The organism is Spartinivicinus poritis (assembly GCF_028858535.1).
GTDB lineage: Bacteria > Pseudomonadota > Gammaproteobacteria > Pseudomonadales > Zooshikellaceae > Spartinivicinus > Spartinivicinus poritis.
Map to the genome: position 1 here is coordinate 1 of NZ_JAPMOU010000008.1, position 170,524 is coordinate 170,524.

Below are 170,524 nucleotides of genomic sequence, written 5' to 3' on the forward strand. Positions count from 1 at the left end.
AATGGTAGCGGGGGCTGGATTCGAACCAACGACCTTCGGGTTATGAGCCCGACGAGCTACCAGACTGCTCCACCCCGCACCAACGCTGTGAGGGTGCGAACTATATTGGTTGGTGATGTTAATGTCAATCTTTTTTGAATAAATGATGAATATTTGGACCACTAGCTGTAGGTATTAATTCTTAGTTGTGGTTAAAGTGGATTGTATCGTTCTTAGATAAGTACAAATGTAACTTAAGTGATGAAATGTAACTGACTTTATTAAAGCTAGCTAAGCGGTAAAACTATCTAAGAACTAGAGGTATCTAAGAGCTTTAATTAAGAGAGGGAAGAAAACAGAGTAAGTTTTTATCAACAAAAAAAGCCATCCGTTATAGGATAGCTTTATACTTAAATGGTAGCGGGGGCTGGATTCGAACCAACGACCTTCGGGTTATGAGCCCGACGAGCTACCAGACTGCTCCACCCCGCATCAATTTGGCAGCTATACTATAGGCATTACAGCTAAATGTCAACGAATGCTGTTGTGACAAAAAAATTGCTTGGCAAATAAACAGTTGTGAGGTGTTAGTACTAATACACTAGATTTATAGAGTATGTTGTTATTTTAGACGTTCCATATCACAGTTTGTATATAGCCAAAGCGAAGGGTATAAAATGGAAAGTGGTCAAGGATAGAAGGGCTCATGGATAGAGCAAGAGGTTATGAATAATAAGATTGGATATATCGCCCTTGTCAGTTTGTTCATTGCATTAGGGGCTGGCTACTGGTTTAAACATCGACTGGGCTATGAAAACAACTTGCATGCTGATTTATTAATGCAGGTTGAACGAAAAATGAGTTTGTTAATGGCTCAAGATCTTCAACTATCACCCAAGCAACAGCGTAATATTAATAGCCAAAGTCGGCAGTTGCAGGAACTGCAGGAGGTCATTAGCCAATATCAGCTGCATGTAAATGATTTAGATCAATGGCATGATAAAGCCAAGCACCAGCAATTTTTAACAGCTAGCTATGAGTTTTTAGAGCAATATAAGCGTTTTCATAATTTGAAGCTTGATATTGACCAGGCGTTTTTACAATACTCTCAGTTAAGTACCCAACTCAAAGGCCATAAACAGCTGGCACCCTATATTGTTCAGCTTTCAAGTAGCTTATTATTATACCAGTTACGTTTAATGCCTGCAGCTAAGCAGCAAGCACAACAGGTGACTCAATTTTTAACCCGCTCTGCGGATGAGCCAGCATTTCGTTCATTATCCAATCGCTTGTGGCAAATGGCTTCTTATACGGGTTTTTTGCTTGAAAATTTAGAGTTACAAGAAGCTCAATTAGTTAAGTTGAAAAATAATTCGATGATGAATTTGTTAGATCAAATTCTGAGTTACCATGATGAAAACCTACAATACTATCAGCGTTTAGAAACAATAATAGTCAGTGCATTTATTGTTGCCATATTAACGTTAGTGTTATTGATTATTTTACGGAAAAATCGTGAGCTGGCACAAAAAAGCTTTCAAGCAGAAGCCGCTACTGAGGCAAAAAGCCATTTTTTAGCCAACATGAGTCATGAAATACGAACGCCAATGAATGCTATTCTTGGTTTTACAGAGTTAATTTTGCAGACCAGGCTGAATGAAAAACAGGTCGACTTTATACGGAAAATAAAAATATCTGCAGAGTCATTATTGCTTATTATTAATGATATTTTGGATTTTTCTAAGATTGAAGCAGGTAAGCTAGAAATTGATCAAGTTCCTTTTGACTTAACTAAACAACTAGATATTTTATGTAATATGTTTGCTCGTCGGTGTGAGGAAAAACAAATTGAAATGATCGTTAATGATAAAACAGATTTATCTCATCAGCTGATTGGCGATCCTTTAAGGTTAAACCAAGTACTCATCAATTTAGTTAGTAATGCGATTAAGTTTACTGATCAAGGACAAGTAGTTGTTAAAATAGAAAAATATACTAAACCAATACATGATAAGGAAAACCAAAACGATAAATATAGTAATGAAAATAGCGCTTATTTCCAGTTTTCTGTTAGTGATACTGGAGTAGGTATTCCGCTAGATAAGCAACATAAGCTATTTCAAGCGTTTGCTCAAGCCGATAGTTCCACTACCCGTCAATTTGGCGGAACGGGGTTAGGTCTAAGTATCTGTAAAAGGCTAGTTGAGTTAATGGGGGGATCGATTAGTGTAACTAGTGAGCCTGGTAAGGGGAGCGAGTTTAGTTTTTATTTACCATTAGAGATGGAGGTGACAAAAGTAATCAGTGAATTAGCGCCGAAATTATCAGATAAACATATTGTTCTGGTAGATGACAATCCTTTGGTTACTGGGGTTGTGGAGCATATGTTAAAGTCAACAAAAGCAGATGTCATAACATTTAACTCTGCGGCAGCTGCCTTGACTTATTTGGTTAAACAGCCAATGTGTGATTTACTGATTATTGATTGGTGTATGCCAGAAATGAATGGCATTGAGCTGGTTAAGCATTTACGGTTAATTCCAGTTTTTCAGCGGTTACCCGTTGTGGTTATAACCGCCTTTGGTAATGAAAAAGTGCATCAACAGGCTGCACAAGTAGGCGCAAAGGATTTTTTGGTGAAACCCTTCACTACTTATGGACTTTGGCAATCCATTACTCAAGCGATTGGCTTATCCCCTAAAGCACAATTAAGTCAGCCAAAAGCCAAACAAATGAAAAACTTGCAAGGCATAAGAGTATTATTAGTTGAAGATAATAAAATTAACCAGTTATTGGTAAAAGAGTTTTTAAATGATACTGGTGTAGCATTATCTTTTGCTTTCAATGGTCAACAGGCAGTTACAGCGTTAGAAAAGGAATCATTTGATGTAGTACTTATGGATGTACAAATGCCAGTGATGGATGGCTATGAGGCTACTCAAAAAATACGTCAAGAGCATTGTTCTGGTTCGCTACCTATTATTGCAATGACTGCTAATGCAATGAAAGGTGATAGAGAACGCTGTTTAGCTGCGGGCATGAATGATTATTTGTCTAAACCAATAAAAAAAGATCAATTATTGGAAGTGTTGAAAAAGCAGTTAGCCGTTGTATTTCAAACAAAGCCACAGCCAGCCCTTAGTCATGATAAGCACCATAGTCAAAATAGTGGTAAGAACAGCCCTACAGCTGAAACCTATTTTAGTAGCTCAAGTATCGAAATTGGTGAGTTATATCCACTGATTGATGTAGAAGATGCGATTAGTCGGCTGGCAGGTGATCAAGGCATGTATTGCAATCTACTGAAAATGTTTACTGCTGATTATGCGCAAGTGGCTGAAAAAATTGTTGATAATATCCACGCTAATGCTTTATCTGAAGCCGTAGATGATGCTCACTCATTGAAAGGTGTTGCTGCAAACCTTTCTGCAATACAATTACAACAGGTAACGTCTATTATTGAGCATCAGTTAAGAGATGAGCAGTTACCGAGTGAGGCTACTTTATCAGCTTTGATTGAAACTAGCAGGAAAACCGTACAGGCAATTAATCAATATTGCTGCCAGCAAGAAATTGTTCATTAGCCGACAGTTGGTAATAATGGTAAAAAAGTAGCGCCGTTATGGCTTAAGCACGGCGGCTACTTTCCCCAGTTTTTATTGCTGCCCCTATTAAATGTGCAATTCGTAGCGCTTCAGGTACATGCCCTTGATCTGTCAATTTAGCTAAAGCGTGTGCTGCTGTATCTGGCGTAGTACCCTGTACTTGAAAATAAAAAGGCGCTACGGCATGAATTGCTCCAGCGTTTTGGATTAGCTGCCAGCGTGTCTCATAGTTAGATAGATTCTGTAGTGCTTGTTTAATTGCCACTAAGTCTGGCTGTTTTCTCATTACAGCAATACAGGGACGTTCAAGCTCATTGGCTAAACGAGGTAAGTCGATAATATTAAAGCCACCAAAGGCAATACCATCTAGCAAAACAACATTGATTTGTGGGTAAAATTTACTCGCTTTTATGCAATCAATTAGAACTTCAGTTGAATCAAAACCATCGCGGGTAATGGTTTGCCATAGCATACCTTCAAAACGTGTATTGTTGCAGATGATGCCACTGATATTCACCTGCTCATGTGGGTGTTTACCAAAAGGAGCGTCATCGAACCCAATGGCACGAATTTGTTTGTTTAATGAGATGAGTTGTTCAAGCGTTTTCATTGATTGTGAGTAATTACTGTTGCGCAAGTGGTAGATGACAAGTGTAACAGCTTGCCGACTCTGATGGGAATCAAGTGCCTCCGATAAATAAGTATCAGCACCCGTTAGACTATTACCTACTGGGATTTGTTAGATAGCTGTGTTATGTATATTGGCCATGTTTAAGCCTGATAGTTAAGAAAATGATTTCCGGATGGTCGCTAGCTACCATAACGATTTTATATGTGTCGTTTATATTCTTTATTGCCTACTTAGGCGACAGTAAGTTTAGGCATTGGCCAAAAAACCGTTGGCTGGTGTATAGCCTGTCTTTAGCTGTGTACTGTAGTTCCTGGAGTTTTTATGGTGCAGTAGGGCAAGCCGCAGAGAGTTTATGGTCTTTTTTACCATTATACTTGGGACCAATTCTAGTTTTTTGCTTGGGTTACTCATTACTCGCAAAAATTATTGCTGTTTCCAAAACTGAAAATATTACAACCATTGCCGATTTTATTGCTTTGAGATACGGCAAGTCCAGATCACTGGCTGTAATGGTTACACTTCTCGCAGTGATGAGTATCCTGCCTTATATTGCTATGCAACTAAAGTCGATAGTGATGGGTTATACGATTTTAACGGAAGGAACTGCCCATGCTTCTTCAGAAAATCTAGCGGGAACCCAAACGGCTTTAATTATCACCATTATGCTGGCAATTTTTACCATTTTATTTGGCACACGGCAGCTGGATGTGACTGAACATCATCCAGGAATGATGGTGGCGATTGCTTTCGAGTCTATTTTAAAGTTGGTTGCTTTTTTATTAGTGGGTGGCGTGATTACCTATTCTATTTATGGAGGCGTGAGCGAAGTATGGCAACTGGCTAAAACTCACCAGGTGACATCTGACTTATTTCAACAAACAACTAATCCTGTCACCTTTACTAGTCATGTTTTATTAGCAATGGTTGCTATCATTTGTTTGCCAAAGCAGTTTCATGTAATGGTGGTTGAGCATACTTCTGATCAGGACTTGCGTCGAGCGCGTTGGCTGTTTCCACTATATTTATGTTTATTTCCACTGTTTATTATCCCGTTAGCGTTAACGGGAGCAATGTACTTTGATGGTCAAGTATCGCCGGATACATTTCTCATTAGCTTGCCAATGGCATTAGGTTATGAGCAACTGTCGTTGGTAGGCTTCATAGGTGGCTCCTCTGCTGCCATTAGTATGGTTATTATGGCAACCATTGCGTTAAGTACCATGATAAGTAATGACTTGGTTAATCCTCTGTTGTTGCGAAATCAAGTATTACGTAGCCGAGTGAATAACCAGCATCAGCCACTGGCAATGAATCGTTTATTGCTTAATACCCGGCGTGTGGCAATCGTACTTATTTTGTTGTTGGCTTTTATATTTCAAATTTCACTGGGCAAAGTAGAAACGTTAGCATCCATTGGATTAATTTCTCTCGCTGGGATAGGTCAGTTGGCTCCAGCATTGATTGGCATCATTTATTGGCATAAAGCAAATAAAAAGGGTGTCATTATTGGTTTGTCATTGGGAGCATTGACCTGGTTTTATACCTTAATTTTACCATTGTTTTTGAGGCAGGGGAGCACCGCGGAGACTCATTGGTGGCTTGAATTGGTGCAGCATACTTGGTTGGACCCTGATCAGTTTTTATTTTATTCCTCTTTAGATCCATTAAATCATGGCATTTTAGTGAGTTTAATGGTGAATTTATTTGGCTTTTTATTAGGGTCATGGTTTTCTATATCTGTTGTCAGTGAGCGCATACATTCACCACTCTGTTTGCTAGAACAAAATACAAACAAGTGGCTGCCTCCAAAAATGCAAACCAGTAAAGTCAGCTCTAGTGATTTATTGGCATTAGCTGCACGGTTTGTTGGAGAAGAAAAAGCAAATGCCAGTTTTCAGTTTTTTGAAGCTATTAATCATGAAAAATTGAGCTTAAGCCATCCAGCCTCTGTAGAGCTGGTTGCCCATACTGAACGACTGCTAGCCAGTTACATTGGTTCTGCCACTGCACGCTTAATTCTCGATTTGGCCACTAAGCGACAACATATTTATTTATCTGATGTAGCAATGATTGTAGATGAAGCCTCTGCAGCCATTCACTTTAGTCGGGAAATGTTGCATGTGGCCATAGAGAATATCAGCCAAGGTATTACCGTGCTTGATAAAGACCTGTGTTTAGTAGTCTGGAACAGTCGTTATTTAGAAATTTTTGATTACCCAGAAAGCTTTATTCATGTGGGTAAATCAGTTGCAGAGGTTATTCGTTATAATGCTGCTAGAGGGTTATGCGGCCCTGTGGAAGTAGAAGATTATCTGATCAGCCGACTGAACTACTTTAAGAAGGGGCTCCCTCATCGAATTGAATTGTGCTGGGATAATGGCACTGTAATAGAGGTGCAAATCAATCCATTGTTTGGTGGCGGATTTGTTTCTACTTATACGGATATTACACCTTTCCGACGTGCAGAGCAGGTATTAAAGGAAACCAATGAGTCACTGGAAATAAGAGTACAACAGCGCACAGAGGAATTATCTAAACTTAATCTTGCCCTAATGCAGGCTAAAGCAGAAGCAGAACAAGCTAATCATAGTAAAACACGGTTTTTAGCCGCAGCCAGCCATGACTTAATGCAGCCTTTAAATGCAGCTCGTCTATTTGCTGCTATGTTAACTCAACAGTTAAAAGACACTGAATATGAGCAAACAGCGAATCATTTGGATAGTGCGTTAAAAAGTGCAGAAGGTATTTTATATGACTTGTTGGATATTTCAAAACTGGATGCGGGGGTAACAACAGCTAACAAAAACGTGTTTAGTTTGGCTGAGTTATTTCAGGAGTTAACCATCGAGTTTTCTGCAATGGCGCAAGAAAAGCAGATAGATTTTACGGTTGTTGTTTGTCACAGTTGTATTTACAGTGATAAACGACTATTACGACGGGTGTTGCAGAACTATTTAACCAATGCTTTTCGTTACTCCCGAGGCCGCGTACTGCTTGGTGCGAGACGACAGGGTGCAATGCTCAGCTTACAAGTATGGGATAATGGGGTGGGTATTGCAGATCATCAGCGGGATATTATTTTTGAAGAGTTTAAGCAGCTTAATCACCAACAGCATGAACAGGCAGAAGGCTTAGGGCTAGGCTTAGCGATTGCAAAAAGAATTGCTACAGTGTTAGAGCATAATTTATCTGTAGACTCATGGGTTAATAAAGGCACTGTATTTACAGTTGAAGTGCCAATACAAGCTCAATGTGTTACTACTTTGCCTTCTCAAAGCACTTCTCCTAATAATTGGGCTAATACATTGGCAGGTAAGCAAGTCATTTGTGTTGATAATGACTTATTAATTTTAGAAGGAATGATGGGGCTATTAGAAAAGTGGGGCTTGAAGACAGTTGCAGCACCTAACTGGCCACTGTTACAAGAAGAGCTGGAAAGTGAATCTGACTTTGCACCTGACCTGATTTTAGTTGACTACCATTTGGCAGATTCCACTAACGGTTTGAAAGTCGTGGATAAGTTGTGGGAACACTATCAACAAGCTATTCCTGCTATTTTGATTACGGCTGATAATGATGAAGGCGTGATACAGCGGACAAAAAGTAAAGGGATTGGTTATTTAGCTAAACCGGTTAAACCTGCGGCACTTCGTGCTTTAATGGCTAAACAATTGATGGAAGCAGAAGCAGCACTGACCGTAGACTGAAACCAGCAGACTTAAATGCCCCCGTTAGGAGGCATTTGCAGTATTAAGTTCAGGTAGTTTGATTGCCAGTTGCTTCATTAAAATGACGGCTTGGGTGCGATTACGAACATTTAGCTTTTTAAAAATAGCAGTAGCATGGGCTTTAATAGTCGCTTCAGAAACCCCTAGATCAAAAGCAATTTGTTTGTTCAATAAACCCTCTGTCATCATTATCAGCACTCGATATTGCTGAGGAGTGAGGGAGGCGAGCTTATCTGTTAAGTTATGTAGCTCTGGATTAGTGTTAGTGGGCTGGTTGGTGTATTGCTCAGGAAGCCATATTTCGCCATTAAAAATACAAGTCAGGGCTTTATTAATCAAAGGTAAGGGCGCTGACTTGGGAATAAACCCTGCAGCTCCTTGGTTCATTACTTGTTGGATAACACTGTGATCCTCGGATGCAGAGACAACAGCAATAGGAATGGCAGGGTGGTGGCTGCGCAAATAAATAAGTCCTGACAAACCATCAGCGCCAGGCATCATCAAGTCTAATAAAATTAAATCTAAATTTTGACATTGGCGCACTAATGTTTGCAGGCTTAACATTGAGTCTGCTTCTAGTAATTTTGCCTCTGGAAAACCTTGGCTTAAGGCTTGCTTTAACGCAGACCTGAATAAAGGATGGTCATCTGCAATGGCAATTGTATAAGGAGTTATCATCCTTCTTACCTCTAATATCGTGTCCTATCGCCAGTTAGTCCATGGGTAGTGAGTTTTGCTATGGTAAGCTTAATATACAAAGGTTACTACTTATAGACTTTAGGGCACCCCTAACAACTATCAGGGTGGCCCTTTTAAAGGCATTATGCGTTTTATTTTAGAAAATAGATAGTAGTGGGTATTGGTTTGACTTTGCAACAGCTTATCGGAAACCTATCAGCTGGTAACAAGTGTAGTGCAACGGAAAATTATTCATTTAGATTGTGATTGTTTTTTTGCCGCTATAGAGGTAAGAGATAATCCGCGACTCACAGGAAAGCCAGTTGCTGTCGGTGGGGCTCCAGAGAAACGAGGGGTCATTGCAACCTGTAATTATGAGGCGCGCCAATATGGGGTGCGTTCAGCAATTGCCTCTGCCTATGCGAAAAAACTGTGCCCTGAGCTGATTATTATAAAACCACGAATGTCGTATTATCGTGAGATATCTGGCTCTATTCAGGCAATTTTTCATGAGTATACCGACTTAGTTGAGCCCCTCTCGTTAGATGAGGCATTTTTAGATGTGTCCAATAGCACTTATTGTAAAGGCAGTGCCACACTGATTGCAGAAGAAATTCGCCAGCGAGTGTACGACACGCAACATATTACAATCTCGGCAGGGGTCGCACCCAATAAGTTTTTAGCCAAAATTGCCAGTGATTGGCGTAAGCCGAATGGCTTGTTTGTTATTGCACCAAACCAAGTAGCTGAGTTTGTTTTAAAACTGCCAGTGAATAAAATATATGGGGTAGGTAAAGTGACAGCAACAAAGTTGAGTACAATGGGAATTGCAACTTGTGGAGATTTGCAACAGTTTTCGCTGGATACGTTAATTAATAAGTTTGGTGTATTTGGTGAGCGTTTATATGAACTAGCGCAAGGGATTGATCACCGGCAAGTGCAGTCTGTTAGACGGCGTAAGTCACTCAGCATAGAGCACACTTATCCTGATGATCTAGTCGATTGGTCAGCCATCCAGACACAGATTCCAGCATTACTGGCAGACTTAGAAGTAAGGCTGGTTCCTAAGCTGGAAGAGGGGTATGCCATTGGTAAACGACTAGTAAAGGTTAAGTTTCATGATTTTACTCAAACCACATTAGCAGAAGCTTGTCAGCCTCAATCTATACAAGAAGTGCTCACTGTTGGTGATTATCAAAGACTATTCTCTAGTGCATTTCAAAGAGGTAAAAAGCCAGTAAGGTTGCTGGGTATTGGGGTAGGTTTAATTGACTTGTATGAAAGGAACCCTGTTGAGCAGTTGGAGTTGTTTCCACTAAAAGGGTTTTCTGAGAAACAATGACACCCGCTTAGTGGCTAAGCCGGTGTCTTGCGCAAAAAGATCTGAATAATATTACCAAAATGTGTAGTTACAGGTGTTTAAGCTGCTCTTCGATTTCGGTGATTTTATTGCTAACGACCTTTTCTAGGTGTTTTAAGTCTTGAAGAATTTTCTTCTTGTGATCAATTATTTCTTTGTCATGCTTGGTGACTTGATCTAATTCATCAACAACATGCCTTAAAATAGGCGAAATTTCTGTGACATCTTTATATTTGTGGGTACCGCTATCAACCAATACTGTTTTCTTTTGGCGGGGGTACTTAAATTTTTCACTACGGGCAAATAATGAGCCTTTTTCTTTTTTGTAGTAAATTTTAAGTATATCGTATTCTGCTTCTGAACGAAGGCTATAGCGATCGATATTTTCGATGGCTGTAATGCCCATGCTTTTTAAATGCTCGTACATAACTCTACCTGATCTAATTGCTAAATTACTAAAGTTGCCCTTAATAAGTGTACTGCCTGATAGTCTTTTGTCACTCCGGACTAATACGAAAAATCCTTTGGCGTGAATGCTAGGGGTACTTATAACGTAGGTAAGTTTAGCTAGTAAGTTGTTATTAGAGGAGGGTATTTACGAGGAATATACTTATCAACTAGGGCGCAGTCATAAGTGTTTTATGAAGAAACTACTGCTATCTTTTTGCAGCAAGGGCAGTAGTTTCTATTAGATAAAGATGAAAAGCAAGTAATTACTTAATAACAAGTATGCTAGTGTTGCAATGCTCTACTACTTTAGCAGTTACTGAGCCAAGGAAAAAGTGATTTAGCTTGCTGTTATGAGTGGCAATGACGACCAGATCGATATCGCTTTGGCTGATTTTTTTAAGAATTTTTTTATAAGCTTTACCTTCAGCTACATCGACTTCGTAATTGACCCCTTCTGGTAGTTGCTGTTTTGCATACTCTTTTAGTCGAGCTTTTAAGTCAGCTAATGCTTCTCGCATCACTTCTGTTGGAAAGTGATTTGATACGATTGGCATGTTAAAGCCAGGAATTACAGTGAACAGATGTAAAGTGGCATTATTCGACTGGGCAAGGAAAATGGCGGTATCGATTGCTTTTTGAGCTAGCGCAGTTTCATTTAAGTCGACAGGGAGTAAGATATTTTTATACATAGGACACCTTGAAAAACTACCTTTTTGTCGGTTTGATGCAAGTGGCACCTCACTCACGAGGGTAGTGAGATTGTCAAAGTAGAAAAACTTCTGCAATGACATGTGTCATTTAAAAGCCAGACTTTATTGCTTGAGGGCAACAAAGTCTGGCCATGTTTTATTTACTGCTATGAAAAATGTTTAAGCAGTTGCTGGCTGATTCTGTTTTCGGCGGCGTTGCATTAAGAAAATACCACCGAGCAGTAACAATGCGGGGATAAACATCCACTGCTTATTTGGTCGCTCAGTATTTTCTTGCTCAATGTGCATAATTTGCCAGTCGAAGTCGACACCTTGTCTGCCAATAGCCGAGCTAAAATCAATTGAGTCAACCGTAACCGTTCCTTTTTCGTCGTCAATGAGTAGTTCTAAACCACTGGCTCGAATCATTTCCTCACCACTTTCACCTTTTGGTAAACGTAACAGAACGGTTTTTTCTTTATGTTTGCCATCAATGGTTTCACCGCCGACTCTCAGTCGAAGGTCTTTCCCTTCACCTGCTTGCTCTGCCATTTGGTAGATTTCTTTGGCAGGGATCAAGTTAGTTGGCTCGTAGAGATAGTCCCACCAGAAGCCTGGGCGGAACAAAGTAAAGGCAACCAGCAATAAACCAACGGTTTCATACCAACGGTTTTTCACAAACCAATACCCTTGGGTAGCGGCAGAGAAAACCAGCATAGCCCCTAGTGCGCTCAGTATAACCAGTGTCAGATCCAATGGACCGCCAATGTCTATTAACAACAATTGTGTGTTAAAAATAAACATAAAGGGCAGGATAGCGGTGCGAATATCATAGATAAAACCTTGAATACCGGTTTTAATTGGATCGCTTTGGGCAATAGCTGCTGCTGCATAAGCTGCAAGCCCTACAGGAGGTGTATCATCAGCTAATATCCCAAAATAGAACACAAATAAGTGCACAGCAATCAGTGGCACAATTAAGCCGTTTTCAGCACCTAAGGACACAATGACAGGTGCCATTAAGCTTGATACAACAATATAGTTGGCGGTTGTAGGCAAGCCCATACCTAATATAAGGCTAATAATGGCAGTAAATATCAGTACTAATAAAATGCTACCTTGAGAAAGTAACCCAATCACCTCAGTTAGCTTTTGACCAATACCGGTTAAGGTTACAACACCTACGATAATACCTGCTGCTGCAGTCGCCACACCAATGCCGATCATGTTGCGTGCACCAGTTGCAAAGCCAAGCATTAAGTCGCTAAAGCCAAGCTTGGTATTCTCTCGAAGCTCTTTAGCGTAATTACTAGCATTGGTGGCTGCAGATGATGCTTTTGCTTCGCGCTTGTGAGCAAAAAATACCTTCATTGGCCGGTGGGTAACCACTATAAAAATCATAAAGACGGTTGCCCAAAAAGCAGATAAAGAGGCAGATAAACGCTCAACAGTTAAGCACCAAACCAAAATCACTATAGGTAATAGAAAGTACAGGCCGCTTTTGACAGTAGGGCCAACAGGCGGCATTTCAATGACATCCTGATCTGGGTTGTCTAAATGAGGGGCGGGGTATTTAGTGGAATAAGCCACTAGTGCGACATAAGCAATAAATGTGATAGCCCCAATGACCCAGATAGCTGCATCACCCAGTAATGACTTAGACCAGCCAATGCCATAGTACACAATCAGGCTTAGTACACACAGACCAAGAATGGTACCTATAAACGTCAGCAGTGATTGCACGAGGGTTGGTTTGTAAGGTCTTGGTAACCCTTCCATGCCGGCTTTCAGTGCTTCAAGGTGAACAATGTAAAACAGGGCAATATAAGAAATTAATGCAGGCAAAATAGCATGCTTGATGACTTCTATATAATCAATACCTACATACTCCACCATCAAAAAGGCTGCGGCCCCCATAACTGGTGGTGTAAGCTGACCATTAGTAGAAGCAGCCACTTCAATTGCACCAGCTTTGCTGGCCGGGAAGCCGACTCGTTTCATCAAGGGAATAGTGAAGGTACCGGTAGTTACCACATTGGCAATAGATGAACCGGAGACAATGCCACTTAAACCAGAAGAAACGACAGCTGCTTTGGCAGGACCGCCTTTCAAGTGCCCTAGCAGTGAAAAGGCAACTTGAATAAAGTAACTGCCTGCACCAGCGCGATCAAGCAATGCACCAAAAAGAACAAATAAAAATACGAAATCGGTAGCAACGCCTAAGGCGACCCCAAATACACCTTCTGACGTAATCCAGAAATGGGAGAGCGCTTTTTGTAAGCTGGCACCTTTGTAGGCGATAACATCTGGCATATAAGGGCCGGCAAAGGTGTAAACCAAAAATACACCCGCAACAATCATTAAAGGTGGCCCAAGTGCACGGCGGGTTGCCTCTAGTAACAGCAGCATGCCAATACCAGCTGTTACTAAGTCAGCTGTTGTTGGTGCCCCCGCACGGTTGGCTAAATCATCTTTGAACACGACCAAGTAAAGAGTACATGCGACCCCAACCAGGGCAAAAAACCAATCTTGGATAGGGATGTAGTAACGTGGTGAACGCTTGAATGCGGGATAGGCGGTAAAGGCTAAAAATAGCGCAAAACCTAAGTGGATAGCACGTGACTCGGTGCTGTTAAATAAGCCAAAACTGAAGTCTTGGGTTATATTATTGTATATAAACGTATTAATGCCGCTGGGTAACGGGGAAGCAATCCATAACTGGAATAGCGACCAACAGATAGGGACCAGTAACAGCACATAAGCAGGAATTCCTCTTGGTGCTCTGGCTCCACTATCAGCTTCGGCGATCATTTGCTCTAGATTTTGGTCTAGAGGAAGATCCTGGTCTTTCGAAGTCATATCAATTTTTGCCTTTAGATACGAAAGAGAACAAGCTGGTAGGGCTGCTGAGCCATTGACAGCAGCACAGGGAGATGCCACATAAACTAACAGCTGCTTTATATAAAGATAATAAAATTTTCATATTTAGCCGCTATATTTTAGTCCTGGGTATCTAAAGAAATAACATTAAACGCTTTGGACTAATGCACTTCATGACATACCCAGGTTTGTGGCATCTAAATGATGCTTTCAGGCTAACTCATAAAATAGCCGAATTTATTTAATTAAACCGGCTTCTTTAAAGTACTTTTTAGCACCTTCGTGCAGTGGTGCAGACAGTCCGTCAGTGACCATGCTTTCTTTATTCAGGTGAGAGAAAGCTTGGTGTAGAGAAGTAAAGTCAGTGAAGTTATTAAAAACAGCTTTAACTAAATTGTATACTACTTCTGGCTTGGTTTTAGTTGAGCTAACCAGCGTAGCTGCGACACCAAAGGTAGGAATATCTTTGTCATTGCCAGCATATAAGCCGCCAGGAATCACAGTTTTCGCATAATAGCTGTTGTCAGCTACCAATTTGTCGATTTCTTTACCTTGAACGGGAACAATTGTGGTGTCACAAGTGGTAGTCGCTTCTTTGATGGATCCACTAGGGTGGCCAGCGACAAACACAAATGCATCAATTTTGTTGTCACATAGGGCTTTTGCTTGCTCAGCTGACTTTAATTCAGACACTAAAGAGAAAGCTTTTTTGTTCCAACCGTACTGCTTCATCAACACTTCCATGTTGGCGCGTTGACCAGAACCTGGGTTACCAATATTAACCCGCTTGCCTTTTAAATCAGCAAAGTTCTTAATATTAGCGTCTTTTCGTGCAACTACTGTAAAAGCTTCTACATGTAAAGAGAACACGGCACGTAAATCTTTGTAAGCACCTTGATCTTTAAATTGGCTGCTACCGTTGTAGGCGTGATACTGCCAATCAGATTGTACAACCCCTAAATCCAGCTCACCAGCACGCATAGTATTAAGGTTGTAGATGGAACCACCAGTACTTTCAACAGAGCAACGAATACCATGCTCTTTGCGGCCCTTGTTAACTAAACGACAAATAGCACCACCAGTAGGGTAATACACGCCAGTAACACCACCAGTACCGATGGTAATAAATTGTTGTTCAGCAGCATGGCTTGCTGATATGCCCACTACGCTTAAGCTAACACCCACTAAACCATAGGAAAGTTTTTTCAGTACGGACATGTTTACCTCGTCTCTTTTACTTTTATGTAGGTATACCTTGAAACAGGTATATTGGTTGTTTTTTTGTTAAAACAGTGGCGCATTGACTATACAAATACGGCTTTAACTATAGTCAAGTCCTTGTCAATTGCAGCCTGTTTGACAAAAAAGGAACAATTTAATTACCAAATACCCCGTATAACTATAAGTATTTTTACCTACATAAATGATTTTAATTGCTATCACATGATGAAAAATACTTAAAATCAAGGTAGTTAGGCCTAATTAGTGGCCAAGTAATATTTTTTGCTGATTAATTGAACAGGCTAATAGCGCTGACCTTTTTGAATATAATTCAATCGTTTTCTTTTTAACAGAAACTTGCTTAAGATACCGCTCCACAATGGGTGAGAGGGTGGTTTAATTGTGGACAAAAATCGGGAAGTAAAAATGTGGGGTGAAAAGCATAAACCATGGCGGTGAAGGTTGGAATATATGGGTTTAATGGCCTAAGCCGACTGGCAATTAGAGCAGCCTGGGAGTGGCCTGAAGTCGAATTTGTATTAGTTAATGATGCTTCGGTTACCCCTGAGCAGGTTGCTTGGATGCTCAAACAGGATAGTAGCCGTGGCTGCTGGCAAAAGTCGATAGCAGCTGAAGAAAAAGCGATCAGAATTGATAACACCTCTGTTGCCTGTACTCAATTTGCCAAAATATCTGAAATTCCTTGGCGAAAGCTCGGAGTAGATATTGTCTTGGTGGCTGAGCCTTGGCCTGAAGAAGTTAGCTTGCATGCTTTGAAAATGCTGTTACCCAAAGCAATATTAACTCGTCCAGTTGAACAGGTATTGGCATTAGTCATGGGGGTTAATGACCATTTGTATTCACCTCATGATCACTCACTTATCTCGGCCCTGTCAGCCAGTTGTCATATGGTCGCCCCAGTATTTAATGTACTGCTTAATGGGCTGGGAATAAAATATGCGTCTTTTTACTATCAGCCTGGAAATAATACGGTAAGCCATCACTTGTCACCTCAGCACTTTAAACACCGTCTGAGTTATGAAGAAGCCTCGGTTTACAGTCAGCCTACTTGGCTAGCAGATGAACTGTTATCAGTTTTTCCTGGCTTTAAACATCAACTTGCTGCAAGTGCACATTTTTTACCGAGTGCAAAGCTATCACAAGTGCACGGTACTTTTCTGGTTGAGTGCAAAACGACCGTCGCAGAAGTGAATAGTTTGCTGGATAAAGCGGCGAGAGGACGCTACCGACAACTGTTGTCTGTCAGTCATGAGTCTTTATGGGTAAACGACCTATGGCAACAGCCTTATTCTGTCAGCCTGGAAGCAGCAGCTACACAAGTGGTAGGTAGTGAGATGGTTAGTTTGACCCTATGGGCAGATGAGCAATGGATGTATGCGCACCGGTTAATGGAGTTAGTCCGAAAAGTGGGCGCAGCAACAACAAGCCAGCCAGTTGTTACTTAAGGGTACCTCATAATAATTGCTGATGGCCTCTGTGCAAGATCCCATCAGGCAGCGCCTTCTGGTAAACCCCCACTCAGTGCTGTTGATTTTGATTGCGAATTTACCAGAAGGCCAGGGACAGCAAATAATTATTAGAAGTGCCCTTAAATAGCGTATTTTACAGGTTTGCGATTTGCAGAAATATCCGAGTGAGTTTGGATATTTCTACAGTTTTTAAGTGGAGGTAACTAAAATCAATAAAGTCTGTTTAGACGTTTTGTTGTAAACAACATTTTTTATATTTTTTGCCGCTACCGCAAGGACATGGAGCATTACGATTAATTTTTGTTTGTACTTTAAATGGTGCAGTTGGATCAATGTAGTACCAGCGTTGATCAATTTTTACAAATCGCGAGTTTTCAGATAATACCTGAGTTTTTGGATTGCTGGTCAGTTGATAATAAGCATTAAAAGAAACTTCACCTACCTCATCGGCAGCTTGTCCAGCCCACACTTTATTCACTTCCAGCTTCACCCACTGGCATTGGTCGGCCCAGGATTTTATCGACTCTTTCTTTAAGCTTGCTTGTTGTTGGGGGTGGGTAGTAGCAATTAAATAATCCAATGCATTTACCACATAGGCTGAATAACGAGAGCGCATTAGCTGTTCAGCTGTTGCAGCAGGTTGACTACCTTCAATCAATGGTTGGCAGCAATTGATAAAGTCTTGATTGCTTCCGCAAGGGCATGATGCAGGGTTATTCATTGGGGCACCTCTAATAATTGTTTATAGTCTCTGCGCAAGCTGACGGGGTCTTGAACAAGGCGGCTTGTGAAGTGTAAGGCTGGTTGCCTTTCCAAGCAAGGCAACACAGTGCAAGAGCTCGTCAGGCAGCGCCTTTCAGGGCCTTCTGGTAAACCCGCACTCGGTGTTGTTGCTTTTCAACAGGCCACCAGCATGCCTTCAAATCAACGCCTTGATTGCGAATTTACCAGAAGGCCAGAGACAGTAAACAATTATTAGAGGTGCCCATTGGTTCGCTCATTTTTTAAATAATGTTTGACAATAATAACATGAATTTTAGTGAATTTTTTATTGTGATTTATTAGGTGAGGTGCTAGATTCGAAACGCCCTAGCTCGAATATTTCACCAGATATCAAGGATTTTATGGTCTGGTGAAATATTCGGGCTAGTTTTATTGCATAAAACAGTTATGAAGTAATTTAGCTTTTAAAAGGACTTTGTATCCAATGGAAAAAAAATATTTAGCTCACTTATTTGGAGCATCCATTTGTACCTTTGCGTTACTACCTGTTATTTCTGCATCGGCAAATCCAGCGATATCTTTGGAAGATCCTCCGGAAAACTCAGTTTATATAGAGGATATTGTTTACGGTGGTACTGGTTGCCCTAATGGTACAGTTGGTACTTCGATAGCACCGAACGGGTTAAATTTTGGTGTGTCTTTTGATCAATATATTGCGGGTATTGGTGACGGATATAATCGAGCAGATAAAAGAAAATACTGCGAACTAAGGATTAACTTACGCATCCCTTCTGGTTATTCCTATGCAATTGCCGATATTATTTATCGCGGTTATGCCGAGTTAGATAAAGGAGTAGTTGGTACGCTTAAATCGCGTTATCGCTTTCAGGGAGAATTACTGGAAGCTGGTTTTTCGAAGACTATTCGGGGGCAGGTGGATAAAGACTTTGCCTATGATGACACGCTGGATCTCGAATCTTATGTATGGTCTGACTGTGGAGCCACTGCACCTGTGGTACTCAATACGCAAATTCGTTTAAATGCGACACCTGTAGCAGCACCAGAGGCGGGTGGTACAATCGGTGTTGATAGTGTTGAAGGTAAGCTGACTCAGGAGTATGGCTTGGTTTGGCGTCGTTGTGGAGAAGTAGCGGGTACTTTTGAATAAAGTAAAACAGTCTATCGTGCTGCGTTTAGCTAAAATTAATGGCAGATAGGCTTAAAAGGAATTTGCAAGGAATTAATAATGCTAACAATAAAATCATTAAGAGTAGGCCTTATCTGCAGTGCATTTTTGGTTGCCGGACAGAGTGCACAAGCAACTGATTTTGAATATGTTACCCCCCCTGAAGGTCAAGTAAAAGTTAAAGGTATTATTTATGGTGGGTCTGGTTGCCCACAAAACTCCATTGCCACATCGGTAGCGAAAAGTGGTTTAAATTTTGGTATTTCTTTTGATAATTATGTTGCGGGTATCGGTGATGGGTTTGCGCGCCATGATAAGCGGAAAAATTGTGAGTTAAGGGTTGAGTTAGCTGTGCCCAGCGGTTATTCCTATAGCATAGTTGATGCTAATTACCGTGGCTATGCTGATCTTGATAGTGGCATTAATGGTACTTTTGTCAGCCGCTATCACTTTCAAGGAGAGCTATCCGAGGCAACCTTAAACCGCTCAGTGCGTGGTCCGATTAATCGAGACTTTACTGTATCAGACAGTTTAGATGTGGAATCTTTTGTCTGGTCTGATTGTGGCGCTACGGCACCTGTGGTATTAACCACTCAGTTAAATCTGAAAAAAACGCATACGGCAGGGTCTAATGCAGAAGGGGTTGTGGGGCTGGATAGTGTTGAGGGTAAGTTAACCCATCGTTACGGTTTGAAGTGGAAACGCTGTAACAGTTGAGATATACCAGTCACGATTCACTTCTAGGTGTAAATTTAACAGGTATATACTCACAGCGAAGGATAATTTAGGCGAGGCCACTGAACGGTGAAGCCCCAGGAGTTTAGTAAACTAAATGACTGGGGTGAAGAGTGATGGTAACAAAGCCTAAAAATCATTCGCGAAGAGTATAAGTATTGAAGGGGCTGTTTTTAGCCTTTGCAAAATCACGTATCATCACCTTCTAGTAAAAGAGGGTGATGATGTTAAATAAAGAACTCAAGCAAACCATTCAGCGTGCCTATAGTCAGTTTTTAGAGCAACAGTCGCTAAAGCCCCGCTATGGGCAAAAGTTGATGATTGCTGAGATTGCAAAATCATTAGCCGCAGTTCAAGTCGATGATGAAGGTAACCGCGAATCGGACCCTGCCGTTTGTGCCGTGGAAGCGGGCACAGGTACTGGTAAAACAGTCGCCTATGCGGTTGCGGCCATTCCTATTGCTCAACACAGTGAAAAAACCCTGATTATTTCCACTGCAACGGTTGCTTTGCAAGAGCAAATTGTCCTGAAAGACCTCCCTCAAATTCGCCAACAAAGTGGTTTGTCATTTAACTTTTGCCTGGCTAAAGGTCGGGGGCGATATGTGTGTTTAACAAAGTTGGACTATCAAGTGCAAAGCGCTGAGGACATGCAGAGCACTGTTGAGCTGTTTGCTGAAGAAGGTTACAAGGTTGAGCTGGATAACAACAGCAAGCAACCCATTTTCCAAGACATGCTGAATCGGCTGGCAACAGGTAAATGGGATGGAGACCGTGATAATTGGCATCAGCCAGTGGATGATGATATTTGGCGAGCGGTAACCACCGATCATCACCAGTGTACCAACCGGCGCTGTGAGTTTTTTAATCAATGTGCATTTTTTAAAGCACGAGAAGCCTTGGGTAAAGTTGATGTAGTTGTTACTAACCATGACTTAGTACTTGCTGATTTAGCTTTGGGAGGAGGGGCTGTTTTACCTGCGCCAAAGGATGCTATTTATATTTTCGACGAAGGACATCACTTGCCGGATAAGGCGGTTAACCACTTTTCCCATGGAGCAAGGATTAAAGCCACTGGGCAATGGTTAGATAGCTTGGCTAAACAATTTGCCAAATGGTTGCAGCAACATGCTTTACCAGGAGAAATTGGACGACTGATGGAAAAGGCTGGGCTGTTAGCGCCTGAGCTACAAACGTTACTGGATGAGAGTTACCAGTTGCTGGCACAGCTGCTTACTCAGCAAGCAACCAATAATCAAGCCTCTACTGGGTATCAGAAAAGCAAACCCGCCGCTGGCTCTCAACAGCAAGAGCAGACAATTAATTATCGATTTCCTATGGGGGTGATCCCTGAACTATTAAAAGCGCAGGCAGAACAACTTAAACAGCAATTCAGTCAATTAACTGATGTGTTGGACCAAGTGGCTGAGTTATTAAAAGAAGCCATTGATGGCAAGTTAACTGGGGTAGATAAGCCAGAGGCTGAGCAGTGGTATCCTCTGGTAGGGGTGCACTTAACTCGGTCAATGGCTAACTTGGCCTTGTGGCAGAGCTATGCCGCGACTGACCCAACTACCAGCCCGCCTTGGGCGCGGTGGCTGATAGGTATTGATATTGGTGGACGGCTAGAGGTAGAGATAGCCTCAAGCCCTATTTTGGCCGCAGAAACATTGCGTCAATCGTTGTGGAATCGAGCGCATGCCGCTGTGATAACTTCTGCTACTTTGACGGCGTTAGGGACTTTTGACCGATTTCGGATGCGTGCTGGCATTCCCAAAAACAGTGCCACACTCGTTGTACCCAGCCCTTTTGACTATGCCACTGCTGGCCAGCTAGTGGTGCCTGCAATGAAAAGTGGGCCGAAAGACCAGCAGGGCCATACGGAAGAGATTATCCAACAGTTACCGACGTTAATTAGCAAATATTCAGGTAATCTGGTGTTATTTGCTTCCCGTAAACAAATGTTAGCGGTTTACTATGGGCTAACTGACAAAGATCGGCGTTTGGTAATGATGCAGGGAGATTTGGCCAAGCATGAAATTATTAAACGACACAAGCAGGCAATTGATAAGAAGCAATCAAGCGTAATTTTTGGTCTTGCCAGTTTTGCAGAAGGCATCGACTTGCCAGGTGAGTATTGTCAGCATGTGATTATTGCCAAAATCCCATTTGCTACCCCAGATGACCCGATAGAGTCTGCACTTGCAGAATGGATTGAAAACCAGGGGCGTAACGCATTTATGGAAATTACGATTCCTGATGCAGCTGTTAAACTAGTGCAAGCCTGTGGTCGTCTATTAAGAACTGAAGCAGACCATGGCCAAGTCACTCTATTAGACCGACGCTTGGTAACTCAGCGCTATGGGGCGATGTTGCTAAATAGCCTGCCCCCTTTTATGCGAGTAGTTGAATAAATGCAATTAAAGCTTACTCAGGACAGTACCTGCGTAGTTTGTTCCTATTGATAATGGTTATCCATTTATTGTTCGTACATGCTTTTAAACTGCTCAACTAAAATATTGGCATTGTTTAGTTGAGCAGGGGTCATGAGCTTGGCAACTTCTTGTTGAGTTTGCTTGGCTTCAAGTTGCTTAGTGTGGGACTGATGACTAGATAAGGTGAGCCAGATATAGGCAGATATAATGTTGGCATCGGTACCTTTACCTTTTAAGTAAGCCCGGCCTAGGTAATATTGTGCTTCACCATCTTTACTACGAGAGGCTTCTGCAAACAGTTGGAAGGCTTGTTCTAGGTTTTTTTTAACACCATGACCAGATGTGAGCGCTAGCCCCATCAGGGTTTTTGCCTGAGGGTTATCTGACCTTAAAGCCTGTTTTAACCACTTGATTGCAGTTGGGTAATCTTGCTGGATATCACGACCATAGTAGTATGCTTTGGCAAGATCAAGCTGTGCATTGACGTTTCCCGCATTGGCAGAGGTTTCAAGTGTTGTGATTTTGGGGTTGGCTGCTACTAAGCTAGGAAATAATAAACTAAGTAAAACAATAGCAAAAAATTGAGCTTTCACTTGATGTCCTTGAAAAACTATCTATGCAAAAGAGGAGAGCCTTAAGTGGGCCGCTGTTTAAATGCTATTGCTAGGAAGCGCTATTTGCAAGCATTGACTTGTTTTGGCCAAGGACACAGTTTTGACCTGCTTGGTTTGTAAATACCGATTTGGATAAACGATTTGGATAAAACTGTGCTAGGATTTGCCGCCAGAATTAACCGTAGCGAACTACCTTAGAGTGTGTATGGATAAATACGAAGAGATTAGACCTTACCACGATCATGAAGTGAGAGAAGTTGTTGATCGCCTGCTTTACGATGACGGCTTTCTTGAATCAATGGCAAAGTTTAGGCTGGGTAAACTGGCAACTAAGCTGGGTCCTGTGATTAACCCTTGCCTGCGCTGGTTATTACGTAGGGAGCTGAAGTCGGTAAATGATGTTACCAGTTTGCAAGATGTTGTAGAAAAATATGTAGATCGAGTCATTCATTTAACCACTACTGATGTGACTTTCTCCGGTGCTGAAAAATTAAATAAACAACAGCAAAGCTATTTATTTATCAGCAACCATCGAGATATTGTGCTTGATCCGGCATTTGTGAATTTTGCTTTATACCATAACAATATTAAGACACCCCGTTTGGCAATTGGTGATAACCTGTTAACTCGCCCCTTTGTCAGTGACTTAATGCGGTTAAATAAGAGCTTTATTGTGCGTCGTTCTGTACAGGGTAAGCGAGAAAAGCTGGCTGCTTATCAGCAACTTTCCAGTTATATCAATGATTCGCTAGCTGAAAATGAGTCAATCTGGATTGCGCAACGGGAAGGTCGGGCGAAAGATGGCAATGATTTTTCTGAAGCCGCCATTATCAAAATGCTGCAGCTTAGCCAGCGAGGTAAAGACATCAGTTTTAGTGATTTTATTAATAATCTGAATCTTGTACCTGTGGCTATCTCTTATGAGTATGACCCTTGTGATTGGTTAAAGGCAAGAGAGTTATATCAGACTGAGCGTGATGGCCATTACCAAAAAGCTGATAATGAAGATGTGCAAAGTATTGTCAAAGGTATTCGTGGCTTCAAAGGACATGTCCATATTGCTTTCGGTGAGCCACTCACTGGACAGCTTGATACCCCACAGCAGGTAGTTGATGCAATGGATAGGCAAATCCTAACCCATTATCGGCTCTATCCAGCCAACTACTTTGCTTATGAAAAACTAGAAGAAGCACAGCAGCCTCTTGACTGGGACAAGATACGGGCAGAGTTTCCCAATATTGATTTAGCGGCACGACGTCAGCGTTTTGAAGAGCGTTTGGCTAGTTGTACCGATGCTTGGCGTCCATGGTTGCTGCGGATGTACGCAAACCCCGTCATTAATAAATTAAAGCTGCAGAAAAGTTAAGCTGCTTAAAAATAGACTTTTCGGCCCTAACTCATGGCTTTGTGCTTAGGGCCTATTCTACTTGCGATTATTTTTTTAGTCATACAAGAAGGTTGCTACAAAGTAACAATCCTTTCATAACAGTCACCCAGCTTATTATTAGCTAAAAAAGCAGAGTCCTACGAGTATTGAGCCACCAGCCATGATGCCACAAAACAAGGCCGTCCCTGAAAATAAGCGGTTCCAGGTGTGTTGAATCGTGCTGCAATCAAAATGACTAGAGATCGGTAGGTGTTCTTCATGGCTAGTTACCATAGGAGTGACAGATGCCAAGCGGGTATTGGCACGAATTCGCACACTTAAACTCAATAACCCGCCGAGAATTCCGTATATGGTTGCCAGAATAAATAAACTTTGTTGTGGGTTAAGACTGATGTACTCCCAGGCTGTTTGGGCAATAGGCATGAATACTCCTTTAAATACTGGCATGGCCCGCTTGGGCAAATAAAATTACTGAAATTGGGTAAAAAAAAGCCAGTATTGTAAAGGCTTAACAAAACAACTCAATAGGGAATTGTTTTTATTGATGCTTGCTTGTTCACAATAAGTGCGTGAGGCAGGAAGCAAATTGTCTGTTTTTCCTGCTGAACTTTGGGATGAGATGTGCTTCTAATATACACGCTAATTATGTGATTTTATTCATTCAAGTGAGGCTAACGGGTTATGTATAGTAATGCCGTTATGTGGCGGGAGCTGATTCACCGAGGTGGAGAAGCATTTCAGCAGGAGCAATATTTATTGGCAAAAGAGCGTTTTCAGCAAGCGCTTAATTTAGCTGAAGTTGCCCTAAATAAAGCTCAAGCAATACCTGCTTTTGTTGAACAACTAGCAGAGCAGCCAGCAGAACAAGTGGTGCAACAGTTTTTAATTGCTTGCTGTAATCTGGCCGATACCCACAATATGATGGGAGATAGTGAAGTGGCTGACTATTACTATCAGTGTGCCTGGCAATCCCTACAACGCTTGATCAGTGCAACTAATATAACGCCTTGCCTGAGACAGCAGGCGATCATTCAACTTGAAAAGGCTGCTCAAGAGTTTACTGAGTTGTCAAAATACCCTGTCAACTCAATAATGGATGCACCTTGGCAGCAAGCCAGTGACCATTATGACCAGTCGGAAATAGTTCCTACCTATCACTAAATACCCAGCTGTTACATTAATTATCTGTACTTGGCATTTGGTTGCTTGTTTTTAAAGTAAGCCGATCTAGAAAATGTTGTTACAAGTGCAGATAATTTTTCAATGGCTATAGTTTTTTTCTCAAGCAATAATAAAAAGAAGTTATCAGCATAATTTCTTACTTTGTCATAGAGTATTTTGCGGTAAGCAAAGTCTAACTCTATTAAAAGTGTTCGGTTGCTCACCCGTTTGTTGGTAATGCTGCTGATGCTGATGAGGCTAGTAAGTCTAGTGATAAAGTAGCAAGAAAGGTATTTTGTGATGAGATATGTAATAGCTTGTATTATGTCTGGTTTTTTCTTGGTGCTGACAGGATGTGTATCAAATCTGTCAGGAGAGTCTTACTCAAGAAACGAAGTAAGACAGTTACAGACAGTAAAGATGGGAACAGTGATTGACGTGAAGCTGGTGCAGATTGAAGGCACTAAAAGTGGGGTTGGCGCTATTGCTGGTGCGGCTGCCGGTGGTATTGCTGGTTCAACTGTTGGTGGTGGACGTGGTAGCGATATTGCCGCTATTGCTGGTGCGGTAGCAGGCGGTTTACTCGGTGGCAAAGCGGAAGAAGCATACACCCGCTCACAAGGGGTTCAACTAACAGTTGAACTATATGATGGCTCTTATGTTTCAGTTGTCCAGCAGGTATCTCCTAATGTGCGGTTCCGTCCAGGTGATCGAGTTCGAATCTTAACTCAAAATGGCGTTTCTCGCGTTGTTCAATAAAGCCTAAGCGCTAACCATACTCTCTAGTGGTGCTATTAGCTTATTTTGCACATGTGCCACTAGCTATAATGAAAGTTTTTGCTTCCTAGACAGGTCTATTTGTATATGAAGAATAAGGACCAGCAGTTTCAGGCTTTGGTGGAGGCCTACCACAAGCCTTTGTATCGTTATGCGTATTGGCTGACAAATGATGAATCCGTTGCCGAAGACTTAGTGCAAGAGACTTTTATGAGAGCATGGCGAGCGTTAGATAGCTTACAGAACGTTGATGCGGCAAAGTCGTGGTTAATTACAATATTACGGCGAGAGAATGCCCGTCGTTTTCAGCGTAAATCACTGGAATATTCTGATATAGAAACGGACGAGCTACCTGATAACAGTGGCCACTATGCTTTTTCTACTAATTTGGAAACACTCAGAAATTGTATGGGGCGGCTTTCTGAGAAATATCGTGAACCGATAGTAATGCAGTTGGTGTTAGGTTACTCCCAGGATGAAATTGCAACAGCGCTGGAGATTCCCTCAAATACCGTGGCAACCCGGTTACGCCGTGCTCGGCAGCAGTTGCAAGCAATGTTAGGTGGTAATGATGAGCAAGGATATTCACGAGGTGTAGGAGTATGAACTGCTTAGAATTTCGGCGAGTAGTCTTGGAAGAACCACAGCAACTCTCACCAGCTCTAGCTGAACATAAGCAACAGTGTAAGGAGTGTCTGCGTTACTATACCCAGCTGCAAGAGCAAGAAGCACTGTTAATGGAAGCGCTTGCAGTGCCAGTACCGGATGATTTGGCAGCAAAAATTATGCTTCAGTGCAGCTTTGATCAAACGTCTGATCAGGAAGTCACAGAAACGGAGCCAACAATTGTTCCTCTAAAAAGTAAAAGTAAAACTTTTCGTCAGTTTATTGGAGGCTTTGCGGTAGCCGCTTCAGTGATGATGGGAGTGGTATTCTGGCAGGCTCATTTGAACTCTGAACAGCAACAGCTGACAGAAATGTTTGTTCAACATATGGAGCATGAAGCCCATTCTTTAGTTTTAGAGGAGCCTATCCCTGTTGGTCGTGTGGGCTTTACCTTAAATAATGTAGGGATTAAAGCCATGGCTGAGCTGGCTAACGTCACTTATGCTGCAAATTGTGTCATTGAAGACAAAATGGTGGCGCATTTGGTGGTGAAAACTGATAAAGGACCTGTGACTGTATTATTAATGCCACACAAACAGTTTGGTGATGAGTTTGCTGAGGAAGCTAAACAATGGCAAGTGGCTTTAAACAATATGAAGCAAGGAAGTGTTGCGTTTATTGGGCCTAAATCACTTAATATGGAGCCTATTCAGCAGCAAGTGATGCAGTCAGTTGATGTACTTCAAATATAGAAGTGTTTCAAATATAAAAGGCTGAAAGTCTAACAACTGGCTTCTGTTATCAGAAGCCAGTTGCGGTATACCACTAGTTAAATGTAATAAATTTGTATCAGGCCCTGCTAAAACCGAGTTGATAGTAATTTTTTCGCAGCAGCTTTTATTGCTTCTCCATACTGCTCTTCTAGGTCTGTTCGTTCTGAATCCTGCTGGATCTTTAAACTCAGTTGCATTGCTTCACGAGCATCATGGGTCGCCATGTGTTTAGTGGCGTTATAAATAGTATCAAATACAGCTAAATCGGGTTGTTTCACTAAGTTAACATCAATGTTATCCAGAAGGATTTTGAGACGAATGGCCCCTTCTGTGAGGTCAAGTTGGTCGTTAGCAATAGCTAATGCCAGAATTTTTACACTAGAAGCAAGAAAGTCTTTTTGTTGTTTTTCAAACTGTTTTAATTTAGCCTGATTCGCGAATACCTCACGCCATAAAATAACTGCCCATGCACTAAGCCCTAAGATAATCAATATGCCAAAAATAAGAAAAATATTTGTATACAGCATGCGATAGTAAACTTATGTCGTAGATCGTGAAATGGCGTGGTTTTGGCTAAGAAACACTTTTTATAGGGTGCTGCACTAGGTTAGCATGAATCAACATGAAAGGGCAGTTTAAGGGCACCTCTAATGTGTTTCAGTCAAGCGCTCTTTGCCGTAGATTTATCGTGTCTAGCAGCATCATATTGGTTAAGAAAGTTTAATAACGCTTGGTTGACTTGGGCTGGCTGGTCTAATGGAGATGCATGGCCAGAGTCTTCAACCACCACCAGTTTGGCATTAGTTAATTGCTGACAATAGTCTGCTTTATAGCTGATGGGGGTATAGTCTCGATCACCCGTTAAAATTAAGCAGGGGCACTTGATATTATCGAGAGGGATCTGAACTGACCAGTTAATAAGGGCTTTAAATGCATTCACATAGGCTGCTTTATCATTCGTTGCCCATTTTTCAACTCCTTGCTGTCTAAGTCTATGCTGTTCTGGTTTAGGAAACAGTTTTCGCATAATAAGCTTGCCTGTAATTCGCATACCCAATAGCTGAGTAATGAGTAGCCGCTGGTATATCAAGCAGCGAATTTTCCAAGAGTGGGCAATAAGGTGAGGGCCACTGTTAATGATCGATAATGACAGTATCTGCTGAGGCTGATCGACTGCTAATTGAAAGGCAATCATTCCTCCCATGGAAATGCCAATCAGATGGTATTGATGAAAACCAAACTGCTTTGCTAAACAACTTACGTCATCTGCTAGCATTTTAATGCTATAGGGGCCTGGCGGCTTACTGGATTGGCCGTGGCCTCTCAAGTCAAGTGTAATCACCTGGTAGTCGTTTTGTAGTGCTGGTACCTGATAAGACCAGTCTTGACTACTTGAACCCAGGCCATGGAGAAGTATGACAGGCTCTCCTGAGCCTTGTATTTCATAATACAGCTGTTGTTGGTTAACGGTGATAAAGGGCATGGGATTGCTTCATCCTTGAAGTATTATTTTTTATCGTAGTACTTGATAAAAGCGCTAACTATCCTTTGGTTGTGTTTCTTCTGGTAAACTTTTTTCTGCAGGCTCTTTTGCTTGTGGCTTCTCAATACTACTTAAAATCCCTCTAAGAATACTAAGCTCCTGCCGCTCTGGCCTTGCCCGGTTAAATAGGCGGCGTAATTTCAGCATGGTTTGGCCTGGGTGTTGTTTAATAATAAAACCCGTATCGGCTAGTACTTGCTCTAGGTGTTGGTAAAAATACTCCATTTGCTGACTACTGGGGTGAGTAGGCTCATTTATAGTGGGGTTATCATCAGGGTATTGCTGGGCAGCAAGATAAGCTTGGTAAATTTCATAGCTGATGGTCTGAACGGCGGTTGCCAGGTTGAGTACAGGGTATTCTGGGTTGGCAGGGATATACGCATGGTAATTACACTGCTGTAGCTCTTCGTTGTGTAACCCCATGGTTTCACGGCCGAATACTAATGCAACTTGTTGCTGGGGTACTTCAGCGATTACTTTTTCGCCACACTCTCGGGCACTGAGCATTGGCCAGCTGTGGGTGCGTTGGCGTGCACTGGTGCCAATGACTAATGAGCAGTCTTGAATCGCTTCTGCCAGGGTTTGCGTAATGACTGCATTGGCTAACACGTCTTTGGCACCTGCTGCCATTGCCGTGGCGTCTGTGGCTGGAAACTGCTGGGGATCTACCAGATAGAGTTGTGATAACCCCATATTTTTCATTGCACGGGCGGCGGAGCCAATATTGCCGGGATGAAATGTATTAATTAAAACAATGCGAATGTTTTCTAACATGCTAACTACATATACCTAACGTTTTGGCCTATTATACCAAGTTTCAATGTAGGTTGCTGACCATATATTTTTTTCCAGGATACTCTTCAAAGAAGGGTAAAAGGAGGCAGAAATAGCCTTAGTGTTTGATATGGAGTAACGGGCTATTCCATCTAGCTTTTGCGATAGCCTCCATCATTCGGATAAGGGTGAAGAAGTGAAAATATTCAAGCGGTTGTTCTGGTTAGGCATACTGATGATGTGCATGTTGTTAAGTATTGATCGATACATTAGCTGGCAGGCAAAAGGGCGTTTATTCATGCAGCCAGAACAGTTACCTGGCCAATCGGTAGCTTTGTTATTAGGTACTGCTAAGTATTTTCGAGGACAACCCAATTTATTTTATAACGCTAGAATTGATGCGGCAGTTGAGTTATATCAATCAGGTAAGGTGAAAGGCTTTCTGGTCAGTGGTGATAATTCTCGACAGGATTATAACGAACCGGAAATGATAAAAGCAGACTTAGTCGCCAGAGGTGTTCCCGCTGAACGGATTGGGTTGGATTTTGCTGGATTCCGTACCTTAGACTCAGTGGTACGAGCCAAGCAGGTGTTTGGCCTAAATAAGCTAGTGATTGTATCTCAACCCTTTCATGTTGAAAGGGCTTTATTTATTGCTGATCATTACCAGTTGGATGCAGTGGGGTATGCAGCGGCGGATGTGGCTGTCTGGCGCTGGCACTTGAAAGTGCGCAGCCGAGAAGTATTGGCCAGATTATCCGCCTGGTTAGATGTAAAAATAATCAACCGCTCACCAAAATATCTAGGCGATAAGGAAACCTTGGAGTTTTTGGCCGGGGTGTAATGGGCACCTCTCATGCTAATATGCGTAAAGAGATAACGTCCGCTTAGCATTAAACAATATAATCTTCCAACGGTTTTTTGCCTCTGGTATTTGAATCGCAGGGGTATTTAAATTATTAAAGTTAGCGCTATAGGGCACTTCATTTTCAGCAATAAAATTCAGGCGCTCTTGATTTGCATCATATTGTGAAACCAGAAAATCAATAATTTCATTGGTCAGTGGTACCCGGTAAAAGCGGATCAGGTTTTGCGCTAGGCGTTCAGCAGCTGCTGATAAATTATTTTGTACATCTTCTGCTAGGGCTTTGGCTTCAGTGACGCGCTCTTGTACGCTGGCGTCAGGTTCCAACGCATCAATTAACATGGCATGGGAACTGTAGATTGCACGCTGAATTTTGGGAGAGTGCAGCTTAGTAAATTTATCCAGCATAATTGTCAGTTCTACTGCTAGTTCTTTCACCTTGAGTAAAGGTAATTGTTTGGCTGTGGTATCTTGTTTAGGCGATTGATTTAAAGCAAGCTTGGTTTCTTTCAGTAATAAATTAAGGATTTTAGCTAATGCAGCCTTTTCATCTAAATCCAGTTTGATAGATTGCTCAGTAAATACAATATTGCGCTTTAAGCCACCGACATTAGTCAACATTTGTTGTTTTTTCTGAGTAATATGTTGCCAACGCTGTAATGCTCGACGGAAATGTACTAAGTCTCTTCCTAGTTTTAAATAGGCTTTGCGAGCCTGCTCATATAGCTCTAAGGCTGACTCTAGCTGTTTGGTTCGTTCCTGTAAGTTTAATGTGTACTTAATATGACGATCAGTCAGTTGCCGGTTGCTATTGACCTCTTTCGCAAGTTGCTCAATGCCATTAATCGCTGAAGTGAGCAGTGCCTGAGCGGTTAGCCCTTCGTCTGAATGAATATCCTCGTTGACATTACATAAGCTTAGATAGCTGGTTAATGCTTTGAGGCGGCTGAGTACTTTAGCCCGGCTAATTCGGTAATCATTGCGCTCTTCTTCTAAGCGAGAAATGGCTTTTGCAATATCTTGGGTACCTTGATACTCAATTTTTAGGTAGCTGATTTCCCGATCACAAAGCAGCTCAAGTGCCAAGGTAAATAGCTCTTCAGTATCAGCGAGTGTCATCAGCTCATAGTTATCCTGCTCAATGGCAGATAATATCCTTTCAATAAATAAGGGAGAGCGTTGCCGACCAAGCTCGGGGCTGGGAGCGATACCTTTCAGCCGCTCAAATAGCTGATCAGCGAGTTGTGGGTAGTTGGCCCGTAATTTTTCGTTTGCTTCATTTGCCTGGACTGTTACTTGCTGAATCAAGTCTTCCATGCGTGAAAACAAACCAGCCTGTCGTAGCACTTCAATTCGTTTTGCGTGTAAAGCTAGTTGATGGTCTTCGGTCAACTCATAAACAGCCACTTCAATGCCTTCAGCACCCAAGTTTGCCTGTTGGAGTAAATAGCTTGCTGCCTGATACTTTCTGGCTTCTTCAGTAAGACTGGCTAACGACAGGTCTCTTACCTGCCATACCAGGGGGGGCAGTGACGCAATTGCTTGTTTGATTGCCTTTTGTTGCTGCTTTAGCTTACTGCCTGTGGTCAGGTGATACAGGTATTTGGATAAAATACCTAAAATACCGGCGACTACTGAATAGCCGACAAAATAGATGCCTTTATCAATGGGCATCCACGCACCATAGCCAGCATAGTAACCGGCCAGAGCTGCTAGATAAGTGACAGGGCCAGCCGTCCAGGCAAAACTGACCATAGTGATTCCCCAGGGCTCATCCTGGGTTTTGATATGTAACCGCTCTAACCAGTGACGAGGCCGATTGGTTAGCTGAACGGGTGGACTATTACCGTTGTTCTTTGGTGTTTTACGCTGCCACATGATTGGTTATAAACTACTTTGTACTATTTTTAATTATTGCTTAGGGGCCTGCTGCTGTAAGTATTTATCCTCTGATAGTTTTCCATACTAAATGGGCTAGTCAGATGAGCTTTTACTCGCAGCAAGCCGGTGGCAAATGGGTACTTGCGTATTGTTATACGGGTAGGTTTGCTCGGCCGCTAGTCTATGAAATTATTTATATTTAAAAAGTAGTAGAGTTACCTATTTTCAGTCGTATTCCCGCAGCTAGGTAATGGAAGCCTTCTTTGGTTTGATGGGTGTGGAGCTATAGCGGGTTAAAACAATATACCCGCTGGTTTTTGTCACAGGTTCTTTAATGGTTAAGTTGAATCTGTCCTGTTTCGACAACTGTGGTAGAGCTAAATAAATTGCTACCTTGCATTTTTGCTTTTAACTCATAATTCAGCTGTTTTTTGGGGTGCTGTAAGACATCATTAATAAACCGAATGCTGTTGATCAGGTTAGTTGATGTTTCTACAGTAAAGTCTGTGCTGCTATAGCCAGGAACACTAGGAATTTGATTAGTAACACCTGAAATGACTTCAAAGCCTTCAAGGCTAATACTGTAGAACATTCCGCTTAGCTGTAAGGATGTGCTGTTAGGGTTAATCAGTCGTAAGCCCACAGAAAACTTTTGGGTGAATCCATCTGGCTCTAGTACTTGGATAGAGGTGATGTGGATTTTGGGTTTTTCATAGTTTGGCGCTAATGTAGCGCAGCCTGCTAACCATAGAGTGAAAGTGGAGATAATAATATAGCGAAAAAAAGCAAGGTAGCGAAAACAAGCCGCTCGATTCAACATAAAAAACCTCTGGATTAGCAATAGGATTACTCTCTGGTACCTTTTAAAAAAGAGAATGTTTATCGGTATCCTACTGACTTCGCCGCATTTGCTGGATAAATACCTGAGACTCTCGAATGGCTTGCTGCATTGAACTTAATAGCCGATCTACGTCTTTTTGTACGGTTTTTAATTCACCTCGTAAAGCGGCAATTGCTCGGGCATTTAAATTGTGCTTTAAGTACAAAACCTGGTCATGCAAGGTGGTTAATACGGGGGCGATGGTTTTTTCAGCGCGCCACATAGAGGCAATCAGTTTTTTATACTGTCGTTTAGTTTCTTGCAACTTGCGGGCACTGTCTCTTTTTAACGTGGCGTTGGAGTATAGTGCCAGCTCCTCTTCCCATTCTTCAAACAGTGCTTCTGCCACACCTTCTACTTTCTCTATATGGCCACGTAAGTTATCAGCTGTGGTTTTGCTATCTTCGTATTCGGTGTTGAGCTTGTCATAGGTCTCCTGAAGGTTACCACCATCAAACTGAACCACTGCTTTAAACTGCTCCAAAGCATCCTTAAACTGCTGCTGTGTTTCTTGTTGAGCTTTTTGTGTGTCTTCTACGCGATTAATTAAAATATCTCGCTTGTGGTAGCCAAGCTTTTCCATGGAAGCATAATAGGCGGTTTGGCAACCAGATAGTAAGCCAAGTGTTAATAACAGCAGGAAGAGCGAACGGACGGGAACAAATAATTTCATTCTAGCCTCATAGCAAACAGGAAACACAAGTTTGCATTATGGCTGAAGTTATAGCGCAAAGCCAACGAGATCAATGTTTGACCCTGTTGGCTGTTAGGCTTGATAGGAGGTGTTGCACGGCAGTTATCGAATATTTTGTAAGGACTCTAGGGGAGCACCGACTAGCTTTTCGGTAATTCTTTGTGCTTCTTGTAGGGTGATAGGCACGTTAGGGTTGGCTAATAATCTAATCACATTATCTAAGCTGGCTTTATTGTGGGTTCGCTGACGAATCTCTTGATCAACTTTATATAAAATACCAACTGCTTTGGCTGTGATTGGACCGTAAGAGCGATCTACTTTTAGTTTGGATATTTTTTTTCCTCTACTGACTTGCTCTTTAATGGATTTTTCAAAACGTTCCTGAGTAATGGTGCCTGATCGACGCATTATTTCTAGCGAGTAGTATTCCGCAAGCCCTTCAACTAACCAGTCATGACCAGGCTCTGCACGAGCTGACATTGCAACATGAATCAGCTCGTGAATGGGAGGACTGGTGCCATCTTCGGTGATTAGTGGTCTGTCTGCATGAAGAAACAAAGAGCTGGGGCCAGATAGAGCACCTCGCCACATTGGGTCATTAGCACTGACAATATTAATGCGTTTCGGAAAGTCAGGAAATATATCGAGAAAAACAGGCAGGTTCCAATTCAGTAAGGCTAAAATATCGAGTCGTCGAGCAGACTGTTTTTTCGGGGCGCCCACAGCTACTTTAATGCCTTTAATCGTTTCTCGTTTAACCCCTATATCACCTGCGACTATCCATCCTTTTGGCCGGTCAAACGCACTCTTAGGGTGGTCTACTTTATAAGCGCCGCTGGTATAGCGAATATAGGGAGTGGCAATTGACCAGCCTTTTGGCATTTTAAAGTGAAGCTTTGCCTTAGACTCGGTGCCATCCTGCATGTCGATACGGAGTTGTGGAATAACATCGAACCCTCTGAACAGCGCCCAACTATCAGTAATGATTGAATCATAGCGACCTGACTTACGCTGATGGTTCATTTTAACTGTGTAGGTTAAGGAGCCTGGTTTGCCATTGGGCTGCCAAAGCACGAAGTCTTCCTTTACTTCTACTTGTCCTGAGCCTTTAAAGTCAAGGTAGCGTTGTGAATCAGTTTTAAGCCGGATTGAGCGGATGAATTGGGCATTTTTATTCAGCTTAATAGCTACTTGTGCAGTTTTGGTTGCTGGCTGGAGATTAACCTCATAGTCAACATAGTAATAATGATTATTCTTTGAGGCTGTAGCCACTAAACTCCAGGTGAAAAAGAGTATTCCTAAGATAACTCGATGAACAATTAAGGAGGTCAGTTTCATAATAGGGTTTGTGTTTTTTAGAGAAAAGTTTAAAGAATGCCAAATTGTTGTTGAGAATACTGAACTCGTTGATCGACGGAAAAGCCATGCTTTTTCATGGTTTCGATATGCTTAAGCCTGGGTTCCAAACCAGTATTATTGGCAACTTGTATGGCAAGCCCTGGTCTTGCATTCAACTCCAACAATAATGGCCCAAGCTGTTGGTCTAGAACAATATCTGCACCAAGATAGCCAAGCCTTGTCATATCATAGCAGGAAGAGGCTAAATGAAGAATTTTATCCCAGTGTGGAACCTGCAATGTCTCAAAATGGCTGCCTGTATCAGGGTGTTCATCAACCGGTCGGTTGCTTTGTACTGCGCACAATGCTTTACCATCGGCTAGATTAAGCCCAACCCCAACAGCACCCTGGTGTAAGTTGGCCTTACCATCTGACTCATGGGTTGATAAGCGGAGCATAGCCATTACCGGAAAACCCTTAAAAACAATAACCCGAATGTCAGGTACGCCTTCATAGCTGTACCGATCGAATACCGGGTCAAATTGAACCAGTGCTTCAATCATGGCTACATCAGGTTTACCGCCTAAACTATGTAGCCCGCTTAAGATATTTGATACGTGTCGTTTAATGTCAGATAGGGTGAGTGTTTCGCCGCTGGGCTTAAAGAAACCTTCTGCGTTTCTTTCTGTGATTACTAGAATCCCTTTACCGCCACTTCCTTGTGATGGTTTGATGACAAAGCCATCATATTGATTAACAACATCACCCAGCTGTTTAATTTCGTGTTGGTACTCAATAGTGTGCAGCAGCCGTGGGGTGGATACCTTGGCTGTTTCAGCAACCAGCTTAGTTTTTAATTTATTATCAACCAACGGGTAGAGGCTACGTGGGTTGTATTTGGCAATATACGACACATTTCGCTTATTCATGCCGAGAATGCCTTTTCGCCTTAATTTGCTAGGTTTAGCAAAAAACATCGTGATTAATCCTCGGCTAGTGGTTGAAACCGGCGTAACTCTGTTAGTCGATAGCCAGTATATTGGCCTAACAGGATGATACAGCCTAATAGCGCTAGCAATAGTTCAGGGAAGTTGAAGGTTAAATGTTCAACATACTGATTGGTCATCAGTAGGTAGGCAAGGGTTGCTACCAGCAAGCTACCTCCTCCTTGAGTAAATACTTCTTTGGGGCCTTCTTCCTCCCATAAAATAGACATTCTTTCTATCGTCCAGGCAAGAATGATCATGGGAAAGAAAGTAACTGACATAGCTTCACTGATACCCAGCTTATGACTAAGAATACTCATACCAGCCATAATACTGATTACCACTATAACGACAGCGGATATTCGTGCCACCAGCAGCAAGTTGAGCCGACTTAAATAGGATCGAATAAATAAACCAATACTGACAATCACTAGGAAAATAATCAGGCCAGTAAATAGGGTTGTTTCAATGAACGCAATGGCAATCAAAATCGGCATGAAGGTGCCAGACGTTTTGACCCCAACTAAGATGCGCATTAATACCACAACAATAGCGCCGATGGGGACTAGCAAAATTGACTTGAAAACGTTTTGTTGCTCAATGGGCAGGCTGTAAATCGAAAAGTCGACCAGGGCCGCTTGATTTTCAGCACCATGCAAAATAGCAAAAGACTTAGCTGGTTGGGAGTTTTTAATAATTGAAAAGGATACTTTAGAGTTCTCGCCGCCTTCTACATCAAGCAGTGAACTGCCTCCTCGTTGCCAAAGAATGAAGTTGTCTGGCAACCCTTTTTGACCTGTTTTAGGGTTTAAGAAGACCCAGTGGTCAGTATCAAAAATCTCAATTAAGGTTGTAAGCTTTTGATTGCGGCGGCCATCTTCTAATCGCAGACCTCTGGCGACCCTGGCAGGTACATTGGCTAATGCCAATGCATTTAAAGCCAGCCGCGTTTTGCTCAGCCCCTGATTACCCAGCAAAAGCTGTACATCTTCAATTGGTTCTTTGTCATTGATTAGACGTATTAGCTCTGTAGCAAATGTTGTGTTGTCAGCAGAACGATTATATACATAAGTGACTAACTGGCTGATAGTGGTTTTTAGGCTAGGAGACAGGTCTGGCACTTTGGTTTCAGTTGGAGGGATGTCAGCTTCAACTTGAGATATACCTGACTGTTGGAAAACCTGTACCTTGTAGAACAAAACCTGCTTGCCTTTGGCCTTTCGTTTGGCCCATTGTGCTCGACGCTCTTGCTGGTTGCTGTCCCAGCCAAAACCATAACCTGAGGCGGTAAAGTCTTCATCTAAAATACCCATTTCTGGTGGGTTATGAGGCAAAGCAAAAGAGACAGTGACAGGTTTATCGGTGGCTTTAAATTCTATTTTTGCTTCCACCGTCCAGATAGCTTTGCGCTCACCTGGCAACAATGGGAACTCAAGCTCTGAGTTCTTGTAAATGGTAAGGCCAATGCCAATAAAAATGAAAATGAAAGATAATAAATAAACTTGTGCTCTTGATGACATTATTGCTGCTCATCTACTGCCAAATTAGGCGTTTGCTCAGGGGTAGGCGTTTTTTGGGTAAATTGTTTGCTGACATCAACAATGGCCATATCTTTTAGGAAGTTACGTCCAATTAAAACTGAAATGTCATAGTTGCTGCGGTCTGTCAGGCTGAACGAAATCCGCTGTTCGATGGCGCCTAGGCGAACATTCATCTTTACAATGTAAGCCTTTTGACCATCAGAGTCAGGTTGTTTAGCTTTCACCTTTTTTACAACTTGGCGACTGATTTCAGTGATTTCACCAGATTCTGGATCTTTCACCTTGAATTTAACCCACTTTTTACCATCCCGCTCAAAAGGAGTGATATCAATAGCATGTAAGACAGAAGTCGACAGCCCTGTGTCAATCCGTGCATCATAAGTAATGCCAGGTGGCGTCAAGGTTATTTTTTCTAGCTCACCAACAACCAGTTTTTGGTCAGTTGGCTCTTTTTCTTCTTCATTGGCCTTGGTTTTTTCTGCTGGCTTAGCCTGTGGGCAGTAAACAATAGTCTGCACTTTGGTTTTAGATGGGTTGCCAGTAGGCTTGACTTGTTTAGTCGATTGTTCAGTCGTAGCTGGGGCAGTACAGTTTTCAATGGTAGTAACTACGGGCTGAATGGCCTGTTCAGGCCCCTCCTGGCCAAAGCTGACTGAATTGATGCTCCAAATAACTGATATCAATACCAGACACTGCAAATATTTCATATCACTCCCTAGTTGTAGAGATGAATGGCCTTATTATAGGTGTTACTTAAGGTTGCTAATGCATATATTCTTCACGAATGACTATAGACAACCATTGCTGATCTTAGGGCTTAAGCATACTTACTATTTCAACAGTAGACTAATAAAGTATTACTCAGACCGTGTGACTGTTTAATCAGTTCAGCGAATCAGCTCTCATTATTATCAACTATTGTATGGCTTCCCTTAATATCAGAGCTATCAGTAATTGCCAGGGGGGAATTTTGGCCAATGAGGCTCAGTACCCTAGACAGTTACTTGCACTGGCGCTGGATAGCTTGAAATATATCAGGCAGTCCAGCCAAGGGGAGCTCCTCTTTGATGGGTAGGAGCTGCTCAACCATGTTAGATGATAAATGAAGACGGAAGTATTATGCAGGGTTTTTGTAGCTAGAGAATCCTAAAACCTTGAGTTTGTGATCTTTTAGCGGCTTGGTAAGTACTTCAGGTGTGCACTTGTGAACAATATCTAGTCGATGAAAAGAAAGTTTTTGCACCTCTGGTGTGTGCTTATTGACAGAGAGGCTAGTTTGGTGATTGCACTATTATAGTTATTGTCGGTAATTAGGCTGAATAGTTTTTATACGATATCCAGTTACTGGTATCAGAGTAGAGTGCCTGTAAGTGCATTTTAGTGGCTGACACTATTTATTTTGCTCATGACGTTACGCTCATAGCCTTTGGTTTTTTTCCACAGGGGTAATCAAGTAAGCAGGACTGCTAATGTAGTCGGTATCTTGTAAATTAAAAATTAGCTATGCGTATTTTCCGAAATTTTTTTAAGGTATAATCTTTAATTATAGATGCATAATAAAATGTCATCTGTTAATTGTTCCACCATCTCTACGCTTAGTATATCCTTCTGCTTCTTTTCTTATTTATCATATAAGACAGTTGAGTTCTGGCTTGTAACTGGCAACTTTACCTAATAGGGTAAACCCAAAGAGTAGGAAGGGTGGTTGTTTATTATTCAGTATACTGCTAGGTAATAGTTACCGTTAAATATTTTAGGTCATATTCGCTAATGGTGCATGCGTAAAGTCGTTGCCTTATTTATTTTTCGTATGGACCACTCGTTATTTAGGTGAGTTATTAAGATGGAAAAACAAACTGGTAGTTTTATAGCATTACTACCTATATTGCTATTTTTAGGCATATTTATTGGTAGCGGGGTTTATTACCACCAGCAAGCAGTAGATTTTGCTTTTTATCAGATCAAAGCGCCAGTAGCTATTTTACCGGCAATAATTTTAGCTTTTATCCTAGCGAAAGGAAAAACCAATAGCAAAATTGAAACCTTTGTTAAAGGTGTCGGTGATCAAAATATAATCTTAATGTGCCTTGTGTTTTTGCTTGCAGGCGCATTTGCCAGCGTCACAAAATCTATTGGTGGTGTAGATGCAACTGTCAATATTGGGCTGAGTGTTATCCCTGCTAGCCTGTTACTGCCCGGTATTTTTATAATTTCAGCTTTTATTGCCACTGCGATGGGAACCTCCATGGGGACGATAGCGGCTGTAGCGCCTCTAGCATTACAAGTGGCAGTAACAGCTGGGTTGCCTGAAGCTGTCTGTATTGGTGCCGTTATTGGTGGTGCCATGTTTGGTGATAATTTATCCGTTATTTCTGACACCACCATAGCAGCGACACGAACTCAAGGATGTGATTTAAAAGATAAATTCAGAGAAAACATTAAAATTGCAGCACCAGCAGCCGTACTGACTATTATTTTATTATTTGTGATGGGTGAGCCAGGTCAGGCGATAGAAGCTAAACCAGTGAATGGGTGGCTGGCTTTACCTTATCTTATTGTATTAGCCCTCGCGGTCATGGGGTTGAATGTATTGACTGTATTAATGATTGGTATTGCTGTTTCTGGTGTCATGGGAATGCTGGTTACGCCTGATTATGGCTTAGAAACGCTTAGTAAAAACATTTATGCAGGTTATGAGGGGATGCTGGAAATTATGGTCTTGTCCATGTTGATTGGTGGATTGGCCATGATTATGAAACAGCAAGGTGGCATGCAGTGGGTTATTGATAAGATTACTCGGCTAGGCAAAAACACTGCTAATAAAAGCCAAAAGGCTGGTGAAGCATCTGTTGGTTTATTAGCCGCTATTAGTGGTATATTTACTGCTAATAATACCATTGCGATTATTATTGCAGGGGGGGTAGCGAAAGATGTCAGTCAGCACTATGGTATTAGCAGTAAGCGAAGTGCCAGCTTGTTAGATATCTTTGCTTGTGTAGTGCAAGGTTTATTGCCTTATGGGGCGCAGATTTTATTGGCGGGATCAATTGCAGGACTTTCTCCCTTGGCCTTAATCGGTAATGTTTATTATTGCTGGGTATTGGGTGGCGTTGCTATTTTGGTGATAGGACTAGGCCTGTTTTCCAGTAAAACAGCTGTTACCCAGTCTGAGGCGTTAAAAGAACAGTCTGTTTCATCGTAGTTTTTCTTTTTGATTATTCTTCCATGCTAGCGAAAGATACCCGCCATTTAGCGGGTATCTCATCCGATGTAGACTCCAACCCTTTTTAAACTTACCCTACTATCCACCACGGACTATTATTTGTAGTTATTAGAGCTTCCCTTTATATTGTGTTGCTGCAAGGTGGACCACTTGTGCTGTTGCTTCATTCATACCGCTATTCACTTTTGATTTGTTTTTCTGAGACGCTTGATTTTAAGCTATTTGCTTTCAATGCTTTGTCTAATTTGCGGGCTGTGTCGCCAGGGGCTCCAGTAAATCTTGCCAATAGATTATAGGCAACAGGAATGACGAATAAAGTAAATACGGTGGCAACTGTTACTCCAAAAAATAAGGTAATCCCCAACACCTGACGGGTTTCAGCACCTGCTCCAAAAGAGATAATCAGTGGGATTGAGCCTGCTGTGGTGGTAATACTAGTCATGATAATTGGTCGTAATCGTACTTGTGCTGCTTCGGTAATGGCCTCTTGTATGGTTGCCCCTTGGTCGCGCATTTGGTTGGCAAACTCCACAATAAGAATGCCATTTTTAGCTGCTAGGCCAATTAACATGACTAAACCGACTTGGCTGTATAGATTGAGGGTGTTGTCAGTCAGTATTAGCCCAATTAATCCGCCTGCAATGGCCAATGGCACAGTGAGAGTAATGATAAAAGGATTGATATAGCTTTCAAATTGCGCAGCCAGTACTAAAAACATCACTAAAATACCTAAGCCAAAAGTGAAATAGCTGGCACCACCAGATTTTTTGTAATCCAGTGATTGGCCTTTGTAATCAAAAACGGCATTATCTGGAAGCTGCTTGCGTACCAGGTTTTCCAAATAGGTGAGAGCATCTCCCAGGAGTAAATGGTCTTCTAAATTGGCGTCAATAGTAATTGCACGGGTGCGGTTATAGCGATTTAAGGTTTTTGAACCTGCATATTCTGCCAACTTAACCAGGTTTGAAAGGGGGATCAGTTGGCCAGACCGTTCAGATCTCACGTAGATATTGGTTAAATCATTAGGGCTATTTTGTTGGTCCCGCTTGCCTTCAACCATTACATCATATTCTTCTCCATCTTCTATATAAGTTGTCACACGCCGTGAGGCGAGCATACTCTCCAAGGTGCGGCCAATATTTTGAATGGAGACGCCCAGCTCTGCTGCACGGTCGTAATTAATCATGACATGAATTTGTGGGCTGGTTTCTTTGTAGTCACTATCAATGCCAATAAACCCAGGATTATTTTCATTGATTTCAGCAAACAACCTGTTACGCCACTTAGCGAGTTCTTCATAAGTGCCGCCACCAATAACAAATTGGATGGGTTTTGCTGTACGGCTTCTGATGCCTTGCCGCATGATAGGGTATATTCGTACTCCAGCAAGGTCAGCGGTATTTTTACGGATTTCTGCCATAATTTTCCAGGCTGAGCGGCGCTTGCTCCATTCACTGAGTACCATAATCACTATACCTGAATTAAAACTGCCTCTGGGGGTGCGAACTAATATTCTTTCAGCCTCGCCTTTTTCTGCTAAGGGCATCAAACGTCGTTCAAGTTCATCCATATACTCTTTCATATAAGCATAGGTGGCACCTTCAGGACCATTGACCAAAATAAAAAATGCCCCTCGATCTTCTTTAGGCACATACTCGGTAGGAATTTTATTAGCTAAAAATACGGAAAGCCCAATCATGACAATAAATAATGAAATGACAATATAAGGTTTTCTGAGGCAGGCTAGTATCCAGTGGTGATAGTGTTTTTTAAACCAATTAAAAAAACTATCGACTTTTTTAACCAGAAAAAAAGAGCCGTTTGCAGGCTTTAATACCATTGATGCTAAAACAGGAGATAATGTTAATGCAACTAAACTGGAAAAAACCACAGCAGCGCTCATGGTGACTGCAAACTCTGAAAATAAACGGCCTATGTCTCCTTCTAATACAGTAATAGGAGCGAATACCGCCACTAAAACCAGAGTAGTGGCAATCACCGCAAACCCCACTTGACGAGTGCCTTTAAATGCAGCGACTAAAGCAGGTTCATTGTACTCTTCCATTCGGCGATGAATATTCTCTAATACGACAATAGCATCATCTACCACTAAACCAATAGCCAGCACTAAGGCTAGTAGAGTTAACAAATTTACTGTAAAACCCATTATCATCAGTACAATAAATGTAGCAATTAACGAAATGGGTACAGTAATGGCTGGCACTAACATGGCGCGAACACTGCCTAAAAATAAATAAATGGTAAAAATAACCAGTGACATGGCAATAGAAAGGGTTTTATACACTTCGTTAATGGCTTCCTCTATAAATACTGAAGAGTCATAGCTTTGGTGAATATACATGCCTTTAGGTAGGGTTTTATTGAGGCGGCCTGCTTGTAGTGTTGCTGCACGTGCTACTTCGATAGTATTGGCTGTTGACTGTTTGGTAATGCCAATACCGACCATACTTTCTCCATTGCCACGAAACAGGGTGCGATACTCGGTGGTGCCTTTTTCAACAGTGGCAACATCACCCAAGCGCACTAAATATCCATCATTACCGCGAGATAATACTAATTGCTTAAAGTCATCTGGCTTAAGAAATAGCCGTTTTACTCGTACAGTAAACTCTTGGTTAATCGACTCGATACTACCAGCAGGTAATTCTACATTTTCTGAGCGTAGTGCTTTCTCTACATCATTTACCGTGAGATTGTGGGCTGCCAGTTTGGCGCGATCAATCCAAATCCGCATGGCAAAACTCTGGCCCCCACCAACACGTACCCGTGCAACGCCTTTAAGAATCGAAAAGCGGTCCATAAGATAACGCTCTGCATAATCGGTTAACTCAGGCACAGATAGACGGTCACTGGTTAAATTAAGCCACATAATCACATCTTCATTTGAATCAACCTTTTGGACATCCGGCACTTCGGCTTCTTGAGGAAGGTCATCTAGAATGCGTGACACTCTATCGCGTACATCATTGGCTGCTGCATCAATATCACGGGTTAAATTAAACTCGATATTGATTTGTGAGCGCCCATCAGAGCTATTAGACTCGATGTATTTAATTCCTTCTAAACCAGAAATACGGTCTTCAATTAACTGAGTGATTCGGGTTTCTACGACATTAGCGGCAGCGCCTGAATAGCGAGTATCGATTGATACAATTGGTGAGTCGATATCAGGGTATTCCCGTAACGGCAATCGTTCAAAGGCAATGATGCCAAAGGCGATGAGTAATAAGGAAATAACTGATGCAAAAACTGGTCGTTTGATACAAATATCAGATAGGAGCATAATTAGCGTTACTCTTGTTTATCTGATGAAAGGGATTGGGGGGGCGAAGACCGTTGATTTAAAAGTTCGGTGATTGGTTGTTTATCTTTGGCTTGCTGAGCCAGGATTTTTACCGAGCTACCGTTATTTAATCGCATTACGCCGTGGGTAACGACTATTTCACCTGGTTGTAGCCCGCGTTGTACGACAATAGCGCCTGGGCGTCTGGCGCCTGTCATTAATTTGCGTTTTTCCACAGTTGGAGGATTAGTGGCTGTATTGACAACAAAGGCATATTTATTAAAACCTTCTTGTACTAAAGCCTCTTCTGGTAACATCAAGCTTTCTTTAACAGGCTTACGCAATTCAACCATCATTAACATACCAGGCTTTAATCGTTGTTGCTTATTGGGTAATACTGCGCGCACGATAATTGAACGGGTGATAGGGTTGATACGAGAATCGATGCTGATAATGTTACCTTGAAAAATATTATTATTGACTTCTCTGGATTTGGCCGTGACTTCAAGACCAGGCTTTAAAGTACCTAAAAAAACAGCAGGTACAGTAATATCTAATTTCATTACACTGTCATCATCAAGTGTGGTAATTGGGTCGCCAGGTGTGACCAGTGAGCCAACACTGATATTGCGTAAGCCTACCACACCATTAAAAGGGGCAATGATTAAACGATCAGCTAGACGTGATTGAGTGGCGTGAAATTTTGCTTGTGCTGTTTCATAAGTCACGCGTCGTTGATCCAGTAGTGACTTGGAAGCGAGGCTGGAGCTTACCAGTGATTGAACACGCTCATATTGTCGTTTAGCTTCTTCCAAAGTGGAGCGAGCCTCTTCCAACTGGGCATGTTCTTCAGTGCTAGTCATTTCAGCTAATACATCGCCTGCTTTAACTCGCTGGTTGTCATCAAAATGAATAGCCGTAATGGTTTCAGTGACGGTAGAGGAGAGTGTGACAGCTTCATTAGCTCTTAAGGTACCTAATGCTTCAATTGCCTCAACAAAAGGCTCTAATTGTACTGACTTGGTAAACACAGGAATAGGTGCTGAGTTGGCGTTTACTTTAAAGAGGAATAACCAACTTATGATAATTATGTTGCATACTGCTTTGTAATGCATGAAAAGCATCCTTGGTTTGTCGTGTCAGCTTATAAGATAATCTAGCGTGGCTCAATAGAGCATAGATGATGAAAACCAGGGGATAAACTACATAGTAGAGGCAACTATATTAAAAGGCAGCCTTTGTATGACCAGAGTTAATATAAACGACATGATAAGATTATGTTACGACAACAGCAGCTTATGAGCTACTTAAAATAAAGTGATAATTTAATTATTTTATCTGGATTATATAAGCATCACTTATCCTATACCCATCATGGATCATAGTGGTTTGGTACAGATATCAGTTTTATACTGATAGTGGTTTTATACAGATAGTTATTTTGTTGTAACATAGCGTAACCATGGTTGGTTTTATATTGACGACTAAATAATAGTAAACTAACTTTGTTGCCCTGCTTGTTTGTATTGCTTTGTGCAAGTAATGCCTTACTTAGATAAGTCCTGCATTTTAAATGTAGAATTTAGGTGATATAGGGTGTATAGGGTAGATATAGTAGTTTAACATCATGACTAAGAATGGAGGCTTAAAACCAATGAATGATAGTCAGTCAGTGTTTGGTAATGAGATAGAGTTAGACGGTGTGCTTTATGTATCTGTAAATTTTCTAAAGCAATATCCCGAGTATTTGGATAATGAATTTAATGACAATGTTGATGCGGCAAATGATGCTGCAGTAAGTATAGAAGAAGGAATGCCAGAGGAGGGTGATGACTCACCCAGTGTCCATAAAAGTGAGATTGTACTGAATGGTAGTACTTATTTGGCAGCACCTATTTTGCGAGCTAATCCCAATTATGTTGAGTTGAAATATAACCAGCAGATAGAAGTTGCTTTGCCGCAGTTCATTCCCAACAATGTACTTGATGAAGGTAAAGTGGCGACCTCATTCTATCGTCGTCGTCGATCTATATAGAAGAAGCTCTATTTTATCGTAAATAATTGTTAAAAATGCCCTTATGCCGCTAAAAATGTAATTTTTAGCGGTGTCTATAGTTGGTTGAAGACGACCCCCTATTTATAAACATACCCATAGTAAATTTTTTTAGTGAAAGCTCGTCATACGATTTGGAAAAACTGACATGCAGTATAAGGAAATTATTGAGTTTGACACAATCAGTGCCGATGAATTTTATGAAAATTACTTTCTAAAAAATACGCCATGTGTTGTTAGAAAAGGAGCCACTCACTGGCAAGCCACGAAAGTGTGGGAGGATGATAACTATTTGCGTAAAATAGCAGGTAATCGCCAAGTGTTTCAGACCACTTCAGTGCGAGGTGATTTAGGTTTTGATCACCAGTCGCCAATCAGTCAGGTACGTTTTTCGGATTTTTTGGGTGTTTATCAAGAAAATCCACGCCTTTATGTAAATGACTCCAATATGCCATCTATTTTAGTACAAGATTTAGGCACTCACTCTATGCTGGAAGGATTTAAAAAAGTCGAGCCTTATGAAATGCGAGTGGGGATGTTTATGGGGGCAGGAGAGCAGCTGGCACCACTTCATTATGATGATGAAGAAAATATTTATGTGCTGATTAATGGGCAGAAAGAATTTTTATTGTTTGATATTGCCGATTTTAACAGTATGTACCCTTGTGATAATGCATTTTTACCTGATTTTTCCCTAGTAGATCTTGATAATATTGATTATAAGCGGTTTCCTGCTTTAAAAGCAGTAAGCTGCTATCAAGTGAAGCTTAATGCAGGGGATATATTGTTTGTACCTGGGTATTGGTGGCATGCAGTAAAAGCACTTGGGCGCTCAATCGCATTATCCTGGGTGCGTCTGGATCGGCGTGGTCAGTTTATGGCATTTGAAAAATTGGTGCGTAATGATGTATTTCCTACGGATAAAAAATGTTTGGAAAATATGTTAGATAATCCCGATGAGACAATTATCAGTACATGGGCTGCACTAGGTACAGACTCTATTTTAGAGAATGATTTGTTTGAAACCTACCTTAGATTAAGTTTATTGTATGTCCATTCTAGCCAGCAGAAAGAAGATGTATACCCTATAGAACAAGAATTCCAGCGTCTGCGTCAGCCTGTGTTTGATATATTACGACGCAATGAGCATAAATATAGCTATCCTGTTCTGTATTTAATGCAAAATTTCTTTCGTGTCAATCTTGGTTTATTTAATTAAAATCATGCTAACTAAAATACCTATTGCAATAGATGAAGTAACAGACATACAGCCTGCAGCATTTAAAAGCCAGTATGTAGATGGCCATCGACCATTGATTATCCGTGGAGGAGTGAGTCACTGGCCAGCCATGCAGTGGAACAGTAATGAATATTTGCTAAAAATAGCAGGTGACCAGAGAGTGAAAGTAGATGTTTTTCCTTTATCTAAACAGGGAAAAATACTATTAGAATCTGGTAGTGAAGAAGTAATGTCAATAAAAGACTTTACTATGAAGTTTTTTCAAGAAGACTGCTATCATTATATATCGGATCAAAATTTACCGCCACCGCTTTATCAAGATCTAAATGAGCACTGTGTTTCCTCCGTTTTTCCTGTTGAGCGGCGGCGGACATTTTGGTGGGGTAAAAACGGTCAGAAATCATTCCTTCATTATGATGATAATGAAAATTTTATGTGTCAGTTTGATGGGGAGAAGGCATTTTTACTATTTGATATTACAGATTTTGACTATTTGTACCCCAAAGATGAAACTGAATATCGCTCCTTAGCAGATTTGGAACAGCATGATTCTAACCAATTTCCTCTTTTGGCAAAGGCTACCCCTTATGTAGCACGTATAAGCCCAGGAGATGTACTTTATGTACCCTGTTATTGGTGGCACCAGGTTAAGTCCTTTGGCCGTAATATAGCCGTCTCTTACATTATTAATGAGTCGATGGAGCAGCGGGTACGAGTAACAGGTAAGTTAATTGAAGCAGGGGCATTGCCAGTATCAGATTCAATTCGAGATGATCTTCTTAATATTATTGGATTAGATGAAACGCCTTCCCGGCGAAATGCATTGTTAAAGAAGTATCATAGAGAATACCAACAGCAACAAGGGAAATCCTATTATCCTCATAGTATTTTTCACCGCCTAATTGAAGAAAACTTATTAGATATTCTTTATGGACATGCAACTTACTGAACTCACAATAGGGAGTTATATTGGTGTTAAGAGTCAGTGATTTAAATATTAAGGGATGTAAGCTGGAACCTGTAGATAGTGTTAACACTATTTCAGCGAGTACATTTAATCGAGATTATATCGCTCAAAATCGGCCATTATTGATCAAAGGAGGGGTTGCTCACTGGGATGCGCTGCCATTATGGAATAATGAATACTTAAACAGAAATGCCGGCCATAATGTAGTTGATATAGAAACATCCCGCGATCAATTTGAAGGGCGTTTATTTGATGATGCAGAAAAAGTATGGATGCCTTTTTCTCGTTTCCTTGAGCGTTTAACATTGCCATCAGGGGAAACAGACTATTTTGTAGGAAGCTGGTTATTTCCTACGCTTGCTGCTGATGTACCAGATATTTCCGCCTTTAAAGCATTTAACATGGCTATAAAGCGTCGGATGATTATGTCTCGTGGTGGAAATAGGATTGCGTTGCATTATGATTGGTATCAAAATATGTTGTGTCAGGTGGCAGGATACAAGCGCTTGGTGTTAATAGATATTGTTGATACTCCATTTCTCTATCCTCTCAGTAGCCCTGTTAACTACTCACCTGTTAATGTACAAGATGTTAATTGGAGCACTTATCCTGAGTTTTGTAATGCAACCATTTTTCAAGCTGACATAGAGCCTGGTGATGTATTGTATATGCCTATGCTTTGGTGGCATGCTGTTGAAAGTATTGATCGCAATATAATGATTTCCCAATCATTTTATGATACTGATAGAGACTTACTATTTATTCTGAAAAAAATGCTAGCACTTGGACGTTTAAACCTTGCAGAAAAACAGATGAATGATGTATGGGCTGTATTAGAAAGTGATCTCAATGATAACGAGAAAATACGTGCTGTTCGTCGTCAGGCAAATAACCAGTCTTTAGGTGACGTGAAAAGAATATTTGCTCATCGTCAGTTGATATTTAAAAAGTAAAAAGTGTATGTTTGAAGTGTATTGATAAAATGAAAAATAAAAAAAGTAACACAGGGAATATCGTTAGTAATAAAGGCCTGGATATTCTCAATTGCCTGTATGGTGGTCATGAAATCTGCCGTATTGACATGCCAGTAAAGGGAGACAGGCTTACTCAACAATACCTTCTTCCCCGCCGACCTGTGATTGTGAGAGGGATAACGACACAATGGCCTGCATTAGAAAAATGGAGTTTTGAATGGTTTGAAAAATGCTTTGGTAATATTTTTACTAATATGTTTGCCAATGGTAACGAAGGAGAAGCTAGGCAAGTACGGCTTAAGCATTTATTTAGTCGGATGACGAGTGGCGAAACTTTATATTCTAGTCTTTATGTAAGGGAAATGCTGCCTTTAATTAGCCAAGATTATCCTATAGAGAATAGTTTCTTGGGTGATCACCAATTCAACTGGTTGCTTGATTTGCCAAAAACTATTCATGGTGAGATGAATGTAATATTCATTGGTAATAAAGGCACAGGCATTAAAAACCATCAAGACAGTATGGGAACCCATCTGTGGTCGGCACAAATCTGTGGGCGTAAACGTTGGTTGATCAGTCCTCCTGAAATGATGCCTTATTTGGCTGAAGGGGAAGCAAGCTGGTTAGAAAGAGAACAATCAATAGCAAAATACCCTGAGTTTGCTGAGGCTGCCTGCTTGGATTTTGTGCTAGAACCAGGTGAAATTTTATTTTTACCTGTGGGCTGGTGGCATCAAACAATACTATTGGATGATTCTATTTCCATTACGCAAGACATCGTTAATGAATCTAATATTGATCATTTTGAGTATGAGTTAGAGCGCAGTTATGGAGTAGATCCAAAAATTGCAAACTTTCATAAAGCTAGTACAAATTTTCGGTGTAAGTGGCAGCAGCAATTACCTAAGCGGGCTACCCAATCCATTGAGCGTATGAGTGGTGATATTAGCTTTGATCAATTCCTGGAAAACTATCTTATCCCTCATAAGCCTGTTGTATTACAGGGCTGTATTGATGAGTGGCCTGCACTGTCAAAATGGAATGTGGAATACTTTAAGAAGCATTTTGGTAGTGTATTTATTCAATACTTTCAAAACCGTGATGATCAAAACAAACATATACGGTTAAAGAATTTTTTTGAGACACCATTTGATGTCCCTCATTATGCTATGTGGTGCTTAGATGACTTTGTGAGATTACTTAAGGATGATTTTAAGCCCTTATCATTATTAGATAATAGCGAAAAAGACTGGACATTTGATTTACCTGAAAAAGAGCGTAATGCACTTACATGGCTATTCATGGGATTAAAAGGTTCTGGTATTGGTAATCACAGTGATCGTTTGGGTCAACATGTTTGTTCTGCACAAATTGTTGGTCGTAAGCGTTGGCTGTTACACCCTCCTGAGGATTACCGGTGGCTGAATTACAGTGATAAAAGTGTTGATTTGGTTAACCCAGACTATATAAACTACCCACTTTATAGAAATGCTTCACCCGTAATAGATTTTATATTAGAGCCGGGTGAAGTACTTATTTTACCGGATGGCTGGTGGCATCAAACAGTAATTTTAGAAGACTCTATTTCTTTAAGTCATGACTTTGTTAATGCTTCAAATATTGACTCATTTATTAAGCGTTTGCGTGAAAGAAAAGGAGATGAATATTTAAAAACAGTAGAAATACAACCAATATTAAATAAATGGAAAGTATACCCAATGTGAAGGGTTTTTAGGTGAGGCCATCAAGTGACGAAGCCCCATGAGCCTATATTAATAGGTGATTGGGGTGAGGAATGAAGATAACAAAACCTAAAAATGATTCGCGACGGGTATATATAAAGATAAGTCTATGTTCAAAGATGAAAGTTTAAAAGGTGTTGTAAATTGAATGTAGCTATAATAGGTGCTGGCATTTATGGATGCCATTTGGCATTAAGTTTAAAAAATAATAATATCAATATAGATCTATATGATATGGCTGATGATATATTTGCCGGTGCATCAACGTATAATTCATTTAGAATACATAAAGGCTATCACTATCCACGTTCAAGTAAAACTAGAAATCTTTGTAAAAAAGATGAAGCGGAGTTTGTTGCTCGCTATGCTGAGTTAGTACAGCCTGAATCGACGAACCCAAAGATATTTTGTGTTGCAAGTGATAGCTGTACACTCATTGATTTTGAAACAATGAAAATTATCATGAGGGGTGCTGGACTACCTTTTGATGAGTTGTCTTTACAGCAACTTAAATACTATGGTTTTGAAAATATTGAAGGGGGCTTCATCGTAAATGAGTCTATATTGCTTGTGGATAAGGCAAAAAAATGGTTTAAGGATCAATTAGAAAAAGCTGGGGTTTGTTTAAAACTGAATACTTACCTCAGTGAGGTTCAGCAGAGGTCTGCTATTGAATTAGAGGTTGCAGGAAAGGTATATGACTTTGTAATTAATTGTACATATAACCAGTCCATCCATTATAACTCACTAATGTATAAATACCATTATGATTTATGTTTTTCTTTAGTCGTTGCCAGTAAGCTTAATGAAGTATATAAAAAGCCATATAGTTTTGGAATATTTGATGGGGCCTATCCAAGTTTAGAGCCTTTTGGTTATAATGATTTGCCAGATAAATATGTCAGGTATACAGGAACTAATTTGTTTCAACTATTTCATGTTAAATATACTAGCATTAAAAAATACAATAACATTCATGAGGCAAGAAAAGCATATAATAAGCCGCTTAGTTCATCAGAGCTAAAGGCTGTTACAAAAAAAATGTTAGATCATACCTGCTATTTTTACCCAAAATTTAATCATGAGTTTGAAATTATTGATTATACTCTTTCTTTAAAAACAAAAGTTGATGACCTTTCAGATAATCGGCCGCTCATTGTTTGTCAGGATTTCTCGAAACATCGCCGGCTAATTCAAGTTTTTTCATCCAAGCTGACTTCTGTCATAAGTGCAGAGAGAGCTGTTAAGAATATAATTACTAAAGAATACTAAACTTTATGCCTATATGAAATCACTGTAAGAGGCACCTATAGTTAAATGTAACGATTAGAAAGTTACTGGATCAGCTTATAGTACCTTGGTACTGTAAGTGTGCTTATTTTATTAGATGTTTTGAGTTTCTTATTGATAATAAGTTGGTTATAGGTATGATAGTCGACTGTTTGAAAAAAGGGTTAGTCGGTAAAGCCAGTACTTGATTAAGTGGAAGGACTTGAAAAGTCAAATGAAAAAAGCCCCAATACAGCTTGCAGATCGTCCTGAAAATCCTGATTTATATTGGGATTTATCAGCACTACATAATAAGAAAAAAGCAATTAGCTTTTTTAAGCATGTTTCTACAGGCTTTTGTGTTTATAGCCCTTCCGTTGCAAAGCTATATAGTAATTTTGAAGTGATACTGTCAAATATGGATCGAAGTGGTTTGATCGTGTTGCCTAATCCTTATGCATTTCATGATACGTTTAACCGAGTCAGCGACGTTTCAATTAAACAAACAGGTATTTCGTTATTTCCTGGAGAGGCGATTAATAGGGCAGGGTTTATCGTTAGCATTCCTGTTGGTAAGCAACGCAGAAATCATCATTTAGAGCTAGAAGTTGCAGTAGGATTTCTCGATAGACTATATAAAAAGCGTTATGGCACGCCGTTTCTGCCTGTATTGGTTAATGGTGACTTAAAAGAATTTAGGTCACAAACGCCTTATTTACACCTACATCGATTTGACCCCAAATCACTTACCGAGTTTAGTGAATTTGAACGTAATGATATCTGCAGTACGATTAGGGATCGTTTTTCAGATATTATGGTTAACAGTGCATACATTAAATAAAGTTATTTCACTTTATATATACTACTTGTACAGCTTCGTTATCATTGCTTTGGTTGTTTTATCTGCTCGGAATGATAGGAAAACAGCTTTTCTATCAAAGCAGGATCATCAAAATACCGTTCGCCAATAAATGCAGTGGCATGATGCCCCCATTGGCGCATAGTGCCTGCAGAGGGTACCCCTGATGGCCAAAAGAGCCAGCGCTCTGGGCGTTCAGTCCCTTTGATAAACCCTGCATTGTCAAATAGATTTTTTCGTTGTTGAGGGCTAATCGCTAGGCTACGCAAATTGTCGTATGGTTTGAGCTGGTAAGTATGCATTGCTGATATAGGGAAGTGGCCTACCCCAAGTACCCAGTGATCAATACTATTAACTGCTACAACAGCAGATTGTAAAGTAGTTGATGATAATTTGTGTTTAACTGTGGGAATAGTGTTAGTTGGCTTTTGAATAATTAGAGGAGGCTCTAGCTGACCGGAAGTTGGCTTGGCAACTAATCGGTCTGATACTGGCATGAATGTGTGATAACAGCCACAGGAATGGATGGTGTCGTATAATAGAGGGATACCATCTGTATCAAGAGTTACCCGCCAAATTACCCCATCAATATTGCCTGCTAGAATATCAAACCAGTGATTTGCAGGGCGCTCAGAAAACCAAATAAAATAATTGAGTTGCAATAAATGCTGCCCTTGTATTGTGGTATAAGATGGGCGCCAATAAACAGTGGTTTTTTCTGGACTAATAGACCACTGGTTATTTTGCCACACAGGGGTTCCTGGTAAATCAAACTGGCCTTGCTGTTGAATAGCCCAATGGGGGGCAAAAGATTGGGCTAGTTGCTCCAGTTGAATGGTAGACAGTTGTGGTAACTTTAATGGATGCTGTTTGCTTGCCTTAGTTAGCCATTGCTTTAATCGCTTTGGGTTGATGGGTTGGTGATTTTTACTTCTAGGTTGGCCAGAGGGGTGGTTGGATAAAACAGCAGTCGCACTTGGCTCAGGGCTGTAAACCTGCATTGCTCCAGTTAACGGTTGGTTAAACTGTTGATGAACATCTTCATGCCACTTTTTTATCCCTGGCACCAAAAAATACTGAGTAATCGGATATATTCCTGCAATCTGAGCCCATTGTTGATATGCATTGGGTGGTACCATTTGTGTTAACTGAGTGAAAAAGTACTGATTATTCACTAGCTTTTCGGCATGTTTAGCAAGGCAGCTATTTACATATTGATGCCAAGGGTGAGGGGTTTGCCCAGTTAAATTAGCAATTTCTACTTGCCATTTGGTTTGATTAACCCTGATCAATTCATTAAGCCAGGCCTGTTGCTGAGTAGGTGTTTTTATATGTGTAACAAGGCTTAATAGAAAGCGGTTGATACCTAAATAGGCTGTGCCTGGAATGGGGTGCAACTGTGCATCCTGAACATTAGCTTGAACAACTTGCTTATGTAGAAGGGCTAAGCCTGCCTCACAGGTCAAGCCAGCCAACTGAACATCAGGCAATGGTTTCACTGGCTGAGGCTTAATAGCTGCACAGCTAGTAAGAGTTAATAAGGTAACCAGAAAAAAAACACGACACCACATTCTATACACCTGATATTGCATTGTTAGGGCACTATACCTGAAAGATTAACTGGCGTTTGTTATTTCCATCAACCGTTATCAGCCAATAACCAATAGTGGATTAATGGCCAACCTGCTTTATCTGCTGTTTCACCAAAACTGATTAACCCATCTTCATGGCCTAGCATGCTAATAATACCCTTAGTTTGTACCTGTTTATTATTAATGATGTTGGCAATTGCTGTTGCCATGGCTGGGGTGCCATAAGCCAAGCTAGCAGGTATGCAGGGTATAGCAAGCTGTTGGCTGAGCTGCCAAATAGTTGGGCAATGAACATGAAAAACAAAATTGATGTGAGGCAGTGTTTGATAGATGACCGCATGACTTAATGCTTCAGAAGAAGGGGCAGATAACCCTTCTGCTGTCAGCTGGTTTTGTGCCGGGTGGGCTTTAGTCACCAGGGCATAGTCTGCCGAGCTGAGGTGAGCTAAAGCCCCTGTTTGGGTACCAGTAATCAGAAAACAGTTTGGATTATGCGTTGTAGTGAAAGTTGCTAAGCGTTGACTGAGGTTGCCAAAGCCATAACCCTGGTACCGATTGGGTACTTGTCCTATCATTTCCAGTTTCTTTAAAAGTGAGCGCCAGCGATTCAGCGTTTGAATGGGTGGAGAAGAAAGTGGCTTGCTGAGATGATTCAGCTGGTATTTAATAACCCCTTCGGTAGTCTGGTCGCTCATCCTGTATCCTTCTGGTAAAACAATAAACTATTTTGCCAGACTACGCTCAACTCGTCATTTGCATAACTAGGGGATAATGCTTAAAGCCGTCCAAAGTTTAATGATAATAAAAACGGCCATACGGTTCTAATTGGGTAATCTGGTCATGCATTAGACCTTCCATTAGTAGAGCAAAGTCTTCTTTATGCAAATGAATCAATACCTCATGGTCACCACCTTCTAAATAAACATCATCCAATGCCAGTAGCTTGTCATCGACAATAGTGTCCATGTGATAAGCTTGACCAACAGGGGGAATTGCACCTAGCTCACAGTCACGAAAACTGGCTTGTAATTCGCTTTCTTTGGCTAGATGAAATGCATGCTCAAGCATTTCATTAATTATCTTGACTTGCAGTTTGGATTTGGCAGGAACGACAGCCATGACATAATGCTGAAATTGATTTTTCAGGATAACTGGCTTAGCAATTTGCATCGGTGAAACGTGAGCAAGTAACGCAGTTTGGTAAGAGGTTGCTGATGAAGGATGCCACTTCATTTCATAGCGAATATGACGAGAGGCAAAGTACTGTCTTAACGTTTCTGACATAGCCATGGCTTAACTCCCTGATTAAGGAACAAAGCAGTTCCTTACCTCATTTATAATCTCTTTCATTATTATAGCTTAGGGCATAGCCTCCTGAGGGTTGGCTTATAAGAAAAGATTCCATAACCCACTGTTAATATTGCCTGGTGCATGTGGTTGTGCAATAAGGCTTGCAGCTGAAAAATAAAACCAAGAAAAGCGAAACAGGCTATACTGTTGTACAGAACCATGTGTGCAGAATGATGCCTGTTAACAAGGTAATTCAGCTTCATTGGGCTGCATGTAAATAGTCATTGTGGTTTTAATGGCAGCTTAAGTCTATGTGGTAATTGGCAGTAAAAAGGCAACTCAAATGGCTAATGCCATATCAGATCATCCCCCTTTAAATGATGCTGCAAATACATCAACTAGTACCCTTGATATAGAGAAAGAGCTAGGTTATTGGCTTGATAATAGTCAACCAAAAACCGAGGCCAGTGTTAAGGAGCGCCTGGAGCGTTTTGCGAAAACAGGCCATAGTATGGCTGGGTTTCAACTGCAATCTGCTAATTTAGTTGATGTTGATTTGGTGAATAGGGGGGCTAAAAAGGGGCATAACCTTTCAGATGCAGATTTTTACCGGGCCAATCTTACCCATGCGCATATGTTTAAAATTAATTTACGTGGCGCCTCGTTAATGAAAGCGAAGTTGGTTAGCGCTAATTTGCATTGTGCTGATTTAGAAAATTGCAACTTGTTAGGGGCTGACTTTACCAATGCTAAGTTAGAAAACATTAATTGGGGTGATCATATTCTGCAAGAGAACAAGGCTGTTCAGGCAGAGAAAGCCGGGGATAAAGATAAAGCACATATGCTTTATCAGGAAGCAGAAGAAGTATATCGTAATGTACGTAAAGCTTGTGAAAATCAGGGACTTTTTGAGAATGCAGGCAAGTTTTTTTACCGTGAAATGACCATGCGTAGGAGGCAATTGCCAGTTTTTTCTCCCCACCGAGTACTTTCTAAAACGGTTGATTTATTTTGTGGTTATGGTGAAAAGCCATTACGAGTGGTGGGCTTTTCCTTAACGCTGATCGCACTATGTGCCTGTTTGTATTTTTTGTTTGGCATTGAAGAGGATGGGGGTATTACAGGATTAAACACCAGTTTAGGCCTATGGGAAAACTTACGACAGTTTGGTGGTTGCCTTTACTTTAGTGTGGTGACGTTTACTACCTTGGGCTATGGCGATATTACGCCATTGGGAATGGCGAGACCCATTGCGGCTATTGAAGCATTTAGTGGTAGTTTTACCATGGCACTTTTTGTGGTTGTTTTTGTGAAAAAAATGACCAGATAGCCCTACTAACCTTTATGAATCATCGTGTTGCTGCAGCATTTGGTAATTTTTGTTGTCAATAATACTGACATCGGTATTATTTAGGCGTTTCTATATATCCCGGATAGGTAAGAGTCAGGTAGTAAGCTCAAGAATTGTTCGCTTGTAACCCTTTTTGCTATTTGATTTCTTGTTGGTTGTTAGCTTTAGTTGCTTGCAAGTGTTTCTTGAATGTGGCCTGACTCTATTTGGATTGGGGAACCTGAAAGGTACCCTTAAGCTGTTCTATGCTGATTAGTTCTATGATGATTAATAGTTATACGACAGTTTTTTAAAACCAATTGCAGGATAAAAGTTGCAGAATCATGATAAAAATAGACAACCTGAGTAAGGCCTTTGGCAGCTTTAAAGCGGTTGATGGCATCTCTTTTAATGTAGCCGCAGGTGAAGTGCTGGGCTTTCTTGGCCCCAATGGTGCGGGCAAATCGACCACGATGAAAATGATATGTGGTTTTTTAACACCCTCTGCTGGCAGTGTGTCAGTGTGTGGGCATGATGTGGTAAAAGAGCCTTTAAAAGCTAAAGAGCTGATAGGTTACCTTCCTGAAGGTGCACCTGCATACGCAGATATGACGCCATTGCAGTATTTAAACTTTATTGCTGAAGTAAGAGGGTATAAAGGAGGCGTAAAAGCTGCACGTGTGCAAGCTGTTGTGGAGCAACTGGCATTGAAATCTGTGGTCAATCGACGTATAGATGAGCTATCAAAAGGCTTCAAACGTCGGGTAGGCATTGCTCAAGCTATTTTACACGACCCAAAAGTGTTAATTTTAGATGAGCCAACAGACGGTTTGGACCCTAATCAAAAGCATCAGGTTCGCAACCTGATAAAAAACCTGTCTAAAGACAAAATAGTCATTATTTCTACTCATATCTTAGAAGAAGTCAGTGCCGTGTGTAATCGCGCTATTATTATTTCTCAAGGAAAATTAGTGGCAGATGAAAGGCCGGCAGAGCTAGAAGCACGCTCTCGTTATCATCATGCTGTGACCTTACAACTACAGCAAGGTGAAGATGTATTGAGTGCCCTTAAACAGCTGGATCTAGTAGAAGATGTAGAAGTGAGCCCAGAAAGTGATCGCTGTTTTATCTTAATTCCTAAATCAGGTGAAGATGTATTCCCAGCGGTTAATAACCTGATTAAAGAAAAAGGCTGGGTGGTTGAACAACTCTTTGTTGAGCGTGGCCGACTAGATGATGTATTTAGAAATGTTACCACTAGCAAACAGGCAGAGGAGGTTGCCTGATGGGTAAAATAAATATTATTTTAAAACGAGAGCTTGGTAGTTACTTTGCTACGCCATTGGCTTATGTGTTTATTGTTATCTTTTTGATGTTGACCAGTGTGTTTACCTTTTACTTGGGTAACTTCTTTGAGCGTCGTCAGGCCGACTTATTGCCTTTTTTTGACTTTCATCCTTGGTTGTATTTATTTTTAATTCCTGCAATAGCTATGCGGTTATGGGCAGAAGAGCGTAAGTCAGGAACGCTGGAGTTACTACTCACGTTACCTATTAATTTACGTGATGCTGTTATAGGGAAGTTCCTGGCCGCCTGGTTATTTACTGGCATAGCGTTACTACTCACTTTTCCCATTTGGCTGACAGTGAATTATTTGGGTAACCCTGATAATGGTATTATCATTGCCAGCTATTTAGGCAGTTGGTTAATGGCAGGTTCTTTTTTAGCGATTGGTTCATGTATGTCGGCGGTTACTAATAATCAGGTAATCGCTTTCATTTTAACGGTTGTTGTATGTTTTCTGTTTGTGGTTGCAGGTTCGCCCATGGTGCTGGATTTTGCTCATAAGCTTCCTCAAACAATAGTAGATACCATAGCTTCATTTAGCTTTCTAACCCACTTTAATGCAATTAAAAAAGGCGTGTTAGATATTCGTGATCTAATTTTCTTTTTTGTTATGATTGCTGCCTGGTTAATAGCAACAGCAGTCGTTATTGATATGAAGAAAGCTAATTAAAGGGGTGGCAAATGACTAAGCGATTATTCTCTGGTGCTGGCCTCATCGTGTTGGCTGCCGTCGTTTTAATCGGAGTAATGTTGGTAAATAGCTTATTTAAAAGCTTACGAGTGGATTTAACCGAAGATAATTTATATACCTTATCCGACGGTACTCGCAATATGCTGACTAGCTTGCAAGAACCAGTGACTCTGACATTTTATTTCACCAATAAAGCCAGTGAGGATTTACCTTTTTGGCGCACTTATGCTAAACGGGTAAGAGAATTATTGGAAGAATATGAAGAGTTGGCTAATGGTAAATTGACGTTAGAGGTGATTGACCCAGAACCGTTTTCAGAAGAGGAAGATCAGGCAGCTGAAGCAGGCCTGCAAGCGGTTCCGGTTAATTTAGGGGGAACAGAATTATATTTTGGTTTAGTGGCTAAAGGTCAGTCTAAAGAAAGTGCTGAAGAAAGCATTACCTTTTTTCAGCCAGATAGAGAAAACTTTTTAGAGTATGACATTAGCAAAGTGATTTTTGCTGCCAGCCAAACTAAAAAACCTAAAGTAGCACTTGTCACAGGTTTGCAAGTTGATGGTGGTTACAACATGGCTACTCGTCAACCCACTGATCCATGGATGGCGGTGAGTCAACTGGATCAATTATTTGACGTTGAGCGGCTGGAAGATGATACCGTTGAAATCAGTGATGACTTCGATCTGTTAGTGGTGATTCATCCTAAAGAATTAAGTGATGATATGCAGTTTGCCATTGATCAATATGTGCTGCGGGGAGGTAATACCTTAATTTTTGTTGACCCATTAGCTGGCCAGGATACAGGTGGTGGCATGATGATGGCAATGGGGCCAAAAAGCTCTAACCTTGAAAAATTATTTGAGGCTTGGGGTGTTACAATGGATTCGAAAAAAGTGGTTGCTGATAGTGGTTATGCTTTATCCATTAGTCAGGGTTCTGGCAAGCGCCCAGTTCGTCATTTAGGTATTTTAGGGCTGAAGCAACAGGCATTTAATACAGAAGAAGTTGTCATGGCAGAGCTGGAGCAAATTAATATGGCTACAGCGGGAGCTATTCAATCCATTGAGGGCGCTTCCACTAAAATGGTGCCACTGATACAGTCAAGCACTGAAGCCATGTTGATGGATGCCAGTAAGTTTGCCATGATGTCAGACCCTAAAAAACTATACGACGATTTCAAACCGACTGGAGAGCGTTATGCACTTGTTGCACGTATACAAGGGCCAGTGAAAACGGCTTTTCCTGATGGTCGCCCAGAGAAAAAGGCTGAATCAGTTGATGAAAACGCTGCACCAGCAACTTCTACCGAGGGAGTACTGGATAATAGTGATGAAACAAACACTGATGCTGTAAACACTGATGTAATAGTGGAAGAAACGGGCGAGGAAGAGACCGTTGAGCAAACACCTCCACCTGTGGGCTCTGAACAGGTGAAACCAGAAAGTGCTGAAATTATAGACGTAGCAGATGAAGAAAATACAGCAACAGCAGAGAATGATACTGCCAGCCCAGTAGCTGCCGAAGCGTCTGAACAAGAAGAACCGAAAAAGCCGTTACTCGATCCTGTCAGTGAGTCAAAGCAGGATATCAATGTTGTTGTTGTGGCAGATACGGACATGCTGGCCGACATGTTATGGGTGAGTGTGAGAACTTTTTTTGGGCAACGGATAGCGCAGCCTTTTGCTAATAATGGTGCATTTTTTATCAATGCAGTTGACAATATGGTGGGTAATGCTGACCTAATCAGTATTCGTAGCCGAGGTCAGTTTTCACGACCTTTTACAGTTGTTGATGAAATTGAAAGAGAAGCAGAAGACAAGTTCCGTGTTAAAGAGCAAGAGCTACTGCAAAGGCTAAATGAAACAGAATCAAAACTAGCTGAGTTACAACAGCAAAAACAAGGGGATGATAAATTATCCCTGAGCCCAGAGCAGCAAAAAGAGATTGAGCAGTTTCAGAAAGATAAACTGGCCGTTCGCAAGGAATTACGCGATGTTCAACATAAGTTAGGGCAAGATATTGAAGCCTTAGGTGAAACGGTTAAGCTGCTTAATATTTTCTTATTACCTTTATTGTTAACCGTATTATTAGTTATCTCGCGAACGGTTGCTAATAAGCGACAGTACGCAACAGCCTGATAAAAATGGTTAAAGAGAAAAAACCCGGCTTTGCCGGGTTTTTTTTACATTGAGTTAGTAGGTTTTTGTGATTATGCCAACGTTGATCTGAGTTGTGTTTGTTGCTGTGTTTGAAGGTATGCGCTAACTTAATATAAAAAATAAAAAACACCGATATTATCCTTTTTGGATTTGTAAAAAAATTAGAAGAAAGTATTAATTTTTGTTGGTAGTGCTTACTTGTCTTGTTTTTTTTATTTGATGAGTCACTTTTCTCTTTCTTAGACTTTTATCTAAAACTTTATTTGAAGTAGTAATTCTTAAGTCTTAGATCATGCTTTTAGTTTGAAATATTTCTTAAACTTTAGTCTATTTTTGGTGTATGTCGCTTGTAATATGTTATTAATTTTTAATAAAGTTCCCTTGAAGTGGTTTAAAAATAGAAAATTGGTAAAACTTGATTTACTGAATACCAGTTGATTTTCTATTTGCAATACTCAACTGCTTTATTGATAAATAATACTGTCTAACAAAAGGCTTTTGTTATGAATTTAAAATGTATAACTGTTGCACTAGCTTCTCTGCCATTTGTGGCTTCAGCGGCTGATTACTATGAGTATTGTAATCAAATATTAGTTAATGGTACTTTGCAAACCTATCAGTCAACTTCAAATTATGAGGCAAAAATAGCTTTAAAAAAATGGTTATGTAGCCATGAGTCTAGTTCAAGTGGTGGAGGTGGAGGGTTAGAACTCAATGTTATTGATATTTTTAGTTTAGGTGGTGGTGGTCAGTCAGCAAAACAGTGGAAAAAAGAACATTGCTCTGGAACTGACTACGACTATGAAGGAAGTAAGTCTTCTCATATATTAATTCAACACAGTAATGATAGTGTTGTGAATGCATGGTCTCAATGTATTAAGGATATTCGTCCAGAAAAACTAGCATGCTATGCAAAAGAAACAGAAAACTCTTTATTAATGACTGTCGAGTTAGGGTACGGTATCGGTAATGTAGAAAAAGCTGAAGTAGTTGGTACGAATCTTAATCCTCTTACAAGTATTCCTAATCGCTTTAGACCAGGTAAGAAAAACCTACGCTATAAAATTGAAAATCCACGCTATGAAGCATATTTTGATCTAAATGGTGAAGCAGATTACATTGATGTGTCTTGTAGTTATACCATTCCATCGAAACCTGTCTCTGAAGATGGTAATGAAGGGTGTGAAGTATTTCGACTTCAGTCTTTGAGTAAGGGAAAAATTACAGGCTATGAATATGAGTATTTACGAGAAATGAATCAAGTACCACTATTTAGTAGTAATAATGGAGAATTGATAGGCTACTATAGTTGCTCAGAATTTGAATAAAAAATATAAAAAATGATTGAAAAGTGAAAAATAATTTTCTTGTGGAGAATTAAATGAAAGTATCTTTATTAAAAATATTTTTGCCAGTTGCGTTGATTGGGATTTCTTCGTCTGTTTTTGCCACAGACCCTATCCGTTTTGAAAAACGCTGTGAAGATGACAGCTTAAATTCAAGTGCAGCATTTGGTCGAAATGACTGGGCGAAAAAGTGTAAATATATTAGCCATAGAACTTGGGATTTTAATATTAATGATGATTTTGGAAAGCGACGAGGACGTCCTTTTTACCCTAGTTTTTATCAGCCTAATAATTTTGATAACTGGTTTAAAGCACCTACAGCCGGATCTGCAAAATGCGGTAGAGGAGCTGGTGATAAGTATACGAAAATATTAACTTGTTTAGCATCCTGTTATACACCTGACCAGAAATTATTATTTTCTGAAGGTGAGTTGACTATATATGATGCATTTAGCCGTCAAGTGAAAAAAATTGTAACGCTTGATGACTCAGCTAGTTTAAATAATTTACAGTATACAGTGCGTCCAGTTGATGCATATAGTGAGTCTGTTAGAGATGTGTTACATGAAATTTTGGTAATAAAAACTCAAAGTGGAGGGCAGCTTAAAGTAACTCCTAATCATCCTCTTTTAGTCTCTTCTGGTCATATGAGAAATGCTGAAGATTTAAAAATTGGAGATTCACTGATCTCTCAAAATGGTAGTTATGATCCAGTTGTCTCCATTAAAAATACTAATTTTTTTGGTAAAGTATATAATGTTAGACCTGACTCTAGCAGTGAAGATGGCGTAAGTCTTAATGGACAAATTGTTATAGCCCAGGGGTTTTTAAGTGGTTCAATGTATTACCAAAATACAGGGGTTTACCATGTCAATCGCTTAGTGTTGCGTGATAACTTACCAGAAGAACTGCTTTAATATAATAATAAATTTTTATCTTCTATAAATTTTAAATAAAAATTATTGATTTATAGCACTTGCGAATGGCTTTTGTTGGCTGTTTTGTTCGGGTAATCTATGCTTGTCTGAATGATTTTATGAAAGCTATTCGTTTTGATGTGGGTGGGAGGTTGTTATGAAAAAAACACCAGCTTTTATAATGTTGGCTGTATTGGGGGGGAGTGTGGTGGTTGTTAATGGCTGGTTATCTAATCAGTCAGAGGCACCAATAGCACCTACACCGACTAATGAATTTATAACTGAAATTAAAGAAGGTCAGTTTAAAAAAAGAGAGTTTTTGGAAGAAAAGAAAAATGAGCTTGCAGTTAAGCAAATAGCTGAGGATGGAGAAGATTTTTCTGTAAAAAAAGTCAAACCATGGAGAAAACCATCAGTCTACTTTCAGCCGTTTGTTGAATTGATGGATAAACCATTGGTCAGTCAAGAAGAAAAGGTGAAACTGCAATTATTAATAAATGACTATACACTATTAAATACTAGTCGAGACATCCTACTTCGGCCTTTAAAAAATAACGAGCTTGACTTAGTCTATGAGCGAGAGCGTTTAGATGCAGTGCTATATTTAACAACTATTCTTGTTGGTAAGTATAATTCTTCACAACAAGAGCTGGCATCAGATCTCGCTGTTGAGGTGCTTAATAATAGGACCTACCAGGATACCCTATCAACAGATTTAAAAAAATCTTTAGTTGGTGATAAGGTTGAGCTAGGTCTTGCACTAGCAGTGTTTCAGCCTGAGCGTTGGAATCTTTATAAGGAAAGCTATAACCTAGGGAAAAAACACCAGAAATTAGTCAGTTATATAGATGACTTGGCCAAGCTAAAAGCTGAGCAACTTAAAGATAATGCAGCAAGGTTGGCAAATAGATTAAGAGCAATTAGTAACTCATAGTGAATATACTAAAGTATAATGCTGTGAGGTTTATTTATAGTGGATTTGTAAAATATTCTACTTTACTATGTGTTATAAAATCATATTTTATAAAGCAAGTGGTACCTAAAATTTTTTATATTATAAAAATGATTTTTTGTTGGGGGGATTTTAGATCTGACATTGATAAATAAGGAAATATTGATGAAAAAAAAGATATTGTCTTTTTCTCTACTTACATTGATTTCTGTTAGCACACTGACTTTTGCGGCAGTTAACAAACCGGGTTATGTGTCCCGTGATTGTTCGGGTGCTTTTGCTAAAGAATCAATTACAGTGACTTGGTTTGGTAGTGAAGTAACCAGTGCAAAATCTTATCATAAATTGCCTAATAATGAGTGGTTAACTTATACATCAGGTGGGTTAAAAAAGACCTGGCGTGCCTATGCCGGTTTTGTAGCTGACCCTGGGAGCTATAACTCTTATAATGGAGTAAAAGGTGTCCAAGGTTTGCATAAATGGAAACGAGAAAATCGTTACCTAGAAACGCGCAGCAGTAATGTGGTTACTAACTGTAATCTACTTACCTGGGGTGTTTCAAACTGGTAGTATACTCTTGCAGGTATAATGATGGGAGCAGCCGTTTGGCTGCATCCACTGCAGTTGTTGAATAAAAAGTATGAGAAAAAAGTATAAATATAAACAAATGAATATGAATAAGCTGATCTTTATCCCCATCTTATTAGCCATTTTTGCTGTTATTCAGTTGTTATCTATTGATGAAAAACCACTGAACCAGCCTATAGTCATGAAAAATACTGTAGTTGAAACTATGGCGAAGCAGAGTAAAGTGAATGATTTTCAGGCTATTGAACAAGTCAAACCAAACAGCCCCGTTGTTGACAAACCAGCAGTAATTCTTCCCGAGGGTGCGAAAATAGTGGAAGATCCTATGGCAGACTTTGTATCAGAGCTTGGGTATCAGTCATCTGCAATTGAAAAGTTTACTCAATTTACAGGCAAAGACGTAATACTGTTGGAAGAGTTGCCAGCAGAAGAAAAGCGTAGCGTAAAACAGGATCTTGAAGAGATAGCGCTGAATGGCTTTGCTAAAGTGAGTAGTCGAAGTGCTGAACTGTTTTATGATGCTGAAAGCTATATTTCTACTGATGAAGTACCTACGGGTCAGCTAAGTTTTCAACATATAGATATTAGCAGGGATATAGAAGCACTTGGATATGAGTACATTGGTGTCATTTCACCCCATGAAGATGCTTATACTGAAGCGGCTTGGAACTCATTGATTCAGGTTTATAAAAAGGCAGACCATTTAATCAGTGTGGATCAAGGTAACCTAGGGCAGGGGGGAACTGCTTTTATCACAGAGGGTTATGATAATGTTTACCTGAACAAAGAATACCCAGCCTCTTATCTAAAGAATCAATCGGAAGATGGTTTGGTATACTACAGTTTATACTTTTCTTCTGGTAAGGCTGTATATGAGTTGAAGTCATCAACCGCTAATAAAGAGGAGCTGGTAGCATTAGCTGAAGAAATTCTTAGAAAAGATTTGGATAAGAAGGGGTGGGATAGCTAAGCACCAGCCTACATACTAGGCAATGATAGACGCAGATATGTTTGAATCACTCCGACCTATATTTGCTGTTCCTATAGATGAGTCTAGATCATTAGATGACGCTGCCGATTGAATTATGGTATCGACTTGTGCTGGTTCTATAACACTACCACTATCATGTAACAGGCTTTGATTCTTATCCTTAATAATGACTTGAAGTGTATCCATTGAAGAGTCTATATAATCAGCTGAGATTATACCAGGTTTATCTAATTCTTTGATTGCTTTTGCAATTACATCACGGTTTTCATAAGTCAGCGTTCTTACTGCTTTTGGTGGAACGAGTATCTTAACTGGAATATTTGTTTGCATTATATTTAACTTACCTGCTTCACTATCTGGTATCTTTGAAAACTTTTCTTTAATAAAATTAGCTGTTTTCGTTCCTGAAGTTTTATTAGCCCATCCAGTATACACATTGCTATCATAGTCAAATGAACAATTCTGAAACTCACTACTTTTATGTCCTTTAATTAGAATACCTATGTTTTGGTTATTTTTAATGGTCTCTTTTATCGTCATTTTACCTAGCAACTTGTCACCGTTTCTTCTAATCAAGTTATTTGTATTCTCTGCCACAAGCTTTAAAAATTCATTCGGTTCATCAGCTCTTTTAAAAACAAACTTAAAAAAATAGATGTTTTTGGTATCCTGGCGTGCATATGAAAACAATTTTTTTACATCATCTAAAACCATGTTTGATCTCGTCTTCGAAGGCCCATGAAAAAAAGCCCATCGTCCTGCCGAGTTTTTAGCAATTCTGAGATCAAAGTACTGAGATCCAGCTTTCGCTTGTTTGACTAAATTTAAACCTTGGGTCTTATATGCGCCAGGAGCAAGTTCTCCCATAGAAGGTGTTCCTGCCAATGATCTCTGTCTGCCAAATCGGTAAGTGCCTGCATCATGACTACCCAACATAGTTATTTCTGAGAGTTTAGTGTTATCAGGTAGGTTTTTATTCGGGTTACTAATGCGTGCAACTGTTCCTGTCCGTATGGAAGAAGTAGAAATGCAATCACCTACACCACGCCTACATCGTCTTAGTACACTGCTTGTCGCTACTTCTGCAACATCATCATATGACTTAAACTTTTTGCTAACCTTTAAGGCAAGCGATCTTCCTCCTCTTCCTGCCATACTTGCAATGTCTCCCGCGGAAAAAACAGGCACCACAAAATCAACAAGTTCTTTACCCAAAAGCTTTAGCGATTGTCCTGTTTTCATTGTCTTCAATGTTGCTTTAATTGCTTTTGATACACGTGCTATTTTACTTAGTCCGGAGCCAGCTTTAAATGCTAGTTTTGCTGCAGTAACCCCTGTCTTTCCTATCACCCCTAAGCCAATCGTCATTAAGGTGATACCTAAGTCAGCTAAATCTAATGCAATATCGGAAAATTTAAACTCATAACCCGGGTCGTGAATTTTCCGATCAATCACATCATAAAAGGGAATAATATTTTTCAAAAAGGTTATTAACCCCGATTCATTGTAGTTACTTTCTTTCCATGAATTAATTGTTTCTAGATAATGTTTAAAAGTATTTGCTTTTAAAATGGCGTCCAATTTTTGAGTTGTAATTCTTTTTATTTTTATATGGCCAGGATTTCTAAACTGGATTATTTGATTAATGACTCTCTTCCCTTGCGGAGTGTATATTGGAAAAACCCTAGTTCTAAATATTTTTATTTCACCTCTAGGCTTTATCACTCCCCATACTCCATTTTCCCCCTCAAAAATATATAAACTTCCAACAAGGTTACCTGTATGACGATAAAAGCCAGATATATGGAAGATTTTCTTATATTTTTTATTAAGCTCAGTCCATTTAACTCCTAATTGAGATATAATATCCAATATCTTTGCATTAGCCAGTTTATCTAAATTATTTTCTATATACGTCGTAAACTGACTATAGTATTTTTGTTTAAGTAATGATTTGCCTTTTATTCCTTCCAACAGATCTTTCTTCGATAGTTGTTGCTGCCTACTATTAACGCCGACGGCGGGCCCTATCCCATAAGACTGATGAATCTCTGGAGCAGGTTCATAATCAAAGCCAGTAACTTTTTTAAACTCAGCCTTAGCTAAGTCATCCCGACTTCTAAAGTCTAGTGGCTTTGGAGGGTTTAAGGCCAATTCCCATAATTTTAAGTAGTGCTGTATTCCTTCTTCTTTCCTAGATATGAAGACTTGTTCATTTACACCTTGTGCGGCTGACCAATATTTAGCTTCTTCATACAATAGCTTTTTAGAATCGTTTTTTTGTTCTTCTGTGGCATCAGTCTTGTGAGCGTCATGATGTATTTGGTTAGCTATGTCTAATACTAGTTCATCTTCCATGTTTGCAATATCATTACCGGAAACTGCTCTTACCCCACAAATTCGTGCAGCAATAATAGAAGTATTTTCTGCCTTCAAATCCCCTTTTAGCGTGGAATTTTGTGTTTGTGGTATACGTTTTTTTCGTGTAAAAGTATTGCTTTTTTCATTTCTATTTGTTTGTGTAGTCTCAACAGTTACTGTTAAAGATTGGTCTTCTTGTAAACTTAGTAAGTCTTGTATTGTCAGTGATGATAGAGACTTAGTAGTACCAGTGGTATCTTCCGATACACTGCGCCTAGTCCTAATTAAGGACTGCGGAGTTTGATGTTCTTTGCCAATATCAGGCTTCCTACTTGTTGATTGAGTATAAGATGAGTCTAACACAACATATCCTGATTGATTTATAGGGTCCAAACCGGTTATTTTTTGAATAAAAAATAACCGGTTTTAGTGGTTGCCCCTCTTTAGAACAGAAATGAGGGATTCTATCTATTAGACTTTAGCTTTATGAATAGGAATTTCCAAGCGATTTAATACATCAATTGTATTATTACTTGTTAAGCTAATGATAAGGCATTCAACTATGTACAGGACAAAACACTCTGTTGTCCTATACATAGATAATTTATAATGCTTTTGCAGTGTAATGATATCCAACCAAAACACTTTAGGGAATGGCCACCGTTCCAGAACACCCTATCACTCCATACTTCCCTGCTTTTAGAGATGCACTCTTTTCAAACAGTGGGTAGTATTCCTTACTTTTCTGCAAGACGACTGTTGTCTAGTTTGTTATCTTTTGACTTTGAATGAGTAACATATTGTATACCACTATAACTCACAAACAACAGGGCTAATGTGATGATAACCAGGCCTATGACTTGAAAGGCTTGGGCAAAATCCACGGCTTTAACCAATGGCTCGGTGAGTAGTGGTGATAAAAACTGGCCGATAAAAAAACAGCTGCTAATACCGCCAATAATTTTACCTTTAGAGTGAGGTGGTATTGATGACATTAACCAAACCATTAAATTAGGACGTACTAATCCTAACCCGATACCACTGATAATTAAACCGTAATAAGCTTCTGTATAACTATTCATGTTGCTTAATAGTAAAAAGCCACCACCAAGCAGTAATAACCCAAGTCCATGTAATTGGGTAAAAGAAAAATAATGTTTGGCTTTTTGATAGCCTATTGAAACAGTTGACATCGTGAGTAACATGGTTGCAATGGCGATACCTGTTTGTGTGTTTGATACAGGCTCAATAGCTGCAAGATAAAATGGAAAATGGGTAGGCACCATATATAACACAAGTACTTCAGCCACTGCTAGAAAGAAACACAGTATAATAAACCTATTTGCAGTAGGCATAGTGTTATCTTGAGAAGGCTGGTTTGAAACGTTTGGTGGGCTTGAATTGCCTGTGGTACTAGGCTCATATAAATAAATAATAATAGCGGGTAATATACAAAATGCGGTTAGATAAATTAAAAAAGGTGTAGTCCAATTGACATCGGCTAAAACCCCCCCTAGTAATAAAAATAACACACCGCCATAACCACCGAATGCAGCTTGTAAACCCATAAATTTATTCAGTTGTGTTGCTGCAAAATAGTCGCTGGCTAGAGTTGTGCAGCTGGTCATGATACCAGCAACTGCAATACCTAATAAAGCACGTCCTACTAATATTGCATAGAGTGAGTCGGTGAAAATATAGCTAGATGTGCCTGCAACTCCATATAAAATAACAGATAGTATAATGACTGGTTTTTTCTTCCAATGATCTAATAGCCATCCCACTAAAGGGGCAAAAATAGCAATAAAAATAGCAGGAATGGTTAGTATCAATTTAACTAAAAAATCGGCATTTTCTAGGTGTTGAAAATGCGTTTGCATGTCGGGCAGTGCTGGTGCAATGGTTGCGCCAGACATAACAGTCATTGTACTGGTGAGTAAGAGGGTAATATTTCTTAAGCGATTGTTGTTAGTGGCAGAAGACATAAATTATTCCATAGTGGTGCATGCGTAAAGTTGTCTAACAAGTCTTCAATGCTATTTTTTTATTCGAGCTTGGGCTGATTTAATAGCTTTATGATAATCTTGCAGCATGGTTTGTTCATTTAAATTAACACACTGACCATCCTTGACCACCACTTGACCTGCTACGATTACAGTTGCTACATCTTTACTGCTGCCTGCTACTAAAAAAGTACGTAATGGGTGATTACCTTTTTGATAACGCCAATCGTCAATATCGACTAACACCAGGTCTGCTTGTTTGCCCACTTCGATACTGCCCAGGCGATCAGCCCAACCTAATGCCATTGCACCATAACGCGTGCCAGTCAATAGCGCCGTGGTAGGAGGGCAAGTAGTATTGTCATTATGTGCTTCATTGTGCCCTAGATGGGCTGCGCGCATGGCTTCTGGCATACCACCAATATAAGTGGTGTCACCATCACTACTGCTACTGACGGGTACCCCTTCTTTAATAAATCTTCCAATAAGGCCTGTTTCACTCACCGTTGCCTCACCAAGCATGCCATAGTGAGCAGGGGAGTGACAGATATGCACGCCTGTTTCAATTAGCCGATTAAATTCGTGCTCGGTAGCATAAGCCGTATGAATAGCCAACAGTTGCGGAGTTAATAAACCCAAAGCATCAAACCGGCCAATAGCTGAGTTCCCAAATACGCCTTTTAATATGTCAGCCTCATTTTTAAGAGGAGCTAAATGGGTAGCATAGGGTGCTTGATATCGACTGGCAATATCCCCCATGGCAATTAACTGTTTATCTGAACTGCTAAAAGCGGTTAATACTGAAGGCATACCACCAATTAAACCTGACGGATGATTGTTCCAGGTGGACATTAATGCTTCCCAGTCATTAATTTGGGCTTGAGTATCTGTTGTATATTGAAAATCTTTACGCCCATTTTTAATGACAATGTCTGAGCCCCAGCGACTAACACGCATTCGCATTCCCAACTCGATGGCTGCCATTGCCATGGCATCGGTTCGGTTTGCTGAGCCTGTATCACCAAGGGTGGTTGTACCTGAGCGTAATTGAGTCCATAAACTCCAGCGGGCAATCGCCAGACCTTCTTCTTGCGTAAGCTGGTTGCCCACTGTGGAAATAAAACCAAATAAAGTACCTAATGCTTCTATATTGCCACCACGGGAAAAAGGGGTTGGTATTAAATGAGAGTCATCTGGGCATTCTTCTATGGGCGCAACAAAACTTTCATGCCAGTGTGGATTAATAAATCCTGGTAACAGCATTTTTCCGTTAGCGTTAATGACAGTATCGCTATCTGGCTCTGGCATATGGCCGTCACTAACTGCACGAATCTTGTCACCTTCAATCAATACCCAGCTATTGGATATGACTTTATTAGTTGGATCTGCCGTATAAAGAAATCCACCGCGTATCAGGCAACGATTGGCCTGAGTTGATAGGCTATCGTCAGGCTTTTTTGTTAAACCGGTAGCTTGGATAGGATGGTGAACAGTTGTCGAACTGTTCATCAAACCCATCGAAAGGTGTATATCAATATTCGTAAAGGTAAAGGGTAATTTGCTGAGCTGCCTTTGGCTATGAGCGGCATTGTTAGCAAAATACCCAAAGCAATTACAGCGCATAAGTTACCTCAAACGGAGCAGTGGTTAATAAATGATAATAATTCTTAATTGCGTTTGGGGAGTCTACAGGAGTTGTAGAAAGTGCACAAGTTGCTAGATAAGACTCAGTGGTGGTTGGTTGTTGGAAAAAGACTGCAAGTAGAATAATCGCATGCAAAGAGATGCTTGTTGGTTAGTTGCTCACTGAGCTATTGTTAAGTCATATCAAATACTATAACCAAGTTATAAAAAAATCTATCTTCAGTATCCTGAATTCCATGGTTTAGCCGAGGCACTTTGTACTTATACTCATGCAGAGCCAGGTAGACCGCAATTTCATCGAAAAGATATTATTTCGCCAGTTGAAGAAATTTTGTATGAAACATCTTTTTATATTAGAAGGCTAGATGAACAATAAAAATTTAGTAAGGAGTGTATTTGCCAGATATTAGTCCCCAAAATAAAATGCCATCATCTGCTTCACCCAAAGTAACCAACCCATATTTAAGGACTACTCTAGTAATTGTTTATAGCCTTTGTGCAACCTGATGGGCTCTTGCATAAGATGGCTTGTGAAGTGTAAGGCAGGTTGCTTATTTTGAATGAAATTGCAATCGATATTGATCGATTATTTTCTTTAAAATCCCCTTATTCTCAATTTCTTTCAGGCTGTTACTAAACTGTTCAAAAGTATGTGTAGAAACAGCTTTTTTACTAATCATAAAGTGATTTTGTCCAAAGTTGGCATTAACTGATAGAGGGTAAATTACTATTGAATCTAAAAGATTTAACTCTCTTAACTTTGTGGCTCCGACAAGCTCATCAACAAGTGTTGCTGTTATTCGTTTAGATGCAAGCATTTTAAAGTTTTGAATTTCGTCACCTAATCCTATAATTCTTTTGTTAAACTCTGTATTATGAGTTAGTTTCTTATACTCTTCTCCATATTCATACCCTCGAATAACGCCTATGGTGAATTTTGGGTAGTTAAGTATGTCTTTCAATGTTTTTAACTTATATATACCTTGAGATGACTTGTTGATGAAAATGACTGTATCAGAGATAAGATAAGGCCTAGTGAAATAGGCAAACGCTTCCCTTTCTTTCGTTAACGTAGCACTACCTGTAAGCATAATGGTCCCTTTTTTAATATCTTCGACTAACCTTTTCCAAGGTATTTCAATATAGGTAACCTGACACTTCATCTCTTTGGCAATTGCATCGATAATTTCAATATCAATTCCACTCAGCTTACCATTATTCATATATTGAAATGGCTTGTAAGAATCCCATCCAAAAGTTAGGGGGTGCTTACATTTAGCAATCAGAGGACAAGAGAACAAACTAAATAGTAGTAATACTGTAATTTTATGATAAAGCATCAACTAAACCATTATAGGATATCAATATAGTGCTTAAATCCATTAATTTAATAATAGCTTAAGATGGCTGTTTGATTGTTATTTGAATAGAAGAAGGGTATCTTCTCTACAAAGATGTAGCATGTGAGTGAAAAAAACATTAGGGTTCCACTGGGTCAAACCTGATCGTATAGTGCCCCATTTTTTGATGGTACCTGTGAAACTATATTTTAAGCCGCTACAAGTTAGCTATATATTATCTGGTGTTTAGTTTGTTGGCTATAAATGTACTTACATATTCAAGCCAGTCACTTAATGTGATGTTGTTAACTGAAGGTTGGAAGTAGCAACTGAAAGATAATAAATCTGCTTCATTAAATTCACCAGCTTCTGCCAACCTAGTTAAGCTTTTTAGCTCACAAAGTGCTAGCTTTCTATCTTCTATATTGCCACAAGAGCAATACTCCTCTATTGCTTCATCTAGTGATGTGTATTCATCCAACCAATCTTGATGAAAATATGCAGATAAAAATGACCGAACATAAGGGAAGTCATTAGTATTTATCATAACTCTGGGGTTCCAGCTCATTCTGTATTTGCAGTAATCACAACCACATATTGTTTCTAGTATACCTACATCCCTATCTGCGATAACTTGCACATTGCCATTACATTTTGGGCATAAAATAGTTGAATTTCCTGAAACCCGATACTCTTCGATAGCTGCAAATATTTGTTCAAGTTGAGGATGCTTTTCAAGCATAGCCTTTGATATTTTCTCAGCCATGTTCATAGCCTCCTTGTATATAGAGGATCAGGCCCAACGGCTAACCAAACTCCCTTGTAATGGCTTATTTTTCCAAACTGCAAAAACGTACCCTAAGAAGTCTTCGTCCTCATCCATTTCAGGTTCAACCGGTTCGAAGCCCGGAATGTCTGCCCACCAAGCTTTGTACTCTATCAAGACTGATTTCTTTTGAGATTTGACTTCAAAGCATGTGGTTCTTTTAGCCAGATTATGAGAATATCTCAATTCGACATCACTGGAAGACAACTCTCATTTATCATTACCAATTTGTAAAATCAGGGTGTGCTCTTCACAATATATAGCTAAACATTTTTGATCCAAAAAATGGAAGTTTCCTTTTGGTTTTCCTGACAAATTTACGTCAAGACTAGCCGAGCCTATAGTTTCATCAAAATCAACTAAATCGCCTTTATCAAACGGCTTAGATAAAATCATATATCACCTAAAAGCAGGTCTAAGGCACCAGAATATTCTCGTACTGCATCCACACCGAAACCATATCCTCCATTAAATGCTAGTCCATTTAACAAAATACCATTATTTGATGTTGTTGTATGAGTTACCCAGATATAGATGTGGTTACTAATATCCATTAGATACTCCGCTTTTTTTAAAATATCCTTATCCTCTTTATTCACTTATTTTCCTTAATAGCTCAACTGCTGGAGATTCAATGTTATGAGTAGTAATATAATTAGTTATGACACTAAATGAGTCCATAAACTTAGAGTCTCTCATTAAGCTGGATTTGTGATTTCCATAAACAACAGCGATGGGTTCTATCGATAATGTCGCTAGTTCTAATGGCCACTCATCAGAAGGTAATACGCCAGCTACAAATTCTACTAATGACTTTGCAGAGTTTAAGTTAGCTTCTGCTTCATCCCAATAACCAGCTAAAAAATTGAAATATACCTCTTTCATGGCTAAGTCTGTTGTTATAATTTTGGCGACTATATATTGATCAATACTGGCTTTTTCATATGCACCTAAAATCCTGCCAAGCCGCCATGCATCATCATAGGAATAGCTTTTATCAAGCAGTGCTAAAGCTTCTAGGTTTTTATTAGTGCTATCACAGATAGAGTCCACTTGAAATTTATCAAGAAAAGTTTCAATTTCATCATCATCCAGACCAAAAATTTCTTCCTTAAAAAAACTTAAAAGTGAAGTATTCATTATTTTTTTACTCCTACATTAAGTCCCGCATACTTAAATAGTTTCTGAGTATTCTCTAGTATATTTGCTTTTTCTTCCTTTGTTCGGCCACGGCTATATCTTCCTGAACGATCATTAATTCTCCACTCTTTAGTTTCGCTATTCAATTTTATTTCACCTCCTGCTCTAGCTCCATCTTTACCTACTAGTGATGGATGTCCAAGTCTTTTCCCTGGTGATACTTCATGTTCAACTCCAATCCTTAAATTCCCATTTTTATCTATTGCCCAAATATATCTTTTGCCTTTTACAAGAGGAGCAGCTTTATCACCTGGTTTAATTATTTGTAACTCAGGATTAGAAATTATTTTTCCTTTACTATGCTCAAAATCTTTTAACCCTCCATATGGTTGGCGTAAATTACCAAATTGTTGATCAAAACTAAAATCTTTGTGCTTATTAGTTTTTGTCTTAATAGTTGACTTGCTCTTTCCCCTATCCCTAACAGGCGACTTAGGCTGTGAAATATTCCGACCAGTTTGTCTTCTTCGAGGTGCTGTTGCAGTTCCTTTAGGTTTTACTGGTATTGAACTACCACCTATACCTCTTCCAACAGCAGACATGCCAATAGCATCAACAATAACATCTGGATTATCTCTTAGCACATTCCAAGGGTCAGCATGGGCTCTTGCATGGCGGATGGTTTGGCCTAACTCCCTTTCCATTTTAAGGTGGGTTTCGTTTAATACATAAGCCTCTTGTAATCGTTCTCTGGTTTTAAATGCGAGCCCATGATCTTTTGGGTTTCGACAATAGTACTCTTGATAGCCAGGCCCCATAAATAAAGTGGGGTTAACTGGAGGACTGGATACTTCTTCCCCGGTTTTTTCCATCGCAGGGTGTTGCCAAGCTCCAGGCTTTAAATTCTGTATTTGGGCAAGATAATCAGCATCGGCTTGAGTTGGATTATTGAAATCAAGTGGGTCACTTAATCCAGCTTCTTGTTTCACTGCACTTATGATTCGCTGAGATTCTGTAAAGTTTTTATCTAACCGATGCTTAGTGAAAATTTTCCAAATCCGGCTAGCATAATCCTGGTTAGACTCACCTGGTTGTATAAAATAATCATCAGGCAAAACATCCTCTACATCAGGATACATAACTTCTACATGAGCCGTATTTTTAGGTAAAGCAACGTATGCTGTACCATTTGCTTCTAATGTCCCTTGGGTAACGGTATTTCTTGTAAAAGCATCAATAACGATAAACTCTTCATTGGGAATTGGTTGGTTGTCCTGATCAACTAATTCTAATTCAACCCAATTTTCTGCTGTTTTCTGGGTCTGACTGGTACCAACCAAAGCTCCTGCCGCTAACCCTGGTGCAATTTTTTGGGCTGCATCTTTGAGTGATTTAGACGTGGGTTGTTCTGATGCTGGCTGCTCCATCTTGTCTTGACTACTAATGGGTTGTAAATGACCGACTGGTGGAATAACGGATTTAGCGGGTTGCACGAAGGGGTATAATGGCATTTCATTACGTGTACTGACGGTTATTTGCCATTGATCAACGGCTTCAATAAAGGCTTCTTCCAGGTGATTGTGGGTTTTTAATAAGTATTCAAGCTGATTTTCTATGCCGTTGTTTTGATTCAGGCAGCTTCGGTAAAAAGATCTGATTTCTGCACGGTTGAGAAACATTTTGGGGGTAAGCTCAGGGCTTGAGGCAAAAGTACCCTCATGAATTTCATATACGGTGTCTCTGATTTTAACGCGAATAAACATATAACTCACAAGCGTTACAACTTAACTCTTGTTTATAGCATAGTATATACCTTTCACTAACGACCTTAGGTTTTGTGATCACCACTCGTAGGTTTCATCTAAAATAACTCGACTGGTGATAAGCGGTGTTTTCTATTGCCCCTTGATCATTGATCAACAAATTGCCTATACTTTACCCCATCTTGTCGGAGTGCCAGTAGAGGCTGTCGCAAAACTACTGCGCTTGCAAATACGTCGTTAAAAATCGGCTCAAAATGCTCATTTATAAAGTATAAACTCTGCTTTTTCGCCGATTTTTGCCTTGTCTTTGCTATGCTCATAACCTTTTGCGACAGCCTCAGTAGAGGTGAATGTTTTCATCTCTCTGGCTGAGACTGCAGTTGCGGGATCCGTGGAACCTGATCTGGTTAGTACCAGCGAAGGGAAACAAGAGTAACCTTGAAGTGTCGTATTACAACAGTTAGTGTTTGGTGACGCATTCAAGCAGCCCCTTTCGTTACTCTCCATCTGTCTACTCACGACAAGCAATCACAAATTTATAATTAATTACCGTGTGAGTGCTTATGTCTAGAAGAGAAAACCAGCAAAAAGCCCAGGATTTTATTGAAAACCTGAGCAGCCTGCCATTTCCAAACTCGGAAAAAATCTACATTAGGGGTAGCCAAGACGATATTCAGGTAGCCATGCGTCAGATTAATCTGACCGACACCTTAGTGGGGGGCACTAAAACGAATCCGCAGTATGAACCAAACCAACCTGTGCCAGTGTACGACACTTCTGGTCCTTATACAGACCCGACAGTAACAATTGATGTGCACAAAGGGTTGTCTGCTTTACGAAAAAACTGGATAGCGGCGCGCAATGATACGGATGAGCTGAACAGTGTTACCTCCCGTTATGCTCAGCAGCGTTTAGCCGATGAGGGGCTGGATCATTTACGTTTTGAACACTTGCCCAAACCGCTTCGGGCCAAACCCGGTGCTAATGTCACTCAAATGCATTATGCCCGTCAGGGCATGATTACCCCTGAAATGGAATATATTGCTATTCGTGAAAATATGGGGCGAGAGCGGGTGCATAGTGAAATGTTGAAGCAACAACACCCTGGCCAACATTTTGGTGCAAATTTGCCAGAAAACATTACCCCTGAATTTGTTCGTAAAGAAGTGGCTGAAGGGCGCGCCATTATACCTGCCAATATTAACCACCCAGAAGCGGAGCCAATGATTATTGGCCGCAATTTCTTAGTGAAGGTCAATGCTAATATTGGTAATTCGGCGGTTACATCATCCATTGAAGAAGAAGTGGAAAAACTGGTTTGGGCAACCCGATGGGGTGCAGATACCGTGATGGATTTATCCACGGGCCGTAATATTCACGAAACCCGAGAGTGGATTTTACGGAACTCCCCTGTGCCTATTGGTACAGTACCTATTTATCAAGCGTTGGAAAAAGTAAAAGGGGTAGCAGAGGATCTTACTTGGGAGGTTTTTCGCGATACGTTAATTGAACAAGCAGAGCAGGGGGTGGATTATTTTACTATTCATGCTGGTGTTTTGCTGCGTTATGTACCAATGACGGCTAAACGAGTAACAGGCATTGTTTCTCGTGGTGGCTCGATCATGGCAAAGTGGTGTTTATCTCACCATCAAGAAAACTTTGCTTACACGCATTTTGAAGAAATCTGTGAAATATGTAAGGCATATGATGTATCTCTGTCGTTAGGCGACGGGTTGCGTCCAGGCTCGGTGGCAGATGCCAATGATGAAGCTCAGTTTGCCGAATTAAAAACCTTAGGTGAATTAACCCAAGTAGCCTGGCAGCATGATGTGCAAGTAATTATTGAAGGGCCAGGGCATATCCCCATGCACATGATTAAAGAAAATATGGACTTGCAACTGGAACACTGCCATGAAGCACCTTTTTATACATTAGGCCCGTTAGTGACGGATATTGCACCAGGCTATGATCATATTACTTCTGGCGTAGGTGCTGCGTTAATTGGTTGGTATGGTTGTGCGATGTTGTGTTATGTCACCCCAAAAGAGCATTTGGGGCTGCCTAATAAAGAAGACGTCAAAACGGGTATGGTGACCTATAAAATTGCCGCCCATGCAGCGGATTTAGCTAAAGGCCATCCAGGCGCACAAATCCGTGATAATGCCATGTCGAAAGCCCGTTTTGAGTTCCGTTGGGAAGATCAGTTTAATTTAGCGCTAGATCCTGATACTGCAAAAGCCTTCCATGATGAAACGTTACCACAAGAATCTGGCAAAGTAGCCCATTTTTGCTCAATGTGTGGGCCAAAATTCTGTTCAATGAAAATCTCTCAGGATGTCCGTGATTATGCTGCAGAACAAGAGCGCAAAGGCATTAAAATCCAATTGGTAGATGAAACTATCACCCTGGATGCAGAAGCAGGTATGCGACAGAAGTCGGCTGAATTTAAAGCCAGTGGTGCTGAAATTTATCAGCTACCGGTAGGGAAAGAGTAATCATGGAGTTAAGCATTACGGTTAATGATAATCCTCATCAGTTAGATGGCCCTTGTACGGTTGTAGAACTATTAACATTACTTGACCAGTCTGCAAAAGGGGTTGCCGTGGCAATTAATGACAACATTATTAGCCGTAGTCAATGGCAGCAACATCAATTGAAGGCAAATGATCAAGTAGTGCTGTTTAAAGCAATCGCTGGTGGGTAAATCATGTTAACCATTGCAGATAAAACATTTCAGTCTCGGTTATTTACCGGGACTGGCAAATTTAATGATAAAACCACCATGGTCGCGGCGTTACAGGCGTCTGGTTCTGAGTTAGTGACGATGGCTTTAAAGCGGGTTGATTTAGATAACCAAGCTGATGATATCTTACAGCCATTAATTGCGAATGGAATGAATTTATTACCTAATACATCAGGAGCACGCACGGCAAAAGAAGCGGTATTTGCTGCGAAATTAGCAAGGGAAGCGTTGGAAACCAACTGGATAAAATTGGAAATTCACCCAGACCCGCGCTATTTATTGCCGGACCCGATTGAAACCTTAAAAGCAACTGAAATATTAGTAAAAGAAGGTTTTGTGGTGTTGCCGTATATTCATGCTGACCCAGTATTATGTAAACGCTTGGAAGAAGTCGGCACGGCTGCAGTGATGCCATTGGGCTCACCGATAGGTTCTAATAAAGGGTTAAAAACCCAGGAATTCCTGGCGATTATTATCGAGCAGTCAAAAGTGCCGGTTATTGTGGATGCCGGTTTAGGCGCACCCAGTCATGCAGCTGCGGCTATGGAAATGGGAGCAGATGCCGTATTAGTGAATACGGCGATGGCTGTGGCTGCTGATCCAGTCGTCATGAGTCGTGCTTTTGCTTTAGCAGTGGAAGCAGGGCGTATGGCGTTTGAATCAGGGTTAGCTAGCGAGCAATCACAAGCGGTTGCTTCAAGCCCATTAACGGCATTTTTAGAGGATGCCGTATGAGTTTTAACGAACGGTTGCAACAAATAAACTGGGATGAAAGCCGACTTTCTATCATGAGTAAAACCACGGCAGATGTCGAACGGGCGCTATCCCGCCAGCGATTATCACTTGATGATTTTCAAGCGCTTATTTCACCAGCGGCTGAACCGTTTTTGGAACGACTAGCACAACGGAGTATGCAGTTAACCCGCCAGCGGTTTGGTCATACAATGCAAATGTATATACCACTGTATCTGTCTAATTTGTGTGCAAATATATGCAGCTATTGTGGTTTTTCCATTCATAATAAAATCCGTCGTACCACATTAAGTAGTGAACAGCTAAGCGCTGAAATTGCAGCTATAAAACGGATGGGGTTTGATCATGTCCTTATTGTGACGGGAGAGTCTGAACATCGAGTAGGTATGGCTTATTTCCGTCAAGTGCTGCCCCTGTTAAAGCAAGCGTTTTCCCATATTTCTATGGAAGTGCAGCCATTAGATCAGCATGAATATGAAGAGCTGATCGAGTTGGGGGTTGATGCGGTTTTGGTTTATCAAGAAACCTATAACCCCATCACTTATGCAAAACATCATTTAAAAGGTAAAAAGCAAGATTTTCATTATCGTATCCATACCACCGACCGGTTAGGGGCAGCAGGGATTCATAAAATAGGAATTGGTGCCCTAATTGGCTTAGAGGATTGGCGTACTGACTGCTATCATGTGGCTGTTCATTTAGATTATTTACAACGTACTTATTGGAAAACTAAATATTCGATTTCATTTCCTCGGTTGCGTCCCTGTGCTGGCGAGTTTCAACCCAAGTCAATTATGACCGATCGCCAATTGGTCCAATTAATTTGTGCTTATCGGCTATTTAACCCAGATGTTGAACTATCACTCTCAACCCGAGAATCCGCTCATTTTCGAAATAATGTATTACCTTTAGGGATAACCAGTTTAAGTGCAGGCTCCAGCACCCAACCCGGTGGTTATGCAGAAGAAAGTCAGCAGGCTTTGGAACAGTTTGAAATATCTGATGAAAGAAGCCCAGCTGTCATGGCAAATGTCATTAAACAAAAAGGCTTTGAAGTGGTATGGAAAGATTGGGATAGAAGTTTGAGTGGTTTATAAAGCCTTCCCCTGCTCTGTAAGAATAGTGATTAATTTAGCCTTTATAAACACCGTAAAGAATAAAATATAGCATTATCAGCCTATTATTAATAATACCCTTATATCCCTGCTAACTATAACAGGGATATAATTTATCATTAATTAGTACGCTTTATTACCATTGCATTTTTAGAAGAGCCAGAACCAATACCTGTTCTACAAGCATTTGAGCGACGTCGTTCTGTTACTACATAACCTTGAGGTACATTTTGATCGGCACAAATTATCATTCCACTTTTAGGATATTTTATTACAAATGTATTTTTAGTGTTTCCACTAAAATTGCCTCTTCTACAAGCACTTGAATAAAGACGCTCAGTAAATACAAAACCAAGGGGTATATTTTGGTTATCGCATATTTTCATTCCATTCTTTGGGTGTTCTATGACGAAAGTATTTGGCGTTCTAGAGCTAGATCCTCTTCTGCGGCAAGCACTAGAATAGCGAACCTCAGTAACGACATAGCCTTGGGGTATGCCTTCATAATTACAAATCACTTCTAATGCATGAGAAGTCGATGGTATTGCATTTAACGAAGAAGCTATAATAGCTGCACTGATTATTGATTTTTTCATTTTGTCTATGCTCCTTTAGTCTTAAATACTTAAAAAAATATACTGCTAGTGTAGGCTATAAATAAGCGATGGCTTTATATCACAGTATTTATATATGTCAAAGCTATATGAAGAACTTCTGTTTATGTTTTAGCGTAGAACTGTGAAGTGGGTCATTGGCTAATTCTACTAAAGTATTAGTTACATAAAAAATTCATCTGGAATGAGATTTTATTTACTCGATTTAGAGTTATTTAATGCTTGACTAGCACGATGAGTTAGGCTCAGAAGGCTAGATGGATTTACAGGCTCAACGAACAATCAACACGATACCTGCAGGCGATGGTGTCGTATATTGCTCTTGTATTTCAATTGCGACCTGATTATTTCTATTCTCCATGTGATAAAGTTTGTTCAAGCACTTAACGATTCCCTGACGGCGTCTTTTTAGTCTTTTGGATTCAGTCGTATCCAGCATTAAGTGCTTGGCATTAGAAAAATAAGGCGCTACTGAAATTGGGTATGCTTTGAAAATAAAGGCTAAAAAAGCCTAATAGCAGTCGTTTGAACTTAATGCAATAACCAACTAATTTTAGGGTGCTAAGTTGCGGCTGGTTTGAAGAAATTTTAAAAATATGGCATGAAAAATAAAATAGTAAAAAAAGTGTAGTGATCAATTAATATCTATAGCAAGGAGGTATTATAAAGATGAATAAAGAGTTTATTCAAGATGGCATTACTAATAAAGTCACTCGTGTTGAAGACAGTGACAAACTATCAATTGACGCTTTTGATTTACACTATAAAAACAAATTTGGTATAGTCGCAGGCTATTTGCCTCGTGATAGTAAGCATATCGGAAAATGGCTTAGTAACCTTGTTAAGTTAGCTAATGAGGCGTGGCAGAAAGATAGCCAGGTCTGTTATGAACCATCAGTGCAAGCGATGAAAGATATGCTCAAATTGCCATAGCTAATACAAGTAAACGGTAGCAGTATAATTAGTTGTTGTCACTGGAAATATGAGTCAATATGCAAGTATTGGCTAATTAATATATAAATAGTATAAATAAAAAAGGATAGCCTGGTATGGAAACAGAAAAAAGTAAAAATATAACCGCGCTTAAAAATCGTGATCCTAAATATATCAGTACAGATATGTCTGCGGTAAAAGCACTGGTTCAAGCTGCTGTTAACGTAGAACTTTTTACTATTCCTCTGTACATGACAACTCTTTACTCTATCAAAGGGATGCATGAAATTAATTCTAATAACCAGCTTTATTTAGGTCGCCAATGGCCGGGTTCAGCGCCAGCCGCAAAACCAGCAACTGAAAATGAAAAAGCATTTAATACTATTTATAGTGTTTTTATCGATGAAATGCTGCATTTACAGTTAGCTGCAAATATAGCCAGCAGTGTAGGTGTTGCACCCACATTTACCAGTAGAGAACTACAGGATGAAAATGCAGGTTGGATTTGCTATGGTGATGATAAAACGACCATTCCTCACATTTTGGATCTGCGTGATACCAAACACTATAGTCATGTAAAAGTGAAGTTAGGGCCAGTGGATGAGAATCAGTTAGACCTATTTCTGGCAATAGAAGAGCCCTCTGATATTGCTGAAGAAGAATTGGGTACAGATAAACACTTTAAAAACTGCCAGATTAAATACGAATTATGTCGTGATAAGTATTTTCCTTCAGTCCCCTTTAAAGGCTGGCAAGAAGATTACAATGAGAGTAACCTACCATTGTTTGGTTCCATTGGTTATATGTATAAGTGTTTAACCCAATACCTTGAAATTAGGTATAGCGATAATACAACTCTTTGGGAAGCCCTTTATCAGCCAGTTTCTATGCAACGTGATCAGTTTAATGCAGTGGATAGTGGACACCCATATGAGGAGTACCCTAAATTTGATGCAACTGTTAAGAATAAAATTAAGGGTAGTGCAAAACATACTGCAGAAGTGGCTAAGAAAAAAGTCTTTACCATGATTAATGCGATTACTGATCAGGGTGAAGGCAGTACGGTTGCCCCTACTTTAGACTTTCTTACTGCTACTGCAAAAAATATCGTTGAGCGGCTTATTAGTAGAGCACTGACTAATGATCATTTAAAGCAAAAATTGAAAGAAATATTGGCTTTTATTAATAATGAACCTAATGCCAAACTACCTAAAGTAGAAGGAGAAGATACCAATCTGCTGGATTTACAAAATATTCGCACTTTAATTTCCAGTCATTTAGAAAAAGAACAGAATAAGTCAGACCGAGACTTAGTCTTAGCCTTAAAGACCATACCCTTGGAAGATCACTTATTAAAAATACAACACCTAAGAAGTGTTAAGGTCAAGTATCGCCCTGATAAATTAGCCTTGGAAAAAGATTATCCCAGCTATTCAGCTAAAGGTCAGTTAGAGTACAATCATAGTAATATCGCAGCTGCTCGTGCTGATAATGGCATGGATGACCATTATGAACGATTTATCGAGGTTAAAAGTAAGCTTGGTCAAATTATGACTTGGAAAAGGTGGCATGCTGATCCAGAGAATCACTGGACGGCAGATGATTTAAAAACTGAATATTATGATTGTAATAAATACCAAGATTCTTTACCTGATCCAAATGATATTGCTTGTGCTTTAAATAAACTCAAGTTAGAAGAACAGGAATCAAATTACCGGCTATTCAGTCAAACGGCTGTAGGTACTATCTATGGTATTACCAGTGTATTAAATCAATACTGGCAAAGTCCAAATACGGAATTTCCTTCGCCATCAATGTTTGGTTCAGGTGACCGAGTCTCTATTTGCTGGGCTATATTTGGCAAAGCCCCTGATTTGTCACTGGGGATTGAAAAGGTTGAGCCAGGTAAAATGTATCATGCATGCCAAGGGCTAAGTTATACTGGAGATGCTACACAAGATTGTGCTTCTAAAGCCGTTTATCATAGTTGTAAGGGCTCTAACCAGTGTAAAGGACAGGGCGGTTGTGGTTTTGTACACAGTGTGAGTGGCGGGGGAAATTGTTCTAGCAGTGGAAATACAGGCACTGATTCCTCGCTTTATACGGCGCCGGGCAATAATTTTTGTAATGGTTTTGGTGGTTGTGCGGTGCCAATGTCTGCTGCACAGCTGTATCCTCATAGTGGTGAAATGCAAGTAAATAAATTTACTGGGCCTGATTGTGAGTTTACAGCATTAAAAGAGCCTATAAAATTTGAAGAGGGGGAGTCTGTATATCAAATTGCCTGGAAAGCATATTGTAAGTCACTTGAAGCGAGTGGTAAAACACCACCAAGCTCACCACCAGCGGTGAGTGATTTACGCTTAGCATTTCCTCCTTCCACATGATAAGCGAAAAACAATCCTGTCAACGACGCCTGGGCCTGACTAATTTAGGCTTAGGCGTCGGGCTTAGAAATCAGCACTTTCCCTATCTGATGCAAAATGAGCCGCAGGTCGACTGGCTTGAAATTATCAGTGAAAACTTTATCGATAATTATGGCTATGATCGTTATGTGTTAAATTTGCTTAGAGAGAAAGTGCCAATTGTTATGCATGGGGTTTCGCTATCGATTGGTAGTAGTGACCCTTTAGATAGGGACTACCTGAATAAATTAAAACAACTGGCTGATGAAATACAGGTCCAATGGGTTTCTGATCATTTATGCTGGACAGGCATTGCAGGCATTAATACCCATGACCTGTTGCCTATGCCGTTAACTGAAGAGTCATTGCTGTATGTCGCAGAGCGTGTTAAGCAAGTGCAAGATTTTCTGGAGCGCCCCCTTATTTTGGAAAACCCAAGTACTTATGTACAGTTTACGCAGTCTACATTAACAGAGTGGGAATTTCTTAGTGAGCTAACGGAATTGACAGCCTGTGGCTTGTTGTTGGATGTCAATAATGTCTTTGTGTCTGCCTATAATCATGGGTTTGATCCAGGGGTTTATATTGAAAATTTACCGCATGAAAACATTGTTCAAGTACATTTAGCAGGCCCAACAAAAAATGGTGACTGTTTAATTGATACTCATGATCAGCCTGTTCCTAGAGAGGTTTGGCTTCTTTATCAGCGTGTGCATCATCTGACAGGAGGTGTTTCTACCTTATTAGAGTGGGATGCTAATATACCCGATTACCCTCAATTAATAGAGGAGGTATTTAAAGCAAAGCGAGTGATTAATGGACAAATACCCAACACAGCTGTTTTTGAATCAACACAACAGATGATTTCAAATCCGGTTAACTTTCAGTTAGGTAGCGCAGGTGAGTCAATTAAAACTAACCAGTGAACCTGGTAATCAACAAGCATTATGGGATAAAGATAATTCACTCAAGATAAGTCTTGATAAACACCAGCAATGGTTTCAAGCAGTAACAACCTATAACAGGGGACTTTACTATGGACTACAAGCGGCAGAACAACAGTATGATTTAACCGCTGAGCAAGTGGTTGTGGCAGGCCATTTAGACAGCAAGCATCGTTTAGCTATTTATGCAAATGGCTATGTAGCTAGATTGCTAGAGTGTTTACGAGCTGACTACTCTGCATTATGTAGAATGCTAGGTCAATCACTGTTTGACACCTTTGCTTGCGCTTATATTACGGAAACACCTTCTAAATCTTTCACATTGTTTGAGCTGGGTAAAGGTTTTCCTGACTTTTTAGCGCGTACTCGACCTTGTGGGGATAATATTTCCCCTGAACTTGAAAAACAGTTATTACTGCCGATTGAGTTGGCTAAGCTGGAACGACAGCGTGTAGAAGTGATACGGTGTGTTGGTCATGAAAATGACACAAATACCTACTTTGATCTTGAAATATTGCCTGTCATTGACAACTCATCTGTGGCTTTATCTAAAACAGCTCGACTGGGGTGCTATTCATTTCCACTGGTTGAATATCTGCAAAAACTGGACTCCCAACAGGCAGCTAACCCACCTGAACCAAAACTAGACTATCTAATTGTTTATCGAAGCAACTACCGAGTTAAAATAGAATCAATCACAAACTGGCAATATGAGTTTTTATTAGCCTGTAAGAATAAAACATCTATTAATCAAGTTGTTAAAGCGACAGCTAGCAGGTGTGGTATAACCTATCAGTCATTATTAACTGATATCTATCTCTGGTTACCGCAAACTTTGCTAAGGGGGATATTGCACTTATCATGAATCTGAAAGATAGCGTATTTGCACCGAAGGGCATATTCTTCTGCATTAAGTGATTTTCTATAGTTATCAACCACTGCCGATAAAAGTTACATCCTTTAGCTGAGTAGGGTTAACTTCTAGCCCAATTTTTTTTAACGTATTTGCATTAATAATAAACTTTACTTGTTGGGGCATAATAACTTTCATGTTTGCAATCTTCTCACCTTGCTGATGTTTGTGAACAATGTCAGCCGCTTGCTGTCCCAGCTTTTCATAGCTGGCAACAGTACCTAACAACGCACCAGCTAGCACAAATGCCTCCTCAGATGCGATAGATTTAAGTTTGTAAGATAAGAGTGATTTAGCTATCAGCCTGCGCTTTGATAATAGAAAACTATCACTGGATAAATAGACAGTATTAATGCCTGCATTGACAATTTTTTTCATTATTATATTAAAATCATTAATAGATGCTGCTTTGTCAGGCTTGATTCTAAAGCGCTTAACTTCAAAACCCAATTCTGACTGTAAACTAAAGAGTTTGTTTGATATATACTGAGAATTTAGTTCTCTAGGGTTAAATATAAAACCAACTTTAGTGAAAGCCAGTAGCTTTTTAGCATTATATAACTGCTTATATAATGAGACAGTGCTAGTAGTGCCTGTTATGTTTCCTCCAACTGGTTTCGTTAATGACTTGACAAGCCCTGCTTTAATAGGATCAGTGACAACCATAAATAGTTGTGGGACTGTAGAAACTTGTCTTTGTTTTACCAGACTCGAAACTGTTGTACCAAATGTATAAATGTAGTCATAGTATTTTAGGTTTGGTTTTATTTCAGACTGGACAAACCAAACTAAATCGTCTCTGTTTTGCTTTGCATCAAAAACAGTATACCAAACATCGTATCCATAGTTATTAAGTTGCTGCTTAAAACCAATTTCTGCGGGAGTATCTCCACGCCATAAAACCATTAAAATATTGACACGATTAGTATCTGCAACACTTAGAAAGCTAAGTGTTGCTAATAATGAAGTTATAAGCTTTTTTGGCATCAAGATATACCTTGTAGCTTGTTAACTTTGTAAGTATAGCTAAGAGGCTATTCTTTCAAGCTATTGGCTGCTTCACTAGTCGTGTATGCGTAAAATAAGTTATTCGGCTATGTTACTTTTGCTTGACATGCTTAAAGTATCTAGTAGAAAAGAGATGCGACTTTGCTTTATGTATGAGCTACTAGTGCTCTATAAAAAAGTTGGATAATTGTTTTCAAAGCTATTAATATATTTTGCGAATGACTTCTATAAATGCTTTCCTGACTTTTATCTTCTGCCAGCTAAAGTTGTTTTAATTTAATCCAGCCAATTCAGTCTGGCATTGCTACCACGGGTGGGTGATCTCGTTTAAATAACTCTTTGCTGTGAGTATATATCATTTTATTTTTAAACTTAAAAACGATTTATGATAGGCATGCTTTCCACGCGGGGAAGCGTTATGCCTGTAAAAAAGTGCTTGAAAGTGAGTTGGGCTTGATAATTAATTTATAACTTTTTCTGGTAATAACTTATAGTTAAGGGTACCTCTAGTATGAATGTTAATGCTTTGGACTAGTTTGGGTAACCATGAAGTCAATAATGAACTGTTTTTTTTGTTTTCTAATATGGGTGCAAGTTTCTATTGCTAATGAGCATATTAAGATTATAACTGAATATTTCCCTCCTTATAGTATTTATATCGATGGTCAGCTAGAAGGTATAAGCACAGAAGTTGTTAAAGCGGTGCTAAATGATTTGAAATTGAATGGTTTGGAAATAATTGTTTACCCCTGGGTGAGGGCCTATAATACTGCCTTGACTGAGAAAAATACGTTAATATTCCCGCTAGGGAGAAACAATCGACGAGAAACACTTTTTAAGTGGGTAGGAGTTATTTCTCCTGCTCAATTTTATTTATTTTCGTTGCATAATAGAGATGATATTTTAATCGCTTCCTTAAATGAAGCACAAAAGTACACACTAGGCACTGTAATAAATGATGTTAGAGAGCAGTACTTGATTGATAAAGGATTTAAGGTAGGTACTGAGATTTTTACTGCACTGAATCATGATCAAAATCTGCTCAAGCTGCTTAAAGGGCGCATTGACTTATGGCCGATGAATGAGCTAGCAGCCTATTATTTAGTAAAAAAAAGAAAGCTTTTACCAAAATATACTATAAAAAAAGTGTTTCACCTAGCTGACTTGTCTACGGAAGGATATTATATGGCTTTTAATAAAGATACAGATAATAATATAGTTTCTCAATTTAGGAAGAGTCTTAATAAAATTAAACAAAAAGGAGTTTACAAAAATATTATTAGCTCCTATTTGGTAGATGATTAGTTTCAAATTGAGAACAGTCAACATTGCTATTAACTGAGATAAAGTGGGTTGACTTATATAAATTTGTTAAATATTTGTTACTGTGCTGAAAAAGAGAGTTTACATTTGGTATGGTGAAAAATAGTAGATGGCGCTTGCTATTATTCGTTTTTATAACTATTAATTGTACCCTTACAGCTAATGATTTTAAGTTTGGTTATGCTATAAATTAGTATGATTGGTTAAGATTGTGAGAAGCTATTGTTGTCTTTTTGTTTTTTTATAATTCATGTGTTTTATTTTTTTGGTTTTATATTCCTGTTGATTATCTGTGATATTGTTTTTCCTGCCTGATTATTCAGTATTATACTAAAGTATAAAGAATTCACTATAAAGCAAAGCCTAGCTGATCTGCTTGGTTACTGTTGGTGCTTAATTTGAATGCTTTGGTTCGGTTTGTACTTATTTTTTTTTGCATTGCGGGTTGGTCTTGTGCATCTTTAAAGTTACTGACGATTTTGCGGCCGCTCTTAAAACTCCTCCCAGCATTCTGCTGGTTTGGGAATGGAATCATAGTATCTAAACAGGGATAGACGATGAAAAAGTACCAACTTAAGCCGCTTGCAATGGCAGTAACTAGCTTACTTGCAATTTCTTCTTATGCTGCTGACCGGGTAGAAATTGATGGAGTAAGCGCATTTTTAGACAGCGGTAATGATATTAATACCATGCTAGCAATGGACAGTAATTACCATTTTGAAACTGTAAAAACAATTATTTTGCCGAATGGGAAAGTAAAACAAAGATTTCAACAATACTATCAAAATATTCCAGTATGGAATACTGCACTAGCAGCTGATCGCTCTGTAATGGGGGTATATAGTAATATTAGTGGGTCGTTGCTGGATAATATCACTAGTGATCTTCCATCCGCTATTGCGGCTTTTGATGAAAATGAAGCGTTATATGGCGCTAAATCAGCTTTAAATATTGATAGCAGTCAAACTACTCGCGATGAGCAGGCAAAGCTTTATGTAATGCAAGATGAAACTGGAGCAGCCAAACTTATTTACGAAGTTTCATTTGTCGTTGAAGGTGATAAAATTAGTCGGCCTTTTGTATTAATGAATGCTATTGATGGCAGTATCATTGATCAATGGGAAGGGTTAGCTCATCAAAAAATTGGTAAAGGCCCTGGGGGGAATGAAAAAACAGGCAAGTATTATTTTGGTAAAGACTATGGAATGATGGATGTGAAAGTGAATGGCTCTACCTGTAGTATGGATAGTACTAATGTTGCTACGATTGATTTAAATCACTCTACATCAGGTGGTAATATACATTCATTTTCTTGTGATGAAAATACGCATAAAGAAATCAATGGTGCTTACTCTCCATTAAATGATGCACACTATTTTGGTAACGTTGTCTTTGATATGTTCAAAGACTGGTTTAACTCCGCGCCTTTAACGTTTAAATTAAAACTACGAGTTCACTATAGTCGTAGCTACGAAAATGCGTTTTGGGACGGTAAACAAATGACTTTTGGTGATGGTGCTAGTCGGTTTTACCCTTTGGTTAGCCTAGATGTAGTTGCTCATGAAGTCAGTCATGGTTTTACTGAACAAAACTCGGGTTTAGTCTATCGTAATCAGTCTGGTGGTATGAATGAAGCTTTTTCTGATATTGCTGGTGAAGCTTCAGAATATTATATGAATAGCGATCGCCCTGCTAATATGAGAAATGACTGGCTAGTAGGAGGAACTATTTTCAAAGGCGCAGTGGGGCAAGCATTAAGGTATTTTGAAGACCCCACTAAAGACGGTCGATCAATAGGTCATGCTGATGATTATTATGATGGACTAAATGTGCATTATAGTTCTGGTGTATTCAACCGTGCTTTTTATATTCTTGCCAATAAAAATGGCTGGAATACAGAAAAAGCGTTCCGCGCTTTTGTGCTAGCGAACCAAACTTATTGGACCAAAAATTCAACCTTTGACGAGGGTGGTTGTGGGGTCAAAAAAGCCAGTAAAGATTTAGGTTATAGCGAGAAAGATGTAGTTGCTGCATTTAAAGTAGTGGGCGTTAATGCCTGTGACGATACAGATCCACCTGATCCAACCGATGGTGAGTTGAAGAATGGTGTACCTGTCACAGGGTTGGCAGGCAATTATGGCAGTGAGAAATTCTTCTTTATCAATGTACCTTCAGGTCAGTCATCATTGAAAGTACAGATGTCTGGTGGTTCAGGTGATGCTGATATGTATGTACTACGTAATGGCAAGCCAAGTAGAACTAACTACGACTGTCGTCCATACCAATGGGGCAATGATGAAGTGTGTAACTTTACCCGTCCTGCTTCTGGTAAATACCAGATTATGATTAGAGGCTACTCAAGTTATAAAGGGGTTACTCTAAAAGCCACCTATAAGTAGAGCATACCTTTCCAGAAGTATAAAAATAATAAAGATGGAAAACCTGGCATCTGAATGAATTAAATTCAGATGCCTTTTTACTTTATTTCACAATTTGATAAGGACTTAACCCTTCAGATTCTCTATCCACTAAAGCCAGCGGAATATAAGCTGTCGTCGTGTTTATCTTTTCTTGCACGGTTTGATGTACTCTATCAGTTGTACTAGCGACTCGGCGCTTTTTTCTGCCAAATAATAAATGATAAGAGTCATGGTGAGGTTGGCTAACATCATGGGTTAAGGGGATGAGAGGCTCTTTAAACAGTAACTGATGTTGTTTGGCCTTATTGATCATCCAGGCAAGGCTTACATTAGAGTGATGTCTTTTTAGGTAACCTCCCCCTATATCAGCATGTACCCCAGCAAACCATACCTGTTCAATGGTTTGGTTAGGGGATTGACTGGTGTCTTCCCAAAGGGTTGGCTCAAAGGTTGAGCGTTGTTCATCTATCGCCAGGGCGTGATAAGCTGCTTTTACCTCAGGATTTAAACAGGTGTCGTGAAATTGAACTAGCTTGTCTGAAATTTTCTTTAACAAGCCTATTGGTATTCCAAGTGAACCGACGGTATCCCATACACCAATCATTTCAATAGGGCATGGAATGTGTCTGGCTTTATAAAGATCTTTTTCGGGTTTTTCTGCTTCTTTATAAACTTCCCAAGCCTCTTCAATCGTATGCTCTGATAGCGCTGCTGTAGAAATCAGGCCACAGCTGTAAATCAGGCCAGCCAATGATCTAGCAGTAAATGCACCACGGCTGAAACCTATTAGAGCGACTCTATCCCCTTTTTGATAGCTGTGACATAAATGGTAGTAACCTTCAAGAATATTTTTGGTTAAACCAAACCCAGAAATGCCACCACGGATTCGGTCGTACCAGTGGCAGCCAACACCTTCATCATAGAAAGCAACCTGTTGGTCAGAAGCAACTTTTGGTTGTGAATTGTTAATGAGTTGCTTGTAAAAGAGTCGCACATTCGTTTCTTGACTAATTTCGTCATCAGGGTCGTCTGGTCGATTCCAGGTACCATCAAAACAAAGTACGATATTTTTGCTCATAGGTTTTCCTTTTCCTTCATTTATTGTTTTGATATGTCGTTAGAGTATTTAGGTAAAGAGCTATTTTAATCAAGGAAGTGACAAGTTCAGTTTGAATACTTAAATTCTTTCACCTCTGATGAAATACTTAAGCTAAGTAACTTTAACAAAACTTAAAAATTTCTGCTAACTTTAGAAGACAACTTATTTATTTCCAAATGAAGTCCATAAGACAGTTTCTAACTAATAGTAAAGTCTCACTATGTTAATTCATAAATACACTAAACAATGGTTTTTTATTGCTAGTTTGTTATTACTTGTTATGCCGCCAAAGGTAGTTGCAGCACCAGATTTAACTGGGCTAGTAGCTATTATTGAGCCACTTCCAGAAGGCAGCTGGGTAAAGGTGAATCTTAATCAGTTTAGTGATGTTTGGACACCAGCTGAGCTTCGCCCACTTTATGATGGCGCTATACCAATAACGCCGCAAACTATTATTGGTGCTTGGAGTTCCTTCGCCTGGGATAGTAATCGAGGTGATTTAATTATTTATGGTGGTGGACATGCTAACTATCCAGGTAATGACGTATATCGCTGGAGGGGCACCACAAGACAGTGGGAACGGGCATCATTGCCCAGTGAAATTACCAGAAGTGTGCTTAGTCACTGGATAGCCATTGATGGGGTAGATGCTGCCCCTATTGCTGCTCATACCTATGATAATCAACTGTTCTTGCCTATAGCTGATCGTTTTCTCACTTTTGGTGGCGCTGCCTATAACAATGGTGATGCTTACTTAAGGGAAATTGATCCATTTACAGTAATTCGTACAGGGCCTTATTTATTTGATCCTAATAAAGCGGATGGAAATAAAGTGGGGGGAACAACGGGCTCTCATGTACAACGGGAACAGCCAACGTTAGAAATTATTGGTGGAGAGATGTGGGAAAATCGGGATATTTACCAGAATATTCCTGGCAATTCAGCGTTACCATACAGTTTTGTTAATGGAACATCAGCGTATACTCAGGAAAATGGCAAGGATGTTGTTTATATCAATGCTCGCCCTGGTCCAGGTACAGGGGCTTTTTTGTATAAATATATAATTAATGATGTGAATAATCCAAGCTTGGACCAATTATCACTTGTGGGTATTTATTGGAGTGGTATTGGTGGTCAGGGGGCTGGTTTATATGATCCTGTATTAAATATTTATATTCGATCAGGGGTGAGTACTTTTACCTTTTGGGATCTAGCTAAGGCTGGAAGTGATAATCGTAATCAGCCAGTTAATTTTACTGACCTAAGCGGTCAGTTTGCAGTGAATGATAATTTTGGTATGGATTACGATGCTAATCGCCACCGTTATTTATTATGGGAAGGTTATAGTGATGTATGGGCGCTTTATCCACCAGCTTCAGTATCATCTGATGGCTGGCAAATGGCGAAAATGCCTATATCTCAAACACAAGGCCCCAGTATAGGGCCGGGCGTAGGGGTGTTAGGAAAGTGGAAGTATATTGCTCAATTAGATGTATTTATGGGGTTACAAGGTAATATTGAAGGGAATGTTTGGCTTTATAAACCAACTGGGTGGGAGCACCCACAGCTTGGAAAACGAGCAATTAAACCTACTATCAGCCCAATTAGTGGAGATTATTCTGGGCTTATCAATGTTACTATGCAAACGCAACAACAACAGGGCACTATTTATTATACATTAGATGACTCAGAGCCCACTGCCCAATCATTAGTTTATACAGGCCCTTTTGCGGTCAATCAACCGATTGTTATTAAAGCGATGACCATTGCGGCAGGGTTACGGAACAGTCGAGTGACAGCCGTTAACTATGGTATTGGAAGCCCTCCTGGAGAAACTAATCAGGTTCCAGTTATTAACCAGGTTGTTATTGATACCAACCCAATTACTGATGAGCAAAGTACGACGATAACAGTGTTTGCTACCGATAGTGATGGACCTGAACCACTCACTTACCAGTGGCAACAAGTGGCGGGTAATGGACAGATTAACTCTGTATCTGCTACCACAATTAGTTATACGCCAACAGATGTCACTAGTAGTGAGCAACATCAATTACTGCTTGAAGTATCTGATGGTACTGATGTAGTCAGCGAAATTGTAGAAATTACGGTAACCGATGCAAATGCACCACCACAACTTTATTTTAATGATTTCACTCAGTTGGATTTATCTGATTGGCAAGTCACGGATCAGGGAGATCAGCAAGCCCCCAGTATATGGCAAATACAACAGGGGCAGCTGAGGCAGTTAAGTAATATTTGGTCATTACCGAATGATGATGGCTCAATACCTGACAAATTAGGGACTTTTATAAGTTACCAGCTCGGTTTTGATTGGCAGAATGTCATAATTGATGTTGATATTCAGTCACAGGATGATGATGCTGTTGGTATTATGTTCCGCCAGGATAGCGCAGGTAATTATTATCGGTTTTCCTGGGATCAATCACGGGGCTATCGCCGTTTGGTAAAATATTATAATGGCAATTTTACCGTGCTGGCCGAAGATCAGGTACCTTATATCACCGGGCAGACCTATCATTTAACGGTTCGAGCGGATGGTAATCAATTAGTGGTGTTAGTGAACCAGCAGCAGATTTTTACGATTACCGATACGCTTAACCCCATTTTACAGGGTACGTTAGCATTGTATAGCTGGGGGAATGAAGGCGGTATTTTTGACAATTTACAAGTGACAGAACTGGCAGCAGGCTCTCCTAAACTCCCCATTATTCATCAGTTACTCGTGAGTGACAATCCAATCAATGATCAGCAGCAGACACAGTTGACTGTCGACATATCCGACCCTGATACTCCCACTGAACAACTCACGACTCAGTGGCAAATAATAACGGGGGGAGGGCAATTATCTAATAGTAGTGGACTACAAACACTGTATACGCCAAATGATGTGAGTGGCACTGAACAGCATATTATACAAGTGAGCGTGTCTGATGGTGTTAATAGTGTCAGCCAAACAGCGGAAATACTCATAACCGACGCAAGTGCACCTCCGTTACTCTATTTTAATGATTTTACCCAGTTAGATTTATCTGATTGGCAAGTCACGGATCAGGGAGATCAGCAAGCCCCCAGTATATGGCAAATACAACAGGGGCAGCTGAGGCAGTTAAGTAATATTTGGTCATTACCGAATGATGATGGCTCAATACCTGACAAATTAGGGACTTTTATAAGTTACCAGCTCGGTTTTGATTGGCAGAATGTCATAATTGATGTTGATATTCAGTCACAGGATGATGATGCTGTTGGTATTATGTTCCGCCAGGATAGCGCAGGTAATTATTATCGGTTTTCCTGGGATCAATCACGGGGCTATCGCCGTTTGGTAAAATATTATAATGGCAATTTTACCGTGCTGGCCGAAGATCAGGTACCTTATATCACCGGGCAGACCTATCATTTAACGGTTCGAGCGGATGGTAATCAATTAGTGGTGTTAGTGAACCAGCAGCAGATTTTTACGATTACCGATACGCTTAACCCCATTTTACAGGGTACGTTAGCATTGTATAGCTGGGGGAATGAAGGCGGTATTTTTGACAATTTACAAGTGACAGAACTGGCAGCAGGCTCTCCTAAACTCCCCATTATTCATCAGTTACTCGTGAGTGACAATCCAATCAATGATCAGCAGCAGACACAGTTGACTGTCGACATATCCGACCCTGATACTCCCACTGAACAACTCACGACTCAGTGGCAAATAATAACGGGGGGAGGGCAATTATCTAGCAGTAGTGGATTACAAACACTGTATACGCCAAATGATGTGAGTGACACTGAACAGCATATTATACAAGTGACCGTATCTGATGGGATTAATACCGTTAGCCAACAGCAGGTAATAACGGTGACTGATAGTGAGAATCAGCCTTCAACACCTTTATTAGAAGAGTCATTCACTGGTTTGGATTTTGCCAATTGGCAAGTAATCACAGAAGGGACTATCCAAGCACCTGCACAATGGGAAATTCAGCAAAATAAACTGATTCAGTACAGCAATGTGCATTCTACACCAGTAGAGGTAACTGATCCCGCTAAATTAGGTACTTATATTCAGTATTTGCCTGGTAAAGAATGGGTAGATTATCAAGTGGAAGTGAAGTTAAGGTCAACTGATGATGACCAAGTAGGAATAATGTTTCGAGTGCTTGATAGTCAACACTATTACCGATTTGGTTGGAATAGTTCAGGGAATAGGCGACAACTAGTGAAACGTGAAGGGAGTAATTTTATCGTATTGGCAGAAGATAATATTGGTTATCAGCCTTGGGCGACTTATTCGTTGAAAGTTATAGCAAAAGGTAGCCAACTATCAGTGTTTATTAACAGTCAGCTTATTTTTGAGGTAAATGATGATAGCTATTTACAAGGTACCATTGCCTTATATAGTTGGGCTAACATAGGAAGTGAATTTAGTGAGCTATTGGTGACTGATTTAAGTACTGGCTTGAAACCACCTCAAATAAGTGCTGAACAGGGATTACCAGCGATAGTGAATGAAAACAGTCAGGTGGGCTTATCAGTAGCCGTGGATAATGATTCGGCACCAACTACTCAGTATAATTGGCAACTGATAGGAACCGGTCAGTTAAGTGCTACAAATACTGCTGCAATTAATTATCAAGTAGCTGAAGTAGATAAAGTGCAACCAGTAAAAATTGTAGCCACACTCACAAATAATAATTTGAGTACCCAACAAATATATTACGGAACTGTTATTGATAATGAGCTTCCTGACCGAATTATGGATGAAGATTTCACTGAGTTTAATCAAGCATTTTGGCAAGTCGTGACTGATGGTAATATTGCTGCACCTGCACACTGGCATATTTCACAAGGCATGTTAGTTGAAGATGCGAATGTTTTTGGCCCACCAACAGATGCTACTGATATTACCAAAAAAGGCACATTTCTAGTTTATCAACCTGGGAAGCAATGGGTAAATTACCAATTAAACTGTTTGATACGCAGTGATGACGATGATGCAGTAGGGGTGGCATTTCGTTATCAGGATCATCAACATTACTATCGTTTTTCATGGGATAAGCAGAGACAGTATCGGCGTTTAGTTAAACGGGTAGGCGACAGTTATACCTTACTGGCTGAAGATAGTGTAGTTTATCAGCAAGGCAAAACCTATCAATTAAAAGTCATTGCTAACGGCAACAATATACAAGTGATCATTGATGGAGAGACGATATTTAATGTAGAGGATAGTAGTTTAAACAAAGGTACAATTGCCCCTTATAGTTGGGGAAGCAATGGTAGTCGATTTGATAACTTCTTGGTTGACTTGCTCCCATAAATGAGAGTCAAGGTGTTTAACAGGACTAGACTAAAAACTAACAGAGTATGTCTAAGGAGAGAGTGTATTGCTACTTTTTATAAGGCAACTCATTATAGAAAAACTTTTTATCATAGCTTTTTTTATAGCAGTTAGTGAACAATCGATAGCCAGACAGTTAATCATTGGTGGTATTCCAGAAATACCCGTTCGTTATATAGATGGTAATGGGAAACTGGCAGGTATCGATGTGGATATTATTGGTAGGGTATTTGAAAAGTTAAACCTTGATTATAAAGTGGTGATTATCAGTTCATCTTCTCGTTTGGAACAGTTATGGAAAACCAGCAAAACACTGGATATGGTATTTACTTATTCCTACAAAAAATGGCGGACTAAATATTTAATATACCCAAAAGAGTCTCATATTACAACGCAATATCACTTTTTTATTTTGCGAAAAAATATGGGGAAAATTAAATATGATACATTTGCAGATTTAAAAGGACTTAAGGTGGGAATGACGGAGGGGTTCTCTTATACACCAGAGTTTTTGCAAGCAGCTGAATCGGGTATTTTCTATGTGGATAAAGTGCCTATTAATGATTTACATATGAAAAAACTATTACTTGGTAGAATTGACATAGTTCCTTTACCAACGATGGCGACTCTTTACGAAGCCAAGGTTGGTAACTATCGGGATAAAATCAGTTATTTACCTAAGTCAGTTAAAGACAAGCCTTATTATAATACCTTTGTTAAAGCTTCAGACTACCCTGATATGGAAAGGGTTATCAGCCAGTATGATCAAATCTTAAAAGAGATGAAAGAGAGTGGAGAAGTGCGAGCCATATTTGCTAAATATGGCGTTAATTAATATATGAATCATTCGTATGCTTTGACTATTTTTTTATTTTCTATTAGTGGTATCGCACTAGGACAGTGTGAAAAAAACAAATATCAAATGGGCTATGCATCTTTCTCACCTTATATGTATAAAGGTGAAATGGGGAAAGTGACTGGTCTGGATTACGAACTTACTCAAGCAGTGTTTAAGATAGCAGGTTGTCGCATAGACTTTGTACATATGCCGTGGGCTAGAATAATTATACAGATTCAAGAGGGTAAGTTAGATATGACAGGGTTAGCCTCTAAGACAGCAGAAAGAGAACAGTATGCAATATTTTCAGACTCTTATCGGTATGAAGAAGGCCGTCTGTTAATCAGAAAAAATGAAACTCAAAAGTGGCCATTAAAGACATTAGGTAATGTAGTAAATTTTAACATGAGAATTGGCACTATCATTGGTGCTTGGCAAGGTAAAGAGTTTGCTAAGCTAATGGATAATAATAACTTTAAAAAATTAATAATTAACGTTGCCGATCATTCTGATCGTTATGCGATGTTGCTTTCAAATAGAATAGATGCATTGCTTAGTGATAGATTATATATGCTATCTGAGATAAGAAAAAAAGGTTTAATGGAGCAAGTAGAGCTGCATCCTTATATAGTAAGAAAAACACCTGTACACTATATGTTTAGTAAGAAAACAGTACCTGTAAAGGATGTTGAGCTAATTAACCAAGCGTTGAATAAATTTATGAATACTGAACATTATAAGCAACTCTTTCTTGTTGAATTAAAAAACAGTAAAACTCCATAGATTTACTGTTTTTTAATACTGGAACTAATCTGATAATGTTTGAGTAATAATATGAGCGATTACTTCAGTGGTTAGGCCTACCCACTGACTCTTTTCATTAGGGGTTAAAAAGCTTAAGTCTTTTGCTCCACCACTGATCTTATTAAAAAGGCTCTCATCTAATGGGCCAGTGGGGCCACTATTAAGCTCACTTTCACCACCTTGTTCATCACCTTGAGCTGCATTACCATAGTGACCAGTAAAGTTTAACCAGGACTCTTTATCCACATAATTTCTAGTGAGTGGGCTATCAGCTCCTGCTACTCGACCATGCCAATGAATTACCTGAATATCATTGGCAGAGGGCTTCCATTGAGTACCTCGGTTGGTAGGTTCCCGTAAGTTCATTCTGACATTAGTGCAAACATCAGGAATAGGGGGAGAGCACACATCATGACAACCTACTACTGGAATACATACTTCTTTACAGGATGAATAGGTTTTAGGAAATGCTGCACACATGGCGACATCTACAGTCGTTGGCATATCGGTAATATTAGAAGTGTGGTAGCCTTGATTTTTATACAAAGCATGTGAACCTAAGGCGGAATACACTATTGGGCGTTGACCATCAAACTCCAGTTCGTTCCAGTTATGCTTTGGTCGATCCCCATGAGCACTTAAATAGGCAGCAATAGGTGTATTACCATTAAAGCGAACAGTAACTGATTCCCAATCGCCGACATGATTACCGTATGACTTATTATAATTAGCAACAGATGCTAATTTACATGCTGTACTACCTGATAAGTCTTCCCATCCATTAAACTTATAGTCCCCTTGTAAAAACTCACAGCCTTTTTTCCCTTGATTGTAAGGATAAAACATTGCATATACTACATCAGTAGTGTTATTGCCTCTTGGGTAAACAATAGCATAATAGGGAGGGGGAGTGTCTGATGCTCCTGGTTTTTGTCCATACAATACGGTTGCATTGGATGGATTATGATAGTTACCATCGAATGATTGGTTATAGTTATACCTTGCTCCATCAAAGCTGATTTGAGGGCTATCAGTAAACCACTCTAACGATGATGGTTGAAATTTTTCATCAGAATGTAGATAAACGACAGGAGCATATTGTTTAACAATATCGTCACTAAGAAAAATTGTTTCTCCATAACTTAAGCTTGATACTGTTAATAATATTGCTAATTGGCTAAACTTCGTTTTTAAGCATTTCATGGCCCATCTCACTAAGTCCTGTAATGGCGATGTATGGTGGTTTGTTCTTGCATTTGTTAGTTAGCAAATTGACCTAAAGTGTGCGTGCTTTTCACTTTGTCAATGGCTTATAGTCAGTGTTGAAATAACAGTACTAATACATACCAACTTCATTAACCACAGCTAAGTTACCTGGATTACACCCAGAGTTTTCATCTCCAGCGCCTGTGGCTGGGGTGTACCAAATAGAAAGAGGTTTTCCTGTGGCTTTAGCCAATAATACTAAGCTGAGCATACTCTTACCTGTAGGCGTTTGGGAGTCAAATTTGAATTTTGCGCCAAAGTAGCTGCAGGTGTTTGGCACTGATAAGTTAGTTGTAATTTGGACAATATTGCTAACCTGAATTCTATCGATAGTGACGCCATTAATATACTCAGCAGAAGTGATAGAAGATAAACCAAATAGTGCAGCAGAAAATAATAACTTTTTCATGTGAAATACCTTTTAGTGGTTGAATTTTATTCAGAATGCTTGTTGTTGAGTTAACTTATTCTTGGTTAACGAGATAAATATAACCACAGCACTTGCTTTGCAAAAAATGATTTGGGGCAAGGAGAATCGTTTTGGGATAACGGATGACGTTTTTGGGGTAAAGCAAGTTAAAGTAGGGATAACATACAATTATAAGCCAATTGCTCGATGAGTATATTCTTCACAAATGTTTAAAAGCTACCTAAAGTGCGGTATTTAAAATATATTGTGACTATTGGGTGATAAATGCTTTAACTAATAAAGAGTAGGCAAATTAATGGTTGTAATAAGGTTTTTCATTGGCTGTTTAGTGTGTGTTGTGTCAACAGTTAGTGTGGCAGAACGAATACCAAAAAATATGGTTGGTGACTCTTTACCTGAATGGCAGAAGGGTTATTTAGATTTACATCATATCAGTACGGGCAGGGGGGATGCTGCTTTTATTGTTTTACCTGATGGTACGACTTTATTAATAGATACAGGTGATATTTCAGAGGCCCGATCGCGCACGTTAACAGCGAGAAATGCGAAGTTAATGCCTAATGCTAGTAAAACGGCTGGCAGGTGGGTTATTGATTACATACAGCAGTTTCATCCTACTCCTAAAGCGACCAATATAGATTACGCTGTGATTACGCATTTTCATGAAGACCATATGGGGGAAATTGATTCAACCTCAACCCTATCAAAATTGGGGGCGTTTCCTGTTTCGGGTATAACCGAAGTGGTTGAAACAATACCAGTTGGTACATTCATTGACAGAGCTTATCCTAAATACTCCCTACCTGAGCCAATGAAAACCCAGTTATTTAGGCAAAAAATGCTAGTATCGGAAGACTTTGATGACCAATCGTATATGAAAACGATGGAAGCTTATTGGCAGTTTTTAGCCGCTCATAAAAAGCAATATGGAATGAAGGTGCAAAAAATAGCGGTCGGTTCTAAGAATCAAATCAAGCTACAAAAAGCACCAAATGATTACCCAGGCTTTGAAATTAGAAATATTCATGGTAATGGCACAGCTTGGACAGGTTGGGGGCAATCAACCTTTTCTTTAATTGATAAAGGTAAAAAGCCTGGTGAAAACAACTTGAGTATTGGTATTCGTATCCGCTATGGAATGTTTGATTATTACACAGGAGGTGATATTGCTGGGAATGATGATTATGGAGCAGCTGATTTTTCCAGCGAAGAAGCGAAAGTCGCGCCAGTGATTGGGCCGGTTGACGTAGCGACATTAAATCATCATGGTAATAGTGATTCGCAAAGTAGTTATTATGTACGTACTATCCGCCCAAAGGTATGGATTCAGCAAAGTTGGTCTTCTGATCATCCGGGGGATGAAGTGCTTAGTCGAATGATATCGACAACACTTTATCCTGGTGAGCGTTTTATTTTTGCTAATAACCTATTAACTGCAACAAAAAATGTAATTGGCTCTAAGGTAAATCGAGTATACAGTGCAACCCATGGGCATATAGTGGTCAGAGTTTATGATGGTGGAAATCACTATCAAGTTATTATATTAGATGACTCCAGTACCAAACGTGAGGTGTTGGCTGTATTTGGACCTTTTCAATCTAGATAACAAGCTTTTTACAGGCATCCTTAATAAGCCTTTGGGATAACGAAGCATTTAAATGGGATAAAGTATTAGAGGTGCCCTTTACTCAATAACAGCTGATAAACGTGCTGTTATCCCAAGCCACATGACTGTTATCCCAGAACTTACCCTGTTTATCCCATAACAGTTTGTGTTGTCCCAAAGTGATAGTTTCGCTTGATTTGATTGGCTAACATAGGTGGTGTTTCAAGAACACTCGCTTAGTAACCCTTTCACGAAAAGTTTTTTATTAGTTAGTGAAATAGGCTACAGGCATTCATGAACAATAAAAAACTAAATTCAATGTAGGTTGAACAACAGTAAGGAAATTATCATGAACAAAAAAATTGCTATGTTATTAGGTGCTTTGGCATTCACTTCAACAGTTGCTAGCGCTAACACATTAACTAATATCAGTAATGATGCTTCTGTGCAGGCGCTGACTAGTGGTCAATTCTTAATTCATTTGAAGTACTCTAAGCCTAGCTCTGATTACCGTAAATTCTACTATGAACTGAAAACCCAGCAAATGGATGGGCCTATCTACAAGTGCACCAGCATTAGTGTTGACTCTTCTAGCTATACAGTTCTAGAAGTAGGCGAAACAGTCAGTTGCTCTCAATAACCAGCAATTACAGAGCCTAGCAGGAACATTTCAGCAGACCACATAGACACAGTGGTCTGCTGAAAACTCTGAGCTAAGCTCTTAAGTCATTAGTACAGCGCCAGTGAATTTTTCGGGATAGTGGCTTTTAAGATCAGGTAGATACTTCTTAGCAATAGGTACCTCTAAATCATTTTCAAGGTAAATAGTGAGTTTATTGTTACTTATAGATTGTATTTTGTTGGGATTGATAGCATAGGAACGATGAACCTGAAAAAGATGGTCTTTTTCTATATAAAAAAGTACTTGTTTGAATGGGATGCGCAGTATTTCTTCAGTGACACGTTGGCCATTATATTTAACAAGAATGCAATAATTTTTTTCAACTTTGATATACAGAATATCTTTAAGACACGGCACAATATGTTTGTGAATAATAGCATTATCAGGACTTGAGCTGATGCGCCGGATTTGCTCTATACTTTTATGCGCTTGTAATACAATAGTGCGTAGCCACTCTTCTGAAGAGGACTTAGGGAAAGTTGCAGCTAAAGCATAAAAGTTAGAGACTTTGATATACATTGAAACTAAGTGGCTATTAATTTCAGTCAGCTCTATTTCTTTATCTAATGAGGGTGGATATTGAGTCAACTGGCCTGTAGCAGAGGGGGTATTGCTGGTTACTTTTCCTTCAAAAAAGGTTACGGCTGCTTCTATTAAAGGGTCACTCACAAGAAGTTCATATGTTGCCTGCACCATTTCTTCATGGGATTTAAACTGGCTGATGTTATTTGAGAACTGATGTAGCTGTTTCATTCGTTTACGATGAATTAATAGCTCTAGTTGAACTTTAATCCGTGCTAGTAATTCATCTTTGAAAAAAGGCTTGGTCAGATAGTCATTACCGCCTACATTAAAACCATAGATTAAGTCGCTTAACTGGTTACGAGCCGTCAGGAAGATAATAGGTAAATCATAACTGGTGTATTGCTCACGTAATATATTACAAACTTCATAGCCATCCATTTGTGGCATCATAACGTCTAATAGAATAAGGTCTGGTTTATTTTTTTTAACGTTATGAAGGGCTTCTTTACCTGAATAGGCCGGGACAACTTGGCAACTGCTATTGGCTAAATGGTTTAAAATAATGTCTAAGTTAATGGGTTCATCATCAACGGCTAGAATGACAAAGTCTTTTTCTTTACCTTGATTTAATTGAGGTGGCTCTAGTACCTGACTGAACTCCACTGTAGGTTCTAGCGCTGTTTCCTGAAACTTAGGGGATTCATGGCTAATGGGTAATGTAAAAATAAAACTTGATCCTTTGGTGGGAGTTGAGTCTACTCGAATACTTCCACCATGGAGTTCTACTAGGTGCTTTGTAATCGCCAGGCCTAAACCTGTTCCGCTGTAACTTCGATTGGCACCTGACTCCGATTGTTCAAAGGCATCAAAAATACGCTGTTGATCATTGATATTAATGCCAATACCAGTATCAATAACACTGACTTCAATAACATGTTGTCGTGGTTGAGCGAGGATTTGGATTTCACCTCTATCAGTAAACTTGATGGCATTACCAATCAGGTTTTGCAGTATTTGTTGCAGTCGATGTTGGTCTGCTTGTACGCATATTGAGTCTGGTACTAGATTAACCAGGTTGACTGGTTTGTCACCAATTAAGGAGGCTGATATTGAAATATCTAAATCAACGATTTGACGTAGGTTTAACGGTTGAGCTTTTAGTTGAATTTGTTTTTGCTTAAGTTTGGCTGCATCTAGAATATCATTGACTAAGTTTGATAATCGACGACCACTGTTGATGATATTATGTAAAGTCTTTGTGTAACGTTGTGGTATTTGACCAACTAACGACTCAGTGAGTCCAATAATGCCGTTTAAAGGGGTTTTTAATTCATGGGTAGTATTTGCTAATAGATTATTTTTAAATTCATCAAGTTTTTTAAGCGCTATATTTTGCTGTTCAATTTCATGTATTTTATCGGCTACTGCCGTACGCATGATAGCAAAGCTATGGGCTAATCGGCCGATTTCATCTTGACGTTGGATATCAATTGCTTGTTGTAAATTGCCAGCAGCAATTTTTTCTGCAGCGTCTGTTAGGGTAAGAATAGGTTTTGCAATAGTGCTGGCAATGGTATAACCAATAAATATGATGGCAATGATAATGACCAAAGCAATGAAGACTGCCAATAGTTGTAACTGATTGATCGTTGCAAATGCTTCGTTAGTTGATACCTCTGCTATTAATGCCCAACGGTAGCCAAAGACATCAATAGGTGTATAAGCACTCAGTACCTCATCCTCTAAATAGGAGGTTGTCACTAATATATTAGCTTCTCCTTTGAGTGCTGTCTGTACAGGCAATGTTGCTATTGGAGGGGAAGCAGGGTTATCGAGAGTTGATTTTATGGAGTATTGGCGTGGTGCTCGATAACCTTCAGAGCGCATCAGTTGGTCAGAACCTACAAGATAGGTTTCACCTGTTTCACCTAACCCAGAGCGAGTTGACATAATATTGTTAATATGGCTGAAGGGTAGTTGAAAGATAATGACCCCTTGAAACTTACCATATTCATAAAGTGGCATTGATATAAAAGCTGATATATTTGAGTTAATTTGATCAAAATCGGAAAAAAACACACTGTGACTCATTGCGCTGTTATTTGTTACAGCATTTTTAACTTGTATAAATGCTTGACCTAAACTACTGCTGGCATATTTGCCATTGATAAGGTTGGTACCAAAGCTTGTTTCTTTGAACACTGAATAGACGATATTACCACTACTAGTAACGAGATAGAGGTTATCGAAATGAAACTGATTAACAAATGTTTTTAAGAAAGGATGTATTTCTTCATGGGTATAGTCATAGTAATCGCGGTTAAGTTGAATATCTGTTGGCTCGTCTTCACTTCCAGTGACGTATAGTTTTTGTAGAATAGTATATGCATTTTGATTATTAGTTGCTAAAGGCTTTATATCTTCTCTAAAATCAATTAAGTACTGAAGTACACGAGTGTTAGTCGTGTTCATGTTTTCTTTATCAATACTGCCAACGAAATACTGTGTTTGATTTTTTACCTGTTCGAAGTACTCAGTTAATTGCGATTTTTTTATGTCGCGCAGTGAAAGCAGCTGGTTAAATGCTTGTTGCTCTAAGTTTTTTGTGAAGTAGTTCAGCATTAACAAAGATATAGCGACAAAAGGAACAATGCCTATGATTAAGTAAGTGAATATTAACTTGCTTTTTAATTTTATATTGTCGAAGGTTTTGCGAGCCATTTTTTTACTGTCTATTATTTTGCTTAAGTTTGCGGTTTTTGTTTAATAATTGAGTTTGGCTTTGTTTGGGTTAGCTAATACTTCTTGTTTATATAAATCGATAAGACGTTGGCGGTTTTTACCAGACCAAGCAAAATTAAAGTTTATTAGTTTACGTTTATCAATTTTGGGTGCTTTGGAGAATTTTTGAACTTTTACATTAACTGGAAATTGATAGTTAGTTTGATTGAATAGGATTTGGCCTTTTTCTGAGAGGATGAAATTAATAAAGTGTTTAGCGGCTATTGGGTTAGGACCACTTTTGATGAGACTTAAACCGCCTATTTCATATCCAGTACCTTCTTTTGGGATGATCGTATCAATATTTTTTTCTGGAAATTTGTGCTTTTCCTCAATGGCTTCGTGAAGAAAGGTAATTGTAATCCCTAGTTTGCCCTGAGAAGTGAGCCTTGTATGTGAGTGGGTGTATCCAGAAAGATTATGGTAGAGTTTTTTTAGATAACTGAATGCAGCATCTTCTCCCATCATTTGAACTAAGGTAGCGAGTGTAGTATAGGCTGTTCCTGAAACCAAAGGGCTTTTCATACCAATCAAACCGTGATACTGACTCTCTAGTAGTGATTGCCAACTATCAGGGGTGGGGAGTTGCTTTTCTTTTAGCACATCATAATTGACAATAAATCCTAGTACACCGGTATATAGGCCAGTTACCCGATTATTGCCTAAAGGGTCACGAAATCCTGGGTCCAGTTCATCAAAATTGTTTGGCCGATAAGGTTCGGTTAAACCGTTAAATGCTGCTTGTGCATGCGCCCCTAGACTACCACCTATCCACACATCGGCTTTAGGATTTAGTCGTTCTCCTGTGATTCGTGCCAGAGTTGCTCCACTTCCTGATCTCTCTAAAACATGTACTTTAATACCAGTGGCTTTTCTAAACGCTTTACTCGCTTGTTTACTAAAGCTCGTCACTGAGTATACAACAACTGTTTTTGTATTGTTTTTTGCAATCACTACTTGTGAAATAGCAACTAAAAGGCCAAGCAAGCCTAAGCGCCTGATTATATCCACTTTCATAACCTACGAGTCAGAGTACTTTAACATGAAAGGGGGTAATTAACCCCAAGATGGGATGATAAAGCAAAAAGTCGAAACTTTCTAAGTTACATAATTTAGCAATAAAGCTGTAAGTACTAACTAATATGTTAATACAAGTTTCTTCATTTGCTGATATTGCTGCATTAGGTAATAAAGGGGTAATTTTAACGGTATTTGGCACAGCCACTTCTCGTTTTCTAAAGAAAAGGCCCGAAAAGTTGATTATTGATGAAGCTGGCTATACACCTATTGATAATTTGAAAAAGCTAGTGAATAAGCGTGGCCGTTTTTTTTACTATTATGATTATGGAATGCTTTATTCAATTAAAATGGGTGGATTTAAAAATAAAGTAACGGTACTGCCAATGTCGTTTAGAAAATATCAGCATTATATTATCTATTCTAAATCGGTAGCAGAAAACACAATTAAGGAAGTCAATCAAATTATCAGCAGGATGAAACAAAGTGGTGAAATGGATAGTGTAAGAAAGAAATATCAATAGTCACTGAAGACCGTTGAATGGGCTTCTCATCATAATTATTTTAAATCAGAGTATCTCAATTAGTAGTCCTGAGTTGTTTAATAACAAAATGACCGTTTAGCTAAATTTATTGATTGACTTGTAGCATCTGGCTTACCTTTACTTCCTCTTTACACTGAATATTTTGAAAGGAAAAGCTTACTTCCAAGGTCTTTGTAATCAGTAGAGATTTTTTATGTGTAGAGTGACATATGTTACAGGTATTAATAGGGGGGCTTCAAACTAGACCTAGTTATCAAGTTTCAGTAATGAGAACAGCCTTTATTCTTCGGCTGGGCTTGGGTGGGTGGTTGGTCGTTGAAGCGTTAATTAAGTTTTTAGGACTATTGTCTCCCTCCCAGTTTGCTGACATGTTGGGCTTTTATTTAGGCACAGCAGGTTATATTAATCAATTTTTTCAGTATTTTTTGTTCCAAAGCAGTTGGGGGCACTTGTTAACGCCTGCCAGTTTGCTAGCACTGATGGCAATGATTGAATTAGTTGTTGGTTGCAGTCTGATAGCAGGCTTGGCGGTTAAGTGGAATGCGATGCTGACATTTTTTATGTTAGTTTTTTATGTCATTGCATTGCCTGTTATGACGATTCCTAATGTTCAGCTGGAAGTAGCGGTTTATACAGCTCCAGCCCCTCTTGTACAAATTCGCGAAGTAGCAATGGCAATCGCAGCCTTTGTTTTATATAAGCTAGGGCCAGGGCTCTATAGTATTAGTAATGAGCTGAATGGTGTCATTTCTGAAAAGTACTGGTATGGACTGTGGGGTAAATTACGCTATGCGTTAATTTTGCCACTGGTAGTGGCTGCGTTGTTTGGTGGTTTTGGTCATATACCTACCTTTGCTGCCCCTGCTTTTTTATTAGCTGCGCTGGGTGCTGCTCTCACCGTCGATTCGCTAAAAGTCGTGCGGTGGGCAGCTTGGTTGGCTGCGTTAGTATTCTTTCATTATGCACTGTTTATGATCGACTGGTCGGATAATTGGTTGAAAAATATTTACGCTATTAGGCGGGAGTTTGGCTTAGTGTCAATCAGTGTGGCATTGGCATTGATTAAGCACCCTTAAGGTGAGATCTCAATGCCATTCCTACTGACTATCGATTTTCAAAGGTATGAGTGTAATAACACTTAAAACCTTGGGTAAAAGAAAAACGTTCTGCTGCAGTGTCTGTCTTAAAGCCCGGTATTGCTAAATAGTACCACTTTGTCACTCACAAACTTCACATCAATTGACTTATTACCAGAAGCCCATACACATTGTTTGGCGGTCAAAATCGCATCACATTTAGTCGGCTTGCCTAAAATTTGCTCTATTTCGCTGCTTGCCATACCTAGTTTAATTTTGTTGTAGTTTTCACTGGTCACTTTGCTGCAACCAGTTATTAGGGCAATCAGAGTTGCTAAAATAAAAACAGATAGATAACGCATACTCATAGTTTTCCTGTATCAGAAATGAGGTGCTGCTATTTTAGCCTGCTGGCTTGCCGTAGGCAAAGCCGTTGTAGCAAGAGTGGATGCAGAATAAAGAGATTGTAGAAAACAAAACGGGAGAAAGAGAGCAGGGCTGCCTGTTTATTAAGACAGCCCTGAAGTGTGGTGCTTAAGATGTAGGAGCCAATCGGCTACTGGTTGAAAGCTTGGCTAGCGCCACTGCAATTAAAAAGCCTGCAATACCAGGAATTAACCAAGTAAGCCCCTGGCTGGCAAATGGTAGTTGCTGGTATACGTCATGGACTGGCTTAATGGCTTCAATACCAGCAGCGTTCAAACCATCAAATAAGCTCACACAGAAAATGGCCAGTAAGGTCAGGCTATTCACCAAGCGAGGGTTTGACAATCGGTCGCTGATAAAGCACAGCAGTATTAAGCCAATCGCAACGGGGTAGATAGCGAGTAATGCCGGGATAGCCAATGTCATCAGCTGACTAAGGCCAACATTAGCTACTAACGCGGTAAGTGCTGTACAAATTATCACAAAGGTACGGTATGACACTTGTGGCCAGCATTCATGAAAATATTCACCACAAGAGGTCATTAATCCAACGGCTGTGGTGAAGCAAGCTAAAGTAATCGCAATGGCTAAAATGACTTGTCCCCAGTGGCCATAAATTTGATTGATATACACACCAATCATCTGAGCACCATTTATTTTCTCAGCCATTAAGCCATGGCTGGTAGCACCCAGGTATGCCAGGCTGATATAAACTAACGATAAACCAACTGCGGCAATAAACCCGGCAGCCAAGGTGTACTTTGTTAGCTGCTTGGAATCAGTAATGCCTCGCTGGCGTAGGCTATTAACAATGACAATACCAAACACCAACGATGCTAAGGTATCTAAGGTTAGATAGCCTTCTGTAAAGCCTTTACTAAATGGAGAGCCTTCTATTTGAGTAGTTGATTGTAGTTCACCTTGTGGGTTAAGGAAGGTGCCAGCTGCAATCAGTACTAGTACAACCACTAATAGAGGGGTAATGACTTTACCAATAGAGTCCATCAGCCTACCTGGGAACAATGAAATTAACAGCACTGCACTGAAGTAAACAATGGAATACAACCAGAGGTACTGGTTAGGCTCAGTTGTTAACTCAGCTAGTGGAATGACACTCATCTCATAAGCCACAACTGCCGTTCTTGGAGCCGCAAACAATGGGCCGATCGACAAGTAAATAACCAGCCCAATAATAAAGGCTACTTTGGCATGTAAGTGCTTAGTAATTGTGGGTAAGCCGCCATTCATTTTTGCAGTGGCAACAATACCTAGTAATGGTAACCCAACCCCTGTAAGCAAAAAACCAATCATGACAGGTGTTAGCTCAGCACCCGCATCATAGCCTAAACCTGGCGGTAGTATTAAATTGCCCGCACCAAGAAATAGGGCAAAAGTCATTAGCCCAATAGCAATAATATCAATTGTTTTAAAACTAGCGTTATGATTCATTAAAAACCTATCAGCGTGCAAAAATGTAATAGTTCAGTTGTAGGGTAATCCGGGAGAGGGCTCCTACTGGGTAAGTAAGCACCAAGGTGTTAGGGCTGTTTTCGATAGTACGCCCGCTACACCCAAAGTGAAGGGTATACGCTTCACTCTGGCTACATAAATGCTGCATGCTGAAGTCTTTTGGACATAAGGAACACCTGAAGAATTATATTACTTGAGTGTTCCTAATAGCGTTGCCCGCATTACCTGCCAATTGCTGAAATTAAGGGCGGCATTATAATGAACTATACGTAGATGAGTAACAATGTTTCGGTAAATACTTATAATATGGTTTAAAAAGCATCCAAAAAAGTAAAAAATAATAAAAAAGGACTAGTTATGACTTACTCTGTAAAGGATTTATTACGACCTTTTAGCTGGTTAATTTTGTTAGCCATGGCTTTAGTGATAGCAGGCTGTAAAATTAAGCCAGATCAGCCCCGTTATATTACGGATCAACATGGCCGTTCCCTGGTATTGCATGGCCTTAATACCAGCAGTAGTGCTAAATCTGCACCCAACCGATTACCTTGGATTGAAGAAAAAGATGTAGCAAGGGCTGCTAATCAGTGGGGCTTTAATTTTGTTCGCTTTTTGATCTTTTGGGATCGCCTAGAGCCAGCGCCAGGTGTTTATGATCAGCAGTATTTAGCTGAAATTGCAGAAAGGGTACGCTGGTATGCTAAGCATAATATGTATGTGTTGTTGGATATGCATCAGGATTTGTATGCATTACAGTTTGGTGGTGATGGTGCACCGGAGTGGGCAACCGTTACGGATGGCTTACCGGTTACGGTTCGTTCACCCTGGTGGTTAACTTACTTAGAGCTGGGGGTTACCAGAGCCTTTGATAATTTCTGGGATGGCTCAGGCAGCCATAGCTATTTACAACAACACTATGCCAATGCCTGGCAGCAGGTCGCGAAATACTTTAAAGACAGCCCAAATGTGATTGGCTATGACCTGATGAATGAGCCTTATGGTGGCAGCTCCGTTTGGCCATTGTTTGAACCACTTAAATTAAAGCCTTTTTATGATCGCGTCATTAGCAGAATTAGGGCAGTAGATAATGACACCTGGTTATTTATTGAGCCACAGGCATTTGGGGTTAATTTCGGAGTAGCTTCTACGTTGGGTGTAATTGACGACCCAAGGCCAGGCAGCTCGCGAATTGTTTATGCACCGCATTTTTATCCCGTTTTGGTCCATGAAGGAGCTGCCTATAAAGGTAATGTATTAGCGTTTAAATCCTGGCCCGATGCGCGTGTAAAAGAGCTGAATAAAATGAAAGTACCTTTGGTAGTGGGTGAGTTTGGTATTAGTCCTAATCAGGAAGGCGCCTTACGTTTTATAAATGATGTGACCACTATGGCGGATCATATGGGAGCCAGTTGGGCATTTTGGTCCAATGACCCAGGCTCATGGGCGCCAACGGATGCTCAGGGCAAGGAAACAGTACTGGTAGATGGTTTGGTTCGGGTATACCCCAGAGCGGTAGCTGGGCAAATTGTTAACTTTTTATATGAGCCGGATAAAAAAGAATTTACCTTAACGTTTAATCACAACCCTCAAATAACTGCGCCAACAGAAATTTATATACCGGCACATCGTCATTTTCCCAATGGCTGGCAAATTGAGGTTAAACAAGGTATGGATCAATATATGACGACAGACTGGGATGCAACCAAAGAAATACTAAAGGTGTCGTTTGAAAGTTACCAGTTACCGAGGCAAGTTACTTTGAAGATTAACTCTGCTGGTTGAGCTTGATGCTTGAGTCTGGTTGGGTATTTCTATTGTCGAAGTAAAAGAAATATCTGATCAGATGCTCCTAGAATCTGAGGGTGTCGCGAAAGTCTTGCAGTAGCAGACTTGCCCTTAGCTACAGAACACCCTGCCACCCCATATCCGCTAAGTTTTGCGACAGCCACATCTCCAAAAATACTTGTTCAGTTTTCGGTTGTCGGTTGATAGCCATATTGGCTACTGTATAGCTAAGAGAATATGGCCTCGGCTTGTGGGCTATATGGACGTTAAGGTTATATAAATGCTAGTAACAGATCAGAAAACAATAAGTAACTACTATCAAGCGCTATTGGATAGAGAGCCAAGCTACGTAGGCATATTTTATGTGGGGGTGAAAACTACATCTGTGTTCTGTATTTCAACCTGTCGAGCGCGCAAGCCCAAGTTAGAAAATGTTGAATTTTTCACCACCTTAAAAGAGGCTTTGGATGCAGGCTACCGACCCTGTAAAGTATGCAAGCCTGCTGAAAATGCTAATGAAGCACCAAAGCCAGTAGAACAAGCAATAAAACTGGTGAAGGAAAATCCCAAGGAAAAAATTACAGACTGGCAACTGCGAGAACATCAAATCAGTCCAGAGCTAGTGAGAAGGTGGTTTAAAAAAAATTATGGGATGACTTTTCAGGCTTATCAACGGATGTATCGAATCAATAATGCGCTTCAAGAATTGAAAGATGGCAAAACCGCAACTGAAACGGCTTTTGATGCAGGGTATGATTCACTTAGCGGTTTCGGTTATACTTATAAAAAATTTATTGGCAAATCGCCTAAAAATAGTACTGGCCATGATATTATTTTAATAAGCCGGTTGACCACACCACTAGGGCCAATGTTTGTTTGTGCAACAGATCAAGGCGTTTGCTTATTAGAATTTGTTGACAGACGCATGTTGGAAACCGAGTTTAAAGATTTACAACAGCGATTAAAAGCGAAAATCATTGCTGGTGAAAATCAACATATTAAACAGGCTAAACAAGAAATAGCTGAATACTTTGCAGGTGAACGAACAACCTTTACCGTTACACTACACACGCCGTGTACTGATTTTCAAAATGCAGTTTGGGAGTGCTTAAAAGCAATACCCTATGGTCAAACCTGTTCTTATCAACAGCAAGCAGAAAAAATAAACAAACCTAAAGCGGTAAGAGCCGTTGCAACCGCTAACGGCTGTAACCGAATAGCGATCATCATCCCTTGTCATCGCGTTATTGGTAAAGATGGTAAACTGGTAGGGTATGCAGGTGGGCTAGAGAGAAAACGTTGGTTATTGGAGCATGAGCGGAAAAGTTTGAATTTATAAAATGAATAATATTGAATTTCTTTGTCAGGTACACCAATATTTGTTAGCAAAAGGTGTTGATAATTGGGTTTTTGGCGGATGGGCAGAGGAACTGTATCAACTAAGAGAGCCTAGTTGGCATAGTGATATTGACCTATTAGTAAAAGATCACTGTTTTACTTGTGTAGATAATTTGCTTAAGTCTGACGATACGCTTGTAGATATTCCTGAAAAGCGTTTCTCGCATAAACGAGCTTTTGAATACCACTCTATTAGAGTCGAACTATTTCTTGTTGATCCAGTTACCTTAACGACCAACTTCTTTGCTGATTGTTATTTATTGCAATGGCCAGTTGATACTTTTCATAATAGACTGGAACTCCCTGGCCTTCGTATTTGTAGTAAAGCGGCATTACAAGCATACCGTGGAGTTCATAAGAAAATTGTTGCCAAGCACAAGCTACAGTTTTTGGAGTTTGAAAATGAAAGTAATTGACATTACTTTATTGTAAAATGGATAGTTAATATGATATCGATCGAATTTATTATTACCTCATTAGTGGTTGTGTTAATACCAGGGACCGGAGTGCTCTATACAGTAGCAACAGGGCTATTTATGGGAGCAAGGGCGAGTATATATGCAGCTATTGGCTGCACACTAGGTATTGTTCCATCACTACTAGCAAGTGTTATGGGATTGGCAGTTATTTTTCATACCAGTGCACTTGCCTTTCAAGCTATTAAGTATGCTGGTGTTGCATACTTGTTGTTTCTTGCTTGGTCAATGTGGCGCTCTAGTGCTCCTTTAACGCTAGAAAGTGAGCACCATGAAAAGCAAGGGGCATTTTCAGTTGCTTTGAAAGGCTTTTTAATCAATATACTTAACCCTAAGCTAACCATATTCTTCCTTGCTTTTTTACCGCAGTTTCTTCCCCAGCAAATAGAACAACCTATGTTAAATATGGTGGCGCTTGGTAGTGTTTTTATGATTATGACTTTTGTCGTTTTTATCATCTATGGTCTGCTTGCGAATAGTATTCGTCACTATATTATTCACTCTGAAAAAGTGAATATGCTGATTCAGAAAGGTTTTGCTGGAAGCTTCGCTGCATTAGGGTTGAAACTGGCATTCACTGAAAACACATAGTGGTATAATACAAAAGTTTATTTGAAAAGTTGCTACATGCATAAAAAAATATCAGATGAATATAGAGCGAAAGGAATCACTGGCTATTACAAAAATGAAGGTGAGTTTTATAGAAACCCCCATGAGCCACTACTTGAAAGTTTATTGAAGCAGTCGCTTAGTAAAAAATCAATCAGCAAGGGTTGTATGCTTGATTTGGCTTGCGGTAGTGGAGAGATCACAATAATACTGGAGAAATATGGCTTTACCCATATTGAGGCCATTGACCCTTACACATATAAGGCATATAAAAGTCGCACGGGTAGGCATGCTGAAAAATTCAGTTTCGAAGAGATTGCTCAAGGTGGTATAGCTGGCAAGCAATATGAGCTGGTTATATGCAGCTTTGCTATGCATCTAGTGGATGAGTCTTGGTTACCAAAGCTTTGTTTTCACTTGAGCCTTATCGCTAATCACTTAATCATACTCACACCGCTTAAACGACCGAAAATCCAGGCAGATTGGGGATGGATTTTGGATTTTGAGCTGCTAGAAAACCGAGTTAGAGCCAGGTCTTATAGTTCTTTGTATAAGCAGGAAGTAGCAACAACGCAAGACCTGGTCCGATAGTCTGCTATAGGTCTCCTCATGGTAATTCTGTGGCTTTTAACCTAGTCTATAGGCAAAGCGAATGGTTGAATGAAGTCATATTTGAGTAGTTAACTATGAAAATCTTTCTAGCGTTTTTTACTCTATCAGCTTGGATACTGATTAACTCAGTTTCTGCATCGGCTCGCCCGTTGAATATTGTTGGTGAGTCATTTCCCCCTTATGAGTTTGAGTACGAGGGTAGGATTGTTGGTATTGATATAGATATTATTAAATATATTTTTGATAAGTTTGGAGTTGAATATACCGTTAGATTAATGCCTTGGAAAAGAGCGTGGCACGAAGTTGAAAACGCTAGAGTAGATGCAATTCTTGGCGCATCGCGTAAAAAAGTTAGAGAGCCTTTTGTCTATTATCCTCAAGAAGATATGTGGAAAAGCAGTTATATATTCTTTTCTAGAGGAAAAATGAGTCAACCGGTTGAAATTGACTATGATACCCCCTTAAAAAATTTAAAGACAATAGGTGTTGTAAGAGGTTATTCTTACCATGACTCATTTTGGCAAAAGTACCCAAATAGAAACGACGGTACGCTAAATCCATTACTAGAAGAAGCAACAGATGTTCAACAGAGTTTTTTGAAACTAGCCAATGGAAGGATAGACTTTTTTATTATTGACAAAACAGTAGGCCATTTTGTTGTTAATGACTTGAAACTAAGGCATAAAGTCACATATTCAACGAAAATTTTATTTGAAAAAGGGTATACCATGCCGTTTGTTAAAAGGTCAGATTATCCAAATATTCGTGCTTTGTCAGTTGCTTTTAATGCAGAGCTATCACAAATGAAAGCCTCAGGGCTGTATGATGAGATAATTAATAAATGGATGAATTGTGAAAAGGTGATTGATTGTATTTGATAGCTGTTACACCTAATGCAAAGAGTGTGTATAAAAAATAAAGAATAATAAATAAAAAATAGGTGAATGTCAGGCAATGTTTGAAGTGCTGTAAACAAAGTTGATTAGCTTATAATACTGTAGTTGTAGTAAGCCAAAGCACGTCGACTATACTATTGTAGGACTTACTTGATTTTAAGGGCTTGCTCGCTAATTTAAAATAAATTTTCATTTCATGCTAGTCTCTTTACCAATGGCAGTGGTCATGAGTAGCCGCTCGATCTAAGCACAGATCAGATCAAGAATAGATTTTACAATACCAATCATGTTGTATTGACAGGTATTGGTCTTAGCTCATCATCTGATAATGCTTCGGGGATTACTGGTGCGGTTGGCTGGATTGACTAAACAACCAATAGTAGCTTAGCTGTAGACCCGATCATTATCTGGACATAAAATGAACCCTTCACTATACCAGTTGAAGGGTTATATCTAATATGGAAAATCATCATACTGTTTTAATCACAGGTGCTAATCGTGGTTTGGGGCTGGAAGCTGTCAAGCAATACGCAAGTGCTGGCTGGCAGGTAATAGCCACTTGTCGTACACCAAAAACTGCAACAGAACTGGGCCAGTTGGCGCAAGAAAATCCATCAGTCAGTGTCTATCAGTTGGATATAAATGACCTTGAGTCAATCACTTTATTGGCCAAACAGCTTGATCAGCAAGCCATTGATCTGCTGTGGTGTAATGCCGGTGTTTATGGGCCTAAAGGGATCGGTTTGGGGGAAATAACAGCAGATACTTGGATGGATACGTTGAAAACCAACACAGTTGCACCTTTGTTATTGGTACAGCAGTTTTTGCCTCATATCCGTCGTAGTCAACTGAAAACCATTGCATTAATGACCAGCAAAATGGGGAGTATGGAGGATAATACCAGTGGTGGCAGCTATATTTATCGAAGCTCTAAAGCAGGGTTGAATGCGGTAGGTAAAAGCTTAGCGGAAGACCTGCGCAGTGAAAGTATTAAGGTTGCGTTGTTGCACCCAGGCTGGGTAAAAACTGATATGGGTGGGCCTAGTGCACTGATTGATGTGACTACTTCAATTAGTGGATTACGCCAAGTGATTAAGTCATTAACCCTGGAAAACAGTGGTTCATTTTATGCTTATGATGGACAGGAAATTCCCTGGTAGTTATTTAATATGACATGGAATTAAAAAACAAAATCATAGTGCTTTTTACATAATAATGCACATCAATAAACAAACGTTACATTCGTTGTACTTTTACTGCTGTATATTTTATTAAGGGTGCCCTTCAAAATATAACTAAAGGAGCTTAATATGTTAAAGAAGGTAACGTTTGTTTTAGCGTTAACTGTTGCTTCAATTGTACATGCTGAGACTGATCCTGAACCCGCAGATGCTGGACTGCTCGATAAATTGATTGAAGCTATCAAAACTAATGTATGTGGTGCACGTTTAACCAGTGGAAGGTGTGATTTTAGACCAGGATAGCCATTAATTTATATCGTTAGAAATAATGATGTATTAGCTAATTGGGTGTTTATTAATTCTTTTAAAGCCAAAAAGAGTTGTAACTATATTTCGCCGGTTTTTCGCTTAACGGGGTAGGGTAGTTCAATTGTGATATCGGATGTAGGTTTGGCACAGCAGGCAAGAATGCGCCCTTTGGGAGTAAACGCAATCGGTTCTTCAGTATATTTAATGTTGCCATTAATTAGTTCTACCTGGCAGGCTCCGCAATAACCTTGACGGCATTGATATTCCGTTACCAGTTGTTGAGCTTCCATTGCTTCCAGCAGGGTATGCTCTTCACGAGGAATAAAACTAAAGCCGTCTATTATTTTAATGATATTTGCCATATTTATCCTTCGCGAATGACCTTTAGGCATTGTTATCTTCGTTCTTGACCACCATGGAAGGTGGAAACTCAGTTAAAGCATGGAGCGTTTAACTGTCACCCCAGTCACTTAGTTTGACCTAAGCTCCTGGGGGCAAGTCTGCTACTGGAACTCGCCTTGCCTAAAAGCCCTTCGCATTGGCTATATTTTATTGCAAGGCTTGTGCAGTGTTTGAATCTTGCACTAGCAATAGATTACAAATCGAAATCGGTAAACTCTGAGGTATCTACCTGGCTATCGATAGCACCTACCAAATAAGAACTGATTTCTGCCTCTTGGGGAGCTACCTGTACATTGTCACTTACCAGCCAGGCGTTCATCCAAGGTAATGGGTTGTTTTTGGTTTCAAAGGGAGCAGTAAAGCCAATCGCTAGCATTCGTTGGTTGGTAATATATTCAACGTATTGTGCCAGGATATCTTTGTTTAACCCGATCATTGAGCCATCTTTAAACAAGTATTCTGCCCACTCTTTTTCTTGCTCTGCCGCTTCAATAAAAATGCGATGTGCTTCTTCACGACACTCTTTGGCTACTTCAGCCATTTCTGGGTCATCCTCACCACTAGCCATCAGTTGCAGCATATGTTGAGTACCCGTCAAGTGCAGGGCTTCATCACGGGCGATCAGTTTGATGATTTTGGCATTGCCTTCCATAGTTGCACGTTCTGCAAAGGCAAAACTACAGGCAAAGCTGACATAAAAGCGGATGGCTTCTAATACATTAACTGATACCAGGGTTAAATACAGCTTACGTTTTAGGTCACGCAGGCTGATGGTAATGGTTTCATTGCCTATTTTGTGGGTGCCAGTGCCGAGGGTATGATATAAATTGATACCTTCAATGAGCTCGTCGTAATACTGAGTTATTGCAATTGCCCGTTTTTGAATAGCCTGGTTGGTGACAATATCATCAAATACCTCACTGGGCTGGCTCATGATATTACGAATAATATGGGTATAGCTGCGGCTATGAATCGTTTCACTAAAGGCCCAGGTTTCGATCCAGGTTTCTAACTCCGGTAATGAAACAATAGGCAGCAAAGCCACGTTAGGCGAGCGCCCTTGAATAGAGTCCAATAGGGTTTGGTATTTCAGGTTGCTAATAAAAATGTGCTTTTCATGCTCTGGTAAGTCAGTAAAGTCGCGTCTATCGGTAGATAGGTCGATCTCTTCTGGGCGCCAGAAGAAAGACAGTTGTTTCTCGATCAGCTTTTCAAATATTGGATATTTTTGAATATCATAACGAGCAATATTGACAAGCTGACCAAAAAACATTGGCTGGCTTGTGGCAGAAAAGTGTTCACGGTTGAATGTGGTGTAGCTCATGGTCGCAATATCGGCTCAGATTGGTGTTCAGGCTAATAATTGGCCCTGCTGCCAGGGCCTCTAGCATTTGTGTGCTAGATTTTGCATGCGCCTCCCGCGCAACCGTCATCCAAATCATTTTGGGTATCTTCAGCACCATCACGGGTATTGTGATAATAAAGTGTTTTGACGCCCAGCTTATAAGCACTGAGTAAGTCTTGAATCATTAACTTCATTGGCACTTTGCCATCAGCAAATTTACTGGGATCATAATTAGTATTGGCTGAAATAGTTTGATCAACAAACTTTTGCATAATTCCAACCAGCTGTAAGTAACCTTGATTAGATGGAATTTGCCAGAGTAACTCGTATTTTTCCTTGAGTTGTTCAAACTCTGGTACGACTTGCTTTAGGATGCCATCTTTACTGGCTTTGATGCTGATATAGCCGCGTGGTGGCTCAATGCCATTGGTTGCATTGCTAATTTGCGATGAAGTCTCTGATGGCATGAGGGCACTTAAGGTACTGTTACGTAAGCCGTATTGTTTAATATCGGTACGTAATGTTTCCCAGTCGTAATGGAGAGGCTCTTGGCATACCTCATCTAGGTCTTTTTTATAGGTATCGATGGGTAAAATACCTTCAGCATAGGTAGTTTCGTTAAACTTATTACAGGCGCCTTGTTCTTTAGCGAGATTATTAGAGGCTTTCAATAAGTAATATTGAATAGCTTCAAAAGTACGATGGGTTAGGTTGTTGGCCGAACCATCAGAATATCTGGCGCCATGTTTTGCCAAGTAATAAGCATAGTTAATAACCCCGACACCTAGTGTACGACGATTATCGCTGGAGTTTTGCGCTGCAGGAATAGGGTAGTGCTGATAGCTGAGCAAGCTGTCTAAAGCGCGCACAATCAAGTTTGCCAAATCTTCCAGCTCGTCTAGATCGGTGAGGGCACCTAAGTTAAATGCCGCAAGGGTACACAGAGCTATTTCGCCATTGGGATCATCAAAGCGGTTAAGTGGCTTAGTGGGCAAAGCAATTTCAAGACACAAGTTGCTTTGTTTAATGGGAGCAACATCCGCTTTAAATGGACTATGGGTATTACAGTGATCAACATTCTGTAAATAAACCCGACCAGTACTGGCACGCTCTTGTAAAAATAAACTGAACAGTTCAACGGCTTTGACTTGTTTTTTCCTGATGGCTGGATCTTGCTCATGCTGCAAATACAGTGCTTCGAATTTTTCCTGGTCGGCAAAAAAGGCATCATACAAGCCAGGTACATCAGAAGGGCTAAACAGGGTGATGTGCTCACCTTTAATTAAGCGTTGATACATCAATTTATTAAATTGAATCCCATAATCAAGGTGGCGAACCCGGTTTTCTTCAACACCGCGGTTATTTTTTAACACCAGCAGTGACTCAACTTCTAAGTGCCAGATAGGGTAAAACAAAGTGGCTGCACCACCGCGAACTCCCCCTTGAGAACAGCTTTTAACTGCTGTTTGGAAGTGCTTGTAAAAAGGAATACAACCTGTGTGGAAGGCTTCGCCATTACGAATAGGGCTGCCTAAGGCACGAATTCGACCAGCGCCAATGCCAATCCCTGCACGTTGACTGACATACTTAACAATGGCACTTGAGGTGGCATTAATAGAGTCTAAGGAGTCATCACACTCAATTAACACACAAGAGCTGAACTGACGGGTAGGTGTTCTAACCCCTGCCATAATAGGGGTTGGCAGTGATAGTTTAAATTGTGAAACGGCATCATAAAACCGTTGAATATAATTTAATCGTTGCTCTTTAGGATATTTTGCAAACAAACAGGCAGCAATTAAAACATACAAAAACTGTGGGCTTTCATAATATTCACCCGTTACTCGGTTTTGTACCAAGTATTTACCTTCCAATTGTTTAACGGCAGCATAGCAAAAGTTCATGTCTCGCTGGTGGTCGATAAAGCGATCCATTTCGGTAAATTCAGCTTCTGTATAATCTTCCAGCAAGTGGCGGTCATATTTACCCAGCTCAATTAAACGACACACGTGGTTATACAGCGCAGGTGGTTCAAATTGGCCATAGGCTTTTTTACGCAAATGATAAATAGCCAGACGTGCAGCTAGATACTGATAATCAGGGGTATCAGTTGAAATTAAGTCTGCAGCCGACTTAATGATGGTTTCATGGATATCGGCGGTTTTGATACCATCGAAAAACTGAATATGCGACTTTAGCTCTACCTGAGAAACAGAGACATTATTAAGGCCTTCTGCTGCCCATGTAATCACCCGGTGGATTTTTTCCAGATCGATAGGTTCGGTTCGCCCATCGCGCTTAGTAACCATCAGGTTTTTATTCATGTAGTGGATACCTACCAAATGTTAAGTAAAAAATCGAACCAACCCACCCACACCGATAGATGTCAGTAAAGGTTGTTTTTTGCACAAGAGCTATTTGAGCTTTCAGTGAGACATCTTAAGACGATGTTAACTGCCTCATTGGATAACTGCAGATACCAGCCCTTGGAAAAAAATCCGCTATGCACTTGAAATTCGTCATTCATGATGCTAGGGCTCGCCTAAATAAGCAGTACTATATGTAGTATAGAACGTTTTGGGCGGTACAAGATAATGCGGTTTCCATTTTATTGCAAGTAGTAATTCTCTATGAAAAACGTTGAAAAAATTTGACAAAACAATTGGTTAGCAAACACTAACGATAAGTCGTTTTTACTCAGTTAGTTAGCTGCTTTGCAAGAAAAAATTAGCAATAATTATGGTTAAAAAAAGTACAGCTCTGGTCGTTTTTGTGATTGCTTTTTGCTCAATTTAAAACGAATTCTTTATAGCTTGTTTAATAAGGTTATTTAAAGCAGGCCTATTTAAGCACAGTCACTAGATGTCTAAATTATGAATAGCTAACATTAGAGTGTTGGGTAGCTGCCCTGATACATCGCAGGGCTGGTATGGCCAAGGTTATATTGTCTATTCTGTTACATGATTGGTACAGTAGCACTGGCAGGCTAATAAATGATGAGTGTGGTTTACTACAGTTGGTATAAACTATAAGCCACCTTATCAACCAGCTCAATATAGCACTAGATGTAGTACTGGCGTCTCTGGTCTCTAGTTGCTCTTTTGAGTAGCAGCTTTTCTTGAAGCTATTCATGATTCATGAATAGTAGCTGCTTTAACTGGTTAATGTTTAACCTGGCTAAAGCAGTACAAACCAACAAGTAGTATAAACAACAAGTAGTACCAACTGAGAAGAGTAGTGTAGTGGAACGTTCAGATAACGATCGAATTCTTATTGTAGAGGATGACGAACGACTAGCCGCTTTAACCAAAGACTATCTTGAAAGCAATGGTTTAAAAGTCAGCATTGAAGCGGATGGTGGCAAAGCGGTAGAAAGAATTCGTAACGAGCAGCCAGATCTTGTGGTACTGGATTTAATGCTGCCTGGCGAAGATGGTGTCTCCATTTGTCGTCGAGTAAGAAATGATTATCATGGCCCTATTTTAATGTTAACAGCACGTACTGATGACCTGGATCAGGTGTTAGGTTTGGAAATGGGCGCTGATGATTATGTATCCAAGCCTGCCAGGCCCAGAATATTATTGGCGCGTATCCGTGCCTTACTTCGTCGCAGTGCTCCAGCCCCTTCTGTTGAACCAGTTACGCCAGTGGATAGCCAGGCCCGTTTGGTGTTTGGTGAGCTGGTGATTGATAATGCCATGCGTGAGGCTTGGCTAGCAGGCGAAAGCATTGACTTAACCAGTGCAGAGTTTGACTTATTATGGTTATTGGCTAGCCATGCAGGCCGTATTTTAAGTAGAGAAGAGATATTTTCTTCATTACGAGGCATTGAATATGACGGCCAAGACCGGTCCATTGATGTGCGTGTTTCTCGGATTCGCCCCAAAATAGGTGATGATCCGATGCACCCTCGGTTAATTAAAACGGTGCGCAGCAGGGGCTATTTATTTGTCAAAGACAAAGAAGCCGATGGCAAATAATCTTCATGATTTGATGACATAATCAGGCTGGTTACCGTGACAAGTATTTTTTTAAGGATCTATGGTGGCCTGCTGTTTACGCTGGTATTAGTTGCGCTGCTATCTGGGTTGGCTGTTACCATTATTAATAGTGTGCGGGTTCAAGAGTATCGGGCCGAAATGGCCAGAGGGACCTTCCGCTTAGTCGCAATGCAGCTAAAAAATAAACAGGATGCTTTGCAAGTTCTGCTATTACAACAGGCTGAACATTTATTAGGCATTCCGCTGGAGCTGGTCAAGCAGCCTGATGTACTAGAAATCAATAAAGAAGATATACAGCTACTGAAGTCAGGGGATGTTAAGGTTATTCCTCTGGCTGAAAAACAGGCGCATATTTATGCCTGGATTCAGCCAGGGCTCCTTTTGCGAGGAACCGTTTCTTCGATTTCGGAGCAACTGGCCTATGGCACTTTAATGCTGATTAAACAGCATTTAATCAGTTTTCCCAGTGCCCATCGAGAAGAGCAACTACAACAGTTGAAGAATGCCTTTAGTTACCCATTACATATGTTGAAAACAGCTGAGATAGGCTTATCAGCACAGCACCAGCAGCGCTTACGCGATGGACATATGGTGATGATATTAGGCCCAGAAGGTCAGTCAATTAAGCTATATGTAGGGCTTGAAGGAGGCAATTTAATTGACATTGATGAAGACCAGAAAGTATTAGCTGTTGGCCCGGTATGGTTTTTAGAGTTATACCCACTGAGCTTAATGGTGACTATTGTGTTATTTGTGCTCACTTCTATTAGCTTAGCCATTTATATTTTAGTCAGAGGGCTAGAGCAGCGGCTGAAAAAAATGGAGCAGGCTGCAACCAATATCTCCCGCGGTAATTTAGATGCCAGGGTGAGAGTGAGAGGGTCTGATTCCGTTGGTCGATTAGCCATGGCATTTAATGGCATGGCCAGTCATATACAACGGTTGTTGAGTATTCAAAAAGAAATGATTCGTGGCGTATCTCATGAGCTAAGAACGCCTGTTGCGCGGTTGCGTTTTGGCTTGGAAATGGTGGCGGATGCCACTTCCAAAGCAGAGCAGCAAAAGCAGCTGGATGGCATGGATAAAGATATTCAAGAGCTGGATCACCTAGTAGATGAAATTTTAACCTATGCGAGTCTAGAGCAAGGTGCCCCCGTTATTCATTTTAAGCGGGTAGATATTGACACTATTTTAGAGCAGGTAGTCAATGAACAGTCCCATATAAATTCGTCCATTGCTATTGCCTTCCAGCCTAGTCATTTATCCGAGCACCGTCGTAAAGTCGATGTTGAACGTCGCTATATGCACCGAGCGGTACAAAACCTGGTGGCAAATGCCTGTCGATATGCTAACCAACAAGTACTCGTCAGTTTTTCAGTCAATGCCGAAACTTGCCGTGTTGATGTAGAAGATGACGGACCAGGTATTCCCGAAACAGAATGGGACCGAGTATTCACCCCATTTGCTCGATTAGACGACAGTCGCACCCGCGCCTCTGGTGGTTATGGTTTAGGCTTATCCATCGTACGACGCATTATGTATTGGCATAATGGCACCGCACAAGTTGATCACAGTAGTTTGGGCGGCGCTAAATTTAGCCTGGTCTGGCCAAGGCGGAAGGGGAGTTAGGGGGTTTATACGCAAGCCTTAACTTAACGTGTGTAAAAGTGAGCACAGTATTAATGAACTATGAGGCATAATGAGTTTGAGTTTACTTCTATTCTGATAGTAACAAAGAGCTAAGGATATCCTATTTACCAAAGCCTAAATTATATTTTTCGGAGTACTAATGACTCATAATCAAACTACATCTAACCAGCTTCCACAGCGCCAGTATCTGAGAGCCGTTTATTAATAATTAAGTGTAAAGTTAGTATGTAGGATCGAAAAATAATTATTGAAAAAGTAATTAATTCTGCTGACCGCTATGGACCATCCAATCCACAACAGTTAAAGCAGCTGTTGTTCAGTGTGACTCTAATACAACAAAAGGGTTAGAAATTGTAACTAGGGAGCTAGGGCCTGTTAACACTATTTGAACCACCACTGCCGGAGACTGTTTTTTGTCCAGCAAGGCACAAGGAATGCTGTGTAGTCATTCTACATAAATGACTTGTAACACAGCTGGCTGTAAAAGTGCTACTCGTCACAGGGGTAAACACCTAATAAAAAGTAACGTAAACAGCTAAGATTGATGATTAGTTAGTATTAACTTGATGAGTTTGATTGTAAATATTGTAAATTAATTTGCTAATTTTTAAAACTTTAGATATTCGTAAATATGTATAGCACTTTGTATTCTTTGAGCCAGAGTCTACCAAAAGATATTGGTTAATAAGCCTTGTTTAAGGGAATGTTTATAATAAAGCAATAAAAATTTATAACAAGAAATACAAGGAGTGTTGTTTTGTTAATAAAAAATGTTTTACTTATACTAATATCATTATTAGTAAGTAGCAATCAAGCTGTTGCATACAACAATATGCACGTTGATAAAGAATATAATCACCTGCCCGTTTTAGATCCGGTATATTACAACCTTAGTAATTTTATAAAAAACATTTCATTAGTTAATTGCACATTAAACAACGGAAGAAAAACGCAATGCTTTGAATTAAAAGTAAAAAGTACGCCGATCAATGATGGTCCTTATTGCCCAGAAACACTTGATGATATTGGTGGTATTTATATATATGACGGTAAAACCAATCCGGGGCTTAGACTGCTCGATAAAATATTTTTTATTAATATGGAAATAGATGGTTATGACATTGTAGATGAAAACGAAAATATACGTAAATACTTCATGAGATTAGACAAACAGGCACCGCCTCCAGATCAGCAGTATGACTACTGTATTGAAGCAGAAAAAGACATTAATCTACAACTAACGTATAAAATTCCTGCTTACCCTGAATTTGCAAATAAAGTGACGCCCATGGCGTCAGCCATTGATATTGTTGGCTTATCCTTACATGGCCTTCCTGTGAATGGATTGCCGCCATCTGTTGTAAAAGGACCCAATAATATAGGAGGCGGTAGTGTGCCTGCATTGGATCCATGTGGAGGACATATCTTAGATGGTTTTTATCACTCACATATTATCCCTGAAACAATTAATGAAAAACTCCTTCGTAATCATATTTTTGAAGTTGAGTGTGAGTCGATACCACAAAAATACGAATCACAACTGACAGGATATGCAATGGATGGCTTTCCTATATATGGACGTCAGGAAATAACAGGGTTACCTCCCCAAAACCTTGATAAATGTAATGGCCATGTTGGAGCTACATTCCACTATCCTTTCGGTATATACCACTATCATGCGGTATTTAATGAGGATGTTGATATACCAAGGTGTTTATCAGGAGAGCTTGCTAAAGAGCAACTTGTTGTAGAGTAAACGCCTCAAACCCCGGTTCATAAAGCTTAACCAGTTCATAGTAGGTATAATCCCTTATAGCTGCTCTTGGTTTTTATATGTATGTTACAAAAATGTAACAGCTGATTAAAAAACGATCTTGTTACCTGTCCTATAAGGAGAAGCTAAGCTATCGATAACCTGAGAGGTAAAAAGCTATGCTAAGTACTACTAAAAAACTAACTGTTAGATCTGTATTAGTTTTACTTACAACTTTCGTATCAGTTGCAAATGGCTATGCAGACAGTATGCGTTGTGGTAGTAAATTAATTACATCAGGTGATTCAAAAGCTAAGGTACTCTTGCTTTGTAAAGAGCCAATGTTAAAAGAAGATTTAAGTCAAAAAATTGTTAACAAATCAAATTGGAATAACTTAAACGGATACTCTTCTGAAGCGGTTACATACATAAATATAGAAAAATGGACATATAATCGAGGAAAAGGCAAATTTTTGGGTGTAGTAATTTTTCGTGATGGTGTAGTTGATGCAATAGAAGTAGGTGATCGAGCTTAAATAGGTTCTTTTGGTTGGGAAGTACTTAGCTAGCTTTAATCCAAGCGTTGCTAGCACCCATAAAACAAAATACAGCTAATACATAATAAGGTAAGAGTGGTAGAATTTTGTTAAATCAATTAGAAGAATTAGCTTCGGCATTTGTTATTGCTGAGATGAAAACAGACTTAGCTCATGATTTTAACCATATATTAAGAGTTGTAAAAACAGCTAAAGAGTTATGTGAACAAGAACGAGCTGTTAGTGAAATAGTAACTCCAGCGGCTTGGCTACATGATTGTTTTTCATTACCTAAGAACCATCCTGACAGAACCAATAGCTCAAAATATGCTGCTGATAAAGCAGTTCAGTTTTTAAGTGAAATCAATTACCCTGAAAAATATTTAGAGCCAATACATCATGCTATTGTTGCCCATAGCTTCAGCGCTAACATCACACCAAGAACACTAGAGGCCAAAATTGTTCAGGATGCTGATCGTCTTGATGCGCTTGGTGCAATAGGCATCGCTCGATGTATGCAAGTAAGCGCGAAGCTAGAACGAGAACTTTATAGTACTAATGATCCGTTTTGCCAGTTAAGATTACCAGATGATGGGAAATATACTGTAGATCATTTTTATAAAAAGCTTTTGTTGATTGCTGACAGCGTAAATACTGAGTCAGCTAAACTAGAAGCAAAGAAAAGAACTCAGTTCATGTTAAACTTTCTAAAACAATTAAACTTGGAAATTCTGTCAAATAGCGGATAGAAGTCGCACACAGCTGGGACCTTTTCAGTGAAAACTGATATGACGGGTTTTCGCAATGCAAACTCATATTTTTAATTCACTCATCGTGACTGAAGGTTAGCCCACCACAATACTTACCCAAGACTCCTTCTAAGTTGGTAGAGTCATCGCTAGTATTGCACTGAACCAATAAAGCCTAAGACACCAGTCGGCAGTAACAGCACCCACTGTGGAAGTTTAATGAATGTGTGATGTTTAAAAAAGTACCAGCCCACACACATAAAAACAGCTGCGAAAGAAACATAGGTTAGAGAAAGCCCTAATACTACAGTAGTAAGGTAGTTTGCATTTACCCATCCGGCATAAATCAATAAAGCTGATGATGTGACAAGAATGACTGTTACTATATGCCAACAGGCTAATAACGTTGCTTTAGGGATATCGTCTAGCTCAGATTGAAGAAATGGCCGAACAGGGGCGATTTGTCCTGCAAAAATATGAACCAGTGAAGTTAACAATCCCAAAACCCCTGCACTAAAAATCCAAATATTCACTCAACATCTCCGTGTAAACATTAATAAGCATGACTATAACGTACCTGATAGTACACAGTAGATGTGATATTTAGAATTACTGATTCAATTTATTAAGTAACCAGTATTACTCCATAGGCTGTTTAGTATCAGGTGCTTGAACTTTGATAATGGTTGCCGACATTGATCGCTTCATCAGTTATTCTAAAAGCAATCTAAGTTTGTTAGCAAAGTGTGTATGAAATGACAGACGTATTTATAACTGGCGTTGGTAAATGTCTACCGGGCAAGCCGGTTAGCAATGATGAGATCAGCGCTATTATTGGTAAGATTAGTGACCGAAGTGACTCACTAGGTGCTGCGACCTTAAGAAAAAATGGTATAAAAAAACGGTACTATGCCTTAACAGCCAATGGTGATTATACCCATACGAATGCGCAAATGGCAGCAGAGGCAATTCATGCAGCATTCGCCCATGCTAAACGCTCACCTGATAGTGCTGATTATTTAGCAACGAGTACAACACAAGGTGACTATTTAGTACCAGGTTTTGCCAGTGCAGTTCATGGTGAGTTAGGTATTCCCCCCTTAGAGCTGGCTTCGTTCCAAAGTGTTTGTGCCAGTAGTCTGATGGCAGCTAAAAGTGCCTGGCTTGCGGTGCGAACCCATGAAGCTCGGCTAGCCGTTGCCAGTGGCAGTGAGTTTTCCAGCCGCTGGTTTCAACCAGGGTTTTATCAGCCTTTTTATAATGAAAGCTCAAAGCCTGACCCTGAGTTGGAATTTTTACGCTGGACGCTTTCTGATGGAGCTGGTGCAATGGTGTTTGAGCCAGAACCCAAGCCACAAGGAATATCTTTACGAGTCGACTGGATTAAACAAAAGTCATTTGCTGACCGGTTTCCCCCCTGTATGTATGCGGGGGCTGCCTCAAATAAAACCACCAACAATCAGCCATGGAACTTATATAACAGCCCTGCTGAGGCATACCAGGCAGGCGCGATTGCATTGAAACAAGACTTTACTTTACTCTATAAAATGTTTCCTGCCTGGGTAGGGTATTACCTGGAGTTATTGGATAAATACCAGCTTGATCCTAATGATATTGATTATTTTCTGCCCCATTATTCTGCTCAATCTCTGGGGCAGGAAATGAAAAAGCTATTAATTAAAACTGGAGCGATGATTCCTGAAGAGCGTTGGTTTTCTAATTTAGTGCATTGTGGTAATACAGGTACGGCTTCAATATTCATTATGTTAGATGAACTGGTAAAAACCCAACCACTGACAGCAGGTCAGAAAATATTGTGTTTTGTGCCTGAAAGTGGTCGGGGTATTTGTTCATTTATGCATCTCTCTGTGTTTGATAATAATTAAGGTTGTCATTATGACAAGTTCAGATTTACAGCTGATTTCTACCCAGCAAGTATTACGTCAACTGACGATTGTGTGGGCTGATTTTGAAAGCCGCTTACTTCAAGTGCCGATTATTTTTCGAGCAATCAATAACCAGCTACAACTGGAAGACTATCGTCGTTTATTGGCAGACCACTATCATCAAGTAAAAGAGGGGAGTGGCTGGATTTGTCGAGCTGCTTCTTCAATTACCGAACCTTATTTGGAGCAGCGGGCGGTGTTCATTGGCCATGCGACAACTGAACATCAGGATTATAAAATGCTTGAACGCTGTTATCAGGCTACGGGAGGTGATATTAATGAGCTACATAAACAGGACAAAAATATAGGCTCTGAAGCATTATCGGCCTGGATGTATTATAAGGCCAGTCAACCTAATCCTTTCGATTTAATCGGTGCAATGTTTATTATTGAAGGGCTAGGCAAGCAGTTTGCCCAAACGTTTGCTGAAGCACTGCAGCATAATATGGGGATATCTGTAGAACAATTGGAGTTTTATACTTATCATGCAGAACATGATGAAGCTCATCTTGATGAGTTAGAAGCCATTTTAAACACGGGTATCTTGACGATTCCTAATATCCGGCATGAAATTATCCGGACGGCTAAAGTGACAGCCAGGCTTTATTTATTGCAATTAGAAGAATTAGGCAATTACTAAAATGACATGGCATAATAATTTTGCTGAGCAGCAGATTAATAAAGACGATCCTAACCCTTGGTTGGCATTATACCTTGATAACAGCTTGCCTATGCACACAGCGGCTAAACGAGCGTTATTGCAAGGACAAAATAGTTGGTCTCGGCGACTGTTACTGCCAATTATAAGGCCGTTGGCACGGCTAATGATTATTGTCGTGCAATTGTTGCGAATGGTTATTCCCAGCAAATGGAGTTCCTCTAAAGTATTACATTACACTATTTATTGGGGGTTAAAGCATTTTGTAAAAAGAGATGCTAATTATTTAATTTTACGACACTTTAACATTGGTACTGAGCTGCTACAGTTTATTGCTGATAATGCAGGAGTGAACATTGAGTCGACTATACCGTCAAGACCAAAAACCCTTGAAGATTTAAAAAACGATACTTTTCTTATTCATGACCTAAACGTATATAATTTTATAGCAGAGTTGAATCAAAAGTTAAAAGAAACTGGGCGGGAATTTGAAGCGCCAGAAGTCATTAATTATGATGCAATCACTGATGATGAGTTTGACATTGACCCAGGCAAACAGGGAGCATTAAACGTCATTGACTTACAGACAGCCGTGGAAGCTTATACGCCGTTATATGCCTTACTGCTATCTGACCATGATTTCTGGCGAGCCAGTAACTCATTACAGTTAGACGAAACCTTTGCTATTTATATTAGTAAATTGATGCATGACCCCTTGGCCGTGACCTTGGTGAGTAATCGTCATCCAACGGTACCTTTTTCTACTCTTCAGGCAGGTTTTCGGTTAATGCTACATGGATTAGATGCAGAAATCCTGCATGGTTATCTACGTGAACAAAAGCGGAAGGCACATAAGGCAGTGTGTCTTTAAAGGAAACCTCAGTTGAGTATGAGCAGTATGTATAACACTGCTCACTTTAGGTCTGCTATACCACCATTGCTAGCTAACTATACTTTATTGGGCATTTTCTATTAGTAACTGCCCATTTCCATATGGCACTATCTGATAACCAGTCAATACTGGATCTTGACGAACAATAATTATATTACCTCTGACTAAATTAATAAGTATTATACCTAATGATTTTTGATCCAAAGTATTTGGAGCCAAATAAACTTCGGCTGCACATAAATCAGCTGAAATTGAGATGTTATTGGATACACCCGCGTTACATAACTCTTTCAAATTTGACCATAATATAGTGTTTGCCATTTTAGCAGGGACTTCATGACCTATAAATTTACCATGTATTTGTATATCAATGCTCTTGTCTGAGTCATTATATACTTCAAGTTCGTTAGGGATTGCATACAACTGAAGTGGTAAACTGATTGAAATTGCTATTATTAAGTATTTGAGTATTTTCATTATTCCTCCTTGAAGCAAGATGGTTATTGTTAGTGCATTAAAAAATAACGGCTGTTATATTTTATGTGTTGATTAACTTAAGAATAAGCTAAATCTTTATAGAAGATCCTTTATATATAAATAAATTGTTAGTGCTAACTTTTGTTTTTGCTGTTTTGTCAGCATCATAATAAATTACTGTTAAAGCTATTGTCGATTAAAAACGGTTGTAGTGTTTTGGTATCGCTTATGCAAAATCCTTTTCTGGAGATTAAGTAATTGGTTTGTTAAGATGGCCCATGATGTTAGGCACTGTTTTACTATAGTGTACTTCCATCATACTATTATCTTGTTTTTATGGACTAAAAACCTATGAACTATAAAAAAGTTTCAATGTTGTTGGCAAGTATCGCCATTGCATCGAGTGTTTCAGCAAATGACTTTGGTCGTTACCACAAACTAACTACAATGTTTCTTGAGAATGAAAATAAGTGCTTAGAGGGAAATAGAGTTGCACCTGGATCGACTTTAAAAGGGGCTGCTTTTATGGACACTTGCCAGAATGTTACAGGACAACGTTGGAAACTCATTCCTGTAGGAGGCGAGTACTTCAAATTAACTACACAGTTCCTTGAAAGTGAAAATAAATGCTTAGAAGGAAATAAAGTTGCACCAGGGTCTACTTTAGGCGGTGCAGCTTTTATGGATACCTGCCAAAATGTAACGGGTCAACTGTGGAAAAAAATTCCAGTAGGAAATGGTTACTTTAAACTAACGACCAAATTCTTAGAAAACGAAAATAAGTGTTTAGAAGGTAATAGACATGCTCCAGAGTCTACACTCGGTGGTGCTGCATTTATGGATAATTGCCAAAGTGTAACTGGCCAGCTTTGGAAATTTAAGTAACTAGCAAATAATCATTGCTATAATATAAATAATATTAACTGGTTATTTGTTGATATTTGTTCGGTGTAAATATTGTGAGTTAATAAATATTTGCACTGAATTGATTATCCCTTTCAGTATGACACATCAACATGATCTGATACTAATACAATGAATGATAATTGTTGCTGCCAGCTGGTTATATAAGTATAGATAGGGTTGCGAAAGACTGAATTGTTTAATATCCATAAATGAAAAAAATACCTACCTTGTTATCCGTTAGAGTACATCTTACTACTAAAGCATAATTTCTATAATTCATACTATTCACTATATTGTTAGCTCTTGCTATCAGCTTATGTTGTTTGTACAACTAAAGTCTGGTTGATAATAAACATAAAATATATAGGGTTAACAATGAATAAAAATAAGATCAATACTGTTATAGGTATAGTGTTTACACTGTTTGTGAGTGGAGTTTTTGCTTCTCCAAGTACAGTAACAGGTGATATTAGCAAATATCAGGAATATGTTGATAGTATGCCTGATTATGCAGTGACTACAGACTTTAAAAAATATTTTAGAATTCTCCAAAACCCTCTTCGAATCATTAATATTACTAACCAGTGTAGAGTTGCTCACTATTTAATTACGGATAGCGCTGGAGGCTATCAATACCATGAATATAGAGTTGAGTCTCGTCAAGTAGTACCTATGTTGAAGGTTGATCCCCCTCGTGGTGGTGGCTGGGTTAAACAAGAGTATCTTTATTCTGAAGTTTGTTAATTAAAGAGGCCCGCTTCACAGAGGCGGGCTTTTAAGGCTCAGATATTTGAGTGCTATTAATGATTGAGCTAGCGCTTATTAAAGTAATTTAGTGATATATGATAATTATGTTCTTCTGAGGTATCTAAATCGGGCGCGTTAATTGTCTCCTTGGGGGCATTGGGCTCAAAGTCGGGGTCTATATATTCTCGAATTAAATGGGTTGCATTGGTATTGTAACTTGCTTTAATGGCAGCAGAAGGTGTCTGTTGGTGGGTTTCCTCATAAACGGCACTGATAGGTGGCAGATTAAACCCTTTTGCTAACACCTTATCTGCTGAGCGCAATGCACCTTCTACCCAACCTTGATAGTCAGAATAAGCCTCACCACAAACATATAAGCCTGGTAAAGGTTCTGCTAACTGGTCCATGATGGCTTTATCATCGGCATGTAACGCCCACTGGTGAACACCGTAACCAAATTGCTCACTGGGGTTTGCATCAAATCGGGTACTGCCATCCCAGATACGTGCACTGGTTAATGTTGGTTGTGGCACATAGTGGGTAGAGAATAATGATTTAAAAAACTCGGTGGCGGTATTCACTACAGCTTGGGAAGCTGCATAGAAGTGTCCTTTATACTTCTCTTGCATAGGTGAGTTAAATAAAGGACCGTTATGTTGTAGGGCTTTCCAGAAGTTGATATTTAGAAAATCACAGTAAATAGTTAATGCAGCAGGTTTTTCATATTTACTTTGATTAATTTGGTCAATTTTTTCCCGTAAATGTTTGGGTACGTCTTTTTGGTGGCTTTTGAGCCAACTTTGGTATTCGAGTGCAGCAACCAGTTCATTATCAATCGCATAAAATGGATAGACTGAGCCGAGTGGTAAATCAGAAAAGTTAGGCCCAAATGAAACGGGTGGGCGTCCAGTTATGTTATTACCCCACCAGGCTTTATCATAATATAAGTTAATTTTTAATAAGGCCTGGTTGGTGGTGGTTTGTAGCGTATCCCATAATTGTTTGGATTGATCGTTAGGTAAGTGATTTAATGCATCGGAGTTAATAAACAGCTTTTCCAAAGCCAGCCGGGGTAATCCTAAAATGACTTGCTTGGCATGAATTACATTTGAGGTGATAGCGCCATTAGGTGTTGTGGTTTGATAACTTAATGCATAATCGCCATTTTCTTCGCGTCTATCAATACTTTCTAAATGGGTTTTTAAGAAAATTCGCTCTTTGCCAATAGCATTGACCAGTGCGTTTGGTAAGGTACTAAAGCCATCTTTAAAGGTTCTGAATTGAGGATCATTTGGGAAGTCTTCTAGCAGCTGATAGGCAACACCTGCATTCATTTGTGATAAAAAGGTACCGTTAAAACCTAATAAACGATAGAGAAGGGTAATACATTCATTGGAATAACCCATTTCGGTTAGTAGGTTCCAAAGTGTCCAGTCTTTTAAGCAAACCCCATTCCACTGACATTCCAATCGAAATTTTTGCCAAAAAGTAGGTGTGCGTTTATTTGGTCGCTCAGTAAAATGTGGATTAACATCAAGAATACGGTTAAACACCATATTAATAATTGATTTCGGGTCGATACCTTGCTCAATTGGCTCAAGGTTATAAAGTTCCTGCCAGATTGAATAATTATTTTCTTTGGCAATTTGGTTATTAAAGCTTTCTCCTCTAAAATACAGTCTGTTGTTACCACCACTGTCCATTGGGAAGGGTACAATTTGATCGTCAATATCCAGTAATAAAAACAGACTCATTAAATCGTCCATATTATCGAAGGTAAAGCGCATACCGCCTTCTTCTTCCTTGACGGTAACTTCATCACTGAACTCAATCAGATCAGAGTCTAAACGGCCACCTGTACGGTGTGAGCGCTCTAAAATAACAATATTTTTATCTGGATAATCCTTTAAAATTCGCCAGGTGGCATATAAGCCAGACATGCCTGCACCAATGACAACAACGTCAGCATAGGCTGGAACCTGCTTATCGTGCGCTAAATCTTTAAGTGTAAAATGTGGCATAATTCCTCCTTGAGGGTAGGGTGTTCTTATTTTTATAATTAATTAACTTGCTTAAAAAGGAGCGACTCCTTCTTTGGGCAAGGGCACTTCAAATGAAAAAACAATAGTGGTAATCATTCGATACAGACCACAGGCAATCGTTAAATCAAGTAAGCCATCCAAACCTAAAAATTCGATTAAAATATTTTGGGTCTTGGACGGAATATTTCGTTGATGAACAATGTGTTGGGCAGCTTGCCAGGTAGTTAAATATAAAGGCTTCATTTCTGCAGTGGCAATATCACCAGCAAGTACCTGATCTATGACACTTTGCGGCAAGCCTGCTTTAAGTGCTGGTTGGACATGTTTTTCCCAAACAAAAGGGGCGCCCAGCTCTCGGGCTGTTGCTAAAATACCTAACTCACGAATATCGCCTGCCAGGTTACTTTCATAACGAACATAAGTGCCTAATTGACCGACATGCTCTGCTAATGCAGGGTGATTAAGTAGCGTACGATACATGCCGGATAAGCTTGTTCTGGGGCCTGCCAGTTTGTCATAAACAGCCTTGCCCTGATCATCAAGTTCATCTCTGGTGGGTAAGGGAAGTTTCGCCATAATGATGAGTCCTTATTTTTTATAATCAGTCCTTGTAACTACAGCAAAGGGTGAACGTAATACCCAATGTGAAGGATATATCTATCCATCTACCCAGGATGTGTGTTCTATCATTTCTTGTCGCCAGGGATTAATTGGCGTTTCATAGTGAGGGTCACACCGGGCATCAATAACAAACGGACCAGTTGCTTTAAATGCCTGCTCAAATGCTTTCTCTAATTGGTCGGGTTTTTCTACTCGGATACCGTCACCACCCAGTGAGCGGGAGAAAGCAGCCCAGTCATGGGTGCTGAGTGTGGTAATTTTTTTGGCGATAGGGGATTTGGCCCTCAAAAATACATTACCAAGTGCACTGTTGTTGATGACTAAAACAATTAAATGAATCTTATGGTGTGCTGCGGTTTGTATTTCGATACCGTTCATTAGCATACAACCATCACCTGTGATGACCACACAGGGTTTTTCTGGGCAGGCAATTTTAGCGCCGACCCCAGCAGGTATGGCCCACCCCATTGGTGCTAATGCGGTGGCTGTTAAGTAGCTACGTGGCAGGCAACTATTCCAATAATGTCCTGCAAATGCACGGTGAGCGCCAGAATCACCGACAATCACCGTATTTCTAGGTGCAGCTTTTTGTAGTTCAGCAATAACTCGCGCAGGGTGTAGCGGTGTTGCATTATTTTGCATGTCCTCCGCTTGATAATAACGAGGATACTCTTTGATAGTAGCTAGCCATTGTTGTCGATTTTTGTTGCCTTGTTCTAAAGGCTTTAGCTGCTTGGTTTGGTTGGGTTCCAACAGCCAGGTTAATAAGGTTTTTGCATCCGCATTAACGGCATAATTAATCGGAAAATTTTTGGAAAAAATGGTACTATCCGCATCAACATGGTAAATACCGGCTTGGGGGCTTAAATGTTTATCCCAGCGCATGGTATCTCGCTGGTTAAGGCTAGAACCAATTACTATAAGTAAAGTAATATTATCAACGCCTTGATTAGGACAATTTGCATCGGCTGGGTCATGATTTAATAATGCTCTTGTCGAATGGTTGGTACCTGCATAGCCAAAGACGCCAAGCGATAAAGGATCATCTTCGGGGAAAATACCTTTGGCTTTTAATGTGGTTGCAACGGGAATTTGATAATGGCTGGCAAACTGATATAGCGCTTCACTGGCTTCTGAACGGGTGCAACCACTGCCGGCAAGAATGGCAATATTGCCTTTAGCATGTTGAATGAGACCGGTGAGTAATTGGTCGGCACCGGTTAAGTCTATAAAATTGGGTTGTTTAATTACATTTTTAAGGGATGCATCGAGATTTTGCTTATCAATAACGGCCTCTGCTTGTATTTCTTTGGGAATACTTAAACTGACGGGTTGGGATTTACTCCCTAACATGGTTCTCATGGCAGTCTGAAAGTAATGAGGTACCAGTTTACAGTTGGGAATTTGTTGAGCAAATGCGGTAACCGGTCTTAATAAATTAATATCATTTAAGCCTGCTGCACTGGCATCTTGGAACCCCCCTCTACCATTCCACAACGTGGGTATTTCGCCTGTAATGGCAAGCACAGGGGATTGGTCTGTATAGGCGGTAGCCAATGGGCCAATCATATTGGCGGTACCTGGACCACCAATTCCCATACAAACCCCAAATTTACCGCTGGCGCGTGCATAACCATCAGCCATATAAGCGGCACCTGTTTCGCTGGCTGCCACCACCGCATTCATCTCATTTGGTTGATCGCCAAATTCATCAAGAAAGGGATCAACCACACCACCTGGAACCATAAACACATGTGAAACACCGTATTGTTTGATGGTATTCAATAAATACGTTGTTGTTTTTGTTCCGGTCGTCATAGTCAGCCCCTATAAATAATGTTGTTTATCGGTATTTTGGCGATAGAAATGCGCTACAGTTGTTTTAAAAAGTTAATACTCGGCATAAAAAAGTACTCACCGCCACGGTTTTTGACAAAACCAGAAAACTCAAAAGTAATAGGAGGGTTACCCGTCAGGTCGTTATTCCCCCATTGTTTTGGCCAGGTTTGTGCGGCAGGTTTTGTTTTAGGTGAGGGTACGCCTACGAGTGGATCAAGCCCTGTATCTTTTTTAAGAAAATTATTGTTATTACACCAGGTATTTTGCATAAAAATAAATTGTTGCTCGATATTAGATTGTAGGCTAAGGAATAATAAACCGGCATCCGTCCATTCATGTGCTGGCAACAAGTCAGTTGAACCATAACTGATTCCTCGACGAACAATTCGTCGACTGCGCTCTATTGTCGGTGGGGCATTAAATTGTCTTAGGGTATCATTTCGCGGATTGGTTTTTCGGGCATGTGAATGTAATGGACAACGTAAGCCGTTTATATCGTCATCATAGTTAAAGTTATTGAATAGATTGGTCCAACCATTGGTTGCCTGTTCGGAAATAGGAGTACCATCTTTAAACCGACCAACACATAACGCACCTGCATATTCAGCGTTAATCGGTTCTGAACTGCCACTGACTTCGTTAATCGTCCCAGCTAATAGTGCTAAACGGTCCCAAAAGCCCTTAATATTTTGTTGTAATTTACGGTAAACCACATAGCTGCCATAACTGCTAGCATTGCCACCAGGATCTTTAACCATTACTGTATGAAGCGAGGCGCTGGGGTCATAATGGTTAAAACCACCATTTTTAAAATCTTCTTGCAAGTCAGAGAATAAAAACTTGGGATTACTTACGCCATCAACAAAGCCAAAATGCTCAATGACTTGGCCTTTATCGTTACGCATAACATGACCTTGCTGTACAGTAATAACCTCTGCTACTGCTTCCAGCTCACAGGTTAGTTGGGCAACTTGTTTATCTAGATACTGTTCTGCGGCTGCATCAGCGATTGCAAAATCGACACTGGGTTGCCTGCCATAAGCCAAAATGATCAAGCCATCTATGGTCGATTTAAAAGGCGCTTCCCAGTCAGATAAGTCATCATTGAGTGGGTTCGCTTTAGGGTGATGGTGTTGGCGTTTGTCGTCGAGCCTGGGGGTGGTATCATATTGTTGGTTAAGGTCTTTCATCCCTGCCAGAAAGGCTTTATCTGTCGGCCATTGCGATTTATCTATGGCTAATGCCTGATAACCTGAGCGGCTTAACATGAGGTTAATAAATAAATGATTGTTACCATTTTTTTTAAAGTCTGTGGACTGGCTTTCTTGCTCTAAGGTTGACGTTATTTTATCAGCAAACTCTCTGACCCATTTTCGACTGGTTGTAGTATTATCTTTAAATTTAATAAATAGATGGCGAGAGTGATCTCTCCCATGGCTTTTTAATATATTCCCTTGTAAATGGGTAAAAATCTGTTTGAAGTTGGGGTCGTCAATATCAATGTTGGTTTGGTTTAGGTCAACAGACATTTGTTCTCATCCTCTGGCTAAATCCACTCTTCGGAATCATTTTTATTCTGTGTGGGTTGGCGCTATGCTGATTCTTCTGCAGATGCTGTACGTTTAATTGAGCTTGCTGTTGGTTGATTTAATGAAGGCTCTGGCAGTGCCGGTTTACCAGGTTGAGGGCCTAGCTCAAATGCATTTAATAAACAAGCCACCATTGAGTAATAACCAATTAGGGTGGTGATTTCAGTGATTTCTGTATTGCTAAATTGTTGTTTTAAACTTGCAAACACAGTGTCATCCACTCGCTTGTTATTTATCAATTGATGTCCATAGTTAATAATAATTTGTTCTTTTAGTACCAAGTCAGTGAATGGGCGTTTATATTTAATAATATCTATGGTGTCTTGCGAAATACCTGCAGTTAACGCCAGTGCTTCATGGGCTGACCATTCAAATTGGCAATAATTTTCACTGAGTGTCACTAATATAACGAGTTCTTTAAGGTCAGCAGGTAATATGGAGTCAAACCGTAAATATGCACCTAAATCAGCGATGGGTTTTGTCAACGGTGGACTATTTAATAAAAATGAAAAAACGCCCACCACTTTTTTACGGCTTTGGTAAACATAGTCGTAAACTGCTTTTTGTTTGTCTGATAATCCTGCCGGTTCGTCTATATAAGGTATTCTAGTCATAACCCAATCCTTTGGATGTACCACACAAGAGTAGCTAATAATTTTTAAAGCGACACTTTTAACTTAGTAATAGAAAAGCAACTGAATGTCTTATTTTTGTAGCTTTAATACTATTCCTATGCTTTAACTTCAGTTAAGGTATATACCCTATACGCTGGCTATAGCTGGGTTTATCTGCCATGTGGCAGGAAGAAGGAGATGTAGTAAATGAATACGAATAAAAATGGGTTTAGTAATAATAATGGCAGTTGTTGGATAGAGCCTGCCACTCTTACTGGTGATCAGGTTATTTTAGAACCGTTGACAATGGACCATGTACCCTGTTTACAGAAGGCAGCTAAAGATGGAGATTTGTGGACGTTATGGTTTACTTCTGTGCCTGCGCCGGATCAAACTGCCAGTTATGTACAAACGGCATTAGCGATGGCAGAGCAGCATATAGCATTACCTTTTGCAGTGCGTGATAGGCAATCAAATACGGTTGTTGGTACTACTCGCTTTTGTAATATTGACCATAAAAATCCCCGTTTGGAAATAGGCTACACCTGGTATGCAAAACGCTGCCAACGGACTGCACTTAATACAGAAGCGAAGCTATTGTTATTAACCCATGCTTTTGAGCAATTAAACGTCATTGCAGTGGAATTTAGAACCCACTGGCACAACCAGGCTTCACGTAGGGCTATCGAGAGGTTGGGTGCAAAGCAAGATGGGGTGTTGAGAAACCATCAACAGACTGCAGAAGGTGTGTATCGAGATACTGTTGTATTTTCTATTATTAACAGTGAGTGGCCAGCAGTTAAACAACATTTGCAGCATAAACTAGCTCAATATCAAGCTTGAGTTGAGGCACCTTAATTGGGTAAGCGAGTCAGTTAGCCCTTTTGATGAGAGCTAACTGAAAGGCTGTAAATAATGGCTTATTGTTTTATGGGGATATAACGAACAGGCTCTCGTACGGTTTTATAATGTAAGGTTTCTATGGGCCCAATAGAAGTGGCTTCTGAATTGGTGACCCCTCGATTGACATTATAGGGATCAACAAATTCACCATAGAAGCCTTCCGGATTGATTTTATAGTCGACAGTTAAACTACCGTGCCCAGCATCATTACCCAAATATTTGGTGGGGTCATTCCAGGTTTCGTCATCCAGGTTGGTTGTGAGCTTAATGTCAATTAATACCGCATCACAAAGAGGAGTGATTTCTTCATAGTTAGTTGGCCAGCCAGCACCACCAGAGGTTTTCGGATATTCTGCCCAGTCGCCTCCTTTCATAGGGCATGCCCCACCACCATTAAAAGCTGCGCGGTCAGGATGGTGGACACCATATAAATGGGTTCCGGTTGCTTTTACGACTTTTTTATTACCTGCTTGGGTGTGGTGAGCGTTTGTTAAATAAAAGCGAGGCTGTTGGGTAACCTGGGTTTTTAAACGACGTTCACCACGGTCAACTAAATGTTCGTAGTAGGAGCCTTCAGGTCGAATATATGAAAAATCTCGATTGGAGTTATTATCAAATACGGCGGTTAAAAACAGATATTTCTCATTAAAAAATGGACGCTCTATCAGATAAAACTCTGCTTTGGTTTTATTGGTATTGATTGCCTGCCAGTCAACTTCGTTAGCAGTGCCTGTATTTACCCAGGCTCTGGCGTCTTCAAACAGGTTGAGTCGTAAAATATTGGTATAGTTTTCGTTAATATCTAAACCTGCCCGTTTACCTAAAGGGCCTATTTTATTAGCAGCAGGCTGAGCAAAGGCAAACGCCATTGCTTTTTTGGCATATGGAAATTGGAAATCAGACATGGTGCAATACCAGTGGGGGAGATCAATAGGTTGGTGATTGCTGTATTTGGCTTGATATTTGGGGTGATGAATGGGCAGGTCAATGTATTTTAAATAGCCATTTTCATCCACTTTATCTTGTGGGAGTTTATAACCACTCCAGCTTTCGTCAGGTAAATAATGGCTATAACTATTGGTGAGGGCAGTTAAAAATTTTTTATCAAAAATATCAGCATTTTGAGGAATACCTTTAGCACCGGCTTTGCGATACTCCCGAATCATGCCATTGTCTTGTACACGCCACAAGCCGTGTTTACCCTCACCAATCATGGTAAATACTTGCTCGACAATATTCACAAAACGGTAGGTATTATTAGTGCTCATATAGCCAAAATAAACCGGCAAGTGAGGTATTTTGGAGTGAGTGGTAGCAGGCCTAGGGGTTAGGTTACTGGTGTAGTAAAACGGATCATCACCTGTTAAGTCGGTGTGATCAATAGGAGGAGCGGTTGCTAGCATCCTGTTGGGAGCACTGCATTTTCCAATAAACTCGGCTGGTAATTGAGAGTTGGCATAGCTGACCTGAGATAAAGCCGCCAACATAATCTGAAAGCCAGTTAGGCAGGTGAGAATTTTATTCATCATCATTTTGTAATTACGTAATTGAATGATACACATCAAAGTAGGTAAACAACTTATGTTGTCTTTTTTATGGTGAGTATTGTTTAGATGTAATATTCATAGTCAAGTTTTTTACGGTGGTGTTGTCGTAAAGAGGCAAGAATTGAGGATGGGGTTGGGTAACTTATGATCTGTGGTAGCTCAACTTTTGGGTACTTCTAATAATTGTTGATAAAGTAATCAAGTAAGAGTAGCTAAGGCTGGTTGCCTTTTTAGGCAAGCTAACACAATACAAGACCTTGTCAGGTGCCTTTCAGGACTTTCTGATAAATCTGCACTCGGTGTTGTTGCTTTTCGACAGGCTACCAGCATGCCTTCAACACAATGGTTTGATTATGAATTTACCAAAAGGCCATGGGCAGAAAACAATTATTAGAGGTGCCCTTTATTACAAACGGTTTCTTTTAGTTACAAAGGTTATATAGAATTAACAGTAAGCTTTTGCCAACATAGAAGGGCATCTGCAACAGGTGCAAGTGAGGTTGTAGTTAGAACATACGTGTTCTTAAGTTAAGTTAAGTTAAGTTATTTTATCTCCTAGATAGAGTGTAAGGCCTGCTAATATTTAGCAGGCTTTTTTTTGCCTGTTAAGGGGCTTTAGCCAGAATGCCCAGGATCTCTAATATCTGATGAAATATTCGGGCTAGCTGTGTCTGCCATTTTAATCCCCGCCAATGCTTCAAAAGATACATCTTTTGCCGTTAATAAAAAGTCTTTCATAAAAGGCGTGTTTAGTTGATCATCTCGAACCGCTGCATATAAAGTGGCCCAAACGCCAGCAGGCCCTAATGGTTTAGCCTGTACATAACCTTTTTCCAGGTATTCTGTTAGCGCCCAATTAGGTAAGTTGCATACGCCTCTACCACTAGCAACCAGTTGAATCATCATTAAGGTGAGTTCTGCCGTCCGAATATGCGCGGGCTCGATATCTGCCGGGTCTAAAAATTGTTTAAAAATATCCAGCCGGTCATGCTCAACTGGGTAAATAATCAGGGTTTCTTGGGCCAGGTCGGCGGGCTCAATAAATGGCTTGGTAGCTAAGAGGTGTTGGTTGGCAACTGCTAATAAGCTTTCATATTTAAACAAGGGGATATAGCTGATTCCGGTAATCTCCTGAGGGTCAGCAGTGACCACCAGGTCTAAGTCCCCTCGGGCTAGGGCGGGTAGGGGGGCAAAATTAAAACCGCTGGCCAAGTCCATCTCGACTTCAGGCCAGTTGTTTCTAAATTGATCAATAGTTGGCATTAGCCACTGATAGCAGCTATGGCATTCGATAGCCATATGCAATCTGCCTGCTTCTCCACCTGCCAGACGGCTTAAGTCTCGTTCAGCTGAGCGAACCAATGGCAGGACATCTTGCGCTAAATTAAGCAGTCTTTTGCCGGCAGTCGTAAAGCGCAAAGGCTTGGTTTTTCGAATAAATAACTGGCAGCCAATTCTTTCTTCCAAGTCTTTTATCTGGTGAGAAAGGGCTGACTGAGTTAAATGTAGCCGTTCAGCGGTTTCTACCAAGCTGCCAGATTCTTTTAAGGTGGCTAGCGTTTTCAGGTGGCGAAGTTCAAGCATGGCTTTAAAGGATCATCATAAGGAATCAAGTTTAATATTCTTCAAGTTGAATATTAATAAAATGAGTTTGATTCAAGTGTAAGTGATTTCCATACTAAGGTCCATTGAGTTGAAGGGCTAACATGGGAACAGATCAAAATGACAATTGCACATAGTTTGGGTTTTCCGCGGATTGGTAAACAACGGGAGCTAAAAAAAGCGGTTGAAGCCTTCTGGCGAGGGGGGGTAAGCCAAGAGCAGCTTTTGGCGGAAGGCAAAGCATTAAGACAGCAGCATTGGCAGTGGCAGGCAGAGGCTGGGTTGGATTACGTGCCGGTTGGCGATTTTGCCTGGTACGATCAGGTATTGAATTTATCTTGTACGCTGGGGGTTATTCCCTCTCGATTTTTGTCAGATACCCAACAAACCTCCACAACAGTTGATTTAGACCTTTATTTTAAAATGGCTAGAGGCTATACCAGTGATCAAGGTGAAGTCGCTGCCTGTGAAATGACCAAGTGGTTTGATACTAATTATCATTATTTAGTACCAGAATTTACAGAAAACCAGTCATTTAAGATTTCCAGCAACCAGTTATTGGAAGAAATAGAAGAAGCTAGCCAGCTGGGGTTAAAGCCAAAACCCGTTTTATTAGGCCCTTTAAGCTATTTATGGTTAGGCAAAGCCAAAGGCAGTGATTTTGATAAACTGACGTTGCTTGATGAACTTGTTAGTGTCTACGGCGAATTACTCGCTAAAATAGCTGCATTAGGGGTTGAATGGGTGCAATTGGATGAGCCCATTTTAACCCTGGACTTACCAAACAGTTGGCGTCAGGGTTTTGAGACTGCCTATAATCGCCTGCAAAGCAGCTCGGTTAATATACTACTGGCGACTTATTTTGGTGCATTAGCTGATAACCTGGCTGCTACTATTAATTTACCTACTGAAGGTTTACATATAGATTTAGTGCGAGCGCCTGAGCAACTGACATCGGTAGTTGATCAATTGCCTGCCTATAAAGTGTTATCGGTTGGGGTTGTTAATGGTCGAAATGTGTGGCGTACGGATTTAAATGGTTGGTTAGATCGATTAAAACCTGTCAAACAAAAGCTTGGAGAGCGTTTATGGGTAGGGCCAAGTTGTTCATTATTACATTCACCCGTTGATGTAGATCAGGAACAAGGGTTTGCCGAAGATGTTCGTCAGTGGTTGGCATTTGCTGTACAAAAAAATAAAGAAATTGCCGTATTAGCTAGAGCACTTAATGGTGATGACTCGAAAGAGATTAATATTGCATTTGAGAAATCTTCTTTAGCCTTTAAAGCAAAGCACAACTCTAGCCGTATTCATGATCAAGCTGTACAAGCCAGAGTTCAGGCCATTGCTGATACTATGGCAACACGCCAACTGCCGTACCATGAGCGAATTGAATTACAGCGTCAGCAATTAAAATTACCATTATTACCAACTACGACAATTGGTTCATTCCCGCAAACCACTGCTATTCGAGCCGCTAGAAAAGCATTTAAGGCAGGCAAAACGACTGAAGCGGATTACCGGGCAGAAATGCAACGGCAAATAGCGGAAGCCGTTAGTCGCCAGGAAGCGTTGGACTTGGATGTTTTAGTGCATGGCGAAGCTGAACGTAATGATATGGTGGAATATTTTGGTGAACAATTATCAGGCTTTTTATTTAGTCAGCATGGTTGGGTACAAAGCTATGGTTCACGCTGTGTGAAACCGCCGATTATTTTAGGGGATATAAAGCGAGAGCAGCCAATGACGGTTGAGTGGATTCGCTATGCCCAAAGCTTAACGGAAAAGCCCTTAAAAGGCATGTTAACAGGTCCAGTCACAATGCTCTGCTGGTCATTTCCCAGAGAAGACGTAAGCCGTGAAGTCAGCTGTTTACAATTAGCATTAGCATTAAGGGATGAAGTACAGGATTTAGAAAAGGCGGGCACTCATGTCATACAAATTGATGAGCCAGCCATTCGAGAAGGCTTGCCTTTAAGAAAAGCAGAATGGCAACAATATTTAGACTGGGCGGTGCGCTGCTTTAAAATTGCCTCTTGCGGAGTAGAAAATACCACGCAAATACATACCCACATGTGTTATAGCGAATTTAATGACATTATTGAGGCAATAGCAGCGTTAGATGCAGATGTGATCACCATTGAAACATCCCGATCAGATATGGAGTTGCTGGATGCCTTCGAACATTTTGCATACCCCAATGATATAGGCCCAGGTGTTTATGATATTCATTCGCCTAATGTACCAAGCCCTGCATGGATTAAACAATTATTGAAAAAAGCGGCGAATAAAATTGCTCTGGAACGGTTATGGGTTAACCCAGATTGTGGCTTAAAAACCCGTGATTGGGCCGAAACAGAACAAGCATTGGCTAATATGGTGGCAGTGGCTAAAGAGTTACGAGAGGAGTATCAAGCTGTTTAGAAAATAATATAAAAGATCTGCGTATGGAGCACTAGTGGTGCATGAGCAACGTTAGGTAATAGACTTCAAAGCCATTTATTTTTCTGGCAAGGCGCCTTTTTGTCGGCATAGTGGGCCTAAGTCAAGAAAAGGCAACACAGCCAGAGAATAAATGGAGAAGAAGGTGTTACCTTATTTTGAGCATGGACCACTAAGCCACAGTAGTCATTGGTGGTCCACCTTTGATAATGCTATAAGCCATCCATACGGCAATTAATACATAAACCAGGCGAGGTACCCACTCGGTTACCATGCTGGTATACAAGTTAATTTGCTCAGTTTCCATTTTGGCGCAACGCAACAGCATTCCACTTAAGTCTCCTGCGTGTTCCCCCGTTGAGATTAATTGCGCAATGGTGGGTGCTGTGTTTTCTAAGCTTGAGAATGCTTGCGTGAAATTATCGCCTGCTTGTAGTGATTGCTCAATTTCTTCAAACTGTTGGCGTAGCAGCTGATTTTCTATAAAACGATAGGCTTTAGGTACGGCTTCCATAATGGGTAGCCCTGCTTGCAGTAATAATCCTAGTGCTTGGATAAAGTCTCGGGTTTGTATGCGTACATACCAGCTGCCAAAATAAGGGAAGTGGATTGTCAATTTATCCCAACTGCCTTTCAGTGCCCCTAAAAAGCCATGACGAATCCAATAGGGTAGTCGCCAACCAATGTAAGCAATGGCTCCCAGTTGACCAAGTAAGAACAAATTACCGGCGATATAGGCAAACAGTGTTATATTGCCTTGAAATAAAGCTGGAAACTGTCGAATAAATACAGCACAAATTAAGATAACGATAGGAAATACTAAACGGCTTTTGATTTGCTTAAGTTGAGAAGCACTGGTTTGGTATATTTCAGCTAATTGACGAAATATTGCGGTATGAACGCCACCAGCTTCTGCCACTGATATTAGATAAGCATCCCGGTCTGTTAAGAGTCCTGCACGTTTTCCTGCTGTGGATAACGGCTGACCACGTTTTATATCCCTCAAAACAAGTTTTGCTCGTTTAGCTATTTGGTCATCACCTTGGGTGAGTAGGTTGATAGCGTGCTCCATTGATAATCCCGACTGTTCTAACCGACTTAACTGAATAAATAAATGGGCACGCTGCTGGTGAGATAGTGGGGAGTGTTTAGTGGGGTATCCAGGTTTAGGCATAGTGAATCGTATGTTGTCTTAATCTCTGATAGTTTATACTGTTAAAGTATGGGGTAAGAAAAGCCATTTAAAAGTAAAATAAAAAACCGCCGATCAATTCGGCGGCCTTGGGGAGGTGTGCTTTTTAACCACTCCCTCGTTAAAAAGTAAAATTGGCTACTTTCTTTTGTTGGGTATACTTATTGATTATGGTAGTTAAAGTACCATTGGTTTTTATCTTATTTAATTGTTTATTGAACTTGGGGATCAGACTTTTCCACTTTTTTCCAAATAGAAAACGATAGTCAAAACCGTTAACCTCTTGCTCAGAAAAATACAAGTCTGCGGTCCAGTTATTTTGTAGAGCTAACCATTGACCAGTTAATTGAGCAACAATGCCAGTGGACGTTCGTTTTTTTGTAATGAGCTTTAAAACATTGAGGTTGGTGTTGGTTTCTTTTTTTATAATTTGTTGGCTGTCAAAATAAGGCTGTAAGGTAGGATAGTGATAACCAATATGAGTCACCACATTTTTTCCAAATAAGTCTTCAGGTTTGCTGTATTTAACTGGAGCTGATTTAAGAGACCAGACAACGTCTTTTACCCGCATGATAGTATCACTGTACTCAACTTTATCTCGTTGATCTATCCATTCAATAGCGAAGGGGAGCACATCAATTTTACCACTATACAGCTGCCTTTTTAAACGGTTTTGAGGCAGCAGCACCGTTTTGACTTCATAGCCAAGCTGGCTTGCAATTATCTTTAGTGTGTCAGTAATAATCCCTTCATAATTGTCTAATTGGTCTTGTTTATTAAATAAATAAGGAGGGTAAGAGTCAGGGGTGATGCCATATTTCAGCATGCGGTTATTTGTGTCAGCAACGATAGACTGAAAGAATAGTGACGGAAGTAAGAAAGACGCTACAAATGTTAAAATATTAATGAGCTTCATGCCTAACCTTCGCTAAAAAATCAATATTTTTTATTTTAGTGTGGGTAGGCGAGAAGCGACAATAGAATTTTATATGTTGTTTGTATTAGGTTTTTCCTATTTATAAGTTTACTGCTTTATGAAACTAAATTATGTTTTTTCTCTAAGTAATAAGTTAGATGATTATACTGTTTGCGGTTTATCAGTAAGCCGACTTTTGTTCGCCGCCATAGGATGTCATCAGCCTGATTGACCCATTCATGTTTAACCAAGTAATCCACTTCGCACCCATATAAACCAGCACCAAAATAAGGTCCCATCATTTCAGGGCCTTTGATTCCTTCAAGAAATTGAGAACAACAGCTACCATAGCTGTGTACATAGCGGTCTATTATTTTAGGCTCTAGCCAAGGAAATTCTTGTTCAAATCGCTGCTGTAAACCTGCTACCCCTTCACTTAAATCCCCACCTGGAAGTGGGGTATGTTGAGTCCAGGGTTTTTCCATATTGGCAAAGTAAGGGGTGAGTTTTTCCATCGCGGCTTCCGCCAGTTTACGGTAAGTCGTTATTTTTCCGCCAAATACTGATAGTAATGGAGAATGTCCCTCTTGGTGATCAATCGTTAAGGTATAATCACGGGTAATAGCGGAAGGGTCACTTGACTCATCATCACAAAGGGGGCGTACACCTGCATAACTGTAAACTATATCTGCTTCGCTAATATGCTGCTTAAAGTGGTTATTGGTGATATTGATAAGATAGTCAATTTCTGTAGCTGAGATTTTTACTCGTCTGGGGTCTCCTTGATATTCAACATCAGTAGTACCAATTAATGAAAAATCATTTAAATAGGGAATAACAAAAACAATCCGTTGATCGTTGTTTTGTAGAATATAAGCCTCGTTACCATCATGCAGTTTAGGTACGACAATATGACTACCTTTGATTAAACGAATTTTATAGGGGGATTGGGTGTGAATATGCTGTTGTAGAATATTAGCAACCCAGGGACCGGCAGCATTCACAATACCTTTACAATAATGGGTTGTAAGTTGTTGAGTTTGTTCGTCTCGCAACACCACCTTCCAGTGGGTATTCTCACGAAATGCCTCAACAAAAGATGTTCGATTTCGAATATCGGCGCCACCTTGAAAGGCTGACTGAATATTGGTAATGACCAGCCTAGCATCATCTACCCAGCAGTCAGCATACTCAAAGCCTTGTTTAATTTTTTCGTCTAATGCAGAGTCTTCAGCAAAACGGACCCCACGAGAGGCTTCTAATGATTCCCGCTTACCTAAATGGTCATATAAAAATAAACCTGTACGAATCATCCATGCTGGGCGTAGATGGGGTTGATGTGGTAACACGAAGCGCATAGGTTTAACCAAATGGGGAGCTATTTTTAATAACACTTCTCGCTCTTGTAATGCTTCTTTCACTAACCTAAATTCATAATGCTCCAAGTAGCGTAAACCTCCGTGAATCAGTTTGCTGCTGGCTGATGACGTGGCTGATGCAAAATCCTGCTGTTCGCAAATAAGTACTTTTAATCCACGCCCCGCTGCATCAGCAGCAATGCCTGCACCATTGATACCACCGCCAATAATAATCAGATCTAAAGGGGTAGCTGGGGTAATACCGACTGATGCATCCATAAATTACTTGTATCCTTTTGAGGTTAAAGCCTAAAGGTGTGTGCTAAAAATGACTTTTTTGAGCCTTGCTAGTTAGCCTTGAATGTCAGGTCTCGAACATTATTTTCGAAAAAGAACATTTTCCCAAGTGTAACGTGTGCATATTGATAGATACAAGTAAGAAAAGTGGCTATTAAAAAGAAATAGTAGGAAAGGTTTAGCACTCAATGAGCTCGACTTTGCAGTCAGCTAATCGTTGTTTTAATTTAGGAAAGGGGCAGTAGTCAGTAAATACTTTACTGACTTGGGTTACATGGCCTAAGCGAACCACCGCATTGCGACCAAATTTGGATTGATCTGCAGCTAAAAAAACAGCTCGTGAGTTATTGATAATGGCTTGAGAGACTTTGACTTCTTGATAATCAAAATCGAGTAATGCACCATCAGCATCAATACCACTTATGCCTATAATACCGAAGTCAACCTTAAACTGTTGTATAAATTCAACAGTTGCTTGTCCTACAATGCCACCATCAGGTTGTCTGAGCTGGCCACCCGCTAAAATGACTTCAAAGTCAGTTTTATTACAAAACAGACTGGCCACATGGATGTTATTAGTGATAATTTTTAGCCCATGGTGTTTTAGTAGGGCTTTGGCAATGGTTTCGGTTGTGGTGCCAATGTTAATAAAAAGCGAAGCATGATTAGGGATATAAGTTACTAATTGTTTAGCTATTCGCTTTTTTTCGTTTAACTGCATAATTTGGCGAGCATGATAAGCCGTATTTTGAGTGCTTGTTTGTGATACGGCACCGCCATGGTAACGAACAATTTCACCGTTGTTGGCCAGACTATTGAGGTCTCTTCGAATAGTTTGTGGGGTAACACTAAAGTGTTGGGCGAGATCATCAATATTGGCATAGCCATGTTGAATCACCCATTTTACGATTTCTTGATGTCGGCGATGTTGTGACATAGTGTATCCCTTTAGGGCACCTCTAATAATTGTTTACCTGATATAAGGCACTCATTTTTATCTCGTTGCTATCAGGGCTGTTTTATAACATTGATTGGAATTGCAGGTAAGAAATAAAAAAAAGGAGTAAGCATGTCCACCTATATTTTGGCGATTTGCGGAAACTCCTCTTATTTGTGTCTTATGTTTGCATATACTAGCAGGGAAGGGTGCTGTCAGCGGGGGTTTTTCCCTAGTTGACGTCAAGTGAAAATGTGGTGGTCTAGGATTTTGCTACAAAATTGACAGCTTTTTTGCTACAAAAATTTCTCGTATACGTCCGTTAAATCTGATTTATTAATGACCTGTTGTATAAAGAGGAACGGATGAAAAATATTGCACTAAGAGGTAGGGTTTATCATTTCCGTAAGGTTATTCCTACCGACCTACGTTCAGTGTTCCAAAAAACTGAGTATACTTTCTCACTACAGACGCGCTCAAAGCGCTTAGCCCGTTCAAGAGCGGCATCACTTCTTGGCATTATTGATACCTCTATATATGAAATGCGCGGCTATACGTCAGATAATCAGCGTATTGCAGTATATAAAGCTCTTGACGCAGCCTTAGCTGAATTTGTTACTACAGGCATAGTACAGCTACACAAGCCTATTGCTATACCTGAAGCTGTTTCAGAGACGAAAGTACAGGAAACGGCACAGCCAAGTATTATGCTTGCTGCTGCTTATATGCTTTTCGTAAAAGAAAAAGAACGTACAGAGTGGAGTGGTAAATCAAAAGCTTGTTATATGTCCTCCTTTCGTATTCTTATAGATATTATGAAAGACCGCCCAGTCAATATTATTGGCAAGCAGGATGCCACTAACTTTTTGCAGTGCCTGTTTGAATACCCTAATGGGCGCTATGTGGGGAAAGACGCTTCTACTGACTGGCGAAAGATAAGAGAAGAGGGGGCTCCTCCTTTAGCAGCCTTGACAGTGAAACTTCATTTTTCAAGGATAAAAACTTTTTTTGGCTGGCTTGAAACGCAGGGCTATATTAATACCAATCCTCTTGATAAGTTAACGCCAAAAGGTAAAAAGACCAGGCCTGTAAAACGTGATTCATTTTCTCCTGATGAGCTGCACACAATTTTTGCTAATGGTGTAATTCAAGAAAGAGAGTCTAAAAGAAGTTGGCGTTTTTGGATGACGGTTCTTTTGTTGTATACAGGAGCGCGGCGTGAAGAAATCGCTCAGCTTGATACTGAAGATGTTAAATGTAAGGAAAAAATTTATTACCTTGATATACACAACAGAGGAGACCATCATTTAAAAAACGAATACTCAGAACGCTTAATACCTCTCCATACTGATATTATATCGCTTGGCTTTTTACAATACATTGAAAGCAGGGAAGGGCAGGTAAAACTGTTTGATGTCAATTCAACAGATGGCATTTTTGGAAGACCATTAACTGCCTGGTTTACTGGTCTCAAGCGCAAGCTAGGTTTTGCAGATAATAAAGTATTACACAGCTTTAGGCATACTTTCCGTGATTTAGCTGTCGAGAGCCGTGTACCTAACGAGCACATTAAGGCTCTACTAGGCCATTCACAAGGCGACATGACACACGGCGTTTACGGCTCAGGCTTTAGCTTAAAATTACTGAATGAAAGTATGCAGCTGATAGACTTTAGTTGCGTGAGGGATATTTTAATTCAATCGTAGGTAAACGGATTAAGGCAAGTGACACCAGTTGGCTGTATATGCTTAATATTACGCGTAACCACAGTTAGGCCATATACAGCTGCTGTTGCTGCTATAAGCTTATCTATGGCATTTGTGTCATCTGTATTCGCTAAAATTGTGCCCCAAACGGTACTGACATCAGTATCAATAGGAATAATAAAGCTTTCGTATTCTTGGGTAATTACTTGAAGCTTATGCTTTAGGTGCTCTGCCTGCTTGCTGTCGTTACTCTTGATAAGCTTGGCGATTCCTTTTTCAATTTCGCCTATCGTCAGAACAGACAAGTAAAGTGGCTGCTTTGATGTCTTTGCTTGCTTGAAAAATGCGGATACACCAGGGTTAGGCGTTAAACGCATAAGCTGAGTAATGACATTAGTATCGAGTAAATACACGGCTTCTCCTTAATCGGTGTCCCTGGCTGGGCTTTCTGAGCGTCCAAAAAGCTCATCAATGTCGTAGGTATCATCAAGACAAGCCAGCTCTTGTAAGACATCAGCTAACTCTCGTTTTCTAGGCTTCTGTGTAACAGCGTCCTCCAGTATTGCTTTTATCTCTGCCTCGCGTGTTCTGTTGTGGTGGGCTGCGCTAACGCGTAAAGCCTTATCTAGCTTCTCGTCAACGTCACGAATAAGTATGTTAGGCATGTGATAAGCTCCTTCTGATATATGAGATATCTTTGATATCTATGATATATAGACCAAGCAAAGAGCGCAAGATTTGGGTCAAGGCTGTTTTCTCCTGTCATCTAAGCGCTCTGCAAGGCTGCTAGCTATAAGCGTCTTCTTCAAGATGCGCATAGATAGCCGTTTGTGTAATGTTTGAATGCCCTAGCCAGTGCTGGACCTCTCTCAAGCTGGCTCTAGCCCTGAGTAATCGGGTGGCGCATGTGTGGCGAGTACAGTGGAATACAAAGTCTGAGTCATGCTCTAAGTCCATTTGTTTACGTAGCTTCGCCCACGCCTGAGTAACGCTGTCAGTTGTCCATTGGGTAGGCCACAAGTTACCGCCAGTTTCTAAACGACGTTGTAAGACAGCTTTAGCCTTCCTTGTTAATGGGACCGAGCGAGTTTTGCCGTTCTTTGTATCGCTAAATATTATTTTATCGTCGAGAATATCTTGCGGCTTTAATTTAAATATTTCTGAACGTCGGCCACCTGTTTCAATTGCTAATAAAATAAAGTCGGCTACGTCCTGAGTAGCCAGAGATAATATTTTGTCTTCTTCCTCATATGATAGGTAACGGATACGGCCTTGCCTTGTCTTCATCCGTTCAAAGCGTGGCATTGAGGAAATATAACCGCGCTCGTGTGCATAACGCAGCATTTTTTGTAAGACAGCTATTTTTCTATTTATTGTTGCTGGCGCATTGCCTTCAGCCTTACAAGAGCTAATAAAGGCATCAATTGTATTAAGATTAATATCAGCTGCTAATGTGGACGGACCAAGCCATTTTATTATCTGCATTCCTGTCTTATATTGTACCACCTCGCTTTTTGTACCGGTCCAATAGCGTGCTGTGGTCAACTCTAAAAGCTCGCTTAAGGTTAGCTTTTTGTATTGCTGGGGAGCTTGCGGGTTTTCTTCGTTGCCTGCTTTGACTGCTAATAATTCAGCCTCTCGTGCCTGAGCTTTTGCCTTAGTAGCACAGTTTTTACGTACTCTTTTTTTATTTATATATACGTCAACTTGCCACCTTTGGCCACGTTTACGAATAGCCATAGGTAATCCTTTTGATGATAGGTGTTTATTTATTTGGAGAAGAAAAGGAGGGTGAAAAAGAAAAAAATAGGAAAAGAAAGGGTGAGGTTATGCAGGCGCGCTAACCTCGAATGAAATAGTGAAAAAAAATATTTACAGCATATTTACATATTTAGCGACAAACTCCTTGCCTGCATCATTTAAATATAAACCTTTTCTTCTAGCATCCATTGGGTCAAAGCGGACATCAACAAGCCCGTAGCCTTCTTTTCCTGGCCCAGCGCGCTCTGTTAGAGCTGTAATAGTTCTTGTGCCGGTTGCTTTAGGTAAGCCTAAGCGGTCTTTAACTTCAGTAATACCTTGTCCTTCTTCTCTTGCAATAGTTAGTAAGGCTGCAAACTGAACTAGTGACATTCCTAAATCTTCTTTATGCAACGTTACTACTAGGTTCTGTAGCTTTAAAAGCTTTCCTCTATTATACATTGTGGGTGTCTCGTCTATATGCTCAGTTATGTATGATTTGTAATCATTTATTATTCCCTCCGAATATGTTACATAAAAAAGCACTACGTAACAACAGAACATAAGTTCAAAATGTAATGTAGTGCAATTAAACTATAGGTGGTTAAATAAACAGACGCTTCACTGCACGCTCTACGTCTCGTGTTTCCTCAGTCAGACCAAGCCAAGTTCCATAAGTATGCTCAAGTATGTAAATACCCGCTATTGATTTACTTGCTAATTCATGGCCTAATTGGGGACTGATGGACCACCAATGTTTAACGCTTTGGTACTCGCTTTGACATTCCTCCTCGCTTAATAAGGCATTAAATACAAGGTCGGTGTGTTCTGCGTAAATTAATTCACTTAAATTCATTCTTTCACCTAGTGAGTTTTTATCCATTATTTCTCCTTTAGCAGTGAATCGAATTCTGGAGTAAGCTTACAGTTACTTCTCAAGGTGCGTAAGCTGGCTGTATTACGGTACGCTTGTAACACAAATGTCTTATTGTATACATGTACAGTGATTTAAACCACACTTTTGTAAAGAAAAGTTCCAGAAAGGCATCTGTTCCTATGACAGATACTCGACATGTACTGTATAAAGGATTAAGAAGAGTTGTGGCAGGTGAAATGCTTCACTATTGTAGAACAATTAGTGTATTTATTATTATTTACTCGCTTTAACTTATCTACTAGCTATCTTCACGTTTTATACTCGAAAGAAGGTATAGCCTTTTGTTTCCCAAAAATCATTTATTAAGGCATCTTCTGCCATTCGTTCCCAATCAATGTAATAGCGCAAGCGTTCAGGAATGTTAGACAAGCCTTCAAGCTCTGCTAAATATTCCTGGCCAAAGGCGCGATGTGTATCATAGTGGCCAACGTAGGCGTCTTTTATCTGCTCTGCGTCTAATGGGTAGCCGTAGTCAATCCAGGCTTGCAGTATGTTCTCAGCGTCATTCGTGTACCACTCGCTAAGCTCGTTAAGGACAGAAACGTAAGTAAAATATTCCGAGTCAAGGCTATGCTCTCCTACATATTTATCGGGTATATCCTCATAATCAGCGACTATCCACTCTTCACGAAGAACTCCGTCATTAATTTGTTTGGTTAATTCCTGTAGCCATGCGTGTATATCGCTGACTAATTCCTCGTATGCTTCATAGTTGTCAAGGTCAAAAGTTTTAGCTAGGAGTTCACCACAGTTGTAGTCGTAGAGTGAGTAGAAAGTGATTGTTGCCATGATTAAATATCCTTTTAATTAATAATTATTTTTTATTGTGGTTGAATCCAGTAAACATAATCAGCGAAGAAGACAGCAACAGGCTTACCTTCCTTTGGGCAGTTTTCAAGACAGTATAAAGCTTTTAAGTTGGGTGCTATCTGCTCCCTCTGGCCTGAGTCTATGAGTAGGTCTATGTGCTGTTTAATCTCGTCTTTTATATAATCTAAGGCTTCGCTATGAGTGCTAAATGTGGCCGGTTCAACTTCAGGCAAATAGCCGGGAACATTCCAGCCTGCTATGTAATTAGTCATTTAATTGCTCTCCTTGCTCTTTATTATGTAGTACTTGGTTATGACAAGACTGACACAGAAGACCACAAATAAAGCTTGCTCCCTTACTACTCTCTGCGGTAACTAGGTGTAAGCTGTATGCTCTTTGGTTGCATAAAATACACGTAGGGCCAGCCTGTATTTCTGAGGTGTAATTATTTAATGATAGGTCCATTGCTGTGGTCTCCTTTTTATTTATTTAATTTTTATTTATTTTCTTTAAGTAGACTTTAGATAGGCCACTAGTGACTAATGACCTACTTAAAGCGTACTTACTGCGAAATAGAGGGAGGTAAAATATTACTTTTACTAAATCCGTCTATTTCTAATCCATATTGTTAAAGAACTTACTTACAGTGGCGTGCTGTAGAATGATGGCGGCGCTTTTTTAGTTTAATTAATATGAATCCCTAGGATGTCTTTTTGGTAAAGCTAAAAGAGAACCTTAAGTGGTAATAAATAGCTATCAACAGATTAAATGGGGTTTATTTTAGCCTCTTTCACTTTGCCCCTAAGAGGTATAGGAAGTAATCTGTCGTTGTTTAAGTATCCTTGGGATGCTTAATAAGCTACCTCATTCCGTTTAATTTGTCAATAATAAAAACAGGATATAAAGAACATAGAGAAAGAAATAAAAGAGATGAAGCCTAATAAATATAAATAACAGATAGTTAAAACTATTAGTTTCTTGCTCCTACTTATAAATCAAGGCTTGTAGCTATACATGTGACTAAGTAGTGTGACTAAATGTAGGAAATTAAGCTGAAATAGAGAGGGCTACGGGGGAAACTGGTGGCGCTCATTATTCAAAAAGAGAACACAGATTTTTTGGTAAAAATTATTTTATGTTTAACTCAGTTTTTACTTCAGATAACAAAGCGTGACCTTTATCAGTAAGAAATAAGATACGAGCGTTCGCGTTGTGAGGGCTTATTTGCTTCTTAATTAAATCACGTCCAGGCTTTCCTGAGATGCCTTCAGCTAAGCGTTGCAGGGCTTTGGTTACGATAGAGTCAAACGCATTTCCATCGAGCAACCCTCTCCCCATGATGTCTGTAATTGTATCGCCTTCGTGTAGCTCAACAGCTAGAAGAATCTCAAGCTGAAATAAGGTCAAATCATATTTGCCTAAAGCTTTACGCATGTGTGCAATATCTTTCAACCTTAACAAACCACTAACTCCTACAAGGCGCCCACCCCAAAAAACCCAAAGTCTACCTTAAGTCTCCCTCTACGTCCAACGTGTCGTGCATACCCCCCTGAGAAGTCGTACAAGCAGCTTTTAGCCCACACCAATAGAATGGATAGGTTGACCTAAAGCAAGCTTACAGAGCCTCTAAGCCTCTCTAACGACATCCGCCGTATTTAATCTTGATAACACAACAACAGAAGCACATCACTAGACGCCCTCAGAGCTTCTAGTAAGACACTTTAAGCTAAACATACCAGGATAAGTATAAAGCAGCTTACACGGCATATGAAGAGAGGGCATGACCACGGCTGTATTATATGGACAACAAAAGGAGAAGCTGGGCTTGGAGGTTTACTTAAAGATGACTAAAGGAGAGTTAAAAGTCAGCTAAAAGGTGACCAAGGTAAAGCTTAGCCTTGGTCTTAAGTAGCTTACAGATATTGTGTCTTAGTAGGTTATTATTTTTCTTATTAATTGGGAAATAAACAACAATGAAGAACAAAGCTAAAGGTGTATTAAGGTTTAGCTAAGGTGAGCTTTAAGTCATCTATATTCATAGGAGTCTTAAAGTTAGCTTAGGCATCCTTAAGGTAATCTTTAAGTATCTATAGGTATCTTAAGGTTAAATCTCATATTTCAACCCAGGGAGGAATCTCTTCTAAGTTCCGGGGTAACTCAAGCCCCCGGATACCAAGGGCTTCAGCGATTGGCCTTTTTAATTTCCGCGCCTACTTTCTGAACAAAAAGCTTATTATTTACACATTGCAACAGCTTTGCCATAAAAACTTAACTTTACCATAATGGTACTTACGTTTATATACTGTCTTATTTCTGTCACAAGGATAGTGTAATGGGAAGTGTTGTTATTGTTGGTAATGGACTGGGGATGGCTATTGCTCCCTCAAAATATACGCTTAAAAGCGCTTTAGATTCAGTTAATAATATCCACCCTAAAATAGACTTAATAAGAAAATTTATTTCCAATACACTACCTGATAATGAGGAGATGTTAGGGCAACTACAGTTACCTTTATTTTCCTATAGGGCTTGTAGGCTACTGAATATACCTCAAGAAAAAAGCGAACTAAAAGAGCTAGATACAATTTTGAATGATTATGTTTACGAAGTATCTTGTTATTTTCATAATTTAGTTCCATATACTGTCATTGAGAATTTTATTAAACATTTATACAGCTACATAATGAGGACAACATCCCATATTGCTACTTTAAATTATGACAATTTATTATATAAAGGTATTTTAAAAAATAAGTACCGTACAGACCAAAGTATTGCAGATGGGTTTTTGTTTGGCCCCATAAACTCAAGAAATAGCTATATGGTTTACAAGTCTAAAGAATTCAACTGGAAAATAGAAACTCAACCGAAGTACTTACATTTGCATGGTTCTCCTTATTTTGTAAACAATTCTCATGGGATTGTAAAATTACGCGATACAGTAACAAAGTTATACAACAATACAACTGGAGACATTGATGAGGTTGATGGTAAAACGAAAGGTAAACATATCGTACTAACCAGTGTTGAACATAAAAAATTTATTATTGAAAATTCCCCTTTACTAAAAAAATACTGGTCAGTATTGAAGCACCTAATAGGAAAAAATAAAACCATAATTATATTTGGATACTCAGGTTATGACACACACCTTAACGAATTGATATCCCTCTACCCCAAAAAGAAAAAAGCAATAATTGAGTGGGAAGAAGCAGGAAAAGATGATGGAGGTTGTACAAAGGAAGATAGGTTAGAATTCTGGTCCAAAAGACTGAAAACTCACGAAAGCAACATCATCTTAGAACAAATGGCAAACATAACAGAATTCACAGCTTGGGATAGCCTATTCGAGAAGAAAAAGAAAAAACAAGCAGCAACTGCCTAAAGGGAGCCTAAAGCTCCCCCAAAACTAAAACCCAATGGCTGCAGCTTGTATCGCCGTCTTTATCTGTGAGGAACCATTCATACACATTACACTTGACTTAATTCCCGCTGGGTCCGCTTCAGCAGCGCATCTAAATTTAACAGCGGTCCCACATGACGCAAGCCAGCCGTAAACGGAAGTTATTTTTTACCTCCTAGGTGCTTTAAAAATCGCATGGCATCTTCTTCTTTAAAACCTCCAAATCTCATTTGAGAGATTAAATCATCTGAGCTTGGATAATGACAACGCTGAACACCTCCTACTACTAATATAATTGGCTGATGCATTAATGCTCTTGCCACTGAATCTGGACCTAAAACAGCCTGTATCGTTGCTGTTGAAACTAAGGTGTTGTCAATATAAGCGCTAACACGCTTTTTAAGGTGTTTCTCAGTAAATTTTCCTAACTCTAGTGAAGCATTTAAGTCGAATTTGACATTTAATTGAGGTCTGTCATTTTCATCTGTTGAAAGTGTGGCACTTGTTACTTGGCTAGGCTTTATTGTAAGGACACTACCCTCTTTGCCTGCCTCAAGCTCTTCAATTACAAACTTAATATCTGCGTTAGTGCTAAGTGCCATTGAAGTAATCAAGGCATATAAAATAATTTTAAGACTCATAATGCTCTAACCTTGGGTATCAAGAGTTTATTTAACATATTTTCAAGGCTAGCAGTTAACTTATCATTTGACCCAAGAACTAAGCTTTGACTTAAACCCTAGGCAATCTTCAGCAAACTTTTCAAACTCAGCTTCCAGCGCTTCAGCCCTATGCCTCTCAGCCTCCACAGCTCCATCAAGCGCCATCTGCTCTACCCAATACGCAACAGCCCCCGCGACAGCTTCGAGCCTGTCATCGTGCTTTAGGGCGCCTCTGTCGTGTGTTATGCGGGACATTTGGTAGAAGAGGGAGTAGCTAAAATCACCCTCACATTCCTTGTAATCTTTTTCTATAATTCTTGTGTCGACTATTAGCCTGTGTTGGCTCATGACAGGCTCAAGAGAATCAATAATACGCTTTTCTTTTTGGCCCTTAGCCCTTTTACCCTCAACTTGGCAACTATGAACCTTCCTCAGTATGGGTTTAAATAACTCAATGAACATGCCATCACCGAAGTTATCTTCCACTTGCACCATGTTCACTTTATGCTGCTGGGCAGTATTCGCCAGCTCTTGTAATGTGGTAGGCGTATACCCATCGCGGTAACCGCCAACGTCTATTAGAAACTGATAGCCGTGAAGGAACTTGGCCACAGCATAGCTTGTTTCATCGGCTCCCCGGCCTGATGGGTCAATAAACATAACTGAGCCTGTGTACTCTGCTAGCTCTTTATCAGTCCACATAGGCGAATAAAAGCGGTCGCCAGTTAACCCTAGGGTTGGCACTTCTAATACTTTATCAGCTGAGTTACACCAAGCTAAATCGATAGGAGCCCGTTTTAAGTCGAGGGACATCACCATTAAATCAGCTAACTTAAGCGGGTACTTATCCGCATCACTTAAGCTTGTGTCCAGCATAAATTGCAGGGCAAAGCCTGCTTTACCATACGACAGTCGCCGTTCAGCTAAATCTGAATCAGGAAACCGGGAAGGCTCTGTTGTAGTACCTGCTAGGGAAGCGTTGCGAATAACTTTGTCGTAAATAAGCGAGGATAAATTACCCTTCCATTTTTCTATTTCATCAGGGTTAGGATAAAGCGCTGTCCAAATACGGACTTTATAGCCCCTTTCTTTAACCAGCTTATTATACAGGGACATTTCCGTTTGAGGTGTCCCAAGAAAAGTAATTTCAGAGCTTGCTAAGGGCTTTAAAATAGCATCAAATTCTTTGACCAGTTCTGCTAATTTGTCCCTGGCTGTTTGCGTTGCACTGTTGTTTAAGACCTCAATATCGTCAGCCACAATAATGTCAGCACGTGAGCCTGTCAGTTGCCCGGTAATTCCAACAGATTTAACTGAGGGGCTGTGGTCAGCTGCTGCTGGACCTACATCAAAGGCAATCTTACTGTCTCTCTGGTCTCTCCTGGGCTTTAAATGATTTAGGAAAGGTATTTCATCAATTAGCCTCTTAGTGAACGTAGAGAAGCTGTCAGCCCGTTCCTTGCTTGCGGATACGACCAGTACTTTAACTTGGGGATTTTTATACAAACGCCAGAGTACATAAGCCGATGTAATCCAACTCTTAGCTACGCCCCGGAACCCCATAATTATTTTTCGTTTGGGTCCCTCCTGCAAATAAAGGGCTATGTCCTTTTGCAACTCAGTTGGAGGCGGTAGACGTAGATATTTCCATATAACAGTTAAGAAGAATACAAACTCTGTCTTTAACTGGTGTTCTAGTTCTTTTTCTCTTTGGTTCATTTATTCCTGGTGGGTTAATATAGGCGGGAACAAGGAGGGCTTAGAGCAGCCCCCTTTGCTTATTTAGTGGGTATAACGAATGTCGTCCGGGTCGAATGGGTCTACTTCATTCAGTTTATTTTCAAGTTCGGCTAACGGACTATCGGGGCGGGGAATATCACTAATGTGATTGTCTTTTAGAAATTGTCGAATGACATTTAGTTCGGAGGCGCTTGGTGCTTCGCCTTCTTTTTCGGTCGTTAATTTATCGAGAAGATGTTGCGCTAACTCTGAGTGTAGTTGTGATAAAATCTGGTCAAGGGTTTTTGTCAAGAAATCTCCTATGTAATTAAAGAGCCATCAGGACGAAATTCTAAGGCTGAATCTTTACCAACAGCAGTTGCATAAGCCATCGTAAAATAACCATTTTCATGCTCAATTAACTTATATGGATGATTAATTTGTCTAAATAATTCCTCATGCTCAGCAAGTGTCATGGTGAAGTCCTCAGTCATTTAAAGCCTCCTTTTCAACAATGGCAACGATTGCATCATCTATTTTATTGTCAGTCCTTTTAGCCATCTCTTTTAACAAGGTCAATACAATTTTCTTAACCAGTTTTGTTGCAAGAAAGCGTAAAATAAAGCTACTTATCATGTTTTCTCCATCCTCTGTTTTTCTTTTGGTTTGTTGTTCGTAAATTTTTAATGCTGTTATTTAAAGGGTTTCTGTCTTTGTGGTCTACGTCTTTACCATCACCTTTCTTAGCAAGACCTTTTTTAATCATTAAGCGTCTTGCGGCATTACGCATTGCGCGTCTCTTTTTTTGCTCAGGCTTACTATGATATTCTTTATATTCTTTTTTATAATCCCTCATTACTTCCTATAAGCGTTGCTTCCAAAATACTTATTCTTTTGTCTGTTTTATGCATCAACTTATTTAAGTCTTTTACAACCTCAGTTAATGTTTCTAATTGTTTGTAATTTGCCTCTAGCGTACTCAGCCTTTGCTCAATTAGAACAACGTAGCTACCAAAGGCAAGGGTAAGCATTATTACAATTGTAGGAAGGGAGGTTTTAAACCAATCTAGCAATATCAAATCCTTCTGTATCTGGTGGTATTGGCCATGTTACTTCCTGTGGCTCATTGTTAATTTGTGGTATATCTCTTAGTTTCTGTCTGTATGTGGACCAAGCCTTTCTCAGCTCCTCAGACAGTTGATTATCGCGCATTTGTGTCCAGTCTGTAGCACGCAATAAGTTATTCCTGTGACCGCGTATAATGTCCCATGTGCTTATCTCTGAGCGGTCCTCTGTCACGACTGGGGTATACAGTTTATTAAGCATAGTGCTTATTACAGGGGCTTCTGGAATATTGCGGTTAAAGTAGGAATCTTCGGGCAGGGACCGAGATATTGCTTTTATTAACTCTTGTTCTGTCGGGTTATCTTTATCAATTAGAGAATCAAGACCGATATTTATTTTAAATCCATTTTCCAACTCAATATCAAGTGAGCCTGTATTTCTGTGGTAATTAATTATCTTAAATTTCATGTTTTACTTTGTTAAATTCTCCTTCCTATTATGTAACTTGTATCTCTGTAGCCTGTTAGTGCAATGGACCCTACATTGTGAATAGCAATACCGGCTGTGCCTCCAGCGCCACCCGAGCCTAACTTGGGAAACTGCATAATACTGAATCCACGGCCACCTCCAGCACCTGTTGTACCGTAGTTACCGCCATGGCCGCCTGTACCACCTCGGGCAGTCTCTCTACCACTACCCTCGGCGCCTCCTGTCGCATATCCACTTGAGCCAGCGCCTCTACCGCCGTGACCGCCTGAGCCTGTAAACTGATGACGGTCGCCGTCGTTACGTCTTTGGCTCCATGCTCCACCACCACCGCCTCCACCACCTCCACCAGCATAAATACGTCCACCGGATGTGTTGTAGAATTCTAAGCGTTTGCAGCCGTGGCCTGGGTTAATCCATAAAGCTGTACCACCAACGCCTCCTCCGTGTCCATTTGAGGCCCAGCCAGCGCCGTTAGGATTTTTCACACCGTTACCGCCAGGCCCTCCGGCACCTTCTTTACCAAGGATAAGTGCATTATTAATTATTTTTACCTTTCTTCCGGCAAAGTGAGTACCTAAAGATAGCGCCGCGCTATTCGTAGAAGAGGCTTTAAAAGTACCTGTTAAAGTGATTTCAATGTTACTGGCACCACCAACGTGGGGGAGAATGTGTCCGAACAAATCAAAGTTGACGCCTCCAGCCCATGAGACACGCTTTAATGAAACTAATTTCCAGGTCCCGTTTACATTGACGTAAACATCAGCTTCACGCCAGGACCCTTGTACATTGACATAAGCTTGGGACAGAGAGCGCCAATTATTGTTAATATTTAAATAAGTTTCTGACATAAGGAAGAAAGAGCACAACTTAACGTGTAGCCCTTATTATTTTAACTCCTTAATATCCATAGTTTAGTATTAAGTCTGTAAGAAATTCAGTATCGTCAGGCAAAATGTCTTGATACATTAAGCCTATTTGATAGACTTGTTTGCCTTCTCGAAAAACATTGTTCCGCTCGGTTTGTTGCATATTTATTTTATTTATATGAATGACTTTAGTCTTTGATTTTATTGTACGCTCTTTAGGTTTCACAATATCAAAAGCAAATAATATCAATTGAAGCGTAAAGCCCGGCTCTAACACTGCTTGTGTATGAATAAGCACACCTCCAATTGATACATTAACAGTATTAAAATAAGAAAGTTTTGTTTCTTGTTCTAGGTCTAATAATTTCCCATACCATATTATTCTTTTTCGCAGAGAATAACGGCGTTCATACGTATGATAACTTTCCATACAGAGCATTCCTTAATATAAAATGCATAATAATAATTAAATTATTAGAGGCTAGCTGTATTTAAACCATATTTGACCATCAGCACCACCTGAAGGATTGCTAGTGCTTATATGGATATTCCCTCGGTGATAAGCAGGCTTATCTTTAACGTATAACTCACCTGTGATATATAAACTGCCGTAGACCGAGACATGATTCCACATGCCTACACGAAATTCTCCAGCCACCTTAGAATCATTTCCGTGAATCATAAGGCACTTATGGTATAGGCCGTCGTTATAAATTGAGCCGTGGCCTTTTCCATAGCCAAGGGTGGGCCACTGAACATAATCATCAAAAGTCCAAGCGCCTTTTACTTCTGGCTTATATTTCTCAACATAGCCTTTTGCTCGGTTGGCTTCTCCATGTGCGCGATTAGCCTCCGTCGTTGCCTTATTTGCTTCTGCAATAGCTTTCTCTTTGTGCGCATTGGCAGTCACCATGTGTTGCTCAGCTTTCCCTCTTATTACCTCAGTATCACCTTTAATTGAAGTAGTAAAAGTTCTAGCTTCACTTAATGTTTGCTCTGTGTCAATTTTTAGTTGATTAGTTGACGCCCTAATCCGTTCTGTCGTTTCTCTTTCATTCTTTGCACGGTCCGCCTCTGCGCGCGCAGCAGGAATATATTGCGAGCGCATGTAACTTAAATTAACAGCGTCATTTTCTTCAACAGGGTTCGAAACTTGACGAATACGCCTATTCAAAGCGTTAAAATGACCATCCTCTTTCATCTTCAGTAAGCCCTCGGAATAATCGAGTACTTCTTGCGCGACATAAAAGAGCTGCTCATTAGCCATGTCCAAGACTGCCTCAGATAAAATAGCGCCATCATCAAAATCAACGGCGCGCTCATGCAATGGGGTCTCACGTTTAACACGGACCACAACATTAGCTGCTGGTGGTGAAGATAAAGAAGCAACATTATTATTTATTAAGCAACTGGACTCTTTACCAGCAATAAAAACTTTAATGTGGCTCTTATTGACAATACTGTAGACAGTTTTTGAATTATAAAACATTGCTCTACAGGCCATGTACCATAGGAAGGAGGAGTTTATTGCATGTTAAGCCTCAGGCTATCTTGCAATAAAGTATATGAGAGTAGAGCACTCCCCCCGTAAACACTAACATACAACACCTATAAAACTGTCCGCAGTATTGATTGAGAAATTTAAAAGGAATAGCAAAGTCTTTCGTTTGTCCATCGGCAATATAATCTTTGTATGATAATGCCATTAATTAATATCTGTCCTCCGAATATTTGGGTAGGTTTCCACCTAGATTATGTAGAAATTGTTGTATGCCTAACATGTTTTGAAAAGGTAACGTGCGATATAAATTATTCCAATCCCTTTGCGAAAAATCATAATTATTACTTAAAGCTGCTTGAGCTAAACCTGACACGCCTGAAGAAGCTTTTTCTATCCAGTCGTACGACGCGTTACCAGTCCACACATTGGTTGCTAGCTCTGACATACGTGAATTAAAGAAAGGTTCGCCTGTCACCATCTCAGCGGCACTATCGGCAAACATGGGGAATATTGAGGCATACGCCGAGCGCTGAAAAGCAGCCTTAGCGATAGCTTCAGGCTCTAGCCGTTTACGTAGAAAATCCCGTCTGTCGTGTCTTCCTGTGGCTTGTAAATGGGTTTGACCGACGTAGACAAGACCAGCAAAGAAAGTTGAATGTAGGAACAGAGAAGCAGTTTGTAGGTCCCTATGCTTTAAGCCATGCAACAACTGTTTTGAGTAAGCAGTGATAGCAAAGGTGCGGAATTGGATTAAGGTTTTTCCAAGCTCCTTGCTCATCAGGTAGGAAACACCATCACCAAAGTCCTGTTCCTGAATTATCCGTCTGCCCCACAAGCCTATTGCATAAGAAAATTTAGCGTAAACGTCAGGGTCCCACCTGTCGAAATTCATTTTGGTTAACTTGCCGTTCTTATGCTCAACGTGCCGGTATTCATTTTTAATTCTTTCCAGTAGAGCATCATCAATACCAAGCTCTCGTAATCTTTCAGGCTTAAGTACAGCTTTATTTTTCTGGCTGTAATCAAGGAAGCGCTGAGCCATACCTTTCATAGTTAAGTTTTGGAGCATATGGTTAATTGAATGGAAACCCGACATATTCGCTGTAAATTTGCCCATGTGGTCCAAGCCGCGTTCTATTTTATCCCACTTATTTGTATGGCCGTTAAACGTTGCGCCAAAGTCGTCTATTTGATTAGTCACTTGATGCATAAGCCGACCATTAGCCCAGCCGCCCATAGCGTCTGAAAGCTCTTCCAGCAGGTCATCTTTATAATTGCCATTCTCCATGCGTTTAATCATTTTGCGTAGCTCTGGAACGTGCCTCATAAATTGTAGCCAACCAACGTGACTTAAGGCTGGCCCCATTTCCATAAGCTGCGCAAAGCCCACTTGGTTCATGTTCCGGGCATACTGAATCTTTCTTATTGTGCGAAGAATACGGCTACTTCGGGCTGTTGGGTCTGTATCAATGGGGCGTCCGACAAGGTGGTTATAAGCATCGTACAGTTGCTTTATTTCGAGTTTGTGGCGTGTCCGTTCTGCTTCAGTCTTACCAGGGTTATACGCTCGCTTCTTCTCGATTTTTTCCATGGCTGCCTTAAAGGTAGCTTCGCTGTCTATCCCTTGGCGAGCTAAGGCAATGTGACCCAACATATACCAGTCGCGAATCATTTCTAGGTTCAATAATACAGCATCATGTGTATAATCCACTGTATATGAGAGGATTTGAACTATCACCAACAGCACTCGCAGAGCTTCGAGTCGCCCACAAGTGTTGTAAGCATGCTAAAG

The 170,524-nt window shown here is 40.0% G+C and carries 148 protein-coding genes and 2 tRNA genes; 69 read left to right on the forward strand and 81 right to left on the reverse strand.

Going from position 1 to position 170,524, the window contains the following annotated elements; translation table 11 throughout:
• Window positions 1-2 precede the first annotated feature (2 nt).
• Together ORQ98_RS08250 and ORQ98_RS08255 are read right to left on the reverse strand one after the other, a co-directional pair.
• Window positions 3-79: transfer RNA gene (locus ORQ98_RS08250), tRNA-Met, on the reverse strand.
• A gap of 315 nt (window positions 80-394) precedes the next feature.
• Window positions 395-471: transfer RNA gene (locus ORQ98_RS08255), tRNA-Met, on the reverse strand.
• A gap of 233 nt (window positions 472-704) precedes the next feature.
• Here ORQ98_RS08255 and ORQ98_RS08260 point away from each other — a divergent pair.
• On the forward strand, window positions 705-3,563 hold the full coding sequence (locus ORQ98_RS08260; RefSeq protein WP_274688322.1) for a response regulator: 2,859 nt from the start codon (window positions 705-707) through the stop codon (window positions 3,561-3,563).
• 43 nt (window positions 3,564-3,606) lie between these two features.
• Here ORQ98_RS08260 and ORQ98_RS08265 read toward each other — a convergent pair whose 3' ends face one another.
• Window positions 3,607-4,194, reverse strand: coding sequence for an endonuclease dU (locus ORQ98_RS08265; RefSeq protein WP_274688323.1), 588 nt, complete (start codon window positions 4,192-4,194; stop codon window positions 3,607-3,609).
• 182 nt (window positions 4,195-4,376) lie between these two features.
• On the opposite strand from ORQ98_RS08265, the gene ORQ98_RS08270 reads away from it, so the two are divergent.
• Window positions 4,377-7,922 (forward strand): hybrid sensor histidine kinase/response regulator, encoded by a 3,546-nt coding sequence (locus ORQ98_RS08270; protein ID WP_274688324.1) that lies wholly within the window; start codon window positions 4,377-4,379, stop codon window positions 7,920-7,922.
• 24 nt (window positions 7,923-7,946) lie between these two features.
• On the opposite strand, the gene ORQ98_RS08275 is transcribed toward ORQ98_RS08270, so the two are convergent.
• Entirely contained in the window at window positions 7,947-8,621 is a 675-nt protein-coding gene (locus ORQ98_RS08275; protein ID WP_274688325.1) for a response regulator transcription factor, read from the reverse strand.
• A 235-nt stretch (window positions 8,622-8,856) separates the two neighbouring features.
• Here ORQ98_RS08275 and dinB point away from each other — a divergent pair, with 235 nt between their 5' ends.
• Window positions 8,857-9,963: a DNA polymerase IV gene (gene dinB, locus ORQ98_RS08280; RefSeq protein WP_274688326.1), complete on the forward strand. Its 1,107-nt coding sequence runs from the start codon at window positions 8,857-8,859 to the stop codon at window positions 9,961-9,963.
• A 67-nt stretch (window positions 9,964-10,030) separates the two neighbouring features.
• Here dinB and ORQ98_RS08285 read toward each other — a convergent pair whose 3' ends face one another.
• From ORQ98_RS08285 to ORQ98_RS08300, 4 genes are all read right to left on the reverse strand, one after another.
• Window positions 10,031-10,408: a DUF3461 family protein gene (locus ORQ98_RS08285; protein ID WP_274688327.1), complete on the reverse strand. Its 378-nt coding sequence runs from the start codon at window positions 10,406-10,408 to the stop codon at window positions 10,031-10,033.
• Between the two features lie 286 nt (window positions 10,409-10,694).
• The gene (locus ORQ98_RS08290) at window positions 10,695-11,120 is read right to left on the reverse strand and encodes a universal stress protein (RefSeq protein ID WP_274688328.1); all 426 of its coding nucleotides are present in this window, start codon (window positions 11,118-11,120) and stop codon (window positions 10,695-10,697) included.
• Between the two features lie 180 nt (window positions 11,121-11,300).
• Window positions 11,301-13,979, reverse strand: a complete 2,679-nt coding sequence (locus ORQ98_RS08295) for a TRAP transporter permease (RefSeq protein ID WP_274688329.1) — start codon at window positions 13,977-13,979, stop codon at window positions 11,301-11,303.
• A 258-nt stretch (window positions 13,980-14,237) separates the two neighbouring features.
• Window positions 14,238-15,218, reverse strand: a complete 981-nt coding sequence (locus ORQ98_RS08300; RefSeq protein ID WP_274688330.1) for a TAXI family TRAP transporter solute-binding subunit — start codon at window positions 15,216-15,218, stop codon at window positions 14,238-14,240.
• A 452-nt stretch (window positions 15,219-15,670) separates the two neighbouring features.
• On the opposite strand from ORQ98_RS08300, the gene ORQ98_RS08305 reads away from it, so the two are divergent.
• Complete coding sequence (locus ORQ98_RS08305) at window positions 15,671-16,687, forward strand: glyceraldehyde 3-phosphate dehydrogenase NAD-binding domain-containing protein (protein ID WP_274688331.1); 1,017 nt, start codon at window positions 15,671-15,673, stop codon at window positions 16,685-16,687.
• Window positions 16,688-16,934: 247 nt separating this feature from the next.
• Here the strand turns inward: ORQ98_RS08305 and ORQ98_RS08310 are convergent, their stop codons facing one another.
• Window positions 16,935-17,432 carry a YchJ family protein gene (locus ORQ98_RS08310; RefSeq protein ID WP_274688332.1) on the reverse strand — a complete coding sequence of 166 codons (498 nt, stop codon included), beginning with the start codon at window positions 17,430-17,432 and terminating at the stop codon, window positions 16,935-16,937.
• Between the two features lie 486 nt (window positions 17,433-17,918).
• Between ORQ98_RS08310 and ORQ98_RS08315 the strand changes: the two genes are divergently transcribed.
• The 3 genes from ORQ98_RS08315 (at window position 17,919) to dinG (ending at window position 21,769) form a co-directional block, all read left to right on the forward strand.
• The gene (locus tag ORQ98_RS08315; protein WP_274688333.1) at window positions 17,919-18,602 is read left to right on the forward strand and encodes a DUF4360 domain-containing protein; all 684 of its coding nucleotides are present in this window, start codon (window positions 17,919-17,921) and stop codon (window positions 18,600-18,602) included.
• A 78-nt stretch (window positions 18,603-18,680) separates the two neighbouring features.
• On the forward strand, window positions 18,681-19,337 hold the full coding sequence (locus ORQ98_RS08320; RefSeq protein WP_274688334.1) for a DUF4360 domain-containing protein: 657 nt from the start codon (window positions 18,681-18,683) through the stop codon (window positions 19,335-19,337).
• A 239-nt stretch (window positions 19,338-19,576) separates the two neighbouring features.
• Window positions 19,577-21,769, forward strand: coding sequence for an ATP-dependent DNA helicase DinG (dinG, locus tag ORQ98_RS08325; protein ID WP_274688335.1), 2,193 nt, complete (start codon window positions 19,577-19,579; stop codon window positions 21,767-21,769).
• 65 nt (window positions 21,770-21,834) lie between these two features.
• Here the strand turns inward: dinG and ORQ98_RS08330 are convergent, their stop codons facing one another.
• Window positions 21,835-22,383, reverse strand: a complete 549-nt coding sequence (locus tag ORQ98_RS08330) for a tetratricopeptide repeat protein (RefSeq protein ID WP_274688336.1) — start codon at window positions 22,381-22,383, stop codon at window positions 21,835-21,837.
• A 226-nt stretch (window positions 22,384-22,609) separates the two neighbouring features.
• Between ORQ98_RS08330 and ORQ98_RS08335 the strand changes: the two genes are divergently transcribed.
• Window positions 22,610-23,770, forward strand: coding sequence for a 1-acyl-sn-glycerol-3-phosphate acyltransferase (locus ORQ98_RS08335; RefSeq protein ID WP_274688337.1), 1,161 nt, complete (start codon window positions 22,610-22,612; stop codon window positions 23,768-23,770).
• Window positions 23,771-23,908: 138 nt separating this feature from the next.
• Here the strand turns inward: ORQ98_RS08335 and ORQ98_RS08340 are convergent, their stop codons facing one another.
• A complete protein-coding gene (locus ORQ98_RS08340) occupies window positions 23,909-24,214 on the reverse strand; it encodes a hypothetical protein (protein ID WP_274688338.1) in 306 nt (101 codons plus the stop codon).
• Between the two features lie 258 nt (window positions 24,215-24,472).
• Between ORQ98_RS08340 and ORQ98_RS08345 the strand changes: the two genes are divergently transcribed.
• The 4 genes from ORQ98_RS08345 to ORQ98_RS08360 all read left to right on the forward strand — a co-directional run bounded on the left by ORQ98_RS08345 (window position 24,473) and on the right by ORQ98_RS08360 (window position 27,087).
• Window positions 24,473-24,952, forward strand: coding sequence for a hypothetical protein (locus ORQ98_RS08345; RefSeq protein ID WP_274688339.1), 480 nt, complete (start codon window positions 24,473-24,475; stop codon window positions 24,950-24,952).
• 300 nt (window positions 24,953-25,252) lie between these two features.
• Window positions 25,253-25,711 (forward strand): outer membrane lipoprotein, encoded by a 459-nt coding sequence (locus ORQ98_RS08350; protein WP_274688340.1) that lies wholly within the window; start codon window positions 25,253-25,255, stop codon window positions 25,709-25,711.
• A gap of 99 nt (window positions 25,712-25,810) precedes the next feature.
• Window positions 25,811-26,335 carry a sigma-70 family RNA polymerase sigma factor gene (locus tag ORQ98_RS08355; RefSeq protein ID WP_274688341.1) on the forward strand — a complete coding sequence of 175 codons (525 nt, stop codon included), beginning with the start codon at window positions 25,811-25,813 and terminating at the stop codon, window positions 26,333-26,335.
• On the forward strand, window positions 26,332-27,087 hold the full coding sequence (locus ORQ98_RS08360; RefSeq protein WP_274688342.1) for a DUF3379 family protein: 756 nt from the start codon (window positions 26,332-26,334) through the stop codon (window positions 27,085-27,087). The genes ORQ98_RS08355 and ORQ98_RS08360 overlap by 4 nt, the downstream gene beginning before the upstream one ends.
• Window positions 27,088-27,194: 107 nt before the next feature.
• Here ORQ98_RS08360 and ORQ98_RS08365 read toward each other — a convergent pair whose 3' ends face one another.
• The 3 genes from ORQ98_RS08365 to trmJ all read right to left on the reverse strand — a co-directional run bounded on the left by ORQ98_RS08365 (window position 27,195) and on the right by trmJ (window position 29,425).
• Window positions 27,195-27,635: a DUF2489 domain-containing protein gene (locus tag ORQ98_RS08365; RefSeq protein ID WP_274688343.1), complete on the reverse strand. Its 441-nt coding sequence runs from the start codon at window positions 27,633-27,635 to the stop codon at window positions 27,195-27,197.
• A gap of 134 nt (window positions 27,636-27,769) precedes the next feature.
• Window positions 27,770-28,591, reverse strand: a complete 822-nt coding sequence (locus ORQ98_RS08370) for an alpha/beta fold hydrolase (RefSeq protein ID WP_274688344.1) — start codon at window positions 28,589-28,591, stop codon at window positions 27,770-27,772.
• A 54-nt stretch (window positions 28,592-28,645) separates the two neighbouring features.
• On the reverse strand, window positions 28,646-29,425 hold the full coding sequence (gene trmJ / locus ORQ98_RS08375; protein ID WP_274688345.1) for a tRNA (cytosine(32)/uridine(32)-2'-O)-methyltransferase TrmJ: 780 nt from the start codon (window positions 29,423-29,425) through the stop codon (window positions 28,646-28,648).
• Window positions 29,426-29,621: 196 nt separating this feature from the next.
• Between trmJ and ORQ98_RS08380 the strand changes: the two genes are divergently transcribed.
• Window positions 29,622-30,269, forward strand: coding sequence for a SanA/YdcF family protein (locus tag ORQ98_RS08380; protein ID WP_274688346.1), 648 nt, complete (start codon window positions 29,622-29,624; stop codon window positions 30,267-30,269).
• A gap of 15 nt (window positions 30,270-30,284) precedes the next feature.
• Here the strand turns inward: ORQ98_RS08380 and ORQ98_RS08385 are convergent, their stop codons facing one another.
• From ORQ98_RS08385 to ORQ98_RS08415, 7 genes are all read right to left on the reverse strand, one after another.
• Entirely contained in the window at window positions 30,285-32,168 is a 1,884-nt protein-coding gene (locus tag ORQ98_RS08385) for a sbcc family protein (RefSeq protein ID WP_274688347.1), read from the reverse strand.
• Window positions 32,169-32,502: 334 nt separating this feature from the next.
• Window positions 32,503-32,991 carry an LEA/WHy family protein gene (locus tag ORQ98_RS08390; RefSeq protein WP_274688348.1) on the reverse strand — a complete coding sequence of 163 codons (489 nt, stop codon included), beginning with the start codon at window positions 32,989-32,991 and terminating at the stop codon, window positions 32,503-32,505.
• 70 nt (window positions 32,992-33,061) lie between these two features.
• Window positions 33,062-33,724, reverse strand: coding sequence for a DUF2959 family protein (locus ORQ98_RS08395; protein ID WP_274688349.1), 663 nt, complete (start codon window positions 33,722-33,724; stop codon window positions 33,062-33,064).
• 123 nt (window positions 33,725-33,847) lie between these two features.
• Window positions 33,848-35,017, reverse strand: a complete 1,170-nt coding sequence (locus ORQ98_RS08400; RefSeq protein ID WP_274688350.1) for a hypothetical protein — start codon at window positions 35,015-35,017, stop codon at window positions 33,848-33,850.
• Between the two features lie 95 nt (window positions 35,018-35,112).
• Window positions 35,113-36,060, reverse strand: a complete 948-nt coding sequence (locus ORQ98_RS08405) for an alpha-L-glutamate ligase-like protein (RefSeq protein WP_274688351.1) — start codon at window positions 36,058-36,060, stop codon at window positions 35,113-35,115.
• A 5-nt stretch (window positions 36,061-36,065) separates the two neighbouring features.
• Entirely contained in the window at window positions 36,066-37,589 is a 1,524-nt protein-coding gene (locus ORQ98_RS08410; RefSeq protein WP_274688352.1) for an inactive transglutaminase family protein, read from the reverse strand.
• A complete protein-coding gene (locus ORQ98_RS08415) occupies window positions 37,589-38,317 on the reverse strand; it encodes an ATP-dependent zinc protease family protein (protein WP_274688353.1) in 729 nt (242 codons plus the stop codon). The genes ORQ98_RS08410 and ORQ98_RS08415 overlap by 1 nt, the downstream gene beginning before the upstream one ends.
• Before the next feature lie 1,136 nt (window positions 38,318-39,453).
• On the opposite strand from ORQ98_RS08415, the gene ORQ98_RS08420 reads away from it, so the two are divergent.
• Entirely contained in the window at window positions 39,454-40,812 is a 1,359-nt protein-coding gene (locus tag ORQ98_RS08420; protein WP_274688354.1) for a Na+/H+ antiporter NhaC family protein, read from the forward strand.
• Window positions 40,813-41,008: 196 nt separating this feature from the next.
• Here the strand turns inward: ORQ98_RS08420 and ORQ98_RS08425 are convergent, their stop codons facing one another.
• Both ORQ98_RS08425 and ORQ98_RS08430 read right to left on the reverse strand, forming a co-directional pair.
• Window positions 41,009-44,137 (reverse strand): efflux RND transporter permease subunit, encoded by a 3,129-nt coding sequence (locus ORQ98_RS08425; RefSeq protein WP_274688355.1) that lies wholly within the window; start codon window positions 44,135-44,137, stop codon window positions 41,009-41,011.
• 8 nt (window positions 44,138-44,145) lie between these two features.
• A complete protein-coding gene (locus ORQ98_RS08430) occupies window positions 44,146-45,252 on the reverse strand; it encodes an efflux RND transporter periplasmic adaptor subunit (RefSeq protein ID WP_274688356.1) in 1,107 nt (368 codons plus the stop codon).
• Between the two features lie 512 nt (window positions 45,253-45,764).
• Between ORQ98_RS08430 and ORQ98_RS08435 the strand changes: the two genes are divergently transcribed.
• From ORQ98_RS08435 to ORQ98_RS08465, 7 genes are all read left to right on the forward strand, one after another.
• Window positions 45,765-46,172, forward strand: a complete 408-nt coding sequence (locus tag ORQ98_RS08435; RefSeq protein ID WP_274688357.1) for a hypothetical protein — start codon at window positions 45,765-45,767, stop codon at window positions 46,170-46,172.
• Between the two features lie 166 nt (window positions 46,173-46,338).
• Window positions 46,339-47,409 carry a cupin-like domain-containing protein gene (locus ORQ98_RS08440; RefSeq protein ID WP_274688358.1) on the forward strand — a complete coding sequence of 357 codons (1,071 nt, stop codon included), beginning with the start codon at window positions 46,339-46,341 and terminating at the stop codon, window positions 47,407-47,409.
• Window positions 47,410-47,413: 4 nt separating this feature from the next.
• Window positions 47,414-48,379 (forward strand): cupin-like domain-containing protein, encoded by a 966-nt coding sequence (locus ORQ98_RS08445; protein WP_274688359.1) that lies wholly within the window; start codon window positions 47,414-47,416, stop codon window positions 48,377-48,379.
• 23 nt (window positions 48,380-48,402) lie between these two features.
• Complete coding sequence (locus tag ORQ98_RS08450; RefSeq protein WP_274688360.1) at window positions 48,403-49,350, forward strand: cupin-like domain-containing protein; 948 nt, start codon at window positions 48,403-48,405, stop codon at window positions 49,348-49,350.
• Window positions 49,351-49,379: 29 nt separating this feature from the next.
• The gene (locus ORQ98_RS08455) at window positions 49,380-51,095 is read left to right on the forward strand and encodes a cupin-like domain-containing protein (protein ID WP_274688361.1); all 1,716 of its coding nucleotides are present in this window, start codon (window positions 49,380-49,382) and stop codon (window positions 51,093-51,095) included.
• Window positions 51,096-51,257: 162 nt separating this feature from the next.
• Complete coding sequence (locus tag ORQ98_RS08460) at window positions 51,258-52,385, forward strand: FAD-dependent oxidoreductase (protein WP_274688362.1); 1,128 nt, start codon at window positions 51,258-51,260, stop codon at window positions 52,383-52,385.
• 232 nt (window positions 52,386-52,617) lie between these two features.
• The gene (locus ORQ98_RS08465) at window positions 52,618-53,223 is read left to right on the forward strand and encodes a hypothetical protein (RefSeq protein WP_274688363.1); all 606 of its coding nucleotides are present in this window, start codon (window positions 52,618-52,620) and stop codon (window positions 53,221-53,223) included.
• 41 nt (window positions 53,224-53,264) lie between these two features.
• On the opposite strand, the gene ORQ98_RS08470 is transcribed toward ORQ98_RS08465, so the two are convergent.
• From ORQ98_RS08470 to ORQ98_RS08480, 3 genes are all read right to left on the reverse strand, one after another.
• The gene (locus ORQ98_RS08470) at window positions 53,265-54,812 is read right to left on the reverse strand and encodes a hypothetical protein (RefSeq protein WP_274688364.1); all 1,548 of its coding nucleotides are present in this window, start codon (window positions 54,810-54,812) and stop codon (window positions 53,265-53,267) included.
• 68 nt (window positions 54,813-54,880) lie between these two features.
• A complete protein-coding gene (locus ORQ98_RS08475) occupies window positions 54,881-55,528 on the reverse strand; it encodes a class II aldolase/adducin family protein (RefSeq protein WP_274688365.1) in 648 nt (215 codons plus the stop codon).
• Window positions 55,529-55,625: 97 nt separating this feature from the next.
• Window positions 55,626-56,123, reverse strand: a complete 498-nt coding sequence (locus tag ORQ98_RS08480) for an aminoacyl-tRNA deacylase (protein ID WP_274688366.1) — start codon at window positions 56,121-56,123, stop codon at window positions 55,626-55,628.
• A gap of 343 nt (window positions 56,124-56,466) precedes the next feature.
• Between ORQ98_RS08480 and ORQ98_RS08485 the strand changes: the two genes are divergently transcribed.
• From ORQ98_RS08485 to ORQ98_RS08525, 9 genes are all read left to right on the forward strand, one after another.
• Window positions 56,467-57,453, forward strand: a complete 987-nt coding sequence (locus ORQ98_RS08485) for an ion channel (RefSeq protein WP_274688367.1) — start codon at window positions 56,467-56,469, stop codon at window positions 57,451-57,453.
• A 344-nt stretch (window positions 57,454-57,797) separates the two neighbouring features.
• On the forward strand, window positions 57,798-58,739 hold the full coding sequence (locus tag ORQ98_RS08490; protein ID WP_274688368.1) for an ABC transporter ATP-binding protein: 942 nt from the start codon (window positions 57,798-57,800) through the stop codon (window positions 58,737-58,739).
• Window positions 58,739-59,470, forward strand: a complete 732-nt coding sequence (locus tag ORQ98_RS08495) for an ABC transporter permease subunit (protein WP_274688369.1) — start codon at window positions 58,739-58,741, stop codon at window positions 59,468-59,470. Before ORQ98_RS08490 ends, ORQ98_RS08495 begins: the two co-directional genes overlap by 1 nt.
• 11 nt (window positions 59,471-59,481) lie before the next feature.
• Window positions 59,482-61,626, forward strand: a complete 2,145-nt coding sequence (locus tag ORQ98_RS08500) for a GldG family protein (protein WP_274688370.1) — start codon at window positions 59,482-59,484, stop codon at window positions 61,624-61,626.
• A gap of 524 nt (window positions 61,627-62,150) precedes the next feature.
• Complete coding sequence (locus tag ORQ98_RS08505; RefSeq protein ID WP_274688371.1) at window positions 62,151-62,975, forward strand: hypothetical protein; 825 nt, start codon at window positions 62,151-62,153, stop codon at window positions 62,973-62,975.
• 53 nt (window positions 62,976-63,028) lie between these two features.
• Window positions 63,029-63,910, forward strand: coding sequence for a Hint domain-containing protein (locus ORQ98_RS08510; protein WP_274688372.1), 882 nt, complete (start codon window positions 63,029-63,031; stop codon window positions 63,908-63,910).
• Between the two features lie 157 nt (window positions 63,911-64,067).
• Entirely contained in the window at window positions 64,068-64,844 is a 777-nt protein-coding gene (locus ORQ98_RS08515) for a hypothetical protein (protein WP_274688373.1), read from the forward strand.
• A gap of 183 nt (window positions 64,845-65,027) precedes the next feature.
• On the forward strand, window positions 65,028-65,432 hold the full coding sequence (locus ORQ98_RS08520; RefSeq protein WP_274688374.1) for a hypothetical protein: 405 nt from the start codon (window positions 65,028-65,030) through the stop codon (window positions 65,430-65,432).
• Window positions 65,433-65,535: 103 nt separating this feature from the next.
• A complete protein-coding gene (locus ORQ98_RS08525; RefSeq protein ID WP_274688375.1) occupies window positions 65,536-66,420 on the forward strand; it encodes a hypothetical protein in 885 nt (294 codons plus the stop codon).
• A gap of 15 nt (window positions 66,421-66,435) precedes the next feature.
• On the opposite strand, the gene ORQ98_RS08530 is transcribed toward ORQ98_RS08525, so the two are convergent.
• The 9 genes from ORQ98_RS08530 to ORQ98_RS08570 all read right to left on the reverse strand — a co-directional run bounded on the left by ORQ98_RS08530 (window position 66,436) and on the right by ORQ98_RS08570 (window position 77,527).
• Entirely contained in the window at window positions 66,436-69,165 is a 2,730-nt protein-coding gene (locus ORQ98_RS08530) for a phosphatidylinositol-specific phospholipase C domain-containing protein (RefSeq protein WP_274688376.1), read from the reverse strand.
• A gap of 374 nt (window positions 69,166-69,539) precedes the next feature.
• Window positions 69,540-70,787 (reverse strand): MFS transporter, encoded by a 1,248-nt coding sequence (locus ORQ98_RS08535; RefSeq protein WP_274688377.1) that lies wholly within the window; start codon window positions 70,785-70,787, stop codon window positions 69,540-69,542.
• Between the two features lie 51 nt (window positions 70,788-70,838).
• Window positions 70,839-72,428, reverse strand: coding sequence for an amidohydrolase family protein (locus tag ORQ98_RS08540; RefSeq protein WP_274688378.1), 1,590 nt, complete (start codon window positions 72,426-72,428; stop codon window positions 70,839-70,841).
• A gap of 572 nt (window positions 72,429-73,000) precedes the next feature.
• Window positions 73,001-73,789: a substrate-binding periplasmic protein gene (locus tag ORQ98_RS08545; RefSeq protein WP_274688379.1), complete on the reverse strand. Its 789-nt coding sequence runs from the start codon at window positions 73,787-73,789 to the stop codon at window positions 73,001-73,003.
• Between the two features lie 235 nt (window positions 73,790-74,024).
• Window positions 74,025-74,555, reverse strand: a complete 531-nt coding sequence (locus tag ORQ98_RS08550) for a contact-dependent growth inhibition system immunity protein (protein WP_274688380.1) — start codon at window positions 74,553-74,555, stop codon at window positions 74,025-74,027.
• Window positions 74,556-74,825: 270 nt separating this feature from the next.
• Window positions 74,826-75,011: a hypothetical protein gene (locus ORQ98_RS08555; RefSeq protein WP_274688381.1), complete on the reverse strand. Its 186-nt coding sequence runs from the start codon at window positions 75,009-75,011 to the stop codon at window positions 74,826-74,828.
• Window positions 75,008-75,214: a hypothetical protein gene (locus tag ORQ98_RS08560; RefSeq protein ID WP_274688382.1), complete on the reverse strand. Its 207-nt coding sequence runs from the start codon at window positions 75,212-75,214 to the stop codon at window positions 75,008-75,010. The genes ORQ98_RS08555 and ORQ98_RS08560 overlap by 4 nt, the downstream gene beginning before the upstream one ends.
• Window positions 75,207-75,755: a hypothetical protein gene (locus ORQ98_RS08565; protein WP_274688383.1), complete on the reverse strand. Its 549-nt coding sequence runs from the start codon at window positions 75,753-75,755 to the stop codon at window positions 75,207-75,209. The genes ORQ98_RS08560 and ORQ98_RS08565 overlap by 8 nt, the downstream gene beginning before the upstream one ends.
• Window positions 75,755-77,527, reverse strand: coding sequence for a hypothetical protein (locus ORQ98_RS08570; RefSeq protein WP_274688384.1), 1,773 nt, complete (start codon window positions 77,525-77,527; stop codon window positions 75,755-75,757). The genes ORQ98_RS08565 and ORQ98_RS08570 overlap by 1 nt, the downstream gene beginning before the upstream one ends.
• A gap of 554 nt (window positions 77,528-78,081) precedes the next feature.
• Here ORQ98_RS08570 and thiC point away from each other — a divergent pair.
• The 4 genes from thiC to thiH are packed head-to-tail and all read left to right on the forward strand — an operon-like array spanning window position 78,082 to window position 82,111.
• Window positions 78,082-80,013: a phosphomethylpyrimidine synthase ThiC gene (gene thiC / locus ORQ98_RS08575; protein ID WP_274688385.1), complete on the forward strand. Its 1,932-nt coding sequence runs from the start codon at window positions 78,082-78,084 to the stop codon at window positions 80,011-80,013.
• Between the two features lie 2 nt (window positions 80,014-80,015).
• Window positions 80,016-80,222 (forward strand): sulfur carrier protein ThiS, encoded by a 207-nt coding sequence (thiS, locus tag ORQ98_RS08580; RefSeq protein ID WP_274688386.1) that lies wholly within the window; start codon window positions 80,016-80,018, stop codon window positions 80,220-80,222.
• A gap of 3 nt (window positions 80,223-80,225) precedes the next feature.
• The gene (locus ORQ98_RS08585) at window positions 80,226-80,996 is read left to right on the forward strand and encodes a thiazole synthase (protein ID WP_274688387.1); all 771 of its coding nucleotides are present in this window, start codon (window positions 80,226-80,228) and stop codon (window positions 80,994-80,996) included.
• Window positions 80,993-82,111, forward strand: coding sequence for a 2-iminoacetate synthase ThiH (gene thiH / locus ORQ98_RS08590; RefSeq protein ID WP_274688388.1), 1,119 nt, complete (start codon window positions 80,993-80,995; stop codon window positions 82,109-82,111). Before ORQ98_RS08585 ends, thiH begins: the two co-directional genes overlap by 4 nt.
• 137 nt (window positions 82,112-82,248) lie before the next feature.
• Here thiH and ORQ98_RS08595 read toward each other — a convergent pair whose 3' ends face one another.
• The gene (locus tag ORQ98_RS08595) at window positions 82,249-82,725 is read right to left on the reverse strand and encodes a hypothetical protein (RefSeq protein WP_274688389.1); all 477 of its coding nucleotides are present in this window, start codon (window positions 82,723-82,725) and stop codon (window positions 82,249-82,251) included.
• Between the two features lie 687 nt (window positions 82,726-83,412).
• On the opposite strand from ORQ98_RS08595, the gene ORQ98_RS08600 reads away from it, so the two are divergent.
• From ORQ98_RS08600 to ORQ98_RS08615, 4 genes are all read left to right on the forward strand, one after another.
• Window positions 83,413-83,676: a hypothetical protein gene (locus ORQ98_RS08600; RefSeq protein ID WP_274688390.1), complete on the forward strand. Its 264-nt coding sequence runs from the start codon at window positions 83,413-83,415 to the stop codon at window positions 83,674-83,676.
• Between the two features lie 116 nt (window positions 83,677-83,792).
• Window positions 83,793-86,063: a ferritin-like domain-containing protein gene (locus ORQ98_RS08605; RefSeq protein WP_274688391.1), complete on the forward strand. Its 2,271-nt coding sequence runs from the start codon at window positions 83,793-83,795 to the stop codon at window positions 86,061-86,063.
• On the forward strand, window positions 86,060-87,007 hold the full coding sequence (bufB, locus tag ORQ98_RS08610) for an MNIO family bufferin maturase (protein WP_274688392.1): 948 nt from the start codon (window positions 86,060-86,062) through the stop codon (window positions 87,005-87,007). Before ORQ98_RS08605 ends, bufB begins: the two co-directional genes overlap by 4 nt.
• Window positions 86,982-87,890 (forward strand): HvfC/BufC N-terminal domain-containing protein, encoded by a 909-nt coding sequence (locus ORQ98_RS08615; RefSeq protein WP_274688393.1) that lies wholly within the window; start codon window positions 86,982-86,984, stop codon window positions 87,888-87,890. The genes bufB and ORQ98_RS08615 overlap by 26 nt, the downstream gene beginning before the upstream one ends.
• 66 nt (window positions 87,891-87,956) lie before the next feature.
• Here ORQ98_RS08615 and ORQ98_RS08620 read toward each other — a convergent pair whose 3' ends face one another.
• On the reverse strand, window positions 87,957-88,925 hold the full coding sequence (locus ORQ98_RS08620) for an ABC transporter substrate-binding protein (protein ID WP_274688394.1): 969 nt from the start codon (window positions 88,923-88,925) through the stop codon (window positions 87,957-87,959).
• A 567-nt stretch (window positions 88,926-89,492) separates the two neighbouring features.
• Here ORQ98_RS08620 and ORQ98_RS08625 point away from each other — a divergent pair.
• Together ORQ98_RS08625 and ORQ98_RS08630 are read left to right on the forward strand one after the other, a co-directional pair.
• Window positions 89,493-90,251, forward strand: a complete 759-nt coding sequence (locus ORQ98_RS08625; RefSeq protein WP_274688395.1) for a substrate-binding periplasmic protein — start codon at window positions 89,493-89,495, stop codon at window positions 90,249-90,251.
• A 575-nt stretch (window positions 90,252-90,826) separates the two neighbouring features.
• Window positions 90,827-92,668 carry a M4 family metallopeptidase gene (locus tag ORQ98_RS08630; protein WP_274688396.1) on the forward strand — a complete coding sequence of 614 codons (1,842 nt, stop codon included), beginning with the start codon at window positions 90,827-90,829 and terminating at the stop codon, window positions 92,666-92,668.
• A gap of 82 nt (window positions 92,669-92,750) precedes the next feature.
• Here the strand turns inward: ORQ98_RS08630 and ORQ98_RS08635 are convergent, their stop codons facing one another.
• Complete coding sequence (locus tag ORQ98_RS08635) at window positions 92,751-93,767, reverse strand: DUF2235 domain-containing protein (protein WP_274688397.1); 1,017 nt, start codon at window positions 93,765-93,767, stop codon at window positions 92,751-92,753.
• 241 nt (window positions 93,768-94,008) lie between these two features.
• Here ORQ98_RS08635 and ORQ98_RS08640 point away from each other — a divergent pair, with 241 nt between their 5' ends.
• The 3 genes from ORQ98_RS08640 (at window position 94,009) to ORQ98_RS08650 (ending at window position 100,762) form a co-directional block, all read left to right on the forward strand.
• Complete coding sequence (locus ORQ98_RS08640) at window positions 94,009-99,120, forward strand: chitobiase/beta-hexosaminidase C-terminal domain-containing protein (protein ID WP_274688398.1); 5,112 nt, start codon at window positions 94,009-94,011, stop codon at window positions 99,118-99,120.
• A 67-nt stretch (window positions 99,121-99,187) separates the two neighbouring features.
• Window positions 99,188-99,976, forward strand: a complete 789-nt coding sequence (locus ORQ98_RS08645; protein ID WP_274688399.1) for a substrate-binding periplasmic protein — start codon at window positions 99,188-99,190, stop codon at window positions 99,974-99,976.
• Window positions 99,977-99,979: 3 nt separating this feature from the next.
• Entirely contained in the window at window positions 99,980-100,762 is a 783-nt protein-coding gene (locus ORQ98_RS08650; protein ID WP_274688400.1) for a substrate-binding periplasmic protein, read from the forward strand.
• 24 nt (window positions 100,763-100,786) lie between these two features.
• On the opposite strand, the gene ORQ98_RS08655 is transcribed toward ORQ98_RS08650, so the two are convergent.
• Entirely contained in the window at window positions 100,787-101,986 is a 1,200-nt protein-coding gene (locus ORQ98_RS08655; protein WP_274688401.1) for a Vps62-related protein, read from the reverse strand.
• 133 nt (window positions 101,987-102,119) lie between these two features.
• Entirely contained in the window at window positions 102,120-102,458 is a 339-nt protein-coding gene (locus ORQ98_RS08660) for a hypothetical protein (protein WP_274688402.1), read from the reverse strand.
• Between the two features lie 358 nt (window positions 102,459-102,816).
• Between ORQ98_RS08660 and ORQ98_RS08665 the strand changes: the two genes are divergently transcribed.
• Together ORQ98_RS08665 and ORQ98_RS08670 are read left to right on the forward strand one after the other, a co-directional pair.
• The gene (locus ORQ98_RS08665) at window positions 102,817-104,085 is read left to right on the forward strand and encodes a ComEC/Rec2 family competence protein (RefSeq protein ID WP_274688403.1); all 1,269 of its coding nucleotides are present in this window, start codon (window positions 102,817-102,819) and stop codon (window positions 104,083-104,085) included.
• Between the two features lie 349 nt (window positions 104,086-104,434).
• Window positions 104,435-104,725 (forward strand): hypothetical protein, encoded by a 291-nt coding sequence (locus tag ORQ98_RS08670; RefSeq protein ID WP_274688404.1) that lies wholly within the window; start codon window positions 104,435-104,437, stop codon window positions 104,723-104,725.
• A gap of 81 nt (window positions 104,726-104,806) precedes the next feature.
• On the opposite strand, the gene ORQ98_RS08675 is transcribed toward ORQ98_RS08670, so the two are convergent.
• Complete coding sequence (locus ORQ98_RS08675) at window positions 104,807-108,013, reverse strand: ATP-binding protein (RefSeq protein WP_274688405.1); 3,207 nt, start codon at window positions 108,011-108,013, stop codon at window positions 104,807-104,809.
• Between the two features lie 42 nt (window positions 108,014-108,055).
• Window positions 108,056-109,084 (reverse strand): ABC transporter substrate-binding protein, encoded by a 1,029-nt coding sequence (locus tag ORQ98_RS08680; protein ID WP_274688406.1) that lies wholly within the window; start codon window positions 109,082-109,084, stop codon window positions 108,056-108,058.
• Window positions 109,085-109,215: 131 nt separating this feature from the next.
• Here ORQ98_RS08680 and ORQ98_RS08685 point away from each other — a divergent pair, with 131 nt between their 5' ends.
• Window positions 109,216-109,614: a transporter substrate-binding domain-containing protein gene (locus ORQ98_RS08685; protein WP_274688407.1), complete on the forward strand. Its 399-nt coding sequence runs from the start codon at window positions 109,216-109,218 to the stop codon at window positions 109,612-109,614.
• Between the two features lie 287 nt (window positions 109,615-109,901).
• A complete protein-coding gene (locus ORQ98_RS08690) occupies window positions 109,902-110,711 on the forward strand; it encodes a DoxX family membrane protein (protein ID WP_274688408.1) in 810 nt (269 codons plus the stop codon).
• Between the two features lie 107 nt (window positions 110,712-110,818).
• Here the strand turns inward: ORQ98_RS08690 and ORQ98_RS08695 are convergent, their stop codons facing one another.
• Together ORQ98_RS08695 and brnQ are read right to left on the reverse strand one after the other, a co-directional pair.
• Entirely contained in the window at window positions 110,819-111,079 is a 261-nt protein-coding gene (locus ORQ98_RS08695; RefSeq protein ID WP_274688409.1) for a hypothetical protein, read from the reverse strand.
• A gap of 166 nt (window positions 111,080-111,245) precedes the next feature.
• Window positions 111,246-112,586: a branched-chain amino acid transport system II carrier protein gene (brnQ, locus tag ORQ98_RS08700; RefSeq protein ID WP_274688410.1), complete on the reverse strand. Its 1,341-nt coding sequence runs from the start codon at window positions 112,584-112,586 to the stop codon at window positions 111,246-111,248.
• 378 nt (window positions 112,587-112,964) lie between these two features.
• Here brnQ and ORQ98_RS08705 point away from each other — a divergent pair, with 378 nt between their 5' ends.
• The 8 genes from ORQ98_RS08705 to ORQ98_RS08740 all read left to right on the forward strand — a co-directional run bounded on the left by ORQ98_RS08705 (window position 112,965) and on the right by ORQ98_RS08740 (window position 119,867).
• Window positions 112,965-114,389: a cellulase family glycosylhydrolase gene (locus tag ORQ98_RS08705; RefSeq protein ID WP_274688411.1), complete on the forward strand. Its 1,425-nt coding sequence runs from the start codon at window positions 112,965-112,967 to the stop codon at window positions 114,387-114,389.
• 283 nt (window positions 114,390-114,672) lie between these two features.
• Window positions 114,673-115,731 carry a bifunctional transcriptional activator/DNA repair enzyme AdaA gene (locus ORQ98_RS08710; RefSeq protein ID WP_274688412.1) on the forward strand — a complete coding sequence of 353 codons (1,059 nt, stop codon included), beginning with the start codon at window positions 114,673-114,675 and terminating at the stop codon, window positions 115,729-115,731.
• Window position 115,732: 1 nt separating this feature from the next.
• Window positions 115,733-116,206: a hypothetical protein gene (locus tag ORQ98_RS08715; protein ID WP_274688413.1), complete on the forward strand. Its 474-nt coding sequence runs from the start codon at window positions 115,733-115,735 to the stop codon at window positions 116,204-116,206.
• Between the two features lie 30 nt (window positions 116,207-116,236).
• Window positions 116,237-116,857: a LysE family translocator gene (locus ORQ98_RS08720; protein ID WP_274688414.1), complete on the forward strand. Its 621-nt coding sequence runs from the start codon at window positions 116,237-116,239 to the stop codon at window positions 116,855-116,857.
• Window positions 116,858-116,893: 36 nt separating this feature from the next.
• On the forward strand, window positions 116,894-117,466 hold the full coding sequence (locus ORQ98_RS08725; protein WP_274688415.1) for a class I SAM-dependent methyltransferase: 573 nt from the start codon (window positions 116,894-116,896) through the stop codon (window positions 117,464-117,466).
• Between the two features lie 95 nt (window positions 117,467-117,561).
• Entirely contained in the window at window positions 117,562-118,365 is an 804-nt protein-coding gene (locus ORQ98_RS08730; RefSeq protein ID WP_274688416.1) for a substrate-binding periplasmic protein, read from the forward strand.
• A 476-nt stretch (window positions 118,366-118,841) separates the two neighbouring features.
• Window positions 118,842-119,543 (forward strand): SDR family oxidoreductase, encoded by a 702-nt coding sequence (locus ORQ98_RS08735; protein ID WP_274688417.1) that lies wholly within the window; start codon window positions 118,842-118,844, stop codon window positions 119,541-119,543.
• Window positions 119,544-119,693: 150 nt separating this feature from the next.
• Complete coding sequence (locus ORQ98_RS08740; RefSeq protein ID WP_274688418.1) at window positions 119,694-119,867, forward strand: hypothetical protein; 174 nt, start codon at window positions 119,694-119,696, stop codon at window positions 119,865-119,867.
• A gap of 83 nt (window positions 119,868-119,950) precedes the next feature.
• On the opposite strand, the gene yfaE is transcribed toward ORQ98_RS08740, so the two are convergent.
• The 3 genes from yfaE to nrdA all read right to left on the reverse strand — a co-directional run bounded on the left by yfaE (window position 119,951) and on the right by nrdA (window position 123,944).
• Window positions 119,951-120,235, reverse strand: a complete 285-nt coding sequence (gene yfaE, locus ORQ98_RS08745; protein ID WP_274688419.1) for a class I ribonucleotide reductase maintenance protein YfaE — start codon at window positions 120,233-120,235, stop codon at window positions 119,951-119,953.
• Window positions 120,236-120,468: 233 nt separating this feature from the next.
• The gene (gene nrdB / locus ORQ98_RS08750; protein ID WP_274688420.1) at window positions 120,469-121,599 is read right to left on the reverse strand and encodes a class Ia ribonucleoside-diphosphate reductase subunit beta; all 1,131 of its coding nucleotides are present in this window, start codon (window positions 121,597-121,599) and stop codon (window positions 120,469-120,471) included.
• A 74-nt stretch (window positions 121,600-121,673) separates the two neighbouring features.
• Window positions 121,674-123,944 carry a class 1a ribonucleoside-diphosphate reductase subunit alpha gene (gene nrdA / locus ORQ98_RS08755; RefSeq protein ID WP_274688421.1) on the reverse strand — a complete coding sequence of 757 codons (2,271 nt, stop codon included), beginning with the start codon at window positions 123,942-123,944 and terminating at the stop codon, window positions 121,674-121,676.
• Window positions 123,945-124,862: 918 nt separating this feature from the next.
• Here nrdA and ORQ98_RS08760 point away from each other — a divergent pair.
• The 5 genes from ORQ98_RS08760 (at window position 124,863) to ORQ98_RS08780 (ending at window position 130,309) form a co-directional block, all read left to right on the forward strand.
• Window positions 124,863-125,600, forward strand: a complete 738-nt coding sequence (locus ORQ98_RS08760; RefSeq protein WP_274688422.1) for a response regulator — start codon at window positions 124,863-124,865, stop codon at window positions 125,598-125,600.
• 36 nt (window positions 125,601-125,636) lie between these two features.
• Window positions 125,637-127,250, forward strand: a complete 1,614-nt coding sequence (locus ORQ98_RS08765; protein WP_274688423.1) for an ATP-binding protein — start codon at window positions 125,637-125,639, stop codon at window positions 127,248-127,250.
• Window positions 127,251-128,028: 778 nt separating this feature from the next.
• A complete protein-coding gene (locus tag ORQ98_RS08770; protein WP_274688424.1) occupies window positions 128,029-129,027 on the forward strand; it encodes a YHYH protein in 999 nt (332 codons plus the stop codon).
• A 176-nt stretch (window positions 129,028-129,203) separates the two neighbouring features.
• Entirely contained in the window at window positions 129,204-129,560 is a 357-nt protein-coding gene (locus tag ORQ98_RS08775; protein WP_274688425.1) for a DUF2845 domain-containing protein, read from the forward strand.
• Window positions 129,561-129,667: 107 nt separating this feature from the next.
• Window positions 129,668-130,309, forward strand: coding sequence for an HD domain-containing protein (locus tag ORQ98_RS08780; protein ID WP_274688426.1), 642 nt, complete (start codon window positions 129,668-129,670; stop codon window positions 130,307-130,309).
• Window positions 130,310-130,458: 149 nt separating this feature from the next.
• On the opposite strand, the gene ORQ98_RS08785 is transcribed toward ORQ98_RS08780, so the two are convergent.
• Window positions 130,459-130,842: a hypothetical protein gene (locus tag ORQ98_RS08785; RefSeq protein WP_274688427.1), complete on the reverse strand. Its 384-nt coding sequence runs from the start codon at window positions 130,840-130,842 to the stop codon at window positions 130,459-130,461.
• A 222-nt stretch (window positions 130,843-131,064) separates the two neighbouring features.
• On the opposite strand from ORQ98_RS08785, the gene ORQ98_RS08790 reads away from it, so the two are divergent.
• Genes ORQ98_RS08790 through ORQ98_RS08800 form a run of 3 tightly spaced genes read left to right on the forward strand, consistent with a single transcriptional unit; the run spans window position 131,065 to window position 133,784 of the window.
• Window positions 131,065-132,195, forward strand: coding sequence for a beta-ketoacyl-ACP synthase III (locus ORQ98_RS08790; protein WP_274688428.1), 1,131 nt, complete (start codon window positions 131,065-131,067; stop codon window positions 132,193-132,195).
• Window positions 132,196-132,205: 10 nt separating this feature from the next.
• Window positions 132,206-132,895: an iron-containing redox enzyme family protein gene (locus ORQ98_RS08795; RefSeq protein WP_274688429.1), complete on the forward strand. Its 690-nt coding sequence runs from the start codon at window positions 132,206-132,208 to the stop codon at window positions 132,893-132,895.
• A gap of 1 nt (window position 132,896) precedes the next feature.
• Window positions 132,897-133,784, forward strand: coding sequence for a DUF6999 family protein (locus ORQ98_RS08800; RefSeq protein ID WP_274688430.1), 888 nt, complete (start codon window positions 132,897-132,899; stop codon window positions 133,782-133,784).
• A gap of 84 nt (window positions 133,785-133,868) precedes the next feature.
• Here the strand turns inward: ORQ98_RS08800 and ORQ98_RS08805 are convergent, their stop codons facing one another.
• Window positions 133,869-134,282 carry a hypothetical protein gene (locus tag ORQ98_RS08805; protein ID WP_274688431.1) on the reverse strand — a complete coding sequence of 138 codons (414 nt, stop codon included), beginning with the start codon at window positions 134,280-134,282 and terminating at the stop codon, window positions 133,869-133,871.
• A 351-nt stretch (window positions 134,283-134,633) separates the two neighbouring features.
• Here ORQ98_RS08805 and ORQ98_RS08810 point away from each other — a divergent pair, with 351 nt between their 5' ends.
• On the forward strand, window positions 134,634-135,167 hold the full coding sequence (locus tag ORQ98_RS08810; RefSeq protein WP_274688432.1) for an RICIN domain-containing protein: 534 nt from the start codon (window positions 134,634-134,636) through the stop codon (window positions 135,165-135,167).
• Window positions 135,168-135,563: 396 nt separating this feature from the next.
• The gene (locus ORQ98_RS08815) at window positions 135,564-135,932 is read left to right on the forward strand and encodes a hypothetical protein (RefSeq protein WP_274688433.1); all 369 of its coding nucleotides are present in this window, start codon (window positions 135,564-135,566) and stop codon (window positions 135,930-135,932) included.
• 68 nt (window positions 135,933-136,000) lie between these two features.
• Here the strand turns inward: ORQ98_RS08815 and ORQ98_RS08820 are convergent, their stop codons facing one another.
• From ORQ98_RS08820 to ORQ98_RS08840, 5 genes are all read right to left on the reverse strand, one after another.
• Window positions 136,001-137,956: a flavin monoamine oxidase family protein gene (locus tag ORQ98_RS08820; RefSeq protein ID WP_274688434.1), complete on the reverse strand. Its 1,956-nt coding sequence runs from the start codon at window positions 137,954-137,956 to the stop codon at window positions 136,001-136,003.
• A 51-nt stretch (window positions 137,957-138,007) separates the two neighbouring features.
• A complete protein-coding gene (locus ORQ98_RS08825) occupies window positions 138,008-138,553 on the reverse strand; it encodes a carboxymuconolactone decarboxylase family protein (RefSeq protein WP_274688435.1) in 546 nt (181 codons plus the stop codon).
• Window positions 138,554-138,634: 81 nt separating this feature from the next.
• Window positions 138,635-140,416, reverse strand: a complete 1,782-nt coding sequence (locus tag ORQ98_RS08830; protein WP_274688436.1) for a thiamine pyrophosphate-binding protein — start codon at window positions 140,414-140,416, stop codon at window positions 138,635-138,637.
• Between the two features lie 53 nt (window positions 140,417-140,469).
• Window positions 140,470-141,966, reverse strand: a complete 1,497-nt coding sequence (locus tag ORQ98_RS08835) for a Dyp-type peroxidase (RefSeq protein WP_274688437.1) — start codon at window positions 141,964-141,966, stop codon at window positions 140,470-140,472.
• Between the two features lie 62 nt (window positions 141,967-142,028).
• Window positions 142,029-142,640, reverse strand: coding sequence for a carboxymuconolactone decarboxylase family protein (locus ORQ98_RS08840; RefSeq protein WP_274688438.1), 612 nt, complete (start codon window positions 142,638-142,640; stop codon window positions 142,029-142,031).
• A gap of 207 nt (window positions 142,641-142,847) precedes the next feature.
• Between ORQ98_RS08840 and ORQ98_RS08845 the strand changes: the two genes are divergently transcribed.
• Window positions 142,848-143,483 carry a GNAT family N-acetyltransferase gene (locus ORQ98_RS08845; protein WP_274688439.1) on the forward strand — a complete coding sequence of 212 codons (636 nt, stop codon included), beginning with the start codon at window positions 142,848-142,850 and terminating at the stop codon, window positions 143,481-143,483.
• A 77-nt stretch (window positions 143,484-143,560) separates the two neighbouring features.
• Here the strand turns inward: ORQ98_RS08845 and ORQ98_RS08850 are convergent, their stop codons facing one another.
• The gene (locus tag ORQ98_RS08850; protein ID WP_274688440.1) at window positions 143,561-145,108 is read right to left on the reverse strand and encodes a hypothetical protein; all 1,548 of its coding nucleotides are present in this window, start codon (window positions 145,106-145,108) and stop codon (window positions 143,561-143,563) included.
• 597 nt (window positions 145,109-145,705) lie between these two features.
• Window positions 145,706-146,674 (reverse strand): LysR family transcriptional regulator, encoded by a 969-nt coding sequence (locus ORQ98_RS08855; protein WP_274688441.1) that lies wholly within the window; start codon window positions 146,672-146,674, stop codon window positions 145,706-145,708.
• Between the two features lie 138 nt (window positions 146,675-146,812).
• Here ORQ98_RS08855 and metE point away from each other — a divergent pair, with 138 nt between their 5' ends.
• Window positions 146,813-149,116 (forward strand): 5-methyltetrahydropteroyltriglutamate--homocysteine S-methyltransferase, encoded by a 2,304-nt coding sequence (gene metE, locus ORQ98_RS08860; RefSeq protein ID WP_274688442.1) that lies wholly within the window; start codon window positions 146,813-146,815, stop codon window positions 149,114-149,116.
• Window positions 149,117-149,306: 190 nt separating this feature from the next.
• Here metE and ORQ98_RS08865 read toward each other — a convergent pair whose 3' ends face one another.
• The 4 genes from ORQ98_RS08865 to ORQ98_RS08880 form a co-directional block, all read right to left on the reverse strand.
• On the reverse strand, window positions 149,307-150,308 hold the full coding sequence (locus ORQ98_RS08865) for a type II secretion system F family protein (RefSeq protein WP_274688443.1): 1,002 nt from the start codon (window positions 150,306-150,308) through the stop codon (window positions 149,307-149,309).
• A 139-nt stretch (window positions 150,309-150,447) separates the two neighbouring features.
• A complete protein-coding gene (locus tag ORQ98_RS08870) occupies window positions 150,448-151,242 on the reverse strand; it encodes a substrate-binding periplasmic protein (RefSeq protein WP_274688444.1) in 795 nt (264 codons plus the stop codon).
• Window positions 151,243-151,358: 116 nt separating this feature from the next.
• Window positions 151,359-152,879, reverse strand: a complete 1,521-nt coding sequence (gene glpD, locus ORQ98_RS08875) for a glycerol-3-phosphate dehydrogenase (protein WP_274688445.1) — start codon at window positions 152,877-152,879, stop codon at window positions 151,359-151,361.
• A 196-nt stretch (window positions 152,880-153,075) separates the two neighbouring features.
• Window positions 153,076-153,834, reverse strand: coding sequence for a DeoR family transcriptional regulator (locus tag ORQ98_RS08880; protein WP_274688446.1), 759 nt, complete (start codon window positions 153,832-153,834; stop codon window positions 153,076-153,078).
• Between the two features lie 365 nt (window positions 153,835-154,199).
• On the opposite strand from ORQ98_RS08880, the gene ORQ98_RS08885 reads away from it, so the two are divergent.
• Window positions 154,200-155,540, forward strand: coding sequence for a site-specific integrase (locus tag ORQ98_RS08885; RefSeq protein ID WP_274688447.1), 1,341 nt, complete (start codon window positions 154,200-154,202; stop codon window positions 155,538-155,540).
• On the opposite strand, the gene ORQ98_RS08890 is transcribed toward ORQ98_RS08885, so the two are convergent.
• The 9 genes from ORQ98_RS08890 to ORQ98_RS08930 form a co-directional block, all read right to left on the reverse strand.
• The gene (locus ORQ98_RS08890; RefSeq protein WP_274688448.1) at window positions 155,531-155,953 is read right to left on the reverse strand and encodes a type II toxin-antitoxin system VapC family toxin; all 423 of its coding nucleotides are present in this window, start codon (window positions 155,951-155,953) and stop codon (window positions 155,531-155,533) included. The two genes, ORQ98_RS08885 and ORQ98_RS08890, sit on opposite strands and share 10 nt — an antisense overlap.
• A 9-nt stretch (window positions 155,954-155,962) precedes the next feature.
• Window positions 155,963-156,205: a FitA-like ribbon-helix-helix domain-containing protein gene (locus ORQ98_RS08895; protein WP_274688449.1), complete on the reverse strand. Its 243-nt coding sequence runs from the start codon at window positions 156,203-156,205 to the stop codon at window positions 155,963-155,965.
• Between the two features lie 121 nt (window positions 156,206-156,326).
• Complete coding sequence (locus ORQ98_RS08900) at window positions 156,327-157,280, reverse strand: tyrosine-type recombinase/integrase (RefSeq protein ID WP_274688450.1); 954 nt, start codon at window positions 157,278-157,280, stop codon at window positions 156,327-156,329.
• Window positions 157,281-157,412: 132 nt separating this feature from the next.
• Window positions 157,413-157,673: a MarR family winged helix-turn-helix transcriptional regulator gene (locus tag ORQ98_RS08905; RefSeq protein WP_274688451.1), complete on the reverse strand. Its 261-nt coding sequence runs from the start codon at window positions 157,671-157,673 to the stop codon at window positions 157,413-157,415.
• 211 nt (window positions 157,674-157,884) lie between these two features.
• Entirely contained in the window at window positions 157,885-158,163 is a 279-nt protein-coding gene (locus ORQ98_RS08910) for a hypothetical protein (protein ID WP_274688452.1), read from the reverse strand.
• A 309-nt stretch (window positions 158,164-158,472) separates the two neighbouring features.
• Window positions 158,473-159,006 carry an antirestriction protein ArdA gene (locus tag ORQ98_RS08915; RefSeq protein ID WP_274688453.1) on the reverse strand — a complete coding sequence of 178 codons (534 nt, stop codon included), beginning with the start codon at window positions 159,004-159,006 and terminating at the stop codon, window positions 158,473-158,475.
• A 32-nt stretch (window positions 159,007-159,038) separates the two neighbouring features.
• On the reverse strand, window positions 159,039-159,299 hold the full coding sequence (locus ORQ98_RS08920; RefSeq protein WP_274688454.1) for a hypothetical protein: 261 nt from the start codon (window positions 159,297-159,299) through the stop codon (window positions 159,039-159,041).
• Window positions 159,292-159,492 carry a hypothetical protein gene (locus ORQ98_RS08925; protein ID WP_274688455.1) on the reverse strand — a complete coding sequence of 67 codons (201 nt, stop codon included), beginning with the start codon at window positions 159,490-159,492 and terminating at the stop codon, window positions 159,292-159,294. The genes ORQ98_RS08920 and ORQ98_RS08925 overlap by 8 nt, the downstream gene beginning before the upstream one ends.
• Before the next feature lie 663 nt (window positions 159,493-160,155).
• Window positions 160,156-160,479: a MarR family winged helix-turn-helix transcriptional regulator gene (locus ORQ98_RS08930; protein ID WP_274688456.1), complete on the reverse strand. Its 324-nt coding sequence runs from the start codon at window positions 160,477-160,479 to the stop codon at window positions 160,156-160,158.
• Between the two features lie 880 nt (window positions 160,480-161,359).
• On the opposite strand from ORQ98_RS08930, the gene ORQ98_RS08935 reads away from it, so the two are divergent.
• Complete coding sequence (locus tag ORQ98_RS08935; protein ID WP_274688457.1) at window positions 161,360-162,412, forward strand: DUF4917 family protein; 1,053 nt, start codon at window positions 161,360-161,362, stop codon at window positions 162,410-162,412.
• Window positions 162,413-162,591: 179 nt separating this feature from the next.
• Here ORQ98_RS08935 and ORQ98_RS08940 read toward each other — a convergent pair whose 3' ends face one another.
• The 12 genes from ORQ98_RS08940 to ORQ98_RS08995 form a co-directional block, all read right to left on the reverse strand.
• Window positions 162,592-163,071, reverse strand: coding sequence for a SecDF P1 head subdomain-containing protein (locus tag ORQ98_RS08940; RefSeq protein ID WP_274688458.1), 480 nt, complete (start codon window positions 163,069-163,071; stop codon window positions 162,592-162,594).
• 63 nt (window positions 163,072-163,134) lie between these two features.
• A complete protein-coding gene (gene terL / locus ORQ98_RS08945) occupies window positions 163,135-164,811 on the reverse strand; it encodes a phage terminase large subunit (protein WP_274688459.1) in 1,677 nt (558 codons plus the stop codon).
• Window positions 164,812-164,874: 63 nt separating this feature from the next.
• Window positions 164,875-165,123: a hypothetical protein gene (locus ORQ98_RS08950; RefSeq protein WP_274688460.1), complete on the reverse strand. Its 249-nt coding sequence runs from the start codon at window positions 165,121-165,123 to the stop codon at window positions 164,875-164,877.
• An 8-nt stretch (window positions 165,124-165,131) separates the two neighbouring features.
• Window positions 165,132-165,305: a hypothetical protein gene (locus tag ORQ98_RS08955; protein WP_274688461.1), complete on the reverse strand. Its 174-nt coding sequence runs from the start codon at window positions 165,303-165,305 to the stop codon at window positions 165,132-165,134.
• The gene (locus tag ORQ98_RS08960) at window positions 165,298-165,447 is read right to left on the reverse strand and encodes a hypothetical protein (protein ID WP_163832003.1); all 150 of its coding nucleotides are present in this window, start codon (window positions 165,445-165,447) and stop codon (window positions 165,298-165,300) included. Before ORQ98_RS08960 ends, ORQ98_RS08955 begins: the two co-directional genes overlap by 8 nt.
• The gene (locus tag ORQ98_RS08965; RefSeq protein WP_274688462.1) at window positions 165,437-165,667 is read right to left on the reverse strand and encodes an HNH endonuclease; all 231 of its coding nucleotides are present in this window, start codon (window positions 165,665-165,667) and stop codon (window positions 165,437-165,439) included. Before ORQ98_RS08965 ends, ORQ98_RS08960 begins: the two co-directional genes overlap by 11 nt.
• Window positions 165,654-165,884, reverse strand: coding sequence for a hypothetical protein (locus ORQ98_RS08970; protein ID WP_274688463.1), 231 nt, complete (start codon window positions 165,882-165,884; stop codon window positions 165,654-165,656). The genes ORQ98_RS08965 and ORQ98_RS08970 overlap by 14 nt, the downstream gene beginning before the upstream one ends.
• The gene (locus ORQ98_RS08975; RefSeq protein ID WP_274688464.1) at window positions 165,868-166,344 is read right to left on the reverse strand and encodes a tail fiber assembly protein; all 477 of its coding nucleotides are present in this window, start codon (window positions 166,342-166,344) and stop codon (window positions 165,868-165,870) included. The genes ORQ98_RS08970 and ORQ98_RS08975 overlap by 17 nt, the downstream gene beginning before the upstream one ends.
• 11 nt (window positions 166,345-166,355) lie before the next feature.
• Window positions 166,356-167,213 carry a hypothetical protein gene (locus ORQ98_RS08980; RefSeq protein ID WP_274688465.1) on the reverse strand — a complete coding sequence of 286 codons (858 nt, stop codon included), beginning with the start codon at window positions 167,211-167,213 and terminating at the stop codon, window positions 166,356-166,358.
• Between the two features lie 49 nt (window positions 167,214-167,262).
• Entirely contained in the window at window positions 167,263-167,661 is a 399-nt protein-coding gene (locus ORQ98_RS08985; RefSeq protein WP_274688466.1) for a hypothetical protein, read from the reverse strand.
• Window positions 167,662-167,712: 51 nt separating this feature from the next.
• Window positions 167,713-168,720 (reverse strand): phage tail fiber domain-containing protein, encoded by a 1,008-nt coding sequence (locus ORQ98_RS08990; protein ID WP_274688467.1) that lies wholly within the window; start codon window positions 168,718-168,720, stop codon window positions 167,713-167,715.
• Window positions 168,721-168,940: 220 nt separating this feature from the next.
• On the reverse strand, window positions 168,941-170,479 hold the full coding sequence (locus tag ORQ98_RS08995; RefSeq protein ID WP_274688468.1) for a hypothetical protein: 1,539 nt from the start codon (window positions 170,477-170,479) through the stop codon (window positions 168,941-168,943).
• Window positions 170,480-170,524: the final 45 nt, after the last annotated feature.

Bases quoted from the DNA above. Each gene is read 5' to 3' on its own strand.
- ORQ98_RS08545 (WP_274688379.1), bottom strand. From the start codon at position 73,789: ATGCTTTATCATAAAATTACAGTATTACTACTATTTAGTTTGTTCTCT.
- ORQ98_RS08320 (WP_274688334.1), top strand. From the start codon at position 18,681: ATGCTAACAATAAAATCATTAAGAGTAGGCCTTATCTGCAGTGCATTT.
- ORQ98_RS08430 (WP_274688356.1), bottom strand. From the start codon at position 45,252: ATGCATTACAAAGCAGTATGCAACATAATTATCATAAGTTGGTTATTC.
- ORQ98_RS08500 (WP_274688370.1), top strand. From the start codon at position 59,482: ATGACTAAGCGATTATTCTCTGGTGCTGGCCTCATCGTGTTGGCTGCC.
- ORQ98_RS08825 (WP_274688435.1), bottom strand. From the start codon at position 138,553: ATGGCGAAACTTCCCTTACCCACCAGAGATGAACTTGATGATCAGGGC.
- ORQ98_RS08735 (WP_274688417.1), top strand. From the start codon at position 118,842: ATGGAAAATCATCATACTGTTTTAATCACAGGTGCTAATCGTGGTTTG.
- ORQ98_RS08635 (WP_274688397.1), bottom strand. From the start codon at position 93,767: ATGAGCAAAAATATCGTACTTTGTTTTGATGGTACCTGGAATCGACCA.
- ORQ98_RS08910 (WP_274688452.1), bottom strand. From the start codon at position 158,163: ATGGATAAAAACTCACTAGGTGAAAGAATGAATTTAAGTGAATTAATT.
- ORQ98_RS08695 (WP_274688409.1), bottom strand. From the start codon at position 111,079: ATGAGTATGCGTTATCTATCTGTTTTTATTTTAGCAACTCTGATTGCC.
- thiH (WP_274688388.1), top strand. From the start codon at position 80,993: ATGAGTTTTAACGAACGGTTGCAACAAATAAACTGGGATGAAAGCCGA.
- yfaE (WP_274688419.1), bottom strand. From the start codon at position 120,235: ATGGCAAATATCATTAAAATAATAGACGGCTTTAGTTTTATTCCTCGT.
- ORQ98_RS08900 (WP_274688450.1), bottom strand. From the start codon at position 157,280: ATGGCTATTCGTAAACGTGGCCAAAGGTGGCAAGTTGACGTATATATA.
- ORQ98_RS08505 (WP_274688371.1), top strand. From the start codon at position 62,151: ATGAATTTAAAATGTATAACTGTTGCACTAGCTTCTCTGCCATTTGTG.
- ORQ98_RS08470 (WP_274688364.1), bottom strand. From the start codon at position 54,812: ATGTGGTGTCGTGTTTTTTTTCTGGTTACCTTATTAACTCTTACTAGC.
- nrdB (WP_274688420.1), bottom strand. From the start codon at position 121,599: ATGAGCTACACCACATTCAACCGTGAACACTTTTCTGCCACAAGCCAG.
- ORQ98_RS08515 (WP_274688373.1), top strand. From the start codon at position 64,068: ATGAAAAAAACACCAGCTTTTATAATGTTGGCTGTATTGGGGGGGAGT.
- ORQ98_RS08660 (WP_274688402.1), bottom strand. From the start codon at position 102,458: ATGAAAAAGTTATTATTTTCTGCTGCACTATTTGGTTTATCTTCTATC.
- ORQ98_RS08600 (WP_274688390.1), top strand. From the start codon at position 83,413: ATGAATAAAGAGTTTATTCAAGATGGCATTACTAATAAAGTCACTCGT.
- ORQ98_RS08920 (WP_274688454.1), bottom strand. From the start codon at position 159,299: ATGACTAATTACATAGCAGGCTGGAATGTTCCCGGCTATTTGCCTGAA.
- ORQ98_RS08820 (WP_274688434.1), bottom strand. From the start codon at position 137,956: ATGCCACATTTTACACTTAAAGATTTAGCGCACGATAAGCAGGTTCCA.
- ORQ98_RS08480 (WP_274688366.1), bottom strand. From the start codon at position 56,123: ATGGCTATGTCAGAAACGTTAAGACAGTACTTTGCCTCTCGTCATATT.
- ORQ98_RS08865 (WP_274688443.1), bottom strand. From the start codon at position 150,308: ATGCCTAAACCTGGATACCCCACTAAACACTCCCCACTATCTCACCAG.
- ORQ98_RS08310 (WP_274688332.1), bottom strand. From the start codon at position 17,432: ATGAATAACCCTGCATCATGCCCTTGCGGAAGCAATCAAGACTTTATC.
- ORQ98_RS08405 (WP_274688351.1), bottom strand. From the start codon at position 36,060: ATGTTTTTTGCTAAACCTAGCAAATTAAGGCGAAAAGGCATTCTCGGC.
- ORQ98_RS08815 (WP_274688433.1), top strand. From the start codon at position 135,564: ATGAATAAAAATAAGATCAATACTGTTATAGGTATAGTGTTTACACTG.
- ORQ98_RS08835 (WP_274688437.1), bottom strand. From the start codon at position 141,966: ATGTCTGTTGACCTAAACCAAACCAACATTGATATTGACGACCCCAAC.
- ORQ98_RS08980 (WP_274688465.1), bottom strand. From the start codon at position 167,213: ATGTCAGAAACTTATTTAAATATTAACAATAATTGGCGCTCTCTGTCC.
- ORQ98_RS08535 (WP_274688377.1), bottom strand. From the start codon at position 70,787: ATGTCTTCTGCCACTAACAACAATCGCTTAAGAAATATTACCCTCTTA.
- ORQ98_RS08565 (WP_274688383.1), bottom strand. From the start codon at position 75,755: ATGAATACTTCACTTTTAAGTTTTTTTAAGGAAGAAATTTTTGGTCTG.
- ORQ98_RS08805 (WP_274688431.1), bottom strand. From the start codon at position 134,282: ATGAAAATACTCAAATACTTAATAATAGCAATTTCAATCAGTTTACCA.
- ORQ98_RS08385 (WP_274688347.1), bottom strand. From the start codon at position 32,168: ATGTGGCAGCGTAAAACACCAAAGAACAACGGTAATAGTCCACCCGTT.
- ORQ98_RS08705 (WP_274688411.1), top strand. From the start codon at position 112,965: ATGACTTACTCTGTAAAGGATTTATTACGACCTTTTAGCTGGTTAATT.
- ORQ98_RS08425 (WP_274688355.1), bottom strand. From the start codon at position 44,137: ATGCTCCTATCTGATATTTGTATCAAACGACCAGTTTTTGCATCAGTT.
- dinG (WP_274688335.1), top strand. From the start codon at position 19,577: ATGATGTTAAATAAAGAACTCAAGCAAACCATTCAGCGTGCCTATAGT.
- ORQ98_RS08265 (WP_274688323.1), bottom strand. From the start codon at position 4,194: ATGAAAACGCTTGAACAACTCATCTCATTAAACAAACAAATTCGTGCC.
- bufB (WP_274688392.1), top strand. From the start codon at position 86,060: ATGATAAGCGAAAAACAATCCTGTCAACGACGCCTGGGCCTGACTAAT.
- trmJ (WP_274688345.1), bottom strand. From the start codon at position 29,425: ATGTTAGAAAACATTCGCATTGTTTTAATTAATACATTTCATCCCGGC.
- ORQ98_RS08720 (WP_274688414.1), top strand. From the start codon at position 116,237: ATGATATCGATCGAATTTATTATTACCTCATTAGTGGTTGTGTTAATA.
- ORQ98_RS08775 (WP_274688425.1), top strand. From the start codon at position 129,204: ATGCTAAGTACTACTAAAAAACTAACTGTTAGATCTGTATTAGTTTTA.
- ORQ98_RS08935 (WP_274688457.1), top strand. From the start codon at position 161,360: ATGGGAAGTGTTGTTATTGTTGGTAATGGACTGGGGATGGCTATTGCT.
- ORQ98_RS08800 (WP_274688430.1), top strand. From the start codon at position 132,897: ATGACATGGCATAATAATTTTGCTGAGCAGCAGATTAATAAAGACGAT.
- ORQ98_RS08340 (WP_274688338.1), bottom strand. From the start codon at position 24,214: ATGCCTATTGCCCAAACAGCCTGGGAGTACATCAGTCTTAACCCACAA.
- ORQ98_RS08620 (WP_274688394.1), bottom strand. From the start codon at position 88,925: ATGCCAAAAAAGCTTATAACTTCATTATTAGCAACACTTAGCTTTCTA.
- ORQ98_RS08595 (WP_274688389.1), bottom strand. From the start codon at position 82,725: ATGAAAAAATCAATAATCAGTGCAGCTATTATAGCTTCTTCGTTAAAT.
- ORQ98_RS08965 (WP_274688462.1), bottom strand. From the start codon at position 165,667: ATGAGGGATTATAAAAAAGAATATAAAGAATATCATAGTAAGCCTGAG.
- ORQ98_RS08440 (WP_274688358.1), top strand. From the start codon at position 46,339: ATGCAGTATAAGGAAATTATTGAGTTTGACACAATCAGTGCCGATGAA.
- glpD (WP_274688445.1), bottom strand. From the start codon at position 152,879: ATGGATGCATCAGTCGGTATTACCCCAGCTACCCCTTTAGATCTGATT.
- metE (WP_274688442.1), top strand. From the start codon at position 146,813: ATGACAATTGCACATAGTTTGGGTTTTCCGCGGATTGGTAAACAACGG.
- ORQ98_RS08550 (WP_274688380.1), bottom strand. From the start codon at position 74,555: ATGGCTGAGAAAATATCAAAGGCTATGCTTGAAAAGCATCCTCAACTT.
- ORQ98_RS08605 (WP_274688391.1), top strand. From the start codon at position 83,793: ATGGAAACAGAAAAAAGTAAAAATATAACCGCGCTTAAAAATCGTGAT.
- ORQ98_RS08985 (WP_274688466.1), bottom strand. From the start codon at position 167,661: ATGGAAAGTTATCATACGTATGAACGCCGTTATTCTCTGCGAAAAAGA.
- ORQ98_RS08335 (WP_274688337.1), top strand. From the start codon at position 22,610: ATGGATAAATACGAAGAGATTAGACCTTACCACGATCATGAAGTGAGA.
- ORQ98_RS08990 (WP_274688467.1), bottom strand. From the start codon at position 168,720: ATGTTTTATAATTCAAAAACTGTCTACAGTATTGTCAATAAGAGCCAC.
- ORQ98_RS08410 (WP_274688352.1), bottom strand. From the start codon at position 37,589: ATGTCATCAAGAGCACAAGTTTATTTATTATCTTTCATTTTCATTTTT.
- ORQ98_RS08790 (WP_274688428.1), top strand. From the start codon at position 131,065: ATGACAGACGTATTTATAACTGGCGTTGGTAAATGTCTACCGGGCAAG.
- ORQ98_RS08895 (WP_274688449.1), bottom strand. From the start codon at position 156,205: ATGCCTAACATACTTATTCGTGACGTTGACGAGAAGCTAGATAAGGCT.
- ORQ98_RS08655 (WP_274688401.1), bottom strand. From the start codon at position 101,986: ATGAAATGCTTAAAAACGAAGTTTAGCCAATTAGCAATATTATTAACA.
- thiC (WP_274688385.1), top strand. From the start codon at position 78,082: ATGTCTAGAAGAGAAAACCAGCAAAAAGCCCAGGATTTTATTGAAAAC.
- ORQ98_RS08630 (WP_274688396.1), top strand. From the start codon at position 90,827: ATGAAAAAGTACCAACTTAAGCCGCTTGCAATGGCAGTAACTAGCTTA.
- ORQ98_RS08475 (WP_274688365.1), bottom strand. From the start codon at position 55,528: ATGAGCGACCAGACTACCGAAGGGGTTATTAAATACCAGCTGAATCAT.
- ORQ98_RS08370 (WP_274688344.1), bottom strand. From the start codon at position 28,591: ATGCCCTTTATCACCGTTAACCAACAACAGCTGTATTATGAAATACAA.
- ORQ98_RS08870 (WP_274688444.1), bottom strand. From the start codon at position 151,242: ATGAAGCTCATTAATATTTTAACATTTGTAGCGTCTTTCTTACTTCCG.
- ORQ98_RS08830 (WP_274688436.1), bottom strand. From the start codon at position 140,416: ATGACGACCGGAACAAAAACAACAACGTATTTATTGAATACCATCAAA.
- ORQ98_RS08520 (WP_274688374.1), top strand. From the start codon at position 65,028: ATGAAAAAAAAGATATTGTCTTTTTCTCTACTTACATTGATTTCTGTT.
- ORQ98_RS08640 (WP_274688398.1), top strand. From the start codon at position 94,009: ATGTTAATTCATAAATACACTAAACAATGGTTTTTTATTGCTAGTTTG.
- ORQ98_RS08685 (WP_274688407.1), top strand. From the start codon at position 109,216: ATGTTAATACAAGTTTCTTCATTTGCTGATATTGCTGCATTAGGTAAT.
- ORQ98_RS08960 (WP_163832003.1), bottom strand. From the start codon at position 165,447: ATGATAAGTAGCTTTATTTTACGCTTTCTTGCAACAAAACTGGTTAAG.
- ORQ98_RS08490 (WP_274688368.1), top strand. From the start codon at position 57,798: ATGATAAAAATAGACAACCTGAGTAAGGCCTTTGGCAGCTTTAAAGCG.
- ORQ98_RS08295 (WP_274688329.1), bottom strand. From the start codon at position 13,979: ATGACTTCGAAAGACCAGGATCTTCCTCTAGACCAAAATCTAGAGCAA.
- ORQ98_RS08445 (WP_274688359.1), top strand. From the start codon at position 47,414: ATGCTAACTAAAATACCTATTGCAATAGATGAAGTAACAGACATACAG.
- ORQ98_RS08670 (WP_274688404.1), top strand. From the start codon at position 104,435: ATGAACAAAAAAATTGCTATGTTATTAGGTGCTTTGGCATTCACTTCA.
- ORQ98_RS08260 (WP_274688322.1), top strand. From the start codon at position 705: ATGAATAATAAGATTGGATATATCGCCCTTGTCAGTTTGTTCATTGCA.
- ORQ98_RS08350 (WP_274688340.1), top strand. From the start codon at position 25,253: ATGAGATATGTAATAGCTTGTATTATGTCTGGTTTTTTCTTGGTGCTG.
- ORQ98_RS08555 (WP_274688381.1), bottom strand. From the start codon at position 75,011: ATGATTTTATCTAAGCCGTTTGATAAAGGCGATTTAGTTGATTTTGAT.
- thiS (WP_274688386.1), top strand. From the start codon at position 80,016: ATGGAGTTAAGCATTACGGTTAATGATAATCCTCATCAGTTAGATGGC.
- ORQ98_RS08305 (WP_274688331.1), top strand. From the start codon at position 15,671: ATGGCGGTGAAGGTTGGAATATATGGGTTTAATGGCCTAAGCCGACTG.
- ORQ98_RS08495 (WP_274688369.1), top strand. From the start codon at position 58,739: ATGGGTAAAATAAATATTATTTTAAAACGAGAGCTTGGTAGTTACTTT.
- ORQ98_RS08510 (WP_274688372.1), top strand. From the start codon at position 63,029: ATGAAAGTATCTTTATTAAAAATATTTTTGCCAGTTGCGTTGATTGGG.
- ORQ98_RS08795 (WP_274688429.1), top strand. From the start codon at position 132,206: ATGACAAGTTCAGATTTACAGCTGATTTCTACCCAGCAAGTATTACGT.
- ORQ98_RS08740 (WP_274688418.1), top strand. From the start codon at position 119,694: ATGTTAAAGAAGGTAACGTTTGTTTTAGCGTTAACTGTTGCTTCAATT.
- ORQ98_RS08485 (WP_274688367.1), top strand. From the start codon at position 56,467: ATGGCTAATGCCATATCAGATCATCCCCCTTTAAATGATGCTGCAAAT.
- ORQ98_RS08840 (WP_274688438.1), bottom strand. From the start codon at position 142,640: ATGACTAGAATACCTTATATAGACGAACCGGCAGGATTATCAGACAAA.
- ORQ98_RS08650 (WP_274688400.1), top strand. From the start codon at position 99,980: ATGAATCATTCGTATGCTTTGACTATTTTTTTATTTTCTATTAGTGGT.
- ORQ98_RS08725 (WP_274688415.1), top strand. From the start codon at position 116,894: ATGCATAAAAAAATATCAGATGAATATAGAGCGAAAGGAATCACTGGC.
- ORQ98_RS08675 (WP_274688405.1), bottom strand. From the start codon at position 108,013: ATGGCTCGCAAAACCTTCGACAATATAAAATTAAAAAGCAAGTTAATA.
- ORQ98_RS08415 (WP_274688353.1), bottom strand. From the start codon at position 38,317: ATGAAATATTTGCAGTGTCTGGTATTGATATCAGTTATTTGGAGCATC.
- ORQ98_RS08345 (WP_274688339.1), top strand. From the start codon at position 24,473: ATGTATAGTAATGCCGTTATGTGGCGGGAGCTGATTCACCGAGGTGGA.
- brnQ (WP_274688410.1), bottom strand. From the start codon at position 112,586: ATGAATCATAACGCTAGTTTTAAAACAATTGATATTATTGCTATTGGG.
- ORQ98_RS08300 (WP_274688330.1), bottom strand. From the start codon at position 15,218: ATGTCCGTACTGAAAAAACTTTCCTATGGTTTAGTGGGTGTTAGCTTA.
- ORQ98_RS08885 (WP_274688447.1), top strand. From the start codon at position 154,200: ATGAAAAATATTGCACTAAGAGGTAGGGTTTATCATTTCCGTAAGGTT.
- ORQ98_RS08275 (WP_274688325.1), bottom strand. From the start codon at position 8,621: ATGATAACTCCTTATACAATTGCCATTGCAGATGACCATCCTTTATTC.
- ORQ98_RS08975 (WP_274688464.1), bottom strand. From the start codon at position 166,344: ATGAAATTTAAGATAATTAATTACCACAGAAATACAGGCTCACTTGAT.
- ORQ98_RS08360 (WP_274688342.1), top strand. From the start codon at position 26,332: ATGAACTGCTTAGAATTTCGGCGAGTAGTCTTGGAAGAACCACAGCAA.
- terL (WP_274688459.1), bottom strand. From the start codon at position 164,811: ATGAACCAAAGAGAAAAAGAACTAGAACACCAGTTAAAGACAGAGTTT.
- ORQ98_RS08540 (WP_274688378.1), bottom strand. From the start codon at position 72,428: ATGCGCTGTAATTGCTTTGGGTATTTTGCTAACAATGCCGCTCATAGC.
- ORQ98_RS08710 (WP_274688412.1), top strand. From the start codon at position 114,673: ATGCTAGTAACAGATCAGAAAACAATAAGTAACTACTATCAAGCGCTA.
- ORQ98_RS08855 (WP_274688441.1), bottom strand. From the start codon at position 146,674: ATGCTTGAACTTCGCCACCTGAAAACGCTAGCCACCTTAAAAGAATCT.
- ORQ98_RS08455 (WP_274688361.1), top strand. From the start codon at position 49,380: ATGAAAAATAAAAAAAGTAACACAGGGAATATCGTTAGTAATAAAGGC.
- ORQ98_RS08955 (WP_274688461.1), bottom strand. From the start codon at position 165,305: ATGACTGAGGACTTCACCATGACACTTGCTGAGCATGAGGAATTATTT.
- ORQ98_RS08525 (WP_274688375.1), top strand. From the start codon at position 65,536: ATGAATAAGCTGATCTTTATCCCCATCTTATTAGCCATTTTTGCTGTT.
- ORQ98_RS08690 (WP_274688408.1), top strand. From the start codon at position 109,902: ATGAGAACAGCCTTTATTCTTCGGCTGGGCTTGGGTGGGTGGTTGGTC.
- ORQ98_RS08880 (WP_274688446.1), bottom strand. From the start codon at position 153,834: ATGTCACAACATCGCCGACATCAAGAAATCGTAAAATGGGTGATTCAA.
- ORQ98_RS08285 (WP_274688327.1), bottom strand. From the start codon at position 10,408: ATGTACGAGCATTTAAAAAGCATGGGCATTACAGCCATCGAAAATATC.
- ORQ98_RS08270 (WP_274688324.1), top strand. From the start codon at position 4,377: ATGATTTCCGGATGGTCGCTAGCTACCATAACGATTTTATATGTGTCG.
- ORQ98_RS08585 (WP_274688387.1), top strand. From the start codon at position 80,226: ATGTTAACCATTGCAGATAAAACATTTCAGTCTCGGTTATTTACCGGG.
- ORQ98_RS08420 (WP_274688354.1), top strand. From the start codon at position 39,454: ATGGAAAAACAAACTGGTAGTTTTATAGCATTACTACCTATATTGCTA.
- ORQ98_RS08905 (WP_274688451.1), bottom strand. From the start codon at position 157,673: ATGTCACTAGTTCAGTTTGCAGCCTTACTAACTATTGCAAGAGAAGAA.
- ORQ98_RS08390 (WP_274688348.1), bottom strand. From the start codon at position 32,991: ATGTTGAATCGAGCGGCTTGTTTTCGCTACCTTGCTTTTTTTCGCTAT.
- ORQ98_RS08845 (WP_274688439.1), top strand. From the start codon at position 142,848: ATGAATACGAATAAAAATGGGTTTAGTAATAATAATGGCAGTTGTTGG.
- ORQ98_RS08465 (WP_274688363.1), top strand. From the start codon at position 52,618: ATGAAAAAAGCCCCAATACAGCTTGCAGATCGTCCTGAAAATCCTGAT.
- nrdA (WP_274688421.1), bottom strand. From the start codon at position 123,944: ATGAATAAAAACCTGATGGTTACTAAGCGCGATGGGCGAACCGAACCT.
- ORQ98_RS08810 (WP_274688432.1), top strand. From the start codon at position 134,634: ATGAACTATAAAAAAGTTTCAATGTTGTTGGCAAGTATCGCCATTGCA.
- ORQ98_RS08730 (WP_274688416.1), top strand. From the start codon at position 117,562: ATGAAAATCTTTCTAGCGTTTTTTACTCTATCAGCTTGGATACTGATT.
- ORQ98_RS08365 (WP_274688343.1), bottom strand. From the start codon at position 27,635: ATGCTGTATACAAATATTTTTCTTATTTTTGGCATATTGATTATCTTA.
- ORQ98_RS08625 (WP_274688395.1), top strand. From the start codon at position 89,493: ATGAAGTCAATAATGAACTGTTTTTTTTGTTTTCTAATATGGGTGCAA.
- ORQ98_RS08290 (WP_274688328.1), bottom strand. From the start codon at position 11,120: ATGTATAAAAATATCTTACTCCCTGTCGACTTAAATGAAACTGCGCTA.
- ORQ98_RS08925 (WP_274688455.1), bottom strand. From the start codon at position 159,492: ATGGACCTATCATTAAATAATTACACCTCAGAAATACAGGCTGGCCCT.
- ORQ98_RS08715 (WP_274688413.1), top strand. From the start codon at position 115,733: ATGAATAATATTGAATTTCTTTGTCAGGTACACCAATATTTGTTAGCA.
- ORQ98_RS08940 (WP_274688458.1), bottom strand. From the start codon at position 163,071: ATGAGTCTTAAAATTATTTTATATGCCTTGATTACTTCAATGGCACTT.
- ORQ98_RS08435 (WP_274688357.1), top strand. From the start codon at position 45,765: ATGACTAAGAATGGAGGCTTAAAACCAATGAATGATAGTCAGTCAGTG.
- ORQ98_RS08315 (WP_274688333.1), top strand. From the start codon at position 17,919: ATGGAAAAAAAATATTTAGCTCACTTATTTGGAGCATCCATTTGTACC.
- ORQ98_RS08915 (WP_274688453.1), bottom strand. From the start codon at position 159,006: ATGGCAACAATCACTTTCTACTCACTCTACGACTACAACTGTGGTGAA.
- ORQ98_RS08395 (WP_274688349.1), bottom strand. From the start codon at position 33,724: ATGAAATTATTTGTTCCCGTCCGTTCGCTCTTCCTGCTGTTATTAACA.